Origin of the sequence: Microbulbifer yueqingensis (genome assembly GCF_900100355.1) — a bacterium.
In the GTDB taxonomy this organism is placed as follows: Bacteria; Pseudomonadota; Gammaproteobacteria; order Pseudomonadales; family Cellvibrionaceae; genus Microbulbifer; species Microbulbifer yueqingensis.
On sequence record NZ_FNFH01000001.1, the window covers coordinates 425,140 to 655,825 of the forward strand.

At 61.4% G+C, this 230,686-nt stretch carries 195 protein-coding genes and 1 other RNA gene (2 of these 196 running past the window's edge); 87 read left to right on the plus strand and 109 right to left on the minus strand.

Annotated elements, in window-relative coordinates:
- The 20 genes from argF to BLT26_RS02015 all read left to right on the plus strand — a co-directional run.
- A protein-coding gene (gene argF / locus BLT26_RS01930) for an ornithine carbamoyltransferase (protein ID WP_091507355.1) crosses the window boundary here: on the plus strand, positions 1–230 show its final stretch. 685 nt of this gene lie to the left of the window's left edge; the window shows 230 of its 915 coding nt (coding positions 686–915); the start codon falls outside the window, past its left edge; the stop codon is at positions 228–230.
- A 1,006-nt stretch (positions 231–1,236) separates the two neighbouring features.
- Positions 1,237–4,164, plus strand: a complete 2,928-nt coding sequence (locus BLT26_RS01935; protein WP_091508716.1) for a ribonucleoside-diphosphate reductase subunit alpha — start codon at positions 1,237–1,239, stop codon at positions 4,162–4,164.
- A gap of 426 nt (positions 4,165–4,590) precedes the next feature.
- Complete coding sequence (locus tag BLT26_RS01940) at positions 4,591–5,877, plus strand: ribonucleotide-diphosphate reductase subunit beta (protein ID WP_091507358.1); 1,287 nt, start codon at positions 4,591–4,593, stop codon at positions 5,875–5,877.
- 507 nt (positions 5,878–6,384) lie between these two features.
- Positions 6,385–6,753, plus strand: a complete 369-nt coding sequence (locus tag BLT26_RS16725; RefSeq protein WP_425435263.1) for a DUF3592 domain-containing protein — start codon at positions 6,385–6,387, stop codon at positions 6,751–6,753.
- Between the two features lie 70 nt (positions 6,754–6,823).
- The gene (locus tag BLT26_RS01945; protein WP_139169350.1) at positions 6,824–7,276 is read left to right on the plus strand and encodes a hypothetical protein; all 453 of its coding nucleotides are present in this window, start codon (positions 6,824–6,826) and stop codon (positions 7,274–7,276) included.
- A 161-nt stretch (positions 7,277–7,437) separates the two neighbouring features.
- On the plus strand, positions 7,438–7,623 hold the full coding sequence (locus BLT26_RS16155) for a hypothetical protein (RefSeq protein WP_139169351.1): 186 nt from the start codon (positions 7,438–7,440) through the stop codon (positions 7,621–7,623).
- 304 nt (positions 7,624–7,927) lie between these two features.
- Positions 7,928–8,425 carry a hypothetical protein gene (locus BLT26_RS16160; protein WP_139169352.1) on the plus strand — a complete coding sequence of 166 codons (498 nt, stop codon included), beginning with the start codon at positions 7,928–7,930 and terminating at the stop codon, positions 8,423–8,425.
- 129 nt (positions 8,426–8,554) lie between these two features.
- Entirely contained in the window at positions 8,555–9,358 is an 804-nt protein-coding gene (locus BLT26_RS01950) for an NYN domain-containing protein (RefSeq protein ID WP_091507366.1), read from the plus strand.
- 121 nt (positions 9,359–9,479) lie between these two features.
- Positions 9,480–10,100 carry a hypothetical protein gene (locus BLT26_RS01955; RefSeq protein ID WP_139169353.1) on the plus strand — a complete coding sequence of 207 codons (621 nt, stop codon included), beginning with the start codon at positions 9,480–9,482 and terminating at the stop codon, positions 10,098–10,100.
- Between the two features lie 709 nt (positions 10,101–10,809).
- Positions 10,810–11,391, plus strand: coding sequence for an RDD family protein (locus BLT26_RS01965; protein ID WP_091507378.1), 582 nt, complete (start codon positions 10,810–10,812; stop codon positions 11,389–11,391).
- Positions 11,392–11,545: 154 nt separating this feature from the next.
- Positions 11,546–12,133 (plus strand): class I SAM-dependent DNA methyltransferase, encoded by a 588-nt coding sequence (locus BLT26_RS01970; protein ID WP_091507383.1) that lies wholly within the window; start codon positions 11,546–11,548, stop codon positions 12,131–12,133.
- Positions 12,134–12,272: 139 nt separating this feature from the next.
- Positions 12,273–12,926, plus strand: coding sequence for a YcxB family protein (locus BLT26_RS01975; RefSeq protein WP_245720547.1), 654 nt, complete (start codon positions 12,273–12,275; stop codon positions 12,924–12,926).
- A gap of 301 nt (positions 12,927–13,227) precedes the next feature.
- A complete protein-coding gene (locus tag BLT26_RS01980; RefSeq protein WP_139169354.1) occupies positions 13,228–13,713 on the plus strand; it encodes a hypothetical protein in 486 nt (161 codons plus the stop codon).
- A 289-nt stretch (positions 13,714–14,002) separates the two neighbouring features.
- Positions 14,003–14,350, plus strand: a complete 348-nt coding sequence (locus BLT26_RS16545) for a hypothetical protein (RefSeq protein ID WP_091507394.1) — start codon at positions 14,003–14,005, stop codon at positions 14,348–14,350.
- A 42-nt stretch (positions 14,351–14,392) separates the two neighbouring features.
- A complete protein-coding gene (locus tag BLT26_RS01990; RefSeq protein WP_175452997.1) occupies positions 14,393–14,929 on the plus strand; it encodes a GNAT family N-acetyltransferase in 537 nt (178 codons plus the stop codon).
- A gap of 62 nt (positions 14,930–14,991) precedes the next feature.
- Positions 14,992–16,110, plus strand: coding sequence for a histone deacetylase family protein (locus tag BLT26_RS01995; protein WP_091507401.1), 1,119 nt, complete (start codon positions 14,992–14,994; stop codon positions 16,108–16,110).
- 361 nt (positions 16,111–16,471) lie between these two features.
- Positions 16,472–18,805 (plus strand): amino acid permease, encoded by a 2,334-nt coding sequence (locus BLT26_RS02000; protein WP_091507404.1) that lies wholly within the window; start codon positions 16,472–16,474, stop codon positions 18,803–18,805.
- A gap of 134 nt (positions 18,806–18,939) precedes the next feature.
- Entirely contained in the window at positions 18,940–20,337 is a 1,398-nt protein-coding gene (locus BLT26_RS02005) for a vWA domain-containing protein (RefSeq protein ID WP_091507408.1), read from the plus strand.
- A gap of 511 nt (positions 20,338–20,848) precedes the next feature.
- Complete coding sequence (locus BLT26_RS02010) at positions 20,849–22,744, plus strand: DUF5060 domain-containing protein (protein WP_091507412.1); 1,896 nt, start codon at positions 20,849–20,851, stop codon at positions 22,742–22,744.
- Positions 22,745–22,771: 27 nt separating this feature from the next.
- Positions 22,772–23,926, plus strand: a complete 1,155-nt coding sequence (locus BLT26_RS02015) for a serine hydrolase domain-containing protein (protein ID WP_091507416.1) — start codon at positions 22,772–22,774, stop codon at positions 23,924–23,926.
- Positions 23,927–23,998: 72 nt separating this feature from the next.
- Here the strand turns inward: BLT26_RS02015 and BLT26_RS02020 are convergent, their stop codons facing one another.
- Both BLT26_RS02020 and BLT26_RS02025 read right to left on the minus strand, forming a co-directional pair.
- Positions 23,999–24,682 carry a spermidine synthase family protein gene (locus tag BLT26_RS02020; protein ID WP_091507420.1) on the minus strand — a complete coding sequence of 228 codons (684 nt, stop codon included), beginning with the start codon at positions 24,680–24,682 and terminating at the stop codon, positions 23,999–24,001.
- A gap of 95 nt (positions 24,683–24,777) precedes the next feature.
- A complete protein-coding gene (locus tag BLT26_RS02025; protein WP_217631354.1) occupies positions 24,778–26,637 on the minus strand; it encodes a cation:proton antiporter in 1,860 nt (619 codons plus the stop codon).
- Between the two features lie 258 nt (positions 26,638–26,895).
- Between BLT26_RS02025 and BLT26_RS02030 the strand changes: the two genes are divergently transcribed.
- Positions 26,896–27,612 (plus strand): NYN domain-containing protein, encoded by a 717-nt coding sequence (locus BLT26_RS02030; RefSeq protein WP_091507424.1) that lies wholly within the window; start codon positions 26,896–26,898, stop codon positions 27,610–27,612.
- A 15-nt stretch (positions 27,613–27,627) separates the two neighbouring features.
- Here the strand turns inward: BLT26_RS02030 and BLT26_RS02035 are convergent, their stop codons facing one another.
- The 3 genes from BLT26_RS02035 to BLT26_RS02045 all read right to left on the minus strand — a co-directional run bounded on the left by BLT26_RS02035 (position 27,628) and on the right by BLT26_RS02045 (position 29,603).
- Positions 27,628–27,852 (minus strand): hypothetical protein, encoded by a 225-nt coding sequence (locus BLT26_RS02035; protein WP_139169355.1) that lies wholly within the window; start codon positions 27,850–27,852, stop codon positions 27,628–27,630.
- A 112-nt stretch (positions 27,853–27,964) separates the two neighbouring features.
- Positions 27,965–28,195 (minus strand): carboxymuconolactone decarboxylase family protein, encoded by a 231-nt coding sequence (locus BLT26_RS02040; RefSeq protein ID WP_091507431.1) that lies wholly within the window; start codon positions 28,193–28,195, stop codon positions 27,965–27,967.
- Between the two features lie 217 nt (positions 28,196–28,412).
- Positions 28,413–29,603 (minus strand): PilT/PilU family type 4a pilus ATPase, encoded by a 1,191-nt coding sequence (locus BLT26_RS02045; RefSeq protein WP_091507435.1) that lies wholly within the window; start codon positions 29,601–29,603, stop codon positions 28,413–28,415.
- Positions 29,604–29,928: 325 nt separating this feature from the next.
- On the opposite strand from BLT26_RS02045, the gene BLT26_RS02050 reads away from it, so the two are divergent.
- The gene (locus BLT26_RS02050) at positions 29,929–30,807 is read left to right on the plus strand and encodes a DMT family transporter (RefSeq protein WP_091507438.1); all 879 of its coding nucleotides are present in this window, start codon (positions 29,929–29,931) and stop codon (positions 30,805–30,807) included.
- A 119-nt stretch (positions 30,808–30,926) separates the two neighbouring features.
- Here the strand turns inward: BLT26_RS02050 and BLT26_RS02055 are convergent, their stop codons facing one another.
- Positions 30,927–33,302 carry a DUF305 domain-containing protein gene (locus tag BLT26_RS02055; protein WP_245720548.1) on the minus strand — a complete coding sequence of 792 codons (2,376 nt, stop codon included), beginning with the start codon at positions 33,300–33,302 and terminating at the stop codon, positions 30,927–30,929.
- Between the two features lie 368 nt (positions 33,303–33,670).
- Between BLT26_RS02055 and BLT26_RS02060 the strand changes: the two genes are divergently transcribed.
- Together BLT26_RS02060 and BLT26_RS02065 are read left to right on the plus strand one after the other, a co-directional pair.
- The gene (locus tag BLT26_RS02060; protein WP_091507447.1) at positions 33,671–34,588 is read left to right on the plus strand and encodes an alpha/beta hydrolase; all 918 of its coding nucleotides are present in this window, start codon (positions 33,671–33,673) and stop codon (positions 34,586–34,588) included.
- 307 nt (positions 34,589–34,895) lie between these two features.
- Positions 34,896–35,411: an NlpC/P60 family protein gene (locus tag BLT26_RS02065; RefSeq protein WP_091507451.1), complete on the plus strand. Its 516-nt coding sequence runs from the start codon at positions 34,896–34,898 to the stop codon at positions 35,409–35,411.
- A 116-nt stretch (positions 35,412–35,527) separates the two neighbouring features.
- Here BLT26_RS02065 and BLT26_RS02070 read toward each other — a convergent pair whose 3' ends face one another.
- From BLT26_RS02070 to BLT26_RS02085, 4 genes are all read right to left on the minus strand, one after another.
- Positions 35,528–36,031 carry a hypothetical protein gene (locus BLT26_RS02070; protein ID WP_091507454.1) on the minus strand — a complete coding sequence of 168 codons (504 nt, stop codon included), beginning with the start codon at positions 36,029–36,031 and terminating at the stop codon, positions 35,528–35,530.
- A 455-nt stretch (positions 36,032–36,486) separates the two neighbouring features.
- Positions 36,487–38,700 carry a xanthine dehydrogenase family protein molybdopterin-binding subunit gene (locus tag BLT26_RS02075; protein ID WP_091507457.1) on the minus strand — a complete coding sequence of 738 codons (2,214 nt, stop codon included), beginning with the start codon at positions 38,698–38,700 and terminating at the stop codon, positions 36,487–36,489.
- A complete protein-coding gene (locus tag BLT26_RS02080; protein ID WP_091507459.1) occupies positions 38,697–39,692 on the minus strand; it encodes an FAD binding domain-containing protein in 996 nt (331 codons plus the stop codon). The genes BLT26_RS02075 and BLT26_RS02080 overlap by 4 nt, the downstream gene beginning before the upstream one ends.
- Positions 39,689–40,207 (minus strand): (2Fe-2S)-binding protein, encoded by a 519-nt coding sequence (locus tag BLT26_RS02085; protein ID WP_091507462.1) that lies wholly within the window; start codon positions 40,205–40,207, stop codon positions 39,689–39,691. Before BLT26_RS02085 ends, BLT26_RS02080 begins: the two co-directional genes overlap by 4 nt.
- Positions 40,208–40,392: 185 nt before the next feature.
- On the opposite strand from BLT26_RS02085, the gene BLT26_RS02090 reads away from it, so the two are divergent.
- The 4 genes from BLT26_RS02090 to BLT26_RS02105 all read left to right on the plus strand — a co-directional run bounded on the left by BLT26_RS02090 (position 40,393) and on the right by BLT26_RS02105 (position 43,894).
- Positions 40,393–40,905, plus strand: coding sequence for a hypothetical protein (locus BLT26_RS02090; protein ID WP_091507464.1), 513 nt, complete (start codon positions 40,393–40,395; stop codon positions 40,903–40,905).
- A gap of 107 nt (positions 40,906–41,012) precedes the next feature.
- On the plus strand, positions 41,013–41,399 hold the full coding sequence (locus BLT26_RS02095; protein ID WP_091507467.1) for a DUF2750 domain-containing protein: 387 nt from the start codon (positions 41,013–41,015) through the stop codon (positions 41,397–41,399).
- 452 nt (positions 41,400–41,851) lie between these two features.
- A complete protein-coding gene (locus tag BLT26_RS02100) occupies positions 41,852–42,718 on the plus strand; it encodes a hypothetical protein (protein WP_245720549.1) in 867 nt (288 codons plus the stop codon).
- 9 nt (positions 42,719–42,727) lie between these two features.
- Positions 42,728–43,894 carry a DUF4785 domain-containing protein gene (locus tag BLT26_RS02105; RefSeq protein ID WP_091507470.1) on the plus strand — a complete coding sequence of 389 codons (1,167 nt, stop codon included), beginning with the start codon at positions 42,728–42,730 and terminating at the stop codon, positions 43,892–43,894.
- Between the two features lie 98 nt (positions 43,895–43,992).
- Here BLT26_RS02105 and BLT26_RS02110 read toward each other — a convergent pair whose 3' ends face one another.
- Both BLT26_RS02110 and BLT26_RS02115 read right to left on the minus strand, forming a co-directional pair.
- Positions 43,993–45,639 carry a DUF3592 domain-containing protein gene (locus BLT26_RS02110; protein WP_425435260.1) on the minus strand — a complete coding sequence of 549 codons (1,647 nt, stop codon included), beginning with the start codon at positions 45,637–45,639 and terminating at the stop codon, positions 43,993–43,995.
- Positions 45,640–45,914: 275 nt separating this feature from the next.
- Positions 45,915–46,583, minus strand: coding sequence for a DNA-3-methyladenine glycosylase I (locus tag BLT26_RS02115; RefSeq protein WP_091507476.1), 669 nt, complete (start codon positions 46,581–46,583; stop codon positions 45,915–45,917).
- A 320-nt stretch (positions 46,584–46,903) separates the two neighbouring features.
- Here BLT26_RS02115 and BLT26_RS02120 point away from each other — a divergent pair, with 320 nt between their 5' ends.
- Both BLT26_RS02120 and BLT26_RS02125 read left to right on the plus strand, forming a co-directional pair.
- The gene (locus BLT26_RS02120; RefSeq protein ID WP_091507480.1) at positions 46,904–48,361 is read left to right on the plus strand and encodes an amidohydrolase; all 1,458 of its coding nucleotides are present in this window, start codon (positions 46,904–46,906) and stop codon (positions 48,359–48,361) included.
- A gap of 245 nt (positions 48,362–48,606) precedes the next feature.
- A complete protein-coding gene (locus BLT26_RS02125; protein ID WP_217631355.1) occupies positions 48,607–49,227 on the plus strand; it encodes an SOUL family heme-binding protein in 621 nt (206 codons plus the stop codon).
- 29 nt (positions 49,228–49,256) lie between these two features.
- Here BLT26_RS02125 and tmpT read toward each other — a convergent pair whose 3' ends face one another.
- A complete protein-coding gene (gene tmpT, locus BLT26_RS02130) occupies positions 49,257–49,895 on the minus strand; it encodes a thiopurine S-methyltransferase (RefSeq protein WP_091507488.1) in 639 nt (212 codons plus the stop codon).
- Positions 49,896–50,045: 150 nt separating this feature from the next.
- Entirely contained in the window at positions 50,046–50,882 is an 837-nt protein-coding gene (locus BLT26_RS02135; RefSeq protein ID WP_091507491.1) for a hypothetical protein, read from the minus strand.
- A gap of 574 nt (positions 50,883–51,456) precedes the next feature.
- Here BLT26_RS02135 and BLT26_RS02140 point away from each other — a divergent pair.
- Together BLT26_RS02140 and BLT26_RS02145 are read left to right on the plus strand one after the other, a co-directional pair.
- On the plus strand, positions 51,457–52,740 hold the full coding sequence (locus tag BLT26_RS02140; RefSeq protein WP_091507494.1) for an acetyl-CoA C-acetyltransferase: 1,284 nt from the start codon (positions 51,457–51,459) through the stop codon (positions 52,738–52,740).
- A gap of 64 nt (positions 52,741–52,804) precedes the next feature.
- A complete protein-coding gene (locus BLT26_RS02145; protein ID WP_091507497.1) occupies positions 52,805–54,163 on the plus strand; it encodes a 3-oxoacyl-ACP reductase in 1,359 nt (452 codons plus the stop codon).
- A gap of 7 nt (positions 54,164–54,170) precedes the next feature.
- On the opposite strand, the gene BLT26_RS02150 is transcribed toward BLT26_RS02145, so the two are convergent.
- The 4 genes from BLT26_RS02150 to BLT26_RS02165 all read right to left on the minus strand — a co-directional run bounded on the left by BLT26_RS02150 (position 54,171) and on the right by BLT26_RS02165 (position 59,875).
- Positions 54,171–55,013, minus strand: coding sequence for a metallophosphoesterase (locus tag BLT26_RS02150; RefSeq protein WP_091507499.1), 843 nt, complete (start codon positions 55,011–55,013; stop codon positions 54,171–54,173).
- A 130-nt stretch (positions 55,014–55,143) separates the two neighbouring features.
- Positions 55,144–55,827, minus strand: coding sequence for a hypothetical protein (locus tag BLT26_RS02155; RefSeq protein WP_139169356.1), 684 nt, complete (start codon positions 55,825–55,827; stop codon positions 55,144–55,146).
- Positions 55,828–56,174: 347 nt separating this feature from the next.
- Positions 56,175–58,358, minus strand: coding sequence for a S9 family peptidase (locus tag BLT26_RS02160; RefSeq protein ID WP_091507506.1), 2,184 nt, complete (start codon positions 58,356–58,358; stop codon positions 56,175–56,177).
- A 140-nt stretch (positions 58,359–58,498) separates the two neighbouring features.
- Entirely contained in the window at positions 58,499–59,875 is a 1,377-nt protein-coding gene (locus BLT26_RS02165) for an SLC13 family permease (protein WP_091507509.1), read from the minus strand.
- Between the two features lie 224 nt (positions 59,876–60,099).
- Between BLT26_RS02165 and BLT26_RS02170 the strand changes: the two genes are divergently transcribed.
- Both BLT26_RS02170 and rrtA read left to right on the plus strand, forming a co-directional pair.
- Positions 60,100–60,690, plus strand: coding sequence for an SLATT domain-containing protein (locus tag BLT26_RS02170; RefSeq protein ID WP_091507512.1), 591 nt, complete (start codon positions 60,100–60,102; stop codon positions 60,688–60,690).
- Positions 60,691–60,713: 23 nt separating this feature from the next.
- Positions 60,714–61,346, plus strand: coding sequence for a rhombosortase (rrtA, locus tag BLT26_RS02175; RefSeq protein ID WP_091507515.1), 633 nt, complete (start codon positions 60,714–60,716; stop codon positions 61,344–61,346).
- 30 nt (positions 61,347–61,376) lie between these two features.
- Here the strand turns inward: rrtA and BLT26_RS02180 are convergent, their stop codons facing one another.
- The gene (locus tag BLT26_RS02180; protein ID WP_091507518.1) at positions 61,377–62,255 is read right to left on the minus strand and encodes an aldo/keto reductase; all 879 of its coding nucleotides are present in this window, start codon (positions 62,253–62,255) and stop codon (positions 61,377–61,379) included.
- A gap of 194 nt (positions 62,256–62,449) precedes the next feature.
- On the opposite strand from BLT26_RS02180, the gene BLT26_RS02185 reads away from it, so the two are divergent.
- A complete protein-coding gene (locus BLT26_RS02185; RefSeq protein WP_091507522.1) occupies positions 62,450–63,493 on the plus strand; it encodes an XdhC family protein in 1,044 nt (347 codons plus the stop codon).
- Between the two features lie 9 nt (positions 63,494–63,502).
- Positions 63,503–64,090 carry a nucleotidyltransferase family protein gene (locus BLT26_RS02190; protein WP_091507525.1) on the plus strand — a complete coding sequence of 196 codons (588 nt, stop codon included), beginning with the start codon at positions 63,503–63,505 and terminating at the stop codon, positions 64,088–64,090.
- A gap of 26 nt (positions 64,091–64,116) precedes the next feature.
- Here the strand turns inward: BLT26_RS02190 and BLT26_RS02195 are convergent, their stop codons facing one another.
- The 4 genes from BLT26_RS02195 to purL form a co-directional block, all read right to left on the minus strand.
- On the minus strand, positions 64,117–65,550 hold the full coding sequence (locus BLT26_RS02195; RefSeq protein WP_091507529.1) for an RtcB family protein: 1,434 nt from the start codon (positions 65,548–65,550) through the stop codon (positions 64,117–64,119).
- A 6-nt stretch (positions 65,551–65,556) separates the two neighbouring features.
- The gene (locus tag BLT26_RS02200; protein ID WP_091507532.1) at positions 65,557–66,009 is read right to left on the minus strand and encodes an archease; all 453 of its coding nucleotides are present in this window, start codon (positions 66,007–66,009) and stop codon (positions 65,557–65,559) included.
- 221 nt (positions 66,010–66,230) lie between these two features.
- Positions 66,231–66,554, minus strand: a complete 324-nt coding sequence (locus BLT26_RS02205) for a TfoX/Sxy family protein (protein WP_091507536.1) — start codon at positions 66,552–66,554, stop codon at positions 66,231–66,233.
- 715 nt (positions 66,555–67,269) lie between these two features.
- Complete coding sequence (gene purL / locus BLT26_RS02215) at positions 67,270–71,133, minus strand: phosphoribosylformylglycinamidine synthase (RefSeq protein ID WP_091507543.1); 3,864 nt, start codon at positions 71,131–71,133, stop codon at positions 67,270–67,272.
- Positions 71,134–71,586: 453 nt separating this feature from the next.
- Between purL and mltF the strand changes: the two genes are divergently transcribed.
- The gene (mltF, locus tag BLT26_RS02220; protein WP_091507547.1) at positions 71,587–73,065 is read left to right on the plus strand and encodes a membrane-bound lytic murein transglycosylase MltF; all 1,479 of its coding nucleotides are present in this window, start codon (positions 71,587–71,589) and stop codon (positions 73,063–73,065) included.
- Positions 73,066–73,341: 276 nt separating this feature from the next.
- Here the strand turns inward: mltF and BLT26_RS02225 are convergent, their stop codons facing one another.
- Entirely contained in the window at positions 73,342–74,814 is a 1,473-nt protein-coding gene (locus BLT26_RS02225; RefSeq protein WP_245720550.1) for a dihydrolipoyl dehydrogenase family protein, read from the minus strand.
- A 28-nt stretch (positions 74,815–74,842) separates the two neighbouring features.
- Complete coding sequence (locus BLT26_RS16580; RefSeq protein ID WP_245720551.1) at positions 74,843–75,511, minus strand: TVP38/TMEM64 family protein; 669 nt, start codon at positions 75,509–75,511, stop codon at positions 74,843–74,845.
- Positions 75,512–75,768: 257 nt separating this feature from the next.
- Between BLT26_RS16580 and gloA2 the strand changes: the two genes are divergently transcribed.
- Entirely contained in the window at positions 75,769–76,155 is a 387-nt protein-coding gene (gene gloA2 / locus BLT26_RS02230; RefSeq protein WP_091507550.1) for an SMU1112c/YaeR family gloxylase I-like metalloprotein, read from the plus strand.
- 165 nt (positions 76,156–76,320) lie between these two features.
- Here the strand turns inward: gloA2 and BLT26_RS02235 are convergent, their stop codons facing one another.
- The 10 genes from BLT26_RS02235 to sdhC all read right to left on the minus strand — a co-directional run bounded on the left by BLT26_RS02235 (position 76,321) and on the right by sdhC (position 89,862).
- Positions 76,321–78,075 carry a fibronectin type III domain-containing protein gene (locus BLT26_RS02235; RefSeq protein ID WP_091507552.1) on the minus strand — a complete coding sequence of 585 codons (1,755 nt, stop codon included), beginning with the start codon at positions 78,073–78,075 and terminating at the stop codon, positions 76,321–76,323.
- A 406-nt stretch (positions 78,076–78,481) separates the two neighbouring features.
- The gene (gene sucD / locus BLT26_RS02240) at positions 78,482–79,354 is read right to left on the minus strand and encodes a succinate--CoA ligase subunit alpha (RefSeq protein WP_091507555.1); all 873 of its coding nucleotides are present in this window, start codon (positions 79,352–79,354) and stop codon (positions 78,482–78,484) included.
- A gap of 2 nt (positions 79,355–79,356) precedes the next feature.
- Positions 79,357–80,523, minus strand: coding sequence for an ADP-forming succinate--CoA ligase subunit beta (sucC, locus tag BLT26_RS02245; RefSeq protein ID WP_091508729.1), 1,167 nt, complete (start codon positions 80,521–80,523; stop codon positions 79,357–79,359).
- A gap of 223 nt (positions 80,524–80,746) precedes the next feature.
- Positions 80,747–82,189, minus strand: a complete 1,443-nt coding sequence (gene lpdA, locus BLT26_RS02250) for a dihydrolipoyl dehydrogenase (protein WP_091508733.1) — start codon at positions 82,187–82,189, stop codon at positions 80,747–80,749.
- Between the two features lie 107 nt (positions 82,190–82,296).
- Positions 82,297–83,517: a 2-oxoglutarate dehydrogenase complex dihydrolipoyllysine-residue succinyltransferase gene (gene odhB, locus BLT26_RS02255; protein ID WP_091507559.1), complete on the minus strand. Its 1,221-nt coding sequence runs from the start codon at positions 83,515–83,517 to the stop codon at positions 82,297–82,299.
- Between the two features lie 77 nt (positions 83,518–83,594).
- Complete coding sequence (locus tag BLT26_RS02260) at positions 83,595–86,423, minus strand: 2-oxoglutarate dehydrogenase E1 component (RefSeq protein WP_091507562.1); 2,829 nt, start codon at positions 86,421–86,423, stop codon at positions 83,595–83,597.
- 202 nt (positions 86,424–86,625) lie between these two features.
- A complete protein-coding gene (locus BLT26_RS02265; protein ID WP_091507566.1) occupies positions 86,626–87,330 on the minus strand; it encodes a succinate dehydrogenase iron-sulfur subunit in 705 nt (234 codons plus the stop codon).
- 19 nt (positions 87,331–87,349) lie between these two features.
- Positions 87,350–89,122, minus strand: a complete 1,773-nt coding sequence (gene sdhA, locus BLT26_RS02270) for a succinate dehydrogenase flavoprotein subunit (protein WP_091507570.1) — start codon at positions 89,120–89,122, stop codon at positions 87,350–87,352.
- 3 nt (positions 89,123–89,125) lie between these two features.
- Entirely contained in the window at positions 89,126–89,494 is a 369-nt protein-coding gene (sdhD, locus tag BLT26_RS02275) for a succinate dehydrogenase, hydrophobic membrane anchor protein (RefSeq protein WP_091507572.1), read from the minus strand.
- Positions 89,488–89,862, minus strand: a complete 375-nt coding sequence (gene sdhC / locus BLT26_RS02280) for a succinate dehydrogenase, cytochrome b556 subunit (protein ID WP_091507576.1) — start codon at positions 89,860–89,862, stop codon at positions 89,488–89,490. The genes sdhD and sdhC overlap by 7 nt, the downstream gene beginning before the upstream one ends.
- Positions 89,863–90,330: 468 nt before the next feature.
- Between sdhC and gltA the strand changes: the two genes are divergently transcribed.
- From gltA to BLT26_RS02310, 6 genes are all read left to right on the plus strand, one after another.
- Positions 90,331–91,620, plus strand: a complete 1,290-nt coding sequence (gene gltA, locus BLT26_RS02285; protein ID WP_091507580.1) for a citrate synthase — start codon at positions 90,331–90,333, stop codon at positions 91,618–91,620.
- Between the two features lie 307 nt (positions 91,621–91,927).
- Positions 91,928–92,452 (plus strand): hemerythrin domain-containing protein, encoded by a 525-nt coding sequence (locus BLT26_RS02290; RefSeq protein ID WP_091507583.1) that lies wholly within the window; start codon positions 91,928–91,930, stop codon positions 92,450–92,452.
- Positions 92,453–92,677: 225 nt separating this feature from the next.
- Positions 92,678–94,699 (plus strand): FAD-dependent oxidoreductase, encoded by a 2,022-nt coding sequence (locus BLT26_RS02295; RefSeq protein ID WP_091507588.1) that lies wholly within the window; start codon positions 92,678–92,680, stop codon positions 94,697–94,699.
- Entirely contained in the window at positions 94,700–96,040 is a 1,341-nt protein-coding gene (locus tag BLT26_RS02300) for a cytochrome c3 family protein (protein ID WP_091507592.1), read from the plus strand.
- Positions 96,041–96,182: 142 nt separating this feature from the next.
- Positions 96,183–96,650 carry a Tll0287-like domain-containing protein gene (locus tag BLT26_RS02305; RefSeq protein WP_245720552.1) on the plus strand — a complete coding sequence of 156 codons (468 nt, stop codon included), beginning with the start codon at positions 96,183–96,185 and terminating at the stop codon, positions 96,648–96,650.
- A gap of 435 nt (positions 96,651–97,085) precedes the next feature.
- On the plus strand, positions 97,086–97,313 hold the full coding sequence (locus tag BLT26_RS02310) for a ChaB family protein (RefSeq protein WP_091507600.1): 228 nt from the start codon (positions 97,086–97,088) through the stop codon (positions 97,311–97,313).
- A gap of 41 nt (positions 97,314–97,354) precedes the next feature.
- On the opposite strand, the gene BLT26_RS02315 is transcribed toward BLT26_RS02310, so the two are convergent.
- The gene (locus BLT26_RS02315; protein WP_091507604.1) at positions 97,355–97,585 is read right to left on the minus strand and encodes a DUF3820 family protein; all 231 of its coding nucleotides are present in this window, start codon (positions 97,583–97,585) and stop codon (positions 97,355–97,357) included.
- A gap of 143 nt (positions 97,586–97,728) precedes the next feature.
- On the opposite strand from BLT26_RS02315, the gene BLT26_RS02320 reads away from it, so the two are divergent.
- Positions 97,729–97,992 carry a glycine zipper domain-containing protein gene (locus BLT26_RS02320; protein ID WP_245720553.1) on the plus strand — a complete coding sequence of 88 codons (264 nt, stop codon included), beginning with the start codon at positions 97,729–97,731 and terminating at the stop codon, positions 97,990–97,992.
- A gap of 363 nt (positions 97,993–98,355) precedes the next feature.
- Positions 98,356–100,584, plus strand: coding sequence for a S46 family peptidase (locus tag BLT26_RS02325; protein WP_425435264.1), 2,229 nt, complete (start codon positions 98,356–98,358; stop codon positions 100,582–100,584).
- Between the two features lie 319 nt (positions 100,585–100,903).
- Here BLT26_RS02325 and BLT26_RS02330 read toward each other — a convergent pair whose 3' ends face one another.
- The 3 genes from BLT26_RS02330 to dcd are packed head-to-tail and all read right to left on the minus strand — an operon-like array spanning position 100,904 to position 102,935.
- Positions 100,904–101,089, minus strand: a complete 186-nt coding sequence (locus BLT26_RS02330; protein WP_091507615.1) for a hypothetical protein — start codon at positions 101,087–101,089, stop codon at positions 100,904–100,906.
- 10 nt (positions 101,090–101,099) lie between these two features.
- The gene (locus BLT26_RS02335) at positions 101,100–102,308 is read right to left on the minus strand and encodes a BaiN/RdsA family NAD(P)/FAD-dependent oxidoreductase (protein WP_091507618.1); all 1,209 of its coding nucleotides are present in this window, start codon (positions 102,306–102,308) and stop codon (positions 101,100–101,102) included.
- A gap of 57 nt (positions 102,309–102,365) precedes the next feature.
- Entirely contained in the window at positions 102,366–102,935 is a 570-nt protein-coding gene (dcd, locus tag BLT26_RS02340; RefSeq protein WP_091507622.1) for a dCTP deaminase, read from the minus strand.
- Between the two features lie 311 nt (positions 102,936–103,246).
- On the opposite strand from dcd, the gene imuA reads away from it, so the two are divergent.
- From imuA to BLT26_RS02360, 4 genes are all read left to right on the plus strand, one after another.
- Positions 103,247–103,954: a translesion DNA synthesis-associated protein ImuA gene (gene imuA, locus BLT26_RS02345; RefSeq protein WP_245720554.1), complete on the plus strand. Its 708-nt coding sequence runs from the start codon at positions 103,247–103,249 to the stop codon at positions 103,952–103,954.
- 97 nt (positions 103,955–104,051) lie between these two features.
- Positions 104,052–105,557: a Y-family DNA polymerase gene (locus BLT26_RS02350; RefSeq protein WP_091507626.1), complete on the plus strand. Its 1,506-nt coding sequence runs from the start codon at positions 104,052–104,054 to the stop codon at positions 105,555–105,557.
- Between the two features lie 129 nt (positions 105,558–105,686).
- Positions 105,687–105,950, plus strand: coding sequence for a GIY-YIG nuclease family protein (locus tag BLT26_RS02355; protein ID WP_091507630.1), 264 nt, complete (start codon positions 105,687–105,689; stop codon positions 105,948–105,950).
- 336 nt (positions 105,951–106,286) lie between these two features.
- Positions 106,287–109,439 carry an error-prone DNA polymerase gene (locus BLT26_RS02360; RefSeq protein WP_091507634.1) on the plus strand — a complete coding sequence of 1,051 codons (3,153 nt, stop codon included), beginning with the start codon at positions 106,287–106,289 and terminating at the stop codon, positions 109,437–109,439.
- A 156-nt stretch (positions 109,440–109,595) separates the two neighbouring features.
- Here the strand turns inward: BLT26_RS02360 and BLT26_RS02365 are convergent, their stop codons facing one another.
- Positions 109,596–110,018, minus strand: coding sequence for a pilin (locus BLT26_RS02365; RefSeq protein ID WP_091507638.1), 423 nt, complete (start codon positions 110,016–110,018; stop codon positions 109,596–109,598).
- Between the two features lie 536 nt (positions 110,019–110,554).
- Between BLT26_RS02365 and pilB the strand changes: the two genes are divergently transcribed.
- From pilB to yacG, 5 genes are all read left to right on the plus strand, one after another.
- Positions 110,555–112,267 carry a type IV-A pilus assembly ATPase PilB gene (pilB, locus tag BLT26_RS02370; protein ID WP_091507642.1) on the plus strand — a complete coding sequence of 571 codons (1,713 nt, stop codon included), beginning with the start codon at positions 110,555–110,557 and terminating at the stop codon, positions 112,265–112,267.
- Positions 112,268–112,386: 119 nt separating this feature from the next.
- Positions 112,387–113,598, plus strand: coding sequence for a type II secretion system F family protein (locus BLT26_RS02375; RefSeq protein ID WP_091507645.1), 1,212 nt, complete (start codon positions 112,387–112,389; stop codon positions 113,596–113,598).
- A 3-nt stretch (positions 113,599–113,601) separates the two neighbouring features.
- Positions 113,602–114,483: a prepilin peptidase gene (locus BLT26_RS02380; RefSeq protein WP_091507649.1), complete on the plus strand. Its 882-nt coding sequence runs from the start codon at positions 113,602–113,604 to the stop codon at positions 114,481–114,483.
- A 162-nt stretch (positions 114,484–114,645) separates the two neighbouring features.
- Positions 114,646–115,251 carry a dephospho-CoA kinase gene (gene coaE, locus BLT26_RS02385; RefSeq protein WP_091507652.1) on the plus strand — a complete coding sequence of 202 codons (606 nt, stop codon included), beginning with the start codon at positions 114,646–114,648 and terminating at the stop codon, positions 115,249–115,251.
- A 148-nt stretch (positions 115,252–115,399) separates the two neighbouring features.
- A complete protein-coding gene (gene yacG, locus BLT26_RS02390; RefSeq protein WP_091507655.1) occupies positions 115,400–115,618 on the plus strand; it encodes a DNA gyrase inhibitor YacG in 219 nt (72 codons plus the stop codon).
- A gap of 112 nt (positions 115,619–115,730) precedes the next feature.
- On the opposite strand, the gene mutT is transcribed toward yacG, so the two are convergent.
- The 22 genes from mutT to rnpB all read right to left on the minus strand — a co-directional run bounded on the left by mutT (position 115,731) and on the right by rnpB (position 144,127).
- On the minus strand, positions 115,731–116,165 hold the full coding sequence (gene mutT / locus BLT26_RS02395) for an 8-oxo-dGTP diphosphatase MutT (RefSeq protein WP_091507658.1): 435 nt from the start codon (positions 116,163–116,165) through the stop codon (positions 115,731–115,733).
- A gap of 510 nt (positions 116,166–116,675) precedes the next feature.
- A complete protein-coding gene (gene argJ, locus BLT26_RS02400) occupies positions 116,676–117,878 on the minus strand; it encodes a bifunctional glutamate N-acetyltransferase/amino-acid acetyltransferase ArgJ (RefSeq protein ID WP_091507660.1) in 1,203 nt (400 codons plus the stop codon).
- Between the two features lie 219 nt (positions 117,879–118,097).
- On the minus strand, positions 118,098–120,854 hold the full coding sequence (secA, locus tag BLT26_RS02405; protein ID WP_091507663.1) for a preprotein translocase subunit SecA: 2,757 nt from the start codon (positions 120,852–120,854) through the stop codon (positions 118,098–118,100).
- A gap of 204 nt (positions 120,855–121,058) precedes the next feature.
- Positions 121,059–121,997, minus strand: coding sequence for a M23 family metallopeptidase (locus BLT26_RS02410; RefSeq protein ID WP_091507666.1), 939 nt, complete (start codon positions 121,995–121,997; stop codon positions 121,059–121,061).
- A 222-nt stretch (positions 121,998–122,219) separates the two neighbouring features.
- On the minus strand, positions 122,220–123,131 hold the full coding sequence (gene lpxC, locus BLT26_RS02415; RefSeq protein WP_091507670.1) for a UDP-3-O-acyl-N-acetylglucosamine deacetylase: 912 nt from the start codon (positions 123,129–123,131) through the stop codon (positions 122,220–122,222).
- Between the two features lie 412 nt (positions 123,132–123,543).
- A complete protein-coding gene (gene ftsZ / locus BLT26_RS02420) occupies positions 123,544–124,734 on the minus strand; it encodes a cell division protein FtsZ (RefSeq protein ID WP_091507674.1) in 1,191 nt (396 codons plus the stop codon).
- A gap of 113 nt (positions 124,735–124,847) precedes the next feature.
- On the minus strand, positions 124,848–126,083 hold the full coding sequence (gene ftsA, locus BLT26_RS02425) for a cell division protein FtsA (protein ID WP_091508740.1): 1,236 nt from the start codon (positions 126,081–126,083) through the stop codon (positions 124,848–124,850).
- A gap of 106 nt (positions 126,084–126,189) precedes the next feature.
- Positions 126,190–126,975 carry a cell division protein FtsQ/DivIB gene (locus BLT26_RS02430; RefSeq protein WP_245720555.1) on the minus strand — a complete coding sequence of 262 codons (786 nt, stop codon included), beginning with the start codon at positions 126,973–126,975 and terminating at the stop codon, positions 126,190–126,192.
- Between the two features lie 55 nt (positions 126,976–127,030).
- Positions 127,031–128,494, minus strand: a complete 1,464-nt coding sequence (murC, locus tag BLT26_RS02435) for a UDP-N-acetylmuramate--L-alanine ligase (protein WP_091507680.1) — start codon at positions 128,492–128,494, stop codon at positions 127,031–127,033.
- Positions 128,495–128,506: 12 nt separating this feature from the next.
- On the minus strand, positions 128,507–129,556 hold the full coding sequence (gene murG, locus BLT26_RS02440; protein WP_091508743.1) for an undecaprenyldiphospho-muramoylpentapeptide beta-N-acetylglucosaminyltransferase: 1,050 nt from the start codon (positions 129,554–129,556) through the stop codon (positions 128,507–128,509).
- A gap of 44 nt (positions 129,557–129,600) precedes the next feature.
- Positions 129,601–130,830: a putative lipid II flippase FtsW gene (ftsW, locus tag BLT26_RS02445; protein WP_091507684.1), complete on the minus strand. Its 1,230-nt coding sequence runs from the start codon at positions 130,828–130,830 to the stop codon at positions 129,601–129,603.
- Entirely contained in the window at positions 130,827–132,242 is a 1,416-nt protein-coding gene (gene murD / locus BLT26_RS02450; protein ID WP_091507687.1) for a UDP-N-acetylmuramoyl-L-alanine--D-glutamate ligase, read from the minus strand. Before murD ends, ftsW begins: the two co-directional genes overlap by 4 nt.
- 10 nt (positions 132,243–132,252) lie before the next feature.
- Positions 132,253–133,338: a phospho-N-acetylmuramoyl-pentapeptide-transferase gene (gene mraY / locus BLT26_RS02455; RefSeq protein ID WP_091507691.1), complete on the minus strand. Its 1,086-nt coding sequence runs from the start codon at positions 133,336–133,338 to the stop codon at positions 132,253–132,255.
- On the minus strand, positions 133,338–134,723 hold the full coding sequence (locus BLT26_RS02460; protein ID WP_091507694.1) for a UDP-N-acetylmuramoyl-tripeptide--D-alanyl-D-alanine ligase: 1,386 nt from the start codon (positions 134,721–134,723) through the stop codon (positions 133,338–133,340). Before BLT26_RS02460 ends, mraY begins: the two co-directional genes overlap by 1 nt.
- Positions 134,720–136,204, minus strand: a complete 1,485-nt coding sequence (locus BLT26_RS02465) for a UDP-N-acetylmuramoyl-L-alanyl-D-glutamate--2,6-diaminopimelate ligase (RefSeq protein WP_245720556.1) — start codon at positions 136,202–136,204, stop codon at positions 134,720–134,722. Before BLT26_RS02465 ends, BLT26_RS02460 begins: the two co-directional genes overlap by 4 nt.
- A 17-nt stretch (positions 136,205–136,221) precedes the next feature.
- A complete protein-coding gene (locus BLT26_RS02470; RefSeq protein ID WP_091507701.1) occupies positions 136,222–137,979 on the minus strand; it encodes a peptidoglycan D,D-transpeptidase FtsI family protein in 1,758 nt (585 codons plus the stop codon).
- Between the two features lie 83 nt (positions 137,980–138,062).
- Positions 138,063–138,338: a cell division protein FtsL gene (gene ftsL, locus BLT26_RS02475; protein WP_091507704.1), complete on the minus strand. Its 276-nt coding sequence runs from the start codon at positions 138,336–138,338 to the stop codon at positions 138,063–138,065.
- Positions 138,338–139,261, minus strand: a complete 924-nt coding sequence (gene rsmH / locus BLT26_RS02480) for a 16S rRNA (cytosine(1402)-N(4))-methyltransferase RsmH (protein WP_091507708.1) — start codon at positions 139,259–139,261, stop codon at positions 138,338–138,340. The genes ftsL and rsmH overlap by 1 nt, the downstream gene beginning before the upstream one ends.
- Positions 139,262–139,281: 20 nt before the next feature.
- Entirely contained in the window at positions 139,282–139,725 is a 444-nt protein-coding gene (gene mraZ / locus BLT26_RS02485; protein WP_091507712.1) for a division/cell wall cluster transcriptional repressor MraZ, read from the minus strand.
- A 531-nt stretch (positions 139,726–140,256) separates the two neighbouring features.
- Positions 140,257–142,281 (minus strand): CocE/NonD family hydrolase, encoded by a 2,025-nt coding sequence (locus tag BLT26_RS02490; RefSeq protein WP_217631356.1) that lies wholly within the window; start codon positions 142,279–142,281, stop codon positions 140,257–140,259.
- Positions 142,278–143,594 carry an ATP-grasp domain-containing protein gene (locus tag BLT26_RS02495; protein ID WP_217631357.1) on the minus strand — a complete coding sequence of 439 codons (1,317 nt, stop codon included), beginning with the start codon at positions 143,592–143,594 and terminating at the stop codon, positions 142,278–142,280. Before BLT26_RS02495 ends, BLT26_RS02490 begins: the two co-directional genes overlap by 4 nt.
- Before the next feature lie 176 nt (positions 143,595–143,770).
- An RNA gene (gene rnpB, locus BLT26_RS02500) (RNase P RNA component class A) lies at positions 143,771–144,127 on the minus strand.
- 214 nt (positions 144,128–144,341) lie between these two features.
- Here rnpB and BLT26_RS02505 point away from each other — a divergent pair.
- Positions 144,342–146,465 (plus strand): prolyl oligopeptidase family serine peptidase, encoded by a 2,124-nt coding sequence (locus BLT26_RS02505; RefSeq protein WP_091507719.1) that lies wholly within the window; start codon positions 144,342–144,344, stop codon positions 146,463–146,465.
- A 183-nt stretch (positions 146,466–146,648) separates the two neighbouring features.
- Here the strand turns inward: BLT26_RS02505 and rsmI are convergent, their stop codons facing one another.
- Positions 146,649–147,488 carry a 16S rRNA (cytidine(1402)-2'-O)-methyltransferase gene (rsmI, locus tag BLT26_RS02510; RefSeq protein ID WP_091507723.1) on the minus strand — a complete coding sequence of 280 codons (840 nt, stop codon included), beginning with the start codon at positions 147,486–147,488 and terminating at the stop codon, positions 146,649–146,651.
- Positions 147,489–147,526: 38 nt separating this feature from the next.
- Between rsmI and BLT26_RS02515 the strand changes: the two genes are divergently transcribed.
- Genes BLT26_RS02515 through BLT26_RS02530 form a run of 4 tightly spaced genes read left to right on the plus strand, consistent with a single transcriptional unit; the run spans position 147,527 to position 151,049 of the window.
- A complete protein-coding gene (locus BLT26_RS02515) occupies positions 147,527–149,434 on the plus strand; it encodes a penicillin-binding protein activator (RefSeq protein ID WP_091507727.1) in 1,908 nt (635 codons plus the stop codon).
- The gene (locus tag BLT26_RS02520) at positions 149,431–149,808 is read left to right on the plus strand and encodes a YraN family protein (RefSeq protein ID WP_217631358.1); all 378 of its coding nucleotides are present in this window, start codon (positions 149,431–149,433) and stop codon (positions 149,806–149,808) included. The genes BLT26_RS02515 and BLT26_RS02520 overlap by 4 nt, the downstream gene beginning before the upstream one ends.
- Before the next feature lie 56 nt (positions 149,809–149,864).
- Positions 149,865–150,455: an SIS domain-containing protein gene (locus BLT26_RS02525; protein ID WP_091507730.1), complete on the plus strand. Its 591-nt coding sequence runs from the start codon at positions 149,865–149,867 to the stop codon at positions 150,453–150,455.
- 3 nt (positions 150,456–150,458) lie between these two features.
- A complete protein-coding gene (locus BLT26_RS02530; protein ID WP_091507733.1) occupies positions 150,459–151,049 on the plus strand; it encodes a BON domain-containing protein in 591 nt (196 codons plus the stop codon).
- Positions 151,050–151,182: 133 nt separating this feature from the next.
- On the opposite strand, the gene BLT26_RS02535 is transcribed toward BLT26_RS02530, so the two are convergent.
- Positions 151,183–152,373, minus strand: coding sequence for an acetyl-CoA C-acyltransferase (locus BLT26_RS02535; protein WP_091507737.1), 1,191 nt, complete (start codon positions 152,371–152,373; stop codon positions 151,183–151,185).
- 217 nt (positions 152,374–152,590) lie between these two features.
- On the opposite strand from BLT26_RS02535, the gene BLT26_RS02540 reads away from it, so the two are divergent.
- Together BLT26_RS02540 and BLT26_RS02545 are read left to right on the plus strand one after the other, a co-directional pair.
- Positions 152,591–153,187: a LemA family protein gene (locus tag BLT26_RS02540; protein ID WP_091507741.1), complete on the plus strand. Its 597-nt coding sequence runs from the start codon at positions 152,591–152,593 to the stop codon at positions 153,185–153,187.
- Positions 153,188–155,143 (plus strand): M48 family metallopeptidase, encoded by a 1,956-nt coding sequence (locus tag BLT26_RS02545; RefSeq protein WP_091507744.1) that lies wholly within the window; start codon positions 153,188–153,190, stop codon positions 155,141–155,143. It abuts the gene before it with no gap.
- Positions 155,144–155,196: 53 nt separating this feature from the next.
- Here the strand turns inward: BLT26_RS02545 and BLT26_RS02550 are convergent, their stop codons facing one another.
- The 9 genes from BLT26_RS02550 to zapE all read right to left on the minus strand — a co-directional run bounded on the left by BLT26_RS02550 (position 155,197) and on the right by zapE (position 163,691).
- Positions 155,197–155,811 (minus strand): Yip1 family protein, encoded by a 615-nt coding sequence (locus BLT26_RS02550; protein ID WP_091507748.1) that lies wholly within the window; start codon positions 155,809–155,811, stop codon positions 155,197–155,199.
- A gap of 111 nt (positions 155,812–155,922) precedes the next feature.
- On the minus strand, positions 155,923–157,143 hold the full coding sequence (locus BLT26_RS02555; protein ID WP_091507751.1) for a GGDEF domain-containing protein: 1,221 nt from the start codon (positions 157,141–157,143) through the stop codon (positions 155,923–155,925).
- Positions 157,144–157,268: 125 nt separating this feature from the next.
- Entirely contained in the window at positions 157,269–157,664 is a 396-nt protein-coding gene (locus BLT26_RS02560; protein WP_091507755.1) for a ClpXP protease specificity-enhancing factor, read from the minus strand.
- A gap of 23 nt (positions 157,665–157,687) precedes the next feature.
- Positions 157,688–158,314, minus strand: coding sequence for a glutathione S-transferase N-terminal domain-containing protein (locus tag BLT26_RS02565; protein WP_091507758.1), 627 nt, complete (start codon positions 158,312–158,314; stop codon positions 157,688–157,690).
- Between the two features lie 145 nt (positions 158,315–158,459).
- Positions 158,460–160,661, minus strand: coding sequence for a ubiquinol-cytochrome c reductase (locus BLT26_RS02570; RefSeq protein ID WP_091507761.1), 2,202 nt, complete (start codon positions 160,659–160,661; stop codon positions 158,460–158,462).
- On the minus strand, positions 160,658–161,257 hold the full coding sequence (gene petA, locus BLT26_RS02575) for a ubiquinol-cytochrome c reductase iron-sulfur subunit (protein WP_091507763.1): 600 nt from the start codon (positions 161,255–161,257) through the stop codon (positions 160,658–160,660). The genes BLT26_RS02570 and petA overlap by 4 nt, the downstream gene beginning before the upstream one ends.
- Before the next feature lie 343 nt (positions 161,258–161,600).
- On the minus strand, positions 161,601–161,993 hold the full coding sequence (rpsI, locus tag BLT26_RS02580) for a 30S ribosomal protein S9 (protein ID WP_091507766.1): 393 nt from the start codon (positions 161,991–161,993) through the stop codon (positions 161,601–161,603).
- A gap of 14 nt (positions 161,994–162,007) precedes the next feature.
- On the minus strand, positions 162,008–162,436 hold the full coding sequence (gene rplM / locus BLT26_RS02585; protein ID WP_091508755.1) for a 50S ribosomal protein L13: 429 nt from the start codon (positions 162,434–162,436) through the stop codon (positions 162,008–162,010).
- Between the two features lie 127 nt (positions 162,437–162,563).
- Positions 162,564–163,691, minus strand: a complete 1,128-nt coding sequence (gene zapE / locus BLT26_RS02590; protein WP_091507768.1) for a cell division protein ZapE — start codon at positions 163,689–163,691, stop codon at positions 162,564–162,566.
- Between the two features lie 214 nt (positions 163,692–163,905).
- On the opposite strand from zapE, the gene BLT26_RS02595 reads away from it, so the two are divergent.
- Positions 163,906–164,364, plus strand: coding sequence for a Z-ring associated ZapG family protein (locus tag BLT26_RS02595; RefSeq protein ID WP_175452998.1), 459 nt, complete (start codon positions 163,906–163,908; stop codon positions 164,362–164,364).
- A 110-nt stretch (positions 164,365–164,474) separates the two neighbouring features.
- Here BLT26_RS02595 and sat read toward each other — a convergent pair whose 3' ends face one another.
- Entirely contained in the window at positions 164,475–165,665 is a 1,191-nt protein-coding gene (gene sat, locus BLT26_RS02600) for a sulfate adenylyltransferase (protein WP_217631359.1), read from the minus strand.
- 155 nt (positions 165,666–165,820) lie between these two features.
- On the opposite strand from sat, the gene BLT26_RS02605 reads away from it, so the two are divergent.
- Positions 165,821–167,008 carry a S1C family serine protease gene (locus BLT26_RS02605; RefSeq protein WP_091507771.1) on the plus strand — a complete coding sequence of 396 codons (1,188 nt, stop codon included), beginning with the start codon at positions 165,821–165,823 and terminating at the stop codon, positions 167,006–167,008.
- A gap of 26 nt (positions 167,009–167,034) precedes the next feature.
- Positions 167,035–167,481 (plus strand): nuclear transport factor 2 family protein, encoded by a 447-nt coding sequence (locus BLT26_RS02610; protein WP_091507774.1) that lies wholly within the window; start codon positions 167,035–167,037, stop codon positions 167,479–167,481.
- 22 nt (positions 167,482–167,503) lie between these two features.
- Here the strand turns inward: BLT26_RS02610 and hisD are convergent, their stop codons facing one another.
- The 5 genes from hisD to BLT26_RS02635 all read right to left on the minus strand — a co-directional run bounded on the left by hisD (position 167,504) and on the right by BLT26_RS02635 (position 171,832).
- Entirely contained in the window at positions 167,504–168,811 is a 1,308-nt protein-coding gene (gene hisD / locus BLT26_RS02615; protein WP_091508766.1) for a histidinol dehydrogenase, read from the minus strand.
- A gap of 10 nt (positions 168,812–168,821) precedes the next feature.
- Positions 168,822–169,460 (minus strand): ATP phosphoribosyltransferase, encoded by a 639-nt coding sequence (gene hisG, locus BLT26_RS02620; RefSeq protein WP_091507777.1) that lies wholly within the window; start codon positions 169,458–169,460, stop codon positions 168,822–168,824.
- 114 nt (positions 169,461–169,574) lie between these two features.
- Complete coding sequence (gene murA / locus BLT26_RS02625) at positions 169,575–170,837, minus strand: UDP-N-acetylglucosamine 1-carboxyvinyltransferase (RefSeq protein WP_091507778.1); 1,263 nt, start codon at positions 170,835–170,837, stop codon at positions 169,575–169,577.
- A 13-nt stretch (positions 170,838–170,850) separates the two neighbouring features.
- Positions 170,851–171,084: a BolA family protein gene (locus tag BLT26_RS02630; RefSeq protein WP_091507781.1), complete on the minus strand. Its 234-nt coding sequence runs from the start codon at positions 171,082–171,084 to the stop codon at positions 170,851–170,853.
- Positions 171,085–171,175: 91 nt separating this feature from the next.
- Positions 171,176–171,832: an MlaC/ttg2D family ABC transporter substrate-binding protein gene (locus tag BLT26_RS02635; protein WP_245720557.1), complete on the minus strand. Its 657-nt coding sequence runs from the start codon at positions 171,830–171,832 to the stop codon at positions 171,176–171,178.
- A gap of 290 nt (positions 171,833–172,122) precedes the next feature.
- On the opposite strand from BLT26_RS02635, the gene BLT26_RS02640 reads away from it, so the two are divergent.
- From BLT26_RS02640 to yjgA, 13 genes are all read left to right on the plus strand, one after another.
- Positions 172,123–173,088, plus strand: a complete 966-nt coding sequence (locus BLT26_RS02640) for a calcium/sodium antiporter (RefSeq protein ID WP_091507784.1) — start codon at positions 172,123–172,125, stop codon at positions 173,086–173,088.
- Between the two features lie 54 nt (positions 173,089–173,142).
- Positions 173,143–174,114, plus strand: a complete 972-nt coding sequence (locus tag BLT26_RS02645; protein ID WP_091507787.1) for a KpsF/GutQ family sugar-phosphate isomerase — start codon at positions 173,143–173,145, stop codon at positions 174,112–174,114.
- A gap of 24 nt (positions 174,115–174,138) precedes the next feature.
- Positions 174,139–174,690: a KdsC family phosphatase gene (locus BLT26_RS02650; RefSeq protein ID WP_091507790.1), complete on the plus strand. Its 552-nt coding sequence runs from the start codon at positions 174,139–174,141 to the stop codon at positions 174,688–174,690.
- The gene (gene lptC, locus BLT26_RS02655) at positions 174,690–175,256 is read left to right on the plus strand and encodes an LPS export ABC transporter periplasmic protein LptC (protein WP_091507795.1); all 567 of its coding nucleotides are present in this window, start codon (positions 174,690–174,692) and stop codon (positions 175,254–175,256) included. The genes BLT26_RS02650 and lptC overlap by 1 nt, the downstream gene beginning before the upstream one ends.
- The gene (gene lptA, locus BLT26_RS02660) at positions 175,243–175,821 is read left to right on the plus strand and encodes a lipopolysaccharide transport periplasmic protein LptA (protein ID WP_091507799.1); all 579 of its coding nucleotides are present in this window, start codon (positions 175,243–175,245) and stop codon (positions 175,819–175,821) included. Before lptC ends, lptA begins: the two co-directional genes overlap by 14 nt.
- A gap of 80 nt (positions 175,822–175,901) precedes the next feature.
- Positions 175,902–176,627: an LPS export ABC transporter ATP-binding protein gene (gene lptB / locus BLT26_RS02665; protein ID WP_091507802.1), complete on the plus strand. Its 726-nt coding sequence runs from the start codon at positions 175,902–175,904 to the stop codon at positions 176,625–176,627.
- A gap of 192 nt (positions 176,628–176,819) precedes the next feature.
- Positions 176,820–178,274, plus strand: a complete 1,455-nt coding sequence (locus BLT26_RS02670; RefSeq protein ID WP_091507805.1) for an RNA polymerase factor sigma-54 — start codon at positions 176,820–176,822, stop codon at positions 178,272–178,274.
- A 227-nt stretch (positions 178,275–178,501) separates the two neighbouring features.
- Complete coding sequence (gene hpf / locus BLT26_RS02675; protein ID WP_091507809.1) at positions 178,502–178,795, plus strand: ribosome hibernation-promoting factor, HPF/YfiA family; 294 nt, start codon at positions 178,502–178,504, stop codon at positions 178,793–178,795.
- Between the two features lie 3 nt (positions 178,796–178,798).
- Positions 178,799–179,260 (plus strand): PTS IIA-like nitrogen regulatory protein PtsN, encoded by a 462-nt coding sequence (gene ptsN / locus BLT26_RS02680; RefSeq protein WP_091507814.1) that lies wholly within the window; start codon positions 178,799–178,801, stop codon positions 179,258–179,260.
- 303 nt (positions 179,261–179,563) lie between these two features.
- Positions 179,564–180,424: an RNase adapter RapZ gene (gene rapZ, locus BLT26_RS02685; protein ID WP_091507818.1), complete on the plus strand. Its 861-nt coding sequence runs from the start codon at positions 179,564–179,566 to the stop codon at positions 180,422–180,424.
- 27 nt (positions 180,425–180,451) lie between these two features.
- Positions 180,452–180,721, plus strand: coding sequence for an HPr family phosphocarrier protein (locus BLT26_RS02690; RefSeq protein ID WP_091507821.1), 270 nt, complete (start codon positions 180,452–180,454; stop codon positions 180,719–180,721).
- 109 nt (positions 180,722–180,830) lie between these two features.
- Positions 180,831–182,198 carry a magnesium transporter gene (mgtE, locus tag BLT26_RS02695; protein ID WP_091507825.1) on the plus strand — a complete coding sequence of 456 codons (1,368 nt, stop codon included), beginning with the start codon at positions 180,831–180,833 and terminating at the stop codon, positions 182,196–182,198.
- Between the two features lie 71 nt (positions 182,199–182,269).
- Positions 182,270–182,782 (plus strand): ribosome biogenesis factor YjgA, encoded by a 513-nt coding sequence (gene yjgA, locus BLT26_RS02700; RefSeq protein WP_091507828.1) that lies wholly within the window; start codon positions 182,270–182,272, stop codon positions 182,780–182,782.
- A 90-nt stretch (positions 182,783–182,872) separates the two neighbouring features.
- Here yjgA and BLT26_RS02705 read toward each other — a convergent pair whose 3' ends face one another.
- The 8 genes from BLT26_RS02705 to BLT26_RS02740 form a co-directional block, all read right to left on the minus strand.
- Positions 182,873–183,727 (minus strand): hypothetical protein, encoded by an 855-nt coding sequence (locus BLT26_RS02705; RefSeq protein WP_091507832.1) that lies wholly within the window; start codon positions 183,725–183,727, stop codon positions 182,873–182,875.
- Between the two features lie 180 nt (positions 183,728–183,907).
- Complete coding sequence (gene msrB / locus BLT26_RS02710) at positions 183,908–184,447, minus strand: peptide-methionine (R)-S-oxide reductase MsrB (protein WP_091507835.1); 540 nt, start codon at positions 184,445–184,447, stop codon at positions 183,908–183,910.
- 75 nt (positions 184,448–184,522) lie between these two features.
- Positions 184,523–188,899 carry a YhdP family phospholipid transporter gene (locus BLT26_RS02715; protein ID WP_245720558.1) on the minus strand — a complete coding sequence of 1,459 codons (4,377 nt, stop codon included), beginning with the start codon at positions 188,897–188,899 and terminating at the stop codon, positions 184,523–184,525.
- A 66-nt stretch (positions 188,900–188,965) separates the two neighbouring features.
- Positions 188,966–190,453 (minus strand): ribonuclease G, encoded by a 1,488-nt coding sequence (gene rng, locus BLT26_RS02720; RefSeq protein WP_091507838.1) that lies wholly within the window; start codon positions 190,451–190,453, stop codon positions 188,966–188,968.
- Complete coding sequence (locus BLT26_RS02725) at positions 190,450–191,064, minus strand: Maf family protein (protein WP_091507841.1); 615 nt, start codon at positions 191,062–191,064, stop codon at positions 190,450–190,452. The genes rng and BLT26_RS02725 overlap by 4 nt, the downstream gene beginning before the upstream one ends.
- Before the next feature lie 130 nt (positions 191,065–191,194).
- The gene (gene mreD / locus BLT26_RS02730) at positions 191,195–191,674 is read right to left on the minus strand and encodes a rod shape-determining protein MreD (RefSeq protein ID WP_091507844.1); all 480 of its coding nucleotides are present in this window, start codon (positions 191,672–191,674) and stop codon (positions 191,195–191,197) included.
- Positions 191,661–192,503, minus strand: a complete 843-nt coding sequence (mreC, locus tag BLT26_RS02735) for a rod shape-determining protein MreC (RefSeq protein WP_091507845.1) — start codon at positions 192,501–192,503, stop codon at positions 191,661–191,663. The genes mreD and mreC overlap by 14 nt, the downstream gene beginning before the upstream one ends.
- A gap of 96 nt (positions 192,504–192,599) precedes the next feature.
- The gene (locus BLT26_RS02740; protein WP_091507849.1) at positions 192,600–193,634 is read right to left on the minus strand and encodes a rod shape-determining protein; all 1,035 of its coding nucleotides are present in this window, start codon (positions 193,632–193,634) and stop codon (positions 192,600–192,602) included.
- Positions 193,635–194,101: 467 nt separating this feature from the next.
- On the opposite strand from BLT26_RS02740, the gene gatC reads away from it, so the two are divergent.
- The 6 genes from gatC to cysZ all read left to right on the plus strand — a co-directional run bounded on the left by gatC (position 194,102) and on the right by cysZ (position 200,903).
- Positions 194,102–194,389 (plus strand): Asp-tRNA(Asn)/Glu-tRNA(Gln) amidotransferase subunit GatC, encoded by a 288-nt coding sequence (gene gatC, locus BLT26_RS02745; protein WP_175452999.1) that lies wholly within the window; start codon positions 194,102–194,104, stop codon positions 194,387–194,389.
- 47 nt (positions 194,390–194,436) lie between these two features.
- On the plus strand, positions 194,437–195,906 hold the full coding sequence (gatA, locus tag BLT26_RS02750; protein WP_091507853.1) for an Asp-tRNA(Asn)/Glu-tRNA(Gln) amidotransferase subunit GatA: 1,470 nt from the start codon (positions 194,437–194,439) through the stop codon (positions 195,904–195,906).
- Entirely contained in the window at positions 195,906–197,369 is a 1,464-nt protein-coding gene (gatB, locus tag BLT26_RS02755; RefSeq protein ID WP_091507856.1) for an Asp-tRNA(Asn)/Glu-tRNA(Gln) amidotransferase subunit GatB, read from the plus strand. Before gatA ends, gatB begins: the two co-directional genes overlap by 1 nt.
- 399 nt (positions 197,370–197,768) lie before the next feature.
- Positions 197,769–199,457, plus strand: coding sequence for an AMP-binding protein (locus BLT26_RS02760; protein WP_091507858.1), 1,689 nt, complete (start codon positions 197,769–197,771; stop codon positions 199,455–199,457).
- Positions 199,458–199,705: 248 nt separating this feature from the next.
- Entirely contained in the window at positions 199,706–200,005 is a 300-nt protein-coding gene (locus BLT26_RS02765; protein WP_091507860.1) for a PA4642 family protein, read from the plus strand.
- Positions 200,006–200,063: 58 nt separating this feature from the next.
- Positions 200,064–200,903, plus strand: coding sequence for a sulfate transporter CysZ (gene cysZ, locus BLT26_RS02770; RefSeq protein WP_091507862.1), 840 nt, complete (start codon positions 200,064–200,066; stop codon positions 200,901–200,903).
- A gap of 37 nt (positions 200,904–200,940) precedes the next feature.
- Here cysZ and BLT26_RS02775 read toward each other — a convergent pair whose 3' ends face one another.
- The 3 genes from BLT26_RS02775 to purU all read right to left on the minus strand — a co-directional run bounded on the left by BLT26_RS02775 (position 200,941) and on the right by purU (position 203,293).
- Positions 200,941–201,684, minus strand: a complete 744-nt coding sequence (locus tag BLT26_RS02775; RefSeq protein WP_091507864.1) for an MHYT domain-containing protein — start codon at positions 201,682–201,684, stop codon at positions 200,941–200,943.
- Between the two features lie 312 nt (positions 201,685–201,996).
- Positions 201,997–202,410, minus strand: coding sequence for a hypothetical protein (locus BLT26_RS02780; RefSeq protein ID WP_091507868.1), 414 nt, complete (start codon positions 202,408–202,410; stop codon positions 201,997–201,999).
- Between the two features lie 46 nt (positions 202,411–202,456).
- Positions 202,457–203,293 (minus strand): formyltetrahydrofolate deformylase, encoded by an 837-nt coding sequence (gene purU, locus BLT26_RS02785; RefSeq protein ID WP_091507870.1) that lies wholly within the window; start codon positions 203,291–203,293, stop codon positions 202,457–202,459.
- Between the two features lie 87 nt (positions 203,294–203,380).
- Here purU and pepQ point away from each other — a divergent pair, with 87 nt between their 5' ends.
- The 3 genes from pepQ to BLT26_RS02800 all read left to right on the plus strand — a co-directional run bounded on the left by pepQ (position 203,381) and on the right by BLT26_RS02800 (position 208,135).
- Positions 203,381–204,691: a Xaa-Pro dipeptidase gene (pepQ, locus tag BLT26_RS02790; RefSeq protein WP_091507873.1), complete on the plus strand. Its 1,311-nt coding sequence runs from the start codon at positions 203,381–203,383 to the stop codon at positions 204,689–204,691.
- A 299-nt stretch (positions 204,692–204,990) separates the two neighbouring features.
- The gene (locus BLT26_RS02795; RefSeq protein WP_091507877.1) at positions 204,991–207,036 is read left to right on the plus strand and encodes an amidohydrolase family protein; all 2,046 of its coding nucleotides are present in this window, start codon (positions 204,991–204,993) and stop codon (positions 207,034–207,036) included.
- A 538-nt stretch (positions 207,037–207,574) separates the two neighbouring features.
- Positions 207,575–208,135, plus strand: a complete 561-nt coding sequence (locus tag BLT26_RS02800) for a cytochrome b (protein ID WP_091507881.1) — start codon at positions 207,575–207,577, stop codon at positions 208,133–208,135.
- Between the two features lie 3 nt (positions 208,136–208,138).
- Here BLT26_RS02800 and BLT26_RS02805 read toward each other — a convergent pair whose 3' ends face one another.
- The 19 genes from BLT26_RS02805 to BLT26_RS02885 all read right to left on the minus strand — a co-directional run.
- A complete protein-coding gene (locus tag BLT26_RS02805; RefSeq protein ID WP_091507885.1) occupies positions 208,139–208,324 on the minus strand; it encodes a hypothetical protein in 186 nt (61 codons plus the stop codon).
- 184 nt (positions 208,325–208,508) lie between these two features.
- Positions 208,509–208,700, minus strand: coding sequence for a hypothetical protein (locus BLT26_RS16170; protein ID WP_139169359.1), 192 nt, complete (start codon positions 208,698–208,700; stop codon positions 208,509–208,511).
- 551 nt (positions 208,701–209,251) lie between these two features.
- Positions 209,252–211,006 carry a DEAD/DEAH box helicase gene (locus BLT26_RS02810; RefSeq protein ID WP_091508781.1) on the minus strand — a complete coding sequence of 585 codons (1,755 nt, stop codon included), beginning with the start codon at positions 211,004–211,006 and terminating at the stop codon, positions 209,252–209,254.
- A gap of 345 nt (positions 211,007–211,351) precedes the next feature.
- Positions 211,352–213,085, minus strand: coding sequence for an SLC13 family permease (locus BLT26_RS02815; protein WP_091507890.1), 1,734 nt, complete (start codon positions 213,083–213,085; stop codon positions 211,352–211,354).
- Between the two features lie 729 nt (positions 213,086–213,814).
- Positions 213,815–214,642: a VpsP family polysaccharide biosynthesis protein gene (locus tag BLT26_RS02820; RefSeq protein WP_091507894.1), complete on the minus strand. Its 828-nt coding sequence runs from the start codon at positions 214,640–214,642 to the stop codon at positions 213,815–213,817.
- On the minus strand, positions 214,639–215,388 hold the full coding sequence (locus tag BLT26_RS02825) for a tyrosine-protein phosphatase (protein ID WP_091507898.1): 750 nt from the start codon (positions 215,386–215,388) through the stop codon (positions 214,639–214,641). Before BLT26_RS02825 ends, BLT26_RS02820 begins: the two co-directional genes overlap by 4 nt.
- Complete coding sequence (locus BLT26_RS02830; protein WP_091507902.1) at positions 215,385–217,664, minus strand: GumC family protein; 2,280 nt, start codon at positions 217,662–217,664, stop codon at positions 215,385–215,387. The genes BLT26_RS02825 and BLT26_RS02830 overlap by 4 nt, the downstream gene beginning before the upstream one ends.
- 8 nt (positions 217,665–217,672) lie before the next feature.
- Positions 217,673–218,245 carry a polysaccharide biosynthesis/export family protein gene (locus BLT26_RS02835; RefSeq protein WP_091508785.1) on the minus strand — a complete coding sequence of 191 codons (573 nt, stop codon included), beginning with the start codon at positions 218,243–218,245 and terminating at the stop codon, positions 217,673–217,675.
- Between the two features lie 46 nt (positions 218,246–218,291).
- On the minus strand, positions 218,292–219,482 hold the full coding sequence (locus BLT26_RS02840; protein ID WP_175453000.1) for an outer membrane beta-barrel protein: 1,191 nt from the start codon (positions 219,480–219,482) through the stop codon (positions 218,292–218,294).
- Between the two features lie 162 nt (positions 219,483–219,644).
- A complete protein-coding gene (locus BLT26_RS02845; protein ID WP_139169360.1) occupies positions 219,645–221,051 on the minus strand; it encodes an undecaprenyl-phosphate glucose phosphotransferase in 1,407 nt (468 codons plus the stop codon).
- A gap of 218 nt (positions 221,052–221,269) precedes the next feature.
- Positions 221,270–221,632 (minus strand): VanZ family protein, encoded by a 363-nt coding sequence (locus BLT26_RS02850; protein WP_139169361.1) that lies wholly within the window; start codon positions 221,630–221,632, stop codon positions 221,270–221,272.
- Positions 221,633–222,147: 515 nt separating this feature from the next.
- The gene (locus BLT26_RS02855) at positions 222,148–222,936 is read right to left on the minus strand and encodes a WecB/TagA/CpsF family glycosyltransferase (RefSeq protein WP_091507913.1); all 789 of its coding nucleotides are present in this window, start codon (positions 222,934–222,936) and stop codon (positions 222,148–222,150) included.
- A gap of 11 nt (positions 222,937–222,947) precedes the next feature.
- Entirely contained in the window at positions 222,948–223,670 is a 723-nt protein-coding gene (locus BLT26_RS02860; protein ID WP_091507917.1) for a beta-ketoacyl-ACP reductase, read from the minus strand.
- A 62-nt stretch (positions 223,671–223,732) separates the two neighbouring features.
- Positions 223,733–224,713: a polysaccharide deacetylase family protein gene (locus tag BLT26_RS02865; protein ID WP_091507920.1), complete on the minus strand. Its 981-nt coding sequence runs from the start codon at positions 224,711–224,713 to the stop codon at positions 223,733–223,735.
- A gap of 9 nt (positions 224,714–224,722) precedes the next feature.
- Positions 224,723–225,661: an AAC(3) family N-acetyltransferase gene (locus BLT26_RS02870; protein WP_139169363.1), complete on the minus strand. Its 939-nt coding sequence runs from the start codon at positions 225,659–225,661 to the stop codon at positions 224,723–224,725.
- Entirely contained in the window at positions 225,645–226,829 is a 1,185-nt protein-coding gene (locus BLT26_RS16175) for a prenyltransferase/squalene oxidase repeat-containing protein (RefSeq protein ID WP_139169365.1), read from the minus strand. The genes BLT26_RS02870 and BLT26_RS16175 overlap by 17 nt, the downstream gene beginning before the upstream one ends.
- A gap of 121 nt (positions 226,830–226,950) precedes the next feature.
- A complete protein-coding gene (locus BLT26_RS02875) occupies positions 226,951–228,036 on the minus strand; it encodes a glycosyltransferase family 4 protein (RefSeq protein ID WP_091507926.1) in 1,086 nt (361 codons plus the stop codon).
- A gap of 2 nt (positions 228,037–228,038) precedes the next feature.
- A complete protein-coding gene (locus BLT26_RS02880; protein ID WP_091507929.1) occupies positions 228,039–229,373 on the minus strand; it encodes a phenylacetate--CoA ligase family protein in 1,335 nt (444 codons plus the stop codon).
- 135 nt (positions 229,374–229,508) lie between these two features.
- Positions 229,509–230,686: the 3' portion of an O-antigen ligase family protein gene (locus tag BLT26_RS02885; protein ID WP_091507933.1), read on the minus strand. It continues 121 nt past the right edge of the window; 1,178 of the gene's 1,299 nt are visible here — the last part of the coding sequence; its start codon lies beyond the right edge, outside the window; its stop codon occupies positions 229,509–229,511.

The following is a 230,686-nucleotide window of genomic DNA, read 5'->3' on the forward strand; positions in this document are numbered from 1 at the left end:
AGCAGCAGGTGCGCCTGAAGGCCTTCGAGGGCTTCCTGGTTGACCACGAGCTGATGAGCCACGCCCGCAGCGACGCCATCTTCATGCACTGCCTGCCCGCGCACCGCGGCGAGGAAGTGAGCGGCGAGCTGCTGGAGGACGAGAAGATCTCGGTGGTGTGGGACGAGGCGGAAAACCGCCTGCACGCGCAGAAGGCGCTGATGGAATTCCTGCAGGAAAACAGCAACTGATTTTTTCCGCTCCCAACCTTTCACCCTAGCGGACCCTGCAGAGGGAAAAGCGCCCGCTCCGGTTGCACCGGGCGGGCGCTTTTTTTATCTTGCCCCCGCAACCTGCGCAGTTTCCGGCGCCGCTTTTTTATCCAGCACCGGAAATGCTGCCGGGTGTAACCACCTGCCCGGGGCGCGCCGCCTCTCCCGGTCGCTCGGTTTTTGTACACAGGGTGCCGGGGGTGGCCGTTTATTTTTCGAGCACAAGAGTGAACGCGCCGATCAGGTCCAAAAGGTGTGCAAAAAATGCACGCAAAAACGGCGCCCCGCTGCAGCGCCCGCCACCGGCCGCAGCGGTGAAAAAAACCACAGATGCTGCACGCTGGCGTACCAATTTGCTCACTGACTGGACAGGTCGAAACTGTTATTGCTGTTGTTAATTTATAGGCAAAAAACTATTAAAAAAAATTCTTAAAAATGCCGCGCCTTCTCCACAGCTGTACACCGATTAACCACCGCCAGCAATGGCGCCTGCTGGCGGCAAAGTAAATACTGACCTTCACCGGCTACTAACAATTTATCCACAGCCACCCCCGAAGTTATCCTTCTTGAAAACCACCCCCGACCGCATTATCTTGTTGCGCAGTCGAGAGGCGACCCCAACATATAGGGTTTCACTCCAATCACGGCCCCAAGCTGACGGGGGCCGGTCCGACACCGCGCCGGCTCTTTTTTCCGGCGCCATTCAGTCAGTCAGAAGTTTTCCAAGCGAATCCAGAGGTACCCGGCGGGATTTTTCCGCCACCGGCGCCCGGACGTGTCGCGCCCAGAGGTAACAGGTCGGTGACCGGAAGCCGCAGGCAGTAAACGACACAGACGGGGGCGAGCCCTGTTGGCCCTTCCCGCCCGTATCGGCGGGCGGCGCAGAGGCGAGACGGGGACCTCCGCACCGGCCGCAAAGCAAGCGACCGTGTAAGCGGACCAGGACCAGTACATAAGTACACAGCACACACTTGTGGAGATCTACATGCACACAGAGACAGGGCGCTCTCAGTCCGTGCCTTCCGACAAAGGCACTTCCAGGGATCAGGCCGGTAGCGACACCACCCTCGCCGCCACCGCGCCGGGACAGATTCGCGTGATCAAGCGCAACGGCACCGTGGTGCCCTACGATGACAGCAAGATCGCCGTGGCTGTCACCAAGGCATTCCTCGCCGTGGAGGGCGGCACCGCCGCCGCCTCCAGCCGCATCCACGAGAAAGTGCAGGAGCTGGTGGGCCAGATCAGCGCCACCTTCAAGCGCCGCATGCCCTCCGGTGGCACCATCCACATCGAGGAAATCCAGGACCAGGTGGAACTGGCCCTGATGCGCGCCGGCGAGCACAAGATCGCCCGCGACTACGTACTTTACCGCGAAGAGCACGCCCGCCTGCGCGCCGAGAAGGACCAGCAGAAGGCGGCCGCCGCCCAGTCCGGCGAGACCCACCCCAGCATCCGCGTGAAGCAGGAAGACGGCAGCCTGCTGCCGCTGGACATGGATCGCCTGCGCACCATCGTCGCCGAGGCCTGCGAGGGCCTGAAGGACGTGGACGGCGAGGCCATCCTCAGCGAGGCGCTGAAGAACCTGTACGACGGCGTGTCCCAGGACGACATCAACACCGCGCTGGTAATCACCGCGCGCACCCTGGTCGAGCAGGAACCCAACTACACCTACGCCACCGCCTGCCTGCTGCTGGACAAGCTGCGCGCCGAGGCGCTGCGCTTCCTTGGCGTGGCCGACGCCGCCACCGCCCACGAGATGGACGCCCTGTACGTCCAGACCCTCAAGGCCTACGTGGAGAAGGGTATCGAGCTGGAACTGCTCGACCCGGCGCTGGCCACCTTCGACCTGGAGAAACTGGGCGCGGCCATCAAGGGCGAGCGCGATCACCAGTTCACCTACCTGGGCCTGCAGACCCTGTACGACCGCTACTTCCTGCACAGCAACGACATCCGCTTCGAGCTGCCGCAGACCTTCTTCATGCGCGTGGCCATGGGCCTGGCCATCAATGAAGAGAACAAGAACGAGCGCGCGATCGAGTTCTACAACCTGCTGAGCTCCTTCGATTACATGAGCTCCACGCCCACCCTGTTCAACGCCGGCACCCTGCGCCCGCAGCTGTCCTCCTGCTACCTGACCACGGTGCCGGACGACCTGCACGGCATCTACGGCGCCATCCAGGACAACGCCATGCTGTCCAAGTGGGCCGGCGGCCTGGGTAACGACTGGACGCCGGTGCGTTCACTGGGTTCCTACATCAAGGGCACCAACGGTAAGTCCCAGGGCGTGGTCCCCTTCCTGAAAGTGGCCAACGACACCGCCGTGGCGGTGAACCAGGGCGGCAAGCGCAAGGGCGCCGTATGTGCCTACCTGGAAACCTGGCACCTGGATATCGAGGAATTCCTGGAGCTGCGCAAGAACACCGGCGACGACCGCCGCCGTACCCACGACATGAACACCGCCAACTGGGTACCGGACCTGTTCATGAAGCGCGTGTTCGAGGACAAGGAGTGGACCCTGTTCTCCCCGGCCACCTGCCCCGACCTGCACGACCTGGTGGGCAAGGCGTTCGAGGAGCGCTACGAGCACTACGAGAAGCTGGCCGCCGAGGGCAAGCTGAAGCTGCACAAGAAAGTCCGCGCACTGGACCTGTGGCGCAAGATGCTGGGCATGCTGTTCGAGACCGGCCACCCCTGGATCACCTTCAAGGACAGCTGCAACCTGCGCAGCCCGCAGCAGCACGCCGGTGTGGTACACAGCTCCAACCTGTGCACCGAGATCACCCTGAACACCAAGGCCAACGACGAGATCGCCGTGTGCAACCTGGGTTCCGTGAACCTGGCGCAGCACATCGGCGAGGACGGCAAGCTGGACCAGTCCAAGCTGGCCAAGACCGTGAAGACCGCGGTGCGCATGCTCGATAACGTTATCGACATCAACTACTACTCCGTGGACACCGCGCGCCAGTCCAACATGCGCCATCGTCCAGTCGGCCTGGGCCTGATGGGCTTCCAGGACGCGCTGTACAAAGCCGGCATCTCCTACGCCAGCGACGAGGCCGTGGCCTTTGCCGATACCTCCATGGAGGCCATCAGCTTCGAGGCCATCTCCGCCTCCAGCGACCTGGCCAAGGAGCGCGGCAAGTACAAGAGCTACGACGGCTCCCTGTGGAGCAAGGGCATCCTGCCGCTGGACTCCATCAAGATCCTGGCCGAGAACCGCGGCGAGCAGTTCATCGAGCAGGACACCAGCAGCACACTGGACTGGGACGGCCTGCGCAAGAAAGTGTCCAAGCAGGGCATGCGCAACTCCAACGTGATGGCGATCGCGCCCACCGCGACCATCGCCAACATCACCGGGGTTTCCCAGTCCATCGAGCCCACGTACCAGAACCTGTACGTGAAATCGAACCTGTCCGGCGAGTTCACCGTGGTGAACCCCTACCTGGTGCACGACCTGAAGGATCGCGGCCTGTGGGACAAGGTGATGGTCAACGACCTGAAATACTACGAGGGCTCGGTACAGAAGATCGACCGCGTGCCGGCCGACCTGAAGGCCAAGTACGCCACCGCCTTCGAGGTGGAGCCGCGCTGGATCGTGGACGCCGCCAGCCGTCGCCAGAAGTGGATCGACCAGGCGCAGTCGCTGAACCTGTACATCGCCGGCGCCGACGGCAAGAAGCTGGACCTGACCTATCGCATGGCCTGGTACCGCGGCCTGAAGACCACCTACTACCTGCGCGCCCTGGCCGCCACCTCCACGGAGAAGTCCACCGTGAACGGCGGCACCCTGAACGCGGTGAGCGCGAACGGAGGAGCCAACGGCGCCTCGGCAGCCCCGACCGCCGCGCCGCAGGCAGCCCCGGTACCCCAGGCCTGCTCCCTGGACGACCCGGACTGCGAGGCCTGCCAGTAAGGCACACGCTGTAGGAGCCTGCCCTGCAGGCGACCCCGCCGGGCCAAAGCCCGGCGGGCAACAAAGTCTCTCGGGGGAGAGCGTCAAGCCGCACTGCGGCCAGGACCATAAGCTGAGCCCCCGGTCCCCTGCCCTTCGATATTGGAAGTGCAGGAAACCGGACCGGGGAGCGTCAGCCCCTTACCCCCGCAGGCCCCTGTCTGTAGGAGCCTGCTTGCAGGCGACCCGGCGCAAGGCGCCGACCGGGCAACGCGCAAGCGAGACCCGACAAGCGGAACAGAAAATTCCGCAAAAATTGATCTGGCGCAGGAAGCCCTGCCCCACAGTGCGAAAAAATATCGCACAAATTAGACAAGCCCCGGCGCCGTGGCACCAGGGCAGAGAAAAATCGAACACACACGCACGATAAGACGGAAAGGCAAACATATGCTCAGCTGGGACGATCTCGAACAACCGTCACAAAAGAAAGGAGCCTTCAGCGAAAAGACTGAGGCCACCACCGAACCGCGACCGGCGCCGGATGCCGTGCAACAAGTCGCTGAACCGGGAACCTCCTACGAGTCCCACAGCGCTCCGGCGTCGCCCGCGGCCCAATCCACCGTCTCCCCCGCGCCGGCTTCCGACGCGGTGGCAGCGGCGCGGGCCGCGATTGCCGACATGGACCCGGCCCCGGGCCTGGAAGAGCTGGAGATGGGCGCCGCCCGTATCCAGGTCGACGAGAAGCGCATCATCAACTGCCGCGCCGACCTGAACCAGCTGGTGCCCTTCAAGTACGACTGGGCCTGGCAGAAATACCTGGACGGCTGCGCCAACCACTGGATGCCGCAGGAAGTAAACATGAACAAGGACGTGTCCATGTGGAAAGACCCCGAGGGTCTGACCGAGGACGAGCGCCGCATCGTGGAATACTCCCTGGGCTACTTCTCCACGGCCGACTCGCTGGTGGCGAACAACCTGGTGCTGGCCATCTACCGCCACATCACCAACCCTGAGTGCCGCCAGTACCTGCTGCGCCAGTCCTTCGAGGAGGCCATCCACACCCACGCCTACCAGTACTGCGTGGAGTCGCTGGGCATGGACGAGGGTGAGGTATTCAACATGTACCGCGAGGTTCCTTCAGTAGCCAAGAAAGCCGCCTGGAGCCTCAAGCACACCCAGGCCATCGGCGACCCCAACTTCAAGACCGGCACCCCGGAGACCGACCAGGAGCTGCTGCGCAACCTGATCGCCTTCTACGCCGTCACCGAGGGTATCTTCTTCTACTGCGGCTTCTCCCAGATCCTGTCCATGGGCCGCCGCAACAAGATGACCGGCGTGGCCGAGCAGTTCCAGTACATCCTGCGCGACGAGTCCATGCACCTGAACTTCGGCATCGACGTGATCAACCAGATCAAGCTGGAGAACCCGCACCTGTGGACCCCCGAGTTCCAGCAGGAAGTGACCCAGATGATCCTGGAAGGCATGGAACTGGAAGTGGCCTACGCCCGCGACACCATGCCGCGCGGCGTACTGGGAATGAACGCGAACATGATGGAGGAATACCTCCACTTCATCGCCAACCGCCGCCTGAGCCAGCTGGGCTTGAAGGAACACTTCCCCGGCGCCCAGAACCCCTTCCCCTGGATGTCCGAGATCATGGACCTGCGCAAGGAGAAGAACTTCTTCGAAACGCGGGTTATCGAATACCAGACCGGCGGTGCGCTGCAGTGGTAAGAGGAATTACCAAGAAGTAAGAAAGCAAGGACAACTACAACAAGTAGTCGCTCACAGGAAGAGAGGTATTGAAAGCGGGCGAAAGCCCGCTTTTTTTGTTTCTCTAAAGATCAATTCACCCTGAAAGATAGTCGGGTTATTTACGTCACACACCAAGATCACGAGACGCGTCGTCTATCTACACTAAATGTTTACTAACTCATTGAGTCTAAAGAGAATGTCTTTAGCTGAGCAGATTTAAACAGCCGCTGGATAGCAAGACGCATCGCGATTTTGAGTGAGCAAGAACACTGACGAGCGTCCTAAGGTGTTGAATAGTATGAGCTATTTACGAATACTCATCACATGGGGCCTGTAGATAGACGACGGACGGATATATAGACGCGTCCTTTGAATAAACTGTTACGTTTAAATATGAAAATTAGTTTCTCTGGATTTATTTTTTTACTAATCACTGCGGGAATTCTTGAATTCAGTATGCAGATGATTTCCGGATTCTATAATTTTATGTTTACAGACTACTCTGAAGTTTCTAAGGGCGTTGTGGTCTCATCGGAACAAGTTGAATCCTGCGGAAGGTATAATTGCGTGCCTACTTGGAAGTTAAAATATGAGTATGATGTGAATGGCACTCCCTTTTATGGAAGTAGAGTTATGTTATTCCGAGACAATGGAGAGTACAAAAGAGTCTTAAGTACATACATGGAGGGCAGTGAGGTTATTATTAATTACAATAAGAAATATCCTCATTACTCACTTTTGGAGTTGCCCAAACTAGGTGAAGCCCCTTGGGGTAGGTTAATTTTTTGGCTCGGCAGTGTATGTTTAGTCAATTGGTTTTTTTGCGCTTTGGATCGCATGAGATCATGGCCATGAGGCTGGTCCAACGTAACAAAGCCAGGCAGTTTGCTACGGGCCCTTGGCCCTCCGCGGGACAGCTTACCTTGTGCACGTTTTGCGCTGGTCGCTACGCTCCCATTTTCGCGCAAAAAGCGCACAAGGTAAGCTGCCCCTGCTGGCGGCGTTAAAACTCATCATGAAAAAGTGCTGTGGTAAAACACTAATCCCAAAGATTCGGTACAAAGCGAGCATCATGGACTCGGTTGGGCTCGTGATTCTACTGGGGTTCTTCTTGTCAATCTTTGGGCTTATTGCTTGGGGGTTGTCTGCTTTGCTTGTTTCGATCGTTGCTGATGGAGCGGGTAGCTACACAAGGGATCTGGTACGTACGGCTGCTGGCATTTTGGTCATCTTGTACGGGCTGTATAAATTTTTACCAAAATTGATAAATGCTTTTAGTTATCTTGTGAACTACAAAATGACAATCACAGCGAAGTGTAAAAGCTGTGGCAAGGAGTACGTTCTAGCTAATTACCCGAAGAGCGAGGACCCGTTTTAACAAAGCCAGGCAGTTTGCTCCGGGCCTTCGGCCCTCCGCGGGACAGCTTACCTTGTGCAGGTTTTGCGCAGGTTGCGGCGCTCCCATTTTCGCGCAAAAACGCGTACAAAGTAAGCTGCCCATACTGGCGGCGTTATGTGTCGCTAAGAGGTTAAATCAATATGAGTGAGCGGGGACCAGATCAGAAACTACTAGCAATTGGTTTCGTTGCACTTGTTATTTCCGGTTTTGGTTTTCTACTTGCAAATTATGGCTATACCAAGTCAGGCGGCACATTAATGTTTATTTGCATCGGTGTTATCTGGTGGGTAGTGTTCTCTGGGATAAGAGATTTCTTCAAAAAGTGAGTGTCTATGGGGTAACACATAACAAGGCCGGGCAGAAAACTCCGGGCCTTCGGCCCTCCGTGGGACAGCTCACCTTGTGCACCTTTTGCGCAGGTCGCTACGCTCCATTTTCGCGCAAAATGCGCACAAGGTAAGCTGCCCCTCCCGGCGGCGTTATGCAATAATTGGGGTCAGATCAAAATTTCGGCATGGGATTACTCGACTCAAAAAAGTATCAAAAGCCTGATCCTACCCCTATTTTCCGAGAAACGACTGCCGACGACAGCGTCGCAACAGCGACGTTATTATATGGTTTAAAAAAGCAATGAAAAAATATTTTTCTTTAATTTTTATCTCACTAGCACTATTTTCTGCTTGCTCGACAAGTATTACTTCATATGAAGTAATACAGGCCGTAAAAAGTACGGAAGACCTTGATAGCGAAAAGAAATGGGCTTTGATGACCGGCAGATGGTATGGAAACCAACCAACAAAAGAAGGCGGGAACAGAGAGCAAATAATAGAGAGGTACCCAGATGGCACTTACAAAGTGGATTTTCGTATCCATAAAATGGATGGGTCATTTGAAGCGCATTCTGAGGTCGGGTACTGGGGTGTATCCGGTCCAATCTATTTCTCAATATTCAAAGGGTGGCTGCAAGATGGAAAAATTTTACCTTCATCACCGTCAAACCCGTATAACTACGATGCCTATGAAATAGTCAGCCTTAGTGAAGAAACGTTTAAGTACCGAAGTTTTAGATCAGACAATAAGTTCACCTTAATTAAGGTGGGTGCTGAATTCCAGCTTGGTGACCAGTAAATAAATGGGTCAGGGTAAAATTTCGGCCAGTAAGAAATAATTGGGGTCAGAGTAAAATTTTGGCAGATAAGGCATCATCAACCAACCGTTGCCGATTGATCACTTAGAACAACAAGAGCAAGGAACGCGATGAAAGACCTCGATGACCATAAGAAAATCGCCGTATTGATCGATGCGGACAACGCCCAGTACTCCAAGGTCAAGGCGATACTGGACGAGATTTCAGCGCACGGCCATATCGTCATCAAGCGGGCCTATGGCGACTGGTCCAGCGACAACCTGAAGAACTGGAAGAAATCCCTGAACGAACTGGCCATCCAGCCGGTGCAGCAGTTCGCCTACACCACCGGCAAGAACTCCACCGATGCCTCGATGATCATCGATGCCATGGACCTGCTCTACTCCAAGCGCTTTGATGCCTTCGCCCTGGTGTCCAGCGACAGCGACTTCACCAAACTGGCCGCCCGCCTGCGTGAGGACGAGAAGTTTGTGTTCGGCTTCGGCGAGCGCAAGACGCCCACTCCTTTCCGCAAGTCCTGCGATGACTTCATCTTCACCGAAAACCTGGGCGGTGATGACGAGTCCGCACAGGTCAAGGCAGCTGGCAAACCAAAAGAGGCCGCATCCAAGAAAAGCCTGAATGACCCCGCCGAGCTGATCCCGCTACTCACCAAGGCCTGGGAACAGTTCCAGGACGACAGCGGCTGGGCCAATGCGTCTGCGGCCGGCAGCTTCCTGAAGCGATCGATGCCGGATTTCGATCCCCGCTCCTACGGAGCGGCCAAGTTCTCGCATCTATTAGAGAGCCTGAAAGGTAAACTAGAAATCAAAAGGAAGAAGGGGAATGGCAATCAGATCGCCTATCGGGTGAAGCGTACCAAATCCCAGGCCAGGCGCCAGGCAACCACATCCAGAATAGAAGAACCTGCATGACAGGAGCAAATGGGCTCGGAGCGGTCTTATGGCACTTAAAGTCGCAAAATTCGGACGCGCCATAACCTAACCTTCTACTTTTTCAGCTAACCCTGTCTTTCCAAAATAACAGAGCATAAAAATGCAAAAACCCAGCCTCTTCCTCGCTTTCCTTGCCTCTATCGGCGCCCCATATACGCAGGCAGATGAGTGGGTTTGCTATAGCCCAAACAACACTGGCAGTTCGGTAATAGCAACTGAAATAGAATCTGGGGAACCTCGTGAATTTTCGCTTACCGCCAGCAGCTTCTTATGCCTCGAGAAGCCGCTTGATGCCGGAAAAATAAACCTTGTGGATTTTGCAGCTGGTGTGCCATTCAAGTATATCCGCAACCGGGGTGAATACTCATTCTCAATAGATCCAGCTGAATTCGTGAGAGTCCAGGAATCTGGAATTGAGTTACTGGAATCATTTCAATCAGTATCCTTCTACCACGAGGATGGAAGGATCCAGCAAATATTCAAGCGGCAGGAGACATTTCAGGACAGCTTCGCTGGCAATCTTAAAGCAGGAGTCAATGGCGAAATGAACTTGCTTTATTTCTTCAATCTAGAAAAGCCAGCATTCAATTACACCATACTGCTACTGGACCCAAAGAGAAAGTGCGCCTGGTCTGAATGGCCCGGCATTCATACTCTCGACTGGGATGGATGGGGTGTCTGCTCAACCCATCCAGCCGCCGACAAGAAGGTAAATCAGTAGAAGAGGCTTTGGCCGTAGAGACGGATACCCATGCATAAGGGGGAGAGACGTTAAACTTCATGTATCGGACACTCAGCATCATTTTTATCACTACGCTACTTACCGGCTGCGGCGCCTTTCCTCGCTCAATAGACCTGGACTCGAGCGGTGCTAGCCGTGCTTACAAATGCCTGGCACCGATTGACTATGTCGTGCTTCGCAGACCATGGAACACTTGCCCAACATTTTCCTCAACGCCTAAATTAGCGCACCTCAATAAAAAATGGGCGGTCGTGCCCATCACTTCAGATGGTCACTACCAAACTGTGCAACGAGCCAAGAACAATGCCCACAAGCTCGATGCAGGCATAAAGAATTGTCAGGTGCCCACCAGAGTCAACGAAATCGTTGATCTTTCTCCTGACGCAAGGATACGGGTAGAGACGATGAGCGCGCTAAGCGACACAATCGGGCCACGATTGTACTTCAGCGGCACTGCAACCATCGCCGGCTCAGAGTACGAGGTCTATTTTGACGGGTATCCCCCCACGTCGGATAGCTCCCCTATTGGGTTCGATATCAAAGAGTATTTTAAGCCGTGCGAGGACAAATAACATCTGATCAATATCCAGGATATTGAATTCACCATAATAGGCAACCTGCAAAGAGTTACTGAAAACTTATCGCGAATGAATCATAATTTTATAAAAGCGATTCACAGGTAATAAAAATGGATAAATGCCCTGACTTCAAACGGTACAACCTCCAGGAGCTTCAAGAAGCCTACTTCGGGGTAAATAAAGACACCTACCCCGAGCGAGCCCGGGAGATCCTGCAAAGGATCGAGCAAAGAAAACAGTCTCACCCGGAAGAATTGCCTTCGCCAAAAGTCGGTCCCGCTCTTCGGGGCGAGCGTTTGCTCGCTGCCATAATTGACGGAACTGTCATTATTGTCGCTTTTATACCGGTAGCCATTCTCGTTGGCTCGAAATACTCAGAAAGCAATCCAGTAATGTATCCGCTGTTTGTGCTCGCATATACCTACTTCGTCTTTTTGGTGATCAACAGCTCACTATTGCTTGAGCGGGGGCAAACGGTAGGGAAGAAAATACTTGGCATATCAATTCGGGATATAGAGGGCAAGATCCCCGACTTCGACACGCTGATTTTCTACAGGCCTTTACTCAAGATGGCCTTTGCCATCGTCTCCCCTCTGGATTTTTTGAACAAGCTGTTCATTTTTCGCGCGGATAGACGCTGCATCCATGACCACCTTGTTAAAACCAGGGTGGAGTACTTACAGGAGGGCTGATAAGGGGTGCCAAATAAATGAAATAAATGGGGCCAGATCAAACTTTTAGCGTTGAACCACCCAGGACAAAGACGCTCCAAAAGCTTCACCTGACCACATTTTACCGACTACCGACGACCCGGGCTCGTACCGATAACTGGAGAAGTAACCCGCAATGACCGACAACAGCTGGGATAGTTATGCCGAAGGATGGGACAGCAATAGCGATGTAATCACCTATTCGGAGCGCGCCTTTCGGTCCCTGGCCGAAACCCTGGATTGCAAAGGCGCCCGAATCCTGGATTTCGGCTGCGGTACGGGCCTGCTGACGGAACGCCTCGCTCCCCTGGCAAGCAGTATCGTCGCCCTCGATCCATCAGGGAAAATGCTTGCCGTACTGGACGCAAAGCAACTGGGCAATGTCACTACCATACAATCCAGCCTGACCCGGGAGCTGGTCGACCAAAACAGGCAGCTCCAGGAAGGGTTCGACCTGATCGTCGCCTCCTCCGCACTGGCGTTTGTCCCGGACTACACGGACACAGTACGACTGTTGGCTAAGCTGCTGAACAGGAATGGCCGGCTGGTGCAGTGGGATTGGCTGAAGGAAGACAGTGGCGAAGATACCGGATTTACCCGCGAAGACATCGCTGCCGCCTTCAGGGACGCCGGCCTGTCCGACATCCAGGTAACCGTACCCTTCTTCATGGGCACGGGTGAAAACCAGTTGGACGTTGTAATGGGCACAGGCACCAAGCAATAAGAATACTCCTGGCCGCGCCGGCGGAGCTTGAGCATGCCTCTGTCATTAGGTCTGGGCGGTACCGAATTAGACCCAGGATTCATGGCGTGGACTCGCTGCGTGGCGGTGGTGACAGATAGAGCCAAAAAAAGGACATCCATTGATTGCCCCCTTTTTACCGCTCACAGCTGAACTGCTGAACTTAATGAGCCGTCTGCAATATCTGCAGGACAAATTTTGTGCGCATTGGCCCCAAAACACCTTTCTACAATCCCTGGGGCAAGGTATAACTTCAGACATGACAGGCAACCCAAGACAACCCGTGGCTCCCGTGCAACCGTTTAATACCCAATTTACGCTATCCCGCGAATACCTTGCCGAGTGTTTCGACCAGTCTTTACCCCACGGTAAAGGTGCCAAGCCCAACTACCTGTTCCCGCTATTACTGTTTACCGCCGGTGCAGGCTTACTAACGTTCACTGAGCAGCCCAAAGTCGCCGGTTACATGTTGATCGCTTTAGCGATTCTGGAGCTACTGCATATTCGATTCCGGCGCGCCTGGTGGTTGACACGGCAGATGTGGGGCAAGGGTGCCGGCGGCGAAGTGAAATTAACTGTAAATGATGACGGTATCCAGACCCAGACAGCCCATACGCAAACAGCGCTATTGTGGTCTGATATAGAGCGCGTCATTGAAACCGATTTGGGACTGATTCTGGTGGCCAAGTCCGGCGGCCGGCAGTACTTGTCCAAATCGCTGTTTCCTGCTGATTTGGTGCCCGAGATCATTGCCAGGGCCAATGCAGAAGCTTGAACCTACTCCAGCCACCACCAGGAGAATTCGTGCACAGCTCCGCCAAAACTCCATACACCCATGGATTGAAAATGGGCGAAATAGCCAAAAAAAGGACATCCATTCATTACCCCCCTTCTTACCGCTCACAGCTGACCCGCTGAACTTGATGAGCCGCCTGCAATATCTGCAGGGCAAATTTTGTGCGCATTGGCTTGTTAATAGCCACCCCTTCAAACAAGATGGCGACCGCATCACACAATCGGTACAATCCCGCGCACATTTTTAGCTTATAGAGTTCGGGGGAAGTGTGGTTGCGTTAATGATGATTCGCGGGGGATTGCCGGTAGTCGGTGGGGCGATGGGCATGCTGGTGATTTCTTTTCTCGGGGGGCTGTTCCTGGCCGACTACACGGCGATCGTCATTTCATACTGGAACATGCTCATGCAGTGGATCCACATGTGGGTAGAGAATCTCGTCTATTGGGTAGCCGGCCCGGAAGCACTGACGGCCAGCTGGCAGACTTACGATGAAAACGGCGATATCGCCAAGACTTATTACTCGTTTGATGAATGGTACGAGCAGGAAGATGGTGGCGATACGGTACACATCACACCCACCGCGTTCGGGCTGGGCCTCAGGAACTTCTTTGACATCCTGATTCTGGGCACCGACAAGACTGCCTCGGTGATTACCTTCATGGTGCTGTATTACATTGCGGAATTCACCATTTTCTTTAAAGTGCTCGCTCGCATTGCGCGCAGCGACGAGAAACTTCCGGAAATCAAGCAACGCTTCGAGGTTTAACCCCACCGCTTGTGTCCATTCTATTTTCTGGCCGGGCTATTCCGGCCGGAAAATGGACCCTCCCATCGCCTGGCGCCCTCCCCGGCATCCCAGTCAGCGCTGTGCCTTTCCAGCAGCTCACGCCAGTGGGCGGGCGCGCAGGCCCCCAGTGGCATCCGGTTCCACTTCTCTTGGCTCTATTCAGAAATCTCAATCCAACGCGAGCCTTTTTACGCCGTGGATCTTTGGCTAACTGATACTCGATAACCGGGCGGTTGCCGGTGCCCCTTTCCTGGCAAATACTTCCTGGATGAAAGAAGATCCCAAGCAAGGCCAGTCTGGCGACCCGGGCCCGGACAACCAGCGCGTCGAGGCCCTGGAGACCGCCGGCGGTTCCGATGCCGAAGCGCCAAAGGATGTCCAGCAGCAGGTAGAGTCACACGAGGCGCAGCAGTCGAAGAAATTCGGCACCTTCGCCGGGGTGTTCACGCCGACCCTGCTCACCATCCTCGGTGTCATCATGTTCCTGCGCGAGGGCTGGGTCATCGGCAATGCCGGCCTGGGCAGCGGGATCCTCATTATCCTGCTGTTATTTGGCATTACCGCCGCCACGGCGCTGTCCATGGCCACGTTCCTGACCAATATCCGCGCCGCTTAGTTTGGCGTTACGTCGCCCCAACCGGGGTGTATGAGGGCATTTATGACAGATAAAAAAGCGCAACCGCCAGGTTTTTCGATTCGAGAAGCGACAGATGCCGACCTTCCAGTGCTCGTGGATTTTCTTGCCAAGCTCGCCCTTCATGTCGTTGGTTGCGCGCCGAAGACGCTCAAGGAGGATGAGCAGCAACGCCTGCGGGAGGTGTTGCAGTCGGCACTGGGCGACGAGAACAAACAGCTGCTAGTCGCAGAGACCCCGGAGTTTGGCCTTGTCGGCATGGGGTATGTCTACGTTTGGCGCAGTCAAGGCATCTGGGAACAAACCGAGCCCGTTGAATATCGATCGGGGGTTATCGATGATGTATGGGTGGAGCCAGAGTTTCGCAGTCGGGGTGTTTTCAGGGCATTGCTCAAGCAGTTGGTAGCATTTGCGGAAAGTCACCATGCGTACGAGCTAATCCTCGAATACACGGCAACCAACAAGCAAGCCAGGGCGGTTTGGACCAAGATGGGTTTTGTAACCACTGGAGTTCGTGCCTCGGCGCCTACTTCAACGGTAAAGGCCGCCCTGGCCGAGTAGCATCTGGTGCTATTAGCTCTCAGAGCGATGGCATTTCGGTTTTTCGAAAGACGGAGAGTTCCATGATTGGTGATCGAAGCGTTCATGTGTTTTACGATGACATCATGCTGGAGCATAACCCCGAGGTGGAGCTACCGTTCCTGGCCAGCCGCGTAGAAAAACGTGTCAGAACTGTTCTCGCCGGGCTGAACTTCAAATGGAGTTATCCTGAGCATCCTGGACGGCTTTCGGAGATCAAAGCGTATCTGGAAAAAAACCCCATCCCCGGGGTCCAGATTCGCACCGGCGCCAAACCGGCAAGCTACGAGCAGCTTGCCCGGGTTCATACAACCTCCTATCTAGACCACCTTACCTCGCTGGCGGGCAAGAGCGCCTGGCTCGACAAAGACACAACGGCCGTTTCTCCGGCCAGCATCGATGCCGCGACCGCGGCTGCCGGTAACGCAATTGCTGCCGTAGAAAGCGTTGTCAATGGTGACTCACAAAGCGCGTTTGCGCTCATCCGACCGCCGGGCCACCATGCGGAGCCCGTTCGCGCGCGCGGATTCTGCCTGCTCAATAATGTCGCCGTAGCCGCCGCCCACGCTCAGGCCAAGTTGGGATGTGAGCGTGTCCTGATCGTCGACTGGGATGCCCACCACGGTAACGGTACCCAGGATATCTTCTGGGCAGACCCGGATGTGTTGTTTTTCGATACGCATTGCGCCGCGCCGTTCTACCCGGGCACCGGACACCTTGAGCACGTGGGCGATGGTCTTGGTGAGGGCTATACCATTAATATGCCGCTGCCAGAGTCCGCTGGCGACATCGCCTTTGAAAAGGCGTTTCGTGAAATTCTTGTTCCAGCGGCTGACTACTTCAAACCCGATTTGGTACTAGTTTCGGCCGGATTCGATCCCCATCGCAACGATATGGCGCTGAACTTGACCTTCGACGGCTTTAAAGTAATCACCCGCATCGTGCAGGAAATTGCCGATAAACATTGCCAGGGGCGACTAGCGTGTGTTCTGGAGGGCGGCTATAACCTTACCTCGCTTTCCCATGGGACACATGCCGTGCTGGAAGTACTCGCAGGCGGCGATGTTCCCGGGCTGTTTGAAGCCGGCGTCAAGGAAGTTCAAGCAGCCACAGAATTCCACCGCTCTGCATTTGCCGAAGAGGATGAGGCACGTTCGTATTAGCGCTCCCGGCACCTAAGGTAGCGCTGGCCAATTCGAGTCCCGGAGCCGGGCTAACGAAGTAGTCAAGAAATTAATTTGGGTCGCCCATTAGCCGGCCCCCGTCAATTGGACAAGGGCGGAATCCGGCATCCTCTGGACCATATACAAGCCAGTACCAGTTGTAGGTTGACTCTACACGGTCTCCTGAACAACCTCCTTGATCGGCTTTCTTCAGCCGTAAGACATTCGCGCAATTAGGCTTCCCTGACTCCTTTAAAGATATTGATCGAATGGGAAACTTTCTGTGCCGTGGATCTTTGCAAGACCCTTACTCCATGGTCTGGCGGTTGCTGGTGTGCTTTTCCTGGCAAATACTTCCCGGATGAAAAAAGATACTGACCACGAGGAAACCGGCGACCCGGGACCGGGAGATCAGCGTGTTGAAACACTGGAGGTCCCCGGCGGTTCCCATACCGATGCCGAAGCGCCAAAGGATGTCCAGCAGCAGGTTGAGTCACACGAGGCGGAACAGTCGAAGAAATTCGGCACCTTCGCCGGGGTGTTCACGCCGACCCTGCTCACCATCCTCGGCGTCATCATGTTCCTGCGCGAGGGCTGGGTCATCGGCAATGCCGGCCTGGGCGGCGGGATCCTTATTATCCTGCTGTCATTTGGCATTACCGCCGCCACGGCGCTCTCCATGGCCACGTTCGTGACCAATATCCGCGTGGGCCCGGGGGGCGCATTCTCGATGATCTCCCAGTCCCTGGGGCTGGAGGCCGGCGGCGCAATCGGCGCCCCGCTGTATATTTCGCAGGCGCTGGCCGTGGTGATGTATATCTTCGGCTTCCGCGAGGGCTATCTGTGGGCCGTGGACGCATGGGGGCTGGTCGAGCTGCCGTCCCTAGCGATTGACCTGATTATTTTTGCCGTCATATTTGGCATCACTTTTATCAGTACCAGCCTGGCCTTCAAGGTCCAGTACCTGATCTTGGCCATCATCATCGGGTCCCTCGTCTCGATCGGCATTTCCGTGTTCCACGAGCCGATGGATAACCCGATCCTGTGGTGGGGCGATTTCCCGGGCAGTCCGGAGGAAGGCTTTCCGGGCACCACCTTCTGGGTCGTGTTTGCGGTGTTCTTTCCCGCCTCGACCGGCATCATGGCCGGCGCCAACATGTCGGGTGACCTGAAGAATCCGCGCAAATCCATTCCGGTCGGCACCCTGGCGGCAGTGGCTTGTAGCCTGGTTGTCTACCTGGCGCTGGCCTACTGGCTGATGCGGGTGGCGACGGTGGATGAGCTGACCGGGAACTACACCATCATGATCGATCGCGCCTTCTGGGGCCCCGCGGTGCTCGGTGGCCTGCTGGCCGCAACCTTTTCCTCGGCCCTGGCCTCGTTTGTCGGCGCCCCCCGTATTCTTGAAGCGCTTGGCAGTCACAGCATCGTGCCCGCTTCCGGCTGGATTGCCCGGCGGACGAAGAAAGGCGAGCCGCGCAACGCCACATATATCACCGCGGCGATCGTTCTGGCCGCAATCATGCTGCGCGAACTGAACGCCATTGCGCCGATGGTCGCGATGATATTCCTGCTCACCTACGCCACGATCAACCTGGTCGTAGTCACTGAGGAAAGCCTGCGCCTGATCAGTTTTCGTCCCCTGATGCGGGTCCCCAAGTTCGTGCCCCTGATCGGCCTGGTCGGCTGCCTGTTCTCGATGTTCATCATCAACCCGACCATCAGCCTGGTGGCCATTGCTGTTGTAGCGATAATCTACATTGGCCTGATGAAACGACGCCTCACCGCGCCCTCCGGCGATGTGCGCAGCGGCCTGTTTACTGCCGTGGCCGAGTGGGCCGCTAAAAAGGTGATGCAATCACAGGGCGGCGCCGAGCGCGCCTGGAAGCCGAACATCCTGATGCCGGTGGGTGATCCCGATCGCTTACGGGGTGCCTACGAGTTCGTGGGTGAGCTGGCCTACCCGGTGGGATCCATCAAGTTGCTTGGCATAGCGCCAGCCAACCGCGCCGAAGAGCTCGAGAGCCACCTGGTCGATACCCAGCACGCATTCACCAGGGACAGGATATTCACCACGGCCACGGTGCTGGTCAGCGAGCATTTCCCCGATGGCTTGCGCATCGGCATGCAGGCACTGGCCGGCTCCTTCTTCCGCCCCAATCTCCTGTTTATGCAGCTCCCCAAGGGCAAGGAAACCCATGAATCGCTACAGGAATTGATCCGCGAGGCCGGGCGCCAGCGGATGGGGGTCTCGTTACTTGTGCGGCACGATACTGCCGGCCTCGGGCGGCGCAAGAAGATCAACCTGTGGATTCCGGACCAGGGGCCCGACTGGACCCTGAAAATGGATTTCATGGAACTGGACCTCGCTATTCTCCTGGCCTACCGCATGCTGGATAGCTGGGAGGATGCCAGCCTGACCGTGATCGCGGCGGTCGAGAAGGAAAACGAAAAGGTGAAGGCGAGAAGGTTCCTTAACCGCCTGGTCGACCTGGCCCGGCTGCCGGCAGACACGGCGGCCCATGTCGCCGACGGGGATTTCGGGCGCTTCGCCAGCAACGCACCCAGGGCGGACCTCAATGTTTTTCCCCTCCCCGAGGAGCTGGACGCCGAGTTTCTCTGGAGCCTTCGCGACGCCACGGGTTCGACATGCCTGTTCACCCAGGACAGCGGCGATGAGAGCGCGCTGGCATAGCGCGGCCGGCATACGCAATGTGGCCATGAGTAATAAAGATATACTGCATCGAAACCCAGAATAAGCGCAGTGAAAACCCCTACAGACAGACACATCCAAAAAATACGCTCTATCTCTACAAAAAAGGCGGACCAATGATGAGCTTATCCAGATTCTCTCAAAATCTTTTTATTGCATTCGCCATCTTTCTGATGTCATTACCGGCCTTACCCCACAGTTTTGACGCCGCAGACAAGGTAGATGAGGATATCCGTCGATATGATGGCTACATAACTTCAGCACTTAGCGGTGCCAAATACTATTTTCCACAGGAAACCGAATACCTTGTTTTAGTCATAGACAATAGTGGGAGCATGCACCATTACAGCTGGAGCGCACTAAACGCTCTCGTACAAAAGGTACTGGAAACCTTTCCCAAACTGAAAGGATTCCGGATTTTTAATCATATTGGAGAAGAAATCGATATTAACCCCGACGGCAAGTGGTTATCCAACACGTCTAATCAAAAGAGAAAAGCCCTGGACCGCCTGCGCTCTTGGCACTCAAGCAATAACAGCAGCATTTTATCGGGTCTTATCCATACACTTAACTCACTCAATGAGAATGAGGAGAATATTAGTGTTTTCCTAATGGGTGATGAGGAAACAACTGAAGATTGGGACAGCATAGCAACCAAAATAGACGCAATCAGCTCGATAATTAAGACCCAGACTGCCACCGTGAAAATACATGCGATCGGTTTCCCAGTGCAGTTCTTTCGCCCGTCAACATTACAAGCCACAGGCGTCCGCTATGCCGCTGCGGCGCGCGAAGTTGCCGTCAGCAGTGGCGGCGTATTTATAGGCCTGAACAGCAGCACAGTTAACAACCCTACACCCCAAAAGGCCAATGTCAGCCATAAGCCAGGCCTCGCGCAGAGGATTGTTACTCTTCTTGATACATCTCAGTCAATGCAACCCGCGGGTTCAGTTCTGCGCCCACCCTATGGGACGGCGGTAAAAAAGGGCATGCTCATCGATGAAAGGCTGGCACAGGCGCAGCAGGCTGTTCTTCAGGTAGTCGACTCTTTGCCAATGGGAAGCCGATTCCAACTATATACATTCGATCAAGAGAGCCACCCCCTTCTACCCCAGTCAGCCAGAGAGTGGTTGAACCTCCCCAGCCCAGGTGCAAAGGTTCAGATAGCCAAAGCGCTGAGCAATATTACGGCTGCTGGCCCGAAAAACTTCGAAAGCGCAATTCTGGGCTTAAGTCGAATATCGCCACCTCCGGATAGAGTCATTCTGATTACGGATGGATTGCCAAACATGGGAGTGGAGTCAGGCTATCTCGGTGTTGCAACATCCAACAAGGCACGTTTCAGGTTGCTTAGAGCGGCTGAGGAAAGACTTCCGGAAGATATATCACTACAAATTATACAAGTTTCGCTAGATGGAACGCCCTTCAGCGCCAGCGAGTTCTGGCGAATGACTACGTTCAGGGACGGAAGCTTCCTGTCCGTTCCGGACCATGTAGTTAAATCGAGGCCCTAAGTGCCATTTTTGAAATGTCACTTCCGAGCGTTAATTGGCAACCACTAGAGAACCAGTGCCGGCCCCGACAGCCGGGGGCTTTCGTATCACGCCAAATGCCCTCCGGTTTTGCCAGGTTAACACCGTCAACCCGCACCACCGCTATTTTGGGGCGGGTAATCGCCAACTGATAGCAGAGGGCGGTAGTCACAACTTAGAATGTGCCCCGGCAACCTCCAAGGTCATTCACGCACGATGCCTACCCCGGACATGCAGCAGCCCGAATCGTCGCGTCTCAACTGGACCAATCTATTGCTACCAGCGTAGAGTTGGAGCGGCCACTTTCTCTCGCGCCTATGGGATGGGCAGCACTAGACGGCGCAACCCGCTACAGCCATTGAACAACTCAACAGTCCAATATGAGCTCAGTGGACAGAAAGATAAGGCAACTAAAAAACTGTAATTGTCCCAAGCAATACTCTGTCGCTACTCGGAAATAGAAAATTTAGCTAAATAACGGGAATATATCGGTATGTTATCGACTGTTATGCCAATCGGTCGCGGGGCCGGCATCGCCGCCTGCCTGCTTAGCCTCTCCCTGCTGGGCGGCTGTGAGGAAAAAGGGGCGCAGGGCCAGGGCGATGCAGCCCAGGGTGCCAGCGCCGATGCCGAAGAGGCACCGCTTTACCGGCAATGGCACACTGTCACTCTCAACTTCGCCGGACCGGAGACCTCGGAGCAGGCTGAAGACAATCCCTTCCTGAACTATCGCCTGGATGTGCGCTTTACCCGGGATGAGGAAGAGTACCGGGTTCGCGGCTATTACGCCGCCGATGGCCAGGCGGCGGCCACCGGTGCCGAGCAGGGCAATGTCTGGCAGGTGAAGTTCAATCCCCCCGCACCCGGACGCTGGCATTACCATGCCGAACTTGTACGAGGCGACCAGATTGCCATTACCCCTGACGCGCAGGGGAAGCCGGTCCCGCTCGAAAAGCCCCGCGGTCAGTTCGAAGCAAAGGCGAGTGACGGGGACGGACAGGGTTTCCACTCACTGGGTCGACTCTCGGTCAAGGATAGCTATTTCTACTTCCCCGAAACAAAACAGTATTGGCTAAAGGGTGGTGCTAACGGGCCGGAAAACTTCCTTGCCTATGCCGGGTTCGACGGCACCTACCGCATCGCCACCGAAAAGCGTGAGGGCGAGGCAAGCGTGGACACCCACCTGCATCAGTATGAGGCGCACCGGCAGGACTGGCGAGAGGGAGACCCCACCCTGCGTGGCGGCAAGGGCAAGGCATTGTTCGGGGCCATCAACTACCTTGCCGACAAGGGCATGAATGCGCTCTATTTCCTCACCCTGAATATCGACGGCGACGGCCGGGATGTGTGGCCCTATGCTGACCCCGACGTCTTCACGCGTTTTGATGTGAGCAAGCTGGCGCAGTGGGAGCAACTTTTCGAGTATATGCAGGGTCGCGGCATTCTCCTGCACATGGTGACGCAGGAGACCGAAAACGAGCGGCTGCTCGACGATGGCGATGTGGGGCCGATGCGCAAGCTCTACTACCTGGAACTGATCGCGCGCTTCAGCCATCACCCCGCGCTGGTCTGGAACCTGGGGGAGGAGAACGGCTACGCAGAGTGGGCGCCCCCGGCCCAGGACGATGCGCAACGCAGGGCGATGGTGGAGTTCTTCGAGCGGCACGATCCCTACCAGCACCCGGTGCTATTGCACACCCATGCAGAGATCAATACCCGCCAGCCGGTGCTGGAGTTACTGTTGGGCGTGCCAGGGCTGGACGGCCTGTCCCTTCAGGCGGACAAACGCGAGCACGCCGCCGACGTAGTGACCAAATGGAAACGCCGCTCACGCGAGGCAGGTCATGAGTGGCTGGTTACCATGGATGAAATCGGTATGTGGCATACCGGAGCCGATATTGATGAGAATGATCCGGGCCATATCAGCCTTCGCGGTGACGTACTCTGGGGCACCCTGCTGTCCGGCGCGGCGGGTGTGGAATGGTATTTTGGAGCCAAGGTGCCCCACAACGACCTGAATTCAGAAGACTGGCGCCAGCGCGACCAACTCTGGTCGCTCACGAAGCACGCCCTCGATTTCTTCCAGGCGCACCTGCCCTGGTGGGAAATGCAGCCCTGCCATGACCAGGTTTCCCAGGAAGGTGCATACTGTCTCGGCAAGGAAGGCGAGGTCTACGCGCTGTACTTCCCTCACGACACCCGCGCCTTTGCAGTTGACCTGGGTGGGATCGACGCCAACCTGGACGTGTTCTGGTACAACCCGGAAAAAGGGGGTGAGCTCCTTACCGGCACAGCTCCGGCAGTTCAGGCGGAGGGGAAGATAACCCTGGGCCAGCCACCGAGCCGGCCCGGCGCGGACTGGGTGGTTCTGCTGCGTGAAACGAACTGAGGCCGCAACAAATAGGGTCAGACCAATATGCAGGCACGCCAAAACCTGATCTGGCCCCATTTATTTACTGCAAGAGACGAAAATTACAAGTTACTAAACAGCGATAATAAAAAGATGCAAAAATACACCTTAATTCTTATATTCTTCTCTCTGGCATGGCCTGGCACTATCTCAGCAGCTCGAGAACAGGACACTTCAGATACCGCCTTGGCGGCGTCGATAGACAGCTATTTAATGCCCTTAGCAGAGGAAGGGAAGTTCAGCGGGGCGGTCCTTCTGGCACAAGACGGCCAAGTCGAGCTGGCAAGGGGCTATGGGTATGCGAACCACGAACATCGCATACAGAATACACCCGACACCAAGTTTCGCATTGGCTCTTTGACCAAGCAATTCACAGCGGTACTACTGCTGGCCCTGGATGAGCAGGGGGAACTCAGTACCGATGACTACATTTCAAAGCACTTGCCCGACGCTCCTGAGCACTGGGAAGGAATCAAAATAGCTCATCTGCTGAGCCACACATCCGGCATCCCGAACTTCACTGGTTTTGCCGACAACCTGCGCTACGAGCGCTTGCCCACCACCGTCGAGCAAACCGTGGCACGCTTTGCAGATAAAGAGCTAAATTTCGAACCAGGATCCAGGTTTGAATACAGCAACTCTGGATATGTGCTACTTGGTTATATTGCCGAGCTAGTAGCAAATAAGAGTTATGAAGATCTGGTAAGCGAAATAATTCTCAAAAAGGCAGGTATGGAGGACACCGGATATGACCACCCGAGTACGATCCTCAGCAAGCGAGCAGCAGGATATTCGAAAACAGGAGACACATTAGTCAATGCGATCCATTTCGAAATGGACACACCGCATGCTGCCGGCGCGCTGTACTCCACTGTTTATGACCTGTTCAAATGGGACCAGGCGCTCAGGTCCGGGGATATCATTTCCAAGGCCTCGATAGAGAAAATGGAGACGCCATACTTCGGTAGTTATGGGTTTGGGGTAGATACGGATGAAGGACAGGTATTCCACAGTGGAACCATCAGTGGATTCAAGGCATTTATGCGAAGGTATCCACAATCTGGTACCTCCGTCATTGTGCTGAGCAATTACCAGTTTTCCGACCCAGGAGAAATCAGCCTTGATCTTGCCAAGATACTGTTGACTGCCGAGGAGAGTTGAGCGTACAAGCGGAAATAAATGGGGCCAGAATATGCAACAAGACTTCGATCCGGCTCCATCGATTCCTGCGCGTCAGGCAGTCGTTTTCCTTGCCAGGAAGATGGTATGTCGCGCGCCCTTGCCGGGTCGCTCGCGCACGGTCTTGACCTCGACGTCAAAGCCAGTCTTTCTCAGCCGGTGCACGTACAGGCTGTCGGGCCCCGCCGACCACACTGCCAGCATGCCGCCCGGCGCCAGGCTCTCATAGATACAGCTGGTACCCTCCAGGGAGTACAGCCAGTTGTTGTCGCTGTGGGTCAGCCCCTCGGGGCCGTTATCCACATCCAGCAGCACGGCATCGTAGTCACCCTCGGGCCCGTCCAGAAGTTCACGTACATCGCCGATATGCACTAAGCAGCGGCCATCGTCCAGGGGCCGGCCGGCGCAGGCGCCCAGTGGGCCGCGATTCCACTCCACCACCTCGGGGATCAGGTCGGCGACAATGACCTCCGCACCGGGCGGCAGCACCTCCAGGGCGGCGGCCAGGGTGTAGCCCATGCCCATGCCGCCCACCACCACGCGGGCGTTCCTGTGCTGCTTCAGGTGGGCGCAGCCCAGCAGCGACAGTTCCCGCTCACTGTTGAAACGGCGGCTGTTCATCAGTTCGCCGCGGGGACCGGACAGGGAGATGGAGAACTCCTGGTCGCGCTGGCGCAGCGTGAGTATGCCGCCGTTATTGGGGATCCGGGCAGTACCGAGTTCGATCCAGGGTTTCATGGGGTGTGCTCGCTGTAGGAGGGTGGGGATACGGCGGGCAATGTAGCATAAAGCCTCGCCCCTATGGTTAGCGGGCACATGGTTATGATGCCGCCCTACCCCTTCGACATACTACCGCCAGCCGGTAACGAGTCCTGTGCAGGCGCTTCCACCACCTCCTCCTCCGGCGTGATCAGGCTGGCGATCTGCCAGCCATCCCCCACATCAGGCTCCTGCGAGAGCGTGTAGAAATGGATCCTGCCCTCCGGATCCACGGCATAGAGTCGCGTAGCGCGGTTGCCGTAGGTTTCCCGGTAATCGTCGATGGTGAAGTCTTCTGTCAGGCCCGTGGTGCGGATCGCTGCCCCTCTCGCTACAAGGCTGGCCAGGCGGCCAAAGGTTGCCTTCTCGGAAAAGAGTTCCAGTGTCTTTGCGTATCGTTCCGATACCCGGTGGCTGGCGCGCCCCTCCTGTTCGCCGTAGCCGAGGCCCAGCACCGAGCCCTTGCCCAGCACATGCTCGAAGTGATAGGTGACCAGTGGGTTGAGCTGCCTGTAGGGAGACAGCACCAGGACCTTGCCAACCGTGGACAGGTCCAGGGTCGTGCTGGCGTGCTCCGAGATCGGGTTACCGTAGTAGGTGGAGATGTTGTCCATACGCGCCTCCCGGATGGCATCCCAGTTGGTATCCGCAATGATGACGGGCACCTCCTTTTCCATCAGGTCCTTCGCCAGCATACGCGCGAACCTGTTGCCACCGAAGATCAGGTAACCGGCGGGATAAGGGGCACGCACATCCAGCAGTTTGGCAATGCCCTTTGCGGTCAGGCTCTGCAGGACGACGGTGGCGATAATCACCAGGAATACCATCGGCACCAGCAGTTCGGATTTTGGCAGCCCGAACGCATCCAGTTTCAGGGCGAACAGGGCGGATACCGCGGCGGCCACGATGCCCCGTGGCGCAATCCAGCTCAGCAGCGCCAGCTCGCGCCAATTCAATCCCGACCCGGGTGCGGACAGGAAGACAGACAACGGCCGGGCGACGAACATGATGGCCGCCAGCACCAGCAGCGCGCCCCAGCCCAACTGGGTCAGCGTGGACAACTCCAGGCGTGCGGCGAGCAGGATGAACAGCGCCGAAATCAGCAGCACGCTGAGGGTTTCCTTGAACTCGAGGATATCGTCCACATCCAGGCCCTTCATGTTGGCCATCCAGATACCCATTACCGTCACCGTGAGCAGGCCCGATTCATGACTCATCAGGTCGGAAGCGGCGTATGCGCCCAGCATCAGGGTGAGCACCGCGGTATTGCGAAGGTAGTGCGGAATCCGGTTTTTCCTGAGCAGGACGCCAAGGCAATACCCCACCAGTGAGCCAAGCCCGAAGCCGATCGCCACTACCTTCAGGAAAATGATGAATGTATGCTCGAATGCACCCTGTGCGGCAACGACATACTCGTACACCAGCACCGCAAGCAGTGCGCCGATGGGGTCAATGACTATCCCTTCCCAGCGCAGGATATTGGCGATACGGCTATTTGGGCGCACTGTGCGCAGCATGGGCACGATGACGGTCGGTCCGGTAACCGTGACGATGGCACCGAAGAGCGCGGCCAGCTGCATGGGCATGCCGAGGAAATAGTAGGCGGCGGGCGTTGCAATCAGCCAGGTCACCAGCGCGCCCACTGTGCACAGGTTGCGTACCATGCTGCCGTGGCCGCCGAGGTCGGAAAGCTTGAGGGTCAGCGCTCCCTCGAAGAGGATGATTGCGACCGCCAGTGAAACCAGGGGGAAAAGCAGGTCGCCGAACAGCGCATCGGGGTCGAGGATACCGGTCATCGGCCCCAGTGCCAGCCCGGCCAGGAGCAGGGGCAGGATCGCCGGCAGCTTGAGCCTGTATGCCAGGTACTGGCACGCTATCGAGACGATGCCCACCATCACCAGCAATGCCATTGGGTTGGTGATGATTTGTTCCATAGTGCTGATGACCCGCTTGCGATGTGTATTTCAGCGCGAGAGTATAACTTAGTGAAGTTCGCCGGCAATTAAGCGGTCCGAGCCCGCTGATGCGCAAGACCACGTGCCAGTGACTGCTCGTCAACCGATCGCAAGCAGAGCTTTCCGTCCAGGATCGACGCAAGTGCAAACTTATGACGTAGAATACCTGGCAGTTCCCGTGTTTCCATGTCGGGCTGTGACTGACATAAACCCACCTGGCAAAGCGATGGATACAATATGGACGAGATAAAACAAAAGATTGCGCTTTTCATCGATGCGGATAATGCCCCGGCGGGCAAGTTTGAAGACGTGCTGAGCGAGGTGGCGAAGTACGGCGTGGTTACGATTCGCAAGGCCTATGGTAACTGGAAGTCCCCGACCCTCAAGGCATGGGAGGACCTGCTGCATGAGCACGCAATCCAGCCGGTGCAGCAATACGACTTGACCAAGGGCAAAAATGCTTCCGACATCGCCCTGGTTATCGATGCGATGGATGTGATGTACACCAAGGATATCGATGTGATGTGCTTCATCTCATCGGATTGTGACTTTACCCCGATGGTTACCAGGGCACTGGCCGAAGGCAAGGTGGTGCTGGGCTTTGGCGAGCGCAAGACGCCGGCGCCCTTTGTGAACGCCTGCTCGAAGTTTCTCTTCCTCGATCAGTCGGAAGCCGCCAAGGAAAAGAGCGGTGAAAAACGGAAGAACATCAAGTCAGATGCAAAACTGATCACCCTGTTACGCCATGCCATCGAAGCCACAGAAGATGACGATGGCTGGGCCGAGCTCGGCGCCGTCGGATCCAACATATCCAACCGGACGTCATTCGACTGCCGCAATTATGGTTTCAAGAACCTGAGCAGCCTGTTCCGGGCCGTTGACCTGTTCGAGTTGAAGCGCGGCCAGGGCAAGTCCTACCTGGTAAGGGATATCAGGAGAAGCAAGAAGGCCTGACAGGGGCCAAGCCACTCACTGCCCGTGCATTCTCTTCATATGCTCTTCCATGGGAGAAAAACCACTGATACCCATGAAAGTGCCGCCCACAAGGAACAGCAGCGCGAGGATAAACACCCAGGTGGCCAGGATCTTCCCGAAGACGGCTGCTGCGCCTTCGGATCGAAGCGCGCAATACAATACCAGGTAGCCGAGCACAGCAAACAGGGTGGCGGGAAACAGGCTGGCGATAAATGACATACCGTTAATCTCCATTCAGGCGCTTTCGCAGTGCTTGAAACCAGGCACTGGGCACATTTGGCGGCACTACGGGGAAGGAGGATGACATGCAAATGAACCAGGCCGGGGCGCCCTATTCGCCAGGTATGTCGCCGCCAAGCATGTGATCAGCCGCCTCGAGTACTTTACGGGCGGGCACCTTTCGCACCTTGTCAGCGAGCAGGATTGCCTCGCTTAACTCCTCGTCCGACAGGCCCGCTTTCTTCGCCTCCGGGATGTGATACTCGATGCAGGGGATACAATTGCTGCCCATTGCAGCGCCGATTGCGACCAGTTCATGCTCGCGCTGGCTGAGTTGCGCCATGGTAGTTTTCTCCTTCGTCACCCTGATCCCGATCCCACCTGCCCAGGGGCTTTCCGCCCCTGAGCCTTAGGAAAGACCGGGTTTGCCTGCCGGAGAGGAGGCCGCGACCTGAAATACGCCGCCCTCTTTCGACTTAGCGCGAAGTATAGACAGCGACCGGCCCGACAGGAGAAAAATGGCAGCTGGGGTAAATGACGGGCAGATCAACCCTGTGGCGCTAAAACTGCTCGGCTTCAGCGTCCTCTTGCTCGTCCAGCGCCTCCAGAGACAACTCGAGACCGGTACCAGTTTTCAGGCTGTTACTGCTTTCACCATCTGTTTCGGGTGTCGCAGCCTTGGGCTTTTTGCCCTCTTCGTAGAGCTTGATGCGCAGGCGCAGGTTGTTGGCGGAGTCGGCGTTGCGGATGGCATCCTCGTGGCTGATACGGCCTTCGACATAGAGCTTGAACAGTGCGCCATCGAAAGTCTGCATGCCGAGGTTCTCGGACTTCTCCATCATCTCCTTGATGGAGTGGAACTCACCCTTGAGGATCAGCTCGTTGATGGTCTGTGTTCCCAGCAGGATCTCTACCGCGGCACAGCGCTTGCCATCCACGGTGGGCACCAGGCGCTGGGACACGAAGGCGCGGATATTCTGTGACAGGCTCATCAGCAGCTGGGGCCGGCGCTCCTCGGGAAAGAAGTTCACAATACGGTCCAGCGCCTGGTTGGCGTTGTTGGCGTGCAGGGTGGAGATCGCCAGGTGGCCGGTCTCGGCAAAGGCGATCGCGTGCTCCATGGTCTCCCGGTCGCGGATCTCCCCGATCAGGATCACATCCGGCGCCTGGCGCAGGGTGTTCTTCAGGGCGGCGTGGAAGCTGCGGGTATCCACCCCCACCTCGCGCTGGTTGATCACGCTCTTCTTGTGCTTGTGCACATACTCCACCGGGTCCTCGATGGTGATGATGTGGCCACCGCTGTTGGTGTTGCGGTGGTCAATCAGCGCCGCCAGCGAGGTGGACTTGCCGGATCCGGTACCGCCCACGAACAGCACCAGCCCCCGCTTTGCCATCACCACATCCTTGAGGATCGGCGGCAGCTTCAGGTCATCGAACTTGGGGATCTCGGTGACGATATTGCGGGCCACAATGGAGACCTGGTTGCGCTGCCAGAAGATGTTGATCCGGAAGCGCCCCACACCGGGGATGGTCATCGCCAGGTTCATCTCCAGGTCGCGCTTGAACTCCGCCTGCTGGGCCTCGTCCATGATCTCCATGGCGATCTTCTCGATCTGGCCCGGGACCAGTGGCTCCTTGCCCAGGGGCTTCAGTACACCCTGGAACTTGGCACAGGGAGGTGCGCCGGTGCTGAGGTAGAGGTCAGAGCCATCATTCTTGGCGAGTACACGGAGGTAGCCAGTAAAGTCCATCGATACATATCCTGCTGGCGCGAAAATCATTTTGTGAGCAGCTTATCGAAAACGGTGATAACTGGTAAAGCAAAAAATTTTTTGGGCTGGTCCTCCGCTGAATCAGTGAACAGAACCGACTATGCACTGTAGAAAAAATCATCGCCTGTGCACGCGGGAAGCGCACAGGCATGGATGAACAGGCCCGCGCATCCCAGACAGTCCCGGGCTGTATGAATGGATAGGTTTTGCGCGGACTCCCGGGCAGTGCAACACTTAAGGCGGAAGGTGCCGGGTATTGGTTGAGGCTCCTCGTCTCCCCGACCTAATTGCACAAGGAGATCCATTGGCTGGCGCGAGCGTGGTCCTCGTAGCCCTGGCAGCACTCTGCTGGGGCCTCTCCGGCGGGATCGGCGGCATGCTTATGGCCGCCGGCTGGAACCCTTTCCTGGTTTCGTTTTTCCGCGGCGCCATAGGGTTGCTGTGCGTCCTGGCCTGGCTGGTCCTGCGCCCGGGGGGCAGCGGGCTGGCAAAGCCCTGGTTATGGTTCTGGGCGATCATTGCCGGCCTGGGTGTCGCAGGCAACTTTGCGTTTTATTTCGTCAGCATCGCCGAGGGCAGTGTCGCGGTTGCGGCGACATTGATGTACAGCGCGCCGGCTATCGTCTACGGCGTATCTTTCGCATTCGGGCTCGAGAAACCCACCGCGTTTAAACTGGCCGCGATCGCCCTGGTGATGGCCGGCATCGTATTGCTGACACAGGTTTACGAAACCACTCCGGGCGGCATCACACCTGTCGGGGTAGGCGCGGGCCTGCTCGCCGGGCTGTCCTACGCGGTATTCATTTTCGGGTTTAAATATGCGGCACCACACGGCAGCCCGCAGTCTGTCCTGTCAATCGCATTCACGGTGGTTGCCCTGGTGCTTATATGGCCGGGCGGTATCGACCGGGCCCTTGCCGCAGTGGACGCACCGGATTTTCCGCTGTTTGTGATACTGGGGATATTAGGCGCCGGATTGTCGTTCGTGCTTTATGTCATTGGGCTGAAGCACGCCGCACCCACCATGGCTTCCATGGTGGCGCTGGTAGAACCGATTACCGCCTCCCTATTCGGTGTCCTGGTCCTGAATGAGAGCCTGGCTGCTCCACAGCTTGTTGGCATGGCCCTGATACTGGTGACCGTGACCGCGTTGGGTGTGCAATCGGGTGCCGAAAGAAAGTAACCGGGAAGCAATCGGCTCGGGGTAAAACCCTGACCGGATTCCACTTCCGGCCCAGCCGCGACCCGCAGGCATCGAGAGAGTTCAGCCAATCAATACCTGCGGGTTCCCTGCCCCGGAAATCAACGCAATTCGCGGGCGATATCCTCGAGCGACTCGGTCAGTGCCCTGGTCTTCTTCTCTGCCTCTTCGTCGTCGTTATTTACCGACGCCAGTGAGGCGAGCATCACCAGCCTGCCCGCAACCCGGCTGTCCTTGGCCCTCTTCTGCAGCAGTGATTCCGAAGCCTCCAGCGCTTCAGCCAGTTCCGAGGCCATGGTGTCAGGCACAGACTGGCTGCGCTGCAGCTGGTCCAGGTAAGCCCGCGCCACTACCGGCCGGGCCGGCCACTGCACCGGGAACTGCTGCTGGGGATTGAACAGCCCATTCTGGTCCGCCACTGCCGCCGCACCCACTTCATTGGCGGTCAGGTACTGGCTGGGCAGAAGGGAGAACACATCGATGCCGCGGGCAATCTCGGTGCCGTAGATCTTGCCGTTGTACCAGTAGGCGGACCAGTAGCCGCCCAGCACTATCTCTTCATCATCGATTGGGCCGCGGTCAAAATAGGCGATCTCCACTGGGTTGGCGGAGTCGGTAAAGTCCATCAGGGAAATGCCGCCCTGGTACCAGGCCTGCACAAAGATGTCCCGGCCCGGCACTGGCACGATGGAGCCGTTGTGGGCCACACAGTTTTCCTGCTCGCTCTGGGGTGCGGGAAGCTTGTAATGGCTGCGATATTCCAGCTTGCCTTCCACGATGTCGTAAATGGCATTGGCACCCCAGTCCAGCGGGTCGAAGGCGCGGCAGCGCGGCCGGGAGCCGCCACCCCACTCATCGGTGAAAATTACCTTGGTGCCATCGTTATTGAAGGTAGCGGAGTGCCAGTAGGCAAATCCGGCGTCGCTCACCGCATCGATGCGCTTCGGCTGCAGGGGATCGGAGATATCGAACAGGATTCCGTTGCCGGAGCAGGCGCCCGCGGCGATATTGCGCTCCGGGAACACGGTGATATCGTGGCAGTGGTCGGTCCGCCTGGTTTCCTGGGTATCATCACCGTGATCGCCACCCCGCCACAGGCCCGCCAGGGTATCGGATTCCGGGTCGGCAAAGACTGCCGGACTGTCCACAATGCGTGACTTTGACGGATCGGCCACGGGAATTTCAATCACGTCGATACGGAACAGCGCGGTGCGCGTGTCACCGGGAGTATCGTCCACGCAGCCCGGCATTTCCTCCTCTTCACGCACGGGAGCTATACCCGAGTTATAGACAACGATCTTGCCGTCGGCGCCGAGACCGGATACCACAGAATGGGTGTGGGAGCCGCGACAGGTCTGCACCGCCCCCACCTGCTTCGGGCGTTCCAGGTCACTGATATCAAAGATACGCAACCCGCGGAAGCGCTCGGGGCTGACATCCTCACTGATCCCCTGCAGCCCGCAATCCAGGCGACCGCGGCCCTGCTCAACCGACATGATCAGCAGGTCGCCAACCAGCGATACATCCCCCTGCCCGCCCGGGCACACCACCGAACTCACTTGCTGCGGCAATCCGTCCTCCCGCAGGCGATAAATATTGAAGCCGTGGTAGCTGCCGGCCACCATGATGTCGCCGGAGAAGGCGATATCGGTATTGGCAAAGCTCATGAAGGGCAGGCGTTCTTCTTTCTTCTCCTTACCCGCTGGCGCTTTCTCCTCACCTTCACCCCCGGACTTTTTATTATTACCTTTTTCCGGCTTTTTCGGTGGCAGGCCGGCCACATTGTCCGGGTCGTAGAAGCCCGCCGGCTTCGGCAGCCGTCCCTCGTGCTCCAGGTTCAGGATGGCCTCGCCGGCATCGGCATAGCCGGCTGCCAGCCCCGCGCGGGGATCATCGGACAGACCGGCCAGCAGCTTGCCCATCCGTTCCACTTCCGCCGACTGGTCATTGGTAATGTCAGTGGTGAATTCGAACAACACCGGGTCATAGGCGGAGCCGGCTTTTTCATGCAGTTCTTCCACCATGGCCACTGCGCCCTCGTGGTGGGCAATCATCAACTCCAGGAAAAGCCGGTCAAATACCTTGCTCCTGGCTTCTGCCAGTTCAGCCATCTGCTCCGGCGTGGCCATGCCGGCCATCTTGTGATCGGTTTCCATGGCATGGTGGTGCCCGGGATCCGGCACCCTCTCACCGCGCTGCCGCAACCACTGCTGCATAAACTTTATTTCGTCTTCCTGGGAGACATCGATGCGCCCGGCCAGGTCGACGATTTCCGGATTGTTGGTCCTCTCGGCCACAAGCTCCGCCATCTGCAGTGCCTGGTGGTGATGCGGGATCATGTCCTGCATAAACTGGACGTCGTCGGGGGAGTAGGCGGTGACGGCCACCTGAATGGCCTCTTCCTCGCTCAGCTCGCGCACCGCCTCACCCGGTGCGCCGGGCTGGACGATTGCCACCTCGTCGGCAGCACTGGCCATTACTGCACCACAGAGGCCGGCAACGGAGATAATGTGAATAAAAAATCGGCGGGAAAAAAGATGAAGCCTGGTCATTGATGACACTCCATTTATCGATGCCCTGCGAATACTCCAGTCCGCCCCAGCACTATGGATACAAAATGTGCGATCAATACTCAGTTCCGGCAATCGAGGTGCAATCAAGGCTGCCGGGAAGGGCTCAAGGCAATTTATGTTTTAATTAGTACCAACAATTTTTATACAGGGACGTCCAGGCACAATCAATTACACACCCACACAAACTTTGCCCGGCAATCGGCTGCAGCGCCTTTTTGACACTTAAATCATCTATATGACCGGTAAAAATTAATCCCAGGGGGGATCTGACATTGACCAACCGACTGCTGGCGACGCTGTTCGCAATTATTCTCACCTCAGGCCTCAGTGCGTGCGACAGCAGCCATGAAGCCGGGGTCCCCGGTGAGCATGGGCGACCGGTGCCACTGGACTTCCTCCCGGCACTCAAGGGCGATTATTTCCGGCTGCGCTCAGGCATCGTCGGCCGTCCTTACCATATCTATGTCCGCCATCCCGAGGGATATGAGGAAAACCCGGAAAAGCAGTACCCTGTGATTTACCTGCTGGACGGGGATTCCATGTTCCCCATTCTCGCCGCCAACCACCTGTTCCTGCACTACGATGACCAGATTCCAGAGGCCATTGTGGTGGGGATTGCCTACGGTGCATTTGACCCCGCTATCAACATGCGCGATATCGACTTCTCCACGCCCTCGGAGGGGCGCGAGAGAAGTGGCGGTGCCGACCTGTTTCACCAGTTCCTGGAGCGGGAACTGCTGCCGGCCGTGGAGAAGCGTTACCGTGCGGATCCACAGCGCCGTATCCTCTACGGCCAGAGCCGCGGCGGCTTTATGGTGCTCTATTCGGCCTTCAATCACCCGGATCTGTTCTGGGGCCGCATCGCCGGCAACCCGAGTTTTTTACCGGACATGGAGCAGTTCTTTGCCAAGCCAGCGGAACCAGAGAGGAATGACCTGGTGCTCACCGTCGCCAGCTCATCCGATGAGCAATACCCGGGCAAGAGGGAAAGGGCACTCCGCTGGCACGAGCACTGGCAGGAACGGGAGGATGCGCCATGGCAGGTCCGCTTCCACACTGTCGAGGGCGGCACCCACGCTGCCAACAGTACCGACATTTATCGCTTCGGGCTGCGGCAGATATTCAGCGAGCAAATTGCAGTTACTCGCCAGCAGGCTGAAATCGGTAACCCCGTCCCTGCCGGCGACTGAGGCTTCAGGCTGGTAGCGGGTTATGTCCCGGTGGGGACCTTTTGTCGGTTTGAGTGCCGGCCGGCCTCCCGTCTGGGAGAGGCAAGCCGCCAAGCCGGATCATGACACCGGAAACGCCTGGCCGGCGCGAGATTGCGGCCAGCCAGGTCAACTCCCGGCCCCGACTGTTCAGTTTCCGTTCAGCCAGGACTGGTACACTGGCACCACTTATAGCCCCCACTCCCCCGAATTGTGCAATACTCGCAGCCAGGCCCCGGCCAGCTTGGGATGTGGGCCGGATTAGAGCCACACTGCCACGACAACCCCGATGAATAAGAAGCTGCTTACACCCCTGCCCCTCCTGCTGGCCGCCACCATGACCGGTTGCAGCCTCGCCCCCTACCAGAAGCCCCCGCGGGAGCCCACTTCTGCTCCCGTCGCACGGGCAGCGATCCAGGAGGATATCGGGACGATCGAGGAAAAGCTCTATTCCCAGCACCGGGAGTGGCGCGGCACCAGGTACCAGCTGGGGGGGCTGAGCAAGCGTGGCATCGACTGCTCGGGGTTGGTGTATGCCACCTACCGCGACCAGCTGGGCGTGGAGCTGCCCCGAACCACCCGCTACCAGTCACAGCTGGGCCGGCGGATCAGGCGCAATGAGCTGCGTGCCGGCGACCTGGTATTCTTCAAGACCGGCCACAAGGTCCGGCATGTGGGCATTTACATCGAGGACGGCAAGTTCTTCCACGCCTCCACCAGCCGTGGCGTCACTATTTCCCGGCTGAGCGACTACTACTGGCGGGACCGCTTCTGGCATGCGCGCAGGCTGGACCTGAACAGCTAGGGTATTTCCGCCCGGCCTAGGTGAGGGTAAAGGGGCCTGCGAGCCGGGACACCCGAAGCCTGTCACCAGCGCCGCTTTGCGCGAGCCGGCGACAGGGGCGCAAATCACTTGATCTGCTAAAGGCTGATCTCCTGCCTGTTCTTCACCACCTCGCCATTATCGAGGGTGCCGGTGAATTCGAGGATAAGGTCAGTGTCCGCGGCCGAGGTGCGCTGCACGATGCCGAACTTGACCCACTTGAAGAACCTGCCCTTCGGCGCGACACGGTCGTTGAAGTTGAATGTCCGCGAGACCCGGCCGGTGGGCACATGGCGGATGTTCAGCAGGCCGGCATCGGCAAAATGCCCGATCACGCGTTTTTGCAGATAACTGGTGCAGCTCTGCCCGCGACCGATATTCTTGCCACCCACGGTGACGCCCGTCCACTCCTCAAATCCGGCGGGCGGGGGCAGCTGCCGGGTCTGGCGCAGCTCGAAGAGGAATACCTCTATCTCGAAGTCGTGGGTATTGTTTTCAAACCTGACAAATTCGGTGCGCGTGGATTTGGCTATCTCGCTCTCGTACCAATCCGCAACCGAATCCAGGTCACCGATAGACATCAGTTCAAATTCCTGACTCATTGTTGTTCCCTCATTATTGACTGGATTTCACTGACTTCCGGCCGGCGCATCGCTGATACCGGCCCTGAACCACTGTTTCTTTCTGCCTGGTCACCTCCTTATGCCGCTGCATACAAGAATCGCTGGTGGACCTGTGAGACGCAGGTGATACGTGATGGGTAGCGCGGCGCCGGCGTAGCCGCCTGGTGGGCGGCTCGAGACCCAGTCGGGAGCCCCGCACATTTGTCCCGGCGAGCCAGTCCGCCCGTGCACCCCGACCGGCACATCCGTGCCGGCCGTCGCAAAGATAGTACAGATCTGCACCGTTGTAGTGCGCCCGCGCTGGTTGCCGCGCCAGCTTTTGGGGAGCGTTTTCCGGGCGCCCGGCTGCCACTAGCCCGCCCCCAGGCCAGGGGCGGGTGACGTGATGTAAGAGAGGAAACACGAGTGGCACCGGGTGCCTGCAAAATGGCGCCTCAGGACAGGTGTTCGAGGAGCTTGTCGAGAGTGATGGGAAAGTCCCGCACGCGCACGCCGGTAGCGTGGTAGATGGCGTTGGCTACCGCAGCGCCGGCGCCGCTGATACTGAGTTCGCCGATACCTTTCGAGCCCAGCGGATTGGAGTGGGTGTCCGGTTGCTCACGGAAGTGGATCTCCACCTCGGGGATGTCGCGATTCACCGCCAGGTGATACTCGGCAAAGTCCCGGTTCACGAAGGCGCCGCATCGCTCGTCCAGCATCAGCTCTTCCAGCAGCGCGTAGGAGATACCCCACACCATGCCACCGAGCAGCTGGGAGCGGGCAGTTTTCCGGTTGAGTATACGCCCGGCGGAGAAGACCCCCAGCATCCGCCGCACCCGAACCTCACCCGTATCCCGGTCCACGGTCACCTCGGCAAACTGGGCACCGTAGGAGTGCTGGGAATATTTTTCATGGTCCTCGCCGGGCTCCACCTTCCCGTCGACCTCCAGGTAGTCATGGCCGGACTGGCGCACCAGCTCGGCCAGCGGCACCTTCTTATCGCCCAGCACCAGGTTGCCACCCTCGAAGCTGGCGCCATCAAAGTCCGCATCCTTCAGGGATTCCTGTTTGCGCGCGATATCCACCAGCTTCTCCCGCAATTTCATGCAGGCATCGCGCAGTGCGGAGCCGGAGCTGCCCGCCCCGAATGAACCGCCTGAGCCGCAGCTGGCCGGGTAGGCGCTGTCCCCGAGTTCGATAGAGACCTTGCCGGCGGGCAGGCCCAGGATATCGGCGGCGATCTGCGTGAGGATGGTGTAGGTGCCGGTGCCGATATCGGTCATGTTGGCCCAGGCGATCAGGCTGCCGTCATCGGACAGCCGGATGCGAGTGGTGGATTTCACCAGGATGTTCATGCGGATGGTGCTGGCCACGCCGTAGCCCACCAGCTGGCGTCCCCGCTCCTGGCTGCGTGGAGTGGGATCGCGCTGGTCCCAGCCGAACTTGGCCGCGCCCTCGCGCAGGCACTCCGCCAGGTCGTGGCTGGAAAACGGCTGCCCGCTGGCGGGTTCCCTGTCAGGCATGTTGACCAGGCGGAAAGCCACCGGGTCCATATCGCAGCGATAAGCCATTTCGTCGATGGCGGACTCGAAAGCCAGGGAACCGATGGAATGTCCCGGGGCCCGGCAGGAGTCGATCAGCGACATGTCCACCGTCTTCACCCGGTGCCGGCTCAGCAGCGCATCGGCGTGATAGGTGGTGCGGGCCGAGGCGCCGGTGGGCTCGGCGAAGGCGTAACCCCGGGCCCGGGGCATGTAGCTCTCGTGGCCGATGGCCTTGAGCTTGCCGTCGCCGCTGGCGCCGAGGCGGATGCGCTGCACCGAGTTTCCCCGGTGGGGCGCATTGTGGAAGACATGGCGCCGGTGCTGCACCACCTTCACCGGCCGCTCCAGGTGCATGGCACCCAGGCAGGCAAGGATCGCCTCGTTGTGCAGGCCCAGCTTGGAACCGAAGCCGCCGCCGATATAGGGACTCAGCACGCGGACCTTGTCCGGGTCGAGCTTCAGGGTGTTGGCCAGTACTTCCACGGCCGGGCCTATCAGCTGCACCGACGTGTACACCCACAGCTCATTGCCGTCGTATTCGGCAATGGTGGCGTGGGGCTCCATGGCGGCGGAGGCCTGGTTCGGCGTGGTATAGGTGACATCCAGCTGCACCTCGGACTCACTGTACGCCTGTTCGAAATCCCCCCGGGTGACATCCGGGTCCAGGCCGCCGTCCAGCTCGTCGGGCACCTCGTCCGCATCACTGCCGGTAGTCGTCACTGCCTCTGCGGGGTCGTAGCTGACCTCTACCAGCCCGGCGGCGTGGCGCGCATTCGCCAGGGTATCGGCGATGACCAGCGCCACCGGGAAACCGTGGTAGCGCACCCGGTCGCTGCCAAGCATGGCGCGGGACTGGGTGAAGCGTCCCTCGTCGTCCGGCTCGCCGAACGGCACCTGCGACGGGCTGTTGTTGTGGGTGAGCACCGCCACCACCCCGGCACTCTTCTCCGCCGCGCCGGTATCCAGCGCCTTGATGCGCCCGGCGGGGATAGTTGCCTCCACAATCCAACCCACCAGCGGGGCATGATCCAGCTGGTGCTCGGCCGCATAAGTGGCCGCGCCGCTTACCTTCAGGGGTCCGTCGACCCGGTCCAGTGGCTGGCCGATCGCTGCCGGGTTTTTCATGCTGTGGTCTCCCCTTCCGCGCCGGCGGCGTCCCGGAGGACCGCTGCCAGCGTGCGCCGCGCCAGCGGGATCTTGAAATCGTTGCCGCCGTAGCCTTTCGCATCCGCCAGCTCGGCGTCGGCGGCCATCAGGAAATTCTCCTCGGTGGCCTTCTGGCCCTGCAGCGCCTGCTCGGCCTTGCGCGCGCGCCAGGGCTTGTGGGCCACACCGCCGAAGGCGATGCGCACGCTGTCCACCTTGCCGTCCACCACATCCAGGATCGCGCCCACCGACACCAGCGCGAAGGCATAGGAGCTGCGGTCGCGCACCTTGCGGTAGAGCTGCCGGCCCGGGGGCGGCGCGGGCAGCTGCACGCCGGTGATCAGCTCGCCGGGCTCCAGCACCGTGTCCCGCTGCGGTTCGTCGCCGGGCAACCGGTGCAGTTCCTCCACCGGCAACTGACGCTCACTGCCATCGGGGGCGCGCAGGTTCACCACGGCATCCAGCGCCACCATCGCCACGGCCATGTCCGACGGGTGGGTGGCGATGCACTGCTCGCTGGTGCCCAGGATCGCGTGAATGCGATTGAAGCCATCCAGGGCGCCACAGCCCTCGCCGGGATTGCGCTTATTGCAGGGGCGGGCCGTGTCGTAGAAGTAGTAGCAGCGGGTGCGCTGCAGCAGGTTGCCGCCGGTGGTGGCGCGGTTGCGCAGCTGCGCCGTGGCGCCGGCGAGCAGCGCGGCCGAGAGCAGCGGCCAGCGCTCCCGCACCCGCGCATCACTCGCCAGCGCAGTGTTGGTTACCAGGGCCCCCACCTTCAGGCCGCCATCGCCGCCATCCTCGATCTGGCCGAGTTCCAGCCGGGAAATATCCAGCAGCCGCTCCGGTGTCTCTATTTCATGCTTCATCAGGTCGACCAGGTTGGTGCCGCCAGCGAGGAAACGATCCCCTTCGCTCACCCTCTGGCCCAGGTCTTCCACTGCGGCGAGGCGCTGGTAGTCGAAAGGTTTCACCGGGATGCCTCCCCCTTCCGGTCCAGCTCCCCTGCGGCATCGAGGATGGCGTCGACGATGTTGGCGTAGGCGCCGCAGCGACAGAGATTCCCGCTCATACGCTCGCGGATTTCTTCCGCACTGAGGCGGACCGCGCCTTTCCCGGTAACGTCGCTGGCCTCGCCATTGGCGACTTCCTCCAGCATGGCGTAGGCGGAACAGACCTGTCCCGGCGTGCAGTAGCCGCACTGGAAGCCATCGTGGCGCACGAAGGCCTGTTGCAGCGGGTGTAAATCGCCGCCCTCACCCAGCCCCTCGATGGTGGTCACCTCGCAGCCCTCGCACTGGATGGCCAGGACCAGGCACGCATTCACGCGCCTGCCGTCGAGTAGCACGGTGCAGGCCCCGCACTGGCCGTGGTCGCAGCCCTTCTTGGTGCCGGTGAGCCCGGCACCTTCCCGCAGGGTATCCAGCAGCGTGGTGCGGGGATCATCATTCAGTGTCACTTCCTGTCCGTTGACAGAGATTACTGCCATGCCGGGCCCTCCCTGGCCTGTGCGCTCCGGTTTATGTTAGTGCAAGCGGCGGGATACAGGTTCTACAGGCCGACACAAGCGCACGCGGTCATCGACAGCTGCCGTGCAGCCGGGGCATGGGCAAGATTAGGCGCCAGAAGGGACTTGGTGCATGATTGGTCGAAGCTAAATGGGGGAACTGAACCATGGTTAACAGCCACGGAGCCGCCAGCCGGGTACTGACCAGCATTGACCTCCGTCCCCATCACGGCGCCGGCCCGATCGAGCTGGGCATGGACCGCGCGGCGGTACGGTGCATCCTGGGCGAGCCTGGGCACGTCATAGCTGCCCACCAGATAGAGGCCGGCGATACCACTATTGCCGTGCCGGCGCGGGACAGCTACTGGGAGGGCGAACTACAGGTGCATTACGATACTGCGGAGAGGGTGGAATTTATCGAGGTGTTCCGCGGTAATACGCTCCGTAGCGCCCGACTCGAAGAGCTGGAGCTTTTCTCCGGGCCGGTGTATGACCTGCTGGAGCAGCTAGCCGCCCTTACCGGCCAGCCCTATGAGTCCGACGATCCTGACGCCCCACAGTGCTTTACTTTCCCGGGACTCGACCTGGGGCTGTGGCAACAGCAGTCCCCGGCAGGCAGCGATGGCCTGGATAGCGCCGGCGTGGGCATTCCCGGCTACTATAGCGAAGAGCAAATATAGCGAAGAGCAAATTTAGTGAAGAGCAGTGGCCGGGCATTACCGCCCGACACGCTGCTCCTGTACCAACACGAAATCCTGACATTCAACTGGCACGATCGAAGCAAATTATGAACAACGAAGAGCTGGAAGCAATATTCGGCCTGGATACCGAAGACCGCTATGACTATTTCCTCGACACCGTGGGTGAGGAGCGGGAAGTCTGGATACTGGTCAACAACGAGGACCACTTCCTGAAATTACACTCCGATGAACACGGGGGGTTCGAGTACCTGCCGGTGTGGCCGACCGCGGATTTTGCCTCGGCTTACGCCGGCGATGATGCCGACCTCAGCCCCCGCGGCATCGCCCTGCCACAGTTCCTGAAGAAATGGCTCAAGGGACTGGAGAAGGACGGTATCGAGGTTGGCGTTTTCCCGGGTCCGGATAAAAGTGTCTGGCTTATGGAGCCTGCTGAGCTGGAGCGCGATCTGCGGGAAGAACTTTCACGCTTCTGACATGACGCAACTGGCGGGGCCCCGAGTGAACCGGGCAATGGGGCCCTTTTTCCACCAGCCACTGGATTGCCGCCCATGGGAAAGCAGCCGGCCCTTACCCTGCGAAAATCCCCGACGGTAATCGCACAATACCCACCACACTGTTGCACCACCGTACAAGACCCCACAGTCAAAAATATTAATCTATGCGCTGCCGCACAAAAACAGGACTAATCAGGTTCCAGTAGCGCGAATCCCCTGTGAGTCATCGTCATCCCTCCTAGACTCCTGTCGGGTACCGGGCCAATCCCGGGTCCGCTTTTTACTTCGCAAATGAAGCAAGGCACATCTCACGCTGTACTTTGGTACCACATGGAGTGTGTCAGAAAACTATAAAAGCATTTCTTTTTCATCCGCACCCTCCTGTTCCGCTTGCTTCCCGAAAACAAGAGTAACAACAAGGTGAATCACCGATGATGACGAGAAAACTTCCCCTACTGGCCACGCTGGTGGTGGCGCTGTGTGCGCCGCTGTCGGCAATGGCAGCCACCGGTGTGGCACTGGTGCACGGCACCGGTAACCAGTCCGATGCCTATAACGACTACTGGAAATCCGGGATGGTGGAATCCATCCGCCAGGGACTGCCCACAGGCAGCAATATGCTGGTGATCAACTGCGACTTCGAGGAGTACATGTGGGACGATGCCGCCGCCGGCTGCCTGGCCACACAGCTGCACAATTTCATCACCTCGATGAATATCGATGACCTGGTTGTCATCACCCACTCCAACGGCGGCAATGTAATGCGCTGGATCCTGTCCAACCCCACCTGGGACAGCCGCTACCCGGCCATCATCGACAGTATCCGCTGGGTGAACGTGCTGGCCGCCTCCAGCGCCGGCACCCCGCTGGCGGACGCAGTGATGGCGGGCAACGTGTTCGAGGCCTCAGTGGGCTGGCTGCTGGGCTACCAGAACGACGCGGTACGCATGCAGCAGACCAGCTGGATGGCCTATTACAACGACAACTGGCTGCTGGGCACCTCCGGCCGCCCCACCCTGCCGGTGGGATTCTGGAATGTGGTGGGCACCGATGTGGAAAGCGCGGTGTGGGACCCCGACAGCTACTGCGGCGGCTACACCGAGAATGTCGGCCTGGAAATCACCCAGGAGTGGCTGAACAGTTGCTCCGATGGTTTCCTCAACTGCACCTCGCAGAACGCCGCCGGCCGCCTGTGGTTTTACGACTATAGCGCGACCAAGGGTGGCGAGCCGCTGAGCCATAACCAGAGCCGGCGCAAGTGCTTCTACCTCGACCTGATCCTGAGAAACGACATTTAAGGTGCAGCCATGAAAACCATACTCATAACATCCACGCTGGTCTTCTGCGCGCTAACCGCCGCGGCATCCGCCCAGGAGATTCTCAACAACAGCCGCGCCCCGGTCAGCTTCTCCCAGGCCGTCGAGTCGGATGTGAAGCAGCAGCTCGCCGACACCGGTGCCCGCGAGGAAAGCCGGGTCTTCTACCGGCGCGTCAGCGGCGCCGAGCTGAACCGCGGTGCCGAGTTCTTTGTCGACGGCAAGCAGGCGGTTATCCAGATCTCACCACTCGACCGCTCGCAAAACGGCAAGCGCGTGGTGGATACCGAGATTCCCCGGGGAATGACACTGTCCAATGGGACCGAGCGTCGCCCGGTGGACGACGACAGCATTGCCCTGCACCGCAAGTCCGAGGGGCTGCGCCAGGAGTTCCCGGGTCTTTATGGCCGTGCCCACGTGATGAAGGTGCCGGAGGATATGGGTCGCGGTAACTTCACCCTGAAGGCCAATGGCAACGCCCGGGCCAATGCCGAATACATCCTCTATGTGCTGGACAAGCACAGTGATATTGCCCTGGAAGTGCAGGCGCCCAGCAAGCGCTTCAGCCGCTCCGGGACACTGGAGCTGGCAGCGGGTCCCTCCGGCAGCGCGTCCGCCAGCCTGGAGTCCGTCTCCACCACGCTGATCGCGCCGCGTGGAGAGCGCTATGAGGTAAATGGAAATATCTCTGGCAATCGCTACACTGCCAGCTGGCCGGTGAACGTCTCCGCGGCCTCGGTGCCCGGCGAGCTGTGGCGGGTCGAGGTACGCTCCACCTTGCGCAACTCGCGGGGCGAGTCGCTGGAGCGGGTGGCCGTGGTGGCTGCAGACATCTTCACCGAAACCGCCAGCGCCAGTGTGGCGGGCAGCGACGTCCGGGGCCTGACGCTGGCAGTGGATGTACAGGAGGCCGGCCGTTACGAGGCGCGCGCGCTGGTGTTCGGCCGGGACGGCAACGGTGACTACCAGCCGGCACTGCTGTCCTACCGCGCCGAGTGGCTGGATGCGGGCCAGCGTGAAATGAGCCTCACGGTCGACGCGGCCAAGCTTGCGGCATCCGGACTGAGAGGGCCCTACCAGGTACACAGCGTCCAGTTCCTGGACCAGGGCCGCATGTCGGTGCTGGGTTACCTGCAGGGAAGTTGGGAGCTTAAGTAAGTCCCGGCAGCCCGAGTGGTCGCGACCGGCAATAATTGCCGGTCGCGACTTGCTCATACCAGTGGCCACCGGCGCCTGTCCGGCAGGCTCCGAACTCTCTAAGCCTGCTGCCGTTCGGGTTTCCGTGGTTTGGCAGACAGGTATTCGTCCCGCGCCTTCAGGCCGGTAAGCATGGCCAGGCTCTCAAGTAATTGGGCAGCGGCCAGGCGCCCGCCGATCCCGGCACTCACCTTGACGGTCACGCCGTTTATGCGCTGCAGCAGCAGGTCGAAATATTCGACGGCCTTCCCGCCCTCACCGCCGGAACCGCTCCGCGACAGGCGCAGGCCGTGCACCTGCGCGCGGGGCCAGTCCACGCGCTTTTGTTCCCGGCCCAGTCGCAGCGTTCGATGGACGATGCGGTCGCTGCCTATAATGGTTTCGTAGCCGGTAATCATCAAATTGATACCGATACCTGTCAGCAGCAGGCCGAACCCGCCGAATACGAGGGGAAAAAGTATGGGAGCGTCGGTAAAGGTTACCCCGATACCGATCGAACCGAACAGCAGGCCGAATAACGTAAGGGGCTTGGCCAGTTTCTGCTTCCCCGCTGGCTGCCGGATGACCAGGCCACCATCTCGCTGCTCAATATCCAGCAGGGCTTCCAGCTCCTCGGTAAAATCCGTCTTCCCATGGACCAGCTCCACCTCGCTGGCCTTATGAGCCGGAGGCGTGCCCCCCACCCTGAACACCGGAATCTCGTACTCCCGGTGGAAGTCCACCCCCTGCATACGCCCCCTGGCCTCCAGCGACCACCAGTAGCCATCGCCATCCTCGATTCGCGACGAGGACATCTGCTCGGGGACGGCAAAGGCAAAATATACGAGCGAACTCCCGGCGGACACTCGCACCTTGCCCCTGGAGGCCAGCTCCCAGAGGCAGTCTATATTTGTCTCGCGATCACCGTCAGTGCCGCGGCGTGTGGTGGTGCGCATATGCTTCAGTTTCACTTCAAAGTCCACCGCGTGGCCAAGGCGGCGGCTGAATTTCAGGAAGCCGGCTACCCGGCCGCCGATCTGACCCGGGAAGGGATCGAGCACCACCGGCACCGGGCCGAAGCGCCGGTGCTCAATTGTTTTCTTCACCGCCTTGAACAGGCAGAACAGGCCGGCAGCTACGAACAGCAGCATTGCCAGGCTCGCGTAGTTGCCCTTGTGCAGCTCCCCCGGCAGCGCGGTCAGCATCGGCAACGTAACGGTGTGGACCAGCAGGGTAACTATCCACCACATCGCAATGGTGAACCTGTTCTTGGAATAGATACCCTCCGGCGACCATTCGGAGCGGGCCTGCCAAGGCCTCTTGTCCCGTATCGCCGGATCTACGGGCGCTTTCCTGGTCCATGTGAAATACAGGACCCCGGCTCCGATGAGAATAAATACGGAGCATAACAGCCCGGGGAACAGCACCAGTTTCCAGCGAAGGCCGCGATCTAGTACCGATGCGCGGGGGTTATCGGGGTTCACCCAGCCTCGCACCGTGCGGTTGTAATTCGCTGCGGAAGCCAGCTGGCGGTATCTATCCTCCTGGTAGCTGCCAAAACTATCGCTGCCCTGGTGCAGGGAGATACGGTGGCCCTGGTACTCGCGCCCGGCATGGCGATAGCGGTAGGTGGCAACCGCCTTGTAAATCAGAGTTCCCTCGTCATCGCGCCGGGATTGCAGGTCGGCCTCAATCACCTTTGCCTGCATCGGTTGCCAGGACTGCATCCGGATTCGCTCGCTGATCGGCGAGCCGACCATGAGAACAAAGAGAAATAAGCCCAGCAGGAAAAAAAAAGCTCCGAAGAGTGTTCCCGCAAACCTGGGCGGGCGCCTTACCTCCATTGTCATTGTTTTCTCCCCTAGTACTGCACTGGAAGTCAGTACATATTAGTCTTATGCGCTTGGCGGCTTAATGTAGCACAGGCAGGTGGTGCTTTTACCGGACAGGGAGAAAAGCCGGTGAATTCAAACCCGGCTCAACAAATTGCGGCTGGTACCCGTCAGCCCGTGGAAAACGCCAGTATCTGGCTAATCTCATTCAGGCTGCGCCCCGACTGTTCCTGCCAGGTGGCAACCGCCTGCTGCAGTGCGGACCAATCCTTTTTCGACGACGGCGTCTTCTGCACCACTCCCTCACGCACCAGTGCCTGCACCATGTCTGCAGAAAAAATCAGTGTGTCCACCCCCATGCGACGCAGGAATACCTGGCCAGTGCGGCCGCCCAGGCGGGAACCGCCGTTCCGCAGGTAGCGCAGGTTGTCGGCATAGTCGGCGGCTTTCCAGCCGGCGAAATAATTACCCAGCCCGCCGTGGGCGCGGGACAGCTCGAGAAAGAAAGTGGCATTGTCCCGAATCGACTTGGTCTTGGCCCAGTGGCGGATCATGCCGTCCTGCTTCATGACATTCTCAAGCTCATCGTCCGGCATGAAACTGCAGTAGTGCAGATCGAAGCCGTGGAAGATCTCCTCGATACGCGGCCATTTGTTACGGACCACGGTCCAGTTGAAACCCGCCTGGAACACCGCCCGCGATGCTGACGACAGCCACTCGCTGTCCGGGATTTTCTTCAGGGTGCGCGGGGCCCTGGGTTTGGTGAGCTTCCGCTCCAGTTCCCGCTCGCCGCCGAAACGCTCGACGACCCCGGATTCTATATTCCTGAAGTCCCGCATGGCCCGCTCTTCCCCGCCGCTGTTACAAAGAGCCGTTTATAGCGGAGGGCCGATGGCCAGTCCACCCTGGCTCTTCCCCTCGACGAACCGAAAGATCCCGGCGACCTGACCCGCCCAACCGATGCGGCGGCCATGATAAATTTCATCCCAGTGCCCGGATTCGCTGCCGCAATCGTCCGACAGGAATTAGCCGGAGCCGCCCCCGGCCGGCAGTGCCCTCCCATATCCACGGCCTCGGACGGCAGAATGCGGAAATCACCGGACCAAACTGGTACGGTATCCCACTAACCCGAAACTACTTTAATAACAAAGGTGACCCCATGATACGCAGCACCCTGGCGACGTTAGCCCTGATGGGCGCGCTCTCTCCCGCCTATTCCTATGATCCACAGTCACTGGGCAAAGATGCGGCCTGGGTTGAGGAGCAGTCCGACCGCATCGCCTCGCAGGCCACCGGCCTGGCCGACAACCTGTGGAACTGGGCCGAGATGGGCTACCAGGAAACCCGCAGCAGCGCCGCCATCCAGGAGCACCTGCAGGAGGCCGGTTTCTCGGTTGAGACCGGTATCGGCGATATCCCCACCGCGTTTGTGGCCAGCTACAAGCAGGGTCGCGGCGGGCCTGTAATCGGGCTGCTGGCAGAGATGGACGCCCTGCCCGGCGTGGCCCAGCACGCGGTACCCGAATACAGCCCCATTGAGGGACAGGCGGCGGGCCACGCCTGCGGCCACCACCTGTTCGGCGCCGGCTCCACCGCCGCGGCGATTATGCTGAGCCGCTGGCTGGAGGAAACCGGCACCCCTGGAGAGATCCGCCTGTACGGCACCCCCGCCGAGGAGGGCGGCTCCGGCAAGGTCTATATGGTGCGCGCCGGCGCCTTCGAGGGCACTGATGTCGTGCTGCAATGGCACCCCGGTGACCGGAACGCCGCCCTGCCTACCTCCAGCCTGGCCAACCGCTCGGCCAAGTTCCGCTTCAAGGGCGTGGCCAGCCATGCAGCTGCCGCACCCGAGCGCGGTCGCTCGGCACTGGATGGCGTCGAGGCGATGAACTTCATGGTGAACATGCTGCGCGAGCATGTGCCGGACAGCACCCGCATCCACTACGTGATTACCGACGGCGGCATGGCCCCGAACGTGGTACCGGCGCAGGCCGAGGTCTTCTACTACGTACGCGACAACACTGCGGCCGACCTGGAACCCGTATGGGAGCGGGTGGAGCAGATCGCCCGCGCCGCTGCCCAGGGCACCGGCACCAGCGTGGAGTGGGAGATCATCCACGGCAACCACAGCCTGCTGCCCAACCAGGTCCTGAACCGCCTGCTGGACGCCAGCATGCGCCAGTTCGGCGGGATCGAGTACTCGAAAAGTGAGGAGAAGTTTGCCCGCAGCCTGGACGGACTCGCCAGCAAGCCGGGACGCATGATCGGCGACCAGAAGAAGATCGTCGACTACGATCCCTCCGAGGCCCCCTCCCCCGGCTCCACCGACGTGGGCGATGTCAGCTGGAACGTGCCCACGGGCGGCTTCGCTACCGCCACCTGGGTGCCCGGCACTTCCGCCCACACCTGGCAGGCGGTGGCCGCCGGCGGCACCAGCATCGGCCACAAGGGTATGCTGCTGGCCGCCGAGACACTGGCGCTGGCGGGCATCCAGTTATTGAGGGAGCCGGGGCTGGTGGAGCAGGCCACCCGGGAATTCGAGCGCAAGCGGGGTGATGACTTCGAGTACGCGCCCCTGCTGGGCGATCGCGAGCCGCCGCTGGACTATCGCAAGTAACTATCTAAGTAACTATCGCAAGTAACCATCGCAACCAACTTCTCATCCCTGTACGGCGGGGGCCGACGGCTCCCGCCCGCCTTCATCCAGGCTTGAACACATCCGAATCCGCAATGCCGGTGGATACGTATCTCCCATCACACAATCGGCGGGAACGGAGCGGTAATACCGCGATTTGAGCCAGCCACCGGCCACTGACACCTATAATCAGGTTATATCCCCGCGAAACCAGGCAGCAGAGCATAATGGCCGGAAGAGTTTTTCTCGCACTGTTCATTACACTTCTTGCAGGCTACACGATGGCGATTGAGGAACCGGCATACAGGCTGATCGAGAAATCGGAACCGTTCGAATTGCGCGACTACGAACCCAAAATCATTGCCGAGGTGGAAGTACCGGGCTCCATGGACAAGGCAACCAGTGCAGGGTTCAGGCTGCTGGCCGATTATATCTTCGGTAACAACAGCGCCCCGGCGGGAGGCAACGAGAAAATAGAGATGACGGCACCGGTGGGCGTGGAACCCCGGTCCGAAAAAATCAGTATGACGGCGCCCGTCAGTATGGAGCGTACCGGTGGCCAGTGGCGTGTCTGGTTCGTGATGCCCGGCCGCTACACGATGGACACGATTCCCCGGCCGAACAACCCGGCGGTAAAACTGCGTGAAATTCCTGCGACCACCTATGCGGTTATTCGCTTTTCCGGCTTCACCGGCGAGGAAAAGGTGGCGAAGAAGACTGCTGAACTTGTGGCATGGATGAAGGAGAAGGGCCTTGCGCCAATCGGAAAACCGGAACTGGCGCGCTACAATCCGCCGTGGACCCTGCCCTTCCTGCGCCGCAACGAAATCATGGTGCCGCACGAATGAATGCCCGCGATGCTGGCGGTTCAGCGCTTTTACTTTCCCTGCAGGATCCAGGCGTTCTCGGTCGCCGCACAGCGTCCCTTCAGGCCACCCGGCACCGGCTGGCTGTCAGCCAGTTCCAGTGAATAATTCCCGCCGTAATGCTGTGCCATTTCCTCGCCCGAAACGGCAAAAGGGGGACCGGGCATAAGCGCCTGGTCGTATTCAAAGGTGATCAGTAACTGCGGCGCGCCGTTACTGATTTCCACCAGGTGTGCGGTGTAACGCTCGCGCATTTCCGGCGGCAGGGCCACCAGGGCGGCGCGATCGTATATCGCATCAACCTCACCGACCAGCCGGCGGGAGACATCGAAGATATCGCCAACAAAAATATCGATACCCTCCGCACTGAAATGCTCAAGGCCGCCCGCAGGAGCGATTTCGGGCTCGACACCCAGTTCGCTGAAGAGCTCCACGGTGGCCTGCCGGTTCAGCTCGGCCCCGACAACCCGGTATCCCTGCGCCAACAGCCAGTGGATATCCAGGGTCTTGCCGCACAGCGGGACGAACACCCGTGCCCCGCGCCGCGCCGCAATCCGGGAAAAGTGCCCCACCAACAGCGGGTTGGCCTCCGGCGCGTGAAAGCCGATATCCCGGTCCTGCCATTTACGGTGCCAGAATTCAGCATCCATTTCTGTTCCTCTACTGCTCGTTACTGCGACCAACTTACAGCCAATATACACTGCCCGCGCGCACTATTCACTTTGCCGCTTCTGCGATATGGGGACAGATAGAAAAAGGCCCGCCGGAAGGCGGGCCCTGGAAAGTTACCAAAGCAGGGGTCAGTGCTCGTGCCCGTCCTCGTGCTCGTGATCCTTCGCCCAGGTCACATGGGTGAGGTGCCGGATACCCTGCGGGTCGATGCGGATAAAGGTCTCCTGCTGTCCGCGGCGCCCCATGGACATACCCCAGCCGGTGCTACTGGAGTTGTTGCCGATATCCGACTTGTTGCAGCCTTTGCCGGGCGGTGAGTTACAGTCGCCACCACCACCGCCGCCGCCACCGGAACCGCTTGTGGCGTAGGAATCGTAGGAATCGGTGTGACCGTAAATGGTATCCAGCTGCCCCATATCATGGTTGTTCGGATACGGATAGGGCGGATCCTGGTAGTCCATGCAGGAGAACAGTGACTGGTTATTGAAATTCTCATCCTGGTGGCCAAGGCCGACGTCGTGGCCCAGCTCCTGGCAGGTGACACTCTGCTTCCAGTCCCAGGTGTTGTAATAGGACGAGGTGAAATAAGTGTCGTTCAGCTTAGTATAGCCAGTAATGATATGCCCCTGGGGATCGATCGAGATCCCAGCGATACCCAACCAGCCATTATTGCCGTAATCCAGGTTACAGATCCGCACCATGCCATCCGGTGCGCTGCACTGGCGGCGGGTCTTGGAGCTGGTGTCGCCGTTCGGGTCCTCGATCATGTTGAGTTTGGAGGACTTGGACCAGTCCGCGATGGCCTGGGTGACATAGGGGTCCCAGTCGGTGGTGGTACTGTTGATCACCTGCAAATCGAAAGAGCTCGTCGTCCTCGCCCAGTGGTAGTCGGCCCACGAATGGTCCGCAGACGCACTCAGTGGCAGCCCCGAGGCGAGCAGTACAGCGAGTAATTGCTTTCTCATTATTTTCTCCAGAAATCTACACTGCTTCGGAAGTAACGCCCGGCGGCTTTACGGAGATAAGACTGGTCCGGGAAAAACCACAGGGCGCGATTTACCGGTCCAAATGCTGGCTGAGGAAGCCAAATACTGGCGGAGCCTATAGCGTTGCAACAGGGCCGGAAGGCGTCAAGGTGATTTCCGACGACAGGCGCCAGAGGCCAACCTGCCAGAGCTGTCAGCCGCTTCCGCGGCGGGAAATTTTTAGTCTTATTTGCACGTTGTCGCGCATTTTTTGCTGCTGATGGAACACAAGGCTTGCCAGAAATAAATTGATTGGTACCGCGGTTTCATCCAGATAAATTTCGCTGCCTTAGTCAAAATTTGCGAACTACCGCACCTTTTTGCCATACATCTCGGTTATCCATCTGGGCCGGACATCATCGCCACGCCGCGAGCTTCCCGCTAGACACTGGGGGTTACTGTTCCCCAGCCACACGCCATATCGTCGCTGTCTCCCTTTAACCTGCAAAAATATCCGTTTTCCATTAGCCTACTCTGCAATAATGATCGCCAAACATGCCAGGGAGAGAACCCCATGCTCAACGGCACCCCCCGCAGGGTCGCAATTATCGGCGCAAAACGGATCCCCTTTGCCCGCTCCCACACCGCCTATGCGGACCTGGATAACCAGACCATGCTCACCGACACCCTGCGGGGGTTAGTTGACACCTTCTCCCTGGATGGTGAGCAACTCGGCGAGGTTGCCGGTGGCGCGGTGCAGAAGCACGCCAGGGACTGGAACCTGGTGCGGGAGTCCGTACTCGGTTGCGGCCTGGACCCGCACACGCCGGCCTACGATATCCAGCAGGCCTGCGGTACCAGCCTGGAGGCCACTATCCTGGTGGCCAACAAGATTGCGCTGGGCCAGATCGATAGCGGTATTGCCTGCGGTACCGACACTACCTCGGATATCCCGATGGGCGCCAACGACGATATGCGCCATGCGCTGCTGGCCCTCAACAACGCCAGGACCACCGGGGACAAGCTCAAGGCCGCCGCCGGGCTGCTTAACCCCCGGCACCTTGTTCCGGATATGCCCACCGGCGCGGAACCCCGCACCGGCATGACCATGGGCCAGCACGCCCAGGTAACCGCGAAGCAGTTCGGCATCACCCGCGAGGCCCAGGACGAGCTGGCGCTCGCCAGCCACAAGAACCTGGCCCGCGCCTACGACGAGGGTTTTTTCGACGACCTGGTGATGCCATACCAGGGCCTGAAGCGGGACAACAACCTGCGTCCGGATACGACGCTGGAAAGGATGGCCAAGTTGAAGCCGGCATTTGACCGCGATCACGGCACCATTACCGCGGCCAATTCCACCCCGTTCACTGATGGCGCATCGGCAGTACTGCTGGCCAGCGAGGAATGGGCCGAAAAGCGGGGCCTTCCCGTGCTGGCTTATATCACCGCCGGCCAGGCCGCAGCCGTGGACTATGTGGACGGCAAGGAGGGCCTGCTGATGGGCGGCGCCTACGCCATCCCGCGTATGCTGGCCAGGCACGGTCTCGCGCTGCAGGACTTCGACTTCTATGAAATCCACGAGGCCTTTGCCGCGGTAGTGCTCTGCACCCTTGCCGCGCTGGAGGCCGAGGGCTTCTGCCGCGACAAACTGGGCCTCTCGCACGCGCTGGGCAGCATCGACCGCAGCCGGCTCAACGTCAACGGCAGCTCCATCGCCACCGGCCACCCGTTCGCCGCCACCGGCGGGCGTATCGTCGGTACGCTGGCCAAGCTGCTCGACCAGAAGGGATCGGGCCGCGGGCTGATCTCCGTCTGTGCCGCCGGCGGCCAGGCGGTAACCGCGATCCTGGAAAAGTAAGCGCCCCCCATAGCAACAGAACAATAAAATAAAACAATAAGTAGAAACGAGAAGTAACAGCCCGATGCCCGACCGCCTGCAACAACTGCACAGCAACCCACTCACTGCCTGGCTGGCGCGCTCAGCCGGGCTTCCGAACCCTGTCACCCTCGCCCGCGCGGACGGACCCTACAGCGCAGAGCTTTTCGCCGGCAAGGTCGCGGTACTGGCCTCTGTCGGCGATGGCTACCTGGAGCCGGGACTGCGCCCGATCCTGGCGGCGGCGGGTGCCGATGTGCGTCAGCCGGGAGAGCTTGCCGGAGACGAGCGCTGCGATATTCTCCTTGTCGATGCCAGTGGCTGTCTCGCCCCGGGCGATTACACCGAACTGTTTGAAGCGGTTCATCCCCTCGCGCGCCGCATCGCCAACAACGGCCGTGTGCTGGTACTGGCCCCTCCGGTGGGCAGTGCAGAGTCCCCCGCTGCGGCCGCAGCGGCCCGGGGCCTGGAGGGCTTCACCCGCTCCCTCGGCAAGGAACTTGGGGCCAGGGGGACTACGGTCAACCTTGCCTACGTGAGCCGTGCCGCCGCCGAGCGGCTGGAGATGCTGGTGCGTTTCTTCTGCGGCCCACAGTCAGCCTATGTTTCCGGCCAGGCATTGGACGTGTCCGCCGATACCGCACCGCCCGCGGCACAGCCCACCGAGCAGGTTCTGGCCGGCAAGGTGGCGCTGGTTACCGGCGCCGCGCGGGGTATCGGGCTGGCCACGGCCCGTCGCCTCCGGCAGGAAGGAGCCACAGTAGTGGCCCTGGATGTGCCTGCGGCGGCAGATGACCTGGCGCACGTGCGCGGGGAGCTGGAGATCGAATCACTCGCACTGGATATCACGGCGGCCGATGCGCCGGCACAGCTGGGAGATTTCTTGCGGGAGAAATTCGGCGGGCTGGACATCCTGGTGCACAACGCCGGTATTACCCGCGACAAGACGCTGGGCAAGATGCAGGCGTCACAGTGGCAGCAGGTGATGGAGGTGAACCTGGAAGCAGTCCTTGGCATCGACGCGGCCCTGCTGGAGGCGGGACTGGTCCGCGATGAGGCCCGCCTGGTTTACCTGTCTTCCATGAGCGGTATCGCCGGCAATTTCGGCCAGACCAACTACGCCACCACCAAGGCGGCGCTGATCGGCTACGTGGACGCACTGGGGAGGGAACTGGCCGCGCGCGGTATCTGCGCCAATGCCGTGGCACCCGGCTTTATCGAGACGGCCATGACCGGGAAGATGCCGTTCTTTACCCGCGAGGTCGGCCGGCGGCTGAACTCGCTCAAGCAGGGCGGCGAACCGCGCGACGTGGCGGAGCTGGTCTGCTTCCTGGCCTCGCCGGGAGCCTACGGCGTCAACGGGAACACGATCAGGGTGTGCGGGCAGGCACTGATCGGGGCCTGAGCCGGGCTCACGGTTCGCTGATACAGACCAGGCCCAGCATCTGGCCCGGCTCGCCGCGGTAGCTGTCGAGGAAATGGCAGTCGCCCACCTGCACGGGGATCGGCACGAAGCTGTGGCCCATGTAAACGCTGTCGATACCGCTAACCCGGAAGGGCTGTAACTGCGCCTGCGGGGCTGTGGCCACCCACTCCACACAGCTGCCCGGCCCCGCGTGCCCAGCCCGCTCCAGCTCCCGCGCCTTGAAGGCGGCAATTTCCCGCGCGGTGCTCTCGCTGGAGAGGAAATCCCCGTAGAACCGCTCCACCAGCGTCCGGTCCCACAGCACGCCCCGGGCCACTGTCGCCAGGGGATCCTCCGCGGGAGATACGCCGGCAGTGCGGGCAGGCTCCACCGCTTCCAGCTGCCGGGTCATGGCCGCCCAGTTCCCGCCGGGCAGGTTGGCGTGGACCAGGCCGACCCGGCCGCTGCCGGTTTCGATCTCGATGGCCCAGGGCCAGTTGCGCGCGCGCTCGGCCCAGTACCGCTGGCGCTCTTCCGGCAGCCGGTAAAACCATTCGCCGCCATTCATCAGGTGCAGGGCCGCCTCCGCCGGATCCTGGCAGCCGGCTATCATCATCGCCTCGTGATTACCCACAATGGTGATGTACACCTGCTGGTCGATCATGGCCAGCAGCGCCTCGCTGTCCGGCCCGCGATCCACCAGGTCCCCGACAAAAAAGAGCCGGTCGCGATCGGCGTCAAAGTCGACTCCCTCGAGCTGGCGTTTCAGTTGCCGGAGGTGACCGTGCAGGTCGCCAACGACAAAGTCCCGGCCCCTGCGGTTCTTCCCGAACTTGAGCAATATGGACATCCGCACCCCGGTTCTGTCACCTTCTCCGGAAAGGCTAGTCGAGCGCCGGGGCAATGGCGACGTTGGGGTTCGGCTGGCCAGCGGCTGCCGGCAGGTCCGGGGAGGACCGAGGTCAGTGGGTTGGTGGTAACTAGACTTCGGGAATCTCGAATACCAGCTGCTCTTCCGGATGCTGCTGGCACAGGAACATATAGTGGCCGGGCTGGTAGCTCGCGGAAAAGTAGCCACTCTCCCCGCCGCGCAGGTGCCCCACACCGCCCAGGAAAATCACCGGTGCCGGTGCCTGGACCCCCTTCATCCAGTGTGCAGCCTGTAATTCGCTGTCTCTGCCATCCAGTTTTGCCAGGTGCACGTCGTGCAGGGGATCGGGGCTGTCGGTGTAGTGAATTTCTACCAGCTGGTCACCCCGGCCCAACTCTCCCGCCAGGACAAGGCCATCACTGCTCACGGTCAACTTCGCCTGCGCGGTGGGCGCCACGGTGGCACTCCCCTCGCCCGTGACCCGGATGTGGGCGCGCATGCCCATGATAAAGTGGGACTTGCCGTCCCTGGTCTTGATGTGACAGGTGAGTTCATAAAGGCCCGGCTCAAGATAGAGGGTGGTCTCGCCCACCTGCCCGGGTGAGACAAAACCGACCCCGCCCTGCATTTCAATATCCCCCCACCAGCTGGGCTCCATTTCCTGCCAGCGCTCGGCGGCCTGCTCCGGGGTAATGCTTCCGGACTTCAACTGGTGCTGGTCACGAACATAGGCACTGTTCAGTGCGCGGATTTCCCGCAGCTCAACCGGGGCGGGAAGCTGTGCCAGTGACATGATGTGCACCTCCCGGCCCCTATTCTGCAGGCGGAAAGTTGTCCAGCCAGCGGGGATTTCAGTGGGAACTGCAAAAGCGTAATCCACCGCCATTACGTCAATCACCCTCGGCGCTGTTACAGGCTGGGGCTTCGCCTGCAGATCGCCTGCGCTGAGGAGAAAGACGAGTGCTGCAAGCAGAACAGATTTCCTGGTCATGAGCATTCCTGAAACGCTTTGGGTAGCACCTACATTCGCGAGTGCGCAAGAACCCGCGGAAACTCCGGGACCTGCGAGCGAGCCCGCCGGTCCCGGGTCAACAGCAACTTACCACCCGTCTCGGCGATTGCCTGAAAAGGCGGCCAGGCTCACTCGGCCGCCCCCTTACGCTGGCCCTTGCCCAGCAAGTCCAGGTAGAAGGCGTACTGGAGGGCCCGGTCCTCGTAGCGGCGGTAGCGCCCGGACGCACCGCCGTGGCCGGCATCCATGTTGACGTGGAACAGCAGGCGATTGTCATCGGTCTTGAGCTCGCGCAACTTCGCCACCCATTTCATCGGCTCGAAGTATTGCACCTGCGAGTCATGCAGGCCGGTAAGCACCAGCATGTTGGGATAGTCCTGCGCGGTGACCTGGTCGTAGGGTGAGTAGGACAGCATGTACTCATAACTGTCTTTGTTGTTGGGGTTGCCCCACTCATCGTACTCGTTGACCGTGAGCGGAATGGACTCATCCAGCATTGTGGTGACGACATCCACGAACGGAACGTCCGCGGTTACCCCGCGATAAAGCTCCGGAGCCATATTGACCACTGCGCCCATCAGCAGGCCGCCCGCACTGCCGCCGGCGGCGAACACCTTGTCCGGGTGTGCGTATTTCTTATCAGTCAGGCCGCGGGTTACGTCAATAAAGTCGGTAAACGTATTGATCTTGTTGAACAGCTTGCCGTCTTCATACCAGGCCCTGCCGAGCTTCTGGCTGCCGCGGATATGGGCAATGGAGAACACGAAGCCGCGGTCCAGCAGCGAGATCACATCCGGGCGAAATGCCGGGTCGATAGTGTAGCCGTAGGAGCCGTAGCCATACTGCAGCATGGGGTTACTGCCGTCACGATTGAAGCGATCCTTGCGATACACCAGCGATACCGGGATCTCCACGCCGTCGCGGGCGGAGACCGTCAGCCCCTCGCTCTGGTATAGGTCGGGCTCGAAATCCCCGCCCACTTTATCGCGTTTCATCAGCTGCAGCTCGCCGGAGGACAGGTCCGCATCGTATATCGTATCGGGCGTGGTCAGGCTGGAATAGGCAACCCGCACCGAGGCGGCCTGCGGATCGGGATTGTTATCCAGGGAGAGCTTGTAGACCGGGTCGTTGAAACCCACCTCGAAATCGTCCTTGCTCTCCAGGCCGATGATCCGCAATGCCGTCTGGCCATCCGCGCGCTCGATCACCGCCAGGCGATCCTCGAAGGTGGTGAAATCCTCCAGCAATACGTCTTCCCGGTGGGGTATCACCTCCTCCCAGCTGGACTTGTCGGCAGCATCCGCCACCGCCACCTTCATCAGGCGGAAGTTCGCTGCCTGCCAGTTGGTCTTGATAAAGTATTCATCGCCGAGCTTCCTGGCGAAATACTCGTGCTTTTCCTCCCGCGGGTGCAGGGGCCGGAAATCCCCGTCGGGATTGTCTGCATCCAGCACAGACTGTCCCTTCACCAGGGTGGAGTAGTGGTGGATGTAAATTATCTCGCCGTCGCGGGACTTGGAAATGCCGGTGTAGAAAGACTTGTCCTTCTCCTCGTAGACCAGCTCGTCCTCACTCTGGGGCGTGCCCAGGCGGTGGCGCATCACCTGGTAGCCCAGCAGGGTCTGCGGGTCCTTGTTGATATAGAAAACAGTCCGGTTGTCATTGGCCCAGACTGCCATCGCCTCGGCATTCTCCAGCCGGTCATCCAGCATCTTGCCGGTTTTCAGGTCCTTGAAGCGGATCGTGTAAATCCGGCGCCCCACACTGTCCTCGGCAAACGCCAGCAGCCGGTTGTCCGGGGATACTGCGGTGTCGCCGACATGAAAGAAGGATTGCCCCTCCGCCAGCGCATTCACGTCCAGCATCACCTCTTCCGGCGCCTCCAGGTCGCCCTTGCGGCGCGCGTGCAGGGGGTACTCCTGGCCGGGCTTGTAGCGGCGGTAATACCAGTAACCCCGGTCCTTTACCGGCACGGTGGACTTGTCCTTTTCGAGCCGGCCGGTCATCTCCTCGTAGAGCACCTTCTGCAGCGCCTGGGTATGGGCCATGACGCTCTCCGCGTAGACGTTCTCCGCCTTCAGGTGCGCCAGCACTTCCGGGTCTTCTCGCGAGTCGTCGCGCATCCAGTAATAATTGTCGATGCGCTGATCCCCGTGAATGGACATCTTGTGGGGCTCTTTCCTCGCGACAGGTGGTGTCGCCTCTGTGGCCAGGGCGCTGGCCCCAGGGTTAACGCTGGTGGTCTCTGGCTCCGATTTTCCGCAACCCGCCAGGGCGATTGAAATAGCAAGCAGGGCGACACTCGTTTTCATAGGTTCTCCATGTGCGGTATTTGTCGTTATTCGATCCCTTGCGCCATCCTATAACAAATTTTTTTGCAATAAACGGACGATAACCTTACGGGGCCTTACAGGGCGCGTAAAACATTCAACGGGCAGGAGCGCTCGCCCCGCTATACCAGCAACAGCCAGCTCATTCCCGCAATAATCAGCGAGGCCAGCACACTCAGGACGGCGCCCTCGCGGACCATATCCTGGATCCTGATCACCCCGGTGCCGTAGGCAATGGCGTTTGGCGCCGTCGCCACCGGCAACATAAACGCGCAGCTTGCACACATGGCAGCGGGGATCATCAGCACCATGGGATCGAACCCGGCCGATTCCGCAGCCACAGCAAGGATCGGCATCAGCAGGGTCGCGGTGGCGGTGTTGCTGGTGATCTCGGTCAGGAAGGTGACCGAAAGGCACAGCAGCACCAGCATCAGCCACAACGGCATGGCGGTCAGGAATGACAGGCCGTTGCCCATCATGTCGCTGAGGCCGGAGGCAGTGAAGCCCTTGGCGATGGCAATACCGCCCGCAAACAGCAGAAGCATGCCCCAGGGGATGGTCTCCGCAGTCTGCCAGTCCAGCAGGCGCCCGCCCTTGCCATTGGGGACCACGAACATCATCACCACCGCGGCCAGGGCCACGGTGCTGTCGCCCGCGCCCTCAATGCCCAGCCAGCCGCTCCAGCCACCGAAAGGCTCACTGCGGGTCACCCAGGCCAGGATGGCGAGGCCGAACACCGCCAGGGTACGCACCTCCTCCGGGCGCCACTCCCCCACCTGTGGCGGTTCGATGGATTTCTCAAGGTGAAGACCGCGGGTAAGCCACAGTGCCATCAGCGGCAGGGTCACCAGCACCACCGGCAGGCCGATAAACAGCCATTGCAGGAAGCTGAAGCCGCGGCCGGTAACTTCTTCATAAATCCCCATGAAGATGACATTGGGAGGCGTGGCGATAGGACTGCCCACCCCACCCAGGCTGGCGGCGTAAGCGATGCCCAGTACCAGGGCGACGGTGAGCCTGCGGTTTTCCACCCGCGACAGGACCGCCAGGGCGATGGGGAGCATCATCAGCGTGGTGGCGGTATTGGAGATCCACATGCTGAGCAGGCCCGCAGCCAGCATAAAGCCCAGCACCAGCCGGCGGCCGCTGGACACCCCCACCAGCTGCAGCATATACAGGGCCAGCCGCTCATGGGCCCCGCTCTTCTCCAGCGCCTTGGAGAGAATGAAGGCCCCCATCAGCAGCAGTATCACATGGCTGCCCAGAGACGATGCGACCAGCTTGTGGTCGGCGACCCCGAACAGCGGCAGCAATACGAAGGGGGCCAGTGAGGTAGCGGGAATCGGCAGCGCCTCGGTAACCCACCAGATCACTGTCAGAAGGGTGATGGCTGCGGTAACTGCCTGCAGATAGGGGGTGCCCAACCCCTGCAGCAGTAGATAAAAGCCAGCCGCCAGAAGCGGGCCCAGGATAATGAAATGCTGCCGCGTGATCGCCATGGTGCAGGTAGTCCTCGGGAATTCCTTATATGCCGCGCTCGGCTGTTATCCCCCTATTGGATCACATATTCGAAGACGGCCTCCAGCCCGGGGCTGGCTGCAACATGGCGGAGAATCTTGCAGCCAGCAGGAACGACCCCTGGCAGGCAGAGGTTGGCAATCGCTGCGGCCAGCGGCAAACTAGAGAACCCAAAGACCTCTGGCCAGAAGGAACCGGTCGATTTATGACGAGCATCCCCAATACCGTCGAAGTCCTGGAAAAGCTCCGCTGGAATGCACACCTGTGCAAGCACAGCCACTTCCGTGCCTCCATGCGCGGGCGCAACCTGCACGTGCTGTGCGGGGTGCCCATCGTGGTGATCAACCTGTTCCTGGGCTCGCTGTTCTTCTCGCTGATCAATGCCGAGCTGCCCGACTGGACCAAATGGACAGGCGCCGGCCTGGCCCTTATTACGGCCCTGCTTGGTGGGGTGCAGACATTTTTCAATTTCAAGAAGAATTACGAGGGCCACCGGGAGATCGGCAATGAATACCTGGCGGTAGCCCGGGAGTGCGAGCGCCTGATTGCGCTCTACTTCGACGGTATCCTCGACCTGGAACACCTGTCGATGAAGATTGCCGAGCTCAACGCGCGCTACAGCGATATCAACCAGCGCGCGGAGGAGTATATCGTCGGTGACAAGGTCTATCGGGAGGCCCTGCGGGTGCAGAATCGCAAGGCCGAGTGCGAGCCTTCACTGGTGGAACTTGCCCGGCGCGGGAGAATCGGGGCCATCGAAAGCAAGCCTGAAAATACTGAGCCCGCAGGCGCCTGAACACCAGCAACAGGAGAGCCCGGATGACCATGCGCAGCCTGATCGAAAAACTCAACTTCCGGGCCGGCCCGCTGTTACTGCTCGCCCTTCCCTGCCTCGCGTTTTACTACTCCAGTGAGCTGGATCCGCTGTTGCGCTATGAACGCTCCCTGGTCCTCTCCGGCGAGTACTGGCGGCTCATCTCCGGACACTTTACCCATACCAACCTCAATCACCTGTTGCTGAACCTCGCCGGGCTCCTTCTCTACTGGATACTCTTTCCCAACCAGCGGCCTGTTCACCGCCTGCTGCTCGAGGTGCTGCTGCTGGCAGCTCTCTGTGGACTTACGCTGGTGATTTTCGAGCCCCGGATCGACTGGTACATGGGGCTCTCGGGCCTACTCCATGCACTGCTCGCGCAGGGCGCGGTGCAGGAGATAGCAGAGCGCGACACGCGTTGGCGCGGGCTGGTATTGCTGGTCATCCTGGGCGTGAAGGTGTATTCGGAGCATTTTGGCACCGAAGGCTCACTGGTAGCACAGTGGATCGCCGCACCGGTGATTCACGAGGCACACCTGTGGGGACTGGCCTGTGGCGTCCTCGCCGGGCTCGCGGTAGTGCTCGGGACCAGGCTGGGGCAACTGCTCGTCGACGCCACCGGGACCCTGCGCCGCTGACTGGCAGCGAAACACCCGGCCGCCCGGGCCTCAGTCCGGCACTTTCACCTGCAAGTTCTGCTCGTGCACCGTGTCGGGGTCACCGCCCAGGCGCCGGTCGCGATTGAGGCCGTCAATTGTTTGCAGATCGTCGTCGCTCAGTTCGAAGCCGAACAGGTCAAAGTTGCCGGCGATATGCTCCATGGTCTCGGACTTGGGAATCACGATCCGGCCCTGCTGGATGTCCCACATCAGGATGACCTGACCGGCGTTGACGCCGTGCTTCTCGGCAATCTCCCGGACTGCCGGATCCGTAACGGGCTTTTCCTCTGTCTTGACGTCGCTCCAGCCGCCGGTGCCCAGGGGGGACCAGCAGCCCACCGCCATCTCGTGGAACTGGCAGTAGGCCACCAGCTCCTTCTGGCTGAAATAGGGATGGATCTCCAGCTGGTTATAGGTGGGCCGGACCTGGGCAAAGGTGGCGAGCTGCTCGATGTCCGACTTGCGGAAATTCGACAGCCCCAGGGCGCGGATTTTCTTGTCGTCGTACAGCGCCTCCATGGCCTGCCAGGTCTCGCGAGTGTATGCGGGCACAGGCCAGTGCACCAGGTACATATCCAGGTATTCCAGCTCCAGGCGCTCCAGGCTGCGCTCGAAGGCGGCCGTGGTTTCACTCCCCTGCTCCGTATCCCAGACCTTGCTCACGATAAACAGCTCGTGGCGATCGATACCCGACTGCTTTATGGCGCGCCCGAGCGCGCGCTCGTTGCCATAGACAGAGGCCGTATCGAAATGGCGGTAACCTACCGCCATCGCCTTCAGGATAGTGTCGGTCACATAGGAGTCGTCTATCTGCCAGTCGCGGATGGCGGCAGTACCAAACCCGATCTGGGGAATTTCAACGCCATTATTGAGTGTCAGTGTGCGCATGCTTTTTCCTTTTCTACCAGCGAGGCATATCCACGTGAGTCCCATCCGATTAAAGAGGGGAAGACGCACAGGAGGTTGATTGGCCGATGTGCAGAGAGTCTAGCCTATCGACTTGCACCCTCCTCTCCTGCCCGCCCCTAAGGAGCTCCATCAGCTAGTATTGCCCAAGGTCACCCCAGGGATTAACAGGCTCCATGGCCAACCAAATCGCGACGCTTCTGGACCAGTGGTATGAACACCGTGATTCACGCGCCTGGGTACTCGGCACTGTGTTCAGGACTGCAGGCCCCTGCTACCGCAAGGCCGGCGCCATGATGCTGTTCGATGAACTGGGCCGCCATTACGGTCTGTTGAGCGGCGGCTGCCTGGAGGGAGATATCCAGCGCCATGCGCAACGAGTGATGCAGTCCGGCCGGGCGCGCGCACTGTGCTATGACGGCAGCGACGAAGACGACTTCGCGTTCCAGCTGGGCATCGGCTGCGGCGGCAAGGTGGAAATTCTCTTGCAGCCGGTGCTCTCCTCCAGCGAGTACCTCGGGCTGGGCGAATTGCGCCAGCACCTGCATCAGCGCCAACCCTGCTACTACCTGCAGAAAATTCCCACCTCCGGAGAGGCCATTGCCCAGGTCCTGTTGCCCGATAACCTGTCTCTCGCTTCGCGCGCAGAGCTGCTCCGGCGCGGTGACGGCCAGTGGTTGCGGACCCCGGTGCCGCCGGTGCCCCACATCCTGGTGATGGGAGCGGGTGTCGACGCGCGGCCGATGGCACGGCTGTTCCGCACCCAGGGCTGGCGGGTAAGCCTGTGCGACCCGCGCCCGGCCAACGGCCGGGCCGCGTATTTTCCGGGCTGTGAATGCTATTCCTGCCCGCCGGGAGAACTTTCGCGACACCTGGACCTGGGCGAGATCGACGCCGCGGTGTTGATGAGCCACAACCTGGAGCTGGACGCGGCGGCGCTGGTGCTGCTACAGGAGCGGCAGCTGCGCTACCTGGGCCTGCTGGGCCCGGTGAGCCGGCGCGACCGGGTGCTGGCCCTGGCCGGGCTTTCGCCCGCGACGCTGGTTACGCCCCTGCGGGGCCCCATCGGCCTCGATATAGGCGGCGAGCTGCCGGAGAGCATTGCCCTGTCCACCTGCGCGGAGATTCACGCAGCCTTCTATGGTGGCCGCGGCGACAGCCTGACCGCAGCGACCAGTGCCGCCCCGCGGGCCACCCGGGATCCTGCCGAGACCGACTAGGGACCGTCAATGAAGCGTGTGCAGCCAATCATCCTCGCCGCCGGGGCCGCCAATCGCTTCGGCGCCTGCAAGCTGTTGCTGGAGTGGCGCGGGAAGACGTTACTGCAGCACTGCGTCAATCATCTGGAGTCGCTGGGTCTGCCCTCGCCGATTGTTGTCAGTGGCGCATGGCACCGGGAGCTGGAACAGGCGCACCCGCAGCTGGACATGCGCGAACACCGCGACTGGCGCGCAGGCATGGGCAGTTCGCTGGCTTTCGGTATCCGGCACGTGCCACCGGAATGCTCCGCGGCGCTGGTGCTGCTGGCAGACCAGGTAGCGGTCGGCGCGGGGGATATCGCCGCCCTGCTGGCGGCCTGGGAAAGGAAGCGGGGGGTAGTCTGCGCCCGTTACTGCCAGCGACGCGGGGTCCCGGCGATCTTCCCCGCTAAAACCTTTGCCCGGCTCGCACGGCTCGAGGGTGACCGCGGTGCGCGGGACCTGCTGCGCCGGGACGAAAGCGACATCACCAGCCTGCCGCTGCCTGCGGCCGCAGTGGATATCGACACGCGTGAAGACTGGCTGGAATTTCGGCAGAGCCGCACCCGTCAGGGGTGAAGACACGGGAATATCGCTTACTGCGGTCAGCCCTTGACACATACCCGCGGCTCGACGCGGGCCACCTTATGGGCCAGGCCGGCCTGCTCGGCGGCGTCGACCACGGCACGCACATCCTTGTAGGCCCCGGGCGCCTCCTCCGCCACACCGCGCATCGACGGACTGCGAATCACGATGCCCCGGGCACCCAGCTCGTCGACCACCGAGCGCCCCTTCCACTGCCGGGTCGCCTGGCGGCGACTCATGGCGCGGCCGGCGCCGTGGCAGGCGGAATTGAACGAGAGCTCCTCCCCCTGCCGGGAACCGGCGAGGATGTGCGACTCGGTGCCCATGGAGCCGCCTATCAATACCGGCTGCCCCACCGCGCGCAGGGTCTCGGGAATATCCGGGTGGCCCGGCCCGAAGGCGCGGGTGGCGCCCTTGCGGTGCACGAACAGCTTGCGTTTTTTTCCCTCCACCGTGTGGGTCTCCACCTTGCAGGTGTTGTGGGAGACGTCGAACAGCAGCGTCAGGTCGGCGCGCGGCAACACGTCGGCAAAAACCTGCCGGGTAAGGTGGGTGATGATCTGGCGGTTGGCGAGCGCACAATTGATGCCCGCACGCATGGCACCCAGGTAGGCCTGGCCCAGCTCGGAATTGATCGGTGCGCAGGCGAGCTCCCGGTCCGGCAGGTCGATATGGTGGCTGCTGGCAGCGAGCACCATATATTTCAGGAACTCGGTGCCGATCTGGTGGCCGAGGCCACGGGAACCGCAGTGGATAAACACCACCGCATCGTTTTCCTCCAGGCCGAAGGCAGCAGCGATTTTTTTATCGTAGATTTCCGCCACCCGCTGCACTTCCAGGTAGTGGTTGCCGGAGCCGAGGGTGCCCATCTCGTCCTGCTGGCGCTTGCGGGCACGGGCCGAAATCTCTCCCGGATCGGCGCCGGCCATGCAGCCCCGCTCCTCGATATGCTCGAGGTCAGCCGGGTCACCGTAGCCCTGCTCCACGGCCCAGCGCGCGCCACCCGTCAGCATCGCCGTCATCCCCTTGTCGTTCAGGTGAATGCGGCCGGTGCTGCCCACACCGACGGGAATTTGCCGGTAGAGTGCATTTGCCAGTTCGGTTTTGCGGGACTCGATGTCGTCGATGGTGAGACCGGTGCGCAGGGCGCGCACACCGCAGGAAATATCGAAGCCGACACCACCGGCAGAGACCACGCCGCCTTCGTCCGCATCGAACGCGGCCACACCGCCGATGGGGAAGCCGTAGCCCCAGTGGGCATCGGGCATGGCGTAGGCGGCCTGCACTATACCGGGCAGCGTCGCCACGTTGCATAGCTGCTCGAAGACCTTGTCGTCCATATCGGAGATCAGCGCCTCGTCGGCGTAGATGATGCCGGGCACCCGCATCTTGCCAAACGGGTCGATCCGCCAGCTGAACTCGGATTGCCGCTTCAGGTGGTAGTCACTGTGCATAGGTCCTCACACATCGACGACACACTGGGCCAGCCAGCTGCCATCTTCCTGTTGGTTGACCCGCAGCGCCGTGTAGGTGGCCCCTTTCACTTCCACCACGGGCTGGTGTCTTTGCCGGTTCACCGGCTCGCCCCAGGCGCGGGCATGCAGGTGACCGTCGTCAATTTCCACCTCAAAGCGCGAGAACAGCATATTGCGACAGGCCATCTCGTAGACCAGCGCGTTGAGCCAGTCTGCCAGCAGCAGCTCACGGTCGGGGCACTCGCAATGAATATCAACCTGCTCTTCAGGGCGCACCTGCGCCGGCTCGACGATGATGGCGGTCATCGCCAGGGCGGCCTGCTCGAAAGCGCCCGCGAGGGTCTCTCCCACGCCGCGCACCCCCATGTCCGCCTCGTGATTGAAATGCTCCCAGTGGGCCTGCAAGGCGCGGCTCCTCGCTGCGGTTTCGGTAAGCATAGCCAAGGTACACCCCGGCACCGGGGCATCGAATAGCGGAGCGTGGGAGAGAGGCGGCAGAAAACCCGGGCAGGGAAATTCAGCGAGACAATCCGCACGCCCGCTATCAGCGGGCGGCGTGGGCGCCGGGGAAAATGACCGGCGCGGCGGCATTTATAAACAGCGAGGCCGTATTGGGGATGGGGGGACAGCCAACCCGGTAATTTTTTTGAACCCGGGTACTACTTGGGCGGCAATGAGCCGGCAAACTCTGCACCACGGCTCACCCAGTCATCCAGGTCTGCGGCAATTGCATCCTCCTCCACATACACCATGCCCTTCAACGGGCGGCCGGTGTAGTCCATGGGCCGCGTGTAGCGCTCGTGGAGTGCTTCCTGGTAATTGTCCGGCCCGACCCGCACCATCAGTTCCTCACCGACGACGCCGCAGGCCATGTTGCCGTTCAGCATGAAGGCGAGCCCGCCGAACAGCTGCTTCTCGGTCAGCCCGTCTGATTCCTGGAGCAACTCCCGGACCTTACCTGCCAGTTCCTCGTTATAAGCCATAGCAACCTCCTCTCAATGGTTCTTGCAATGGTTTGCGTCACCCGTCTCCGCCAACAGGGACCACTGTGTAACGCCGTCTCGCATGGCGCGCTCAGCCATGCCATCGCGGGCGGTTGTACCAGTCACTTTCGGGGAGACGTCGATATAGGGCTGGATATGATTGCCGGCGCAAGTGGCCGGGGAATGTTCTTCTGCGCAGCCAGGCTGCAGGGCCGGCTGCCAGGGGGCTCTTACCAGGGCTTTGCGGCCCGAGGGAAATTCGCGCCTGCCTGTGGCAATTGCCAGTAAAACTGTGCCGAAGCTGCAGGTGCCCATTGCGTTCAAGCGCTTGCAGGCTGAAGAATTCCACAACTGGTTGTGAAGGCTGCACCATCGGTAAAAAGTTATTGTGAGTACACTTTTAAGTGTAGCAGGAAATATAGGACTCGCCGGATGGCCCGGAATCCTGTACTAAAAGGCCCATTCCGGGAAATCCCATAAGATTCCCCTGCTCCGTAGCAGCGCAATATTTTTTCATATTTAACTGCGGTGATTGCAACACTGCTAGTTGCGGCAGGAATTGTCGAGGCGTTTATTATTGTGGCCGCCGCTCCCACCGCGATTCGTCCCACGATGGCGGGGAAATGCTTATATTGTCCCGAGCGCGGGACAGGAAACCGGCCCATAAAAAAGCCCGCTCGGTGAGCGGGCTTCCCTTGTGCGGACAGGCTTTGCCTCAGTCGACAAACACGCGCGCATTGCGGAACAGGCGCATCCAGCCGGAATCCTCCTCCCAGTCATCCGGGCACCAGCTGTTGCTGACGGCGCGGGCGACACGCTCCGGATGCGGCATCATGATGGTGACACGGCCATCCTCGGAACACAGCGAGGTGATACCGTTCACCGAGCCGTTCGGGTTGGCCGGGTAGGTCTGGGTTATCTGGCGGTGGTTGTTCAGGTAGCGCATGGCGATGGTGCCGGACTCCTCGCAGGCCTCCAGTGCCTCCTGGTTCGCAAATTCCACCCGGCCCTCGCCGTGGGCCACGGCCACCGGCATGTAGGAGCCGGCCATGTCCTTGAACAGCACCGACGGGGAATCCTCGATTCCCACGAGTGCGAAGCGCGCCTCATACTGTTCCGACAGGTTGCGCACGAAACGCGGCCAGTGGCCGGCGCCGGGAATCAGTTCCTTGATCACCGAGAACATCTGGCAGCCATTGCACACGCCCAGGCCGAAGGTGTCCTTGCGATTGAAGAAAGCCTCGAACTGGTCACGGGCACGGTCATTGAACAGGATGGTCTTGGCCCAGCCCTCGCCGGCACCCAGCACGTCGCCATAGGAGAAACCGCCGCAGCCCACCAGGCCCTTGAAGTCATCCAGGGTCACGCGGCCGGCGAGGATGTCACTCATGTGTACGTCCACCGCATTGAAACCGGCGCGATGGAACGAGTGCGCCATCTCAACCTGGCTGTTGACGCCCTGCTCACGCAGGATAGCCACCCGCGGGCGCGTGCCCTTCTTGATATAGGGTGCGCTGATGTCCTCGTTGACATCGAAGGTCAGGTTTACCGACAGGCCCGGATCGTCCTTGGCGATGGCGGCGAACTCCTGCTCGGCGCACTCGGCATTGTCGCGCAGCGCCTGGATCCGGTAGCTGGTCTCCGCCCAGGCCTGCTGCAGCTCGACGCGGGAGCGGCGGAAGAACTCCCGGCCGCCGCGGGTGAAACGCAGGGTGTCGTCGCGATTGAGGTAACCGATCTGGTGGGCCGGCACGCCCACGCTGCCGAAGCGCTGTACCAGCATCTCTGCGTCGTTGGCGTGTACCTGCAGCACCGCCCCCAGCTCCTCGCTGAACAGCGCCGCGATTACATCCTCGCCCAGTTCATACAGGTCCACGTCCACGCCCAGGCGGCCGGCGAAGCACATCTCTGCCAGCGTTGTGAACAGGCCGCCGTCGGAGCGGTCGTGGTAGGCCAGGAGAATGTCCTCCTCCAGCGCGTGTTGCATCACCTCGAAGAAGCCCTTCAGGCGGCGGGCGTCGTCAAGGTCCGCGGGCTCGCTACCCAGCTGGCTGTATACCTGCGCCAGGCAGGATCCACCCAGGCGGTTCTTGCCCGCGCCCAGGTCGACCAGTATCAATTCGCTGTCCTCGCCCGGTTGCAGCTGCGGGGTTACCGTCTTGCGCACGTCCGTTACCGGCGCGAAGGCCGAGATAACCAGTGACAGGGGTGCCGTCACCGCCTTGTCGAGGCCGCCGTCATTCCACGCCGTACGCATGGACATGGAGTCCTTGCCTACCGGGATGGTGATGCCCAATTCCGGGCACAGTTCCATGCCCACCGCCTCCACGGTGCGGAAGAGTTTCTCCTCCTCGCCCGGGTGGCCGGCGGCGCACATCCAGTTGGCGGACAGCTTGATATCGGACAGCTTGTCGATACGGGTCGCGGCGATATTGGTGATGGCCTCGGCCACTGCCAGCCGGCCGGACGCCGGGGCATCCAGGAGCGCCACCGGGGTGCGCTCGCCCATGGCCATGGCCTCGCCGGCGTAGCTGTCGTAGGCCACGGTGGTCACGGCGCAATCCGCCACCGGTACCTGCCACGGGCCCACCATCTGGTCCCGGGAAACCATACCGGTCACGGTGCGGTCGCCGATGGTGATCAGGAAGCTCTTGCTGGCTACCGTGGGCAGGCGCAGGACACGGTCCACGGCCTCATCCAGGTCGATGCCGTCGGTCTTGAACTCGGTGGTTTCCACCTCGCGCTTGTCGGCCTCGCGGTGCATCTTCGGCGGCTTGCCGAACAACACCGACATGGGCAGGTCCACCGGCTTGGCGTCGAATTTCTTGTCGTTGAGCAGCAGGTGCTTGTCTTCAGTAGCCTCGCCCACCACCGCGTAGGGACAGCGCTCGCGGGCACAGATCTGCTCGAAGCGCGCCAGGTCGTCGGGCATCACCGCCAGCACATAGCGCTCCTGGGACTCGTTGCACCAGATCTCCAGCGGGCTCATGCCCGGCTCGTCACAGGGGACCTCGCGCAGCTCGAAGCGGCCGCCGGTGCCACCGTCCTTCACCAGCTCCGGGAAGGCGTTGGACAGGCCGCCGGCGCCGACGTCGTGGATGAAGGCGATGGGGTTCTTGTTGCCCAGCTGCCAGCACTGGTCGATCACTTCCTGGCAGCGGCGCTCGATTTCCGGATTCTGGCGCTGCACCGAGGCGAAATCCAGGTCCTCGGAACTGGTACCGCTGGCCATGCTGGAGGCCGCGCCCCCGCCCAGGCCGATCAGCATGGCCGGGCCGCCGAGCACCACCAGCCTGGCGCCGGGCTGGAATTCCGGTTTCTCGATATGTTCCTCACGGATATTGCCGTAGCCGCCCGCGATCATGATGGGCTTGTGGTAGCCCCGGCGCTCGCCGTCGAAATCCTCTTCGAAGGTGCGGAAATAGCCGCAGATATTCGGGCGGCCGAACTCATTGTTGAACGCGGCGCCGCCGATGGGCCCCTCGATCATGATGTCCAGCGCGGTCACGATCCGCTCCGGCTTGCCGTAATTCACCTCCCAGGGCTGCAGGTATTGCGGGATCTGCAGGTTGGAGACGGTAAAGCCGGTCAGGCCCACCTTGGGTTTGGAGCCGCGGCCCACGGCACCCTCGTCGCGGATCTCACCGCCGGCACCGGTACCGGCGCCGGGGAAGGGGGCGATGGCGGTCGGGTGGTTGTGGGTCTCCACCTTCATCAGCATGTGGATCGGCTCCTGGCTGAAGCCGTACTCCTTTGTCTCCGGGTCGGGATAGAAGCGCCCGGCCTCATGGCCGGTCACCACGGCGGCGTTATCGGCGTAGGCCGACAGCACATTGTCACCGCCCTTCTGGTAGGTGTTGCGGATCATGGAGAACAGCGACAGGTCCTGGTCCTCGCCATCGATGGTCCAGCTGGCGTTGAAGATCTTGTGCCGGCAGTGCTCCGAGTTCGCCTGGGCGAACATCATCAGCTCCACATCGGTGGGGTTGCGCTCCAGCTCCTCGAAGCTCTTCAGCAGGTAGTCGATCTCGTCGTCGGCCAGGGCCAGGCCCAGGCTCACGTTGGCCTCTTCCAGAGCGGGCCGGCCACCATCGAGCAGGTCCACAGTGGTGAGCCTGCGCGGCTCCTCGACCTGGAACAGCTGTTCAGCCTGGTCGAAGTCGGCCAGCACGCTCTCCACCATGCGGTCGTGCAGCTGGGCCGCCACCGCTTCCCGTTCAGGGCCGGTTAAGTCGACCCCGGTAATGTAGTAGGCAACCCCGCGCTCCAGGCGGTGCACCTGCTCCAGGCCGGCGTTGTGGGCAATATCGGTGGCCTTCGAGGACCAGGGTGAAATGGTGCCGGGACGCGGCACCACCAGCATCAGCTCTCCCTCGGGCTGGTGCTCCTCTTCCGTGGGGCCGTACTGCAGCAGGCGCTCCAGCAGCTCCCGCTCTTTCTTGCCCAGCTTGTCGGTGTCGGCGAAGTGCACGAACTCGGCGTAGACATCCTCGATGGCGGGCTGCATGGCGCGCAGCTGCTTGAGTAACTTTTGATGGCGGAATTTCGACAGTGCGGGAGCACCACGCAGAACTTGCATCGCGGGAGTTTGCCTCTTGTCTGAATGTGAGATCGGGCGCGCCAGAAGTCGCGCTTCAGCCCGGCGATGGAGCCGGGGTAAGGAAGGCCGCAATTGTACCCGAACCGCAGCGAGTCCAACACTGTCCAACCACGTATATCCGCTCCCCAGTGCGATCTCCGGCAGCGGAGTGTGGCGGCCGCCCGCCCCGGAAAGGGTATTGGCGCCGTTTTTTTCGTGACATGGCTCCGGAACTTTATGGGAACCAGTGCGCTCTACTAGACTTATCAAGCCGATACAAGTAGGCAGATCACAAAGCAAAAACCCGCCAGCGAGCAATTTGTCGCCAGATGGGTTAGAATCGCGGACCTTTTGCCGGACTGGCCATGCTCAGGAAGAGCTCCACCGGCGGCCGCTGGCGCGAAAGCGCACTGATGAAAGCGATAAGAACTAAGGGACTAGAGGGGACTTTTTATGATCATGAAAAGCCGCATGTTGCGATACAGCCGCCGCCTGGCCAAAGGCCTGGCGCTGGCCTGCTGTGCCTCGCTGATTGTGGCCAGCAAGGCCCCCGACACCCTGGAGCAGGTCAAGGCATCCGGCCGGCTGGTGGTACTGTCCCAGAATGGTCCCACCACCTACTACGAGGATGCCGCCGGCACCCACACCGGTTTCGAATACGGACTGTTGCGGGCTTTCGCCGATGACCTGGGCGTGGAACTGGAAATCCGCGACGTTCATGACCTGGACGAGATCTTCACGCGCCTCGAGACCCCCGATGAGGGGGCCCACCTGGCTGCCGCCGGGCTCACGGTGACCCCGCTGCGCCGCGAGCAGGTGCGCTTCACCCCGTCCTACTTTGAGATCCGCCAGCAGGTGATCTACCGCCTCGGCGAGGACCGGCCGCGCTCCGTCGGCGACCTGGAAGGCAAGAAGGTGGCGGTCATCGCCGGTAGTGCCCACGCCGAGGAACTGCGCAAGCTGTCTGCCCGCCACCCTGACCTGCAGTGGGAGGAGATCTCCGACGTGGATGCCATGGAACTGGTGGAAATGGTCGACCAGGGTAAATACCCTTATGCCGTGGTCGACTCCAACGCCTATGCCGTTCATCGCGGGCTCTATCCCAACACCCATATCGGTTTTAACCTCACCCAGTTCCAGCCTGTCGCCTGGGCATTCCCCCGCGGCAAGGACGACAGCCTCTACCGCGCTGCACGGAATTTCATGCTGCGCGCCAACACCAACGGCATGGTGGCCGAGCTGCGCGAGAAATTCTTCGGGCACGTCAGCGAGATGAATGTGGGCGGGGCCCAGGCCTTTGCCAGGAGCACCCGCGAGCGCCTGCCGCAGTGGCGGGAGACCATGGAAAAAGTCGCCACCGAATACGACCTGGACTGGCACCTGCTGGCTGCCCTGAGCTACCAGGAGTCGCACTGGAACCCGAAGGCGCGCTCGCGCACCGGTGTGCGCGGCCTGATGATGCTGACCCGCGGAACCGCGCGGGAACTGGGCGTCAACCGCATGGACCCCATCGAGAGTATCGAGGGCGGCGCCCGCTACATCGTGGAGCTCCGCAACAAGATTCCCGAGCGCATCCGCGAGCCGGACCGCACCTGGATGGCCCTGGCCGCCTACAACGTGGGCTACGGCCACCTGGAGGACGCGCGGGTGCTGACCGAGAAGATGGGCGGCAACCCGGACCGCTGGACCGATGTCCGCGACCACCTGCCGCTGCTGGCCAAGCGCCAGTATTACAAGGGCACCAGGCATGGCTATGCCCGCGGCTGGGAGCCCGTGACTTACGTACAGAATATCCGCCACTACCAGGCACTGCTGACCTGGAACAGCCGCATCGAGGAGCAGCGCCTGGCCGATGCCGCCAATGACGCGGCAAGCGAAGAGGCGCTGGCGGACAGCGCCCCGCTCGAGAGCGGCGCCATACCCGCTTTCTGAATCCCCTCCCCTGACCGAAGCAGCACCGAGGCGGCGGGCATTGCCCGCCCCGCCTCACCCCACACCCAATTCCCCGCGCCAGCAACCCTCAGAGAAAGAGATCGATCCGTCGTGCCCAGTGGTGCAAGCGGCAGCGCCGGGAAGCAAAGCTTACAGCGACGGGTCCCGGGGCAAGGCGAAAAAGCGCTGGACTAGCAGCGCTAATTCAAGCTTTTTCAACGCCGCCACGGGGCTCGTCGCGAAGAGATCGCTTTCCGGAGCTGTCGTTTGCACCACTCACCCCCGCCGCCAGCGGTGAAAGCGTTCCAGCCAGCGCAGCACGCCCTGTGGCGCATGGGCTCGCTTCCAGCCCCCGGCCACCGAGCGGTTGGCCTCCATCATGGTGGGATAGATATGGATGGTGCCCAGCAGCTTGTTGAGACCCAGGCCGTGTTTCATCGCCACGACGAACTCAGCGATGAGCTCCCCGGCATTCTCGCCCACGATCGTTGCCCCGAGGATCCTGTCCTTGCCCGGTACCGTGAGTACCTTCACGAAGCCCCGGGCCGCCCCCTCGACAATGGCGCGATCCAGGTCCTCCAGGTCGTACCGGGTCACCGTATAGGGAATGCCCTCGGCACTGGCCCGGTGCTCGGTGAGCCCCACGCCAGCCACTTCGGGGTCGACGAACACTGCCCGCGGCACCAGGGAATAGTCGACACTGAATTTCTTCAGGTCCCCGAACAGGCCGTTGACCGCCGCATACCAGGCCTGGTGGGAGGCCATATGGGTAAACTGGTAAGGTCCCACCAGGTCTCCAGCGGCGAGGATATGACTGAACTCCGTACGCAGGAAATCGTCTGTGTGCAACCGGCCATCATCCAGCAGCCCCAGCTCTTCCAGTCCGAAGCCGGTCACCCGCGGGCGACGGCCCAGCGCCAGCAGCAGCTGGTCGAATTCCAGTTCTGTCTCACCGCTGCTATCGGATACCGTCACGCGGCCACCGTCACGCTCGCCGGGCGCAAAGGCGGTGGCCTTGCAGCCAGTCAGCACCGTAATGCCCTCGGCGGCCAGGGCTTCCTCCACTGCATCGGAGACTTCCGCGTCCTCCGCCGGCAACAGTCGCGGTGCCATCTCCACCAGGGTGACATTGGAACCCAGGCGCCCGAACGCCTGGGCCAGTTCGCAGCCGATCGCGCCGCCGCCGAGCACGACGAATTTCTCCGGCACCCGCTCGAGCCCCGCGAACCGCTCCCACAGCGTCTCGCTGGTGACATAGCGGACCTCATCAATACCCGGGAGCGGGGGCACCACCGGTTCAGCCCCGGTGGCAAGGATAATCGCGCGCGCCGTGAGTACTTGCTCACCGCCACCATTGAGCTGGATCCTGACCGTCCAGGGATCGACCAGCTGCGCCCGGCCCTGCACCACATCCACGCCAAGACCGGTGTAGCGCTCGACGCTGTCATGGGGCTCGATGGCCTCGATGGACACACGCACATGGCGCATCACCGCGGGAAAGTCGATTTCCGGCTCGGGCAGCCTGACGCCGAAGCGCTCCGCCTCGCGGGCCTGCCTCGCCACACGGGCGCACTTGATCAGCGCCTTGCTGGGCACGCAGCCGGTATTCAGGCAGTCACCACCCATGGGGCCGGATTCAACCAGCGTCACACTGGCCTTCACTGCCGCGGCAATGTAGGCACTCACCAGTCCGGCGGAACCGGCCCCGATCACGATCAGGTTGCGGTCGAACTTCTTTGGCTTGCTCACATTTGCGCCCCTGCCCAATTCTCAGCGTTCAGCCCGCCCCGGCCCGCAGGCGCTTGATGCCCTGCAGGATCTTCTTTGCCAGCAGCGGGAAGAGCCCCATCAGCACGAACGATAGCACCAGCCCCGGCGACAGGATGTCAGCGGGGCTGTCCACCTGCGCCAGCTGGGTGCCCGCATTCACGTACACGACGGTGAAGGGGAACATTCCCACCTGGCTGACCCAGTAGAAGGTCCGGGTACGAATGCGGGTCAGTGCCATAAGGATATTGATAATGAAGAAGGGGAAGACCGGCATCAGGCGCATGGCAAACAGGTAGAAGCCGCCCTCTCTCTCCACGCCACGGTTTATCGCCTCAAGGCGCTTGCTGAAATGATCCTGCACCCAGTCGTGCAGCAGGAAGCGCGCCACCAGGAAAGCCACGGTGGCACCGATGGTCGATGCAAAGGAAACAATCACCGTCCCCCACAACAACCCGAACAACGCCCCCCCGGCCAGCGTCATAATGGCCGCGCCCGGCAGTGACAGGCCCGTGACCACGATATAGATGAGGGCGAACGCCAGCGCCACCGTCACGGGGGACTCTTGTTGCCACTCGGTGAATCGCGCGTGTCCCTGCTTGAGGTTCTCCAGCGTCAGGTACTGGTTCAGGTCAAACGCAAAGAAAGCGACTGCCAGTGCCACCAGTACTGATATCACGGTTATTTTCTTTGTCACCGTACAGGGTCCCTGTTGTGCGGTAAGTTCGAGGATCTCATCAGGCTACGCCGGCACGCTCTCCTTAAAGGATAAAGGATCAGCGGCCGGAGACCATCCTACCGCAACCCCGGCCGGTGCGTCTCCTGCGGCTCTGGATGGCGGTGGCAATCAGTCGGTAAACTGTCGGGAAAATTACAGCCGGGCCGGATAAAGGCTGGCCCGGCCCACTCCCGGGATTACATGCGAGGCCAACAGTCATGCTGGAGGGAATTCACCACGCGGCGATCATTTGCTCGGATTACGGGAAATCAAGGCAATTCTATGTCGGTATCCTGGGCCTGGAAGTAATCGCCGAGAATTTTCGTGCAGGGCGCAATTCCTGGAAGCTCGACCTCGCCCTTCCCGACGGTGGCCAGGTGGAACTGTTTTCCTTTCCCACAGCCCCACCCCGCCCCAGCTATCCCGAGGCACAGGGGCTCCGCCACCTGGCCTTCCGGGTCGCAGCCCTGGAGCCGGTGATCCGGCACCTGCAGGATTGCGGTATCGAGGTAGAGCCGGTGCGGGTGGATGAATACACGGGCAAGCGCTTTACTTTTTTCAGTGACCCGGACGGGTTGCCACTCGAACTTTATGAGCAAGGCTGAAAAAACCTTCCCCGCCCCCTGCCCGGTTACTTTAGATATAAGATAGCCGCCTTACGGCGGCTATCTTTTCCAGAAAACGTCGGCCTTACAACCATAGGCTTTCCTCAACGCGTTGCTGACATCGCTAAGGGAGGACGCGGCTTTTACCGCGACGTCTCCTGGGAGTCACGGTGAAGATTCGTGCAACATAGTCGCAATTGTCACTTCCGGGACTCGGTCCTCGAGAGCGGCATCATATGAAGTGAGCGTTTGCTGGCTGACACCCGCTGCACCCTCGACGGGGGATACAATTACCGCTTCAGAAACTGCCTGTGCCTCGGAAACCTTCAGTTGACTGGTCTTAAAGTTGAATTGCCGGTCAGCGGAGAAGCGATAAATAACCAAACCATCGACGCCATCAATGTCAGTGTGCGTGGCTACAATGACTTGGTCGTCCTGGGTCAAATCCATATGTTTTCCCGCAGCCAGGCCAGGGGCGGCACGCAGGTTAAACTGCTCGAATATCTCCCCGGCAATCCCGACTCTGGCAATCCAGGTACCCGCATTACTTTCATAACCCAGCAACCAGATCCCACCAGAGCTATCGACCGCCAGGTCGCTAAAATCACCGAGAAATGAGTCACTCTGGTAACGGTAGGCCGACTGAACATTTCCGAAGCCATCCAGGGACAAGAGCAGCGGTTGATAGTCGATAGTGGTATCCGTTGTAAAGTCCACTTCCGCAGCCACCACAATGCCATCATCCCCATCGATCACCCCGTTGCCGTCAGTATCTACTGGGGCAAGATCGACACTGGTGATCACGTACGAGCCAGCTTCTGTCACTGGATAGCGACGCTGCCACAACTCTCCCCCACTCGCATCAAATTTAAAGACATGAGGCGCGTAATGGGCATCGGCCATCTTGGCCGCGCCGACCACATAGATCGATCCATCTGCGGCCTGGGCGACATTGGTAGCAGTCAACGAGTTCGCCGAACTGACCGGGCTGTGCCAGAGAACATTGCCGTCGACATCTAACTTCAGCAATAGCATCTTGTCCTGATATTCCCGCTCGCCGACTCCGACCATGAGCACGCCATTAACCGAGCCGTCCCGATCTTTTGCGAGTACAAGCGCATTCAGCCGTGTCTCGGACACACCCCCGACTCGCTTCTGCACTTCGACTGAGCCATCAACTCCGGAGAGACGCCCAAAGAAAGGCTGCTGATTTAGTGAATCCGCATCGAAGGTGCCGGCGATGACAATATCCCCGTCAGGGAGCTCCGCGAGAGCCGCTATTTGCTGGACATCCAAGCCGCCATCGAGAACCCGGGCCCAGACTTTATCGCCAAAGCTGTCCATTTTGATGACTACTGTGTTGCCATCGAAATTACCGCCAACCACGTAGCCGCCATCTGCTGTCGCCAGCAAATCGGCCGACCGCACGCGGTAACCGTCCACAACATAGTAATTCGCCCACTCGTCGGCAGACTTCAGCGAGGGTACTCTCACCCCGCCTTCGTTGCTATAGCCCGAATCCCCCGCCGCATTGAATGCAAACACCCGGTACCAGTAACTGCCCCCTCGCTCTACATTGGTGTCCGTAGTCGAGGTGGTATTAGCACCCAGTGTCAGGTAATCCTCGTAAACGCCATCGATGCTGAGGCGTCTCTGCACGATAAAACCCTGTTCGCTGTCTGAATTATCAGTCCAGGTGAGTTTGACCTCGCCATTTTCCAGCACTTGTGGAGTCAGGTTTTGCGGTGCAATTGGAGGCTGCTCGGCTTCGCCACCATCGCCACCATCGCCACCATCGCCGCCGTCACCAGAATCACCCCCTGTCACAGGCGGGTTGACATTGGACTCGCCGGAATCACCGCCCCCTCCGCCGCAGGCAGACAGCACTACAGATAGCAACATCACAAGTAGAAAGCGCATATTTCCCCCATAACTGGTACATCATTGTGAGAACCCGCCGACCGGCGCCACTGGAGTTTGGCCGAATTGATGAGCACCTCCTGGCGACATCACATCGGGTCAATAATTCCATCAAAAAGATATTTGTAGTAAATAGTGCCACATATTTATGATATATGCATAAAATATCCTCTCGAAATAGTGTCGGAAAGGAAGCTGGATGGTTGGCCGAAATCTCGTGCCGATCGATCAGTGTCTGTTAGCCGGGGAGGAGGGATGGCGGCCTGTGGACGTGCCGTGACACAGGCCAGGCGATAGATAAGGACCGTTTTTAAGATATAAAAAAAGCGAGCCCCAACTGGAGCTCGCTTTTCGCTTCCACCTCAGGAGACTCCCCGGATGGTTAGCTTGGGGATAACTGACGGTCTTACCAACCAGCTGCCTCTTTCAGCGCGTTGCCGATCTCGGCCAGGGAGCGCACGGTTTTGACACCGGCGTCTTCCAGCGCGGCGAACTTCTCGTCGGCGGTGCCTTTACCACCGGAGATGATCGCACCGGCGTGGCCCATGCGCTTGCCGGGAGGAGCAGTTACACCAGCGATGTAGGAAACCACCGGCTTGGTGACGTTTTCCTTGATGTAAGCGGCTGCCTCTTCTTCCGCGGTACCACCGATCTCGCCGATCATGACGATGGCCTCGGTCTGCGGATCTTTCTCGAACATCTCCAGGATGTCGATGAAATTGGAGCCCGGGATGGGGTCACCACCGATGCCCACACAGGTGGACTGGCCGAAGCCGTGGTCAGTGGTCTGCTTGACCGCTTCGTAGGTCAGCGTACCGGAACGGGACACGATGCCCACCTTGCCCGGCTTGTGGATGTGACCCGGCATGATGCCGATCTTGCACTCACCCGGAGTGATCACGCCCGGGCAGTTCGGGCCGATCAGGCGCACTCCCAGCTCGTCGCACTTAACCTTGGCATCCAGCATGTCCATGGTGGGAATGCCTTCAGTGATGCACACGATCAGCTTGATGCCGGCATTGGCCGCTTCCAGGATGGAGTCCTTACAGAAAGGCGCCGGTACGTAGATAACGGATGCCTCGGCACCGGTTTCCTCAACCGCCTCTTTCACGGTGTTGAACACCGGCAGGCCCAGGTGGGTCTGGCCACCCTTGCCCGGGGTCACGCCGCCAACCATCTTGGTGCCGTAGGCGATCGCCTGCTCGGAGTGGAAAGTACCCTGGGAGCCAGTGAAGCCCTGGCAGATAACCTTGGTGTCTTTATTAATCAGTACTGACATGATTATTTACCCTCCGCAGCTTTGACCACCTGCTCCGCAGCGTCAGTCAGGCTCTTGGCTGCAATAATATTCAGACCGCTGTCCGCCAGTACCTTGGCGCCCAGCTCGGCGTTGTTACCTTCCAGGCGCACGACTACCGGCACCTTCACGCCGACTTCTTCCACTGCGCCAATCACGCCTTCGGCGATCAGGTCACAGCGAACGATACCGCCGAAGATGTTGATCAGGACGGCCTTCACGTTCTCGTCGGACAGGATGATCTTGAACGCCTCGACCACACGCTCCTTGGTAGCGCCGCCGCCGACGTCCAGGAAGTTGGCCGGGCTGCCGCCGTGCAGGTTGACGATGTCCATGGTACCCATGGCCAGGCCGGCACCGTTCACCATGCAGCCGATGTTGCCATCGAGAGCCACGTAGTTGAGGTCCCACTTGGCTGCGTGGGCTTCGCGCGCGTCTTCCTGCGAGGGATCGTGCATTTCACGCAGGTCCGGGTGACGGTACAGCGCGTTGCTGTCGATCACTACCTTGGCATCCAGGCAGTGCAGGTTCTTCTCGGGAGTGATGACCAGCGGGTTGATTTCCAGCAGCGCCAGGTCCTTTTCCTCGAACATCTTGGCGAGGCCCAGGAAAATCTTGGTGAACTGCTTGATCTGGTCGCCCTCGAGGCCCAGCTTGAACGCCAGCTCGCGCGCCTGGTAGGGCTGCGCACCCACCAGCGGGTCAATGGTGGCCTTGAGGATTTTTTCCGGGGTTTCTTCCGCAACCTTCTCGATTTCCACGCCGCCCTCGGTGGACGCCATGAACACGATGCGACGGGTGGAGCGGTCAACAACCGCGCCCAGGTAGAGCTCCTGGTCGATGTCGGTGCAGCTCTCTACCAGGATGCGGGAAACCGGCTGGCCGTTTTCGTCTGTCTGGTAGGTGACCAGGTTGTTACCCAGCCACTTGCGGGAAAACTCCTCGATCTCGGCAGTGGAGTCCACCAGTTTTACACCGCCGGCCTTGCCGCGGCCACCGGCGTGAACCTGGGCCTTTACCACCCACTTGTCGCCGCCGATCTCTTTCGCTGCCGCCACTGCTTCTGCCGGGGTTTCCGCTGCAATACCTTTGGAAACCGGCAATCCGTATTCCGCAAACAGTTGTTTGCCCTGATACTCATGCAAGTTCATAGTCAATACCAATTCACATTTGAAATGTGTTTACCAATTGCAGATTGCTCTGCACCTAAGAACAAAATTCGAAATTCCCGTCGTGCAAATTTCAAATTCTGGGTCCATTGCCGGGGCAATGTTGCGGGGCAAGCCTTGCCACGCCGCGCCGGAAATAAAACTTCCCGGCTGAAAAACGGTGGGGCGGTAAAACCGCCCCACCCTTCGCGACTGAAAGTCGCTCTTACTTGCGCTTCTTGCGGTTGGCAATGTGAATGGCGTGGCCATTCGCTGCCAGGGCCGCTTCCTTCACCGCTTCAGACAGGGTCGGGTGACCGAATACGGTCATACCGATGTCTTCGGCGCTGGAGCCAAACTCCATCGCAATCGCCACCTGCTGTACCAGGTCGGCCGCTGACGGGCCAACGATGTGCGCGCCGAGCACGCGGTCGGTCTCGGCGTGGGCGATGATCTTCACCATGCCACCGGTATCGTTGGCAGCCATGGCGCGGCCGGAGGCAGCGAACGGGAAGACACCCACATTGTAGGGCTCGCCCTCGGCTTTTACCTGCTCCTCGGTCATGCCGACGGCGGCCACTTCCGGGTGGGTGTAAATAACGTTGGGGATCACGTCATAGTTCATCATCGGCTTCTGGCCGGCGATGCGCTCGGCTACCACCACGCCCTCTTCAGAGGCCTTGTGTGCCAGCATCGGGCCGCGCACCACGTCGCCCACTGCCCAGACACCCGGGGCGGAAGTCATGCACAGGTCGTTGACGTAGATAAAGCCGCGCTCGTCCAGCTTGACGCCCGCGTCCTCGGACAGCAGGCCTTCGGTGTAGGGACGACGGCCGACACACACGATCAGCTTGTCGAAGGTTTCCTGCTGTTCCTTGCCGTCCTTGTCTTCGTAGGTAACGACAACTTCGTCTTTCTTGACTTCGGTGCCTGTTACGCGGCAGGAAAGGCGGATATCCAGGCCCTGCTTCTTGAAGATCTTCTGGGATTCCTTGGCAATCTGCTGGTCCATTACCGCCAGGAATTTGTCCAGTGCCTCGAGCACTACGACATCGGAACCCAGGCGGCTCCAGACGGAACCCAGCTCCAGGCCGATTACACCCGCACCGATAACACCCAGGCGCTTGGGTACTTTCGGGAACTCCAGCGCGCCAGTGGAATCGACGATGATCTTGTTGTCCACCGGGGCCGGCGGGATATTAACCGGCACGGAGCCGGAGGCCAGGATGATGTTGTCAGCCTCGTAGACGGTGGTCTTGCCGTCATCGTCGGTGACTTCAACTTTCTTGTTGGCCAGAAGCTTGCCGGTACCGATGATGGAGGTGACCTTGTTGGCGGTGAACAGACCGGCCACGCCACCGGTCAGCTTTTTGACGATCTCGTCCTTGCGCTTCATCATTTCCGGCACATCGATCTTCACCTTGCCGGTGTCGATGCCGTGCACGTCGAGGCCATCTTTCGCCTCGTGGTATTTCCAGGAGCTGTCCAGCAGTGCCTTGGAGGGAATACAGCCAACATTGAGGCAGGTCCCGCCATTGACGCCCTTGCCCTCTTTATTTTTCCACTTCTCTACACAGGCGGTTTTCAGGCCGAGCTGGGCGGCGCGAATAGCGGCAACGTATCCCCCCGGACCGGAGCCAATTACGATTACGTCAAATTTGTCCGACATGATCAGTTCCAAAGTTTCGTGAATTTCTGGGAGCCTGCCTGCAGGCAGTCCTGCAGGGGCGCCCGCGGTGCTTATGCTCGCGGGCGGGCTCCTGCAGCTTCAGGTTTTTATACTTCCAGCAGGATGCGCGCCGGATCCTCGATCATTTCCTTGATCGCCACCAGGAAGCCAACTGCCTCCTTGCCGTCGATCAGGCGGTGGTCATAGGACAGCGCCAGGTACATCATCGGCAGGATCTCCACCTTGCCGTCTACCGCCATCGGGCGCTCCTGGATCTTGTGCATACCCAGGATCGCAGTCTGCGGCGGGTTCAGGATCGGGGTGGACAGCAGGGAGCCGAACACACCGCCGTTGGTAATGGTGAAGGTACCACCGGTCATTTCCTCGATGGACAGCTTGCCGTCACGGGCACGCAGGCCCAGGTCGCGGATATTGTTCTCGATATCCGCCAGGCCCATGTTCTCGGCATTGCGCAGCACCGGAACCACCAGGCCCTTGGGCGCGGATACTGCCACGCCGATATCCTGGTAGCCGTGGTAGACGATATCGTCACCGTCGATGGACGCATTCACCGCGGAATAGCGCTTCAGCGCCTCCACGGCGGCCTTGACGAAGAAGCCCATGAAGCCCAGGCGGGTGCCGTTGTGCTTCTTCTCGAACAGGTCCTTGTAGTTCTTGCGCAGGTCCATGATCGGCTTCATGTTCACCTCGTTGAAGGTGGTGAGCATGGCCGTGGACTGGGACGCGTCCAGCAGGCGCTCGGCAATGCGCTTGCGCATACGGGTCATGGCCACGCGTTTCTCCACGCGCTCGCCAGCCGGGACGGACACTTCCGGGGCAGCGGCGGCCGGCGCTGCCGCGGGCTTCTTCTCCGCCTTCTGCACGTCTTCCTTGGTGATGCGGCCACCCTTGCCGGTGCCCTTCACGCTGGCCAGGTCGACGCCCTTCTCTTCGGCCAGCTTGCGTGCGGCCGGGTTGACCAGCTGCTCGCCACCCTTAGCGGCTTCCTCTTCCTTCTCCTCGGCTTTCTCTTCCTTTTCCTCAGGCTTCTCCTCGCCCTTTTCTTCCTCGCCACCGGCGCCGCCGCCCGCGCCTTCCTCGAACTTGGCGATCACCTCGTTGGACTCGACGGTGTCACCCTCGTCCTTGATGATTTCGCTGAGGGCGCCGTCCGCGGGAGCGACCACTTCCAGCACCACCTTGTCGGTTTCGATATCCACGATCAGTTCATCGCGGGATACGGCTTCGCCGGGCTTCTTGTGCCAGGTGGCGACGGTGCCGTCCTGAACGGATTCCGGGAAAGTTGGCGCTTTAATCTCGATCGTCATTGTTCCTGTTTCCTGAGATTGAATCTTGGACGCCCCTTTTGGGACGCGTCCATTTCTTGCTAATTACTGCCGCCGATTTACTTGACGGTCAGCGCCTCGTTGATGAACTTGTTCTGTTCTTCCAGGTGCGTGGACATATAGCCCGCAGCCGGCGCGGCCGAGGCCGGGCGACCCACGTATTCCAGCTCCAGCTTCGGATGCGTCTCCGCCAGCAGGCGGCGCATATGGTGCTGGCTGTGGTACCAGGCGCCCTGGTTCATGGGCTCTTCCTGGCACCAGGCCACGCTCTTGAGGTTCTTGAACGCGGAAACCGCGTCTACGAATTCCTCATCGGGGAAGGGATACAGCTGCTCGATGCGCACGAAGGCCACATCTTCCTGCTCCCGCTCCATGCGCGCTTCCAGCAAATGGTAGTAAACCTTGCCGGAGCACAGGATCAGGCGCTTGACCTTGGCCGCGTCCACATTGTCATCCTGGATGACGTTGTGGAACTTGCCATTGGCCAGCTCCTCAAGGCTGGAGGTGGCCAGCTTGTGGCGCAGGATCCACTTCGGGCTCATGATCACCAGCGGGCGGCGCATTGGGCGGATGGCCTGGCGACGCAGCAGGTGGAAAATCTGGGCCGGGGTGGTGGCATTACACACCTGGATATTGTGCTCGGCGCACATCTGCATAAAGCGCTCCAGGCGCGCGGAGGAGTGCTCCGGGCCCTGCCCCTCGTAGCCGTGCGGCAGCAGCATGACCAGGCCGCACATCCGGCCCCACTTGTGCTCGCCGGAAGTGATGAACTGGTCAATCACCACCTGGGCGCCGTTGGCGAAGTCGCCGAACTGGGCTTCCCAGACGATCAGGGACTTGGGCGTGGTAGTGGCGTAACCGTACTCGAACGCCAGCACGCCCTCCTCTGACAGCAGGGAGTCGTAGATATAGAACGGCGGCTGGCCCTCGTACATGTTCTGCAGCGGTACGTAGCACTTGCCGTCCTTCTGGCTGTGGACCACCGCATGGCGATGGGAGAAAGTGCCGCGGCGAACGTCCTCACCGGTGAGGCGCACCATGTAGCCCTCTTCCAGCAGGGTGCCATAGGCCAGGGTCTCGGCCATGCCCCAGTTCAGCGGCGAGGCGCCACCGGCCATCTTGCGCCGGTCTTCGTAGATCTTGGAGACCTGGCGCTGCAGCACGATACCGTCGGGAATATCCGTCATGCGGCGTGCGACGTCCTTCAGCTTGGGCAGCTCGAAAGAAGTATCGCCCGGCGTCTGCCAGTCGTGGTTCAGGTACGGGCTCCAGTCGACAAACATGGACTCGTCCGGCTCCTTCACCAGGCCGGTGGCCACATCCTCGCCACGATCCAGCTTGTCGCGGTAGTCGTTGGCCAGCTTGTCGGCCGTGGACTTGTCCAGCACGCCCTCGCTGATGAGCTTCTCGGCGTAGAGGGTGCGGGTGGTCTTCTGCTTGCGGATCGCCTGGTACATCAGCGGCTGGGTACCGGACGGGTCGTCGGTCTCGTTGTGGCCGCGACGGCGGTAGCACACCAGGTCGATGACGATGTCTTTCTTGAATTCGTAGCGGTAATCCACCGCCAGCAGGGCGGCCAGCACGACCATCTCCGGGTCGTCGCCATTCACGTGCAGTACCGGGGCATCGATCATCTTGGCGACGTCGGTGCAGTACTCGGTGGAACGGGCATCGTCGCGCTTGCTGGTGGTGAAGCCCACCTGGTTGTTCAGCACGATGTGCACGGTGCCGCCGGTGTAGTAACCGCGGGTCTGGGACATCTGCAGGGTTTCCTGCACCACGCCCTGGCCGGCAAAGGCGGCATCACCGTGGATATTGATCGGCATTACCTTCTCGCCGGTGGCATCGCCGCGGCGATCCTGGCGGGCACGTACCGAGCCCTCTACTACCGGGGCACAGATCTCCAGGTGCGACGGGTTGAAGGCCAGCGCCAGGTGCACCTCGCCGCCCGGGGTCATCACATTGGAAGAGAAGCCCTGGTGGTACTTCACGTCGCCAGAGGTATCCAGGGTCTTCTTGCCCTCGAACTCCTCGAACAGGTCGGCCGGGTTCTTGCCCAGGATATTGACCAGGGTGTTGAGGCGGCCGCGGTGGGCCATGCCGATGACGATTTCCTTGACGCCGTAGGTACCGGAGCGACGGATCAGGGCGTCCATCATCGGGATCAGGCTCTCGCCGCCCTCCACGCCGAAGCGCTTGGTGCCCGGGTACTTGGAGTCCAGGTGACGCTCCAGGCCCTCTGCGGCAGACAGTCGCTGCAGGATCTCGGTCTGGATCTCGTTGCCGAAATTGGGTTTGGTCTGGCTGCGTTCCAGGCGCTGCTGGAACCACTGCTGCTCTTCCAGGTTGGAGAGATGCATGATCTCCGCGCCCAGGTTCCCGCAGTAGGTGCGCTCCAGGCCCTCGACGATCTCACGCAGGGTAGCCTCGCCACCGCCGAAAAACAGGCCGCCGGTCTGGAAGGTGGTGTCGAAGTCGCCCTCGGTCAGGCCGTGGTAATTCAGCTGCAGGTCCGGCACCTGTTCCCGTGCCATCAGCCCCAGCGGGTCGAGGGTGGCCTTCTTGTGGCCACGGTGGCGGTAGGAACTGATCAGCTGCAGGACCTTCACCTGCTTGCGTTCGTGCTCGATGTTGACGGCACCGGCGCCGGGAGCGGACAGCGGGCGGGTGCGGTTCCTGGCCAGGAGCTCGAAATGGGCCCGTACCGCCGCATGGGATACATCGCCTCCGCCCTGGACCCGGGGCAGGCTATCGAAGTAACTGCGCCACTCCTCCGGCACGGCACTGGGGTCGTGCAGATAGGTCTCGTACAGTTCCTCCACGTATGCGGCGTTGCCTCCCGAGATATGGGAAGTGCGCCACAGCTGCTCCATGGTGCTTTCGTGCATGTTGATGCCTACCTCGATTGCAGCGGACCCTTTTGGGGCCTGGGCGCTGCGCTTTCCTTTCACTCACAAAAGGGGAGGCGCCGAATGTCACCTCCCCTTTTCATCTCGCTACCGGCTCGTTGCGCCGGCTTTCTTCTTGGATAGGCGCCGCCGTTGGCGCCGGGCCCACACGGGCCCAACCGGTCCAGCCGGCGCCCTGCGGTTACACGGCGCGGGCCAGCAGCATGTTGCGGATATGCCCGATTGCCCGCGTGGGGTTCAGCCCCTTGGGGCAGACATTCACGCAGTTCTGGATGCCGTGGCAGCGGAACACGCTGAAGGGGTCATCCAGCTTGGACAGGCGCTCGTCGGCGGCGGTGTCGCGGCTGTCCGCCAGGAAGCGGTATGCCTGCAGCAGGCCGGCCGGGCCAATGAACTTGTCCGGGTTCCACCAGAAGGACGGGCACGCGGTCGAACAACATGCGCACAGAATGCACTCATACAGGCCGTCGAGCTTCTCGCGCTCTTCCGGTGACTGCAGACGCTCGATCGCCGGTGCCGGGTTGTCGTTCTGCAGGTACGGCTCGATTTTCTTGTACTGCTCGTAGAACTGCTCCATGTCCACAACCAGGTCGCGGATCACCGGCAGGCCCGGCAGCGGGCGCAGCACCAGCTTGCCCTTGGGCGCAGCCTCGGACAGCGGCGTGGTGCAGGCCAGGCCATTGCGGCCGGAGATGTTCATACCATCGGAGCCGCACACGCCTTCACGGCAGGAGCGGCGGAAAGACAGCGTCGGGTCCTCGGCCTTCAGCAGCTCCAGCACATCCAGCACCATCAGGTCCTTGCCCTGGGTGTCCAGCTCGTAATCCTGCATGAAGGGAGCTTTGTCGGTCTCCGGGTTGTAACGGTAAATGCTTACTTTCAACATACTCTATTCCGCTCCCGAATCAGTAAGTCCGAGCCTTCGGCTCGAAAGCTTCCATGGTGGTGGGCGCAAAGTTAACCGCGCGCTTGCCCACACGCTTCTCCGCAGGGAAGAACATGGAGTGGCACAGCCAGTTCTCGTCGTCGCGCTCCTGGAAGTCCTCGCGGGCGTGGGCGCCGCGGCTCTCGGTGCGCGCCTCGGCCGGGATCGCGGTGGCCTCGGCCACCTCCAGCAGGTTCTGCAGCTCCAGGGCCTCGACCCGCGCAGTGTTGAAGGCGCGGCTCTTGTCCTCCAGGCGCACATTCTCGATGCGCGTGCGCAGGTCCTTGAGCTTCTCGACACCTTCGGCCATGTAGTCGCCCCGGCGGAATACGCCGAAGTGGTTCTGCATCACACCCTGCAGCTCGGCGCGCAGGTCGGAGGCCCGCTCGCCGTCGTTGTCGTTCTCCAGGCGGTTGAGTCGCGCCATGGCTGCCTCGATGTCGGACTCGCTGGCTTCGCGGGTCTCGATACCCTCGCGCAGGGCCTTCTCGATAAAGAGGCCGGAAGCGCGGCCAAAGACCACCAGGTCGAGCAGCGAGTTGCCGCCCAGGCGGTTGGCGCCGTGTACGGACACGCAGGCCACCTCACCACAGGCATAGAAACCGTCAATCACCTGGTCGTTGCCGGCGGCATCCTGGGTCAGGGCCTGGCCGTGCACGTTGGTGGGGATACCGCCCATCATATAGTGACAGGTGGGCACCACCGGAATCGGGTCCTTGACCGGATCGACGTGGGCGAAGGTCTTGGCCAGCTCACAGATACCCGGCAGGCGGCTGTTCAGCACTTCCTCGCCCAGGTGGTCGAGCTTCAGGAATACGTGGTCGCCGTTGGGGCCGGCACCGCGGCCGTCCAGGATCTCCAGCACCATGGAGCGCGCCACCACGTCGCGGGAGGCGAGGTCCTTGGCGTTGGGGGCATAACGCTCCATAAAGCGCTCGCCGTCCTTGTTGATCAGGTAGCCACCCTCACCGCGACAGCCCTCGGTCACCAGTACACCGGCGCCGGCAATACCGGTCGGGTGGAACTGCCACATCTCCATGTCCTGCACCGGGAAACCCGCGCGCAGTGCCATGCCGACACCGTCACCGGTGTTGATGTGGGCATTGGTGGTGGAGGCGTAGATACGGCCGGCACCGCCAGTGGCAAACACGGTGGCCTTGGACTTGATGAACACCACTTCGCCGTCCTCGATGGACATGGCGATCACACCCACAACGGCGCCGTCCTGGTTCTTCACCAGGTCGATGGCGAACCACTCGTTCAGGAATACGGTGTCGTGCTTGACGTTGTTCTGGTAAAGGGTATGCAGCAGCGCGTGACCGGTGCGGTCCGCCGCCGCGCAGGTGCGCGCAGCCTGGCCGCCGCGGCCGTAATCCTTGGACTGGCCGCCGAACGGGCGCTGGTAGATACGGCCGTTCTCGGTACGGGAGAAAGGCAGGCCCATGTGCTCCAGCTCAAAAACCGCTTCGGGCCCGGTGGAACACATGTACTCAATCGCATCCTGGTCACCGATATAGTCGGAGCCCTTGACGGTGTCGTACATGTGCCAGCGCCAGTCGTCCTGCGGGTCGGCACTGGCAATCGCGCAGGTAATCCCCCCCTGGGCGGATACAGTGTGCGAACGGGTCGGGAACACCTTGGTGATTACCGCAGTCTTGAAACCCGACTGGGCCATTTGCAGGGCAGCGCGCATTCCCGCACCGCCGCCGCCGATTACGATCCCGTCAAAGGAAATGGTTCGCATGTTCGCCATAAATTACACACCCCACAGAATTTCAATGCCCCACACCGCGTAGTACACGGCCACTGCACCCAGCAGCATCTGCACCAGCACGCGCAGCACGGTCGCCTTGCCACCCATGGTGCGGCTGGTGATGTAGTCGGTCACCACAGACCAGAGACCGATCCAGGCGTGTGCAAGCGTGGAGAGAAGCGCCACCAGGCTGAAGATACGCATCCAGCCCTGGGCAAACAGCGCCGACCAGCTCTGGTAGCCGAAATCGTCGCTGAAGAAAATGAAACCCACAATAAAGAGGGTATAAGCCAGCAGCACCACTGCGGTCACCCGCTGGTACAGCCAGTCGAAAACGCCGCTGCGGCCGAAACTTGTGACTGTAGTTACCATAACCATACCCCTGTGAGCAGAATCAGGATTACACTGAGTACCAGCACCAGCACGGCGCCGCGACGACCACCCTCCAGGGACTCACCGATCCCCAGGTCCATCAGCAGGTGACGCACACCCGCGATCAAGTGGTAAATCAACGCTGCCAGGGAAGCCCACAGCAGGAGCTTGGCGGGAGTGCTGCTGAACAGCGCTGCCATATCGGCAAAACCCTGCTCCGAAGAGAGGCTGGCATCCAGCATATAAAGCAGCAGCGCAACCACGGCGAACAGGATCACGCCGGAGATACGGTGCAGGATGGAAACCAGAGCGGCAGCGGGAAGCTTGATAGTGGAAATGTCTAAATTGACTGGTCTGTTTTTGTTCACAGGAAAAACACCTTGTTGCCCTGAACGACCGGGCGCCCGTTAGCTTTCAATGGAGGGGCGAAATGCTTGCTGAACGTTTCACATCCATTCTGGCGAAGCCTTGTGCAGTCAGGCCGCACCGTGGCGCAAGCCGCGCGGATTATAGGCATTCGAGGTGCAAAACACAACGAAACGCCAGCCCCGCCCCCGGGCCCACCGCATACCGTGCCGGCGCCCTACCCCACCACCGGGGCAGGGAGTCCGGCGCCATCCCAGCCGAAGATATCGGGAAGCGCACCCCTCCCAGCAGCCGAATCCTCTCCCCAAAAGACGCACGGCCGAATATCCTGCCGTTTTTAGACTGACCGTCCACTCGTTTTGGTTTGACAATTCGGGGCCCGCCACTTAAGTTTGGCCCCGCCGAAATGACCGCTATGCCTCTGTCAGACAGGCATTCAGGCGGCATAAGAATAGTTTTAGGAGTCCGCAATGTCCGATAAAAAAGCGCAACTTACGGTCGACGGTATCGACGGCAGTATCGAAATGCCGGTACTCTCCGGCACCCTCGGCCCCGATGTTGTTGATGTCAGCAGCCTGACCGGCAAGGGCTTGTTTACTTACGACCCGGGCTTTGTATCCACCGCCTCCTGTGAGTCCAAGATCACCTACATCGACGGCGCCAAGGGCCAGCTGCTGCACCGCGGCTACCCGATCGAGCAGCTGGCGGAGCATTCGGACTACTTGGAGACATGCTACCTGCTGATGAACGGCGAACTGCCCTCAGCAGAGGAAAAGGAGAAGTACGTCGAGACCATCATGAACCACACCATGGTGCATGAGTCTATCGTCAACTTCTTTAAGGGCTTCCGCTACGACGCCCACCCAATGGCCATGATGTGTGGCGTAGTCGGCGCCCTCGCCTCCTTCTACCACGACTCCCTGGACATCAACGACCCCGAGCACCGCCGCATCTCGGCCCATCGCCTGATCGCGAAGATGCCGACCCTCGCGGCCATGTGCTACAAGCACTCCAAGGGCCAGCCGTTCATGTACCCGGACAACAGCCTGGGCTATGCCGAGAACTTCCTGCACATGATGTTCGGCAACCCCTGCGAGGCGAGCAAGGTGGATCCGGTGGTGGCCAAGGCCATGGACGTGATCTTCCTGCTGCACGCCGATCACGAGCAGAACGCCTCCACCTCCACCGTGCGCCTGGCGGGCTCCTCCGGTGCCAACCCGTTTGCCTGCATCTCCTCGGGCATCGCCGCCCTGTGGGGACCGGCGCACGGCGGCGCCAACGAGGCAGTGCTGAACATGCTGGAGGAGATCGGTGACGAGAGCCGTATCGACGAGTACGTCAAGAAGGCCAAGGACAAGAACGACCCCTTCCGCCTGATGGGCTTCGGCCACCGCGTGTACAAGAACTTCGATCCCCGCTCGCGTGTCATGCAGGGCATCTGCGACGAGGTACTGAGTGCCATGGGTGCCGAGAACGACCCGCTGCTGCGCATCGCCAAGAAGCTGGAGAAGATCGCCCTGGAGGACGATTACTTTGTGGAGAAGAAGCTCTACCCCAACGTGGACTTCTATTCCGGCATCATTATGAAGGCCATCGGCATCCCCACCGATATGTTCACGGTGATCTTTGCCACCGGCCGCACCGCCGGCTGGATTGCCCACTGGAACGAGATGATTTCCAATCCCTACAAGATTGGTCGTCCGCGCCAGTTGTACACCGGCTACACCGAGCGCGACTATGTGCCGCTGAACCAGCGCTGAGTCGCTGTGGCGACATCACCGCTCCCAAAAAACCCGGCTCTGCCGGGTTTTTTTTTGGCCCGTTCTCCCGCGAACCAAGCCTCCTCCCGACCTCCCACCCGCCGAGCGCACGCACCATGGCGGTGCAACCGCCACCACCGCCACCGCTGCGGTGTGAATAAAGTCTCACTAAAGAAACAAAATTGAAATTTATTGCTAATTTTGCAGTGTAAGACATAGACAATGACGGCAAAATTAGAAATTGGGAGCCTGTTTTCCCAAACATAAGCACAAGAACGGCAAAACAACGAATCAAGGGCCAACATTCATGTTCCGAATTTTTTCCGGCAAGTCGCGCGAAGACGAGCAGTCCCAGAACGACCGCTACTCCCGCAGCACCACACAGGGAGCCAAACCCGGGCGAACCATCAATTACGACCCCGCGCTCATCAACGCTCTCAAGAAGGACCACCACGAGCTGGTCGATGTTTTCCAGCGCATCTGGTCGGAGGGCTATGAGAAAAGGGATTTTCGCCAGCTCGCCCAGCTGCTCACGGTGTTCAAGTCCAATTTCCAGGCGCACCTGATCAAGGAGAACGTCCGCTTTTATGTCTACCTGGAACAGGCACTGGCAGAGGACGTGCACACACTGCAGATCGTCAAGGACTTCCGCACCGACATGAACGACATTGCCAATGCTGTGGTGCAGTTCTGCAAGCGCTATACCCACGAGGCCTTCTCGCAGGAAATGATCAGGGACTTCAAGCGCGATTACGAGAAGATCGGGGAGGCCCTGGTCAGGCGCGTCACACTGGAAGAAAAGGAGCTCTACACCCTTTACCAGCCCTCCTGAACCCTCCCCCCACCGGCGCCGGGCCAGCCCGGCGCTGCCGCACCCTTCCGCTCATCTCCCAACGCCTTATTTATGGGACTTTGTTCCTGCTTTTCGTGTTTGAAAGGCATTAAAATCCACAAAATATAAAAATTTAAGAACATAAGAATAATGGAATGCCGGCAAGGCTTGTGGCTCGGTGTCGCCGGGCCAGGCCCAGTGCAGCAATTTTAGCGGGGGTAACACGTGACCGGACTCTTGGCGGAGCCTCGGGAGTCGGGACTGCATGCCATACAGGCTGTGGCCGATCCAGACTATCCCATATATGTCGTAATCGGGGCTGGCCCGGTCGGCGTGCGCTGTGCACAAAAGCTGCTTGAATACAGCACGGAAGCCCAGGTAGTTGTCATCGGGGCGGAAGATGAGGCTCCCTACAACCGGGTGCGCTTGTCCCAGTACCTGTCGGAGGAAGTCTCCCGGGAGGAACTGGACAATCCTGTACGCACCGAGCCCCACCCTCGCCTGGCGGAATTCACGAATTGCCGGATAGTCCGCATCGACCGTGCTTCCCGCCGGGTGTACGACCAGCACGGCAACGCCCAGCCCTACACCAAGCTCATACTCGCCACAGGCTCCAGGCCGGCAATCCCGGATATTCCCGGCATCCGGCTGGGCAGGATCCTGCCCTTCCGCAGTCTCGGCGACGCCCGCACCCTGCTGGAGCTGCGACAGAGCAGTCGCTGCATCTGCGTGATCGGCGCCGGGGCACTGGGGCTGGAGGCGGCCGCCGCCCTGAAGACCCGCAACAATCGCGTGGTCCTGCATTCAAGGGCGGGCCTGCTTGGCGGCCGGCTGAGCCGGGAGGCCGAATCTTACCTGACCGATGCCCTCGAGGCGCTGCAGATAGAGCTGCGCTCAGGCGTGGAGGTCTCGGCCTTTCACGGTCCCGACAGGGTCAGGCAGGTGGAATTTTCCGATGGTAACCGGCTGGAGGCCGATGCAGTGGTGCTCTGCACCGGCATTGCTCCGGAGACGGGACTGGCTGAGGCATGTGGTCTCGATAGAGGACGCGGCATCCTGGTCTCGCCCCAGATGCAAACCAGCGACCCCGATATCTACGCGGTGGGCGAGTGCGCGGAATTCGAGCAGAAGGTTTACCAGCTCGTCAGGCCCGGTTACCAGCAGGCCGAGGTCTGCAGCCGGCATATCTGCGCCCCCGCCAGCAGGCAGGAGAGTGACGAACGCTACGCCGGCAGCCATACAGATATCGAGTTGAAAATCTCGCATATCCCCTGCGTTATCCTCGGCGAAGAAACTGTCGGTACTGGCCCTGAAACGCGGCGATATACCTACCGCAATCGCTTCCGGGGGCTGTTTCGTGAGCTGGTGGTTCGCAACGGAACCATCGTCGCCGCAACCAGCATCGGAACCTGGGGGGAAATCAATCGCGTCCGGCAAACCATCGCCACCAACGACAGGATTTCCGCCCGCCGCCTGGCGAAGTTCGAGGAGAGTGGTGAGTTATGGCAGGAGGGAGCGTCCCCCGGCATCAAGGAACAGCCGGCGAGCTACCTGGTGTGCCAGTGTAACGGCGTGACCAAGGGTGAGCTGTGCGGGGCCATCTCTTCCGGGAAACGCACCCTGCAGGAACTCCAGCTAGCCACCGATGCGGGATCGGTCTGCGGCAGCTGTCGCCCGCTCATTGCCGAACTGCTGGATACCCCGGCGCCCAACCTGGTGATGCGGCATGCGCGCGGGATCCTGGTCACCTCAATACTGTCGCTGGCACTGATAGCCATTGCCGTGCTGCTGCCCCCCACCCCGGTGGCGGAGAGCGTCCAGGCGCACTGGTACTGGGAAAAAATCTGGTATGACAATTTCTGGAAACAGGTCAGCGGCTACACCCTGTTGGTCCTGTGCCTGCTCACCGCGAGCCTCAGCCTGCGCAAGCGCTGGCAGCGCCTGAAGGCCGGTCATGTGGATCACTGGCGTTACGTGCACAGTGTCATTGGCCTGCTGGCGCTGCTGGTGCTCGTTGTTCACACCGGCTTTCGGCTGGGGGAAAACCTCAACCTGGCCCTGATGCTCGTTTTCCTCGCCGCCACCACAACTGGTGCATTGGTGGGCGTCTTCATGGCGAGAAATCACCACTGGACCGATATGAAACTGCGTGAGCACCGCAAGTGGTGGTCGCGGGTGCACTACGCATTGCTCTGGGCACTGCCCGTGCTGCTGTTTTACCACGTATTGGCGGTGTACTACTTCTAAATGAAAAAGTATCAATTCAAGTTCTGGCATTACGGCCTGCTGGTGACGCTGCTCGCCGGGGCCGCCATCACCTATAACCTGGAAGCGTCTGACAGGAGCTTCTTTATCAGTGGCGAGCCTACCCATGGGCACCACCAGATCGAGCTGGCGTGCTCTACCTGTCACGGAGACGGATTCGCTGGCCAGGAGTTCCTGCAACAGGCCTGCCTGGACTGCCACGCCGACGAACTGGCAGCTGCAGATGACAGTCACCCCGCCCGGAAATTTCTCGATCCCCGCAACGCTGCGCTGCTGGCCAAACTTGATGCCCGTCGTTGCGTTACCTGCCATACCGAGCACAAACCGGAAATTACCCGCGACATGGGCGTCACCCTGGCGGGGGACTTCTGTTTTCACTGCCACCAGGATATAGCCGATGACCGGTCAAGCCATGAAGGGCTGGGCTTCGAGAGCTGCGCCAGCGCCGGCTGTCACAACTACCACGACAACCAGTATCTCTACGAAGACTTCCTCACCGCACATATCGGTGCGCCGGCCGTGTTGCCGGCCGGTCACCTGCCGGTGCGCAACGGCCTGGCGCAGTGGAAGGAGAACAACCCGGAGAAGGCCCCGCTCGGCCACGCGGATGCGGACCTGGAGACAGGGGCGGCAGGCGACCACACATCAAGCGACATACTCGGCGACTGGTCCGCAAGCCCGCACGCACAGGCAGCGGTCAACTGCAGCGGCTGCCACGCGGGTGGCAAGATGCAGTTCAGCAGTGCCGAAATCGTCGCCCAGTGTGGCGAATGCCACGCAGCACAGAGGGAAGGTTTCACCAGTGGCAAGCACGGCATGCGGCTGTCCGCCAACCTTCCCCCGGGCTTTGCCGAAACCTCCGGCAATATTTCTCCCACCGAGGCCTGGCTGCCGATGAAGGCCGGCGCGGAAGGGGAGCTGAGCTGCACCAGTTGCCACGGACCGCACGAGATAAATACAAAGTTTGCCACGGTGGATGCCTGCCTCGGCTGCCATAACGACGAGCACAGCCTGGCCTACCGCCAGTCAGCCCACTTCCGCGAATGGGAGAGCGGTGGCACCGGCGGGGTCAGCTGTGCCAACTGCCACTTGCCCCGGGAAACCCATGACGGACTGGTGCGAACCAACCACAACCAGAACCACAACCTGCGGCCCAACGAGAAGATGCTGCCGGTCTGCCTCAGCTGCCACGGCATCGAGTTTGCAGTATCGGCCCTGGCGAGCAAGCCCGTGGTGCGCAGCAATTTCAGCGCGCCGCCAGCCGATGGGCACGACACCTTCGAGCTAATCCGCGAGCGCATTGCGCGAATCCGCTCCAGATAGGCCCATACCAGCCGAATACCGAAAAGATAATTCCAGCAAAATCCCGATAGGAGGGTAAAACATGCGTATCCTTGCCTGCATCATTGCAGCCACAACAGTGCTCACAGCCTGCTCTAAAAATACTGGCATAGCCCCGGAACGAATGGCAGATGCGATTTTCGCCGTGATCGAGGCCGACCGGGCCAGCTACACCAATAATGTGGTCAACCGACTGCAGAATGAGGAGAAGGTCATCAAGGCGGATGAGCACTGGAAAGACAACCAGGCGCTGCCGCTGCCGGCCCAGATGATGCGCATGGGTGCAGAGCGGGTGGCCGAGCAGCAGGCGGGCTTTAACTACGCCCTGCTCTCGCTGTGGGCGATCAACAAGCAGAACAAGCCCCGCACCGAGCTGGAGAAGCAGGGTCTCGAATTCATCATCGACAACCCAGGCCAGAACTTCTATGGCACTGAAAAGCTGGGCGATACCGAGTACTTCACTGCGGTCTACCCGGACGTGGCAGTATCCCCGGCCTGCGTCAGCTGCCACAACGACCATGCCGACAGCCCACGCACCGATTTCGAACTCGGGGAGACCATGGGCGGCGTGGTGATCCGCATCCCGCTGTAATCACGGGCGGGCTCCTGCAAAGGCGTCATCTCGTGGCGGCGACCGGGAAACCGGTCCCCGCCACAGCCCACGCGGCCGCACTTTAGCAACGCTTTGGCATATGCCGGGCGTTTCAAATCATAAAAATAAATAAGCCTGAATCGGCGCCGATTCTGGCAGGAAATTTTTTCAGCCACACAAAGAAATAGCGGCCGAATTCATTTCGACCGCTCCCTCTCTTTAAGCTGGCTGGCTCTACTCCCGCTGTTCACTCGCTGAAGTCGTTGTTTCAGACCAGTGGTTACCCGCTGTGGGTATATTTACGGGTTAGTCCAGCCTCCGTTACGGACCGCTTGTTGTTGCCGCTTCACACTGCAAGAAGTGTTGAAGCTGCTTACCCGGGCAATGTCTATATTAAGGTCAGCACCCCCGTTTCCCAACTCCAGGAGAGCCACCATGCCCTACGCCAATCCCACCGAACTGCCGGACAATGTCAGGAATGTGCTTCCCATGGACGCACAGGAGGTTTACCTGGAGGCGTTCAACAGCGCCTGGGACAAGTACGAGGATCCCAACGACCGCAGGGGGGCCACCCGGGAGGAGGCCGCCCACGCGGGGGCCTGGGCGGCGGTAAAAGCGAAATACGAGGAAGACGACGACGGCGACTGGCACCCGAAGCACTGAACCGGGGCAGGTGCTGCCCCCCGGGCGGCACCTGAGCGACCTCAGTACCCGGTCACCTTCCCTTCCCTGAGGGGGTGAATCAGCCCCTCCAGCCCCTCGATCCTGATTTCCAGGGCCAGCGCCAGCAGGTGCCCCAGGCGGCCCTGCGGGAACCCTTTCTTCGCAAACCAGAGCAGGTATTCCTCCGGCAGGTCGATCAACACACGTCCGGCATACTTGCCGAAAGGCATCGGCATGCGGGCGATATCTACCAGGTCCTTCTTCTCAAACATTTATCGGCCTTAACTGCGCACTGACTTCTGGCCGCCATTATCCGACAGGAGCTGACCCGGAGCCAGATTGGGAACTCCCGGCTCGCGACAATAGTATTCCCCGGCGAATCACTATTGATGCGTGATCAGGAGTATTTATGTCCATGCAAACCCTCAAACACGCGGGACTCGCGTCCCTGCTAACGGCCGGCCTCCTTTTCTCGGGCTGTGCCAATATGAGCGATACCGACCGCCGAATCGGCACCGGCGCAGGCATTGGTGCCGTTACCGGTGCCCTGATCTCAGGCGGCCGCCCCGGTGCCACGGCAGCGGGCGCCGTTCTCGGCGCGGGCGCCGGCTGGCTCTACGACCGCAACAAGAAGCGGTACTACCGCTACGACCGCCACGGCAATCGCATCTATCGCTAGGACGGTGAACGGCCCTGCCCTTCCGGGCAGGGCTGCTTCCTCCGCAGCTCATCGCGAGGGATAGGGGCAGCCCTTATCCCTGCCCGGCGGCTGCGAACCGGCCGTGGCGATCGCCCAGGGACGGCTCGCCCTCTCCTCTGCCTTTACCCACATCTCCTCGTATTCCCTGGACTCCCATTGAGGTCACTTTTGCCCTGTTCGGTGACCGCCGTTTTCCCCGTGGGCCAAGTATGGGAATATGAGAACATCGTGACCGGCCGTGGCGGTCGCACTGACATCTCACACTGCAACAAATAAAACCAAGGAAAAGCCGTGAAACCTATCCATCCATCAAAAATCCTGGGGCTGTCCCTGGCTGTCGCGCTGCTGGCAGCCTGCGACAAGCCCGCTGATGCCGGCGCCGGAGCAACGGACACCGTAAGCACTGTTTCCACCGAGGGCATGTGGATGCCGAGCCAGCTGCCCCAGCTGGGTGACAAGCTGCAGGGCCTCGGCCTGGAGCTGGATCCGAAAACCATGACCGATCTCACCGAGTTCCCCATGAACGCGGTGATCAGCCTGGGCGGTTGCACGGCCTCATTCGTATCCCCGGAAGGTCTGGTGGTGACCAACCACCACTGCGCCTACGGCTCCATCTCCTACAACTCCACCGAGGACAACGACCTGCTGGCCAACGGCTTCCTGGCCAGGTCGCTGGACGAGGAACTGCCCGCGGCACCCGGCTCCCGGGTCTATGTCACCGTGGATATGAACGACGTAACCGACAAGATCGACGGTGCCCTCAGCGAGGGTATGGACGGTGCCGCCCGCTTCGCCGCCATCGAGGACGCCAAGAAGGGACTGGTGTCCGACTGTGAAGCCGACCCCGGCCATCGCTGCGAGGTTTACAGCTACTACGGCGGCGCCAGCTATTACCTGATCAAGCAGCTGGAAATCCGCGATGTGCGCCTGGTCCACGCCCCCGCCTCCTCGATCGGCAAGTTCGGTGGCGATATCGACAACTGGATGTGGCCGCGCCACACCGGCGACTACTCCTTCCTGCGCGCCTATGTCGGTCCCGATGGCAAGCCGGCGGACTATTCCGAGGACAACGTTCCGTACCAGCCGCGGCACCACCTGACCGTCTCCACCGAGGGCCCGCAGGAAGGCGACTTCGTGATGGTGGCGGGCTATCCGGGCAGCACCAACCGCTACCGCACCGCGACGGAGGTGGACAACAATTTCAACTGGTACTACCCCACCATGCAGAAGGTACTGGCGGACTGGTCGGCGGTGATCGGCGAGGCCACGGCGGGCAACAAGGACGCGGAGCTGAAGTACGCCAGCCTGGTGGCCGGCCTGAACAACTACTCCAAGAACTTCACCGGCATGCTGGAGGGCTACGGCCGCAGTGACCTGCTCGCACGCAAGCGCCAGCTGGAAAACGACCTGCAGGCCTGGATCGAGGCCAACCCGGAATCCGCCGAGAAGTACGCCTCCCTGATCACCGACCTGCAGGAACTGGTCAACGAGAAGCAGTCCACCCAGGAGCGCGACCTGGTACTGCGCTTCATGGACCGCTCCGCCATGCTGAGCGCGGCCCGCGACCTCTATCGCCTGAGCCTGGAGAAGCAGAAGCCGGACATGGAGCGAGAGCCTGGCTACCAGGAGCGCGACATGACCCGGTTCACCGAGAGCATGAAGCGCATCGAGCGCCGCTTCCACCCGCAAGTGGACCGGGCCATCTGGACCTACTTCATCGAGCGCTACAATGCCCTGCCGGAGACCCAGCGTATCGCCAGCTTCGACGCCTTCCTCGGCGACAGCGCCAGCGGTAAGGCCCTGCAGGAAAAGCTGTCCGCGATGTATGAAGCAACCGGCCTGACCGAGACCGAAGCACGCCTCGCCTGGATGGAGAAGTCACCCGAGGAGTTCCGCGCGAGCGACGACCCCTTCATCCAGCTGGCTGTATCCATGTATGAAGACATGCATGCGATCGAACTGCAGGACAAGGCCATGACCGGCCGCTTCGCCGAACTGCGCCCGCGCTATATGGACCTGCTGATCGCCTATTACGAGGAGCAGGATAAGCCGGTCTACCCGGATGCCAACGGTTCACTGCGTGTAACCTATGGCCTGGTGAAAGGCTATACGCCTCCGGCCGGCACTATCCAGGGCCCGGCAGATGGCAACGACGGCAAGGACGGCTTTGTTCCGTTCACCACCCTGCGCGGTATCAAGGCCAAGTACACCGGTGAGGACCCGTTCGATGCGCCGCAGGCACTGCTGGATGCCATCGAGGAAAAAGCCTACGGCCGCTTCTATGACGAGCAACTGGACTCGGTACCGGTGAATTTCCTCTCCACGGTGGATATCACCGGCGGCAACTCCGGTTCCGCCACCATGAACGGCAAGGGCGAGCTGATCGGCCTGGCTTTCGACGGCACCTACGACAGCATCAATGCCGACTGGGACTTCAATGACAATACCCGCGCCATCCACGTGGATGTGGAATACATGTTGTGGGTAATGGAGAAGGTCGACGGCGCCCACAACCTGCTGGAGGAGATGGGTGTGGCGGCGGAATCGGTGGCGGCAGAGACTGCCCACTGAGCCCTGCCCCGTGAGGACAAAAAAGCCGGCGCTTGCGCCGGCTTTTTTATGTCTCCCGGCCGGGTTTTCGTCACGCCGGCACAGGCCAGCAACCTTATCACCGGCCCCCAGCCAGGAGGATCGGCCGGCTGGACGCGGGCAACGGCAACAGCGGGCAAGTAACGGCGTCATGCCGCTGGGCCGGCACCCCGGCGAAGGCCGGTATCCAGACACCTCAAGGGTTCAGAGAGCGCTTATCTCACGGCGAGCCTCGGGGCTTGATTCGGCCATACCGGGAAGGAAACAGGAGTGCAAAAGATTCAATAAAAGGAAAAAGAGTTCAAAGCAACTTGGTCTTGGTCTTGCCACATCGCTGGCACCGGTACTCGGTCACCAGCTTTCCCTGCTTCACGTCGAACTTGCGCTCGGTGACCACCTGCCACTTGTGGAATCCATCGCGACACAGGCTCTTGCCCCGGTGCTTCTCCCAGGCGGTCTTCTTCTTGAACTGGATTACATCACCCATCGCTGCTCCCTTATACCACTTCGCCGGCGGCATGGCCTGAAGCCCAGGCCCACTGGAAATTGTATCCCCCCAGCCAGCCGGTCACGTCCAGCACCTCGCCGATAAAGTAGAGCCCCGGCTGCGATTTGCATTCCATGGTGCGCGAGGAAACAGCATCCGTGTCCACCCCACCCAGGGTCACTTCCGCGGTGCGGTAGCCCTCGGTGCCCGCCGGCACGAGCCGCCAGGTCTGCAGCTCCTCCCCGATGGTGGCCAGCTCGGCCGGGCTGAACTGCTTCAGCGGGCGGCTCTCGATATTTCTTTCGGCCAGGAAGTGCTGGGCCAGTTTCCTGCTCCACAGACTCGCCAATATCGTGTGCAGGTGCGCCTCGGGTTTCTCTGCCCGCTGCTGGTTCAGCCACTGCGCCAGCTCCCGGTCCGGGGCCAGGTCGAAGGTCACCGCCTCTCCCTCGCGCCAGTGGCTGGAGACCTGCAACACTGCCGGCCCGCTCAGGCCGCGGTGGGTGAACAGCATCTGCTCATGGAAAGAGCCCTCGCCACAACTGGCGGTTACCGGCAGGGCGCTGCCCGGCAGTTCCTGCTGCCGCTCCAGCTGGCGCCCGTGCAGGGTAAAGGGCACCAGCGCCGCGCGGGTGGGCACGATATTGAGGCCGAACTGCCGGGCGATATCGTAGCCGAAGCCGCTGGCGCCCATGGTGGGAATCGACAGCCCGCCGGTCGCGACCACCAGGGACTCGCACTGCACCCTACCCAGGCTGCTCTCCACCCGGTAGCCGCTATCCAGCGGCACCACTGCCTCGATACTACAGCGGGTGCGGATCTGCACCCGGGCGTCGCGGCATTCCGCCAGCAACAGGTCGACAATGTCCTTCGACTTGTTGTCGCAGAACAGCTGGCCGAGGGTTTTCTCGTGGTAGGGGATGCCGTGCTTCTCCACCAGCGCGATAAAGTCCCACTGGGTGTAGCGGGCCAGCGCCGACTTGCAGAAATGCGAATTCTCGCTGTAGAAGTTCTCCGGCCCGGTATAGAGGTTGGTGAAATTACAGCGCCCACCGCCGGACATCAGGATCTTCTTCCCCACCTTGTTGGCGTGGTCCAGCACCAGCACGCTGCGCCCTCGCTGGCCCGCCACCGCCGCGCACATCAGCCCGGCCGCACCGGCACCGATCACCAGTACATCAACCTGTTCGGGCAGGGGTTTGGGGGCGGCTTCTTTCATGGGAAGGAGGACAGACGGGGCCGGGCGCAGTTGGCGCCCGGCAAGAATCAAAGGGTATCAGGCGCGCGGCAGGGTGACGCCGCGCTGGCCCTGGTACTTGCCGCCGCGGTCCTTGTAGGACACGTCACAGACTTCGTCGGACTCGAAGAAGAGCATCTGCGCCACGCCTTCGTGGGCGTAGATCTTGGCTGGCAGGTTGGTGGTATTGGAAAACTCCAGGGTCACGTGGCCCTCCCACTCCGGCTCCAGCGGCGTCACGTTCACGATGATGCCGCAGCGCGCGTAGGTGGACTTGCCCAGGCAGATGGTCAATACCGAGCGCGGGATACGGAAGTATTCCACGGTGCGGGCCAGGGCGAAGGAATTGGGCGGGATCACGCAGGAATCCCCCTCTACATCGACAAAGCTGTTCTCGTCGAAGGTCTTGGGATCCACGGTCGCGGAGTGCACGTTGGTGAAGATCTTGAACTCGCCCGCGCAACGCACGTCGTAGCCATAGCTGGAGGTGCCATAGGAAATCAGGCGCTCGCCGCTGCCATTGTGGCGCACCTGGCCGGGCTCAAACGGCTCGATCATGCCGTGTTGCTCGGCCATCCGGCGAATCCACTTGTCGGATTTGATACTCACTCCGCCCCCCTGTTCGAATAGGCTGTGCTGGTCAGTTTGCTGGTATATGAAGAGGCCGAATCATAGCCGGTTTGCACTGTGCAAAAAAGTGCCAATCGCGACTGCATGGCTCCACCCCATCCTCATCCCGCTCCCGGACCGATATCCCATGGGCTCCCGATTTCATCCGGCACCGGCGGTAGATGAAACCGGCGCCTCCAGGCTCCCACCCCCTTGTTGCCCCACACCAACTACTGTATAAATTGCCAGTAATAACTGTACAAAAACACAGTCCTAACCCCGACAGGGAGCAAAGCGCGAGGGCAGAAACCGTGAGCAGTGCCGAAAACCTTTTGCAAAACAAGCAGTTAACTGATGGGCTGAAGCAACAGCGGCTCGACCAGCTACTGGCCCGGGCCGACATCTGGCAGGCAGCCAATGAGCACCGGCGCCAGCGCAGCGGCATCACCACCGGCTACGCCGGGCTGGATGCCCTGCTGGCCGGCGGCGGCTGGCCCCGCGGCGCCACTACCGAGCTGTTGGTGGACCAGGCCGGTATCGGCGAACTGGGCCTGTTGCTGCCCGCGCTGGCGGAACTCACCCGCCGGGAGCAGATGGTGGTGCTGGTGAACCCGCCACACATCCCCTATGCCCCGGCCCTGGCCAGCGCCGGCGTGCAGCTGGAGAAACTGCTGATCCTGCACCCCCAGGGCCCCCGCGACAGCCTCTGGGCCATGGAGCAGTCGCTGCAGTCCGGCTGCTGCGGCGCCCTGCTCAGCTGGCAGGAGCGGCAACCGCCAGCCGACAAGGACCTGCGGCGCCTGCAGGTAGCCGCACGCGAGGGGGACTGCCTCCACTTCCACTTCCGCCCGCAGTCCTGCGCCGCCAGCCCGTCACCCGCCAGCCTGCGCCTGCAGCTGGCCAGTGATGGCGACCAGCTGGCCCTGCAACTGCTGAAGCAGCTGGGAGGGCGTACCGGCCAGCGGCTGCACCTGGCCCGCGCCGCGGACCTCACCCGCCGCGACCGGCCACTGCACTGAGCGCCGCGTAAGCGACTGTAGGAGCGGCCCATGGCCGCGATCAATCTCCTGGATATGTGGTAATCGACAAAGAAACGGGAAGAAACGGAAAATCACCATGCTCTGGCTCTGCATACAATTTCCCCGCCTGCCACTGCAGGCCCTGACCCGCGCCCAGCGCGGCGGCCCCGAAGACGTGCCACGGGCCGTGGTGGAGCAACAGCTGGTGGTGGACGCCAACCGCGCCGCGCGGGCACGCGGGGTGCACAGCGGGCTCACCATCGCCACCGCCTGCGCCCTGTGCGCCGAGATCGAGCTGCTGCCGCGGGATACGGAACGCGAGGCGCGGCTGCTGCAGGAGCTGGCCCAGTGGGGCTACAGCTTTACCCCGGTGGTATCCCCCCGCGCGGCGGGTGCCCTGCACACCGGCGATGGCGATTACGCCTGCCTGTACCTGGAGCTGGGCGGCTGCCTCAAAGCCAATGGCGGGCTGGAGCCGCTGCTGCAACAGTTGCGCAGCGAACTGCGCCAGATGCACATCAGCGCCTTCATGGGCCTCGGCCACAGCCCCAGCGCCGCCCATATGCTGGGACAGCTGGAAGAACACCGTCAGTGGCTGGCAGGGGCCAAAGCCCCTCCCAGCCCCCAGCAGTGGCGCCAGTGGATCAGCTTCGCCCCCGGCAAGCTGCTCGACTGCGACCACAAGACCATAGCCAAGCTCTATGCCTGTGGCATCAAGCGGGTCAGCCAGCTGCTGGCCATCCCGCTGTCGGAAGTCGGCAGCCGCTTCGGGCGGGACTTTGTCGACTACCTGGCGCGCCTCAACGGCACCCGCCACGACCCGGTGCCCAGCTACCAGCCACCGCCGGAATTCCACAGCGAACTGTTTTTCCCGAGCCCGCTGGACAACAGCGAGCAGCTGCTGTTTCCCGCCGGCCGGCTGGTGCGGGAGTTGTGCCAGCAACTGCAGCGCCGCCAGCTCTACAGCCAGCAGTTGCGCTGGAAACTGGATTTCGGCCAGCAGGGCTGCAAGGTGGTGAGCGTGGAGATCTCGCGCCCGCTGCTCGACGCCCAGCGGCTGATCGCCCTCACCAAATTGCAACTGGAACGAATCGTACTGGAGCAGCCGGTGCAGGCTCTTGAGCTGACCTGCGATCGGCTGCAGTCCCTGGGCCAGGAGACCGTGGACGACGACCTGTTCGGCGAGGCGAGCCGGGTGCAGCGCAGCCACCAGCTGCTGGACCGGCTCCGCGCCCGCCTCGGCCACCAGGCCCTCTCCGGCGTCAGCCTGAAGGAGAGCCACCTGCCGGAACAGGCCTGGCAGAGCGCCGACAGCCTGGTGCTGCAGAGCCGCCAGCGCGGCCACCGGGTACAGCCAGTCAACGCCGCCCGCCCCAGCTGGCTGCTGCCACGCCCGGACCGAATCCAGTGCCGGCAGCAGCGGCTCTTCTACCGCGGCGAGCTGCGCCTGCTACAGGGCCCCGAGCGCATCGACGGCTACTGGTGGCAACACCGCCGCCACGCCCGCGACTACTACATCGCCCGCGGCGAGGAAGGCGGCCTCTACTGGGTATACCAGGACCTCACTTCCGAGGACTGGTACCTGCACGGGATCTACGCGTGATGCATCAAGCCCGTAGCCCCCTGCACTGGATGCCGGCCTTCGCCGGAGTCGATGTGACTACCGTCGTCATCCCGCTGGGCCGGCACTCCGGCGCAGGCCGGGATCCAGAAAACCACCGGACCAGAAGGTATGCACAGACAACCCTGTGTCTACATCCTCGCCAGCAAGCGCAACGGCACACTCTACACGGGAGTCACTTCGAGCCTGGCCCAGAGGATCTGGCAACACAGGGATGGGCTTTCTGAAGGTTTCACGCACAAATATGGAGTGAGGGATCTGGTCTGGTATGAGCTTCACAGCACCATGACCTCTGCCATCACGTGGGAAAAGCAAATTAAAAGCTGGCGGAGGGCCTGGAAGCTGAAAATGATCGAGCGTTTTAACCCGGCCTAGCGAGACCTGTATCAGGAGATTCTCTGAACTGCTGGGGCAAACTTTACTTATGAGCCACCACCTCTGGATGCCGGCCTGCGCCGGCATAACGGCAATAATGGATGAGAAACCTCGCGGAATTTTAAACATGCTTATCCCCGACAGAAATACGAGGCCACGCTCAGGAAACCCCGATAATGGGACCCGTTTGGAGCCATAGCAGAGAGAGTAAAGGTAACACCGGAAATCTGAAAAAAACCGCCCGTCATCCCGGCGCATGCCGGGATCCAGAAACCACAGGAATCAGCTACTGGCACAGGGGGAGGTGCGAAGTAAAACAGAGTATCCGCAATCAAAATGCAGTACGCCGAACTCTTCTGCCAGAGCAACTTCTCATTCCTGCAGGGCGCCTCGCACCCGCAGGAGCTGGTAACCCGCGCCCACGAGCTGGGCTACCGCGCCCTGGCCATCACCGACGAATGTTCGCTCTCGGGCGTGGTCCGTGCCTACAAGCAGCTGGGGGAACTGAAGACGGAGGGCTGCCAGCTGAAACTTATCTGCGGCAGCTACTTCCGCCTTAGCGACATTGCGTGTGAAGTAGTGCTGCTGGCCCCGGACCGGGATGCCTACAGTGAGCTCTGCCAGCTGATTTCCGCCTCCCGCCTGCGGGCAGAAAAAGGCAGCTACCGCACCACCCTGGATGACCTGCTGCACACTTGCCACAAATGCATCGCCCTCTGGCTGCCCCGCCAGCGGCCACTGGAGATGCCCGCTGCACTGAAAGCCCACTTCCACGAGCGGCTCTATATCGCCTTCAGCAACCACCTGCTGTCGCGCCAGAACCAGCACAATGAGGAACTGTTACAGCTGGCCGATTGCGAGCAGCTGCCGCTGGTAGCCACCGGTGCGGTGCTGATGCACTGCCGCAGCCGCAAGCCCCTGCAGGATGTGCTCAATGCCTGCTACCACAACTGCACCCTGGACGAGCTGGGCTACCGCCTCGAACAGAACGCCGAGCGCTACCTGCGCCCGCTGGAAGAGATTGAGAGGCTCCAGCCGCCGGAGGCCATCGCCAACACCACCGCCATCGCCGACCGGTGCCATTTCAGCCTGGATGAGTTGCGCTACCAGTATCCTTCGGAAGTCCTGCCCGCCGGCCGGGAAGCCGGCGAGTATTTGCGCGAGCTGGTGGAGGCCGGGGTAAAGGCGCGCTGGCCCCGGGGACCGGAGCCACGCATCGCGGGGCAGATCGAGAAGGAGCTGGCGCTGATCGCCGAGCTCGGCTACGAGCACTACTTCCTCACCATCCACGATATTGTCCAGTACGCCCGCAGCCGGCATATCCTCTACCAGGGCCGCGGTTCGGCGGCCAACTCGGTGGCGTGTTACTGCCTGTTTATCACCGAGATCGACCCTCACAAGATCGGCCTGTTGTTCGAGCGTTTCATTTCCCGTGAGCGCAACGAGCCGCCGGATATCGACGTGGACTTCGAGCACGAGCGGCGCGAGGAAATCATCCAGTACATCTATGAAAAATACGGCCGTGAGCGCGCCGGGCTGGCCGCCACCAAGATCAGCTACCGCTTCAAGAGCGCCCTGCGGGATATCGGCAAGGCCCTGGGGCTGGGCAGCGCCACCATCGAGCAACTGCTGGCGGAGCGCACCTGGTGGGACACCATGGAGGATTTCCCCCGCCAGATGCAGAAAGTGGGGATCGACCCCCGCAGCAGTGCCGGGCGCATGCTGCCGCGACTGATGGAGCAGATCCACGGCTTCCCCCGCCACCTGTCCCAGCATGTGGGCGGCTTCGTCATTACCGAGCAGCCATTGCACACCCTGGTGCCGATCGAGAATGCCGCCATGGAAGACCGCACCATCGTGCAGTGGGACAAGGAGGATATCGAGGACCTGAAACTGATGAAGGTGGATATCCTGGCCTTGGGCATGCTCACCGCCCTGCGCAAGTCGCTGACCTATATGCGCCTCTACGGTCCCAGCCTGCGCCTGCAGGATATCCCTACCGAGGACCCGGCCGTCTACGAGATGATGTGCCGCGCCGACACGGTGGGTGTGTTCCAGGTCGAGTCCCGTGCCCAGATGAGCATGCTGCCGCGGCTGCAGCCGCGCAATTTCTACGAGCTCACCATCGAGATCGCCATAGTGCGGCCCGGCCCCATCCAGGGCGGCATGGTGCATCCCTACCTGAAGCGCAAGCAGGGGCTGGAACCGGTCAGCTATCCGCATGAGAACCTGCGTCCGGTACTGGAACGGACCCTGGGGGTACCCATCTTCCAGGAACAGGTAATCCAGCTGTCCATGGTGGCCGCCGGCTTCAACGGCGGCGAGGCCGACCAGCTGCGCCGCGCCATGGCCAGCTGGGGTAAGAACGGCAACCTCTACCAGTTCCAGGACAAGCTGGTGGCCGGCATGCTCAAGAACGGCTACCGGCCGGACTTTGCCCAGCAGCTGTTCGAGCAGATGAAGGGCTTCGGCTCCTACGGCTTCCCCGAATCCCACTCCGCCAGCTTCGCCCTGCTGGCCTACTTCTCCGCCTGGATCAAATGCCACCACCCGGCGGCCTTCTACTGCGGCCTGCTCAACAGCCAGCCCATGGGCTTCTACGCCCCGGCACAACTCGTCTACGACGCCCAGCGCCACAACGTGAAGGTGCTGCCTATCGACGTGCTCTACAGCCACTGGGATCACCAGATAGAGTTCGCCGACAACACTTCCCCTTCCCTATCGTCATCCCGGCGCATGCCGGGATCCAGTGAACCGCAGGGGGTAAAACTGGCACCGGACGAGCGCCAAACCACACCCATGCTCCGCCTCGGCCTGCGCCTGGTAAAGGGCCTGGAACAACAGAGTGCAGATACCATCTGCCAGCTGCGCGAGGAGCACGAAATCACCTCCATGGCCCGGTTCCGCCAACTCACAAATCTGCATCGGGACCAGCTGGCCCTTCTAGCCAGCGCCAATGCCTTCCGCAGCCTGGCCGAGAACCGCTACCTGAACACCTGGGAATCACTGGACCGGGAGGATGAGGCTGCCAGCGGCCACTCCCATATCCCGTCCAATACCGTCGAGGACAACACCTACAGCGACTACGCCAGCACCGGGCTGACCCTGCGGGAACACCCCATCGCCCTCCTGCGCCGACGCGAGGAGTTCCGCCACTGCCTGAAAGCGCGGGACCTGGCCCACTGCCGTGACGGCAAGCAGGTAAACGTGATCGGGTTGGTGACCTGCCGGCAGCGACCGGGCAGCGCGGCGGGAGTGATGTTCATGACGCTTGAGGACGAGACCGGCACGGTCAACCTGGTACTGTGGGAACAGGTGCAGCAACGCTATCGGTCAGAGATCAGGCGGGGCAATGTGCTGGAAGTCAGTGGAAGGGTTCAGGTAGGTGTCGAGGGGGAGGGAAGTGATTACTCGGTGATTCACCTGGTCGGCCGGGAAATCCGCTGTCTTGCCTGGCAAGAGGTCCAGGCCGTGCGCAGCTTTAAATAACGGCGAACCAGCTGCCTACCGCTCGCAGCCGTTCCAGTACGGCCAGTTTTTCTTAAACCAAAAAACCAAAAAAATCCCCGCACTAGGCGGGGATTTTTTCAGGCGAGCACTATGCGGAGCCAGTAATCGGGCTCTCGCTGCTCTCCTGACCCAACCTTACTGACAGCCAGAAGGCAGGTGGTTCGGGTTGGCCAGGCCGGCACAGGTCCACTGGGAGATCTGGCCGCCATTGATGAGCGGGGTCAGGGTCATGGTCTGACCAGCCAGTACACCGGCATCGAACGGAACGGAAATCACACCCATAGCGGCGACTGTCACACCACCATCGGTGATGTACTTGCCGTTCAGGCCTGCGGCAGAGTTAGTGACGTTGGGATCAGCTTCTACACCGGCGATGCCATTCTCGGAAACATACACGGCGATATCAGTTGCCAGGCCGGAAGTCACCTTCGGCGCTTCAGCCGCCTGGGAACGCGCGGTGTAGTCCTGGTAGGCCGGCAGAGCGATGGCGGCCAGGATGCCGATGATCGCAACCACGATCATCAATTCGATAAGAGTAAAACCCTGTTGTTTTTTCATTGTAACCGTCTCCATACAGACATTTGGTTTTAGTGAATCCCGTGAGGAAGTCGCCGTAGAAGATACAAGGTTTGTGCCAAGTTGCGCAAGCGCGCAAACGCAACGATTCCGGGGGGTTAGGGAAGAGACCTACGGTCAAATCTTGGCCAGCACGACACACAAAATAAAAAAGTGACGAAAAATGTCACATTCATACTGCTGGTGTTGGTGTATGCATATCGCAAGAGTGAAAAAACAGCCAGCGAGCACGCACGCACATTGCCCCACGCTGCTTAAAACTGGAAGTAAATCACAAACCAACCGCCGTTTGGCCTGCCCCCGGTTATTGGTTATATTACGGAAGCTGGCGGTAAAATGTCCGGCCATTTTACCGCGCCCGGGCCCACCGAAGTGAGCGCATCTACCGGATAGATCAAGATAGCGAGAATCGCACAAAAGAGATAAAAGTTCCGATAGGCAGGTAAACAGATATTCAAAGCTGTGCCCATATCAACCGGCACCACCCAACTGCACCCTAAAGTGACGCACTGATACCTATGAGCAGTACTCCCCTGAGCGGCCTGGCCAAGCGGCTGGTGGCAGACAAGCTTCTCGACGAACCCACGGCAATCTCGGCCACCAAGGCGGCCCAGCGCGAGGGCCACTCCTTTGCCCAGCACGCCGTCGAGGCCAAGCTGGTCAAGAGCCGTGAACTGGCCCGCATCGCCTCGCTGGCGTTCGGCTCCCCGCTGTTCGACCTCGGCAGCTACAACTTCGACCTGATTCCACGGGACGTGATTGCTGAAAAGCTGATCAGCAAGCACTTTACCCTGCCGCTCTACAAGCGCGGCAACCGGCTGTTCGTGGCCGTAGCCGACCCCACCAACCTGGCCGCGCTTGACGAGATCAACTTCAACACTGGGCTCAATACCGAGGCCGTGCTGGTGGAGGCCGACAAGCTGGCCAAGGCCATCGACAGCTACCTGTCCCACAGCGACAACATGGGTGCCGGCCTTGACGGCATGGACGACGAAGCGCTGGACGCCCTCGATGTCGAGGGGGGGGGCGTCGATCGGCAGGACGACGCCGAGCCCGGTGGCGACGAGGCCCCGGTGGTGCGCTTCGTCAACAAGATACTGCTGGACGCCATCCGTACCGGCGCCTCGGATATCCATTTCGAGCCCTACGAAAAGACCTACCGGGTGCGCCTGCGTACCGACGGCGTGCTGCACGAGGTAGCCAGGCCACCCATCCAGCTGGCCACCCGCATCTCTGCGCGCCTGAAAGTGATGTCCAAGATGGATATCTCCGAGCGACGGGTGCCGCAGGACGGCCGCATCAAGATGAAGCTGTCCAAGACCAAGGCCATCGATTTCCGGGTCAACAGCCTCCCCACCCTGTGGGGCGAGAAGATCGTACTGCGGATCCTGGATCCCTCCTCGGCCAAACTGGGTATCGACGCCCTGGGCTACGAGGACGAACAGAAGCAGATCTATATGGATGCCCTGGCGCAGCCCCAGGGTATGATCCTGGTGACCGGTCCCACCGGCTCTGGTAAGACGGTCTCCCTCTATACCGGCCTGAACATCCTCAATACTGCGGAGCGGAATATATCCACCGCGGAGGACCCGGTGGAGATCAACCTGGAGGGAATCAACCAGGTCAACGTGAACCCCAAGGTGGGCCTCAACTTCGCCGAGGCCCTGCGCTCCTTCCTGCGCCAGGACCCCGATATCGTCATGGTGGGCGAGATCCGCGATCTGGAAACCGCCGAGATCGCCATCAAGGCGGCGCAGACGGGCCACCTGGTGCTGTCCACCCTGCATACCAATTCGGCCCCGGAGACCCTGACCCGCCTGATGAACATGGGTGTGCCCACATTCAATATCGCCACCTCGGTCAGCGTTATCATCGCCCAGCGCCTGGCCCGGCGCCTCTGCGGGGAGTGCAAGAAACCGGCCACCCTCCCCGACGAGGTATTGAAGCAGGAGGGCTTTGATGCGGTGGATATCGACCGGCAGGAGTGGAAAATCTACCAGCCTGTGGGCTGTGAACACTGCTCCAAGGGCTATAAGGGCCGGGTGGGTGTGTATGAAGTGGTTCGCATCACCGACGGAATCTCAAGAATTATAATGGAGGGTGGCAACTCCATCCAGATTGCCGACCAGGCCCGCAAGGAGGGCTTCAACAACCTTCGCACCTCCGCCCTGCGCAAGGTGGTAATGGGGGTCACCAGCCTCGAGGAGGCAAACCGGGTCACAAAAGACTAGGTAAAGACCGACAAACGGCCGGGGGATATTGCCCCCTGCCGCCGGCAATGAAAATTTCGCCGATACAGCATAGAGACGCGGTGCAAACCGTGCGATAACAAGAAACAGGAATTACTATCATGGCCAACGCCACTGCAGTCGCGTATGTCTATAAGGGCGTAGACAACAAAGGCAATAAGGTCGAGGGCGAACTCACCGGCACCAGCCCTTCGCTGATCAAGGCACAACTGCGCAAACAGGGCATTATCGCGAACCAGGTAAGGAAGAAACCGAAACCCCTTTTCGGCGGCAAGAAGAAAGTTAAGCCCGCGGACATCGCCCTGTTTACGCGCCAGATGGCGACCATGATGAAAGCCGGGGTGCCACTTGTGCAGAGCTTCGAATTGGTTGCCGACGGCGTGGACAACGAGGGCGTCAGGGAACTGATACTGAAAATTCGCGACGATGTGGCCTCCGGTACAGCCTTCGCCGAGGCCCTGCGCAAGCACCCGCTGTATTTCGATGAGCTCTTCTGCAACCTGGTCGCCTCAGGCGAGCAGTCCGGCGCCCTGGAGACCATGCTGGACCGCATCGCCACCTACAAGGAAAAGACCGAATCCCTGAAGGCCAAGATCAAGAAGGCAATGACCTACCCGATTGCGGTTATCGTGGTCGCCATTGTTGTTACCGCCATCCTGCTGGTTAAGGTGGTTCCGCAGTTTGCCGAGACATTCTCCAGCTTTGGCGCGGAACTTCCCGCATTTACCCTGTTCGTTGTCGGCCTCTCCGAGTGGATGCAGGCTAACTGGTTTATGGCACTGCTCGTGGTCGTAGTCGGTATCGGCGGTGTCATCGAGGCGAAAAAGCGCAATAAGAACGTAGCCCAGTTCTTTGACAGGCTGGTTCTCAAGCTGCCGATTCTCGGCACAATTACCTATAACTCCATCGCAGCGCGCTTTGCACGGACACTGTCCACCACCTTCGCCGCGGGCGTGCCCCTGATCGATGCCCTCAAGTCCGTGGCCGGCGCCACCGGTAATAGCGTCTATGAGGAGGCCACAATGAAAATCCGTGATTCTGTGGCTACCGGTATCCCCCTCAACGGTGCCCTGCGCACTTCTGGCTTGTTTCCCACCATGTTGATCCAGATGACCGCAATCGGCGAGGAATCGGGCGCGCTGGACGAGATGCTGAGCAAGGCGGCGGACTTTTACGAGGAGGCCGTGGACAATATGGTGGACAACCTCACCACCCTCCTGGAACCCATGATTATGGCAGTGCTCGGCATTCTGGTGGGCGGCCTGATGATCGCAATGTACATGCCAATCTTCCAGCTGGGCCAGGTCGTATAAGAAATGCTCGATACAATCGTTTCGCAACAGGCGCTGCTCTCGGGCAGCGCTCTTGTTTTGGGCCTGCTGATCGGCAGCTTCCTGAACGTGGTCATCTACCGCCTGCCCATCATGATGGAGCGCGAATACAAGCGCGACTTCTACAGCTATTTCGAGCTGGAACCCAAGCCGGGAGAAAAAGAGGAGCTGGAGGAATCTTTCAGCCTTATCCTGCCCCATTCCCACTGTCCCAACTGCGATAAAGAGATCAAACCGTGGCACAACGTGCCGCTGGTGAGTTACCTGGCACTCGGCGGCAAGTGCAGCAACTGCGGCGCGAGCATTTCGAGGCGCTACCCGCTGGTGGAACTTGCCACCGGAATCCTGACCGCAATCGTGGTCTGGCAGCTGGGCTTCACCTGGCAGGCCGCCGCCGGCTGCGTGTTTACTTGGGCGCTGGTGGCGCTCACGGGCATCGATTTCGACCGTCAGCTGCTACCCGACAGCATCACCCTGCCGCTGCTGTGGACCGGGCTGCTGATCAACTACTGGGGTGTATTCGTACCGCTGCAGGATGCGGTGATCGGGGCGATCGCCGGCTACCTGGCGCTCTGGTCGGTCTATCATGTCTTCAAGCTGGTGACCGGCAAGGAAGGCATGGGCGCGGGGGATTTCAAGATCCTGGCCGCCATCGGCGCCTGGTTCGGCTGGCAGATGCTGCCGCTGGTTATCCTGCTGTCCGCGGCAGTGGGCGCCGTGGCTGGCCTGGCCTGGAGCGCCATCGCCGGTCGCGACCGCAACCTGCCCATCGCCTTTGGCCCCTACCTGGCCGGGGCCGGCTGGATCGCCATGCTCTGGGGCGAAGAGATCATGGGGTGGTACCTGGGTTACTCGGGGCTGGGCTGAGACTTATCTTGATGCAGGAGCCTGCTTGCAGGCGAAACGCAGGTCGACCCGATCGCTTGATTACCGGTTAAATGACGTTCGCCTGCAGGCAGGCTCCTACGAGGGCGCCCGAGGGGGAGCGGTCGCGGCCAGCGGCCGCTCCTACATGTGCGAGGATTACAAATGCTGACGATTGGGTTGACCGGCGGAATTGGCAGTGGCAAGTCCGCGGCGGCGGACTGCTTCCGCGAACTCGGCATCAGGGTCGTGGACGCGGACTGGGCCGCGCGGGTGGTGGTGCAGCCCGGCAAGCCGGCGCTGGAGGAGATTGCCGCGCACTTCGGCGCAGGAATACTGCTCGAAAGTGGTGAACTTGACCGCGCCCGCCTGCGCGCGCTGGTGTTTGACCACGAGGTCGAGCGCAAATGGCTGGAGGCCCTGCTGCACCCGCTGATCCGCGAGGAAATTATCAAAGCCCTGCAGGGAAGCCCCGGCCCCTACGCAATCCTGGAATCCCCGCTCCTGATCGAGTCCGGCCAGTCCGAGCTGGTGCAGCGCGTGTGCGTGGTCGACGTACCCGAGGCCTTGCAGCTGGAGCGCGCCGGCGCCCGCGACGGCAATACCCCGGAGCAGATCCGCAGGATCATGGCCGCCCAGCTGCCGCGCGAGAAGCGCCTGGCCCGTGCAGACGATGTACTGGACAATAGTGGCGACCGCGCCAGCCTCCGCCGCCAGGTCGAGCAGCTGCACCAGGAATACCTGCGCCTGGCCACCGGCAGCAACGACTGAGCCTCCACCCTGACTCCAGCAGCCACGGCCTTCCCTGACTGAGACAGCAAGCGCCCCGGGCCACGTGCCCCGGCGTGTCGTGGCCAATTGCAGCTGATGGTATAGTGGCAGGTTAGAGTTGTACGAGACCGGACAGAAAACCTGAACTATGAGCAAAGAGAAATCGGGCAGCCCCACCCTGAATTGCCCCACCTGCAAGAAACCGATCGAGTGGAATGACAAGTTCCCCTTCCGCCCCTTCTGCAGCGAGCGCTGCAAGCTGATCGACCTGGGAGAGTGGGCCAGCGAGGGCCACAAGATACCGGGCCAGCCCGCCTACGACGACGTGCTGAGCGAGGACCTGGATCCATCCACGAAGAAGCACTGAGGCTCCTGGGCAAACCAGGGGATGGCTCACACGCTCGCCTGGCTCATTGGCGCAGGCCGGGCGACAGGACACACTCCGCAGGTAAGTAGCCGGTCGCGGCCAGCGGCCGCTCCTACGGGTCGTTACCAGGAGTCGTTGCAGCCCTGATTGCGGCGATGATCTCGCGGTTGGCATCCGGGAACCGGTAGCTGTCCAGCTCGTCCAGGGCCACCCAGCGCACTTCCTGAGCCTCGAGCCCCCGCGCCTCGCCGGTAAAGGCCAGCACCCACCAGGTGTCCAGCAGCACCGTCTTTTCCGGATAATCGTGCCGGATCTCCGTCAGCGGCTGCAAGCCACCGGCCTCGATGGCCACCTCTTCGCGTAACTCCCGGGCCAGCGCCTGCTGCACTGTCTCGCCCTCCTCGACCTTGCCACCGGGAAACTCCCAGCGCCCACCCATGTGCAGGTGGTCCGGGCGACGCGCAATCAGGATGCGGCCGTCCGCGCGGCGTACCACGCCCACCGCCACATGAATCACTTTCCTGTCCGTCAAGGTTTCGCTCACCATTCACGTCTCACTTCAGCCATAAACCCGGTACCGGGGCTGTCCTTATAAAACCCTTCGCGACGTATCTCAAGGGGAGTGGCAAACCCGGCGGTTGATAGCGGCCCGGGAGCTGAGCGGCGGGAGGGGCACTGGCGGCCACCCTGCTGCACGTGGCCGCCTGCCTACAGGCCCCGGAAAAGGGCGAGGAACTAGGTGTTGAGGCGGACGGCGTTACCGCCCCGCGGCATGCGCGTCGGCTGCGGGAGACGAAACGTCAGGCGCGGCGATAGCTGCTGAAGTGGAAGTGGTACAGGACTTCATGAAGACCAGCACGAAGATTGCAGCCAATATCGCGAAAACGAGTATTCTCACCCTCTTACCTCCTGCCCGTTAAACCAGCTGTTCCCTGCTAATTATAGGTAGTCAACACGGCTATAGAGGCAGACTGCGCCCAGTACAGGATGAATACCGGGCACGGCAAGTCACAGAGGCATGATCCGCCCTGCCCCGGTACAGCCGTCCCGGCTCGCCCTAGGTGCGGTATTCGGCGTTGATGGTGACGTATTCGTGGGAGAAGTCGCAGGTCCAGATATGTTCACGGCAATCGCCGCGCCCGAGCGCCACGCGCACGGTGAATTCCGGCTGGCCAAACACTGCCTGCCCCGCCTCTTCGGTATAACCGGCCGCCCGGCCGCCGGCCTCGACCACCTGCACATCGTCCAGGTAGATGTCCACCTGCGCGGGATCCAGCCCCTCGATGCCCGCGTTGCCCACGGCCATCACCAGCCGCCCCCAGTTGGGGTCAGAGGCATACATGGCGGTCTTCACCAGCGGGGATTCTCCCACCTCGAACGCCACCCGCAGCGCCTCTTCACTGCTCGCGGCGCCGTCAACCTGTACGGTGACAAATTTCGTTGCGCCCTCCCCATCGCGGACAATCGCCTGGGCCAGCTCGATATGCACGTCGATGATGGCCTGCTTCAGCTGCTGGTATTCCTCGCCCCGCGCATCGGCGGGGTGATGGCCGGCGCTGCCGGTGGCAATCAGCACGCAGGCGTCATTGGTGGAGGTATCGCCGTCCACACTGATGCGATTGAATGAGGCCCCCACCGCCTCCTGCACCAGCTCATCCAGCAGCGGCTGGCGGATGGCGGCATCGGTCGCCACGTAGGCAAGCATGGTGGCCATGTTGGGCTGGATCATGCCGGCTCCCTTGGCAATGCCAGCCACCGATACCGTTTCGTCGCCAAACCGGACGGTGCGGGAGGCGATCTTCGCCCGGGTGTCGGTGGTCATGATGGTGCGGGCGGCGTCTTCCCAGCCGTCCACCTCCAGGGCGTCGGCCGCGGCGGGAATGGCGCCTATGAGCTTCTGCAGCGGCAGGTGTTCGCCGATCACGCCGGTGCTGAACGGCAGCACCTGCGCCGCCCGGATATCCATGGCTTCAGCGACTGCCTCGCAGCAGGCCCGGCAATCGGCAATACCGCGCTCACCGGTGGCGGCATTGGCATTGCCGGCGTTGACCAGCAGGGCGCGGACCTCCCCCGCTGCCAGGTGCTCTTTCGCCACCGTGACCGGCGCGGCACAGAAGGTGTTGCGGGTGAAGGTTGCCGCGACGCTGGAGCCGGGGGGAATTTCCACCAGCAACAGGTCGTTGCGCTGCCACTCCTTGATACCCGCGCGGACGCTGGCGAGGCGAATCCCCGCCACCTGCGGTGTTGAGTTCTCTGGCATAACGGTGAGGACCTCCTGCTGTCAGGTCCGCCCCGGCGGGCGGCTACTGGGAAAAGGATATTATCGAAGGGGAAAACACGGTAAACAAGACACGGGCAGAAATTTTCTGCGGAACAGAACCGCAACTTCGCAGAAACTGCGAAGCGTCGGCAAAAAAATACCCCGCGCTCGCGGGGTATTCGGGTGACGAGTGCGGGCGCCGGCGCGCCCGTCAGGTCATCAGCTCTGGGTCGATGAAGTCAGCTTGCCGTGGCACTGCTTGAACTTCTTGCCGGAGCCGCAGGGACAGGGGTCATTGCGCCCCACCTTGGGACCGCGCCGGGCAGGTGGCGGTGCAGCAGCCGGTGCGGCCTCGGGGGCCTCAGTGTCGAGCGGCATGCCCGATGCCTCAGCGTGCTTAAGTTCCAGTTCCTGCTTGCGCTGGGCCTCCAGGCGGCGCTGCTCCATCTCTTCCATCTGCTCGCGGGTCATGGGCTCCACGTGCGCCAGGATACGGATCACCTCGTGCTTGAGGTTCTCCAGCAGGCTCTGGAACAGGTGGAAGGACTCGCGCTTGAACTCCTGCTTGGGGTTCTTGTTGGCGTACGCGCGCAAGCCGATGCCGGCGCGCAGGTGGTCCATGCTGGACAGGTGTTCTTTCCACAGCTGGTCCAGTACCTGCAGCATGATCTGGCGCTCGACGGTGGCCATCATGGCGGGATCACCGGTGGACTCACCCACCCGCTTGACCTTCGCATCGTAGGCCGCCTGGGCCTCGGTCACGATCTTCTCCCGCAGGCTCTCCTCGTGCAGGGTGCGGTCTTCATCCAGCCACTGCTGCACCGGCAGCTCCAGGCCCAGCTCGCCGGCCAGCTGCTTTTCAAGGCCCGGGATATCCCACTGCTCCTCCACGCTCTGCGGCGGCACGAAGCCGGACACCAGGTCGTTGACCACGTCTTCGCGGATAGCACTGATGGTGTCGCTGATATTTTCCGCTTCCAGCAGTTCATTGCGCTGGCCGTAGATCACCTGGCGCTGGTCATTGGCGACATCATCATATTCAAGCAACTGCTTGCGGATATCGAAGTTGCGGCCCTCGACACGACGCTGGGCTTTCTCGATGGCGTTGGAGACCATGCGGTGCTCGATGGCCTCGCCCTTCTCCATGCCCAGCATCTGCATGAAGTTCTTCACCCGGTCGGAGGCGAAGATGCGCATCAGGTTGTCTTCCAGCGACAGGTAGAAACGGGTCACGCCCGGGTCGCCCTGGCGACCGGCGCGGCCGCGCAGCTGGTTGTCGATCCGGCGGGACTCGTGGCGCTCGGTGCCGATGATGTGCAGGCCGCCGGCCTCGATCACCGTCTCGTGGCGCTTCTGCCATTCCGCCTTGGCCTGCTCGATCTCGGCCTCGGTGGGTTCGCTGCCCTTCTTCTGGCGCAGCTCCTCGACTTCCGCTTCCCAGTTGCCGCCGAGCACGATATCGGTACCGCGGCCGGCCATATTGGTGGCGATGGTGACGGTGCCCGGGCGGCCGGCCTGGGCAATGATCTGTGCTTCCTTCTCGTGGTACTTGGCGTTCAGCACCTGGTGCTTGATGCCCGCCCTGGTCAGGCGCTGGGACATCTCTTCCGATGTCTCAATGGAGGCGGTACCAACGAGGATCGGCGCCTGCTTGTCCCGGCAGTACTTGATGTCCTCGATGATGGCATCCATCTTCTCTTCTTTGGTCAGGTACACCAGGTCGTTCAGGTCCTCCCGCTGCTTCGGCTTGTTGGTGGGGATTACCACCACGTCGAGGCCGTAGATCTGGCGGAATTCGAATGCCTCGGTATCCGCGGTACCGGTCATACCGGCCAGTTTGGGATAGAAACGGAACAGGTTCTGGAAGGTGGTGGAGGCCAGGGTCTGGCTCTCACTCTGGATCTGCACACCCTCTTTTGCCTCCAGCGCCTGGTGCAGGCCCTCGGACAGGCGGCGGCCCGGCATGGTGCGGCCGGTGTGCTCGTCGATCAGCACCACCTGGCCGTTCTGCACGATGTAGTCCACGTCGCGATGGAACAGGACGTGGGCGCGCAGGGCGGCGTGCACGTGGTGCAGCAGGCCCAGGTTGCCGGGCGCGTAGAGGGAATCGTCCTCCCGGATAAGGCCGTTGCGGGTGAGAAGGTCCTCCACCAGCTGGTGGCCTTCTTCATTCAGCTCTACCTGGCGGGTCTTCTCGTCTACCGAATAGTGGCCCTCGCCACCGTCTTCAGCCCGCTCCAGGTTCGGGATCAGCTTGTTCATGGCCAGGTACAGGTGGGACGAGTCCTCGGCCTGCCCGGAGATGATCAGCGGCGTGCGCGCCTCGTCGATCAGGATGGAGTCCACCTCGTCGACGATGGCGAAATTCTGCGGGCGCTGGGTCCGGTCTTCCTTGCGCAGCACCATGTTGTCGCGCAGGTAGTCGAACCCGAATTCGTTGTTGGTGCCGTAGGTGATGTCGGCCTGGTAGGCGGCTTTTTTGTCTTCCGGGTGCTGCTGCGAGACGATCACGCCCACCTGCATTCCCAGGAACTCGTACACCGGGCGCATCCAGTTGGCGTCCCGGCTCGCCAGGTAGTCGTTGACGGTAACGATGTGCACGCCCTTGCCCTCCAGGGCATTCAGGTACGCGGGCAGCGTCGCAACCAGGGTCTTGCCCTCGCCCGTGCGCATCTCCGCGATACGGCCCTCGTGCAGGGTCATGCCACCGATCAGCTGCACATCGAAGTGGCGCATGCCGAGGCTGCGGCCGGCAGCCTCGCGGACGGCGGCAAAGGCCTCGGGCAGCAACTGGTCCAGCGTCTCGCCGTCTGCCAGGCGCTTGCGAAATTCCTCTGTTTTCGCTTTCAGCGCGGCATCATCGAGCTGCGAGTACTCCTCTTCCAGCGCATTGACCTGCGTGACGACGCGCCGCATGCGCTTTAGCTCGCGGTCGTTTTTGGACCCAAAGACCGTTTTTATCAATTTGCCAATCATTATCTAGAAACCAATCAATCTGTAGTGCGGTGCTTACCGTCAGGGAAGGCCCTGGGGGCTGTGTCGCCTGCGGCCGGATTCTTGTTGCCTATATCGGGGCGCTGGCACCGGATTCCAATAAGGGGTGCAAGTAAACAGGAAGGCGCAGCGACTAGCAACTCCCCCGGGGAGGCCTGCCGCTGCGCGATATGGAGAGAATAGTTGTTATCTGCCGGTGCGGCGGATGTAGCTGGCCGGGTCGACCGGGCGGTCGTTCTTGTGCACCTCGAAGTGCACATGCGGGCCGGTGGAACGGCCGCTCGATCCCATCAGGGCAATGACCTGGCCCCGCTTGACCACCTCACCGAGCTTGACCTTGATCTCGCTGTTATGACCGTAACGGGTCTTGTAGCCATTACCGTGATTGATCTCCACCAACTGGCCGTAGCCATGGCGATCCTCGGCCCAGGTCACTACGCCGGCGGCCACCGCCACCACGTCAGAACCTTTCTTGCCGGCAAAGTCCATACCGCCATGCCAGGAGCGACGGCCACTGAAGGGATCGGTGCGGTAGCCGTAGCGGGACGACATCCAGCCGCGGCTGATGGGCCGGCCGGCGAGGAACTGCAGGTCTTCCAGCTGCTTGGTGGCAAGTACCGACTCGATCGTGGAAAGCTGCAGCTGGCGGTCCTCGATCTGCTCGGACAGATCGGTGAACACATCCATGAAGTCCGGCTGCTGGAACGGGAAGTCCGGAGAACTGCCCTCGCCCGGCTCCTCTGGCCCGCCCAGGGCGGGTGCGGTGCCGAACTGGAATTCGTTTTCATCGAGCTTGGCCACGGTAACCAGCCGCTCGCCCAGGGCATCGAGACGGGTCAGGCGCGCCTGCATCTCGGCCAGCTTGACCGTCAGCGCCGTCAGCTGCTCACGGGCCTGCTGGTCGGCCTCCTCGATCTGCACCTGCTGCTTGCGCAGGGCCTTGCTCCAGGCCTTGGCTGTGCGGGAGTCGAAGACATCCGAGTCGGCCACCGGCACGTTCACCCCGAGGAGGAACGCCCCGACCGGCATGCCGATCAGGCACAGGCCCAGCAGGGCCTTGCTGAAGCGGCCAAAGCGGAAACTGCGGGTAGTGCCCACGCGTTCATTGACGAGAATTACTTTCATAACCGGTGCGTGTGGATTGCAATGCGTTGTTGTTGTATCCGTTCCCGAGTGCAGCTCCCTCGAGCCGCACGGTCCTCACGCCCTTCCACTGGGATCTCGGCCGACCGTGACATCCAATGTAACAGCTGTCGGCCCAACAAACTCTTGCCTGGCGCACGCTTTTACCCCGCGGGCCAGACAGAAAAAAGCCGGTAACTTTCGTTCCGGCTTCCGGTTTTACACTTATACGGCCAGGATAGGCTTCACGTACGAGATGGGCGCTTCCTGCTCATCCTCGAAGGTAACCATTTCCCACGCATCTTCCTGCGCCATCAGGGTGCGCAGCGACTTGTTGTTGAGTGCGTGACCTGACTTGAATGCCTTGTATTCCCCAATCAGGCTGGTACCCAGCAGGTACAGGTCGCCGATGGCATCCAGGATCTTGTGCTTGACGAATTCGTCCTCGTACCGCAGGCCGCCCTCGTTCAGGATGCGGTACTGGTCGATCACGATGGCATTGTCCACACTGCCGCCCTGGGCCAGGCCCTTGGAACGCAGGTACTCGATCTCATGCATAAAGCCGAAGGTACGGGCGCGGCTCACTTCCTTCACAAACGAGGTGCTGGAAAAATCCACGGAGGAGCTCAGGTTCCGCCCCTGGAATACCGGGTGATCGAAATCGATGGTGAAAGACACCTTGAACCCGTTGAACGGCAGGAAGCTGGCAACCTTGTCGCCCTCTTCAACGGTAACGGGTTTCTTGATACGCAGGAATTTCTTCGGCGCGGACTGCTCCTGAATTCCGGCTGACTGGATCAGGAAGACAAACGGTCCGGCACTGCCGTCCATGATAGGCACTTCCTGCGCACTGAGTTCGACAATGGCATTGTCGATTCCCAGGCCCGCCATGGCGGAGAGCAGGTGCTCAACCGTGGCCACTCGAACGTCGCCCTTGACCAGCGTAGTGGACAGCAGGGTATCGCCGACGTTCTCGGCACGCGCCTCAATCTCGACTACCGGGTCGAGGTCCACGCGACGGAATACAATGCCACTGTCTACAGGCGCCGGCTTGAGGGTCAGGACCACCTTCTTGCCGGTGTGCAGGCCCACGCCCGTGGCGCGGATAGCATTCTTGAGAGTGCGCTGTTTGATCATGTATCGGTCTTTTCCCATTCCATTAGCGGCGAAGAAGCCGCAGCAAGCCGGCGATCATATCAGAAAAATAACGCCAAAACCATAATTGGCTGGGCAGTCATAACTATCCGCCGCACCACACTGATAAGGATAGTTTACCACGAGGCAAACCGCGCCAATCGGGCCTGCCAGCCTCCATTAACGGTGCATGCTACAGGGCCCTGGCTGAATGCGAAGTTAACAAAGGTAAAGAAATAGCGGCGACACCATGCCTGTGAAGCGGGGTGTCGCCGCCAGGTGCGGCCGGCCAGGTGCGGCCGGCTAGGTGCGGCCGGCCAGGTGCGGCCGGCGAGACGAGGCGGGCGCCCGGCCCGATAGGCCGGGCAGACATGAGCGGTGTGTTTGCCTCGCCTGGCGCGGCCCGACTCCTGCCTCAGTCGGCCTGGCGGCGCAGGAACGCCGGGATATCCAGGTACTCCATATCGGTATCCGCCGGGTTCATTGCCGGCGCCGGGCGCTTGGGCCGCTCGGCCTCGGCGCGCTGGCGGGCTTCCCCGACATCGCGACCAGCCATGGCGGAAGGCGCCTCGCGGGCCTCCTGGCGACGGGTGTTGTCTACCACCTTGGTGGGCCGCGCGGCCTGCTGCGCGCCCTCGCCAAGACCGGCGGCAACAACAGTGACGCGCATTTCATCGCCCAGCTTGTCGTCCACGGCGGTACCGATCACCACGGTGGCATCGTCAGAGGCAATCTCCTGGACAATCTCGCCCACCTCGGAGTATTCGCCCAGCGTCAGCTCCTGGCAGCCACCTTCTTCACTACCGGTAATGATGTTGACCAGGATACCGCGGGCACCCTGCAGGTTTACGTTATCCAGCAGCGGGCTGCGCACCGCTTTCTCTGCGGCCTCGCGTGCGCGGTTCTCGCCCACGGCAGCACCGGAGCCCATCATCGCCATGCCCATCTCTGACATGACGGTGCGCACATCGGCGAAGTCGACGTTCATGATACCCGGGCGGATCATCAGGTCGGCAATCCCCTGCACCGCGCCCAGCAGCACGTTGTCGGCTTCCTTGTACGCCGCCTTCATGGTGACCTTGTTGCCCAGCACTTCCAGCAGGCGGTCGTTCGGGATGGTGATCAGGGAATCAACCTTGTCGCGCAGCTCGAGGATACCCTCTTCTGCCACCTGGGCGCGCTTGCGGCCCTCGATCTTGAACGGGCGAGTGACGACAGCGACAGTGAGGATTCCCAGGTCCTTGGCGATCTCGGCCACGATCGGCGCACCGCCGGTACCGGTGCCGCCGCCCATGCCGGCGGTGATAAACACCATATCGGCGCCCTGCAGGACCTCGGCGATGCGGTCGCGGTCCTCCAGCGCCGACTGGCGCCCCACATCGGGATTGGCACCAGCGCCCAGGCCGCGGGTGATGTTATTGCCGAGCTGCAGGATTGTTCGCGCCTCAATGTCCTTCAGCGCCTGGGCATCCGTGTTGGCGCAGATGAAATCCACACCCTCGACTTCACTGAAGATCATGTGTTTAACGGCATTGCCACCGCCGCCGCCGACACCGATCACTTTTATGACAGGCTTGTCCTGTACGCTATCGACTAGTTCGAACATCTCTGTTCCCCTTTTTTGCTCATGTCAAAATTTATAGTTCGGTCCTGAATCAATTTTTTTCGCGGGCCGCCGGTAGTCTTCCGGCACTTTTGCTCTCTTCCCCGCGTGAAGATTTACAGGTTGCCGCGGAACCAGTGTTTCACCTTGTCCCACCAGAGGTTTTCCTCGCGCACCGGGCGCCGCCCGGTGAGATCCGCCTCCTCCTGTTGCATTGCGTACATCAGCAGACCTACGCCGGTGGAGTAGATCGGGTTGCTGACGATATCTGTAAGCCCGGCAACGCCCTGGGGCACCGCGAGGCGAACCGGCATGTGGAAAATTTCCTCGGCCAGCTCTACCGCGCCTTCCATTTTCGAGGAGCCGCCTGTCAGCACGATCCCCGCTGCACACAGGTCCTCAAAACCGCTGCGCCGCAGTTCTGCCTGCACCAGCGTAAACAGCTCGTCATAGCGCGGCTCCACCACCTCGGCGAGCGCCTGTCGCGACAGGTCGCGCGGCGCCCGGTCGCCCACACTGGGCACCTTGATGGTCTCACCCTCGCGCGCCAGCTTGGCCAGGGCGCAGGCGTACTTGATTTTCAGCTCCTCGGCGTGCGGTGTCGGCGTCCGCAGCGCCATGGCAATGTCATTGGTCACCTGGTCGCCGGCAATCGGGATCACACCGGTATGCCGGATTGATCCACCGGTAAATACCGCGATATCGGTGGTACCACCGCCGATATCAACCATGCATACACCCAGTTCCTTCTCGTCGTCGGTCAGTACCGCATAGCTGGACGCCAGCTGCTCCAGGATGATGTCCTCCACTTCGAGGCCACAGCGACGGATACACTTCTCAATATTCTGCGCTGCGTTGACCGCCCCGCTAACGAGATGCACCTTGGCCTCCAGCCGCACGCCGGACATGCCCAGGGGCTCTTTCACCCCCTCCTGGTTGTCGATCAGGAACTCCTGCGGCAGCGTGTGCAGGATTTTCTGGTCGGCGGGGATGGCCACCGCGCGGGCCGCATCGATTACCCGGTCCAGGTCCTGCTGGGTCACCTCGCGGTCCTTGATTGCGACGATGCCGTGGGAATTCAAGCTGCGGATATGGCTGCCGGCAATTCCCGCGTAGACCGAATGGATCTCGCAGCCTGCCATCAGCTCGGCTTCCTCGACTGCCCGCTGGATCGATTGCACCGTGGACTCGATGTTTACCACCACGCCTTTTTTCATACCGGTGGAGCGATGGGAGCCGATGCCGACGATATTCAGCTCGCCGTCGCCGCCGACTTCACCAACAATAGCGACGACCTTGGAAGTGCCGATATCCAGCCCCACAATCATGCGGTGATCGGATGCATGTGTCATTTTTGTACCAACCTCGCTGAACAGTATTCCGGAGCGCATTCCCAATAACGCCCCAGGACACCGTACTCGCCTTTAAATTTTTATCCGCCCGGCGCGCACGCCGCGTTCAATCACTTTCCTGTTCATTATCTTTCCACTGCACCGCCACGGCATTGCCATAGCGAGTATCCACCCGCACGACCCGCTCCAGGTGAGGGGCGAGCACGCCGCGGCTGAGACTGAGAAAACGATTCACCCTCTCCAGCAGTTCATCGTGTCCCAGGTGCAGTTCAATGCCGGAAACCAGTTCCAGGTGCCATCCGGCCAGGTCATCAAACGACAACCGCTTCACTTCCATATCCCGCGTGGTCAGTAACCGCGCAAGAGCCTGGTACTGCGCCATGATGCGCTCTACCAGTTCCTCATCGCCTGCCAGCTCCGGCAGGCGGCCTGTCTTCAGGTGCTCCGGCCGGGGCAACAGCTGGCCACTCGCCACCAGTAACCGGTCCCTTCCCCAGGCTGCCAGCGGGGCGGCCTCCTCAATGCGGATCTCGACCCCGCGGGGCCAGCGGCGGCTGACCGAAGCAGACGTAATCCACGGGTTGCCCAGCAATGTCTCCCGCATCCCCCGGATGTCCAGGGAGAAGAAACCGTTGCGAAGGTATGGCAACAGCATCTCCTCTACCTGCTGCCGGGTGACCGCCCGAAAGGGCGCTTTCACCCGTACATGCTCCAGCGCATCGACCCGGCTCAGCTGCGGCACCGGCATCTGCTGCCAGCCCCACACAGCCCCGTAGGCGAGCCCCGTAACCAGGCCGATGGCCAGTGTCACCATCAGTGCGGGAACAAGCCGGGAGGATCTTTCCTCCTGGGCCGCCCTGGGCCGGGCCCCGCGCTGGCCCTTCTTGCGCACGGCCGCATCTTTTTTCTTTGCCGGCGCAGCTCTCACCGCGCCCCTGCCTTTCGACTTAGCCTTCGTCCGAGTCATCGCCAAGTCGCCACGCAGCCAGCTGCTGTGCCAGGGCGCCGACGTTGCCGGCCCCCTGCGTCAGCACGATATCGCCGGGCTCGAGCAGGTCAGCCAGTACCGGCGGCACCTGCTCGATGGTCTCCACAAAGATCGGGTCCACCTGGCCGCGATTGCGCAGACTGCGGGCGAGGGTGCGGCCATCAGCACCGGGGATGGGCGCCTCGCCCGCACTGTAAACATCCAGCAGGATCAGCTTGTCCACCCGCGACAGCACCTGCACAAAATCCTCGAACAGGTCGCGGGTCCGCGTGTAGCGGTGCGGCTGGTAGATCATCACCAGCCGCCGCTCCGGCCAGCCATCACGGACCGTCTGGATGGTTGCGTCAACTTCCCGCGGATGGTGGCCGTAATCATCTACCAGCATCACCTTCTCCGCTGCGGCGTCGTCGCTCACCGCGTAGTGCCCGAAGATCTGGAAGCGCCGGCCAACACCCTGGAAGCCTTCCAGGCCCCGCTTGATGGCTTCGTCACTGACACCCTCTTCCGTCGCCACGGCAATGGCCGCGGTGGCATTGAGCACATTGTGGATGCCGGGTGTATTCACGCAGACCTCGAGGGCGTTGCCGTCCGGCCGCTCTACGGTAAAGTGACTGCGCAGCGGCTCCTGCTTCACCTTGGTGATACGGAAATCGTTTCCTTCCTCAAAACCGTAAGTGGCCACCGGCCGCGACAGCTGCGGGATTACTTCGCAGATATTGGCATCGTCCCCGCACACCACTGCCAGCCCGTAAAACGGCAGGTTGTGCACGAAGTCGACAAATATCTGCTTCACCTTCTCGAAATCGCCACCATAGGTTTCCATGTGGTCGGCATCGATATTGGTGATTACCGTCACCATCGGCTGCAGGTGAATGAAGGAGGCATCGCTCTCGTCCGCCTCGGCAATCAGGTATTTGCTCTCACCCAGCGCCGCGTTCGCACCCGCCGCATTCACCAGCCCCCCGATCACAAAGGTGGGGTCTTTCTTGTCCGCCGCGAAGATCGATGCGATCAGGCTGGTGGTTGTGGTCTTGCCGTGGGTTCCCGCGACGGCAATCCCGTAGCGGTAACGCATCAGCTCACCCAGCATTTCCGCCCGGCGCACCACCGGAATACGGTGTTCCCGTGCAGCCACAAGCTCGGGGTTGTCGCTGTGGACAGCGGAAGAGTTAACCACTACATCCACACCGCGAATATTCTCCGCACTGTGCCCAACCTGGATTTTCACACCCAGTTTGCGCAGTCGCCCGGTAACTCCGGACTCGCGTAAATCCGAGCCGGAGACTTCGTATCCCTGGTTGTGCAGTACCTCGGCAATACCGCTCATGCCGGCACCACCGATACCGATAAAGTGGATACGGCGTATGCGCCGCATGGCGGGTACGCTGAAAATGTTCTGTTGAGTCTTATCACTGGCCGACATATTCAACTTACCTCATCGCCCATGTATTTCTTCTGCGCAGGCAGCAAGCACCCGCTCCGTGGCATCGATGACGGCTACCTCCCTCGCTGCCCTGGCCATCGCCAGCAGCTTGTCCGGCTCGGCAAACAATTCCCCCATGACCTGGGCCAGCTGCTCGGCCGTCAGGCTGTCCTGGGGCAGCACTACTGCACCACCGGCGTGCTGCAGCCACTCGCCGTTCTTTGTCTGGTGGTCATCGATCGCGAATGGGAAGGGCACCATAAGTGCTCCCACGCCCGCGGCTGCCACTTCCGAGACGGTCAGGGCGCCGGCCCGGCATACCACCAGGTCGGCGTTGCCGTAAGCCGCTGCCATATCGGCAATAAACGGCACCACTTCCGCTTCAACCCCCGCGTGGCGATAGGCCTCCCGAGCCAGGTCCAGGTGCCGCTCACCCGCCTGGTGTAGGATGCTCGGTCGCTCCTCGGGCGCCAGCAGCAGGATTGCCTGTGGCACCAGCTCGTTGATCGCCACCGCGCCCAGGCTTCCTCCGAGTACCAGCAACCGCAACGGCCGTTCCCGCGCGATACGCTCTTCCGGCGCCGGCAAGGCCACGATTTCGTCACGTACCGGGTTGCCGACCTGTTCCGCACGTGGCAGCCCGCTGCGGAAGGCCTCCAGTACCCGGTTGGCAATCCTGGCCAGCAGCCGGTTGGTGGTGCCGGCTACCGCATTCTGTTCGTGGATGACCAGTGGCACGCGGCAAAGCTTTGCGGCCACGCCGCCCGGTCCGGAGGCAAAGCCGCCGAAGCCGAGCACGGCGTCCGGCTGTACCTGTTTAATGATCGCCCGCGCCTGCATGACGGCGCCCGACACCCGCAGTGGCGCCTTCAGCAGGGCCAGCCTGCCCTTGCCGCGAACGCCCTCGATCTCAATCTTGTGCAGGGGAATTCCCGCTTCGGGAATCAGTTGCGACTCGATTCCCCGGGCGGTTCCCAGCCACTCGACACTGGCACCGCGGTCCATCAACGCACGGGCGACTGCCAGCGCCGGGAACACGTGCCCGCCGGTGCCGCCGGCCATGACCAGGAAGGTGCGGCCGCTGAATGACAGCTCAGTCGCTGTAGTCACGCCGCCTCCCCTTTCATATCCCGGTCGCCCAGCTGGAGCGGATTGAAAATTGGCAGGTGGCGAATCTTCGCCACTGCTGAATGTTCCTGTTCTTCCTCACCGCGCAGTTCCGCCTGCACGCGCAACGCCAGTGCAAACAGTGCGCAGCAGACAACCAGGCTGCTGCCTCCGGAACTCACGAACGGCAGGGTCAGCCCCTTGGTCGGCAACAGGCCGGAAGCCACGCCCATATTCACGAATGCCTGCCCGGCCAGCAGTACCGCAATGCCGAAGGCCAGTAGCGCGGCAAAAACCTTCTGCCGCGCCAGTGCCTCGCGCACCAGCCGCAGCAGGGCAAAGGTCATCAGCCCGAACAGGCCGATCACCACCAGCCCCCCGACCATGCCCCACTCCTCGGACAGGATCGCAAAGATGAAATCCGTGTGGGCCTCTGGCAGGTAAAAGAGTTTCTGCACGCTATTGCCCAGTCCCACACCAAACAGTTCGCCGCGGCCGAATGCGATCAAAGACTGGGTGAGCTGGTAACCGCTGGCAAACTGGTCGCCCCACGGATCCAGGAAAGTACTCAGTCGCTGCAGCCGGTAGGGACTCAGCATCGCCAGGAGCGCCAGTGCACTGGCCGCCAGTCCCACCAGCAAAAATGTGTGCGGCAGGCGGGCCCCGGCGAGAAATACCATCGCCAGCACCGTGCCCGAAATCACTACTACAGAGCCGAAGTCGGGCTGCATCAACAGCAGCAGCGCCACCAGGCCCAGGATGACCACCGGAATCATGAAACTGCTCCAGTGGCGCAACTGCTGGTTGCGGCGCGTCAGGAAGCTGGCAAAGAAAATCAGCAGGCAGAACTTTGCCACTTCTGCCGGCTGCACAGTGATTGGCCCAAAAACCAGCCACCGGCGGCTTCCATTCACTTCGCGCCCCACGCCCGGCACCAGCACCGCCAGCAACAGCAGGCAGGAGAACAGCAGCAACGGCCACGACAAGCGCGACCAGGCCGACAGGGACACCTGGCTCACCACCAGTGCGACTACGGCACCGAGCCCCAGAAACACCAGGTGGCGCTTGAGGAAATACCAGGGATCGCCGTAGAGGTCGGCGGCAAACGCGATCGAGGCCGAGCCCACCATCACCACGCCAATGCTGGCCAGCGCCAGCACGCAGAATGGCAGCACCCAGTCCAGGCTGCTCTCGGGCATCTGCCCGGCGCTCTGCTGGAGCCGGCTCATGACGCACCCCCGGCGGCATCGCCGACCTGCTCGTGAACTGTGCGACGGAAATCCTCCCCGCGCATTTCGAAGTTGCGATACATATCGAAACTGGCGCACGCCGGCGACAGCAGCACGTAATCGCCGGACTGGGCATGTGTCCGGGCCATACGTACCGCCGCATCCATATCCCCTGCCCGCTCGGTAGTCACACGGCCGCTGAACACCTCAGCGATGCGCTCTCCATCGACGCCGATGGTAACCAGCGCGCGCAGGGCACCGGCCGACTCCGCCAGCGGAGAGAAATCCGCTCCCTTGCCATCGCCACCGGCAATTAGCACGATCTTGTGGCTGCCGCTTGCCAGGCCATCGAGCGCCGCGCGGGTGGCGCCCACGTTGGTGCCCTTGGAATCGTTTACAAAGGTGACGCCCCCGGCGTCCGCCACCCGTTCGCAACGGTGCGGGAGGCCACGGAAATTACCCAGGACCGCGAGCATGGCCGCCATCGGTAGTCCGGCGGCGTGGCCCAGTGCCAGTGCAGCCAGCGCATTGGCGGTGTTGTGACTTCCCACCATGGCCAGCTCGCTCACCGGGAGCAGCTTCTGGTGGCCTTGGGCCAGCCAGAGGTGTTCGTCATCGTTACCGCTGCCATCAGGCAGCAGCCCGAATTGCTGCAGGTCCGGCCGGTCCAGCCCGAAACTCCACTCGCGGCTGTCCCGCGACAACGGCCCACGGGTCAGCGGGTCGGCCCGGTTGACCACCAGCTGACGGGCATTGCGGTAGATGCGTTGCTTGGCGCGGTGGTAAGCCGCCATGTCCGGGTAGCGGTCCATATGGTCCGCGCTCAGGTTAAGGATGGTCGCCACCTCCGGCGCCAGTGAACTGGTGGTCTCCAGCTGGAAACTGGACAGCTCGAGCACGAACAGCTCCGGCAGGGCCTGGCCCTGTTCCGCGGAGGGCTCGAGCAGGTCCAGTACCGGCACGCCGATGTTTCCCCCTACGCGCACGTCAATGCCGGCTTGCTCTGCCATCAGGCCCACCAGCGTGGTAACAGTGCTCTTGCCATTGGAACCGGTAATGGCAATGACCCTGGGGGCCCGGTCGAGCGCCGCCAGTTCGCGAGCGAACAGCTCGATATCCCCCACGATCGGGATACCCGCCGCGGCGGCCTGCTGCAGCGCCGGCTCGCTCAGGGCAACCCCGGGGCTGGCCACGATCTCGCTGGCGGCGAGCAGGGTTCCGCTGTTGAGGTCCCCGGTCTCCACCGGGACCTCCGGAAACGCCGCACGGAAATCTTCCAGGCCCGGCGGCTGGGCCCGGCTGTCCACGACGACAGGGATTGAGCCGTTACGCAGCAGGTAGCGCACCACCGATTGGCCGGTAGCGCCCATCCCCACAACGACTTTTCTCTCCGAGGTCGCAATCAGCGTCATTGATCTTTTCTCAGCGCAGTTTCAGCGTCGCCAGTCCGGCGAGCACCAGTACTACGGTAATAATCCAGAAGCGCACGATGACGCGCGGTTCCGGCCAGCCTTTCAGTTCAAAGTGGTGATGCAAGGGGGCCATGCGGAAAATCCGCTTGCCGGTCAGCTTGAAAGAGGCCACCTGCAGGATCACCGACACCGTCTCCATGACGAATACGCCCCCCATGATGAAGAGCACGATCTCATGCCGGGTGATGACTGCAATCACCCCCAGCGCGGCGCCGAGTGCGAGGGCCCCAACATCACCCATGAATACCTGGGCCGGGTAAGTGTTGAACCACAGGAACCCGAGTCCCGCCCCTCCGAGCGCGGCACAGAACACCGCCAGCTCCCCCGCACCGCTGATCGAGGGGATATGCAGGTACTCGGCAAATTCCACGTGGCCGCACAGGTAAGCGATAAGCCCGAGCGCGCCGCCGACCATCACCGTGGGCATGATTGCCAGCCCGTCGAGCCCGTCGGTCAGGTTGACCGCGTTGCTGGTCCCCACGATCACGAAGTAGGTGAGCGCAATAAAGAAAACCGGGCCCAGGTCGAAGATCACGTCCTTGAAAAAGGGCACGAAGAACTGTGTCTCGGCCGGGCTGGTGGCACTGAAATAGAGATAAATAGCGGCGCCCAGGCCGGCCACCGACTGCCAGAAATATTTCCAGCGGGCAATCAGGCCGCGCGGGTTCTTCTCCACGACCTTCTTGTAGTCATCGACAAAACCCACCGCGCCAAAAACAAAGGTCACCAGCAATACCACCCATACATAGCGATTGGTCAGGTCAGACCAGAGCAGTGCGCCCGTGAAGATCGACGCAAGGATCAGGGTACCGCCCATGGTCGGGGTCCCCGACTTGCTGAGGTGTGTCTGCGGACCGTCGTCGCGGACGGCCTGGCCTACCTGCAGGCGATTCAGCCACGAGATCATGCGCGGGCCGACCAGCAGTGACATCCCGAGCGCCGTCAGTGCACCCAGGATGGCGCGGACCGTGAGGTAGTTGAACACCGCGAAGGCGCTCATGTGTGGTTGTAGCAGTTCTGCCAGCCAGAGCAGCATCAGTTATCCCCTTTCCCGTTTCCGGTGTCTGTCAGAGCCCGTACCACTTCTTCCATACGGGCACTGCGGGAACCCTTTACCAGCACCGTGGTATCTTCAGTCAAATCATTTTCCAGCGCGGCCACCAGGCTGCTGCGCTCGCTAAAGCCGTGGGCACTGCCGCCGGCAGCGGCTGCAAATGCCTCCACCGCCGCGGCGCCCAGCGGGCCGAAAGTGTAGAGCCCGTCCAGGCCGCGCTCGGCCGCAAGTTCACCCATCTGCCGGTGCATGGCCTCGGCGTCAGCGCCCAGCTCGGCCATATCCCCCAGCACCAGGATCTTCCTGCCCGGCCGCTGTGCCAGCAGGTCGATGGCGGCCGCCACCGATCCCGGGTTGGCGTTGTAGCTGTCATCGATCACGGTCTCGCCGGCTCGCCCGCGCAGCAACTGCAATCGCCCGGCAACGCTACCGGCAAGGGCGAGCCCGGAAGCGATTTCTGCGGCCGGGATACCCGAGGCGAAGGCACAGCCGGCCGCCACCAGTGCATTGTGCACATTGTGCTCACCCATCAGCCGCAACTGCACCGGGTGGGCCACGCCCTCGATCACCAGGTCAAAGGAGGGACAGCCGTCGCCACCCACCTCGATATTCTCGGCGCAAATTGCGCAGTCCAGGCCCAGGCCGACACGCAGGGTTTCCACATCATCGGGCATGTTGCGTAACCAGTAATCGGCGAACTCGTCATCCGCATTGATCACCGCCGTACTGCCCGGCTCGAGGCTCGTGTAAATCTGTCCCTTGGCAGCCGCAATGCCGGCCACCGAACCAAAGCCCTCAACATGGGCCGGCTTCACATTGTTCACCGCAGTGACCCGCGGCCTGCCGATCCCGCACAGGTAGCCGATATCGTCGGGCCCATTGGCGCCCATCTCGAGAATCAGCACATCGTGTTCGGGTCCCAGGCCAAACAGGGTCATGGGCACGCCGAACTGGTTGTTCAGGTTGCCCTGGGTTACACAGGGCGTATGACGCTGGCCGAAAATCGCCGCCAGCATTTCCTTCACCGTGGTCTTGCCGCAGGAACCGGTAATTGCAATCACCGGCCCGCTGAACTGCTCGCGGCACAACAGGCCGATCTGTCCCAGCGCCACGGTGGTGTCTCCCACGATCCACTGCGGCAGCGTGCAACCCTCGATGCGGCGCTGCACCACCAGGCCCAGCACCTTGCCCTCGAGGTCAGCGGCAAAGTCGTGTGCATCAAATGACTCGCCCACCAGCGCCACAAAAATCGCATCGGCATCGAGCTTGCGGGTATCGGTGCAGACGCGGTCGAATTCCACCGAGCCGTTGGCCAGCTCGCCGCCGAAACGTTGCTGCAACTGCTCCAGGGTAAGCGGTGCAATCATGGCGACTCCCCCGCGGCACGCTGCTCGAGCGCCCGCGCTGACTGCTCGCGGTCGCAGAAGTGAATCTTCTCGGAGCCGATGATCTGGTAATCCTCGTGCCCCTTGCCCGCAATAAGGACGATATCGCCCGGGGCCGCGGCCATCACCGCACGCCTGATGGCCGCAGCGCGGTCTGCTTCCACCTCGATATTGCTGGCCGCACCCTCGAGAATATCCTCGATGATTTTCTGCGGATCCTCACTGCGCGGGTTGTCGCTGGTGACGATGGCGCGATCCGCCATTTCGGACGCGATGCGCCCCATCGGCGCGCGCTTGCCGGTATCGCGATCGCCACCACAGCCGAATACGCACCAGAGCCGCCCGCGGCAATAGGGGCGTGCCGCTGCCAGGGCCGCGCGCAATGCCTCCGGCGTGTGGGCGTAATCCACCAGCACACTCACCTCGCCATCGCCGGCCACCACCCGCTCCATGCGGCCGGGCACCGGCTTTATCGAGGGGAATTCAGCCAGGATTTGCTCCAGTGGCACGCCGGCAGCGGCCACGGCGGCGACCACCGCCAGCGCATTGTGGATGTTGAAATCACCGATAAGCGGCGCCTTGAGCTCACCGCTGCCCCAGGGCGTGGAGAGCTGCACAGAGAAGCCACCGTCATCGCGTTTGAGGTCGGTAACGTGCAGGTCGCCGGCCTGCAGGCCGTATGAAATGACTTTCAGGTTGCGCAGCTTGCAGCGCTCGATCAGCTGCGCCCCGAAAGGATCGTCCAGGTTGATGATCCCGCGCTTGAGCTTCGGCAGCCCGAACAGCTTCTCCTTGGCGGCGCCGTAGGCGGCCATATTGCCGTGATAGTCCAGGTGGTCGCGCGAGAGGTTGGTAAAAATGGCCGTGTCGAATACCAGCCCGTGCACCCGCCCCTGGGCCAGCGCGTGCGAGGAAACTTCCATCGCCGCGGCGCCGACGCCGCGATCGCGAAACTCGGCGTAATCCGCCTGCAGGCGGACCGGGTCGGGGGTGGTCAGGCCGGTCTCTTCCAGCTCGATCTCATCGTCCTGCCAGATGCCGTTGCCAATGGTGCCCATCACCGCGGCCTTGCCAAAATGCCGCGCGAGAAGCTGCGCTGCCAGGTAGGCACAGGTGGACTTGCCGTTGGTGCCGGTAACGCCCACCAGGTACATGGACTCGGTCGGCTGGTCGTAAAAACGCGCGGCGATTTCGCCTACGCGCTTTGCCAGGCCGGGCACATAGGCGATCTCGACTCCCTCGCGGGTCTCGGTGCGGATGATGTCGCCATCGGCCAGGACCGCGCCGGCACCGGCAGCGATGGCGCTGTCGATATACTCGCGCCCGTCCACCACGAATCCCGGCAGGGCCATAAACAGGTCGCCGGGCGTGACCAGGCGGCTGTCCAGCGCGACACCGCTGACCTCGACATCGGGAATGCCCGCATAGCCGGGCACCAGCTGCCGCAGCGAAACTTTTCTCACACTCTGCCCGCGCTGAGTCACGACTTGTTACCTCTCTCGCTCAACTGCACAGCCAACTGGCGTTCAGCAGATTCGATTTTCTCCGGCGGCACCTGCATGAGTCGCATGGCGCCGGCCATCACCTTCCCGAATACCGGGGCAGCCACTTCACCGCCGTAATACTTGGCGTGCGTGGGGTCGTCGATCACCACTACCGCCGCGAGCCTCGGATTGTCTGCCGGGATGAAACCGGCGAAGACCGAGCGGTAACGGTTGTCTACATAGCCTTCGCTACCCACCTTGTGCACGGTGCCGGTCTTGCCTGCGACGCGATAACCGTCCACGGCTGCGCGCTTGCCGGTACCGTCGGCGCCGATTACGGTCTCGAGCATGGCAGTGACTTCCCGGGCCAGGGGCTCTTCGACCACCCGCTCCGCGTCGCTGCTTTTCCGATCGGCCAGAACCAGCGAAACCGGGCGCTTGAGCCCGGCGTTTGCCAGCACACTGTAGGCCTGCGCCAGCTGTACGGCGTTCACCGTCAGCCCGTAGCCGAAGGCGAAATTGGCCCGCTCGATGGGGTGCCAGCGACTGCGGCTGGGCAATACGCCCGCTGCCTCCCCCGGGAACCCGCTGCCGACCGCTTCACCCAGTCCCAGGCGGTAAAAGAGTTCCCGCAGGGAATTTGGTTCCAGATCCATGGCGATTTTCGTGATCCCCACCTGGCTTGACTTGGTGATTACCCGTGTCAGGTCGATCTGGCCGTAATTCACCGGGTCCACCAGGGTCTTGCCCGGCAGGCGGATATAGCCCGGGCTGGTATCGATGGGCGTATGCGGCTGGTAGCGGCCGGTTTCCAGCGCCGCCAGCGCCGTAATCGGCTTGACGGTGGAGCCCGGCTCGAACTGGTCGATCAGCGCCCGGTTGCGCATGGCGGCCGCCTTTACCCCGGCGCGGTTATTGGGGTTGAAAGACGGCTGGTTTGCCATCGCCAGCACGTCGCCACTGCGAGTGTCGAGCACCACCATAAAGCCCGAGGCGGCACCGTTTTCGGTCACTGCACGCTTCAATTCACGATAGGCCAGATACTGCAGCCGCATGTCGATGCTCAGACGCAAATCCCGCCCGGGACGGGCCTCACGCTGGGTCGCCAGGTCCCGCACCACGCGGCCCTTCAGGTCCTTGACCACCTGCTGGCTGCCGGGCTCGCCGGTAAGCCAGTCGTTGTAGGCCAGTTCCAGCCCCTCCTGGCCCCGGTCATCGATATTGGTAAAGCCCACCAGCTGCGCCACTACCTCCCCGGCGGGGTAAAAACGGCGATATTCCTTCTTGCTGTACACACCGGCGATATCCAGCGCCAGCACGCTGTCCGCCTGCTCCGGCGCCAGGTGGCGTCGCAAGTACATGAATTCCTTGTGCCGGTACTTGTCCAGCCGCTTCGCCAGCGTGGCGGGCTTGATGCCCAGGGCGCCCGCCAGCTCACGCAACTCCGGGGCGCTGGCCTCACGCAGCAGCTGCGGGTTGGCCCACAGGCTGTGCACCGGGGTGCTCACGGCCAGCAGCTCGCCGTGGCGATCGGTAATGGCGCCACGGTAGGCGGCAAGTTCCTCGGTGCGGATGGTCCGGGCCCGCCCCTGGTCCTGCAGGAACCGGTAGCCCCGCTCGGCTTCGGGCAGCACCTGCAGCCGCGCCAGGTGCAACACCAGGGCGAGCGCAAGCAGGCACAGCAGCACCGCCACCAGCGCGAAGCGCCAGCGGCTGATACCCGGCTGTGTTTGCTGTTTTTTCACCGCGCCCATAAGGCTCCCTGTACGTATATTTTTTCTATTTTCGAACCGGCCCTGTGGCCGGCTTTCCGGTTCTGTCGCCGGATCACTACTTTTTATTGTTCGGTGATGATTACCCGTTCGCCCGACGCTGGCGCGCGCATCTGTAGCTGCTCGCGCGCCACGCGCTCTATCCGGCTATAGGCCGACCAGGCGCCCCGCTCCAGCAGCAGTCGTTCCTGTTCGTAGCGCAATTCATCGCGCTGCTTCTGCGCCTTCACCAGCTCGGCGGTGAGCGCCCGGCTGCGCTGGGTGGTGTGCACCACGCCCAGGGCGGAGACCAGCGTCGCCACCCACAGGAACACCACAATCACCATGCGCCGGTTGTTCATCACAGTTTCTCCGCCACCCGCATCACGGCGCTGCGTGAGCGCACGTTGTCGCCCAGCTCCTGCGCCTCGGCCTTGACCGCCTTACCCACGGCGCGCAGGGTCTTCTCTATCTGGCTGTCCATTACCGGCAGCCCGCGCGGCAGCTTCGGGCCGCGCTCCTTGTCGCGGATAAACCGCTTCACCATGCGGTCCTCCAGCGAATGGAAACTGATCACCACCAGGCGACCGGCGGGCGCAAGCAGGTCCATCGCCGCATCCAGGGCCCGCTGCAGGTCTTCCAGCTCGCCGTTGATATGGATACGGATCGCCTGGAAGACCCGGGTGGCCGGATGCTTGCCCTTCTCCCAGGCCGGGTTGGCCGCCTTGACCACCTCCGCCAGGTCGAGGGTGCGCTCGAACGGCTTCTCCGCCCGGCGCCGCACAATCGCTGCCGCCATCCGGCGGGCGAATCGCTCCTCGCCGTATTCCTTGAAGACCCGCGCCATCTCCGCCTCGGACTCGCTGTTCACCCAATCGGCGGCGCTCATGCCGCGACTGGTGTCCATGCGCATATCCAGCGGCCCGTCCTGCATAAAGCTGAAACCGCGCTCGGCCTGGTCCAGCTGCGGGGACGACACCCCCAGGTCCAGCAGGATGCCGCTCACACTGCCTCGCCGATCCGCAGCGGCACTATCCATTTCGGCGAAGGAACCGTGCCAGATTTCGAGGCGCTGCTCGTTGCCAAAGCGCTCGCGGGCGAACTCCACCGCCTGCGGGTCCTTGTCGATCGCCAGCAGGCGACCGTGGGCATCCAGTTTTTCCAGGATCGCCGCACTGTGGCCGCCGCGACCGAAAGTACCGTCAATGTAAAAACCGCCCGGATCCGTAACCAGGGCGTCCACGGCCTCGCGTAACAACACACTGCGATGCAATTCTTGCGACACCCGGTTCTCTCCTTATCGATTTACAGTGACAGCGAGGCCATTTCCTCCGGCATCTCGCCATCGCCCTCGCTGTCGTCGATCCAGGCCATCCAGCCCTCCTCGCTCCACAGCTCGAGTTTCTTGCCCTGCCCCACCAGCATCAGCTTCTTTTCCAGCCCGGCGTATTCCCGCAGGGTCGGCGGAATGAGCACACGGCCGTTACCGTCCACCTGCAGCTCGCAGGCGTAACCGATCAACAGCCGCTGGGCGCGACGCGCCACCTTATTGAAACTGGACAGGGATTCGATCTTGGGCAGGATCTCCTGCCACTGGGGCTCGGGGTAGACCAGCAGGCACCGCTCTTCCGTGTGGGCAGTCACCACCAGGCGCCCACCACAATCCTCCAGCAGCGTGTCCCTGACCCGCGCCGGAATCGCCAGACGCCCTTTCGCGTCCATATTGATTGCGTGGCTGCCTAAATACACTTTGGTTCCAGGTGCGCGGTAGAACCACCCGCGAAAGCCCTATTTATTTGATCGTTGTTATCGACGGAAATTTGCGCAGTTTTCCTCGCCGCGGTGTAAATACCCACTCACTCACACGAGGAAACCACCAAAACCCACAAATTTCCACTTTTCTCCACCCTCGACACTATAAATCTGGCTTGCTTAAAGTCAAGGAAATCGAAAGTAAAACGCCGTGAAATGCCAGTAATTTCGCGGCCTGCAGACAGGCCGATCAAAAAAAGCACAGAATTTGGCGGCAGAATTGGGAGCGGAAGCAAGCACTTACTTTTTGCACTTAAGAGACCACTTTAAGTTTCAAAGATTAAATTTTGCCCCACCGCGGTTAGCGAACACTTACACCATTTTGTTGGATCATACGCCAAAGCGGAGTACTGGCGCACGGCTCGACACAGTTAGGAGAGATAATCAGGACAGGTAAATAGAAAGGAGCCTTCTTCGGGCGGAGGCGCCCGGGCCACGGGCGCCGCGAGTCCGTTGTACGTCAGCCGCTTAAACCAGGTCGCGGGGTATTTCCACATCCCAGTTATCGGAATAGACGCGCTTGCCGCCCTCATAGGCATCCAGTTCGGCGTGGATACGGAAATGGGAAGGCGTGGAATCGAGCACAGTGCGGGTCACCGTACGTACCTGCCAGTCGCCGCGGCGGAAGCCCCACTCCCACAGGGTCTCCCCTTTCGGCGAGCTGTAGTCGTAACCCTGGTAGCTGTACCACTCCATGGCCCTGCGCTGCATGTCCAGGCCTACCGGTTCAATGTGAACCTCGCCGTCATCGTTGGTCACTTCGAGTGTGGAGATGTCGGTCTCCAGGTCGCGGATCACGCGCCACTTGTGCTGGCCCGATTGCATCCTGCGTACCGGCAGCGGACGGGCTCCCTCGGGCGGCGGGAAACTGATGGCACGGTCCTCGGCGTCGCGGCGCGGCCTCTCGGGCAGCACCATGCGGCTGGTACCGGTAAAGAGGGTAAGCCGGACCGGCTCGGGCGCGGGCCAGGCGAGGGGGAAATAGGAGGTGGATATGGACAGCCGCAGGCGGTTGCCTGCGGGGAAGGCGTGCGCGATGTCATTGAGGGCCAGCTCTACCCGGTAGTGCTTGCCGGGCTCCAGGGGGCGGGGATCCTCCGGCCCATCGCGATGCGTCAGGTTGAGCAGGCCATAGGTTACCCGCGTCGCCTTGTCGTCAGGAGCGACATCGGACAGGCGCACCGCCAGCATCGCCACCGGCCGGCTGGCGGCGATTTCCAGCTCCAGTCGCACGGCGCCGAGAATCTCCAGCGGCCCCTTCAACCGGGGCGAATCAAATACCAGCGCACCGCCGTCTTCCTCCCGCTGGTCGTGCGGCAGGTCCGGGGTGGCGGCGTAGGAACACCACTTGCCGGCGAAAAGCCCCACCGACAGGGGGGACTGGATGCTTATCGCCGCCTCATCTACCTGGGCCGGGGACCACTCCAGCGAGCCAGGGCGGGCCAGCACCAGCGAGCGCTCATGAATCTGCGGCGATGGCCACTGGCGCTCCCCCACCCAGCGGCCCGGCCGCTCTTTGTAAAAGGTGATGGGAGGCTGGTAGTCCTGCATCCAGGCCCGTAGCATCGGCTCATCCATGATCCCGGTCTCGATTCCCTTCAGCCACTTGTCCCACCAGCGCAGGCATTCCTGCAGGAAACCGATCGCGGGACCGGGGATTCCCAGGTGGGGGTACTTGTGGCTCCAGGGCCCCACCAGGCCCAGGCGCGGCACGCGAAGATTGGCCAACAGGCGGAATACGGAATTGGTGTAGCCGTCGGCCCAGCCGGACACGGCCATCACCGGGCACTGGATGGCATCCCAGTCCTCACACACCGAGCCGTGTTGCCAGTAGCTGTCACGGCGCTGGTGACGCAGCCACTTTTCCAGCCACAGGCCACTGCCCTGCAGCCGCTGGAACCACATGTCGCGCCACCGGTCGCCCACGACCTCAGGGTCCGGCGGCAGGGAGTTGAAGCCGAACATGGTGGAAGCCCACGAGAGATTGTCCCCGAGCAGGCAGCCACCCATATGGTGCACGTCGTCTGCAAAGCGATCGTCGGTGGAGGCGACGCTCACCACCGCCTTGAGTTCGGGCGGCCTGAGCGCCGCAATCTGCAGGCCGTTGAAGCCGCCCCAGGAAATACCGATCATCCCCACATTGCCATCGCACCAGTCCTGTGCGGCAATCCACCGGATGATCTCGACCCCGTCGTCCAGCTCCCGCTGCAGGTACTCGTCTTCCAGCACCCCCTCCGAATCCCCGCTGCCGCGGAGGTCCACCCGCACGCAGGCATAACCCTGGGCGGCAAACCAGGGGTGCATGATGTCGTCCCGCGCCCGGGTGTTGTCGCGCCGGCGGTAGGGAATATATTCGAGGATGGCCGGCACCGGCGCCGATACCGCATCGTCTGGCATCCAGATCCTGGCCGCCAGCCGTGTGCCGTCACTGATGGGGATCCAGGCGTGCTCGGTTTCGCGCACCGGCCGCGGCAGGGGATCGATGATGTTCAATGCCTGCCTCCCTCCCGGATGCTGCGCGGCGGCGGCCCGAATTCGAGCGGCAGCCGCGCCACCAGCTCGCGGTAGCGGGCCTCGAGTTCCCGGTGGTCGTTGCCGCCCATGAAGATCACCCCCACCTCATAGCTGTAAACCTCCTGGCCACGCAGCTCCGACAGGCGGTCCCCCTCCCCCACCTCCATCAGGATGCGCGTGCCCGGAAATTCTGCCTCCAGCGCGGCGAGTTCAGCCGCGGAGGGAACCCGGGTGACGACGCCATCCTCGAAGCGGCGCAGCATGAACTTGGTGGAAGCGCGGTAGCGTCCCTCCCACCGCGGAAACTCGGGGCGGTGGCCCATGGCGATATCCACCGCCACCTCGTGGTGGGAGGCACCGCAGACGTCCACGAACAGGGGGCAGTGGGACTTGGAGATGCGACTGTTGACCTCCAGCAACCAGATCCGGTCGGTTTCCCGATCCCAGAAGTACTCGACGTTGAAGGGCGTATTGTCCAGCTCCAGGGCGGGAATAGTCCGCTCGGTGATTTCCACCATCCGGGCACGGACCCCGTCAGGCAGTTCGGACGGGAACTCATAACGGAGCAGGGAAGAACCCAGGGGTCCGCCCCGGATCGAATCCACCGTTCCATACACGGTCACCTTCCCCTGCTGGATATAGCCTTCCAGCGTGCACTGCCAGCCGCCGATGGGCTTCTCCAGTACACAGTAGTGGGCATCCACCTGGCGAGGGATATCGTCCGGCAGCGGCGCCAGCTCCAGCAGGTGGGCAAAGGGGGCGCCGAAACGGCGGATCCCGCGCCGCAGGCCCTCCAGGGCGATGTGCAGTTCGCGCGCGTCCGCGACGCGGTAGACCATCTGGGAAGAGAAGCCGATCGCCGGCTTGATCCAGAAGGGAAAATCCAGCTCCACCCTTCCCTCCGCCTGTGGATCGAAGGGGTCCAGGCTCTGGAAGGCGGGGATATGGTCGGGAATCACCCGCTGCTGGCGCAGCCGGCTCCAGTACTTGTGTTCGGCGATCAGGTTGGCGGCGAGGCTGGGACCGGGAAGGCCGTGATCACGGCGAAAGATGGCCAGCAGCGCGGTGGTGGGGAAATCCCAGTGGCCGATAATGGCGTCCACCGGCACCCCGGCCTCAGCCAGCTCCCGCCGTCCCCGCTCGATCATTTCCTCGATGGGATACTCCTCGGGATCCACCACCATCTCGTAGGGCAGCAGGTTGTGGAAGGCACACTGGTCCGCACCGCGAATGGTCTGCAGCTGCCGGCGGTTGAAATCATCCAGGCCGATGACAAAGACATGGGTCGTCACGCCCGCCTCTCCCTTCACTGGTTGCGCCCCGAAAACAGGAGGCCCTCAATGGGAGATTAGTCGGTTGAGCGCGGGTCTTTGTGGCGGGCTACCGATAGGCCGGCACTGACCGGAGGGTTTTCTCTGGTCACAGCCGGCCGGGCAGCCATCCGGCCGCAGCCGAATGGGGAGGGAATCTGTTGAGCTGGCCTGTAAGCCGGGTTCTGTCGAGGACAATCATTCATCTGGGATGCCTGTCACCAGACACCTCAAGCGACCTACCCGCCCTCGGTGCGGGTCACACCTGTAGAGGGCCTATTTGGTCTTGCTCCGGACGGGGTTTACCATGCCGCGGACTGTTACCAGCCGCGCGGTGCGCTCTTACCGCACCCTTTCACCCTTACCTGTGCTCCCGAAGGAGCCATCGGCGGTCTACTCTCTGCTGCACTTTCCGTAGGCTCGCGCCCCCCAGGCGTTACCTGGCGTCCCACCCTATGGAGCCCGGACTTTCCTCCATTTCCCCGAAGGGAAACAGCGATTGCCTGGCCAGCTCGCGGCGAAGAGTAATGTGGCACCGGGGGCATTGCAAGGCGGAAAGCTGATTAGGTACCGCCGCCCAGCTTACTGCCATTCGTCGCACTTTCCCGGCACTGCACCTCAGCGCGGAGCGATCAAACTTTACACACCCGAACCGCTTTAAATATCCTGTGCGACTGATCAATCACGGCAGCGGATCCGTGGTGACGCATTTCTACAGGCTTGTTGAATATGAGAATAAAAGTTCAAAATCTCGCCCTCTCTGCGCTGGTACTTGCCTCCAGCTCCATGGCGTGGGCAGCGGAGAAGGATCCCTACCTCTGGCTGGAGGAAGTCGATGGCGAGCGCGCTATCGAGTGGGTCAAGCAGCAGAATTCCCAGACCCGGGCCCGGCTGGCCGAAAGCGACCTGTACCAGTCGCTGTACAGCGATGCACTGGCGGCTCTCAATGCCGAGGACCGGCTTCCGGAGATCAGCCAGAAAGGCGACTGGCTTTACGAGAACCACCACAGTAAAGCCAATCCCCGGGGCCTGTATCGCCGAATCCGGGCCGGAGAATTCGATCGTGGCAGCGAGAAGTGGGAGACGGTGCTGGACATCGACGCACTCTCCCGCGCCGAGGGCGAGAAGTGGGTCCTCAAGGGCATGACGTGTGAGGATGAGGCCCACACCCGCTGCCTGGTTGCCCTGTCAGAGGGCGGCGGCGACGCGGTCGAGCTACGGGAATTCAATGCACGCGACAAGAAGTTCATCAAGGACGGGTTTTTCTCCCCGATGGCCAAGCAGGCGGCTGTCTGGGTCGACGCCGACCGCCTGCTGGTAGCGACTGCCGGCGCCAGCGAGGGGGCGACCAGCTCCGGCTACGCCCGCACCGCCAAGCTTTGGCAGCGCGGCGAGTCCCTCGACAAGGCCCGGACGGTACTGGAGGTCCCCCAGGAATCCGTATGGGTGAGTCCGATCTCCGTCGGCACCGGCGACAGCCGCGCGATCCTGTTGAGCGAGGGCCTGGACTTCTGGCACCAGCGTACCTTTGTCTACCGGGATGGCAAGGCGCAGCCGCTGCAGCTTCCGGAAAGTGCCGTGATCGAGGGTGCACTGGGCGAAGACCTGGTGGTGAAGCTGAACAGGGACTGGAAGGCCGACGGCAAGACCTGGCCGCTTGGCAGCCTAGTGCTGGTCTCCCTGGATTCGCTGCTCGGTGAGAAGGCCGAGGTATCCGCCCTGGTGACCCCGACCGAGAGCGAGGTGGTGGACTCTGCCGCGGTAACCGGGGCGGGCGTCCTGGTGACCATGCTCGACGACGTCAAGGGCCGGGCCTACTTCTACCGCCGCGGCAAAGACGGCTTTACCCGCACACCGATTGAGGTACCCGACAACGGCCAGCTCTCCATCGCCGCCTACGACGAGGAGAGCGGTGATACTTACCTGAGCTGGCAGAACTTCGTCACTCCGCCCACCCTCTATCGTTACCGTCCCGCGGCCGGGAAACTCACCCGTATCATGGTGCAGTCACCGACCTTTGACGGCAGCAAGTTCAAGATCGAACAGTATTTTGCCGAATCCCGCGACGGCACCCGGGTGCCCTACTTCGTGGTGATGCCAAAGGATATCGAGCTGGACGCCGATAACCCCACGCACATCTTCTCCTACGGGGGCTTCCGCAATGCCCTGCTGCCCTCCTACTCCGGCTCCTACGAGCCGCTCAACGGGGCCTACGGCAAGCTGTGGCTGGAGCGCGGCGGCGTCTACGTACTGGCGAACATCCGCGGCGGCGGTGAGTACGGCCCCGCCTGGCACGCCGCGGCCCTGCGTGAGAACCGGGTGAAGTCATTCGAGGACTTCGCCGCGGTGGCCGAGGACCTGATCGCGCGCCGCATTACCAGGCCGCAGCGCCTCAGCATCGAGGGCCGCAGCAACGGCGGGCTGCTGGTGGGCGCTAGCATGACGCGCCGGCCGGACCTGTTCAATGCGGTGATCTGCGGCGTACCGCTGCTGGACATGAAGCGCTATCACAAGCTGCTGGCCGGCGCCTCCTGGATGGGTGAATACGGCAACCCGGATACCGACGACTGGGAGTTCATCAAGGAGTATTCGCCCTACCAGAACCTGGAAGCCGACACCGAATACCCCTCCGTGTTCTTCTTCACTTCCACCCGCGATGACCGCGTGCACCCGGGCCACGCCCGCAAGATGGCGGCGCGCCTGAAGGAGATGGGCCAGAGCGTGGAATACTTCGAGAACCTGGAAGGCGGGCACAAGGGCAGTGCCACCAACGAACAGCTGGCACACCGTGTGGCACTGATGTTCGCGCACCTGTGGGCCTCGCTGGAGCCGAAAGAAAAGCCCCAGAGCTGAGCAGGCTCGCACAATCGTTCCCGCTACCTGCGGGAACGGCTGGCCCGGGTCGTCGCCAACTGCGGCGGGCCCGGGACAGTTTCCCACTCGTTTCCAATCCACCTGCCAATAGCAGTCTTTGGCCCAAGGGGTCGCGGCCAGCGGCCGCTCCTACGGCAGGCCACCAGGACTGCGATGCGCGGGTTACTTGCGCGACAGGCTCCAGTTGTAGAGCGTCTTCTTGTTGACCCCGGTGATCTCCGCGGCTACCGCCGCCGCGCGTTTGGGGGGCAGCTCGTCCAGCAGCAGCGCCATCACCCGCTCTGACTCGCTGTCCAGCTCGTCGGCCTTGCGCTTTTCCGCACCGCGCACCATCAGCACTATCTCACCACGCTGCTGGTTACTGTCGGCGCGCACCCAGGCCGCCAGCTCCGCCAGCGGCGCCAGGTGGAAGGTCTCGAAAGCCTTGGTCAGCTCCCGCGCAATCACCGCCTCGCGGTCACTGCCAAACGCATCCGCCATGGCATCCAGGGTGTCCGCCACCCGGTGCGGGGCCTCGTAGAACACCATGGTGCGCTCCTCAGCCGCCAGCTGCTCCAGGGCCCTGGCGCGGGCGCCGGCCTTTGCCGGAAGGAAGCCCTCGAAGGTAAAGCGGTCGCTGGGCAGCCCGGCCGCGCTCAGCGCCGCCACGAAGGCGCAGGCACCGGGTACCGGGACCACGCGGATGCCCCGGGCACGGGCCTCCCGAACCAGCCGGTAGCCGGGATCGGAGATCAGCGGCGTGCCGGCATCGGAAATGAGCGCCACTGTCTGGCCCTGCTCCAGCCGCTGCAGGATCCGGTTGGTGCGCTCTTCGTCCGAGTGGTCATGGTAGGCAACCAGCGGGGTATCGATATCGAAGTGGGAAAAAAGTCTCTGACTGTGACGCGTGTCTTCTGCCGCCACCAGATCGGCGCATTGTAGAACTTCAACCGCTCGCGGTACCATATCGGCCAGATTGCCGATAGGTGTCGCGACCACATATAGCGCCTGATCCGGCCCCATAGCACACTCCATATTCAAGATTTTGTGGGAGAGAGAGTATGTCCGCCCTCGACCGGCGCACGCCCCCCGTTGTCACCAGGCTTGCCGCCAGTGTGCTGGCCCTGGCCCTGGCCGCCTGCCAGACGCCGGCGCCTAAACCGGACGCCGCCAGGCCGACCGGCCCCATAACCGCCGAAGCCAGCCGCAGCACCGCCATGGACCTGCTTGAGAGCGCCAGCCAGATGCAGGGCCCCGAGCGGGACCAGCAGAAAGTCCGGGCAGCCGCCATTCTATACAGACTGGGCGACAATGCGACCGCCCGGAAGGCGCTGGATTCGGTCGAAGCGCAAAATCTGGACGACGTGCGCTACGCCGAGTACGCCCATGTATACGGCAGCGTGCTGGCAGCGCAGGACGAGTTTTTCCAGGCCCTGGACCTGGCCACTGCGCCGCGCCTGGACGGCAACTGGATGCGCCTGCCAGCGGAGACCTCGCTGTCCCTGCGCACCCTGCGCGCAGAGCTCTGGGGCCTGCTGGGCGACATCGACAGCGCCATCGAGGAGCGCCGGCAGATCGCCCACCTGGCCCGCACGCCGGAGGAGATCAGCGCCAACAACAGCGGCTTCTGGCAACTGCTGACCCAGCTGCCGTCGAGCGAGCTGCAGATGCGCGCCCGCCAGTCGGCCAACCACATGATGCGCGGGTGGTACGAGCTGGCCCTGCTGGGACGCAGCACCCAGACCGATATCAGCGCACAGCTGACGGAGTTCAGTCGCTGGCGCCAGCAGTGGCCGCGCCACACGGCCAGCATGTACCCGCCGCGGGCCATGCAACTGCTCGAACAGCTGGCCGCCCAGCGCCCCCAGCGTATCGCCCTGCTGTTGCCGCTGTCGGGCCAGCTCGGCAGTGCCGGGCAGGCGATCCACGATGGTTTCATGGCTGCCTACTACACCGCGCTGGAAGCTGGCGCGCCGACACCCGCTATCCAGGTGTACGACACCGGTAATGGCCAGCCCTTCCAGGAGATCTACCAGAGCGCCGTGGATGGCGGCGCCGAGGTGATTGTCGGCCCGCTGGACAAGGGCAAGGTAGCCAACCTGCTGGCCACGGAGACACTGCCGGTACCGACCCTGGCCCTTAACTATGGCGAAAGCGGGCGGCTGACCGATGACCTGGTGCAGTTCGGCCTGGCGGTAGAGGACGAGGCCCGCCAGGTGGCGCGCCACGCCTACCGCCAGGGCCACCGCCAGGCCCTGGTCATGGCCTCCGATGCCGGCTGGGGCCAGCGCGGTGCGCAGGCTTTCCAGGAGGAGTGGCTGCGACTGGGGGGAACGATCAGTGACCGCAAGACGTTCCACGACCGGAGTAATTTCTCGCAGATGGTCAGCGACGCGCTGCTGATCTCCGACAGCAAGTCGCGTGAGGCGGCACTGCGCCGTACCCTCGCCACGCCACTGGAGTTCACCCCGCGGCGGCGCGATGACGCCGACATGCTGTTCCTCATGGCCCAGCCGGGACAGGCACGCCAGATCAACCCCATGCTGACCTTCTTCTATGCCGCCGACCTGCCGGTGTATGCGACCTCGCAGGTATTCGAAGGCAGCGTGAACCCCCAGCGCGACCGGGATATCAATGGTATAGAATTCACCGCCCTGCCCTGGCTGTTCGAAGACGAGAACGTCACCAAGCAGAATATCGTGCGCCAGGCATCGCCCTCGCCGGCCTTCGCACGCCTGTATGCCCTGGGCGCCGATGCCTTCCGGCTCTACCCGCGCCTGCCCATGCTGCGCGAGTTCCCGCAGCAGAAGGTGCACGGCCTGACGGGCGCCCTGCGACTGAGCAGCGACGGCCGCATTGTGCGCGAGCAGATCTGGGCACGCATGAAAGAAGGCGCACCGGTGCCGGTCACCACGGCTGTTGAGCCGCGGACCGGGTCCGGCATCACGGGTATCGGCGGCGCGCAGTGAAGCTGTTTCGCCGCGCCGGCACCCCCGGGAGCATCGGTTCGCGGATGGAGGCGCGCGCGGCGGACTTCCTGCAGCAGGCAGGGTTGCGTATCGCGGCACGGAACTATCGCTGCCGCCGGGGCGAGATCGACCTGGTCGCCTGGGAGGGCGATACCCTGGTGTTCGTCGAGGTGCGTTTCCGGCGCAACAGCCACTTTGGCACGGCCGGCGCATCGGTCGACCGGCAGAAGCAGCGCAAACTACTCGCCGCTGCCGAGAGCTACCTGGTGGAACACCGGCTGGACTGCCAATGCCGCTTCGACGTGGTGGCTATTGACGGCGAAGCGGAGCAGATCGACTGGATCACCGGGGCTTTCGCCGGCGAGCCATCCTGAACAGTCAGCGGCAAGCGGGAGCACCGCCAGCAAAGGAATCTACCCAGACGGTACCCATGGAACAGAGAGTTGTAACCCTATTTCACCGCAGTCTCGAGGCGACCATGAACGCCGGCGAGATACTGGCTCCGCTGATCGCCGAAGCCAGTGAAATGATCGTGCACACGCTGCTCGAGGAGCGCAAGCTGCTGTTGTGCGGTAACGGCGTCAGCGGCGCACTGGCACAGAGCTTCTGCGCCCAGCTGGTGGGCGGTTTTGAGCGCGAGCGCCCCGGCCTGCCGGCCATTGCGCTGAGCGGGGATGCGGTCTCATTGAGTACCGTGGCCCGCAATCACGGCCGCGCGGAGTCATTCGCCCGCTCCGTACGCGCCCTGGGGCAACCGGGGGACCTGCTGGTAATCGTCAGCAACGACGGGCGCGATTCCAACCTGGTGCAGGCCATGCGTGCCGCCCGCGACCGGGATATGGGCATCCTCGCCCTGACCGGCGGCGATGGCGGCGACTGTGCAGCCCTGCTGGATAACCACGATATTGAACTGCGCGTGCCTTCCGAGGTCGCAGCCGAGGTGCACCAGGTACACCTGTTAACCATTTTCTGCTTGTGCGATCTTATCGACAGCAGCCTGTTCGGTGGCTATGAGGACTGAACCATGAAAACCAATATTTTTAACCGCAACTTCCACCTGGCCTTGGTGCTGGGCCTGGCGACTGCCCTCGGGGGCTGCGCCTCGGTGCTGGAGGCCACCCACGACGGCCCCATCCAGCAGGACCCCGGCAAGCGCTCCCTCGGCACCTACATGGATGACCAGAAGATCGAAACCGTGACCACGGTCAATATCAACAAGGCTCACCCGGACCTGAAGGCGGCCAATATCAACGTCAACGTCTTCAACGGCGTGGTCCTGCTGACCGGACAGGTCCAGGATCCCGAGATGCGCCTGCTGGCCGGCCGCACCGCGCAACAGGTGAAAAACGTGCGCCAGGTCTACAACGAGATCCAGGTGCGCGGCAATGTCTCGCTGCTTGCCAGCAGCAGCGACACCTGGCTGACCACCAAGGTCCGCAGCGCACTGCTGGCGGACAAGGAAGTGGATAGCGGCCGTATTAACGTGGTCGTCGAGAACGGCGTGGTCTACCTGATGGGCCTGCTGACCCGGCCCGAGGCTGAAATGGCTGCCGACGTCACCCGCAGCATCGGCGGGGTACAGAAAGTGGTGAAGGCAGTGGAATACGTGGACTGATCCGCGCTGCGGCGGAGAGCGTTTCCGCACCACCAATAAAAAACGGGGGCATTGCCCCCGTTTTTTATTGGCCGCGGGCGCTATTGGCCGCGAGTACCGCCCCATTCCCGGTGGGAAAGGGGCGAAGAGCGTTTTAGACCCGCTCGATAGCCACGGCAGTGGCTTCACCGCCGCCAATGCACAGGCTGGCGATACCTTTCTTCAGGCCGCGTTTCTCCAGCGCCCCCAGCAGGGTCACGAGGATACGCGCTCCGCTCGCCCCAAGCGGGTGGCCAAGCGCGCAGGCACCGCCATTCACATTGACCTTCTCGTGCGGCAGGTCGAGTTCACGCATGGCAGACATGGTGACCACGGCAAACGCCTCATTGATCTCGAACAGGTCCACGTCGGCGGTATTCCAGCCGGTTTTTTCCAGCAGATTCTGCATGGCTCCCACCGGCGCGGTGGTGAACCATTCGGGCTCCTGCGCGAACTGGGTCTGGCCACGCAGCACCGCGAGCGGCTTGAGGCCACGCGCTTTCGCCTCGCTCTCGCGCATCAGCACCAGGGCAGCCGCGCCGTCGGAAATAGAACTGGCATTGGCTGCAGTCACGGTGCCGTCCTTGCGGAAGGCCGGCTTCAGTTGCGGGATCTTGTCCGGGCGGGCGTTGCCGGGGCCCTCGTCCACGCTCACCTCGACGTCGCCGCGGCGAGAGGAGATGGTTACCGGAGTGATCTCACGCTCGAAGGCACCCTGCTCGATGGCCGCATTGGCCCGCGCCAGGGACTCCAGGGCAAAGCTGTCCTGCTCCTCGCGGGTAAACTCGTACTTGTCCGCCGTGCATTCGGCAAACTTGCCCATCAGCTGGCCGTCGTAGGCGTTTTCCAAGCCGTCCAGGAACATGTGGTCCAGCACCTGGCCGTGGCCGAGGCGCATACCGCCGCGGGCCTTCGGCAGCAGGTAAGGCGCGTTGCTCATGCTCTCCATGCCACCGGCCACGACCACTTTCGCATCGCCAACCAGCAGCGCGTCGCGGGCCATCATCACCGTCTTCATTCCCGAACCGCAAACCTTGTTCACGGTGCTGGTGGGAGTGCCCTCGGGGATACCGGCCCCCAGGGCCGCCTGGCGGGCGGGAGCCTGGCCGACACCCGCAGGCAGGACACAGCCCATCAGGACTTCGTCCACATCGCTGCCGGCGATCCCGGCATCCTCCAGCGCGGCGCGGATGGCGGCCGCCCCCAGTTGCGGAGCGGTGAGTGCAGACAGGGCACCCTGCATCGCTCCCATGGGTGTGCGCGCCATGCCGACAATGACCACTGGATCTGAAGTTACATCACTCATACGCTGCTCCGATTCTGTGCCGGCGGCAGTAACGCGCCGGCGGTCTATTTATTCCGCCCGCATTATACCCGAAGCGCCCCGCCCTGCCGCCACCTGCCCCTGGCCTGTGGCAGGCCCTCCCTGTTGCTGACACCCTGCGTACCAGTCAAGGGCATCGGGGCGCAACGACATGCTAGTATTCGCGCCACAGGAACTGAGACAACAGTGGGAACTGCAGATGGAATTTTCGGGACTTTTCTGGCTGATCGCCCTCGCCGCACTGGTTTTCTACACCGCCAGTGTTTACAACAGGCTGGTTTCACTCAAGAACCGCTATGAGAACGCTTTTGCCCAGATTGAGGTACAGCTGAAACGGCGTTACGACCTGATACCCAACCTGGTGGATACCGCCAAGGGTTACCTGAAGCACGAGCGGGACACGCTGGAGGCGGTTATCAGCGCCCGCAACAGCGCCCTCAGTGGCCTCAGGTCCGCCGCCGCCAATCCCGGCGACCCCAGGGCAATTGCGGAACTCGGGCAGGCAGAGGGGGCCCTCTCGGGCGCGCTCGGCCGGCTGAATGTGGTGATGGAAGCCTACCCCGACCTCAAGGCCAACCAGAACATGATGCAGCTCAGCGAGGAGCTGACCAGCACCGAGAACAAGGTGGCCTTCGCCCGCCAGGCCTTCAATGACTCGGTGATGAGTTACAACATCTACAAGCAGAGCTTTCCACCGGTTCTCCTCGCCGGCTTCTTCGGCCATCGCGAGGACGCCAAGCTGCTCGAGTTTGAGGACTCGGAGGAGTTCCAGGCGGCCCCGCGCGTGGAGTTTTAAATGAATTTCTTCGAGCTGCAGGACCGGGCCCGGCGAAATACGGCCGTATTGGTCGGCCTGTTCGCTACCGCCGTGCTGCTGCTGGTCGCAATCACTATCCTGCTGGCAGCCGGCATAGTGGCCTATGCCCGGGGTGAGGCCTTTTCTCCCACTTCGCTGGGACCGCTGCTGGGCTGGGATACGGTCGCCGCTATTGCCGCCACGATCGTCTCCGTCATCGTTCTGGGCAGCCTGTACAAACTGCGCCAGCTGTCTGCGGGCGGTCGTGCCGTGGCGGAGTCCCTTGGCGGTCGCAAGATCAATATTGCCCCCCGTGACGAGCTTGAACAGCGCGCCCTCAATGTCGTGGAGGAAATGTCCATCGCCTCCGGCACCCCGGTGCCGGACGTTTACGTCATCGAGGATCCGGCCATCAACGCCTTCGCCGCCGGGCAGAGCCCCGCCGATGCAGTGATCGGCCTGACCCGGGGCTGCATCGAGAGGCTCAGCCGCGACGAGCTTCAGGGGGTGGTGGCGCATGAGTTCAGCCATATTTTCAATGGCGACATGCGCCTCAACCTGCGTATCGTCGGCCTGCTGCATGGGATACTGATTATCGGCCTGCTGGGCTACTGGCTGCTGCGCGGCAGCCATGTCGGCTCCAGCAGGGACAACCGCGGGCGCGCGGCACTGCTTGGCATCGGCGCCGGGCTGATGGTGATCGGCTATACCGGCACCTTCTTCGGTAACCTGATCAAGTCCGCGGTGAGTCGCCAGCGGGAATTTCTCGCCGACGCCTCCGCCGTGCAGTTCACGCGCAATAACACCGGCATTGCCGGGGCACTGAAGAAGATTGGCGGCCACGGCGCCGGCTCGACCCTGGCATCCGGCCAGGCGGCGGAGTTCAGCCATATGTATTTTGCCGGCGGCCTGAGGAAGTCCTTCACCAACTTGTTTGCCACCCACCCGCCACTACCCGCCCGGATCCGGCGCCTGGACCCCGGCTGGAATGGTCACTTCCCGGCGGTGCGCCCGGTACCCGCGGAAGCGGAGGATACCGCAGGGAAACAGGAAGCGAGCCCACTGGCCGCGGGTATAGCGGGGGCGGCGTCCCTGGCGAGCGTGGCGGAGGCGGTGGACAATACCATCGCCAACCCGGATGAGCGCCATACCGACTACAGCCGCCGGTTACTGGGTGCGATACCTGCCCCCCTGCACCGGGCAGCCCGGGACCCATTTGCCGCCCGGGCGGTGGTCTACCGGTTGATGCTGCACCGGGACACCAGCGCGCGGGAGCAACAGCTGGGGATGCTGCGGCAGATTGCGCACCCGGCAGTAATACGGGAGCTGGAACAGCTGGAAGCGCACTTCCACCTCCTGCCTGATTGCGCCCGCCTGCCGTTGATCGATCTGTGCATCCCGGCGCTGAAGGCGCTGGCACCGCAGCAATACCAGGTATTCAAGCGCAACCTGATCAAGCTGCTGCGCAGTGATCGCCAGGTGGACCTGTGGGAGTGGGCTCTCTACCGCCTGCTGATGCACGCCCTGGAGGGCACCCCGGACCGCCAGCGGCTATCGACCGCCGGACGGGCGCGCGGCGATGCTGCATGCTTTATCCTCGCGGCCATGGCCCACGCGGGCAACAGCGATTACCTGGAAGCCAAGCGCGCTTTTGACGCGGGCCTCGGGGCGCTGCAACTCGAGCGGGTCCCCCTGCCGGCACGACGCGACATCACCCTGGCCCGGCTGGACAAGGCTGTGGCCATCGCCGCTGGCGACCAGCCACTGCGCAAGCCGCGCCTGCTGAAGGCGATGGCGGCCACCATGGCCCATGACGGGGTGGTGGCCGCGGAAGAGATCGAGTTGCTGCGGGCCGTTGCCGACAGTCTCGACTGCCCCATGCCGCCCGTTTGCCCGGAATTGATGGCAGCCACGCCCCGGGAAAAAACGGCACCCCTCCCGACTCCAGCCGACTGATACAAAAGAGCCGGCCACTGGCCGGCTCTGCTTTAACCCTTAAAGCGCGTGCTTCAATCCACGTACACGGGCCCCACGCCCATGCTCCACAGGATCACCGAACCCACACGCACCGTCACCAACAGGACCAGTCCGATGGTCACCACAGACGTGGCGTACATAAAGGACTGCTCCTTGCTGAGGTTCATCAGGATCGGGATGCCCTCATAGATCAGGTAGATTGAATATGCGGCAGCCGCGAAGGTCACCGCGGCGTTGAGCCACAGGTTGGGATAGAGGCCGATAAAGCCCACGAGGAAAATCGGCGTGGTCACAAACACGGCCAGCGCCGTGCCCTCATAGTGGCGTGTGGGTTCATCGCCCTCGACCATGTAGGTCTTCGCCATCCAGTTGATGAACTCCCCGAACAGGTACACACCGATCAACATGGAGATATAGGTGAGAATGGCCAGCGCTGCCGCACTGCCGGCGGTCAACTTGACGATGTTATCGCCCACCCGGAATCCCACCTGGGTGACCCCGATATAGCCGCTGATGCAGGGAATCAGCGCCAGGATAGGGACATGGCTCAGGAAAACCTGTGCGAAAGAGTGCTTGTCGGCGCGTATCGCCTTCCACTCCTTGTCGGGATTGGTCAGGATGCCGAGGGTATGACTCAAGATTCGCACGTTTCTTCTCCCTTATCCGCTTTTGCTAGCAGTATCGGGGGATAGCGCCCTATTAACCAATGCTAAACAGGAATTAGGCGCCAATTTTAAATTCAGAAACGCTCCAAGCGCTTATTTATGGGTGCACACCCGGTTGCGGCCAGCCCGCTTGGCTCTATATAGGGCCTTGTCCGCAGCCGCCAGCACCTCGTCCGGGGACCGCATATCGCGGGAAGCACTGGCCAACCCCACGCTCACCGAGGTCTTGATCGACTGGCTGCCACCGCGGCCTCGCAACCTCTTTCCGGCACTCTTGTTGTGCGGCCGGTTCGCGCCCCTGATCCGCAAGGGATAGCCGGCAATTCTTTTCCGCATATCCTCGAGTGCGCGCTCGGCACGCTCCCGGTTGCGCCCGCGGAATACCAGCACGAATTCCTCACCGCCGTAGCGGAAGGCCCGGCCACCCCCGTAGCGGGCGATCTTGCCCGCAACCATGCGCAGGGCCTGGTCACCCACCTGGTGCCCGTACCGGTCATTCAGCTTCTTGAAGTGATCTATATCCACCACCGCGATACTGAAGCTGCGGCCCAGGGTGAGCAGGTAGCGGCTGTAGGCCCGCCGCGACGGGATACCGGTCAAATCATCGCGGAATGCCAGTTCGTAGGCACTGCGCAGCGCCAGCAGGGCAAGGAGCAGTCCCGCGCAGGCCGCGAGGATCACCAGGGTGCGGGGGCCGGCCCCGAGCACGTAGACGGCGCCGGTCAGCAACACGCTCGACAGCAGGCCGAGGTTGACCGGGTCGCGACGAACCGCGGCCACCGCCAGGCCCAGGATGGCTGCGACCAGAAAACCGAGATCGGCCCATCCCAGGGAAACCAGCCAGTCCCCAATATGCCCCAGTGGCAGCCCGGCCAGGACCACGGCGAGCGGCCTGGCAGCGGTCACGATCCCCGCACAGCAATCGTACAGGTAGCCCAGGCCCAGCATCTCGAGCACCAGCACCCCGGCCAGCAGCAGCCCGAAAAAGCTGATGACGCTGCGATCGCGCAGGGCCATCACTATGGAGGTATTGAGTGCCAGCAGTGCCAGGCCGTGAGCAACAAGCCAGCTGCGGCCGTCGGCGGGTATCTGCCCCAGCAGGATATAACCGGCCAGTAATTGGCAGGCGACGAAGGCGAGGCGGCTAGCCTTGAAGTAGATGCCGAGACCGAGCGCCGCCCCCAGCAGCAGCAGGGCCAGGCGCGGGAGTATGGCGATATCGATCGGGACCGGCTGGAAGTACAGCGCCGCCGCCAACCCGAGGGTCAGCGCGGACAGCCAGCCATAGCGCAGGGTGTTTACGAGAAAGGGCATAGCGACATCAGGATAACTGCGGGGCCGCGATTATAGGGAATGGGTCACGCACCGTCCGGCACTGGGTCGCAGGCCGGAAACAGCGGGCCGGGGATTGCGGCCCGCTCCCAACTGGCAGTGGATCCTTACTTGACCACCCGCAGCGAGGGTTTCTTCGCGGATTTCTTGCCCAGGCTGGTGGGCGGCGTGGGCTCGGGTGGCTCGGGGGTTTCCTCGGCCTCGAACACCATGCCCTGGCCGTTTTCCCGCGCGTAGATACCCACTACCGCGCCCACCGGCACCTGGATATCGGTGGGCACACCGCCGAAACGTGCATTGAAGCGGATGGCGTAATTGTCCATATTCAGCCCGGCCACCGCTCCCTCGGAGATGTTGAGTACAATCTGGCCATCCTCATTGACATGCTGCTGCGGCACCAGCACCCCAGGCAGGTGGGTATCCACCAGGATGTACGGTGTACAGCGGTTGTCGCTGATCCATTCGTAAAAGGCCCGCAGGATATACGGACGACTGGATGTCATGGCCTGCTTACTCAACAATCACCTCAACGCATTTCCCGTTCGTACTCGGTCAGGCTCTGCTGGAAGGCTTCGCGTGAGAACAGGCGGTCCATGTAATCCAGCAGTGGCTTGGCCTGCTTGGTCTTCGGCAGGCTGATCTCGAACTGCTCCAGGCGCCACAGCAGCGGGGCCATGCAACAGTCTACCAGTGAAAACTCTTCATTGAAGAAGTAAGGCAGGTCATTGAACAGCGGCGCGATGCCGACCAGGCTGTCGCGCAGTTCCTTACGCGCCGCAGTCGCCTCTTTACCTCCCGCCAGGATCTTGTCTACCAGCGGAGACCAGTCGCGCTCAATACGATACATGATCTGGCGGCTCTGGGCCCGCGCCACCGGGTAGACAGGCAGCAGGGGCGGATGTGGGAAGCGCTCGTCCAGGTACTCCATCATCACCTTGGTCTCGAACAGCACCAGATCGCGATCCACCAGTGTGGGCAGGGAGTTATAGGGATTGAGATCCGCGAGCTCCGCCGGCTTGTCATCCGGGTCGACATCGATGATGTCTACCGAAACCCCCTTTTCTGCGAGCACAATCCGCACGCGGTGACTCAGGTGACTGCGACCATCGGAAAAGAAGGTCATGGAGGAGCGCTTGTTGGTGGGCACACCCATCTTGTAACTACCTCAAACTATCGGCCGGCATGTCGCCGGGCCGGGATCCGAAAAACGAAAGGGTGATGGAGAAACTCCACCACCCGGATGCGGCGCCACCTCCGCGATGGCGCCGGAAATCTGCTTCTGAACAGACTGGTGCTACTTAGTGGTCCACGTCTTTCCAGTATTCGCGGTTAAGCAACCAGGCGAACGCGAAGAAGACGAGAATGAACGCCAGCACGTAGAAGCCCACGCGCTTGCGGTCTTCCGCCATCGGCTCGGCGATGTACTCCATGAAGTTCACCAGGTCGTACATAGCCTGGTCGAACTCCGCTTCGGTCATCGAGCCCTTGATGTCGCCGATCTCGAGGCTGCCACAATCGGCATCCATGATCGGGTTGCCCAGTTCATCACGCACGACCTGCCCGTGGTCACGCTTGGGACCCGGGGCGCACACCGGCAGCCCCTGCAGCTCCATCAGCACGTGCGGCATGCCGACGTTCGGGAATACCTTGTTGTTGACCCCGGTGGGACGGCTCTCGTCCTTGTAAAAACTGCGCAGGTAAGTGTAGAGCCATTCCGGTGAGCGGGAGCGCGCGACCAGGGTCAGGTCGGGCGGCGCGGCGCCAAACCAGACCTTGGAATCGTCGGGCCGCATGGAGATCTGCATCAGGTCGCCGATCTTGTCGTCGCCCAGCACCAGGTTCTCCATCATCAGCTCGTTCGGGATCTCCAGGTCCTCGGCCACCCGGCCCCAGCGGGAGAAGTTGGCGCTGTGACAACCCATGCAGTAGTTGACGAAGTACTTCGCGCCCCGCTGCAGGGACGGCTTGTCCTGCAGGTCGATGTTGATGTGGTCCAGCTCAACCTTGCTCTCTGCGCCCACTGCCTTGATCGGCAGGAAGGCCAGCATGAACACAATGAACATGCCGATGAACAGGATGCCGAACGTCTTCTCGCCGGAGGGGCTGGTGACGCGGGTCGGCGGCTCGGTGACATGGTCACGATTGGTCAGCCACGGCAGCGCCGCGAAGAACACTGCCAGCAGCAGCGCAACCAGGCCAACGAAGACACTGGCCTTCCAGTTGGTGACCGCCATCCACAGGAACAGTACGCCGAAGACACCGCTCACCACCCAGGACGCAGTGCTCTTGCGCTCGGTGGGGTTGGTCCAGACAGGCATGGTGATGAAGTAGGCGAAGTAGAACAGGGTAGCCACCTGCGCCAGGAAGTTACGGCCCGGGGTCGGGGACTTCACGCCGAGATAGCCGAGGATGATGAACACCGCCGCGAAAACCAGCAGCAGCGCCTTCGGCAGCATGCCCTTGTAACGAATCGAGCGCACCGGGCTCTTGTCCAGCCACGGCAGCACGAACAGCACCGCAATCGCCGCGCCCATGGCCACCAGGCCCAGGAACTTGGCGGTAAACGGACCAATGTCGATGGTCACCGCCCGCAGGATGGCGTAGAAGGGGGTGAAGTACCAGACCGGCGCAATATGCTCCGGGGTCTTCAGCGGGTTCGCCTCCTCAAAGTTGGCGTATTCCAGGAAGAAACCACCCATTTCCGGGAAGAAGAATACCACCACGCTGAAAATGAACAGGAATACCGCGATGCCTACCAGGTCGTGCACGGTGTAGTAAGGATGGAAAGCCACGCCGTCTTTCGGCACGCCGTTCTCGTCCTTCACTTTCTTGATGTCGATACCGTCCGGGTTATTGGAACCCACTTCGTGCAACGCGAGGATATGCAGCACTACCAGCAGCACCAGCACCAGCGGCAGGGCAATCACGTGCAGGGAGAAGAAGCGGGTCAGGGTGATGCCGGAGATCAGGTAATCACCGCGGATCCACTGCACCAGCTCGTCACCGATACCCGGGATGGCGCCGAACAGGGACACGATCACCTGGGCACCCCAGTAGGACATCTGGCCCCACGGCAGTACATAGCCCATGAAGGCCTCGGCCATCAGCACCAGGTAGATGCACATACCGAAGATCCACACCAGCTCGCGCGGGGGCTTGTAGGAGCCGTACATCAGGCCCCGGAACATGTGCAGGTAAACCACCACGAAGAAAGCGGAGGCCCCGGTGGAGTGCAGGTAGCGAATCAGCCAGCCCCACTCCACGTCGCGCATGATGTACTCGACGGAAGCGAACGCACCCTCGGCTGAGGGGTTGTAGCTCATCACCAGCCAGATGCCGGTCAGCAGCTGGTTGACCAGCACCAGCATCGACAGCACGCCGAAGAAGTACCAGAGATTGAAATTCTTGGGCGCGTAGTACTTGCCCATATGGGTGTCCCAGGCGCGATAGATCGGCAGCCGCTGGTCTACCCAGTCCCCGAAAGATGTTAGCCACTTCATGCGCTGCCCTCCTGGTCTACACCGATCACGATTACATCGTCAGTCTCATAGGAGTAAGGCGGCACATCCAGGTTGGTCGGTGCCGGCACCCCCGTATACACGCGGCCGGCCATATCGTACTTGGAGCCGTGACAGGGGCAGAAGAAACCGCCCTGCCAGTCCGCGCCGCCGAGGTCGGCAGCCCCTACCTCGGGACGGTACATGGGTGCGCAGCCCAGGTGGGTGCACAGTCCCACCAGCACCAGCAGGTGCGGCTTGATGGAACGGTAGCTGGGGTCGACGTACCCCGGCTGGATGGATTCCTCGGACTCCGGGTCGCGCAGCTGCGGCACCACCTTTTCCAGGTTCTCCAGAGCCTCCTCGCTGCGGCGCACCACGTACACCGGCTTGCCGCGCCACTCGACAGTGACCATCTGGCCCGGCTCGAGCTTGCTGACATTGTATTTGACCGGCGCGCCGGCCGCCTTGGCCTTGGCACTCGGATTCCAGGATTTCACGAAAGGTACAGCAATACCCACCGCCCCGGCGCCACCTACCACAGTGGTGGCGGCGGTCAGGAAACGGCGCCGCCCTTTATTTACACCGTCATCACTCATGACGTAGTTCTCCCATCACAGCTTCTCCCCGAGGAGAGATTGGCTGACCCATACCCAAAAAAAACTGTAAGACTGGTCGATTCAAGATCTCCCCCGGAAAGAGTGCCCGGGCGGATAAACCCCAAAAATCACGCGGATACAAATTCGCGCAATGTTAAAGAAAATGCCATTTTGATACAAGGTAAACGCGGAGGGGAACGTCGGTCATCGCGCGGCGAACTGGCGATAAAACAACCAGAACTGCAGCCAAACCTGACCAAACCTCCGACCGGACAGGCCCCGCGGAGGTACAGCGGGAAACAAAAAAGCCCGGCAGGAGCCGGGCTTGAAAAGCAAAAGCGGTTTAACGCTTGGAGAACTGCGGCTTCTTGCGCGCCTTGCGCAGACCCACTTTCTTCCGCTCCACTGCACGCGCATCGCGGGTTACATAACCCTCGGCACGCAGCGGCTCGCGCAGCGCTTCGTCGTACTGCATCAGGGCACGGGTCAGGCCGTGACGGATTGCACCCGCCTGACCGAAGGAACCACCACCCTTAACAGTGACGTTGATGTCGAACTTTTCAACCATATCGACCTTTTCCAGCGGCTGACGCACGATCATGCGAGCCACTTCACGGCCGAAGTACTGGTCCAGGCTGCGACCGTTCACAGTGATTTTGCCCTCGCCCGCCTCGATAAATACACGAGCGGTGGAGGTCTTGCGGCGGCCGGTACCGTAATATTGTGTAGTTGCCATGAGATTCTTCCCGTTTAGATCGCCAGTTCAGTCGGCTGTTGTGCCGCGTGAGGATGTTCGCTGCCGCTGTATACCTTCAGCTTCTTGAACATGGCACGACCCAACGGACCCTTCGGCAGCATACCTTTAACGGCGCTTTGAATGGTGCGCTCGGGCGCTTTCTCAATCAGCTTCTCGAAGCTGATGGACTTCAGACCACCGGGGTAGCCGGAGTGGCTGTGGTAGATCTTGTCTTTGGCCTTATTGCCGGTCACGCGGACCTTTTCTGCGTTGATCACAATGATGTAATCACCGGTGTCCACGTGGGGCGTATATTCAGGCTTGTGCTTGCCGCGCAGACGGTGAGCGATCTCGGCGGAAATACGGCCGAGAGTCTTGTCCGCAGCGTCGACAATGAACCAGTCGCGTTTTACCGCTTCCGGCTTGGCACTGTAAGTCTTCATGTTATAAAACACCTGCATTGAGCCTCCGGAATGGAGGCCGTCCCACAAAAAGAGCGCGAATACTACATAAGCACCCACGGCATTTCAAGGCTTATCTGGGCATTTTTTAACCCCTGCCCCACCCACATTAGTCCGGCCGGTGCGGGCGCGCCAGATAGTCGTGCGACTGCATCTCCAGCAGGCGGCTGACCGTGCGCTCAAACTCGAACCGCAGGTGCCGCCCCACATACAATTCCGCCACCGGCACCTCCGCAGAGATGACCAGCTTGACGCAGCGGTCATAAAACTCGTCCACCAGGTTGATGAAGCGCCGCGCCTGGTTCTCCATGCGCCCGTCCATCTGCGGCACGTTGGCCAGCAACACACTGTGATACTCGCGGGCCAGCTCGATGTAATCGTTCTGGGAGCGCGGGCCGTCGCAGAGCTCGGCAAACTCGAACCAGGCCACGTCGTCCGCCTCCCGCACCGCCAAGATGGAGCGGCCCTCGATATCCAGCGGCTCATGCTCCCGGATTTCGGCCCCTTCCACGATAAGGCTGGCAAAGCTCTCGGCCAGGCTCAGGTCGGCCGCCTGGTCCAGGGGGCAGTGGTACAGCTCGGCCCTCTCCAGTGCCCGCAGGCGGTAGTCGGTGCCGCCATCCACATTCAGCACTTTTGTGTGGCGCCGCAACAGGTCGATTGCGGGCAGGAACCGGGCGCGCTGGAGGCCATTGCGATACAACCCCTCGGGCTCGATATTGGAAGTGGCCACCAGGGTCACGCCGCGCCGGAAGAGCGCGTCCAGCAGGTTGGCGAGAATCATCGCATCGGTGATGTCCGAGACGAAGAACTCGTCAAAACAGAGAACCCGGGCCCGTTCGGCGATGCTTTCGGCCACCAGCTCGAGCGGGTTCTTCTGCCCGTCGAGCCGCCTGAGTTCCCGGTGGACCTCGCGCATGAAGCGGTGAAAATGCGTACGCTGCTTGCGGTCAAACGGCAGTGACTCGTAGAAGGCGTCCATCAGGTAGGTCTTACCGCGCCCCACCCCGCCCCAGAAATAGAGCCCCGTCTCCGGCTCCGGTGCCGGGCGCCCCCACAGGCGTCCCAGGCGCTGCCACAGCCCGGCTGCCTGCGGCTGCGCGCACAGTCGCTCGTAGAGATCCTGGAGTTCCTCCACCGCCGCTCGCTGGGCCGGGTCGGCCACGAAATCCGGCCGCTGCAGGTCGCGCTGGTAGCGCTCCAGCGGTGAAAGCGGGGTTGGCTTGTCGGTGGACATGACTTGGTGCTTGACCCATGGGTGGTTGCGGGGGGCGCCACTTTACCAAATATGGCGCGCGTGCGCCTAGCGAGCCGACTCCGCCCGGCGCGCCACTGACCCGCTGGCCATTTTTTTCTATCGAGGCCCGACGACCGGGTGCGAATTGCGTATAATGGGAGCTGGACGGCGCCAGGGACAGCGCAGACATTCGCAATCCGGGGAGACTGTATTCGTGCACTCTACATCCATTCTTATTCTGGTCGGAATTCTTGGACTGGCCCTTGGGGCCCTGCTGGCATTTCTCGCCACCCGCAACCGCGGCGGGGTTGACCGCACCCAGGAACTCGAACTGCGCCTGCGCGATGCCAACCGCAAGCTCGAGGACTTCCAGCTGCAGGTTAACGAGCACTTCGACCAGACCTCCCAATTGGTCCACAACCTCACCGAGAGCTACCGGGAAGTGCACGAGTACCTAGCCAACAGTGCCATGCGCCTGTCGAGCCAGGACATAGGCCGGCAGATGCTCGAGGCCGGCAGCGGCAAACTGAGCGAGAACGACGAAGCGCTGCAGGGCGTGGAACCGCCGCGGGACTGGGCACCGAAAGAACCGGGCGCGAAGGGCGCCCTGGCCGAGGACTACGGCCTGGAGCGGGAACCGCAGGAACGATCGGAAAACGCCGCCAACCGCTGACCCAGCGGTAACACCAACACCAGGTCCCGTGCGGCTGCGACTGCGGCTGTGACGAGACAATAAAAAAAGGGCGGGTTTTACCCGCCCTTTTCTGTTTCCACCAGCTGCCCTTACAGCTTCTGGTAGTAATCCATCAGGATCTGTGCAACTTCCGGGCGGGAGAACTCCGGAGGCGGCGCGATACCGTCGCCCAGCATCTCGCGCACCTTGGTGCCCGATAGCAGGATGAAGTCTTCCTTGGTGTGATCCGGCACGTCACGCATCATCACCACCCGGTTGAGCTTTTTTGAGTAAGCCGTGTGGTCAGCGCGGAAAATCTCGATCTCCAGGGCCCCCGCCGGAACCTTCTCATCGAAAACGGTCTGCGCATCGAAAGCGCCGTAGTAATCCCCTACCCCGGCGTGGTCCCGGCCCACGATCAGGTGGCTGCAGCCGCAGTTCTGGCGGAATACCGCATGCAGCACCGCCTCGCGGGGACCGGCATAGAGCATATCGAAACCGTAGCCCGTCACCATCACGGTATTGGCCGGGAAGTACAGCTCGACCATCTTGCGGATCGCAGCGTCGCGCACCGGTGCGGGGATATCGCCCGGCTTGAGCTGGCCCAGCAGCATATGGATCAGCACGCCGTCGGCATCCACCGCTTCCAGTGCCATCTTGCACAGTTCCTCGTGGGCGCGGTGCATCGGGTTGCGGGTCTGGAAAGCCACCACCTTGTTCCAGCCGCGCTCGGTAAACTCATTGCGGATTTCCACCGCAGTGCGGAAAGTATCCGGGAAGTCACTCTGGAAATAGCTGAAGTTCAGCACCTCGATGGGACCGGAGAGCAGCTTGCGGCCCGCGGACTTGAAGGTCGCTACACCCGGGTGCTTGTCGTCCAGGGTGCCGAAGACCTGCTGGGCAATGGTGTTGACCTGCTCATCGGTGACAGTTTCGATGGCCTCGACGTCCATGATCGCCAGCACCGGGTTGCCCTCCACATTCGGGTCGCGCAGGGCGATGCGGGAAGCTCCCTCGATGGCACTGGTGTCTTGCACCATGTTGACCACCGGCACCGGCCAGAACAGGCCATCGACGGTGCGCAGGGACTCCGCCACGCTCAGGGTGTCGGCCAGGTTCATGTAACCGTGGAGCGGGTTGAAGTAGCCGGCCCCCAGCATTACCGCATTGGCCGCCGCTGCGGAGCTGACCACGATCGACGGCAGGGACTCCGCTTCGTGCATCAGCTGGTGATGCCTTTCACTGTCGTAGACGAAACGGGGCTGCAGCTCGACGCTGCCGTGGGGGCGAACCAGGGACATAGTGGTCTCCGAATTGAGTACGAAATGGAAGTAGAAAGCTCTGCGAGCCGGGCATTATACGGAATATCGCGCCGCGCCCAAATGGCAGGATGCTCGCGCATCCGATGAATCCGGCCGCCAAACCCGTATAATGGCCGCAAATTCAGGAGGCTAGAGTGTCCTTACAGAGATTTGTGCAAGACTGGGCGATTCCCGCAGGTATCGGACTGTTGCTGGCGGCAGCCGCCCTGCTGCTGTTCCCCCAGTTGCGTGAGGGGGCTTTCGGCCCCGAGCGGGACGAGTGGAGCGGCCCCGCCTCCTATGCCCGCGCGGTCAATCGCGCCAGCCCGGCCGTAGTCAACATTTATACCCGCAACGCCGTGCCCCAGCAGCGCCACCCGCTGCTGGACAACCCGGCCTTCCGCGCCCTGCTGGAGAGCACTGACCTGCCGCAGTTCAGGGACCGCATGCAGTCCAATCTCGGTTCGGGGGTGATCGTCAACGAGGATGGCTACATCCTCACCAATCATCATGTGATCAACCAGGCGGATGCCATTGTCGTGTACCTCGAGGACGGGCGCGAGGCACGGGCGGAGCTGGTGGGTACCGAGCCCAACTTCGACCTGGCGGTGCTGAAGGTGGAAATGCCGGACCTGCAGGCTATCGAGGTGGGTGAGCCCGAACAGGCCCAGGTGGGGGATATCGTGCTGGCGATCGGTAACCCGTTCGGCGTCGGCCAGACAGTGACCCAGGGCATCATCAGTGCCACCGGCGCCCGCAACCTGACAAATCTCGGCGCCGGCGGCTACCTGCAGAATTTCCTGCAGACCGACGCGGCGGTTAACCCCGGTAACTCCGGCGGCGCCCTGGTGGACACGAAGGGTCGCCTGCTGGGCATCAACACCTCGATCCTCGACAAGAGCGGATATACCGGCGGCATCAGCTTCGCCATCCCGGCCAATATCGCCCTCAAGGTGATGGAGGACATTATCGCCCACGGCCGGGTGGTGCCCGGCTGGCTCGGTATCGAGGCGATTGACCTGGGCCGGGCACCGCAACTGGCGCGCACCTTCAACCTGCCCCCGTCCACCGATGGCATGGTGGTTACCGCCATCTACAACGAGGGGCCGGCCTACAACGCCGGGCTGAAACCCGGCGACGTCCTCACCCATATCGATGGCCTCCCGCTCCGCAACGGCATGCGCGGACTGGCCACCATGTTCACGCTGCGTCCCGGCGACACGGTGACCATTACCTTTATTCGCGACGGCGTCGAATCTTCTACTGAAGCCATCGTTTCGGAACCGCCCAAACCCCAGGGCGAAACGACCGAGCAGCCGGTGCCGCCACCCACTCAAGAATAAATAACAATATGTGGAGAAACCGAACCATGCGCACATTTTCGCTCGCAGCCATAGCACTGGGCGCCCTGCTCAGCCTGCCGGCATCTGCCGATGACCGCGCGGCCCTGGCCGGCCTGCTGGACAGTTTCCTTGCCGCCACTCACAAGAAAGAGGCGCACCAGCGCTTCTGGGCAGAGGACCTGGTCTATACCAGTTCCAGCGGCAAGCGCTTCGGCAAGGAGACGATCCTGGCGGGATTTGACGGTGGGGATAGCCAGCCGGCAACCACCGCCTACAGCGCGGAAGAGGTCGATATCCGCCTGCTGGGCGACACTGCCGTGGTGGCGTTCCGGCTGGTAGCGGGAGAGGGACCGGCGGGCAAACCGGGGACAGGAAGCCCTGCGGAGTATTTCAACACCGGCACTTTCGTAAAGCGGGATGGCCAGTGGCGCGCGATCGCCTGGCAGGCGACCAGGATCCCGGCGGCGGAGTAAACGCCGCCGGGCAACTACCGCACTACTTGCGCACGCGATATTCGGCTGAGCGGGCGTGGGCCTCGAGCCCTTCACCCCGCGCGAGCGCTCCCGCAACCCGACCCAGCTGGTCGGCCCCCTCCGGGGAGCAGTGGATGATCGAGCTGCGCTTCTGGAAGTCGTATACCCCCAGCGGCGACGAGAACCGGGCGGTGCCGCTGGTCGGCAGCACGTGATTGGGGCCGGCGCAGTAGTCCCCCAGCGCCTCTGCGGTGTGGCGGCCGAGGAAGATGGCGCCGGCATGGCGAATCTGCGACAGGTAGCGCTCGGGATCCTCTACCGAAACTTCCAGGTGCTCCGGGGCCACCCGGTTGGAAACCTCAATCGCCTGCCCGATCGATTCCACCTCGATCAGCGCACCGCGCCCGGCGAGCGAGGCAGCGGCGATGTCGCGGCGCGGCAGCTCGGCCACCAGCTTCTGCAGCGACTCCTGTACTGCGTCGAGGAATCCCCTGTCCGGGCTCAGCAGGATCGACTGTGCCTGCTCGTCGTGCTCGGCCTGGGACAGCAGGTCCATCGCAATCCAGTCGGGATCAGTCTTGCCGTCGCAAATCACCAGGATCTCGGAGGGCCCGGCGATCATGTCTATGGCCACCCGCCCGAATACTGCCCGCTTGGCACTCGCCACGAAGATATTGCCAGGACCCACGATCTTGTCGACGCGCGGCACGGTTTCTGTGCCGTACGCCAGGGCCGCCACCGCCTGGGCACCGCCGATACTGAAAACCCGGTCCACACCCGCAATGGCCGCAGCGGCCAGCACCAGGTCGCTGAGCTGGCCGTCGGGCGCCGGCACCACCATGATTACCGAGTCCACCCCGGCCACCTTTGCCGGCAGCGCGTTCATCAGCACCGAGGAGGGATAGCTGGCCTTGCCACCCGGCACATAGATACCCACCCTTTCCATGGGCGTGATCTTCTGGCCCAGCACGGTGCCATCCGCCTCGGTGTACTGCCAGGATTCCTGCAGCTGGCGCTCGTGGTAGGCGCGCACACGGTCCGCGGCGGTTTCCAGCGCACCGCGCTCGGCGGCGGATATCCTCTGCAGGGCGGCCTGCATCGCCTCGGCGGACACCTGGAAATCAACGCCCGCCTGCAGCTGACGCCGGTCGAAGCGGTTGGTGTAATCGATGACGGCGGCATCACCCCGGGTGCGCACCGCCTCCAGGATTTCTGCCACCGCGCCCTCGACCGCCTCGTCGGCGACCGACTCCCAGGCCAGCAGGTCGCCCAGGCGGTCCTCGAAATCCGTATCTGCGGCATTCAGCCGGCGAATCGGCTCGCGACTCATATCGACCACCTCAGTTCGCGTCCCGCTCGCTCACGGCGACAGCGAGTTTCTCAATGAGGGCATTGATGGGGCTGTACTTCATCTTCATCGAGGCCTTGTTGACGATCAGCCGGCTGCTGATATGCGCGATGGTGTCGCGCGCCTCGAGGCCATTGGCCCGCAGGGTATTGCCGGTATCGACGATATCGACGATCTCGTCGGCCAGCTGCATCAGCGGGGCCAGCTCCATTGCACCATAAAGCTTGATGATGTCCGCCTGGCGTCCCTGGGCGGCGTAGTAGCGCCGGGCGCTCTGCACAAACTTGGTCGCCACGCGAATGCGCCCCGGCCGCAGCGGGGCCCCGGAGATACCGGCGGTCATCAGCCGGCAACGCGCGATACCCAGGTCGAGAGGCTCATAGATGCCATCGCTCGGGTGTTCGAGCAACGTATCCTTGCCCGCCACGCCCAGGTCAGCCGCACCGTGCTGGACGTAGGTGGGCACATCCGACCCCCGCAGGATCAGCAGGCGCACGCCCTCCTGGTTAGTGGGGAAAATCAGTTTCCTGCTCTTGGCGATATCTTCCTGCGGCTCGAGTCCCGCGGCCGCCAGCAGCGGCAGGGTCTCCTTCAGGATCCGTCCCTTGGTAAGCGCAATTGTGATCTGCATTGGTTATGGCTGTTGTTGACCGGTTATGGCTGTTGTTGACTGTGGGCGCGGCACTGCCGCGCATTCGCCCCGCCGGCCGGCGGGGTCAGGGGGCGTCGACTACCGACGCCGGGATCAGCCGGGTATGCGACGGATATTGGCACCCAGCTGTTGCAGTTTCTCCTCGATACACTCGTAACCGCGGTCGATATGGTAAATCCGGTCGACCACCGTGGTACCCTGCGCCACCATACCGGCAATGACCAGGCTGGCCGATGCGCGCAGGTCGGAGGCCATTACCGGCGCCCCCTTGAGCTGCTCGACTCCGGTGACGATCGCGGTGTTGCCCTCGAGGCTGATATTGGCACCCATACGGTTGAGTTCGTGCACCTGGATCAGGCGGTTCTCGAATATGGTCTCGACCACCGTGCCCTTGCCCTCGGCGACGGCGTTCACCACCATCAGCTGCGATTGCATGTCGGTGGGGAAGGCCGGATAGGGAGCAGTGCGAAAGCTCACCGCTTTCGGCCGGTTGCCCTTCATATCCAGCTCGATCCAGTCATCGCCGGTGCTCAGGTGCGCCCCGGCCTCCTCAAACTTCACCAGCACCGCGTCGAGAATATCGGCACGTGTATGGGTCAGGCGCACCTTGCCCCGCGCTGCGGCCGCTGCAGCCAGGAAAGTACCGGTTTCGATACGGTCGGGCATCACGCTGAAGGTACAGGGATTGAGCCGCGATACCCCGTGGACCCGCAGGGTATCGGTGCCGACGCCCTCGATCTGCGCCCCCATGGCAATCAGGAACTCCGCCAGGTCGACGATTTCCGGCTCGCGAGCGGCGTTGTGCAGCACTGTGGTGCCCTCGGCCAGCACGGCCGCCATCAGCAGGTTCTCGGTGCCGCCCACGGTCACCTTTTCCATGACGATGTTGGCGCCCTTCAGGCGCCCGTTGGTGCGCGCTCGTATAAAGCCGCCGTCGATGGTGATCTCCGCCCCCATTGCCTCCAGCCCCTTCAGGTGGATGTCCACCGGCCGGCTGCCAATGGAGCAGCCACCGGGGAAGGAGACATTGGCCACACCATGGCGCGCCAGCAGCGGCCCCAGAACCAGGATGGAGGCCCGCATGGTCTTCACCAGCTCGTATGGCGCAGTGAGGTCGTTGACCGAGCGCGGGTCAATCTCCACGGCCAGCTTCTCGTCAACGGTCACCTCGCAGCCCATGCAACGCAACAGCGTGATCATGGTGGTGATGTCGTTGAGATGCGGCAGGTTGTGGATATGCACCGGCCCGTCGGCCAGCAGGGCCGCCGCCAGGATCGGCAACGCGGCGTTTTTGGCACCGGAGATTTTCAGGTTGCCGGAGATAGGGCTACCGCCCTCGATAATCAGTTTGTCCATTCGGCCGTGTATCCTACTTCCCGGCCTCGGCAGGGGTCAGTGTCTTCATCTGTACCGCGTGCAGGGTACCGTCAGCGATCTTGTCACCCAGCGCCTCATATACCAGCTGCTGTTTTTTCAGGCGGCTGAGGCCGTCGAAGGCCTCACTCACGACCGTAACCAGCAGGTGACTGCCCTCAAAGGCGACATCGGCGTGACTATCGGGAATATGCCCCTCGATCAGGGCCTTGATTTCTTCAGGTTGCATAGGCGGGGAATACTTGGAATTGAAATGCGGCAGTGTACTAAAAATAGGGCCCCGGGTGCAGCAGCTTTGCCACACCCGCTACCCGCAGGCATCAACCAACCTGGTTGGCAACGTTCTCCGCTGCCGACCAGTTGGCGATCACCTTGTCGATGTCACCGCCATGGGTCTGCATGGCCTGGGCAAACTGGCTGCGGAACGTCTTGCCGAGGTTCACCCCGTTCAGGATTACATTGATCAGCTTCCACTGGCCGGCGCGATTGCGCACCAGGGTATAGGAAACCTTGCTGATGCCCTCTTTGCTGCGCACCTCCTGCAGTACGTTGACACGATTGCCAGAGGGCGGGGTGCCGGGGTTGACCACCCGCACTTCCATCTCGCCGAAGCTGGCCACACCGCGGGCGAAGGTCGCCACCAGGTCCCGGCGGAAAGCGCTGGTGAAGCGGGAGCGCTGGGCAGTAGTGGACTGCTTGGCATAGCGCCCCATCACACCGCGGGCGATAAAGTTGAAGTCCACTACCGGCTCGAGGACGCTGTCCACGGCGCTGTAGTAGCGCTGCGGATCTGAATTCATGTACTGCGCATTCGCCCGGATTACCCCGAGCAGCTTCTGGGACACTCCCTCGATCATCACATAGGGATCCTGGGCCGCACTGGCGAGCGGAGTCCAGCAGGCGACCAGCAGGGCACACAGGGCCAACCGGGCGCGCTTTGCAAAACCCATGGGGGCGTAATTGGTAAACAAGCTCACTTATAATCTCCCATTAGCGAATCGATCCTTGGACGCGCCTGGCGGTAAAAAGTGCCATACGTCCACTGCGCTTGCGCGGCTTCCCGCCGGCGACCGCCGCAACCTACAGCCATCCAAAGCCCGTAATCCAATGTAATAAAAGGACGGAGCTGACAGTCGCGGCGGCAGACTATAGCATGGCCGCGCCTACTGTGGTGGCGATGTAATGACATGAAATAAGTGACAGGTGCCTCGATTTGGTAAATCGGGGCCCTCCTGGCGCAATTCTTCCTGACTATTAAGAGGTTAGCATGCCCGAGGTTTGGCTGGCGGTATTAGCTGTCTGCGGAGGCGTGGCCGGGCTCGTCTGGAGTGCCGACCGCTTTGTCGCCGGCAGCGCGGCCATCGCACTGCACCTGGGGCTCTCCAAGCTGGTGATCGGGCTCACCATTGTCTCACTCGGGACTTCGGCCCCTGAACTGATGGTGGCAGCCAGCTCCGCCCTCAAGGGAGCCGGCGAGATCGGGGTGGGCAACGCGCTCGGCTCCAACCTGGCCAATATCGGCCTGGTGCTGGGGGCCACGGCCCTGGTGGCACCACTTCCCGCCCAGCCACACCTATTGCGCCATGAGGTCCCCACCCTGCTCGTGGTCACCGGCCTGGCCGGGCTCGCACTGGCGGACGGCCGCCTGTCACAGGTGGAGGGACTGGTGCTCCTGGCACTGGTGCCGCCCCTGCTATGGCTGACGGTGCGATACAAGAAGCGCTATGACGGGGTGGAAGAAGAGGACGTGGAAATACAGCAATACACCATGGCACGGGCCTTCGCCTGGTTCGCGCTCGGCCTGGCCGCACTGCTGGCAAGCTCGGAGATCCTGGTCTGGGGCGCCCGCCACCTCGCCCTGGCAGCCGGGGTGAGCCCGCTGGTGATCGGGCTTACGGTGGTGGCACTCGGCACCAGCCTGCCGGAACTGGCGGCCTCCCTGGCCAGCGTGCTGCGCGGGCACTTCGACCTGGCGCTGGGAAATATCATCGGCTCCAATATCCTCAACCTGCTGGCGGTGATGGCACTACCCGGCGCAATTGCCAGCATTCAGATGGAGATTGAGGTATTCTCCCGCGATTATCTCGCCATGCTGGCCATCACCCTGTTGCTGGTGACGGCGGTCAGCTCCAGCCTCTGGTACAACCCGGGACAGGCCCGCCTGGGCAGGCCCCTCGGGATCCTGCTGCTGGCGAGCTATATCGGCTATTACTGGCTCCTGTTCCGCGGCTGACGCGGCGAGCACCGTTATTTCTACAATCAATTGAGCTGTAAACAGAGACCCACGATGACCCAGGACCTGATACTCCAAGCGGGCCGGCGCACGGTACTGATGGAAAATGAAGCCATCGCGGCACTGGAAAACCGCATCGATGACAACTTCAAGCACGCCTGCGAGCTGATCCTGCAGTGCCGCGGCAGGACCATCGTCACTGGCATGGGCAAGTCGGGCCATATTGGCAACAAGATCGCGGCCACCCTGGCCAGCACCGGCACCCCCAGCTTTTTCGTGCACCCCGGCGAAGCGAGCCATGGCGACCTGGGCATGATCACCCGCGAGGACCTGGTGATCGCCATCTCCAACTCCGGGTCTTCCGCAGAGGTACTCACCTTACTGCCACTGCTCAAGCGACTCGGCATCCCCATGATCAGCATGACCGGCAAGCCGGACTCCCCGCTGGCCCAGGCCGCCGACGTCAACCTGGATATCGCGGTGGAAACCGAGGCCTGCCCGCTGAACCTCGCCCCCACCTCCTCCACCACCGTAACCCTGGTCATGGGCGACGCCCTGGCCGTGGCCCTGCTGGAGGCGCGCGGGTTTACCGCGGAGGACTTTGCCTTCTCCCACCCCGGCGGCGCGCTGGGCCGGCGCCTGCTGCTCAAGGTGGAGGACGTCATGCATGCCGGAGAGGAGCTGCCACAGGTATCACCGGAGACTCCCCTCTCCAAGGCCCTGCTGGAAATGACCAGCAAGGGCTTCGGCATGACCACGGTAGTCGACCACAAGGGTACCCTGCTGGGCGTATTCACCGACGGGGACCTGCGCCGGATCATCGACCAGAAGGTGGAGCTGGACAGCGCAACCATGGAAGTGGTGATGAGCCGCCGCCCCAAGACGGTATCGGCCGACACACTCGCCGCCGAGGCCCTGCGCATCATGGAGGACAACAGGATCACCGCCCTGGTGGTCGAGGACGACGCCCGCCACCCCATCGGGCTGCTGCACATGCACGATATACTGCGCGCCGGCGTGATCTGATCCCCGCTGTAAAAGGACAATTCCGTGAGTTCCAAAGAAAAACACCCCGAGAAAATCGACCAGAAACTGTCGCAGGTACGCTGGCTGGTGCTGGATGTCGACGGCGTCCTCACCGACGGGCGCCTGTACTTCGACAACAGCGGCAACGAGCTGAAGACCTTCAGCACCCTCGACGGCCACGGCATCAAGATGCTGCAGAAATCCGGCGTCCAGGTCGCCATCATTACCGGCCGGCGCAGCAGCGTGGTGGAGCGGCGCGCCCACGACCTGGGCATCCACAAGCTGATCCAGGGCCGCGAGGACAAGTTCGCTGCCCTCGAGGAATTGCTCGAAGGCGAGGGCTGCCGCCTGGAGGACATCGCTTATGTGGGAGACGACTACCCCGACCTGCTGGTGATGACCAGGATCGGCTGCCCCATCTCCGTTCCCAACGCGGCCCCGCCGGTGCGCGAGCGCGCACTATGGGTCACCGATGCCCGCGGCGGGGAGGGCGCGGTTCGCGAGGTCTGCGACCGCATCATGCACGCCCAGGGCACTTTTGACGCCGCACTGGCCCCCTATATCGGAGAGCGCTGATGCGCACCTGGCTGCCGCTATTTGTCATCGTGGCCCTGATCAGCGCCGTAGTCTGGTTTGCCGACAGTCCGCCCCCGGAACTGCTCGGCAAGCGCCCGACCCCGAAAGCGCAGGACCGCGCCCCGGACCTGGTGATCCGTGACGCGCGCACGCGCCACTTCAACCTGGAAGGCAACCTCGCCTACCGGGTCGACGCCGAGCAGATCACTTTTTACCAGTTCGGCCGCCGCGACCGGGCCAACCTCACGGAGCCGCGCATCCTGTTTTACCAGGGTGACCAGCCCAAGTGGCGGACGGAATCCCGCTCCGGCGTGGCCCATAACAACGGCCAGCGCGTGGTGCTGCGGGGCGACGTACATATCAATGAACTCCCCGGGCCCGGCGGCATCGAACTGGACACAGAAGAAATCACCATCAAGCCGCGCCAGGAATACGCCGAAACAGACAAAGTTGTTACCATTAGCGCCGGCCCGAACCGGACACGCGGAACCGGCCTGCGCGCATTTTTGAATCAAGACCGGGTAGAAATACTCTCCGAGGTGGAAAGCACCTATGAAACTCAATGATTGCCTTCGCCCGCTGGCAACCCTGGCCCTGGTACTGGCGGTGGCCCATGCAGCCGCCCTGCCGTCCGACCGCGAACAGCCAGTCAAGGTCAACGCCCAGAAGCTGGAGGCCAACCGCGGCAAGAACCTGTCCGTGTACAGCGGCAACGTGGTAATCACCCAGGGCTCCCTGCAGATCCGCGCCGACCGGGTGGAGGTGCACGGCAACCCCGAGGGTGAGATCCGGCGCGTGATTGCCATCGGCAACCCGGCCCACTTCCAGCAGCAGATGCAGCAGAGCCAGAACCTGGTGAAGGCCCGCGCGAAGAGGATCGAGTTCAAGGTCAACTCCGACGAGCTGCAGCTGACCGGCGAGGCCTACGTGGATCGCGACGGCAATACGCTCAGCGCAGAAAAGATCGACTACGACCTCAACAGCGAAAAGATGCAGGCGCAGGGCCAGGCCGGCGACGGTCGTGTCGAAATGATCTGGAAACCGGAGCGCAAGCCGCAAGGTCAGCAGGCCCAGGGCGAGCAGGCCCGGGACGAGCAGGAAGCCACCGACGAAGCGCGGGAAGAACAGTAAGAACGCATCCCGCAGTCACGGGAACAACCAGACAGGAAAGGCGTCGGCCACATCGGGCGCGGCGCGAGCAGGAATCCAGTATGCCGACGCTCCAGGCGTTACATCTCGCCAAACAGTACAAGAAGCGCAAAGTTGTCAGGGACGTCTCCGTCAGTGTATCGAGCGGCCAGGTGGTGGGCCTGCTGGGCCCCAACGGCGCGGGCAAGACCACCTGTTTCTACATGATCGCCGGGCTGGTGCGCGCCGACGCGGGCCAGGTGCTGATCGACGAGGAAGACATCACCCGCCTCTCGATGCATGGCCGCGCGCGCAAGGGCATTGGCTACCTGCCCCAGGAAGCCTCGGTGTTTCGCCGGCTGACGGTACGCGACAACATCCTCGCCATCCTGGAGACCCGCAAGGACCTGGTGCGGGCAGAGCGCCAACAGCGCGCGGATGAACTGCTCAGCGAATTCAATATCACCCACATCGCCGGCAGCCTGGGCATGGCACTTTCCGGGGGCGAGCGGCGCCGCGTGGAAATTGCCCGCGCCCTGGCCACAGACCCGGCCTTCGTACTGCTGGATGAACCCTTTGCCGGGGTGGACCCCATCTCGGTCAATGACATCAAGCAGATTATCCAGCACCTGCGCGACCGCGGCATCGGCGTGCTGATCACCGACCACAACGTACGGGAGACGCTCTCCATCTGCGAGACGGCCTATATCGTCAGCGAGGGTCACATCATCGCTGCGGGTACTCCGGACGAGGTACTCTCCAACCAGCAGGTGCGCGAGGTCTACCTGGGCCACGAATTCACCATCTAGCCAGGCAGCACCCCCGATGGCTGTCCTACCCAAGGCCGTTCGGGGGCAGCCCTGCCACCTCTATCGACGCAACTATTGATACAGCCATCATTTTCGGCATAGTTATTGCTTGTAATCATCCGGACAGAAGGTTAGTCTGCCGCTTATCCGAAATTCGGAAGAATCTTTCGTCCTCGCGGTTCACTACCCGGTATGAAGCAGTCCCTCCAGCTCAAGCTCGGCACCCAGCTGACAATGACCCCGCAGCTGCAGCAGGCTATTCGCCTGCTGCAATTGTCGACGCTCGACCTGCAACAGGAGGTGCAATCCGCGCTGGACAGCAACCCGCTGCTGGAAAGCGATTCCGGCGAGCAGGCTGAGGCCCCCGGCAGTGACTCCGGCACCAACGCAGAGAACGCGGAAGCCAGCCCCAGTGCCGAAACGCCGGACGCCGGCGGCGACAGCGAGTGGAACAACGATATTCCCGCGGACCTGCCCGTCGACACAAACTGGGATGATATCTACAGCGGCGGCAGCTACAGCGGCCCCGCCGACGCCGATGACAACCCGCTGGAACAGCGCAACGCCGCCAGCGAAAGCCTGCAGGATCACCTGCGCTGGCAGCTCAACCTGACCCCACTCTCCCCGCGCGACAAATTCATCGGCGAGATCCTGATCGACGACATCAGTACGCGCGGCTTCCTGCAGACCCCCCTGGAGGAGATCGCCGCTTCCCTCGACATGGAGGAAGACGAGGCGCTCGCCGTACTCAAGACCATCCAGCAGTTTGAGCCGGCCGGCTGCGGGGCCCGCGACCTGCGCGAGTGCCTGCTGCTCCAGCTGCGGCAGCTGCCGGCGGACACGCCGTGGCTGGCCGAGACAGTGTCCGTAGTCGACAGCCACCTCGACCTGCTCGGCAAGCGGGATTTCCGCCAGCTGGGCCGCCGCACGCGACTGAGCGAGGAGCAGTTAGGTGAGGTGGTTCGCCTGATCCGCTCCCTCAACCCCCACCCCGGGGAAGCCTTCGGCGGCGATGAGCCCCAGTACGTGGTGCCAGACGTGATCGTCAGCCGCCGCCAGCAGCGCTGGCAGGTAGAACTCAACCCCGAGACCACCCCCCGCCTGCGAATCAACGCCGGCTACGCCGCCCTCATCCGGCGGGCCGACAACTCGACTGATAACAACTTCCTGCGCGATCACCTGCAGGAGGCAAGGTGGTTCCTCAAGAGCCTCCAGAGCCGCCATGAAACGCTGCTCAGGGTCGCTTCCTGTATCGTCGAGAAACAGCAGGGTTTCTTTGAGCAGGGGGCCGAGGGGATGAAACCGATGGTGCTGGCGGACATCGCCGAGGCGGTCGGCATGCACGAGTCGACCATTTCGCGGGTCACCACCCAGAAGTACATGTTCACCCCCCGGGGGGTCTTCGAGCTGAAGTACTTCTTCTCCAGTCACGTCAGCACCAGCTCTGGCGAGGATGCCTCTTCCACGGCTATCCGCGCCCTGATCCGCAAGCTGATCGATGCCGAGCAGCCCCGCAAGCCACTGTCTGACAACAAGATCACCCAGGAGCTCGCCAACCAGGGTATCAACGTGGCGCGCCGCACCGTGGCCAAATATCGTGAATCCCTGGGCATTCCCTCTTCCAGCGAGCGCAAGCGGCTGGTCTGAGTGGCGCCGGCGCAAGGCCCCATGCGCCCTGCAACGAAATTTTGACCAGGGCAACCCAAGGGGTCACGCGTGTTCGGCCGACACGCAATACCACGCGCCCGGCAACCAATGCCCGGAGTTTGAGTGTATCCTTCCATTCTGGCGCACTTCCTAGTAGGGTTGCCGCCCTGACGGGGGTGCCGCCGGTCCAGGACCGCGCTTTCGATGCACTCGATTAGGAGATTTCCATGCAAGTCAATATCACCGGCCGCCATCTGGATGTGACTTCAGCCCTTCGCGATTACTGTCTCGAAAAACTGGATAAGCTCGCGGGTCACAACAACCTGATCACCACAGGCCAGATCACCCTGTCAGTGGAGCAAAAAGAAGTACAGCGCGCCGAAGCCCTCTTCCACGTCAACGGGAAGGAAATTTTCGCGGACTCGGAAGCTGACGACATGTACGCAGCCATCGATGCCCTCACGGATAAGCTCGATCGCCAGCTCATAAAACACAAAGAGAAGTTGCGAGCCCATCGGTAAGCCATGACATTGGAAGCATTACTCTCGCCCCGCCTGAGCCTCTGTCGCGTGGCGGGAAGCAGCAAGAAGAAGCTGCTGCTGAACATAGCGCAAGCTATCGCAGAGCAATACCCGCACCTCGATGCGGATACCATTTTCAACCAGCTGATCGCCCGGGAGCGCCTGGGCTCAACCGGCATTGGGGAGGGCGTCGCCATTCCCCACTGCCGGCTGCCGGGCTGCCGGCAGGCCATCGGCGTGCTGTGCACCATGGAGCCGGCGATCGACTTTGATGCCGTCGATCGCCAGCCGGTGGACCTGCTGTTCGCACTGCTGGTACCAGAGGACTCGGAGCAGGAGCACCTGGACACCCTGGCGGAAATTGCCGCGCTGTTCAACGACAGCCGGGTAAGAGAAAAACTGCGCCAGGCTGACACCAGCGACGAACTCTACGCCCGCGCGATCAACAGCGCCGCTGCCGCCTAGGTGGCGGCCCGCCCTGCCAGGCGCCCCTCGCGTAGCGAGGCCCGACCGGGCATACACACAGGATTCACAATTTCCCGCTACTGTTGTACCCGGCGACGCAATCGCGGATGATTGGCAGCAGGTATCACTCCGGCATGCCCATCCCCGCACTCCGCCCTGTACCTGCGGTACAGGCCTGAAGGGGCGGACAACCGTATCCCGGCTCAGGTAACGGTTGGGGCGCCCGCGGCACAGGCAGGTGCCGGAATGACCGGCGGCCCCGGGTCAGCCGGTTTTCAAATAAGGAATCCGATCTAGAAACCTATGCGCCTGGTAATCATCAGCGGCCGATCCGGCTCGGGCAAAAGCTCCGCCCTGCAATTGCTGGAAGACGTCGGCTTCAACTGCATCGACAACCTCCCTGCGAGCCTTCTGCCCGAACTGGTGCGACGGGTGCAGGACCAGCCGCGGGTGGAAAATACCCGCCTCGCCCTGGGTATCGACGCCCGCAACCTCTGGCAGGACGTGCAACAGGCCCCGCGCGTAATCAACGAGCTGCGCGAAAGCGGCATCCAGTGCGATGTGATCTACCTCGATGCGCGCTCGCCGGTGCTGGTGCAGCGTTTCAGTGAGACCCGACGCAAACACCCACTCAGTGACAACCGCACCCACCTGCTGGAGGCCCTCAATCGCGAGAAAGAGCTGCTGGCACCACTAGCGGGTATGGCCGACCTGGTCATCGACACCAGCAGCCTCAGCCTGCACCAGCTGCGCGACCAGGTAAAAACGCGCGTGGTCGGACAGGAATCCCCGGGAATGGCAATCCTGTTCCAGTCTTTCGGCTTCAAGCACGGGGTACCGGTGGACGCGGACCTGGTATTCGACCTGCGCTGCCTGCCCAACCCCTACTGGGTGGCTGAACTCCGCCACAAGACGGGCCTGGATCCCGACGTAGTGGAATTCCTGCGCTCCCATGAGGAAACCGCCGAGATGGAACGTGACATCGCCGGCTTCCTCGAGCGCTGGCTGCCGTCCTACCAGAAGAGCAACCGCAGCTACACCTGCGTTGCCATCGGTTGTACCGGTGGTCGCCATCGCTCGGTGTATATGGTTGAACAACTGGCACAGATATTTGCCGGCCAGTTTGAGAATATCCAGGTTCGCCACCGCGAGCAGCAGCCGTAACGCAGCGCCGGAACCGGGATCACCAGCATGCAAAAGTGCCGTATCACCATCGTCAACAAGCTCGGCCTGCACGCCCGCGCCGCGAGCAAGTTCGCGCAGACATCTGCGCGCTTTTCAGCGGATATCCGCGTCCACTGCCAGGGCAAGTGCGTGGACGGCAAAAGCGTAATGGCGCTGATGCTGCTTGCCGCGGGCAAGGGGGTGGAAATCGAGCTGGAGGCCTGTGGCGGCGATGAGGAGGCAGCAGTGGAGGCCATCTCCGCCCTGGTGAGCGATCGCTTCGGTGAGGCGGAGTAAAGCACCGTGCCTTGCCCGCTGGAAGCCCGGCGGCGATCCGAATAGAATCCCTTCCCGTCTGCGCTGTGCCGCGCACTACCGAGTCTTGTCTCCGCAGTAAGGAAATGCCGTGTCCAACCCGCCGCCAGGTGAAATCGAGTTCCGTGCCCAGAACCAGCTGAGTGAATTGTTCGCCGCCCTGGATAGCGGCACCGGCCGGGACGTGCGGCGTATGCTCAGCACCCTGTCCCCACAGAACATCGCCCAGCTGCTGGAGAGCTCGCCGCCGCGCATTCGCAACGTATTGTGGACCCTGCTCGATCCGGAGATCGAGGGGGATGTGCTGCCCGAGCTCTCGTATGAGGTGAAGAGCCAGATCCTGGCCACCATGGATACCGAGGAAATGGTGGCGGCGATGGAGGGCCTCGACGCCGACGACGTGGCCGACATCCTGCAGCAGCTTCCGGAGCGCGTCATGGGCGAGGTCCTCTCGTCCATGAGCGAGGCGGACCGCCTGCGGGTGGAACGGGTACTGGCCTTCGACGAGGAGACGGCCGGCGGCCTGATGGACACGGATACCATTTCCGTGCGCCCCAACCTCACCCTGGATGTGGTCCTGCGCTACCTGCGCCGCCACGAGCAGCTGCCCCCCTCCACCGACAACCTGTTCGTGGTCAACCGCAAGGACCAGTACATCGGCCTGCTGCCCCTGTCCCGGCTCCTCACCACCGATCCCTCCGTCACGGTGCGCGAGGTCATGAACACCGATGTGGAACCGATCCCGGCAGACTTTCCCGATGACGAGGTGGCGCGCCTGTTCGAGAAATACGACTGGATCACCGCGCCGGTGGTGGACGAGAACAACCGGCTGCTGGGGCGGATCACCATCGACGACGTCGTCGACGTGATCCGCGAGGACGCCGACCACTCCCTGATGAGCCTGGCCGGTCTCGACGAGGAAGAAGACACATTTGCCCCCGTGCGCCGCACTGCGCCGCGTCGCGCCGTCTGGCTGGGCATCAACCTGCTTACCGCCCTGCTCGCCTCCTGGGTGATCAACCTGTTCCAGGGCACCATCGACAAGGTGGTGGCACTGGCGGTGCTGATGCCGATCGTCGCCAGCATGGGCGGGGTCGCCGGGAGCCAGACCCTCACGGTAGTGATCCGCGGCATGGCGCTGGGGCAGATCGGCCGGAGTAACCTCAGCTGGCTGCTGACCCGCGAGCTGGGCTCCGCCGTACTCAACGCCATGCTGTGGTCCGTGGCCATGGCAGTAATTGCCGCCTACTGGTTCGATGACACTATTATCGCCGTCATTATCATGGCGGCCATGGTGATCAACCTGGTCACCGCGGCCATCGCCGGTGCCATACTCCCGGTGGCACTGCGGGCGGTCAATATCGACCCGGCCCTGGCCGGCGGCGTTGCCCTGACGACGGTCACTGACGTGGTGGGCTTCATGTCATTCCTCGGCCTCGCCACCTGGTTTTACGCCTGATTCAACGCCCGGGAGCCGCTCTCTTGTCCCGACGGCGGACAGGTGAATTGCATAACAGCTGGAAGAACAGAATGCACGAACACGACGAATTCGATGAGGATCGCCCGAAGAGCAAGACCCGCGTAAAGCAGGAAATGCATGAGCTGCAGGACCTGGGGCGGCAGCTCACCGAAATGGGCAAGGCGCAGCTGGCAGAGGTCCCCCTGGACGACGACCTGCGGGAGGCCATCAATACCCTCCACCGGATCAAGTCCAACGAGGCCCGGCGGCGCCAGATGCAGTACATCGGGAAGCTGATGCGCGGCGCCGACAGCGAAGCCATCGAGGCCGCCCTGGCGCGTTTCCACGAACGGGACCAGCAGCACAGCCGCTTCGACCATATGGCCGAGGACTGGCGCCAGCGCCTGCTGGAGGGCGGCAAGCAGGCCCAGAGCGAGTTTTTCGACCGCTATCCCGGTGCAGACCACCAGCATCTCCGGCAGCTGGTACGGGACTCGCTGCGGGAAATCGAGAAGCAGAAGCCCCCCACCAACCGCCGCAAGCTGTTCCGCTACCTGCGCGACTTCTTCATGCAGGAACTCTAGGGCCGCAGTGCGGCGTAGCTCCAATCCCCAGAACAAAGGGCGAGCCTACCGGTTCGCCCTTTGTTTTGCTGGCAGCGGCAGAGTCGACACTCAGGCCGGCGCCGCCTCCCCCGAGGAAGTCTCGGCCTGCCACTCGAACAGGTTGAGTTCGATAAAGAAGAAGGCCACCAGCCACAGGAAGGCATCCCAGAAATCCAGGAAACTGCCGTTGACGCCCCAGTAGATGGCACACAGCAACAGGGTGAAGTACAGGACGGCCTTGATCACCTGGGAGTAGCGCATGATGGCGTTGGACAATTCGTGGCGCAGCTGCAGCCAGACGTCAAACGCCAGGATCGCAACCACCAGCAGCCAGGCACCGGCATTGATCACATCGGTCCACGCCAGCCACTTGATCCCGTTCCAGGTGGAGACCGTTCCCAGCACCTGCGCGTCGGCCAGGCGGAGCACCTGGTCGTCCGCCAGCGCCGCACAGTTGCCCGCCGTGAGCGGCACGTAATCGTCCTGGCCCAGCACCAGCTGCCAGCCACCGCCGGCGGCCAGGTCGCAGGCCGGCTGGGACAGCGGCAGCAGGTGGGTCAGGGAGGCCATCTCCGCCACATAGCCGTAGAAGGAATAGACGATAAACAGGTAACAGAAGGCGGACACGCCGTTCAGGGCCCACTTCACCCAGCCGCGAATGCGATCATCCGAGAGCACAAAGGTCTCCAGCTCGAACACCAGCAACAGCAAGACCCAGGCCAGGGTGTCGATGGAATCATTGTAAGCCTCGATGATCCGTCCCAGCTGTACCCCATCGGCAAACACCGCGCCGGCCGCGGCGTGATTCTCAATAAAAAAAGCGTACACGTTGTAGGCGAGCAACAGGTAGATGGTGTACTTGAAGACGCGGAACAGGGCGTAGCGGTTGACGGAAGACCCCGCCAGGGTGGCCACCTCGGACATTTGCTGGAACCTCTCTTGATTATTGTTCTCGCACCCGTGCCAGTAGCCCCTGCGTCGCCCGCAGCGAACCAGGGACCGGGCACGACGCACCCGACACAATGTCCCCGCCGGCGCCGGCTCTTTCAGACTGATTGGCTATCGATGCCGCGCGGCTGGAGCGCTGGCTACAATATCGAACAATTATTCGGTTTTTTCAACTGCCGGGACAAAATCCAGGGCCAGGGAGTTCAGGCAGTAGCGCAGCCCGGTCGGCGGGGGGCCGTCCTTGAACACATGGCCGAGGTGCTCACCGCACCTGGACAGCACTTCGGTGCGCTTTATACCCCAGGACCAGTCGTCCTTGAGCACCACATTTTCCGGGTAGGCCACATCCCAGAAGCTTGGCCAGCCGGTGCCGGACTTGTACTGGTGCTCGGTATTGAACACCGGCAGGCGGCAGCCGGCACTCACATAGGTACCCTCGGCCTTATTGTCCACCCATTTGCCGCTGAAGGCGGGTTCCGTTCCCTTTTCCCACAGGATCTCATACTGGGCGGGAGGCAGCAGCTGCTTCCACACTTCGTTGGGGATGGCAGACAGGTTGGTGCCGGCATTGATATTGGCGCGGGCCTCCCGCACCGTCATGTCCGGGTCGGTGTCGCGCTCGTCCCCCGCCTTGGTACAGGCAGGCAGTCCCGCCACCAGTCCCAGAGAGAGAACCAGAATTAAGTATCTGGTCATTTTCTTGGCCTCCAGTCGCCGCTAAAACCTGTTTCTTCACAGGCTTAGACGCTCGCGAACGGGAACCGGTTCACCTCAGATGGCGCTGCTGCCGGCGCCACCGTCCTCTTTCAGCCGGGGCGCCGGGGTGCCGGGACCGGACATCGCCGGTTCGTCATCTTCTTCAGGAAGCGGGGCTTCCGGGGCCGGCTTGCGCTGTTTGCGTGATGGCCGCTGCATGCCCGCAGCGGCGCCCTGGCGCTCGGCACCATCGCCATCGAACAGCTTGTCGAAGCGGATTTCAGGCTCGGACCAGTCACCGCTGATACGGTAGCTGACACTGGCCATCTTGCTCACCTGTTTCTTGAATGCCTTACTGATCAGGTAGACGCCCGCCGCAGCGGGCAGGCCGCCCGCCAGCGCCGCCACCAGCGCCAGGTTGTTGCCCACCGGCAGGGTGGCCACCAGCGTGAGGTTGAGGTCCTCGCGCTTGAAGTTGACCCGGCCGGCCATCTGCAGCTCACTGGTCGGCCCTTCCACCTGGATCGGTACCGCGATCAGCAGGCTGCCATCGCCCTCGAAAAATACCTCGCCGCGCACCCGGTCAAAGGCCATACCGCTCTGGTAGAGGTCAGAGAAATCCAGCCGCAGGCGCCTCGCCCAGGTATCGAAGTTGAACAGCGACAGCAGCCGCAGCAGGGCCGAGCCGGCATTGTCGCTGGCGCGCAGGAAGCGGCCGTCGCGGATATCGATTTTCAGCTCACCGGTGAGCACGTCCGCTGCCACCCGGGCAGGCGAGCCGTCCCACCGCAAGGCGGTGTCAAAACTTGCCGCCTCGCTCTCGATCACCGGCTCCTGCCCCCAGGCCCGCTGTACTGCGGCCAGGTCTCCCGCGCTGAGGCGACCGATAAACTGGGAGGACTCGCTGCCGTCGCTGTCACGCATCCACATCAGCTGGGCGCCCAGGCGATTGTCCCCCTGGCCGCGCCCCTCGACCCGCACACCGCGGGCGGCACCGCGGATATCGCTGATCACCAGGCGCTCTACGGATGGGCGCACGTTGAAAGACCAGCGGCCGAAGTCCTCGTCACCCACATAGAGCTTGTCGGTACTGAAGTTCAGCTGCGGCAGGTCAGCGAAGTCGAATCCGGCCCAGGGATCCTGAACCGGGGGCGACTGCGCGGGGGACGACTCCACTCCCGTTTCGTCCTCCTCAGCCTTCTCGCTGGCGGGCAAGCGCAGGTGCGAGAGCTCCAGCTGCAGCGGGGTTTCCGCATTCAGCACGCCACTCAGGTGGCCGGCAGCGGTCTCACTGTCAAAGTCCAGCTCCCAGTCGGATCCCAGCCCGCGGCCACGCACGTGGATATGGTCGATTTCCGTCTTGCCGAGTATCAGCAGATCGGTACTGAGATCCAGCATCACGGGAAGCGGCCCCTGGGTAGCCGCGGATACACCGTTTTCTGCACTTGCCTGTCCGGAAGTGCCGGCGCCGGAGGCAAGCCCTTCAGCGGCGAAGGCATCGGCGGGGTTCGTCGGCGCCGTCTCGTAAATCTGCAGCAGCCTGCGCCAGTGCGGGAAATCCACCTGGGATACGTCGCCGCTGATTGCAAGCCCGCGCTCCCGGGGCAGCGTCGGCTCCGCATTCAGCGCGATGGCGGCACGCTCCAGGGTATCGCCGACCTTCCAGAAGCGTCCCGCCAGGTGTTCCCCGTACTGCAGGTTGTAAAGGCTCCCCTGCTCACCGATGGGCACCCGCAAGACAAAATCTGTACTTTCTTCCGCGGCCTTTCCCAGTGGCGCAGGCAGGTTGACCGCAACTCCGGCCAGGTCGGAGGTCACTTCCACCACCGCCCGGTAGGGCATGTCCTTGCTGCGGGCAGGAATCGTGACCAGCGTGCGGTGACCGAACTCCCCGTCCAGCCAGGCCAGTTCAGGCCGCCCGGTCCACTCACGCAGGGCCTGGGTTGTGCTGCGCCCCCGCACCACAACCTGCGTATCGCGCTGCTCGCCAGTCCCCTCGTGGCGAATGGTGGCCGTCAGCGGCCGCCCCCAGAGGCTGCCGCTCAGGGCCGTGCCCTCCAGCCCCTCCTCGCTGTCATAGTGCACCTTGCCAGACAGGGACTGTATCGCCAGCCTGGTATCCGCCATATGGAGGTCGCCATCCACCAGCGCCAGGTCGACATTCTGGTGCGGCTCGACGTCAGCGCCAGCGAGCGGCTGTGACAGGGTGAGGTTGCCGCTCAGGCTCCCCTTCAGGCGCCAGTCGTCAAAGCCGTCGCCGAGCTGCTCGCGCAGGGGCGTCTCCCGCAACAACCGCAGCGCATCGCCGGCAGGACCCGCGAGGCTGGCACGTACTTCCAGCAATGCACCCTGCCCCGCCCGGTTCGGGGAGACCTCCACTTCGAGATCGCGCGCCGCGATATCCCAGAGCCTGGCACGGTGCGCATTCACCACAACATGAGAGTCATTGAGCACCAGTCGGGCATCCACGCCACTCGCCTCGGGCCAGCCAGGCAGGTAGTCGAGGCGCGCCCCGGTGAGCTCGGCGGAGAGCTGCACGGTCTGCCGTTCGGGGCGCTCGCCCAGTGCCAGCAGGGCGGGGTCCTCTCCGTCGCCATAGGCGTATCCCCGGTAGAGAAAACCGGCGCGGGTCACCCGCCCCGGGTTGTCCTCGCCGATGGCACTGCCGAGCCAGTCCCGCAGGTTGTCGCTGACGGTGTAAGGCACCAGTGTGGCCTGCGCCGCGGCCGGGGACTCCCGCAGGCCCAGAGCCAGGGTGAGTTCGGCCGCACGGGAGAATGGCACGAACGGAAGCTCCAGCAGGAACTGCCCGCGAACCGCGCCCATCTCGCCCTCCAGCTGCAGGGCGCCTGAGTTGACCTGCACCGAGTTGTTTTCCCTGTCCACGTGCCACGCCACCGTGCCCCGGGCACGCTCGAGCCTGAAAGGCTCCTGATAGAGTTTCGGGAAGTGAATACTGAAATCGCCGTCGCCGCCCAGCTGTAGTTCGCCGGCGCTACCATGCATCTGCAGAAATCCGTCCAGCCCCTCCACCGCCGGTGCACCCAGGTGAGCGGCAGCGCGGACATTGCGCAGGTTGGCCCGCAGCGACACTGTGCCGCCGCCGTCACGACCGAACCGCAGGTTTTCCAGCGCACCCTGTGGCTGGAGGGCTCCCAGCCATTCATCCGCCTTTTCCGGCAGCAACTGCAGACGTGTCAGGATCTGGCTCCAGGCACGTAGTTCCACGCGATCGAGGGACAGCTCTACACCCGCATCGTCGCCACCGCTGGCCTGGATATTCAGGGCCGGCATGGCGACCTCGCGCCAGTCGAGCTCGATATCCTGCAGCGCCAGCCGCCACTGCCCTCCCGGCAACCAGTGACCGGAGATGTCCCCCCCAAGGGATCGCAGTGGCGCCAGGGCCCGGAGCTCTTCTTCCCCGGCTTCCGGCTCCCGCGCGGCCACTTCGATGGCAGCCGCATCACCTGCAGCAGGCTCTTCGCCGGCTGCCGTTGCGGGCTGCGCTTCCTGTACGGATGCAGCCGGCTCTGGCTTTGCCGCCTCAAGTCGGGCCAGGTCCAGGCGGCCCCGCAGGCTGTAACCATGGTCAGTGTCGCTGCGCAGCCACAGATTGCCACGTGCCAGCTTTTTGCCCTGCCAGTGGTAACGCTCCGGCAGCGGCGTCAGCTGCTGCAGTAGCGCCACGGTATCCTCGTTCACCTGCAGCTCGTTCAGCTGGATATAGCCCTTGAGGGAAAACTGTTCCCGGTCCCGCGGGTCGCCGCGACCCTCCAGGATCAGGCGCAGGGTCTCGATGCCCGTGCCGGGGATCGCTGGCGCCCCGGCGCCGGCATCGGCGATAAAGGCACGGGCGCTGAGGCGATGGAAGCCGCCGCCGTTTTCCAGCAGTATCTGCGGCAGCTTGACCTGCGCCTGCTGCCCGCTGGCAAGGCGCAGCGTGATACTGGCATTCCTTACCTCGACCTTGGGTCCCAGCTGGAAGATCCGCGCCGGGTCGCCGAGCCGCTCGCCGGCGGACGCTACCTCATCCCCACCCGCAGGAGGCGTATAGGGGAACCCCTCCACGTGCCAGTTACCGCGGCCGACCCGGTTGAGCTGCGCGGCAAAGTCATGGACCTGCAGGTTTTTCCACACCAGTTCCCGGTTCCACAGGCTGGCCAGGAGGTCCAGGTGGAAGAGGCCATAGCCCATGCGCACCTCGCCTTTCTCGCCGAGGCGCAGCCCGTCCAGCTGCAGTGCCACCTCGAGCGCTTCCCAGCGCAGGGAAATGCGATCCATGGCCACCGGGGCGCCGAGGCGCTCGGACAGCAGCGCACTGATCTGCGGCCGGTAGCGCTCCACATGGGGAGACAGCATGCGACCGGTCTGCACCAGAATGGCCAGCAGGATCACCAGGATAACTGTCAGCAGCCAGAACTTTCGCGCCAGCCAGCGCACCACCCCCATCATCGACAGCCCCCCGCCGGCGCGCCCTGGGGCGCGGCACCGGTCATAGCCAGGGCACGGGGGAAAGCGTCAGACCAGAACAATGTCGTACTGCTCCTGGTTATAGATGGGCTCCACCTGGAACTGGATCGGGCGGTCGATAAATTCTTCCAGGTCCGCGACGTTGGCCGACTCCTCGTCGAGCAGCAGGTCGATCACTACCTGGCTCGCCAGTACCATGATCTTTTCACTGTCGTAGGCCCGCGCCTCGCGGATGATCTCGCGGAAAATCTCGTATACCACCGTCTCGGCGCTTTTCAGGGTGCCGCGGCCCTCGCACACCGGGCACGGCTCGCACAGGATTTGCCCCAGGGATTCGCGCGTGCGCTTGCGCGTCATCTCCACCAGGCCCAGCTCGGATACCCCGGTTATGCTGGTCTTGGCGTGGTCGCGCTCCATCGACTTCTCCAGGGTGCGCAGTACCTGGCGCTGGTGCTCGGCATCTTTCATATCGATGAAATCGATGATGATGATACCGCCCAGGTTGCGCAGGCGCAGCTGGCGGGCGATGGTGGTGGCGGCCTCCAGGTTGGTCTTGAAGATGGTCTCTTCCAGGTTGCGATGGCCAACGAAAGCACCCGTGTTGACGTCAATGGTGCTCATCGCCTCGGTCTGCTCCACAATCAGGTAGCCACCGGATTTCAGGGTCACCTTGTTCTGCAGCGCCTTCCTTATTTCCTCCTCGACGCCGTAAAGATCGAAGAGCGGGCGCTCGCCGGGGTAGTGCTCCAGCCGCCCGGCGATTTCCGGCGCGTACTTGCCGGCAAACTCCGCTGCGCGGCCGTGGGCCTCGCGGGAGTCGATGCGAATCTTTTCGGTATGGGGACGGGCCAGGTCGCGCAGGGCACGCATGGACAGCGGCAGGTCCTCGTAGATCACCGACGGCAGCGGCCGCGAGCGGATGCGCTGCTCCAGCTCCGACCACAGCTTGTACAGGAAGGGAATATCCCGCAGCAGCTCGTCCTCGCTGACGCCTTCGGCCACTGTTCTCAGGATGAAGCCGCCATCCCCGGACTGGCCCTCTTCGGCCAGCTTGGCCGCGGCCTGCCCGACCAGCTCACGCAGGCGCTCGCGCTCGCCCTCGTCCTCGATCCGGTTGGAAATCCCGATATGCCGCGTCTGCGGCATATACACCAGGTAGCGCGCGGACACGCTCAGGTGGGTGGTCAGGCGGGCACCCTTGCTGCTGATGGGATCCTTGACCACCTGCACCACCAGCGACTGCCCCTCGCGCACCAGTGCGCGGATATCCGCCACCTCGGCCTCGCGCGCCTCCATGCCCTCCTCATCCAGGGGGGCGATGTCGGATGCGTGGATAAAGCCGGCCCGTTCCAGCCCGATATCGACGAACGCTGCCTGCATGCCCGGCAGCACCCGCACCACCTTGCCCTTGTAGATATTGCCGACAATGCCACGCCGGGCGCTGCGCTCCAGGTAGACTTCCTGCAGCACGCCGTTTTCCACCAGGGCCACCCGGGTCTCGGTGGGCGCGACGTTGATCAGCAGTTCCTCGCTCAAGATCCCTCCCAACCCTGCCAGTAGCCAATACCCGCCTCCTCGAGTAGCGGCACCAGGGCTTCCAGTGGCAATCCCACCACGTTGCTGTAACTGCCGCTGATGTCCTCGACCAGCGCCGCCCCCAGTCCCTGGATACCGTAACCGCCCGCCTTGTCGGCGGGCTCGCCGGTCCGCCAGTAGCTCTCGACCAGGGCATCGCTGAGACGCCGGAAACGCACCCGCGTTTCCACCAGGCGGCTCAGGCGGCGCTCGCCACTACACAGGCAGATGGCCGTGAGCACAGAATGCTCTGAGCCCGAAAGAGCGATCATCATGCGGTGAAAATCGGCGAAATCACGGGGTTTCTCCAGGACACTGTCCTGCACCATTACCACGGTATCCGCGCCCAGCGACCAGGCGGCCGGGTTCGCGCCGCCGGCGACAAGGCCAGCCGCAGCCTTGTCGCAGGCCAGGCGCAGCACGTAGTCGCGGGGCGCCTCGCCGGCAGCCATGACTTCCGGGACCGAGGTTGCCACCTGGGTATGGGGCACACCGATCTGCGCCAGCAGCTGCGCGCGGCGCGGGGAGCCTGAGGCAAGTATCAGTCTGCTGTGGGCATCGGTATCTGGCACGGTAATGCTTGTTGTTGGTGAATCAGCCGCTGATTATAGCGGTATCGCTCGAAAATTGAGCGCTTGTTTGCCGTACTTAACGAAAAATGTGGCCTGAACGCAAGTTTCAGGACCCGGGGTGACCAGTTGTTCAGCGTACCTGCAGGCGCCCGGCTGTACGGTCGAGCCAGGGGGTAACCAGGGGCCAGAGCAGCGCGGAGGTAAGCGCCGGCCACAGGAAAACCAGGCCCGGCACCGGCTTGCCCGCCAGGCTGTGCACCCAGTTGCCGATCACCTGGTGGATACCCACCAGCACGAAAACCCACATGAGCTGCTGGGCGGGATTGAAGGCGCGGGTACGGCGGTAGGTGAGCAGGCAGAAATAAGCCAGCGCCCCCAGCGCCAGCGCGTGGGTCCCCAGCACGGCGCCGGTGGCAAAATCCTCCAGCAGGCCCACCAGCCACGCGAACCCCACCCCGAGGCTCTGCGGCATGCGATTGATCCAGAAGATCACAATCAGGGCCACGAATGCCGGCCTGAACCACAGCCACTGGTAAGGCAGGGGCATGACCGAGAGCAACAGCGCCAGCAGCACCGTCACCCCGATAAACCAGCGGTTATTCGGTTCCACCGCGGTCTTCCCTCTCGCTCATCACCGCCAGTACGAAGCGGCTGCGGTTCATGCGCCCGCGCGGCTGTACCTCGACATCGGCGAAGGCCTTGCCCGGGTCGCGCTCCACGGACATGATCTCGCCCACCGGGTAACCCGCCGGAAAACGGCCGCCGAGCCCGGAACTCAACAGCAGGTCGCCCTCGCGGACATCACTGGTATTGGCCACGTGGCGCAGCTTGAGCCGGTAGAGATCGCCGGTACCCTCGGCCACCGCGCGCACGCTGTTGCGCAGCACCTGCACCGGCAGGGCATGGCTCGGATCGGTAATCAAGAGGACCCGGCTGGCGGATGGCCCGGTTTCGATAACCTGGCCGAGCAGGCCGCTGGCATCCATGATCGGTGTGCCCAGGCGAATGCCGTGGTTGCGACCCTTGTCGATAACCAGTACGTGCTCGAGGGGATCCGGCGACACGCCGATAATCTGGGCCACCAGCACCCGCTCATCCACGGTCTCGGCAGAGTTCATCAGCTCCTTGAGCTGGGTGTTCTCCGCCTTCACCGATGCCAGCAGCTGGCTGCGCTGCTCGAGTAACAGCACCTGGCGCCGCAGGCGACTGTTTTCTTCCTCGATTTCTTCCCGCGTGCGCAGCTGCTCGCCGGCCCACTCGCCTACCCGCCCGGGGGCATCGGTGAGCCAATAGAGGGGCGCGACGAAGCTTGCCACCCGGTCACGCACGGGCTGCAGCCAGTCGGTATAGATGTTGACAACGATCAACGCGGCCGCCACCAGGCCCAGCACCAGGATGCGGGACTCCGGCGAGGGGCCGCGTGTAAATAGCGGTTTAATGGGTGACCCCCATTAACTGGTCAGTGTGTTTTGTGTTTTTTCTTATCGGGCCAGAATGCGAACCGGGGCGGCGCAGGGGCCTCCCCGGGCCATCCATCAGTTGGACACCAGGTACAGGCGGCTCTTGTCCATCATGTCCAGTGCCTTGCCGCCACCGCGCGCGACACAGGTCAGCGGGTCATCGGCGACAATCACCGGCAGGCCGGACTCTTCCATCAGCAGGCGGTCCAGGTCGCGCAGCAGCGCGCCGCCACCAGTCAGGACCATGCCGCGCTCGGCGATATCGGAAGCCAGCTCGGGCGGTGACTGCTCCAGCGCGCTCTTCACCGCCTGGACAATGCCGGTCAGCGGCTCCTGCAGGGCCTCGAGAATCTCATCGGAATTGAGGGTAAAGCTGCGCGGCACACCCTCGGCCAGGTTGCGGCCACGCACGTCAATCTCGCGCACCTCGCTGCCCGCATAGGCGCAGCCAATCTCTTCCTTGATGCGCTCGGCGGTGGCGTCGCCGATCACGCTGCCGTAGTTACGGCGCACATAGTTGACGATCGCCTCGTCGAAGCGGTCGCCGCCGATGCGTACGGAATCCGAGTAGACCACGCCGTTGAGGGAGATGATGGCGATCTCGGTGGTACCACCACCGATGTCCACCACCATGGAACCGCTGGCCTCTTCCACCCGCAGGCCGGCACCGATGGCAGCCGCCATGGGCTCCTCGATCAACCAGACCTCGCGTGCGCCGGCGCCCATCGCAGACTCGCGGATGGCGCGGCGCTCCACCTCGGTGGACTGGCAGGGAACGCACACCAGTACCCGCGGGCTGGGGCGCATCCAGCTGTGCTCGTGCACTTTCTTGATAAAGTGCTGGAGCATTTTTTCGGTGACCTGGAAGTCGGCGATCACGCCGTCCTTGAGCGGGCGAATGGCGGTGATATTGCCGGGGGTGCGGCCCAGCATGCGCTTGGCCTCGACACCGACGGCCTCGACAATCTTCTGCCCGTTATAGTGACGAATGGCGACAACGGAGGGCTCGTCAAGCACGACCCCGCGATCGCGCACATAAATCAGCGTATTGGCCGTTCCCAGGTCGATGGAGAGATCACTGGAGAACATGCCCCGCAAACGTTTAAACATGGAATTCGATTACCTTGTACTGTTACGACAGCGCCCCGGGCGGGTGCAGTCTGCGCAGACTTATGCATGCCTGCTTAAGCTTATTTAGTCCGCGCGAATTATTCTGAGTTCCGGGCCGCATAAACGGGATCCGGTCGATCCTCTCCAGAGGATTTTTGCCGGTACCCTTTACCGGCAGTAACAGCCGCACAGGCGGCCAATCCGGAGCACGGCCCGGATGCTGGCGCACGGTCCTTGGCCAGAATCGGCAAACTCTAACAACGGCGCGGGTTCAGGGCAAGGCTGAATCTGCCCGAAGGCCGCAATATCCCGCACTGTGTCCGCACCGGCGCGCAACACCGGTCGCGGCCTTATGAGATTTGTGGCCGGTTGTGCTAAATTTGCGCCCCCTCTGTCCCGTATTGGCAATGGCTTTACCCGACGGGGCAGCACCCGATTTTTTCACCCGAGCTGGAGCCCCGAACGCCATGGCCGTGGACGCGCAAACCGTAGAAAAGCTGGCCGAACTGGCCCGCATCGCCATCTCCGAGGAAACCGTCGACGAGGTCGGCAAGCGACTTGGCAACGTACTGCACCTGGTGGACCAGCTGCAGGCGGTGCACACCGAGGGGGTAGTGCCGATGGCGCACCCGCTGGACGAAGTCCAGGTCCTGCGACCAGACGAGGTCACCGAGACGAACCAGCGCGACGAGTTCCTCGAGCTGGCCCCCCAGTCCGAGCAGGGACTCTACCTGGTCCCCAAAGTGATCGACTGAGCCGCCCCTGACAGATACCCGCAAGAACAGGACTCACCGGGAAAACCATGCACCAGTTAACCATCGCCGAAATCATTCGCGGGCTGCGCGAACGCGAATTCTCCAGTGTCGAGATCACCCGCCAGCTGCTCACCCGTATCGAGCAGCTGGACCGCGAATTCAACAGCTTTATTACCATTACCGCCGAAAGTGCCCTGGAGCAGGCCGAAGCCGCCGACCGGTGCCTGGCCGCCGGGGGCGCACCGGCCCTGTGCGGTGTCCCCATTGCCCACAAGGACATCTTCTGTACCCGCGGCGTGCGCACCAGCTGCGGCTCGAAGATGCTGGACAACTTTGTCCCGCCCTATGATGCCCGCGTGGTTGAGCAGCTGCAGGCAGCAGGCACGGTCAGCCTGGGCAAGACCAATATGGACGAGTTCGCCATGGGCTCCTCCAACGAGACCAGCTTTTACGGACCGGTGAAGAATCCCTGGAACCCGGAGCACGTGCCCGGCGGCTCCTCTGGCGGTTCCGCCGCCGCGGTGGCCGCGCAGCTGGTGCCGGGCGCCACCGCCACCGATACCGGGGGCTCCATCCGCCAGCCCGCGGCACTGACCAACACCACCGGCATCAAGCCCACCTACGGCCGGGTATCCCGCTGGGGCATGGTCGCCTTCGCCTCCAGCCTCGACCAGGGCGGTCCCGTAGCCCGTACCGCCGAAGACGTGGCGTACCTGCTGGCAGCCATGTCCGGCCACGACGAGCGGGATTCCACCAGCCTCAACCGGCCGGTACCGGACTTTGCCGCCGGGCTCAATGACGACCTGGCCGGCCTGCGTATCGGCGTGCCGAAGGAGTATTTCGGCGAGGGACTGGATGGGGACACCGCCAGCCGCGTACAGGACGCACTGAAGGAATACGAGAAACTCGGCGCAAAGCTGGTGGATATCAGCCTGCCCCACACCGGGCTGGCAGTACCCGCCTACTATGTCATCGCCCCGGCCGAGGCCTCGGCCAACCTGTCGCGGTTCGACGGCGTCCGCTACGGTTACCGCTGCGAGAACCCCGCCGACCTGCGCGACCTGTACATGCGCTCGCGCGGTGAGGGCTTCGGCGAGGAGGTCAAGCGCCGCATACTCGTGGGTACCTATGCCCTGTCCGCCGGCTATTACGACGCCTACTACAACAAGGCGCAGCAGGTGCGCCGCCTGATCAAGCAGGATTTCGTCCAGGCCTTCGAGCAGGTGGACGTGATCATGGGGCCCACCGCCCCGCATCCCGCCTTCCGCATCGGCGAAAAGGGCGACGACCCGGTGGCCATGTACCTGGAGGATATCTACACCCTGTCCGCCAACCTCGCCGGGCTGCCGGCCATGTCCCTGCCGTGCGGACTGGTGAACGGACTGCCGGTGGGCCTGCAGATCATCGGCAACTACCTGGACGAGGGCCGCATGCTGAACGCCGCCCACCGGTACCAGCAGGCCACCGACTGGCACCGAGCAACCGCGCCCTATGCCCACGCCGGAGGAGATCAGTAATGGAATGGGAAGTCGTCATCGGGCTGGAAGTCCACGTCCAGCTGTCCACCCAATCGAAACTCTTTTCCGGTGCCAGCACCACCTTTGGCGCCGCGCCCAATACCCAGGCCTGCGCGGTGGACCTGGCCATGCCCGGCACGCTGCCAGTGCCGAACGCCGAGGCATTCCGCTTCGCGGTGATGTTCGGCCTGGCCATGAACGCCGAGATCGGCCACCGCTCGGTATTCGAACGCAAGAACTACTTTTATCCTGACCTGCCCAAGGGCTACCAGACCACCCAGCTGGCCGAACCCATCGTGGGGCCCGGCGAGATCGAGATCCACCTGGAGGATGGCAGCAGCAAGAAGGTGCGCCTGCACCACGCACACCTGGAGGAGGACGCCGGCAAGTCCCTCCATGAGGCGGTGTTCGAGGAAGGGCACGGCATGTCCGGCATCGACCTCAACCGCGCCGGCACGCCGCTGATCGAGATAGTGTCCGAACCGGACCTGCGCAGCGCCGCCGAGGCCGTGGCCTACCTGAAAAAGATCCACAGTATCGTCACCTACCTGGGCATCTCCGACGGCGACATGTCCCAGGGCTCCATGCGCTGCGATGCCAACGTTTCCGTGCGCCTCAAGGGCGAGGAAGAGCTCGGCACCCGCACCGAGATCAAGAACGTCAACTCCTTCCGCTTTGTCGAGCGGGCCATCAAGGTGGAGGCCGAGCGCCAGATCGACCTGCTGGAGGACGGCGGCACCGTGGTGCAGGAGACGCGCCTGTACGACTCGGACAAGAACGAGACCCGCTCCATGCGCAGCAAGGAGGTGGCCAACGACTACCGTTACTTCCCCTGTCCGGACCTGCTGCCGGTGGAGCTGTCAGACGACTATGTCGAGCAGCTGCGCAGCGAGCTCCCGGAACTGCCGGACGCCAAGAGCGCCCGCTTCGCCAGCGAGTACGGCCTGTCCGCCTACGACGCCGACCAGCTGACCCAGGAGCGCGCCCTGGCCGATTACTTCGAGACCGTGGCGAAAGCCTCCGGCGAGCCCAAACTGGCCGCCAACTGGATGATGGGTGAACTCGCCGCGCTGCTGAACCGGGAGGAGCTGTCCATTGAGCAGTCACCGGTTTCCGCGGAGCACCTGGCGGGCCTGATCGAGCGCATCAAGGACAACACCATCTCCAGTAAAATCGCCAAGCAGGTGTTCGAGGCCATGGCCAGCGGCGAGGGCGACGCGGACACGGTGATCGAGAAGCGCGGCCTCAAGCAGGTATCCGATACCGGGGCCATCGAGCAGATGGTTGACGAAGTGATCGCCAACAGCGCCAGGCAGGTGGAAAACTACCGCAACGCCGACGAGAGCAAGCGCCCGAAAATGATGGGCTACTTCGTCGGCCAGATCATGAAGGCCTCGAAGGGCCAGGCCAATCCGCAGATGATCAACAAGATCCTCAAGGAAAAGCTCGACGCCCTGCTCTGATCCTCCCACTCTTCCAGGAGCGGTCGGGCCGCGCTCGGCGACTGTCAGCCGGGCACCCTGATCGCGGCCAGCGGCCGCTCCTACGGATTACCCTCCCGCCAGGTTGCCTTCCGGTGCAAGGCCTCGCGTTTCCTGTCGCGGCCATGGGCCGCTCCTACAGGTAGGCCCGGTACCTCCCCTCCCTTGTAGGAGCGGCCGCTGGCCGCGACTGCCGGCCGCCTGTGTCGTATCGGTGCGGGGCCTCCCGTTTCTCGCGGCCCATGGCCGCGATCACCCCCACCCCGTTGCACCCCACTATTCGACTAATGGCTACTGGACAAAGGGGACATGAGTCACGAAAGTTAGGGTCAGTAATCGATAACAAACCCCACATTACGATAATAAGCAGAGGTACCAGCGATGAACGACAGGCTCCCCAGCCATACCCGCGGAGAGACCCACCCGCCGCTGATCGAGATGACCATCGGCGACAAGCTCGACGAGATCGCCGCGCGCTTCCCGGACAACGAGGCCCTGGTCGTCCGCCACCAGGGTATCCGCTGGACCTACCGTGAGTTCCAGCAGCAGGTGGATACCTGCGCGCGCGCCCTGCTCTCCCTCGGCATCACCAGGGGTGACCGCATCGGCATCTGGTCACCCAACAACGCCCAGTGGACCACCCTGCAGTTCGCCACCGCCAAGATCGGCGCCATCCTGGTCAACATCAATCCCTCCTACCGCCTGCACGAGCTCGAATACGCCCTCAACCACTCGCAGCCCCGCATGCTGGTGATCGCCGAGCGTTTCAAGACCTCGGACTACACCGCCATGCTCTATGAGCTGGCGCCGGAACTGAAAACCTCCGGCAAGGGCCAGCTGCAGTCCGGCAAGCTGCCGCACCTGCAGACGGTGGTGAACCTGGCCGAGGGCAAATACGACGGCATGTGGCGCTGGGCCGACCTGCTGGAAGAGGCCCGCCATACCGACGCCGCCGCGCTCGCCGGGGTACAGTCTTCGCTGGATTGCCGGGACCCGATCAATATCCAGTACACCTCCGGCACCACCGGCTTCCCCAAGGGCGCCACCCTGTCCCACCGCAATATTCTCAACAACGGCTTCATGGTTGCCGAGAGCATGCGCCTTACCGAGCGGGACCGGCTGGTAATCCCGGTGCCCCTATACCACTGCTTCGGCATGGTGATGGGCAACCTGGGCTGCGTTACCCACGGCGCCACCATGATCTACCCCGGCGAGGCCTTCGAGCCCGGCGCGGTGCTGGAAACCGTGGCCGAGGAGCGTGCCACCGCGCTCTACGGCGTGCCCACCATGTTCATCGCCGAGCTGGACCAGCCGGACTTCGCCAGTTATGACCTCAGCTCACTGCGCACCGGCATCATGGCGGGCTCCATCTGCCCGGCCGAGGTGATGAAGGCGGTCAATAACCGGATGCATATGCAGGACGTGCAGATCGCCTACGGCATGACCGAGACCAGCCCGGTCTCCACCCAGACCGCCGCCGACGATCCCTTCGACAAGCGGGTCACCACCGTGGGCCGCACCCAGCCGCACCTGGAGTCGAAGGTTATCGACCCCACCAATGGCGAAATCCTGCCGCGCGGCGAGGTGGGCGAACTGTGTACCCGCGGCTACAGCGTGATGCTGGGCTACTGGAACAACGAGGAGGCCACCCGCGCCGCCATCGACGAAGACCACTGGATGCACACCGGCGACCTGGCCACCATGGACGAGGACGGCTACATCCAGATCGTCGGCCGCATCAAGGACATGGTGATCCGCGGTGGAGAGAACATCTACCCGAAGGAAGTGGAAGAATTCCTCTACACCCACCCGGCCATCGCCGATGTGCAGGTGACCGGGGTGCCCGACAAGAAGTATGGCGAAGAGCTGGTGGCCTGGGTCCAGCTGCGTAGCGATGCCGGCGAAGTCACCGAGGAGGAATTGCGGGAGTTCTGCCGGGGCAAGATCACCCACTTCAAGATTCCCCGCTACTTCAGGTTCACCGAGAGTTTCCCGATGACTGTCACCGGCAAGGTGCAGAAATTCCGCATGCGCGAGATTTCCATCGAGGAACTGGGTCTCGACGCCTGACGCCGGAAAGCAAACGCTTCCCTCCCCCCGGGCACGCCCGGGGGACATCCCTTCCCTGCCTGCGTACAATACTGCCCCGGAAGAGCACCACCGGTGCGCCAGCCACCGGATGCCGGGATGCCGGCCCAGCGGGATGCCGGCCCAGCGGGATGCCGGCCCAGCGGGATATGCCCGCGTGCAGTCGGAAAGAATTGCCAGCCGCTCCTCCAACTTACGAATTAACTGCCTGATACAGAAAGGAAGAAATTGTGAGCCTGAAGAAAGACAAGCAGAAAGTCCTGGGAGAAGTCTTCGATGAGGAGCGCATCGCCGGTTTCCTGGAGGGCGAGCCGCCCGCGGGTGTAGAGCGGGACTTCTACCTGCTGGAGCGCGCCTACCGCGGCATGAAGGCAGAAAACTTCGCGACTTTCGTGCGGCTGTTCCTGGAACAGGGACGCAACCTGGACAGTGTCGGCCCCGAGGGCAAGACCCTGCTGAAGAAGGTTGCCGAGCATCGCCAGAGTGAAGAGTACGCACATATCCTGCGTGAAGCCGGCGCACGGGACTGACTGTTTCCCGCTACGCTATAGCGCAGGGCGAACCACACGGGCATAACGGAGAACCCCGATGACATCCAACCCCACGCACGGTGTAGATGCACTGGTCCAGGGAGCCAGGCTGCTGACGCGGCGCGAACTGCGGCCCTTCATCATCATTCCCCTGCTGATCAACCTGGTGCTGTTTGTCGCCCTCACGGCGATCATGCTGTCGCAGGTCGGCGGCCTGGTCGACTACCTGCGCAGCCTGCTTTCGCACACACCGGTGGATACGGAAAACATGTCCTGGTGGCGGGCGATCATCGCCGGCGGCGCCGCCTGGGCGGCGAATGTGTTCGAGTGGCTGGCGTGGCTGATCGCTATCGCCGTGGTGATCCTGTTCCTCTTCGTGTACGGCTACCTGTTCGGCATCATTACCAACATTATCGCCGCGCCCTTCAACGGTTTCCTGGCAGAAAAAGTCGAGGAGCTGCTCACCGGCCAGGCGCCTCCCCAGGAACCGATACTGCGCATGGTGTGGCGCACCGTGGGGCGCGAACTGCGCAAGCTGATGTACTTTATCGGCTGGGGCCTGGTGATTTTCTTCATTGTCATACTCACCAGCTGGACGGTCTTCATTCCCGCGATCCTCGGCGGCCTCTGGGGTGCCTGGTGCATGGCCATCCAGTACGTGGACTACCCCCTGGATAACCACCAGCGGCCGTTTGCCGAACTGAAAGGCGTACTGGCGCGGCGCAAGCTCACCAGCCTCAGCTTCGGCGGTGCGGTGATGCTGGCCAAGATGGTGCCGGTGCTGAATATCTTTGTCATGCCGGCGGCGGTGGCCGGCGGCACCGTGCTCTGGGTTGACCGCCTCCGTCGCCACGGCGACCCGGGTGCGGGCCGGGTGCTCACGGACCAGTCCACCTGAACCGGCGCCGGCCGCCACATTCCGCGTAACAGCAGGATCAGTGGCCGGCAACCATCGTCAGCAGACGACGCCGGTACCAGCGCGCTGCCGCCAGGCTGGAGAGCAGCACCGCCAGGGTCACCAGCCCGGCTACCAGCCCCAGGTGCTCGGCATCGATCGCACCGGCGAAGCCCGCCGCGGGAGTAGCGCCGGTCATCCGGTATTCCGCGGCAGCCATACCCGTATAGTGCATGCCGCACACCGCTACCCCCATCACGAGGGCGCTGGCAATTTTCTGCCAGTGGCCGCGCATCTGGAACGCCATCCACAGGGCGGCGTAGGCCACCACCACGGCAATCACCACAGAAATGATCATGATATTGAGGTCGTACTCGATACGCGCCGGCATCAGCATGGCCTCCATACCCGAGTAGTGCATACCTGCCACCCCGGCCCCCATAAATACCGACGCCGGCAGCAGCCGGTCGAAGCTGAAGATGCCGGTGCCGACAATGGCGAGCCCCAGGGTACAGGCGGCCACGGCCACCAGCACCGAACCCAGGGTGCCCGCAACATCGTAGGCCATGGACATTTCCGTCTGCAGCGCCAGCATGCCGACGAAGTGCATGGACCAGATGGCGCCGCCGCCCATGGCGAGCCCCGCCACCAGGATCGCCCGGCGCCGGTCATCGCCAGTGACAGCCTCTGGGATGGCTGTGACCAGCTGCAGCGCGGCGAAGGAACCGAGCGCGGAAATTACATAAGACAATGCCACGAGGGAGAGATCGTATTCCGGGGACATGCGTACCCACCTTTGTTATCGGTTGTGCAGGAGCGGCCCGGACGAATCGGACCGCGTATGCATGGGCACTACGGCAAGCAGCGTGAAGCAGATCACACTGGGACCGGGAGAAAGATCGGATTTTCCCGTAGGAGCGGTCCGGGCGCGCTCGGCCCATGGCCGCGATTGCGCCGGGCCGTTCCTACTAGGAGAAATCGGGTAGGGGGAATCGGGTTTGCATGTAGGAGCGGTCGGGCCGCGCTCGGCCGCTGGCCGCGAGGGGCGTTCCCCGGCGCGCTGGCGCCGGGACGGCGGGGTTAATTCAACCGGCCCTCAACCGCCGGCGCCGTCACGGCACTCGCCGCGTACCTCACCACCGTATGCGTGCTCGGTGCGCTCCAGCTCGAGGAAGCCATCGCGGCAGAAACCGGTCTCAGTCAGCTTCTGGCGCAGCATACGGTTAAAGCGCAAGCGGTCGCTCAGCGGCCGCACACGGGGGCGTTGTTGCACCATTCCCGCCTGGGAGATACGGGTGCGGTTCACGCTGCTGCTCGTCACGGGCTCTGGGAAATCAGGACGCTGGATCTCCAGCGAATAAGTGAAGCGCTTTGCCCCGTTGGCGGCGATCTCGGTATGGAAGCTCTCCTTCAGGCCTGGCACCGGCAGTGACGGCGAGCTGGTACACGCGGCCAGAAGCAGCGGCAATACCGGCAGCATGAGGTGCGACAGGATTTTCTTGTTATTCATTGCGTCGATCCCGGTAGAGTGAATCCGCCTGCCCCACCTAGGGCGTTCACTTAAAGACTACCGTCTTGTGGCCATGAATGAAAACCCGCTCCTGCAACACCAGCTGCAGGGCGCGACTCAGGACCGACTTCTCTACGTCGCGGCCGGCGGCCGCCATGCTATCGGCCGAGTAGGCATGGTCCACGTGGATGACGTCCTGCTCGATGATCGGCCCCTCGTCCAGGTCATCGGTGACAAAGTGCGCGGTTGCGCCGATGATCTTGACCCCGCGCTCGTAGGCCTGCTGGTAGGGTCGCGCACCGATAAAGGCGGGCAGGAAAGAGTGGTGGATGTTGATGATGCGCCCGCGGTAGCGAGCCACAAAAGCCGGGGTCAGCACCCGCATATACTTGGCCAGCACCAGGTAATCCGGCTCGTAGCTATCCACCAGCTGTACCACCTGCTCCTCGTGCTGCTCGCGCTCCAGCCCGTCGGCGGGCAGGCAGTGGAACGGGATAGCGAATTTTTCCACCAGCGGGGCCAGGTCCGGGTGGTTGCCGATCACCGCGGCGATCTCCACGTCCAGCGCGCCGGCGTAGCACTTCATCAGGATATCGCCCAGGCAGTGGGGCTCGCGGGTAACCATCAGCACCAGGCGCTTGCGGGCGCTGCTCACCAGTCGCCGCTCGGCGCCCGGCGGCAGGGCCATGTCCAGGTCCTCCAGCAGCGTATCATCATTGAAGTTGCCCTCCAGCGCGGTGCGCATGAAGAAGCGCCCCTGCTCGCGATCGACAAACTCGTCGTTCTTGATGATATTGAGCTGGTGCTTGTAACAGATGTTGGTGATTTTGGCGATCAACCCCTTGTCGTCGGGGCAGTCGGTTAGCAGTATCTTCTTTTCCATGGGCGAAATTCAGGCCAAATATCCGGTCCAGAGACTATACACTAAGCGCTTATCCCGAATCACACCCAGAACCAGCCAGGGGGAACAATGGACAAACAACTGTACGCCGAGCATATGGCCACGCTGCGCCAGCGCTATGACGAAATCCTGGAGCAGACCGGTTTCGACACGCTGAACGTGCTGAGCGGCCGCCCCAAAGTGCAGTTCCTGGACGACAACTATTACCCCTTCCGCGTCAACCCGCAGTTCAAGGCGCTGGTACCGGTTACCGACAACCCGCACAGCTGGGTCATCTACCGCCGCGGCCAGAAGCCCAGGCTGCTGTTCTACCGCCCCGTGGATTTCTGGCATTACGTGCCGCCGGCACCCCGGACCTTCTGGAGCGACGAGTACGATATCGAGCTGCTGGCCAAGCCCGACGAAGCGCGGCAGTTCCTGAGCGGCGACAACGCGGCCTTTATCGGCGAGAGCGACGGCCTGGATGGCTGGGACCTGGGCACGCCCAACCCCGATGAGCTGCTGGCCCGCCTGCACTGGGCGCGCGCCTACAAGACCCCCTACGAAATGGCCTGCCTGCGCAAGGCCAACCGCATCGCAGTGGATGCCCACCGCGCCGCCGAGGCGGCCTTCCGCGGCGGCGCCAGCGAGTTCGAGATCAACCTGGCCTACCTGCAGGCTGCCGGCCAGGGCGAGAACCAGATGCCCTATGGCAACATCGTCGGCCTCAACGAGCACGCGGCCATTCTGCACTACACCCACCTGTCCACCCGGCACCTGCCGGAGGCCGAGCGTCGCAGCTTCCTGATCGATGCCGGTGCCGACTGCCATGGCTACTGTGCCGATATCACCCGCACCTACGCCTACCGCGACGGCGAGCTCGCCGAGCTGGTGGCAGCCATGCACGAGAAGGAACAGGAACTGGTGGCCGGCCTGAAGCCCGGGGTGCCCTACCCCGACCTGCACCGCGAGTGCCACCTGAAAGTGGGCGAGCTGTTGCAGCAGTTCGGCGTCATCAAGGCCGCCCCGGAGAACGCCGTGGAATCCGGGCTCACCGGAACCTTCATGCCCCACGGCCTGGGCCACTTCCTCGGGCTGCAGGTGCACGACGTGGGCGGCCACCAGAGCGCGCCCGCCGGCGGCACCACCCCGCCGCCGGAGCAGTTCCCCTTCCTGCGCACCACCCGCACCGTGGAGGAAAACCAGGTATTTACCATCGAGCCGGGCCTGTACTTTATCGACAGCCTGCTGGCGGACCTGAAAGACGGCCAGCTGGCCGGCGAGGTGCACTGGGACAAAGTGGAGCAGCTGCGCCCCTTCGGCGGCGTGCGCATCGAGGACAATGTCATCGTGCATTCCGATCGGGTGGAGAACATGACCCGGGACTGTTTCGGCGGCTAAAGGTCCTGCCTGGCGACGGAGCGAGCCGGGGCGGCATGTCTGCCCCGGTCTCCCGTGAGCCCTCCCCCTCTCGCTCGTTTCACGCCTCACTTCACCTCGCGACCCGCCAGCTCCTCTCTTTTTGCCTGCAACCTGCTCATCCGCACGCTCCACTGGCCAGGCCCCGGACCAGCGCCCCGCAAAACAGGAACAAATTATCGCATTCACCCCTAAAAACAGGGCGTTAATCGCAAATCCTTGCCTTGAACGTGAAAAACTTTCAATCTGGGCCGGTTAATAAAAACAAAAGGACTTAAGCCATGAAAATGCCTGCCATTCCCGCGTTGCTCGCGGCCGCCCTCCTCGGCGCTGCGAGCCACCTGCACGCGGATACCATCGAATATGTCTTCTACGACAAGGAGGGCATCGCCGGTACCGAGACAATCGAGCAGGACGGCAACAAGGTATCCGGGCAACTCAAGCTGGGCTGGAACAACCGCCGCCTGAACCTGGACGAGACCTTCACCGTCGGCGCCGGGGAGATGCCCGAGCAACTGCATATCGAGGGCATCAGCCCATTCGGCGCCCCGGTGAACGAGCGCTTCTCGCTGGAGGATGGCGTGGCCAAGTGGAGCAGCACCGACGAGCGGGGCAGCGCCAAGTCCTCGGGCCCGCAATTCTATGTGCCCAAGAGCACCACGCTGGGCATCCAGTCGCAGCTGGTGAAGGCTCTGCTGGCCGACGATGACCGCACCATCGACCTGCTGCCCCAGGGCCAGGCCAGGCTCAGCGAGCTGGACCAACTGACCCTGACCGAGGGCGACCGCAAGCAGACCATCTATCTCTACGCCGTTTCCGGCCTCGGCCTCACGCCGCACCTGGGCTGGTTTGACAAAGAGGGCAACCTGTTCGGCCAGGACGAGGGCGGCTGGTTCGCCATTTTGCGCAAGGGCTGGGACAGGTCACACCTGGAGCAGATGCGGGAGCGGCAGATAAGCGCAGCGGATGACTACCTGGAGACGCTGTCGGCCGAGCACACCCTGCGCTCCGAGACCCCGATCCTGCTCAGCAACGTCAACCTGGTCGACGTGGAGGCGGGCAAGCTGATGGAGCAGCGCTACCTGCTGATCGAAAACGGCAAGATCACCCGCATCAGCAACTCACCCATTCGCAAGCCGGGTATCACCCACATCGACGCCAGCGGCATGACCCTGATGCCGGGGCTGTGGGATATGCACGCGCACCTCTCCCCCACGGATGGCACGCTGAACATGGCCGCCGGCGTGATCAATGTGCGCGACATCGGCAATCCCCATGACACCATCATGCGCATCGAGCAGCTGTACGAATCCGGTAAGGTAATCGGTGGCGACGTGTATCGCGCAGGCTTTATGGATCGCGAAAGCGAGAACGCCATGCGCATGGGCAAGACCGCCACCAGCCTGGAGCACGCCAAGGAGATCGTCGACTGGTATGCCGAGCGCGGCTATATGCAGATCAAGACCTACAGCTCCATGGAGCCGGAATGGATGGCGCCGCTGGCGAAGCATATACACAGTCGCGGCATGCGCCTGTCCGGGCATATCCCGGCCTTCATGACCGCCGAGGAAGCGGTGGATGCGGGCTTCGACGAGATCCAGCATATCAACATGCTGTTCCTGAACTTCATGGGCTCGATCGATACCCGCAAGAAACTGCGCTTCACCGAGTTGGGTGAGCATGCCCACGAGCTGGACCTTGAAAGCCCGGAAGTGGGCGCATTCCTCGACAAGCTCGCCAGCAAGGGCATCGTGGTGGATACCACTACCACCGTGTTCAGCTCCATGCTGCTGCGAGAGCCCGGCAAGCTGGACCCGGAGTTCGCGAATATCGTCGATCACCTGCCCATCAACGTACGCCGGCAGTTTATCGGTGCCGAGCTAGACGTAAAGCCGGAACACCGCGACGACTACGACATGTCTGCCGAAGCGCTGCTCAAGATGGTGCGCAAGCTGCACGAGCACAAGGTGCCCATGGTTGCCGGTACCGACGGCCTGCCGGGCTTTACCCTGTTGCGCGAACTGGAGCTCTACGCCAAGGCGGGCATTCCCAACGCCGACGTGCTGCGCACGGCGACAGTGCAGCCGGCAAAGGTGGTGGGCAAGCTGAATAGCACCGGCACCATTTCCGTGGGCAAGGATGCCGACCTGATACTGCTCGACGGCAACCCGCTGGAGGACATCAGCGCACTGCGCCGCACCGCGCTGGTCATCGAAGGGCAGAACCTGTACCGGCCGGATGAGCTCTACCGCGCACTGGGCATCAAGCCCTTCCACGAGTCGGTACCCGTAAAGCTGAACGGCCGGGTGGACGTGGCCACCAACTGAGTCCGAGAAATCTGTAAATCGCGGTCCCGGGCTAGTCCCGGGATTCGCGCCCCCAGCTGGGCTCCTCCCCCGGGCCCCGGCGGTCCGCGCCAGCGGCGTGAGCAGGGCCAGCAATCACCTCTCAACCACCAGAACCCCATGAGTCGTCATGCCGGCGCAGGCCGGCATCCAGGAGCCCCAGGGCTCCGGCGGCGGCACGGCACCACCCGCGCCCCTTTTGCTATCCAGCAAAGAGGCAGCGCTTCGGCCCTCGGTAGTTCTGGATGCCGGCCTGCGCCGGCATGCCGAGTTAGCTGGGGTTTGCGAGCTTTCCGCTCGCTCATCAATCTCCGTGCACTCCCACTTCCCCCAACTACCGCAACGCTAATACGGTATTAACACAAGCGTAAATAAGACGCGCACTCATTCGCGCGACAAAACAATATAGATAAACAATTTTTGGGGAGAAAAGAGTGGTCCCCGCGTCCAGCACTATTCCCTGTCGCAAGAAATGGGGTAACCTCAAGGACGGTAGCAATTGGAAAATGGGAGATGGAACATGGCTACTTCAATTCCCGAGCGCTGGCACCCCCTCAGCAGGAGCCTGCACTGGCTGATCGCGATACTGTTCCTGTGCGCCTGGGGCTCGGTGGAACTGCATGAGAGTTACCAGCGCGGCGATCCCATGCGCAGCTGGTGGATGGTCCTGCATTTCTCCATCGGCCTGACCATCCTGCTGCTTGTACTTGCCAGGATCTATGGCCGCACCGCCCATCCGCGCCCGCAGCTGTACGGTGGCCGCTGGCAGCGCAAGGTCTCGCTGTCGGTGGAGGGACTGATGTATGTCGTCATGCTCGCCATGCCCATCACCGGCCTGGCCATGCGCCAGTTCGAGGGCGACGAGACCCTGGTTTTCTGGCTGTTCAGGATCCCCGCTTTGGTACAAGAAAACGAAGGCATCGCCGAGCAGCTGGAGTTCTTCCACAAGGAACTGATCTGGAACACCTTCCTCGGCCTGCTGGTTCTGCATATCGCGGGCGCACTGTGGCACCACTTCGGCAAGGGCGACGCAACCCTGCGCCATATGCTGCCGTGGGGACGTAACAGCCAGGGCTCCTGAATCTCACCGATGATGCGCGGTTACCAGCGGAAGGTAACGCGCATCAAACCGGTCCAGGTGCAGCCATCTCACCACCATCAAGGCGAGTATCCCCGCAGCTATTACCAGGTCCCCACGAACAATAAAGAACTTCAGTAGCAGCAACAGCACCAGGCTCAGGGCCACGGAATACAAGACACTGATTTCCACTGCCCCGCCACAGGCACGACAATGAGTGCCGCCGGCAAGCTCTGCAGTAGCAATAGCCCGCTCCCCACAGCCCGGACATGGGCGCACTTCAGTCGTTTCTACCATCGCAGCTATTCCATTCAGCCGAACCGCGACCAACCCGACTTACGCCAGGTTGGTCATAGAAATTGCTGAGTTTTCCCGATCAGTCCCGATCTAAACTCTTTGCAAGGTCATAAGTGCCATAGGCTATCGATGCACTGCTGGCATAGTGACGTACAAGCTGGCTCGTCACAAACCTCGTCCCGACGCTGACTGCCAGACTAAGTGCTGGCCCAAGGACAAACGGGAGGCCTCCGCTGACCAGCTCAAGTTCGCTTTCCTTCAGTTCTTTCATATCCTTATCCTCTTATTGGTTTCTGCAGTAGCACCTGCTCAACCACCAAAGAGCCGGAAATACCGGGTTGTCCGTTACGGCCTTTACACCTGCCCAGGTGCAGGAAAAATGTAATCACCCTTACCTCGCGAGGCAATTGCCGGCTGCACAAAATACAACAGCAACCAGCCAATGCGAGACCTGAATCACAGCACTCAGCCAGTAAGAAAATAAGGAGTAAAATAAAATCGGGAAATAATTTTAGCCGCTCGGATTAAGCCCAATTTTTCTTACGTTACGGGCGTGAGCCAGGGATTGCTGAGCGGGGCTTACGCCAGAGACAGGAGCATGGCGACGCCGGTCAGGCCGTGCGAAAAAAACCTTGCAGGAGCGGTCGGGGCGCGCCCGGCCCATGGCCGTGAACACCCACGCATCTGGGCGAAGTTCCAGATGCCCGGCAAGGTGGATTGGTCCAGGTAGGCTGGCCCAATTAACCTGGTAAAAGCAGGATTGGTATAGGAGGAGGGAAATAACACAGGCGCGACCGGGGCCGCGCCTGCAGAAGGGGTGGGTTACTGCGCTTTCTTACGCGGCTTGGCACCCGGCTTGGGACCGGCCTTGGGCTTGCGCTTGCCCTGCGGCGGCTTGCCGGCGCTGTCTGCCAGGCGGGAGATATTCATCGGCTTGCCGACCACGCGTACTTTCTTCAGGTGATTGAAGATTTCCTTCGGCATGCCCTCGGGCAGGTCGACGGTGGTGTACTCGGGGTAGATCTCGATACGGCCGATATAGGAACTCTCCAGGTCCACCTCGTTGGAGATCGCGCCAACGATATTGCCGGGCTTTACGCCCGCCTCGCGGCCCACCTCGATGCGGTAACGCTCCATGCCCTCGTCGGGCGGCGGCATCTTCTTGTCCTTGTCGTAACCGCCCTGCTTGCGTCCGCGGGGTTCGTCGTCGCGCTCGCGACGCTCGCGTTTCTCGCGGGGCTTGAATTCCTGCTCCTTGACGAACAGCGGCTGGTCGCCCTGGGCCATGGCGGCCAACGCGGCAGCCACGTCGAGGGGGTCGGAATCATTCGCTTCCAGGTACTGCTCCACCAGCTGGCGGTAGGGTGCCAGGTCGACACCGCCCTCCATGGTGGCGGTGATGCGGTCGCGGAAGCGCTGCATGCGCGCGTCGTTCACCGCCGCGGCGCTGGGCAGTTCCAGCTGCTCGATGGGCTTCTTGGTAGCCCGCTCGATCGAGCGCAGCATGCGCCGCTCGCGCGGGGCCACGAACAGGATGGCATCGCCCTCGCGGCCGGCACGGCCGGTGCGCCCGATGCGGTGGATATAAGACTCGGTGTCGTAGGGGATGTCGTAGTTGATCACGTGGCTGATGCGCGCCACGTCCAGGCCGCGTGCGGCCACGTCGGTAGCCACCACGATATCAAGCTTGCCCTTCTTCAGCTTATCGATCACGGCCTCGCGCAGGTTCTGCGCCATATCGCCGTTCAGCGCCGAGCTGGCGAAGCCGCGCGCCGCCAGCTTGTCGGCCAGCTCCACGGTGCTGTTCTTGGTGCGCACGAAGATGATGGTGGCGTCCACCGGCTCTGCCTCGAGGATACGGGTCAGCGCGTCCAGCTTGTGCAGGCCGCCTACCGGCCAGAAGCGCTGGCGGATGGTTTCGGCGGTCTCGGTCTTGACGCGGATCTTCACCTCCACCGGGTCGCGCAGGTGCTCGCGGGCGATGCGCGCGATCTCCTTCGGCATGGTGGCGGAGAAGAGCGCGATCTGGCGCTCCTTCGGCAGCTGCTCCAGCACCCACTGCACGTCGTCGATGAAGCCCATGCGCAGCATCTCGTCGGCCTCGTCCAGCACCAGCGTCTTCAGGTTGGAGAGGTCCAGGCTGCCACGGCGCATATGGTCCATGACCCGGCCGGGAGTGCCCACCACCAGCTGCACGCCGCGCTGGAGCTGCTTAATCTGGCCGCGGTAATCGGCGCCGCCGTAGATGGGCGCCACATGGAAGCCCTTCAGGTTCTGGGCGTAGGACTGGCAGGCCTCGGCCACCTGGATGGCCAGCTCCCGCGTGGGTGCCAGCACCAGCGCCTGCGGACGGCGGTTTTTCAGGTCCAGCTGCGCCAGCAGCGGCAGCGCGAAGGCAGCGGTCTTGCCGGTGCCGGTCTGGGCCTGGCCCAGCACGTCGTGTCCCGCCAGCAGGGACGGAATCGTCTGCGCCTGGATGGGGGACGGGGTTTCGTAGCCCAGCGTCTGCACGGCAGAGAGGATCTCGGACGGCAGGTCCAGCTGGTCAAAGCCAATCGGCTTGGGGGTATCGGTCATTTCGGAGTTCACTTGAATCTATACAGGAGGCCAGGCGTGGCCGGGTATCCGCTGGATACACCATAGCTCACAGCCGCACATTGCTGGGCAGGCGAATAAGCCCACTGACAGCACCCGCTATCTTCAAGCTCGTTCAACGCAGTACAGGGGCCTTTGGCGAGGAGGTCTGTTACCCAATGAGGCTAATGTCCCGTCTCCAGCCGCGGCAAACGGGCCGGGGGACAGAAGGCCGCGCAGTCTAACAGAGTCGGGGGGACAGATCAGTATATTTTTTGCTCAGCTCCGCAGGGGGGCGCAGCCAACGGCCGAGCGCGGCCCGACCGCTCCTACCAAAGACGGCAAACGTCAGGGGGTGAAGGGGAACACCAGCGGCAGCAGGGCCAGCACGGTGATCGAGTAGGCAATGGCCAGCGGCAGGCCGGCGCGGAAGAAGTCGCGCAGATGGTAGCCGCCCAGGTTCTGCACCATCAGGTTGGTCTGGTAGCCAAACGGCGTCAGGAAGCTGGCGCTGGCACCGTAGGCCACCGCCATCACGAACGGCATCCAGCTCACTCCGAAACTCTCCGCCAGGCTCCAGGCCAGCGGGAATGCCAGGGCGGCGGCGGCGTTGTTGGTCATCAGCTCGGTCAGGGCCAGGGTCAGCAGGAAAACCCCCACCAGCCCCACATAGGGCCCGGCGCCGGCCACCGTACCGCGCAGGCCGCTCGCCAGTGAATCGGCCAGGCCGCTGCCGGCAAAAGCCTCGGCCAGCACCAGCGCGCTGGCGATGATCAGCCAGATCTGGAACGGGAAACGCCGCTGAAGCTCGCTGGTGGAAACGATCTTGAGGGCAATCATGCCGCCCAATAGGACCACCAGCCCCTTGAGCAGTGTGAAGATACCCAGCGCGGCGCCCGCCACCACGCCGGCAAAGCCCAGCCCCACCAGCCAGCTGTCGCGCCGGGACAGCTGGCGTTGCAACTGCTGGCCGCTGATGACATAAAAGTTCTTGTCGATATTGCGGTGGTGCTTGAAGTCCGGCCCCACCGCCAGCAGCAGGGAGTCGCCCGCGCGCAGCTCAATCTCGCCCAGCTTGCCCGACAGCCGGTCACCGCCGCGGCGCATGGCCACCACTGCGGCATCGAAACGGGTGCGGAACTGGCAGCTCTTCAGGGTTTCACCAATGATGCTGGAACTGGGCGTGAGCACCACTTCCGTCAGGTCCAGCTGCAGTTTCTTGTCTTCCAGCGCGAAAAGACGCAGCCCCTCTATCGCCTGCAACCGGTCCAGGTCGCGCACATCGCCACTGAAAATCAGCTTGTCGCCGCTGCGCACAACCTCCGTCGGTGCCACGGGGCTGATCGACTGGCCGTTGCGGACTATCTCAATCAGGTAGAGTGTCTCCAGCTGGCGCAGGTTGTTCTGTTCCACCGAGTTGCCGTCCAGCGGCGAGTCGGGGATCACCTCTGCCTCCAGCAGGTAGTTGGTCACCGGCTCCTCCACCGCCCCGCCATCTGGCAGCAGCCGGTTGCACAGCATCAGCACCACCAGCCCCACACCCGTCGCCGCCAGCCCCACCGGCAGAAAGGCGAAAAAATCCAGGCCCGGCAGGCCGCGGTCCAGCACAAAACTGTTCACGATCAGGTTGGTGGAAGTACCGATCAGGGTCAGGGTGCCGCCAAGGATGGCCGCGTAGGAAAGCGGCAGCAGGAGTTTTGCCGCAGGGTAGCGCCGCTGGGACTTCACGCTGGAGGCCAGCGCCGCCACCACGGCGGTGTTATTCAGGAATGCCGAGCTGAGCGCGGTGGCCGCCGTCAGCCGCGCCAGGCTGCTCTTAAGTGAGCCGTTGATCAGCCCCTCCGAGAAGGCCCGCAGCCAGCGCGCCTTTTCCAGCCCCACCGAAGCCAGCAGCAGCGCCACCAGCGTCACCAGGCCGGGGTTCACCGCCTTCTGCAACACTGACTCCGCCGGCACCAGCCCTCCCAGGAAGCAGACGCCGGCGGCAGTGGCAAACACCAGCGACGGGCGAGCACGGGTAAATACCAGCGCGGTGACAACCGCCAGGAAGATTCCGGCAACAAAAAACTGGGGCAAATTCATCAGGCTAGTGTGCCGGTCCGCAGGGCATGGGTGAAGGATTATTTTCTTATACGTCTATGAACGCCGCCGATTATGCCAAACCTGCAACCTGTTGCCGATACGCCTGTCTCAACAGGCGCGATCCGGCCCACCTGTCACATCGCAACCACATCATGTAGGAGCGGTCGGGCCGCGCTCGGCCGCTGGCCGCGGCCCCCCGGAGCTTCGCCCACCTCCTCCCGGGATGACGAGCCGGGGGAGCGATGAGCTGGCAGGATGACGACTTAGCGGAAGATGGTCCGGCGGGGTGACAGCGGGATGGCGACGAGGCGACGGGATAGCTGCCCTTCCCGTAGGAGCGGCCGGGCCGCGCTCGGCCGCTGGCCGCGACACCCCGGTGGTTCTTGGCCGGCATACTGTCATACGTCACTCCCGGCGCGTCACCAACCTCCATACTGGATCCCGGCCTTCGCCGGGATGACGACAGTGGTTGGATTCGATCCTCTCCCGTAGGAGCGGTCGGGCCGCGCTCGGCCCATGGCCGCGATTCCGCCCGGCAAGAGGCAAATACATGAGGTCGTCATTCCGCTGGGCCGGCACTCCGGCGACTCGTCAGAGCAGCGAAGCTCACGCCGGAATCCAGTGCGGGCCATAGGCCCGCAGCCGGGCCCGGGCCCGGCGTTTCCGGAAAGGCAGGCACAGCGAGAAAATTAACAATTGTCTTTACCGGGAAGGTACCGCCCCCGTAACTCAACCCTTACGGCAGAAGGAGAGCTTCGGGACGGATGACTCGCCCTCTTCGCGCGCAATGCGCGCCAACAGGCGACAGGTGTAGGCCTGCTGCTCGTATTGCTCCACCAGCCCCAAAACCTGTCGACGGCTGCGAGGATCTTGCAGCCCACGCAACAGGTGCTTCTCCAGCAACGGAGGATTCTGGAATGGATAACGTTGCAATTGCGCAAAACCCGCCCGCACGGTGGCGATGTGCACGGCAGGGGTATAGGGGCCGAGGGTGTCAGCACGCTCGAGGAAACGCTCCAGCTCCCCGTCCACCTCACCCAGGTTCAGCTTCACATCCACCATCTCCGCCCAGCTCTCCGGCCAGAGCGGGCGCAGGGCGGCGGCGCGGCGGTAGAGTGCCAGTGCCTGCTCGTATTCGGCGCGGGGAAATTCCTCACCGGCACTGGCAAAGGCCCGCCAGCCAAGCAGGCGTGCCCTCAGGGTCAGCTGGTAGGGGTTATCCGGGTGCAGGGCTATGGCACGGTCGATGGCCGCAAACGCCTGCTGCAAAGAGGAAGCCGAAGGCGCCCTGCCCTGCTTCGTCCAGTGCGCCAGGCTGTTCTCAACCCGCAGCACTTGCAGGTGCGCCAGGCCCAGGGAGGCGGCGTGCCAGGCGAGCACACCCAGCAGCACCAGCAGCCCGGCAGTCATTGCCAGGCGCGTGCGGGTGGCGCGGCGGAACCATTCTTTTTCCCAGAAACGAAGGGCACCAATGACGCGTGCCCCGAAACCGGCGCGCTTGCGCGAGCGGCGGCGCCGGCGCCTACGGGAAACTTCAGGTGCTGTATCGGAGGTCATGGTTGGCGGTCATGGCTGGCAATCACGAAATGGCTGGCGGCAATGCGCCCGGGATTGTGGCGCACCAGCTCCCAGGATACCGACTCGCCCACCACGGCTTCCGCCGCGCGGCGCCCCTTTTCCAGCACGGGCGGCCGACGCACCTCGTGGTGGGCATCGGTGGCCAGGATGGTCACAAGGTTTTGCTGCAACAGCTCATGCGCACGCTGCATCGGGCCCTCGCCAAAATCCCCGGCCACCGCGCCGGCGGTCACCTGGAACAGGCAGCCGAGGCGCGCCAACGGCAATACCTTGGCGAAGTCACGCAGCACATCCTTGTTGCGCTCCGGGTGCGCGATCATCGGGCGAATGCCCTGCTTCTGCAGCCAGCGGATCAGCTGTTCAACACCGGGCGGGATATGGCTGTGGGGCAGTTCCAGCAGCAGCACCCGGTCGCCCTCCCAGCGGCCCAGGAAGGGCACGCGCCCGGAAGCCACCATGGTGAGGATTTCCTCCGACAGGCGGATCTCCGCCGCCATGCCCAGCTGCAGGGGAATGCCGGCGCCTTCCAGCGCCGCGCGGAATTCGCGGAAAACTGCAGAAATATTGTCGAGGGAATTGTCCCAGCGGCCGGGATGGATATGGGGCGTGGCCACGCAGTGGGTAATGCCGTCGTCCACCGCCATGCGGGCCAGGCGCAGGGCCTGGTCCAGGTCCCGGGCACCGTCATCGATGCCCGGCAGCAGGTGGCAGTGGAGGTCGATCATGCCACTTCCAGGTCGTCTTTCTCTTTATTGCTATCCGACTTGCTTACAGGCTTGCCGGCGGCTACCGCGTCGGCGGGCGCGGGCGTGGCACTGTAGGCGTACTCACCCTCGTAACCGTAGTAGTCGCCGTAATAGCTGGCCTTGGAGGAGGTATCCACCTGGTTCAGCACCACGCCGTCCAGTTTGGCGCCCACCTGCAGCAGGCGACCGATGCCGGTGTTGATCATCTTCTCGCGGGTGCTGTCGGCCTTCACCACATACAGCATGGAATCGGCCACGCGGGATACCACCAACGCATCGCTCACCACCTGCGCGGGCGCGGTATCCAGGATCACGCGGTCGTACTTGTCCGCCAGTACCTGCAGCGCCTTGGCAAAGCGCGGCGAGCTCAAAAGCTCCTGCGGGTTCGGCGGTACGGCCCCGGCCGGCATTACATCCATGCCGCTCTTCTCATCGTGGTGGATGCACTCGGCCAGCTCGTTACTGCCGGCAATCAGGTTGGACAGGCCCGGGTGGTAAACCGGCAACCCGAAATCCTTGCCCACCGACGGACGGCGCATGTCCGCATCCACCAGCAGTACCTTTTCCATCTGCGCCAGGGCAAAGCCCAGGTTCTCCGCCACGGTGGTCTTGCCCTCACCGGGCACGGACGAGGTCACGGAGATAACTTTGGCCGGCTTCTCCAGATGTGAGAGCACCAGGCTGGTCCGCAGGGTGCGCACCGCCTCGGCAAACTGGTGCTGGTCGCGATCGAAGAAGGTGCCCAAGCTCAGGCGCTCGTCCTGGTCCCGCTCCACCCAGGGCAGCAGGCCGATCATGCGCTGGCGCAGCTTGTTCTCCACGTCGTCCGGGTTGCGGATACCGTCATTCAGCGCCTCCACCAGGAAGGCCAGCATCACGCCAAACATGGCGGCCACCACGAATGCCAGTGCCACAATCAACTTTTTCTTGGGCTTGGCCGGATGCCGCGGCGCAATGGCCGGGTCGGTCAGGCGCGCGTTGGCGGCCTCGAAATCAGAGGTCTCGCTGGTTTCCTTGAAACGTGTCAGGAAGGCGTTGTACAGCTGACGGTTTACATCCACCTCGCGCTTCAGCTCGTTGTAGCGGGTCTCCTTGCGGCTCACCTTCTGGTAGTCCCGCTTGGCCTCGGCCAGTTCTTGCTCCAGCGCGCGCTCGTTGGCCTGCGCGGTGCGGTAGTCGTTCTCGATACCGGCAATCAGCTGGCGCACCTCGCCGCGCAGGCTGTTGCGCACCGCGGCCAGCTCGTCCCGGGCAGCGATCATCTTCGGGTGCTTGGGCCCGTAGCGCTGTGCCAGCTCGGATACCTTGCGCGAGGCCTCGGTCTCGGCCTGCTTCACGTTCTGGATCACCTGGTGGTTAAGCACTTCCGGCAGGTTGGCCAGGGCGACGATGTCAGTGCCGCGCTCCTGCACCAGCTGGTAGATACTCTCGGCCTGCTTGCGCTCGCGGCGCACGTCGGTGAGCTGCTCGGTGATCTGGTTCAGCTCCTGTGCCGCCAGCCCCTGCACGCCCTCAACGTCCACGAGGTTCTCGGCTTCCTGGAACGCCTGCAGTTTCGCCTCGGAATTCTCCAGCTTTATTCGCAGGCCCTCGAGCCGCTCGTTCAGCCAGGAAGTGGCCTGCTGGGTAACCTCCATCTTGGCTTCCAGGTGGCTCTCGATAAACACCTCAGCCACGGTATTGGCCACCTTCGCCGCCAGCTCCGGGGACTCGGACTCGAAAGTGATCTTCACCAGCTGGGTGTTGCGCACCGGGGAGATGGTCAGGTTCTCGCTGACGGCAGTGGTCACTTCCTCCAGCTCCAGCTCGCGCTGCTCCTCTTCGGACAGCATCTCCGGCTGGGCCAGGAACGGCAGCCAGCTTTTTACCTGCTCCTTGAATGAAGGTTCCTGCTGGGCCGGGTCGAACAGCGGGTGGCTGGCCAGGTCCAGGCGCTCCACCACGCGGCGGGCAATGCGGCGCGACTTGAGGATCTCGAACTGGGTGAGGAAATATTCCTTGCGGGTGGAATCGAGGCCGTAGACCTCCTCGATCGAAAGCGCCTTGGCCTGCTCCGCCTCGATCATCAGCGTGGCGGTGGCCTGGTAGCGGGGCGTCATGGCAAATACCACCATCGCGGTGAGCATGGCCACGGCTACTGCCAGTGCCGCAATGCGCCACTTGAAGCGGTCGACAATGCGGATGTACTGGCGTAAATCGATGACTTCTTCCTGAAGTAAGCGCTCCTGGTTAAGGTTTTCTTGCTGAGCGTTCATGGTTTACCTCAGAAAAAGCTCTGCTCCACGGTGACAATGTCACCCGGGCGCAACAGGGTGTTCAGGTCGACTTTTACCGGCGTCTGGCTGGGGTCGTCACTGCGCACCACAAAAATCTTGGACTCCGAGGCCCGCTCGGTGAAGCCCTCGGCCAGCGCCGCAGCCTTGCCCACGGTCAGGCCGGGCTGGAAGGGATAGCCACCGGGCTTCTTCACCTCGCCGTTAATAAAGAACGGGCGGAACTCCGCGATGGACACGTGCACGTTCGGCTTGACCAGGTAATCGGGCTTAAGGCCGTCGGTGATACGCGCCTCCAGCTGGGCCACGGTCATGCCGGTCACGCGGATCTCCCCCAGGAAGGGGTAGTTGATCATGCCGCTGTCGGTAAGCTGGGTCTCCAGCGACAGGTCGTCCTCGCCATACACCTTGATCTGGATGCGGTCACCCGAACCCAGCCGGTAGTCGCTCTGCCCTGTCTCTTCCTGCGCCTGTGCCGTCAGTGAGAATACACCCAGCACCAGCGCGCAGAAGGCAAAAAAGGCAGAGCGCAAAGCGCCCTGCCCCAGACTGGAAAATGCCATTTTAAAGTTCATGGTCTGATACCTCCGAGCCACGCCTTATCCAGCCTTACAGTGAGGCGCGGAAACCAAGGGTGGTGAGCGTGCGGTCGGCTTCCAGCCCGTCGATATTGGACTCGCGATCGAAGGTGGTCAGCTCGGCCTCCACGGTCAGCCAGCGGCGCATCTCGTAGTTGAAGCCCAGGGTGGCACCGGTGCGGGTCTCGTCGCGGTCGATACCCTCGTAGTCGGTATCGGCAGCGAAGTAGGCCACTTCGGTGGAGAAACGGTCGGCCCAGCTGTGGCCCCAGGCAATGCTGTGCTCTTCCACCACGGCGAAGTCACCGGTGCCGCGCGGCTCTTCAAAGCGGCGCTCGGTACCGAACTCGAACACGGTGTAGCTGAGCGGGTTCCAGCGCAGGCCCACTTCCCAGGCGGGAGTGGAGTAATCGTCGCGGCCGGCTTCGTCAAACTTCTTGCGACGTACGCCTACCTTGGCACTACCGGTCACCATGGCGGAACCGCGCCACTCCATGCCCGCCAGCAGGTCGGTTTCGCTGCTGTCCAGCGACGAGCCGATGATCATCGGGGCATCGTAAGCAATCTCGCGCTGGCGCGCTTCCAGCACGAAGCTGGAGCGGCTGCCCACGCGAGTCAGCAGGCGGCCGACGGCGTAGGTAGTGTCGCGGTCGGCAAAGTCCAGCTCGCTCTCGTCGTAATTGCGGCTGCGCTTACCCAGCTGCAGCTCCAGGTTGCCCTTGGCGGTATCGGTACCGTGGGTATAGAGGCCATTGATATCGGCCTCTTTATAGCGGAGCGGCTCGTCCAGCAGCTCGCCATAGCCCTGGGAGTAACCGGTACCGCGCTTCTCGTGGGTGTCGGCCAGGCTGCCGCTCAGTTCCAGTTGGTTGCGGGCGTTAAACTGCCACTCGGCACCTGCGTCCAGGAAGTGATCGGTAAAGTCGTCCTCGGCGCTGTCCTGGTACTTGCCAGTGGACAGGGTGTAACCCAGCGCGTAGGCAGACTTGTCGTTTTCGGCAGACAGCAGGAAGCTGGGGGTAAGGATGGTGGCCCAGCTCTCGATCGGGTCCTCGTCAGACAGGGCGACGTTATCGTCGTGGACAAAATCCAGGTTCACCGTGGGCGTAAACTGCACGCCGTTACCCAGGTCCATCGACGCGGGCTCCGACTCTGCCATTGCGTTACCCGCCCCCCACATGGCCAATACGCTGATGGCCGCAGACAACTTCAATTTGTTCATTGTTTTTTCCCGAATATTCCCCAAATTGTCCGTTTTCTGTTCAACCCCAAAACAGACACGTGTCACAAAATTTAACATCGCAATTTAACAGTTTGCCCGCCGACTGGCCAGCAAATGTAAGCGCACGTAATGAATTCTTAATGCTCACCGGCCAACTTTTGCTCAATAGGCATTACTGCCGGTAAAACCACGGAAAACCGTCATGAAAACAATGCGCAGGTCCAGCCACAGGGACCAGTTGCGGATGTAGTGCAGGTCGTGCTCCACCCGCTTGCTCATCTTTTCGACGGTTTCCGTCTCCCCGCGCCAGCCATTCACCTGCGCCCAGCCGGTAATACCCGGCTTCACCTTGTGGCGCAGCATGTAGCCGTCGACCAGTGCGCGGTACTGCTCGTTATGGGCCACCGCGTGCGGACGCGGGCCAACAATAGACATGCGCCCCTGCAGCACATTGAAAAACTGCGGCAGTTCGTCCAGTGACGTGCGGCGCAGGAAGCGGCCGAACGGCGTGATGCGCGCATCGTTGCGGCTGGCCTGCACGACCTTGCTGCCGTTGTCCTGGGTGGTCATGGAGCGGAACTTCCACACCTTGATGGGACGCCCGTCCAGGCCGTAGCGGTGCTGCTTGAAGATCACCGGCCCCTTTGATGTCAGCTTGATACCAAGGGCAATCAGCAGCATCAGCGGTGAAATCAGTACAAGAATGACGGATGACAGCACCAGGTCCTCAAGACGCTTGAGCCAGCCATTCACCCCCTCAATCGGCGTGTCGTACAGGCTGAGCAGGCTGGTGCCACCCACGTGGTACCAGCGGGTATGCAGCAGGTTATTGAAGAACAGGTCGGTAACCAGGTGCACCGTGGCGGTGGTGTCGGCAAAGTCGCGCAGGATTTCCGCAATGCGCTCTTCCTCCCGCAGCGGCAGCGCGATATACACCAGGTCCAGCTCGCCGGCACGGGCAGCCGCCAGGGCATCCTGCACATCACCAAGAACCGGCAGGCCGGCCTTGTCCGCCGCCTCGCCACAGCAATTCGAACCCTGCACCCGATAGAATCCGCCCACGCGAATACCGTGGTGCGGCGCCGCGGCCATATCGCGGGCCAGCTTGGCGCCAGCTTCGGTAACGCCCAGGACCACCGCTGTGCGAGTGTTGTGGTCGCGGGAGCGCAGGAAAAACAGCAGGCGGCGGAAGACGTAGCGCCAGGCCGAGAGCAGGAAGAGCGTGGAGACAAACCAGCTACCGATCACCAGGCGGGAGTAGCTCACGCCCTCCTTGGAGAAGTAACCGAGCACCAGCAGGCACGCACATACTGCGGCCCAGGCCGCCAGCGTCAGGCCCAGCATATGGGCGTAGGTGTCCGCCCGCCAGGAGCGGTAGAGCTCGACGGATTCGGCAAAAAAAGCAAACAGGACAGCGCCCAGCAGACCCACCACCAGCCAGTCGGTGGATAAAGGCTGGCCAAAATAGACGCACCAGAAAGCCAGCATGGACAGGATCAGTACCGCATCCAAAAGGCGGTACAGGGCCGCCAGGCTACTCTGGTGGCTGCGAATCAACCCCTGTGTCACAGCATCCCCCTAATAAACCCCGAAAAAAGGATTTCCCCAAAAATGTTCCCAAAAACCCGGCCTCCCCAGGCCGGCCTTGCAGCGGTCCCCACCGCTGCCCCCAAATTATTTTCAGCCCTTGCGGGCTCTTATCGGGAACGTGATACTGCCATAAATGTGACGAGGATCAAATTATTAAAACAAACCTGATCGCAAAAAACTGCACCCCAGTACAACTTTTAATTCTTGTGGCGAAAATTCACCCTATCTATTACCCGGAATAAAAGCGCGAGCACAAAACCCGCGGCCACCCCCGAGGCATTCGCGGCCATGTCCACCAGTGAAGCCGTACGTCCCGGCAGCGCCCAGCCCTGCCACAGCTCAATACCAGCACCCAGAAAAAGCAGGAAAGTCAGGCCTGGCAGCCACCAGCGCCGCGGGAAACCCAGCACCCATAAGACACTCAAGGTTGCAAAGGCCCCGAAATGCAATATCAGGTCAAAATGGGAAACCACCTGCGGAACCGGCTGCGCTTTCAGGCCCGCGTAAAGCGCTGCAGCCAGCACCAATAAAAAAGAAACCCGGAACAAGGTTTGTAACACGCCCTACCACTCCAGCGAACAGCTCCACAGAGCTTTTTGATTACAGCGCATTACGCCAATGCGACACGTCGGACTCGATTCGGTATCCAGGCTACCGGAGCCATCCCCTGCCACAGTGGTAACTGGATGCCGGCCTACGCCGGCATGACGAGCAACGCACTTAAACCACTCTCGTCATCCCGCTGGGCCTGCGCCCCGGCGACTCGTCAGAGCAGCGAAGCTCACGCCTGGATCCAGTCCCGCGAGGCCATCAGTAAGCTCAGAAAGTACCGGATATCACATTTATCCGGAGCACCCCAGGAAATAAACACCAACCCCGGTGTCGTCATCCCGCTGGGCCGTCATCCCGGCGTAGGCCGGGATCCAGTCTCACGGAACCATCAGTAAGCGCAGACATTTGGGGAGAGCGACATCCGCAGAATGCCTTGGGACATGAATCAAACCCGCGAATACTGATCCTCCAGCCGCACGATGTCATCCGCGGTTCTCGATCACCAGGGACTCTTTTTAATCATCTATTTCTTCACTTCACTGACACCAGACTCACCTGAGTTAGCGCCATTTCTCAGCTGGCAGACTTTTTCACGTAACAACAACCACGCGAACTGGGCATTGGTTACTAGGTAACGTTTCCACATACGGCGCGGCTCTTGGAGTACGCGATACAGCCACTCCAGTCCGGCGCCTTGCATCCATTTGGGAGCACGTTTGACTTTCCCCGCGACCACATCGAAAGTACCGCCGACCCCCATGACGAAATTCGCCCCAAGCTCATCCCGCCATTTGTTAATGAAGTTCTCTTTTTTGGGTGAGGTTATTGCTACAAAAAGCAGCTTTGCACCCGAAGCGCGTATCTTGTCGACTACAGCCCGCTCATCATCCCAGAAATAGCCATGGTGATAGCCCGCCACTATCAAGTCAGGGTTATCACAACCGACTTTTTCAGCCACCTTGGATACAACTTCTTCACGTGCACCAAGCAGGTAGACAGGTAAGCCACTTCGTGCCGCCATGGCAAGTAACTCATGAAAAAGGTCCACACCGGCAACTCGCTCGGGCACGTCGTGCCCACAAAAACGAGCTCCCCAGACGACTCCCATTCCATCAATATTGATTATATCGCATGCGGTTACTGACTCAGCGAGAACTGGATCTTTTCGCATATTGATCATCTTCGCTACATTAACCACAACATGCTGAACAAATAGGCCCGCCGAAACGCTTTCCTTGATTAGTTCCACAGTTTCACGCATCGTCATACAATGCATGCGACAATCTAAAAACTCTATTTCTTTTTGTTGCATTGTATTCCCGATTATTGCATGTATTGACCGCCGTTTACCGAAAAAGTCTCACCAGTAATAAAACTCGACTCATCGTGTATTAAAAACCCAACGACACGAGCGACCTCACTTGGCGAGCCAAGGCGACCTACAGGGATCTTAGAGATAACTTTATTCAGAATAGCTTCGGGAATTGAAGCCATCATATCGGTATCTATATAACCCGGCGCGACACAATTTACAGTGATGCCGTGCTTCGCCACTTCTAAAGCGAGAGATTTCGTAAATCCGACAATTCCAGCCTTTGCCGCAGAATAGTTTGTTTGTCCGTACTGACCTGAAAGACCATTGATAGAACCAATATTGACTATTCGACCAAACCCGCGGCGCTCCATGCTGTCAAGCACGGACCTACAGGTATTAAACACTGAATTCAAGTCCGTCTCGATAACATCCAGCCAAGCCGATGGCTCCATCTTCTTCAGTAAAGAGTCTCTCGTAATACCGGCATTATTAACTAAAATAGCGATATCTCCGAACTCCTCTGAGATACCCTGCATAGCTTCTTTTGTTTCCAAAAAATTAGAGGCATCAAACTTTACAGCTGGGATATCAAAATCTGACGTAAATTGAGAGGCAGCCGCCTCATCAGACCTATAACTGGCTACAACTTCATACCCAGAATCCTTAAGATACAGGCTGATAGCCTTTCCTATTCCACGCGTCCCGCCAGTTACAAGAGCCACCGCTGACATTACTACCTCACTAAATTAATCAACATAAATCGACAACCAAAATCAGGGAGCACTAATTCTCTTTAAAACGTCTCTAAATAGAGACCGCTCTCCTTGACCGCACTCAGCCATCTCCGAACCCTTCCTAATGAAAAGTTCGTAAGTGCTTTCGGGTGACCAATAACGACAAAGTAATTAGCGCCTCGCTTATATTCTTGCAAAAATGCTTTTTCCAAAAGAGAAGCCTTGTAGCCATCTATCGAGACGACTGTGCTTGACTTCCTAGCCAACAACTCGAGGGTGTCAACCTTACTTTTGGCGATAGCCACACCATCGCCAAACGACTTATCTTTCAAATCCTTTCTCAAGATTCTTCTTGTAGCAAATTTCCAATAAAATATCGGAGAGACCTCTATCGATGAGATCGGAATTTCCAAAAATCGACCACTGTTATCGACCGTGCAAGGATCATCTTCGAACCGCCACGGCCCCTCTTCCGGCACCTCCCTGAAATCGAATCGATGTGTTCTGGATTTGGAGTAGCCACCCCGATATACAGTACTATCAGTAACAACTCCCTCTCGATATAGAGCGTCGGAGATGTGAGAGAATGGCTGTATGCACCACCCCCCGGCCCTGTAAACCGTGACTTTATCTGCCAAATGCGAGTTCAACTCCTGGACGGACTCTGAAATTAGAGATGACGCAGCCTCCTTATCCCACAAAGAAAATCGATACCTATTGGTATTTAGCGTCCAGCTATCTTTTGTCCAATTACTATCGTTCCAGTGCGGGTGCAAATGAAGCTGAATTTGGTGACCGCGAGCCTCCAAGCTCTTAATATGGTCTACCACAAGTTCATAATCAGCTTTAAGAATCGACGAGCCAGCCTTTAATTTCTTCAGACGAAGCAAATATGTTGCGTCAACGAAAAATACAGCTTTCCAGCCAAATTCATCGAGCACAGCGATCAACTTTTCGGATGCGGTTACCAACGAAGCCTCTGGCGTGCCAACCTTGCGCCCAAAAAAAAGTTCATAATCTAACGTCAACAAGATGCGCATAAATATAACCTACTGAAAAAAGGAAAGCGCATTCCGCACCCCCTCTTCTTGCTTCGAATCTAGTCTTACACGCCCGTAAATAGAGTGACCTTGCAACAGCATGGACAAAAGTGTGTGAGTCATCCGCCTAGCGTCTAACAAAGAAACTTCCGAGTCACCGAGCCGATATGTTTCAATCGCACCAGAGTCAATCAGGAACGTCCTTGAAATTTCGCAGTCACGCCGTGAAGAAAGCCGTAAATTATGCGCCCTTGTCTCTACAGCTACATCTAGTAGGTCCGACTTACATCGAATCCTAAATACTTTATCGGAATAAACTTTAAAGGGGAGAAAATCCAAAATCATATCTTCATAAACATGGAAGTTGGTAACCGAGTTAAGACCTACACCAAACATCAATATTTTACCGCCTCGTTCCACGAGCTTCCGATATGGACTACATTGATCGAATGGCGTCTTCCCTTTGTAGTGCTCTTCTACATAAAGAGAGCTATCCTGCCCTACGGCGACAACAGAATGGCTCGGATGCAAGCTACGCACGCAATGCTCGTTCTTCAAAACTAAATTTGATACCGCACCCATGCAATTCCTAGCAGAAGCAAGATCAAATTCTCTTAAAGATTCCAAATAGTCACTTGCCATACCAGTAAAAGGTAGCGCTGGTGCAAGCAAAGTACACCTATTTTTTTGAGAATTCTCTAGTAGGAAGCCTGTGACAGCCACCGCCCCCCCTTCAATCTTTCCAATGTTAGACATAGAAGAATGAACAAGTAGATCGCTATCCAATTTAAAGCGCTGCAGAACAGACTGCCACTCTTCCCAGCTCACGAAAACTCTTTCCTTACGCTTTCGCGCTGCTTTAATCTTTAAATTTATTCTTTCTTTATCGATTCTATCTCGTAGAAAACGAGGGAAATATGGCTTCATTTGCTTAATTATTTTTCTCACTCTTGACCTCCATTAGGTAAGTAGCCATCGCATAAAACATCCAGGCCTGGGACCAACGCATATATGGGATTTTTGACGTAAAGAAGCTATTGATTTGATAGTAGAAAAAACCGTCATCAGACTGCATATTTTCGATAGTCCACCCCAAAACTCTATCGATAATCGCACGATGTTCTTGGAAGCGACCAAGTTTAGACAGCGTAATTACTAGCTGTGCGGGCGAATGAACATCGATTGGGTATGTCGAATTATTGTAATATTTCGGGACTCCTGCATTTGTAAAAAAATTATCAATGTAGTAACTCAGCCCTTTATCAACAACAGCAGCGAATCCTCGATCGCCGGTATATTTTTGATAATCGTGAATACACTCAATGTTGTATCCACTATGAAAGCCGTCAACCCACTGATGGAAGGAAAGAGGACTATATGGCCAAGAGCCATCCGATTTTTGGCCGCCACACACGTATCTAATTGCGCGCTCGGAAAATTCTAGTAACTTAGGGTCATTAGTGTAGCGGTAGAGCCTAGAGAGAAATCTTGCGGCTAACGCGGTAGCATTGTAGACAGCAGAATTGTCGTAAACCGTATATGAGACAGATATCGAACCATCAGGATACTCTACTTGGTTCAAATCATTTAAAATAAATGGTGCTATATCACTAGCTTCACGTAACGCTGCTTTATTTCCAGCCAGCTCGTAAAAATCCAACAGGCCATTCCCAATATAAGTAGAGGCGACAACTTGGGGCGCCCCAAACGGCTGAAAGAACGCCTTTGTTTGCCAGTACCCAGGGAACCCCCAACAGTTCCCACTATAGCCATCCGTCTTTTGAGAAAGGATTAACTCAAATAGCCTATTACAACAATCTAAATCAGCATTGGACCTGGAAATACTATATATCCGAGCATAGCCAGCCAGAAGAAGCCCCAAGCCCTTTGGGATGTATTTTTTATCTATCCCAAGGACTCTGCGAAAATCAATTGGTGAGCGTTTTATCAGCTGCTGAACAAGAAGTCGAAAAAACCGGTACCGAAAAAAAACGGTATTATTAAATCTACCGGATAACCCGTCGAAAGGATCGTTGCCCCGATAGCCTTCCCGTTCAACATAGTTTCGCAATTTGCCAAAGCTAGTTTCAATCAGATCACTATTAGCCGTACTCATAGCTTCCTTTTCACAACGTCGAGACACCAAGAAAGAACAAAATGTTCTAAATTAATCAGCGCATCCTCCAGAGAGGGGACTTTAGCGCGCCATTAATAGCATTAAAAATAAATTATAAAACTCACCCGTCACCGACGTTCAGCAGCTTTCCGTACAGCACATCCAACTGTGGAATTATTGCATCCAAGCTGAAGTTCATATCAAATTTTTTCAAGGCAGCCTCACTCAGCCGCCTATTAAGATCTCGATCCTCAATCAAAGCTATGATCGATCCTGCCAAGGCATTTACATCACCAGCCTCTACTAATAAACCATCCTCATTATGCGTAATCGCATCCGGAATCCCTCCAGCGAAAGTAGAAACTATGGGGATACCAGATGACATTGCTTCTAGGATCCCCATAGGAAATCCTTCATTATAACTCGGCAAACAATATACATCCGCTTCCGAAATTAGTCTTCGCTTTTTTTCCCCAGAGACCCAGCCTAAAAACTCTACCTTCTCCTGCAAGCCCAGAGCTTGCACCTCTTGAATGTACGGCTTGATATTTCCGTCCCCACCCAATTTTAAGCAAGCGTTAGGGTGAATGCGCACCACCTGAGCAAAGGCTCTAATTAACTCCAGAACCCCCTTGCGTTGCCCAATGCGACCTAAAAATAGAACCAAACCCGGCCGCACTTTAGCGCGGCTCACTGTCATTTTCGGGACAGCGTTGTATATAACCTGAACATGGTCAGATTTATGCAGAGTTGACTTTGCCCAGGTTATCCAGTGACTGGATAGAACTATTACGGAGTCAGCCAGATCAAAGGTCCTACGAATATGCTTCTGCCATCTAGAGTTACATTCATCAGAATAAAACTCACGAAATTCAGCACCGTGAAGGTGTATAATGACCTTCCCGCCTAACCATTTAACCAGCCGAACGATTAGAGATTTTCGTATATAGCTTCCCCGGGAGGCCATGTGAATATGAACAAGGCCGATACGCCGAAAAATCAAATAAAAAAATAATTTTACTAAAGCGCTTATGTATAGAAACCCAGCACCAAGGAAACCGAACTTATTTTCACCGCGGTGCGTAACTATAAGCCTGACATTATGTTTTTCAAGAAAACCACTTTGGCGATAACTGTCTAAAACTGTTGAAATACCGCCAGCACCACTAATATCTGTGGCTAATGTGAGGTTAATCAACTTTCTCAAAACTATGCCTCGATCTTGCAGATAGCTTGCTTAATTTTTCCATTGGTGGTTCTCTCCAATTTCTGAACCTTGCTTACTTTGACTTGCATGTCTTTCCCGAGCCTATCTTTGACATTTGCGACCAATTTTAGCTCCTCATAAATATCGAATCTCGAATCAGAAACTACGTTTACGGTAATCTCTTTCTCTCGGATTTGAATAAATTGAGAACCTAAAATACCTCCTACCCCCTTTACACATTGATCTAAAGCAAAGATTTTATGGCCACTCGATGCGAAAACAAAGTCAACTTTTCTTCCATCAATTCGATCCACCAGGGGGTATGCACGCCCACATGGGCAACTATTCTCTTCAGACAATATGACATGATCACCAGTCTTATAGCGAATCAAAGGATAATAAAAGTTATTAAAATTCGTACCTACTATCTCGTAAGTACCATCACCACAATCTAGAAACTCCACATCGGAGTAGTCGGTCAGTACGTGATAGCGCCCGTATTCACAGTTAGCTATGGCCGCCACTCTCTCAAACAGGCCGTACCAGTCATATACTTTACATTGAAAACGCTCCTCAACCAGCTCCCGATCTGCCGTTGTCAAACACTCAGACGACGTAACTATCGACTTAATTTTCCCCGGATAGTAATCCCCTATAGAAGCTAGGTATTTCGCCAATGCTGTAATAGAGGAGGGATAGGTTTGAATAATGTCGACCCCGTATTCCACTAGCGCCTCAATATAGAGAGGCATGGCTTCCTGCGTCATATGAAAGGAAGAGAGCAGGATCATGTGCTCAAATTTCGAATAGCGCCAATAGGGGGGCGCTTTCTGCTCTACAGGGACTATCAGGTCACCGCGTATCCATGCCCGCCTGTCGCCTTGTTCAAAGCCTGCCCATTTCAGATGGCGAGAGATAAAAGCTTGCTCCCGAATAATAGACTCCATTGACTGCGGAATCACAAGGGGGGAGCCGGTCGTACCGCTAGTACTACCTTTCACCAACACGGTAGGTTTTATCTTGCTTCGAAATCTGAAAGGAGAAGCGAGAACATCTGCTTTCGAGATAATTGGGAAGACAGATATAGTAACCTTTGATGTGTCGCCACTCCTGAAAAACGCATCAACGTTTGTTATTGCGTTTTTCAATACCAATTCCCGCCTTTTTTTAGCATATAAGGAAAGTCGTTGGGGATCCTTCTCATTAAGAACAAGCTCCGAAAGAATGCGATCCTTTTGGCGGGTTTCTCTGAGAAGCTTTCTGAGTAAGCCTCGGCAGGAAACGATGACATTTTGCAACCAAACTGGCGACTTCCTATAAAATAAACTTGAAAACATCAAAGCCTCGCGCTCTATAGACGCCAGCTAACCCGGCAGAAAATTTATAAAGATTCAACGTTTATGCAGCTTAAACTAATACCCAAAGCGTTCGCTCTGGACACTATAAAGGCGGAATACCCAACTTCCGATCACTTAAACAGATCCCCTCTCAGCAGGCTTTTGAACACTATCGTAATTCAGAGCGAGTCTCTGATTTTGAACGAACAATCCTCTCAATAGCAGTGCGATGTAAATATACTGAATATAGCGATGCCCCGAGATATTAATACTTTCGCCAGCCAAGGAACTTAGGAAAAAAAATATAATCACGAATAAAGTATAAAAAGCCTGTCCACGCATATGCTTGTCATATGCTTGCAATAAGAGACAGAGAAATAGACTGTAAAGAATCGTGCCCACTACACCCAGGTTGACCAGCAGCCATACTACGTCATTGTGCGTCGATGATTGCATCGTTTTTTCCTGCCCGCGGAAAACCTCCATGATCGCATTCGACGAAAAGTTTAGTCCATTACCGAAAATATAATTTGCGATTCCTTCCGAAGCAAACGCGTCCCATGCGATTCCCGCCAACACGAACCTTCCCTCGAAGAATTCCTCGCTCTCTTGTCCTTTTCCAACGAAAGGTATATCTGAGAGCCTATCCATAACCCTATCAGGAAAGAGCAATGTAACCACTACTACTGAGAGCACCAAGCCCAAAGTGGCCATCCACAGCTTTTGAAAACGACCGGTAACAAAGAGGTGGAGAAATATAAAAATTACAATACACAGTATAAATGTCCTTGTGAAATTCGATGCAAGACCGGCAAGCACCAAAAAAAACAGGACTGTCTCTAATCTTGAGACCGTTCCAACAGTGTACCAGCGATAATAAATTAATAGAGATATAGACATAAGGGATGCTGACCCACCAATACTCATTAGCAGGCCACGCGGCCTCAGTGCCTCCCCCCCCGCCCCCCAATATTGGTCTAGTCCAAAGAAGCTCATAGCTGCCGCTGGGCTAGCAATATACGCACTCGCCTGTACGAGAGTATAAAGCGCGCATATCGCCCCCAGAATAAACAACCTCCGCTCAAACCGTATCAATCGCATAGGGCACGCAACAGTAAGAAAAGCGAAAAATATTACGAACCCGCCAAGTATCCTTATAAAGGTTGCGACATCCTCGGCGACATCATGTCCAACTGGAATGCGAACAAGGCAATTCAACAAAAATGCCACCGCAGACAAAAACAACAATAAATATGAGCGTTTGACGCCACGTAAAAGTACTATAAAAAAAGCAAAAAATACTACTAGTAATC

Coding starts and splice junctions, on each gene's coding strand:
- BLT26_RS02180 (WP_091507518.1), bottom strand. CDS start 62,255: ATGCGCACACTGACACTCAATAATGGCGTTGAAATTCCCCAGATCGGG.
- BLT26_RS02815 (WP_091507890.1), bottom strand. CDS start 213,085: ATGAATTTGCCCCAGTTTTTTGTTGCCGGAATCTTCCTGGCGGTTGTC.
- BLT26_RS02070 (WP_091507454.1), bottom strand. CDS start 36,031: ATGAGTCAGGAATTTGAACTGATGTCTATCGGTGACCTGGATTCGGTT.
- rapZ (WP_091507818.1), top strand. CDS start 179,564: ATGCGCCTGGTAATCATCAGCGGCCGATCCGGCTCGGGCAAAAGCTCC.
- sdhA (WP_091507570.1), bottom strand. CDS start 89,122: ATGGCGAACATGCGAACCATTTCCTTTGACGGGATCGTAATCGGCGGC.
- BLT26_RS02300 (WP_091507592.1), top strand. CDS start 94,700: ATGAAAAAGTATCAATTCAAGTTCTGGCATTACGGCCTGCTGGTGACG.
- rpsI (WP_091507766.1), bottom strand. CDS start 161,993: ATGGCAACTACACAATATTACGGTACCGGCCGCCGCAAGACCTCCACC.
- BLT26_RS02570 (WP_091507761.1), bottom strand. CDS start 160,661: ATGAAGTGGCTAACATCTTTCGGGGACTGGGTAGACCAGCGGCTGCCG.
- odhB (WP_091507559.1), bottom strand. CDS start 83,517: ATGACGATCGAGATTAAAGCGCCAACTTTCCCGGAATCCGTTCAGGAC.
- BLT26_RS02530 (WP_091507733.1), top strand. CDS start 150,459: ATGAAAACCAATATTTTTAACCGCAACTTCCACCTGGCCTTGGTGCTG.
- cysZ (WP_091507862.1), top strand. CDS start 200,064: ATGACATCCAACCCCACGCACGGTGTAGATGCACTGGTCCAGGGAGCC.
- BLT26_RS02055 (WP_245720548.1), bottom strand. CDS start 33,302: ATGGCCAGTGCTGCCGACGAGGTGGCAATCGTCCAGCCCGGCGCACCG.
- BLT26_RS02470 (WP_091507701.1), bottom strand. CDS start 137,979: ATGGGCGCGGTGAAAAAACAGCAAACACAGCCGGGTATCAGCCGCTGG.
- BLT26_RS02025 (WP_217631354.1), bottom strand. CDS start 26,637: ATGGAACAAATCATCACCAACCCAATGGCATTGCTGGTGATGGTGGGC.
- BLT26_RS02525 (WP_091507730.1), top strand. CDS start 149,865: ATGGAACAGAGAGTTGTAACCCTATTTCACCGCAGTCTCGAGGCGACC.
- BLT26_RS02135 (WP_091507491.1), bottom strand. CDS start 50,882: ATGAGAAAGCAATTACTCGCTGTACTGCTCGCCTCGGGGCTGCCACTG.
- BLT26_RS02265 (WP_091507566.1), bottom strand. CDS start 87,330: ATGTTGAAAGTAAGCATTTACCGTTACAACCCGGAGACCGACAAAGCT.
- hpf (WP_091507809.1), top strand. CDS start 178,502: ATGCAAGTCAATATCACCGGCCGCCATCTGGATGTGACTTCAGCCCTT.
- BLT26_RS02375 (WP_091507645.1), top strand. CDS start 112,387: ATGGCCAACGCCACTGCAGTCGCGTATGTCTATAAGGGCGTAGACAAC.
- BLT26_RS16175 (WP_139169365.1), bottom strand. CDS start 226,829: ATGAGTACGGCTAATAGTGATCTGATTGAAACTAGCTTTGGCAAATTG.
- BLT26_RS02545 (WP_091507744.1), top strand. CDS start 153,188: ATGAATTTCTTCGAGCTGCAGGACCGGGCCCGGCGAAATACGGCCGTA.
- BLT26_RS02330 (WP_091507615.1), bottom strand. CDS start 101,089: ATGGGTGATGTAATCCAGTTCAAGAAGAAGACCGCCTGGGAGAAGCAC.
- BLT26_RS16170 (WP_139169359.1), bottom strand. CDS start 208,700: ATGAAAGAACTGAAGGAAAGCGAACTTGAGCTGGTCAGCGGAGGCCTC.
- BLT26_RS02005 (WP_091507408.1), top strand. CDS start 18,940: ATGATGAGCTTATCCAGATTCTCTCAAAATCTTTTTATTGCATTCGCC.
- pepQ (WP_091507873.1), top strand. CDS start 203,381: ATGGACAAACAACTGTACGCCGAGCATATGGCCACGCTGCGCCAGCGC.
- gatA (WP_091507853.1), top strand. CDS start 194,437: ATGCACCAGTTAACCATCGCCGAAATCATTCGCGGGCTGCGCGAACGC.
- BLT26_RS02035 (WP_139169355.1), bottom strand. CDS start 27,852: ATGTCATTTATCGCCAGCCTGTTTCCCGCCACCCTGTTTGCTGTGCTC.
- gltA (WP_091507580.1), top strand. CDS start 90,331: ATGTCCGATAAAAAAGCGCAACTTACGGTCGACGGTATCGACGGCAGT.
- BLT26_RS02235 (WP_091507552.1), bottom strand. CDS start 78,075: ATGCGCTTTCTACTTGTGATGTTGCTATCTGTAGTGCTGTCTGCCTGC.
- mltF (WP_091507547.1), top strand. CDS start 71,587: ATGATCATGAAAAGCCGCATGTTGCGATACAGCCGCCGCCTGGCCAAA.
- BLT26_RS02195 (WP_091507529.1), bottom strand. CDS start 65,550: ATGCACAGTGACTACCACCTGAAGCGGCAATCCGAGTTCAGCTGGCGG.
- BLT26_RS02335 (WP_091507618.1), bottom strand. CDS start 102,308: ATGAAAGAAGCCGCCCCCAAACCCCTGCCCGAACAGGTTGATGTACTG.
- BLT26_RS01950 (WP_091507366.1), top strand. CDS start 8,555: ATGAAAGACCTCGATGACCATAAGAAAATCGCCGTATTGATCGATGCG.
- BLT26_RS02065 (WP_091507451.1), top strand. CDS start 34,896: ATGAATAAGAAGCTGCTTACACCCCTGCCCCTCCTGCTGGCCGCCACC.
- BLT26_RS02350 (WP_091507626.1), top strand. CDS start 104,052: ATGCTCTGGCTCTGCATACAATTTCCCCGCCTGCCACTGCAGGCCCTG.
- BLT26_RS02360 (WP_091507634.1), top strand. CDS start 106,287: ATGCAGTACGCCGAACTCTTCTGCCAGAGCAACTTCTCATTCCTGCAG.
- BLT26_RS02780 (WP_091507868.1), bottom strand. CDS start 202,410: ATGAATAACAAGAAAATCCTGTCGCACCTCATGCTGCCGGTATTGCCG.
- BLT26_RS01980 (WP_139169354.1), top strand. CDS start 13,228: ATGATGATTCGCGGGGGATTGCCGGTAGTCGGTGGGGCGATGGGCATG.
- BLT26_RS02140 (WP_091507494.1), top strand. CDS start 51,457: ATGCTCAACGGCACCCCCCGCAGGGTCGCAATTATCGGCGCAAAACGG.
- BLT26_RS02015 (WP_091507416.1), top strand. CDS start 22,772: ATGCAGGCACGCCAAAACCTGATCTGGCCCCATTTATTTACTGCAAGA.
- BLT26_RS02260 (WP_091507562.1), bottom strand. CDS start 86,423: ATGCACGAAAGCACCATGGAGCAGCTGTGGCGCACTTCCCATATCTCG.
- BLT26_RS02170 (WP_091507512.1), top strand. CDS start 60,100: ATGACGAGCATCCCCAATACCGTCGAAGTCCTGGAAAAGCTCCGCTGG.
- ftsA (WP_091508740.1), bottom strand. CDS start 126,083: ATGACACATGCATCCGATCACCGCATGATTGTGGGGCTGGATATCGGC.
- lptA (WP_091507799.1), top strand. CDS start 175,243: ATGAAACTCAATGATTGCCTTCGCCCGCTGGCAACCCTGGCCCTGGTA.
- BLT26_RS02565 (WP_091507758.1), bottom strand. CDS start 158,314: ATGGGTGTGCCCACCAACAAGCGCTCCTCCATGACCTTCTTTTCCGAT.
- BLT26_RS02410 (WP_091507666.1), bottom strand. CDS start 121,997: ATGAAAGTAATTCTCGTCAATGAACGCGTGGGCACTACCCGCAGTTTC.
- BLT26_RS02110 (WP_425435260.1), bottom strand. CDS start 45,639: ATGCAGTCCTGGCAACCGATGCAGGCAAAGGTGATTGAGGCCGACCTG.
- BLT26_RS02040 (WP_091507431.1), bottom strand. CDS start 28,195: ATGGCGCAACTCAGCCAGCGCGAGCATGAACTGGTCGCAATCGGCGCT.
- BLT26_RS01935 (WP_091508716.1), top strand. CDS start 1,237: ATGCACACAGAGACAGGGCGCTCTCAGTCCGTGCCTTCCGACAAAGGC.
- yacG (WP_091507655.1), top strand. CDS start 115,400: ATGAGCAAAGAGAAATCGGGCAGCCCCACCCTGAATTGCCCCACCTGC.
- BLT26_RS02105 (WP_091507470.1), top strand. CDS start 42,728: ATGAAAACCATACTCATAACATCCACGCTGGTCTTCTGCGCGCTAACC.
- BLT26_RS02150 (WP_091507499.1), bottom strand. CDS start 55,013: ATGTCCATATTGCTCAAGTTCGGGAAGAACCGCAGGGGCCGGGACTTT.
- BLT26_RS02715 (WP_245720558.1), bottom strand. CDS start 188,899: ATGATGGGGGTGGTGCGCTGGCTGGCGCGAAAGTTCTGGCTGCTGACA.
- BLT26_RS02535 (WP_091507737.1), bottom strand. CDS start 152,373: ATGAGTGATGTAACTTCAGATCCAGTGGTCATTGTCGGCATGGCGCGC.
- BLT26_RS02160 (WP_091507506.1), bottom strand. CDS start 58,358: ATGAAAACGAGTGTCGCCCTGCTTGCTATTTCAATCGCCCTGGCGGGT.
- BLT26_RS02290 (WP_091507583.1), top strand. CDS start 91,928: ATGTTCCGAATTTTTTCCGGCAAGTCGCGCGAAGACGAGCAGTCCCAG.
- mutT (WP_091507658.1), bottom strand. CDS start 116,165: ATGGTGAGCGAAACCTTGACGGACAGGAAAGTGATTCATGTGGCGGTG.
- BLT26_RS02145 (WP_091507497.1), top strand. CDS start 52,805: ATGCCCGACCGCCTGCAACAACTGCACAGCAACCCACTCACTGCCTGG.
- BLT26_RS02515 (WP_091507727.1), top strand. CDS start 147,527: ATGTCCGCCCTCGACCGGCGCACGCCCCCCGTTGTCACCAGGCTTGCC.
- BLT26_RS02090 (WP_091507464.1), top strand. CDS start 40,393: ATGGTTAACAGCCACGGAGCCGCCAGCCGGGTACTGACCAGCATTGAC.
- BLT26_RS02100 (WP_245720549.1), top strand. CDS start 41,852: ATGATGACGAGAAAACTTCCCCTACTGGCCACGCTGGTGGTGGCGCTG.
- BLT26_RS02310 (WP_091507600.1), top strand. CDS start 97,086: ATGCCCTACGCCAATCCCACCGAACTGCCGGACAATGTCAGGAATGTG.
- BLT26_RS02320 (WP_245720553.1), top strand. CDS start 97,729: ATGCAAACCCTCAAACACGCGGGACTCGCGTCCCTGCTAACGGCCGGC.
- hisG (WP_091507777.1), bottom strand. CDS start 169,460: ATGCAGATCACAATTGCGCTTACCAAGGGACGGATCCTGAAGGAGACC.
- yjgA (WP_091507828.1), top strand. CDS start 182,270: ATGCACGAACACGACGAATTCGATGAGGATCGCCCGAAGAGCAAGACC.
- BLT26_RS02000 (WP_091507404.1), top strand. CDS start 16,472: ATGAAAAAAGATACTGACCACGAGGAAACCGGCGACCCGGGACCGGGA.
- BLT26_RS02820 (WP_091507894.1), bottom strand. CDS start 214,642: ATGACCTCCGATACAGCACCTGAAGTTTCCCGTAGGCGCCGGCGCCGC.
- lpxC (WP_091507670.1), bottom strand. CDS start 123,131: ATGATCAAACAGCGCACTCTCAAGAATGCTATCCGCGCCACGGGCGTG.
- BLT26_RS02075 (WP_091507457.1), bottom strand. CDS start 38,700: ATGAAAAACCCGGCAGCGATCGGCCAGCCACTGGACCGGGTCGACGGA.
- BLT26_RS02610 (WP_091507774.1), top strand. CDS start 167,035: ATGCGCACATTTTCGCTCGCAGCCATAGCACTGGGCGCCCTGCTCAGC.
- ftsW (WP_091507684.1), bottom strand. CDS start 130,830: ATGAGCCGGCTCCAGCAGAGCGCCGGGCAGATGCCCGAGAGCAGCCTG.
- BLT26_RS02185 (WP_091507522.1), top strand. CDS start 62,450: ATGGCCAACCAAATCGCGACGCTTCTGGACCAGTGGTATGAACACCGT.
- hisD (WP_091508766.1), bottom strand. CDS start 168,811: ATGAGTCGCGAGCCGATTCGCCGGCTGAATGCCGCAGATACGGATTTC.
- BLT26_RS02120 (WP_091507480.1), top strand. CDS start 46,904: ATGATACGCAGCACCCTGGCGACGTTAGCCCTGATGGGCGCGCTCTCT.
- sdhD (WP_091507572.1), bottom strand. CDS start 89,494: ATGGTAACTACAGTCACAAGTTTCGGCCGCAGCGGCGTTTTCGACTGG.
- lptB (WP_091507802.1), top strand. CDS start 175,902: ATGCCGACGCTCCAGGCGTTACATCTCGCCAAACAGTACAAGAAGCGC.
- BLT26_RS02860 (WP_091507917.1), bottom strand. CDS start 223,670: ATGTCAGCGGTGGCTCTTGTAACTGGCGGGACGCGTGGAATAGGAAAG.
- BLT26_RS02030 (WP_091507424.1), top strand. CDS start 26,896: ATGGACGAGATAAAACAAAAGATTGCGCTTTTCATCGATGCGGATAAT.
- BLT26_RS02835 (WP_091508785.1), bottom strand. CDS start 218,245: ATGGCATTTTCCAGTCTGGGGCAGGGCGCTTTGCGCTCTGCCTTTTTT.
- murG (WP_091508743.1), bottom strand. CDS start 129,556: ATGGCCGGCGGCACCGGCGGGCACGTGTTCCCGGCGCTGGCAGTCGCC.
- BLT26_RS02810 (WP_091508781.1), bottom strand. CDS start 211,006: ATGACCGATACCCCCAAGCCGATTGGCTTTGACCAGCTGGACCTGCCG.
- purU (WP_091507870.1), bottom strand. CDS start 203,293: ATGGAAAAGAAGATACTGCTAACCGACTGCCCCGACGACAAGGGGTTG.
- BLT26_RS02380 (WP_091507649.1), top strand. CDS start 113,602: ATGCTCGATACAATCGTTTCGCAACAGGCGCTGCTCTCGGGCAGCGCT.
- BLT26_RS02670 (WP_091507805.1), top strand. CDS start 176,820: ATGAAGCAGTCCCTCCAGCTCAAGCTCGGCACCCAGCTGACAATGACC.
- BLT26_RS01940 (WP_091507358.1), top strand. CDS start 4,591: ATGCTCAGCTGGGACGATCTCGAACAACCGTCACAAAAGAAAGGAGCC.
- rsmI (WP_091507723.1), bottom strand. CDS start 147,488: ATGGGGCCGGATCAGGCGCTATATGTGGTCGCGACACCTATCGGCAAT.
- ftsZ (WP_091507674.1), bottom strand. CDS start 124,734: ATGTTCGAACTAGTCGATAGCGTACAGGACAAGCCTGTCATAAAAGTG.
- BLT26_RS02540 (WP_091507741.1), top strand. CDS start 152,591: ATGGAATTTTCGGGACTTTTCTGGCTGATCGCCCTCGCCGCACTGGTT.
- petA (WP_091507763.1), bottom strand. CDS start 161,257: ATGAGTGATGACGGTGTAAATAAAGGGCGGCGCCGTTTCCTGACCGCC.
- lpdA (WP_091508733.1), bottom strand. CDS start 82,189: ATGTCGGACAAATTTGACGTAATCGTAATTGGCTCCGGTCCGGGGGGA.
- BLT26_RS02855 (WP_091507913.1), bottom strand. CDS start 222,936: ATGCAACAAAAAGAAATAGAGTTTTTAGATTGTCGCATGCATTGTATG.
- BLT26_RS16155 (WP_139169351.1), top strand. CDS start 7,438: ATGAGTGAGCGGGGACCAGATCAGAAACTACTAGCAATTGGTTTCGTT.
- BLT26_RS02630 (WP_091507781.1), bottom strand. CDS start 171,084: ATGCAACCTGAAGAAATCAAGGCCCTGATCGAGGGGCATATTCCCGAT.
- BLT26_RS02560 (WP_091507755.1), bottom strand. CDS start 157,664: ATGACATCCAGTCGTCCGTATATCCTGCGGGCCTTTTACGAATGGATC.
- BLT26_RS02825 (WP_091507898.1), bottom strand. CDS start 215,388: ATGATCGACCTCCACTGCCACCTGCTGCCGGGCATCGATGACGGTGCC.
- BLT26_RS02085 (WP_091507462.1), bottom strand. CDS start 40,207: ATGGCAGTAATCTCTGTCAACGGACAGGAAGTGACACTGAATGATGAT.
- BLT26_RS02115 (WP_091507476.1), bottom strand. CDS start 46,583: ATGCGGGACTTCAGGAATATAGAATCCGGGGTCGTCGAGCGTTTCGGC.
- BLT26_RS02760 (WP_091507858.1), top strand. CDS start 197,769: ATGAACGACAGGCTCCCCAGCCATACCCGCGGAGAGACCCACCCGCCG.
- BLT26_RS02095 (WP_091507467.1), top strand. CDS start 41,013: ATGAACAACGAAGAGCTGGAAGCAATATTCGGCCTGGATACCGAAGAC.
- mraY (WP_091507691.1), bottom strand. CDS start 133,338: ATGCTGCTCTGGCTGGCAGAACTGCTACAACCACACATGAGCGCCTTC.
- purL (WP_091507543.1), bottom strand. CDS start 71,133: ATGCAAGTTCTGCGTGGTGCTCCCGCACTGTCGAAATTCCGCCATCAA.
- BLT26_RS02840 (WP_175453000.1), bottom strand. CDS start 219,482: ATGAACAAATTGAAGTTGTCTGCGGCCATCAGCGTATTGGCCATGTGG.
- tmpT (WP_091507488.1), bottom strand. CDS start 49,895: ATGGATGCTGAATTCTGGCACCGTAAATGGCAGGACCGGGATATCGGC.
- BLT26_RS02125 (WP_217631355.1), top strand. CDS start 48,607: ATGGCCGGAAGAGTTTTTCTCGCACTGTTCATTACACTTCTTGCAGGC.
- BLT26_RS01955 (WP_139169353.1), top strand. CDS start 9,480: ATGCAAAAACCCAGCCTCTTCCTCGCTTTCCTTGCCTCTATCGGCGCC.
- BLT26_RS02740 (WP_091507849.1), bottom strand. CDS start 193,634: ATGTTTAAACGTTTGCGGGGCATGTTCTCCAGTGATCTCTCCATCGAC.
- BLT26_RS02505 (WP_091507719.1), top strand. CDS start 144,342: ATGAGAATAAAAGTTCAAAATCTCGCCCTCTCTGCGCTGGTACTTGCC.
- BLT26_RS02645 (WP_091507787.1), top strand. CDS start 173,143: ATGACCCAGGACCTGATACTCCAAGCGGGCCGGCGCACGGTACTGATG.
- argJ (WP_091507660.1), bottom strand. CDS start 117,878: ATGCCAGAGAACTCAACACCGCAGGTGGCGGGGATTCGCCTCGCCAGC.
- gloA2 (WP_091507550.1), top strand. CDS start 75,769: ATGCTGGAGGGAATTCACCACGCGGCGATCATTTGCTCGGATTACGGG.
- BLT26_RS02045 (WP_091507435.1), bottom strand. CDS start 29,603: ATGGACTTTACTGGCTACCTCCGTGTACTCGCCAAGAATGATGGCTCT.
- BLT26_RS01995 (WP_091507401.1), top strand. CDS start 14,992: ATGATTGGTGATCGAAGCGTTCATGTGTTTTACGATGACATCATGCTG.
- BLT26_RS02830 (WP_091507902.1), bottom strand. CDS start 217,664: ATGAACGCTCAGCAAGAAAACCTTAACCAGGAGCGCTTACTTCAGGAA.
- BLT26_RS02155 (WP_139169356.1), bottom strand. CDS start 55,827: ATGTCACTGGCACAGCTTCCCGCCCCGGTTGAGCTGCGGGAAATCCGC.
- sucC (WP_091508729.1), bottom strand. CDS start 80,523: ATGAACTTGCATGAGTATCAGGGCAAACAACTGTTTGCGGAATACGGA.
- BLT26_RS02800 (WP_091507881.1), top strand. CDS start 207,575: ATGGCTACTTCAATTCCCGAGCGCTGGCACCCCCTCAGCAGGAGCCTG.
- BLT26_RS02880 (WP_091507929.1), bottom strand. CDS start 229,373: ATGTTTTCAAGTTTATTTTATAGGAAGTCGCCAGTTTGGTTGCAAAAT.
- rplM (WP_091508755.1), bottom strand. CDS start 162,436: ATGAAGACTTACAGTGCCAAGCCGGAAGCGGTAAAACGCGACTGGTTC.
- BLT26_RS16160 (WP_139169352.1), top strand. CDS start 7,928: ATGAAAAAATATTTTTCTTTAATTTTTATCTCACTAGCACTATTTTCT.
- BLT26_RS01990 (WP_175452997.1), top strand. CDS start 14,393: ATGACAGATAAAAAAGCGCAACCGCCAGGTTTTTCGATTCGAGAAGCG.
- pilB (WP_091507642.1), top strand. CDS start 110,555: ATGAGCAGTACTCCCCTGAGCGGCCTGGCCAAGCGGCTGGTGGCAGAC.
- BLT26_RS02555 (WP_091507751.1), bottom strand. CDS start 157,143: ATGCCCTTTCTCGTAAACACCCTGCGCTATGGCTGGCTGTCCGCGCTG.
- rrtA (WP_091507515.1), top strand. CDS start 60,714: ATGACCATGCGCAGCCTGATCGAAAAACTCAACTTCCGGGCCGGCCCG.
- BLT26_RS02205 (WP_091507536.1), bottom strand. CDS start 66,554: ATGGCTTATAACGAGGAACTGGCAGGTAAGGTCCGGGAGTTGCTCCAG.
- zapE (WP_091507768.1), bottom strand. CDS start 163,691: ATGTCCACCGACAAGCCAACCCCGCTTTCACCGCTGGAGCGCTACCAG.
- BLT26_RS02190 (WP_091507525.1), top strand. CDS start 63,503: ATGAAGCGTGTGCAGCCAATCATCCTCGCCGCCGGGGCCGCCAATCGC.
- BLT26_RS16725 (WP_425435263.1), top strand. CDS start 6,385: ATGTTTACAGACTACTCTGAAGTTTCTAAGGGCGTTGTGGTCTCATCG.
- BLT26_RS02705 (WP_091507832.1), bottom strand. CDS start 183,727: ATGTCCGAGGTGGCCACCCTGGCGGGGTCTTCCGTCAACCGCTACGCC.
- ftsL (WP_091507704.1), bottom strand. CDS start 138,338: ATGAACAACCGGCGCATGGTGATTGTGGTGTTCCTGTGGGTGGCGACG.
- BLT26_RS02200 (WP_091507532.1), bottom strand. CDS start 66,009: ATGCTTACCGAAACCGCAGCGAGGAGCCGCGCCTTGCAGGCCCACTGG.
- murC (WP_091507680.1), bottom strand. CDS start 128,494: ATGTCGGCCAGTGATAAGACTCAACAGAACATTTTCAGCGTACCCGCC.
- BLT26_RS02865 (WP_091507920.1), bottom strand. CDS start 224,713: ATGCGCATCTTGTTGACGTTAGATTATGAACTTTTTTTTGGGCGCAAG.
- BLT26_RS02460 (WP_091507694.1), bottom strand. CDS start 134,723: ATGATTGCACCGCTTACCCTGGAGCAGTTGCAGCAACGTTTCGGCGGC.
- gatB (WP_091507856.1), top strand. CDS start 195,906: ATGGAATGGGAAGTCGTCATCGGGCTGGAAGTCCACGTCCAGCTGTCC.
- BLT26_RS02010 (WP_091507412.1), top strand. CDS start 20,849: ATGTTATCGACTGTTATGCCAATCGGTCGCGGGGCCGGCATCGCCGCC.
- msrB (WP_091507835.1), bottom strand. CDS start 184,447: ATGACCAGATACTTAATTCTGGTTCTCTCTCTGGGACTGGTGGCGGGA.
- BLT26_RS01965 (WP_091507378.1), top strand. CDS start 10,810: ATGGATAAATGCCCTGACTTCAAACGGTACAACCTCCAGGAGCTTCAA.
- BLT26_RS02690 (WP_091507821.1), top strand. CDS start 180,452: ATGCAAAAGTGCCGTATCACCATCGTCAACAAGCTCGGCCTGCACGCC.
- BLT26_RS02365 (WP_091507638.1), bottom strand. CDS start 110,018: ATGAAAAAACAACAGGGTTTTACTCTTATCGAATTGATGATCGTGGTT.
- BLT26_RS02165 (WP_091507509.1), bottom strand. CDS start 59,875: ATGGCGATCACGCGGCAGCATTTCATTATCCTGGGCCCGCTTCTGGCG.
- sat (WP_217631359.1), bottom strand. CDS start 165,665: ATGTCCCTGGTTCGCCCCCACGGCAGCGTCGAGCTGCAGCCCCGTTTC.
- BLT26_RS02355 (WP_091507630.1), top strand. CDS start 105,687: ATGCACAGACAACCCTGTGTCTACATCCTCGCCAGCAAGCGCAACGGC.
- BLT26_RS01970 (WP_091507383.1), top strand. CDS start 11,546: ATGACCGACAACAGCTGGGATAGTTATGCCGAAGGATGGGACAGCAAT.
- ptsN (WP_091507814.1), top strand. CDS start 178,799: ATGACATTGGAAGCATTACTCTCGCCCCGCCTGAGCCTCTGTCGCGTG.
- murA (WP_091507778.1), bottom strand. CDS start 170,837: ATGGACAAACTGATTATCGAGGGCGGTAGCCCTATCTCCGGCAACCTG.
- BLT26_RS16545 (WP_091507394.1), top strand. CDS start 14,003: ATGAAAGAAGATCCCAAGCAAGGCCAGTCTGGCGACCCGGGCCCGGAC.
- BLT26_RS02795 (WP_091507877.1), top strand. CDS start 204,991: ATGAAAATGCCTGCCATTCCCGCGTTGCTCGCGGCCGCCCTCCTCGGC.
- coaE (WP_091507652.1), top strand. CDS start 114,646: ATGCTGACGATTGGGTTGACCGGCGGAATTGGCAGTGGCAAGTCCGCG.
- BLT26_RS02020 (WP_091507420.1), bottom strand. CDS start 24,682: ATGAAACCCTGGATCGAACTCGGTACTGCCCGGATCCCCAATAACGGC.
- secA (WP_091507663.1), bottom strand. CDS start 120,854: ATGATTGGCAAATTGATAAAAACGGTCTTTGGGTCCAAAAACGACCGC.
- BLT26_RS02305 (WP_245720552.1), top strand. CDS start 96,183: ATGGCAGATGCGATTTTCGCCGTGATCGAGGCCGACCGGGCCAGCTAC.
- sucD (WP_091507555.1), bottom strand. CDS start 79,354: ATGTCAGTACTGATTAATAAAGACACCAAGGTTATCTGCCAGGGCTTC.
- BLT26_RS02775 (WP_091507864.1), bottom strand. CDS start 201,684: ATGTCCCCGGAATACGATCTCTCCCTCGTGGCATTGTCTTATGTAATT.
- murD (WP_091507687.1), bottom strand. CDS start 132,242: ATGACGCTGATTGCGACCTCGGAGAGAAAAGTCGTTGTGGGGATGGGC.
- BLT26_RS02315 (WP_091507604.1), bottom strand. CDS start 97,585: ATGTTTGAGAAGAAGGACCTGGTAGATATCGCCCGCATGCCGATGCCT.
- BLT26_RS02640 (WP_091507784.1), top strand. CDS start 172,123: ATGCCCGAGGTTTGGCTGGCGGTATTAGCTGTCTGCGGAGGCGTGGCC.
- lptC (WP_091507795.1), top strand. CDS start 174,690: ATGCGCACCTGGCTGCCGCTATTTGTCATCGTGGCCCTGATCAGCGCC.
- gatC (WP_175452999.1), top strand. CDS start 194,102: ATGGCCGTGGACGCGCAAACCGTAGAAAAGCTGGCCGAACTGGCCCGC.